Source organism: Streptomyces sp. NPDC030222, from assembly GCF_055573115.1.
Genome location: NZ_JBVICA010000008.1, coordinates 84,516 through 254,277, shown reverse-complemented (window position 1 = coordinate 254,277; position 169,762 = coordinate 84,516). Strand labels below are relative to the sequence as shown.

General features: G+C 71.5%; 142 protein-coding genes, 1 other RNA gene, 6 pseudogenes and 1 riboswitch. Of the genes and pseudogenes, 69 read left to right on the top strand and 80 right to left on the bottom strand.

Annotated features, from left to right (window positions below; all coding sequences use genetic code 11):
- Positions 1-440 (bottom strand): helix-turn-helix domain-containing protein (locus tag ACZ4Z5_RS15205; RefSeq protein ID WP_468262083.1); only part of this gene is annotated, 440 nt, incomplete at its 3' end.
- A 983-nt stretch (positions 441-1,423) separates the two neighbouring features.
- On the opposite strand from ACZ4Z5_RS15205, the gene ACZ4Z5_RS15200 reads away from it, so the two are divergent.
- Positions 1,424-2,152 carry a hypothetical protein gene (locus tag ACZ4Z5_RS15200; RefSeq protein ID WP_468262026.1) on the top strand — a complete coding sequence of 243 codons (729 nt, stop codon included), beginning with the start codon at positions 1,424-1,426 and terminating at the stop codon, positions 2,150-2,152.
- A gap of 296 nt (positions 2,153-2,448) precedes the next feature.
- Here the strand turns inward: ACZ4Z5_RS15200 and ACZ4Z5_RS15195 are convergent, their stop codons facing one another.
- Positions 2,449-2,922 carry a hypothetical protein gene (locus tag ACZ4Z5_RS15195; RefSeq protein WP_468262023.1) on the bottom strand — a complete coding sequence of 158 codons (474 nt, stop codon included), beginning with the start codon at positions 2,920-2,922 and terminating at the stop codon, positions 2,449-2,451.
- A gap of 307 nt (positions 2,923-3,229) precedes the next feature.
- Between ACZ4Z5_RS15195 and ACZ4Z5_RS15190 the strand changes: the two genes are divergently transcribed.
- Positions 3,230-4,291 carry an HNH endonuclease gene (locus ACZ4Z5_RS15190; RefSeq protein WP_468262020.1) on the top strand — a complete coding sequence of 354 codons (1,062 nt, stop codon included), beginning with the start codon at positions 3,230-3,232 and terminating at the stop codon, positions 4,289-4,291.
- A 110-nt stretch (positions 4,292-4,401) separates the two neighbouring features.
- Here ACZ4Z5_RS15190 and ACZ4Z5_RS15185 read toward each other — a convergent pair whose 3' ends face one another.
- Together ACZ4Z5_RS15185 and ACZ4Z5_RS15180 are read right to left on the bottom strand one after the other, a co-directional pair.
- Entirely contained in the window at positions 4,402-4,581 is a 180-nt protein-coding gene (locus tag ACZ4Z5_RS15185; RefSeq protein WP_468262018.1) for an AIPR family protein, read from the bottom strand.
- Positions 4,582-5,460: 879 nt separating this feature from the next.
- A complete protein-coding gene (locus tag ACZ4Z5_RS15180; protein WP_468262080.1) occupies positions 5,461-6,612 on the bottom strand; it encodes a beta-propeller fold lactonase family protein in 1,152 nt (383 codons plus the stop codon).
- A 353-nt stretch (positions 6,613-6,965) separates the two neighbouring features.
- Between ACZ4Z5_RS15180 and ACZ4Z5_RS15175 the strand changes: the two are divergent.
- From ACZ4Z5_RS15175 to ACZ4Z5_RS15165, 3 genes and pseudogenes are all read left to right on the top strand, one after another.
- Positions 6,966-7,217 (top strand): annotated as a pseudogene (locus tag ACZ4Z5_RS15175) (NF041680 family putative transposase); the annotation flags it as partial.
- A gap of 365 nt (positions 7,218-7,582) precedes the next feature.
- A complete protein-coding gene (locus ACZ4Z5_RS15170) occupies positions 7,583-9,220 on the top strand; it encodes an IS1182 family transposase (protein ID WP_468262015.1) in 1,638 nt (545 codons plus the stop codon).
- Between the two features lie 238 nt (positions 9,221-9,458).
- On the top strand, positions 9,459-10,115 hold the full coding sequence (locus ACZ4Z5_RS15165) for a class I SAM-dependent methyltransferase (RefSeq protein ID WP_468262012.1): 657 nt from the start codon (positions 9,459-9,461) through the stop codon (positions 10,113-10,115).
- A gap of 247 nt (positions 10,116-10,362) precedes the next feature.
- Here the strand turns inward: ACZ4Z5_RS15165 and ACZ4Z5_RS15160 are convergent, their stop codons facing one another.
- From ACZ4Z5_RS15160 to ACZ4Z5_RS15145, 4 genes are all read right to left on the bottom strand, one after another.
- Complete coding sequence (locus ACZ4Z5_RS15160) at positions 10,363-10,773, bottom strand: hypothetical protein (protein ID WP_468262010.1); 411 nt, start codon at positions 10,771-10,773, stop codon at positions 10,363-10,365.
- A gap of 243 nt (positions 10,774-11,016) precedes the next feature.
- Positions 11,017-11,751 (bottom strand): dienelactone hydrolase family protein, encoded by a 735-nt coding sequence (locus ACZ4Z5_RS15155; RefSeq protein ID WP_468262008.1) that lies wholly within the window; start codon positions 11,749-11,751, stop codon positions 11,017-11,019.
- A 582-nt stretch (positions 11,752-12,333) separates the two neighbouring features.
- The gene (locus ACZ4Z5_RS15150) at positions 12,334-12,630 is read right to left on the bottom strand and encodes a hypothetical protein (protein ID WP_468262006.1); all 297 of its coding nucleotides are present in this window, start codon (positions 12,628-12,630) and stop codon (positions 12,334-12,336) included.
- 152 nt (positions 12,631-12,782) lie between these two features.
- Positions 12,783-13,124 (bottom strand): hypothetical protein, encoded by a 342-nt coding sequence (locus tag ACZ4Z5_RS15145; protein ID WP_468262003.1) that lies wholly within the window; start codon positions 13,122-13,124, stop codon positions 12,783-12,785.
- A 199-nt stretch (positions 13,125-13,323) separates the two neighbouring features.
- Here ACZ4Z5_RS15145 and ACZ4Z5_RS15140 point away from each other — a divergent pair, with 199 nt between their 5' ends.
- The 3 genes from ACZ4Z5_RS15140 to ACZ4Z5_RS15130 all read left to right on the top strand — a co-directional run bounded on the left by ACZ4Z5_RS15140 (position 13,324) and on the right by ACZ4Z5_RS15130 (position 16,074).
- A complete protein-coding gene (locus ACZ4Z5_RS15140) occupies positions 13,324-13,977 on the top strand; it encodes a serine hydrolase (RefSeq protein ID WP_468262001.1) in 654 nt (217 codons plus the stop codon).
- A 514-nt stretch (positions 13,978-14,491) separates the two neighbouring features.
- Positions 14,492-15,574 (top strand): magnesium and cobalt transport protein CorA, encoded by a 1,083-nt coding sequence (locus ACZ4Z5_RS15135; RefSeq protein ID WP_468262077.1) that lies wholly within the window; start codon positions 14,492-14,494, stop codon positions 15,572-15,574.
- A 251-nt stretch (positions 15,575-15,825) separates the two neighbouring features.
- Positions 15,826-16,074, top strand: coding sequence for a DUF2277 domain-containing protein (locus ACZ4Z5_RS15130; RefSeq protein ID WP_468261998.1), 249 nt, complete (start codon positions 15,826-15,828; stop codon positions 16,072-16,074).
- A gap of 108 nt (positions 16,075-16,182) precedes the next feature.
- Here ACZ4Z5_RS15130 and ACZ4Z5_RS15125 read toward each other — a convergent pair whose 3' ends face one another.
- The 4 genes from ACZ4Z5_RS15125 to ACZ4Z5_RS15110 all read right to left on the bottom strand — a co-directional run bounded on the left by ACZ4Z5_RS15125 (position 16,183) and on the right by ACZ4Z5_RS15110 (position 20,395).
- Positions 16,183-16,830, bottom strand: a complete 648-nt coding sequence (locus ACZ4Z5_RS15125; RefSeq protein WP_468261996.1) for a DedA family protein — start codon at positions 16,828-16,830, stop codon at positions 16,183-16,185.
- A 369-nt stretch (positions 16,831-17,199) separates the two neighbouring features.
- Positions 17,200-17,655, bottom strand: coding sequence for a DoxX family protein (locus ACZ4Z5_RS15120; RefSeq protein ID WP_468261993.1), 456 nt, complete (start codon positions 17,653-17,655; stop codon positions 17,200-17,202).
- Between the two features lie 108 nt (positions 17,656-17,763).
- Entirely contained in the window at positions 17,764-19,443 is a 1,680-nt protein-coding gene (locus ACZ4Z5_RS15115) for an alkaline phosphatase D family protein (protein ID WP_468261990.1), read from the bottom strand.
- Between the two features lie 307 nt (positions 19,444-19,750).
- Positions 19,751-20,395 carry an HNH endonuclease family protein gene (locus ACZ4Z5_RS15110; protein WP_468261987.1) on the bottom strand — a complete coding sequence of 215 codons (645 nt, stop codon included), beginning with the start codon at positions 20,393-20,395 and terminating at the stop codon, positions 19,751-19,753.
- 164 nt (positions 20,396-20,559) lie between these two features.
- Here ACZ4Z5_RS15110 and ACZ4Z5_RS15105 point away from each other — a divergent pair, with 164 nt between their 5' ends.
- The 3 genes from ACZ4Z5_RS15105 to ACZ4Z5_RS15095 all read left to right on the top strand — a co-directional run bounded on the left by ACZ4Z5_RS15105 (position 20,560) and on the right by ACZ4Z5_RS15095 (position 23,178).
- Positions 20,560-21,408, top strand: a complete 849-nt coding sequence (locus ACZ4Z5_RS15105) for an ABC transporter permease (protein WP_468261984.1) — start codon at positions 20,560-20,562, stop codon at positions 21,406-21,408.
- A gap of 199 nt (positions 21,409-21,607) precedes the next feature.
- Entirely contained in the window at positions 21,608-22,189 is a 582-nt protein-coding gene (locus ACZ4Z5_RS15100) for a TMEM165/GDT1 family protein (protein WP_468261982.1), read from the top strand.
- A gap of 338 nt (positions 22,190-22,527) precedes the next feature.
- Complete coding sequence (locus ACZ4Z5_RS15095; protein WP_468261979.1) at positions 22,528-23,178, top strand: HAD-IA family hydrolase; 651 nt, start codon at positions 22,528-22,530, stop codon at positions 23,176-23,178.
- 52 nt (positions 23,179-23,230) lie between these two features.
- On the opposite strand, the gene ACZ4Z5_RS15090 is transcribed toward ACZ4Z5_RS15095, so the two are convergent.
- The 3 genes from ACZ4Z5_RS15090 to ACZ4Z5_RS15080 all read right to left on the bottom strand — a co-directional run bounded on the left by ACZ4Z5_RS15090 (position 23,231) and on the right by ACZ4Z5_RS15080 (position 25,522).
- A complete protein-coding gene (locus tag ACZ4Z5_RS15090; protein WP_468261976.1) occupies positions 23,231-24,334 on the bottom strand; it encodes a peptidoglycan-binding domain-containing protein in 1,104 nt (367 codons plus the stop codon).
- A gap of 261 nt (positions 24,335-24,595) precedes the next feature.
- Positions 24,596-25,084, bottom strand: coding sequence for a GNAT family N-acetyltransferase (locus ACZ4Z5_RS15085; RefSeq protein ID WP_468261973.1), 489 nt, complete (start codon positions 25,082-25,084; stop codon positions 24,596-24,598).
- Positions 25,085-25,342: 258 nt separating this feature from the next.
- Positions 25,343-25,522: a DUF6461 domain-containing protein gene (locus ACZ4Z5_RS15080; RefSeq protein WP_468261972.1), complete on the bottom strand. Its 180-nt coding sequence runs from the start codon at positions 25,520-25,522 to the stop codon at positions 25,343-25,345.
- 474 nt (positions 25,523-25,996) lie between these two features.
- On the opposite strand from ACZ4Z5_RS15080, the gene ACZ4Z5_RS15075 reads away from it, so the two are divergent.
- On the top strand, positions 25,997-26,728 hold the full coding sequence (locus ACZ4Z5_RS15075; protein WP_468261969.1) for a DUF4232 domain-containing protein: 732 nt from the start codon (positions 25,997-25,999) through the stop codon (positions 26,726-26,728).
- A 214-nt stretch (positions 26,729-26,942) separates the two neighbouring features.
- On the opposite strand, the gene ACZ4Z5_RS15070 is transcribed toward ACZ4Z5_RS15075, so the two are convergent.
- Both ACZ4Z5_RS15070 and ACZ4Z5_RS15065 read right to left on the bottom strand, forming a co-directional pair.
- Positions 26,943-27,131, bottom strand: coding sequence for a hypothetical protein (locus ACZ4Z5_RS15070; protein ID WP_468261967.1), 189 nt, complete (start codon positions 27,129-27,131; stop codon positions 26,943-26,945).
- 242 nt (positions 27,132-27,373) lie between these two features.
- The gene (locus ACZ4Z5_RS15065; protein ID WP_468261965.1) at positions 27,374-27,703 is read right to left on the bottom strand and encodes an antibiotic biosynthesis monooxygenase family protein; all 330 of its coding nucleotides are present in this window, start codon (positions 27,701-27,703) and stop codon (positions 27,374-27,376) included.
- A gap of 337 nt (positions 27,704-28,040) precedes the next feature.
- On the opposite strand from ACZ4Z5_RS15065, the gene ACZ4Z5_RS15060 reads away from it, so the two are divergent.
- Positions 28,041-28,568 carry an SMI1/KNR4 family protein gene (locus ACZ4Z5_RS15060; protein WP_468261962.1) on the top strand — a complete coding sequence of 176 codons (528 nt, stop codon included), beginning with the start codon at positions 28,041-28,043 and terminating at the stop codon, positions 28,566-28,568.
- A gap of 156 nt (positions 28,569-28,724) precedes the next feature.
- On the opposite strand, the pseudogene ACZ4Z5_RS15055 reads toward ACZ4Z5_RS15060, so the two are convergent.
- Positions 28,725-29,075, bottom strand: a pseudogene (locus ACZ4Z5_RS15055) (helix-turn-helix domain-containing protein); the annotation flags it as partial.
- Positions 29,076-29,134: 59 nt separating this feature from the next.
- Positions 29,135-29,647 (bottom strand): PadR family transcriptional regulator, encoded by a 513-nt coding sequence (locus tag ACZ4Z5_RS15050; protein WP_468261960.1) that lies wholly within the window; start codon positions 29,645-29,647, stop codon positions 29,135-29,137.
- A 54-nt stretch (positions 29,648-29,701) separates the two neighbouring features.
- Here ACZ4Z5_RS15050 and ACZ4Z5_RS15045 point away from each other — a divergent pair, with 54 nt between their 5' ends.
- The gene (locus tag ACZ4Z5_RS15045; protein WP_468261957.1) at positions 29,702-30,361 is read left to right on the top strand and encodes a cysteine hydrolase family protein; all 660 of its coding nucleotides are present in this window, start codon (positions 29,702-29,704) and stop codon (positions 30,359-30,361) included.
- A gap of 37 nt (positions 30,362-30,398) precedes the next feature.
- On the opposite strand, the gene ACZ4Z5_RS15040 is transcribed toward ACZ4Z5_RS15045, so the two are convergent.
- The 3 genes from ACZ4Z5_RS15040 to ACZ4Z5_RS15030 form a co-directional block, all read right to left on the bottom strand.
- Complete coding sequence (locus ACZ4Z5_RS15040; protein ID WP_468261954.1) at positions 30,399-30,809, bottom strand: hypothetical protein; 411 nt, start codon at positions 30,807-30,809, stop codon at positions 30,399-30,401.
- A gap of 462 nt (positions 30,810-31,271) precedes the next feature.
- Positions 31,272-32,354, bottom strand: a complete 1,083-nt coding sequence (locus ACZ4Z5_RS15035) for a DUF2330 domain-containing protein (RefSeq protein WP_468261951.1) — start codon at positions 32,352-32,354, stop codon at positions 31,272-31,274.
- Between the two features lie 520 nt (positions 32,355-32,874).
- Complete coding sequence (locus ACZ4Z5_RS15030; protein WP_468262074.1) at positions 32,875-34,128, bottom strand: cytochrome P450; 1,254 nt, start codon at positions 34,126-34,128, stop codon at positions 32,875-32,877.
- A 337-nt stretch (positions 34,129-34,465) separates the two neighbouring features.
- On the opposite strand from ACZ4Z5_RS15030, the gene ACZ4Z5_RS15025 reads away from it, so the two are divergent.
- Positions 34,466-35,635 (top strand): steroid 3-ketoacyl-CoA thiolase, encoded by a 1,170-nt coding sequence (locus tag ACZ4Z5_RS15025; RefSeq protein ID WP_468261948.1) that lies wholly within the window; start codon positions 34,466-34,468, stop codon positions 35,633-35,635.
- Positions 35,636-36,097: 462 nt separating this feature from the next.
- Here ACZ4Z5_RS15025 and ACZ4Z5_RS15020 read toward each other — a convergent pair whose 3' ends face one another.
- The 7 genes from ACZ4Z5_RS15020 to ACZ4Z5_RS14990 form a co-directional block, all read right to left on the bottom strand.
- Complete coding sequence (locus tag ACZ4Z5_RS15020) at positions 36,098-36,502, bottom strand: aggregation-promoting factor C-terminal-like domain-containing protein (RefSeq protein ID WP_468261946.1); 405 nt, start codon at positions 36,500-36,502, stop codon at positions 36,098-36,100.
- A 341-nt stretch (positions 36,503-36,843) separates the two neighbouring features.
- On the bottom strand, positions 36,844-37,707 hold the full coding sequence (locus ACZ4Z5_RS15015; protein WP_468262071.1) for an ECF transporter S component: 864 nt from the start codon (positions 37,705-37,707) through the stop codon (positions 36,844-36,846).
- Between the two features lie 11 nt (positions 37,708-37,718).
- Positions 37,719-39,521 carry an ABC transporter ATP-binding protein gene (locus tag ACZ4Z5_RS15010; protein WP_468261943.1) on the bottom strand — a complete coding sequence of 601 codons (1,803 nt, stop codon included), beginning with the start codon at positions 39,519-39,521 and terminating at the stop codon, positions 37,719-37,721.
- Positions 39,518-40,732 (bottom strand): energy-coupling factor transporter transmembrane component T family protein, encoded by a 1,215-nt coding sequence (locus tag ACZ4Z5_RS15005; protein ID WP_468261940.1) that lies wholly within the window; start codon positions 40,730-40,732, stop codon positions 39,518-39,520. The genes ACZ4Z5_RS15010 and ACZ4Z5_RS15005 overlap by 4 nt, the downstream gene beginning before the upstream one ends.
- Positions 40,729-41,496 (bottom strand): SCO2322 family protein, encoded by a 768-nt coding sequence (locus ACZ4Z5_RS15000; protein ID WP_468262068.1) that lies wholly within the window; start codon positions 41,494-41,496, stop codon positions 40,729-40,731. The genes ACZ4Z5_RS15005 and ACZ4Z5_RS15000 overlap by 4 nt, the downstream gene beginning before the upstream one ends.
- Positions 41,497-41,660: 164 nt before the next feature.
- Entirely contained in the window at positions 41,661-42,971 is a 1,311-nt protein-coding gene (locus ACZ4Z5_RS14995) for a prenyltransferase/squalene oxidase repeat-containing protein (RefSeq protein ID WP_468261938.1), read from the bottom strand.
- A gap of 103 nt (positions 42,972-43,074) precedes the next feature.
- A riboswitch (cobalamin riboswitch) is annotated at positions 43,075-43,162 on the bottom strand.
- A 60-nt stretch (positions 43,163-43,222) separates the two neighbouring features.
- Entirely contained in the window at positions 43,223-44,260 is a 1,038-nt protein-coding gene (locus ACZ4Z5_RS14990) for an MBL fold metallo-hydrolase (protein WP_468261936.1), read from the bottom strand.
- A 283-nt stretch (positions 44,261-44,543) separates the two neighbouring features.
- Here ACZ4Z5_RS14990 and ACZ4Z5_RS14985 point away from each other — a divergent pair, with 283 nt between their 5' ends.
- On the top strand, positions 44,544-46,019 hold the full coding sequence (locus ACZ4Z5_RS14985) for an aldehyde dehydrogenase (RefSeq protein WP_468261933.1): 1,476 nt from the start codon (positions 44,544-44,546) through the stop codon (positions 46,017-46,019).
- Entirely contained in the window at positions 46,019-46,255 is a 237-nt protein-coding gene (locus ACZ4Z5_RS14980) for a ferredoxin (RefSeq protein ID WP_468261931.1), read from the top strand. Before ACZ4Z5_RS14985 ends, ACZ4Z5_RS14980 begins: the two co-directional genes overlap by 1 nt.
- 458 nt (positions 46,256-46,713) lie before the next feature.
- Here ACZ4Z5_RS14980 and ACZ4Z5_RS14975 read toward each other — a convergent pair whose 3' ends face one another.
- Positions 46,714-47,355, bottom strand: coding sequence for a TetR family transcriptional regulator (locus tag ACZ4Z5_RS14975; RefSeq protein WP_468261928.1), 642 nt, complete (start codon positions 47,353-47,355; stop codon positions 46,714-46,716).
- 288 nt (positions 47,356-47,643) lie between these two features.
- Between ACZ4Z5_RS14975 and ACZ4Z5_RS14970 the strand changes: the two genes are divergently transcribed.
- The 3 genes from ACZ4Z5_RS14970 to ACZ4Z5_RS14960 all read left to right on the top strand — a co-directional run bounded on the left by ACZ4Z5_RS14970 (position 47,644) and on the right by ACZ4Z5_RS14960 (position 50,961).
- Positions 47,644-48,969 carry a glycosyltransferase family 4 protein gene (locus tag ACZ4Z5_RS14970; protein ID WP_468261925.1) on the top strand — a complete coding sequence of 442 codons (1,326 nt, stop codon included), beginning with the start codon at positions 47,644-47,646 and terminating at the stop codon, positions 48,967-48,969.
- Between the two features lie 175 nt (positions 48,970-49,144).
- Positions 49,145-49,879 (top strand): class I SAM-dependent methyltransferase, encoded by a 735-nt coding sequence (locus ACZ4Z5_RS14965; protein WP_468261922.1) that lies wholly within the window; start codon positions 49,145-49,147, stop codon positions 49,877-49,879.
- A complete protein-coding gene (locus tag ACZ4Z5_RS14960) occupies positions 49,876-50,961 on the top strand; it encodes a prenyltransferase (RefSeq protein WP_468261919.1) in 1,086 nt (361 codons plus the stop codon). Before ACZ4Z5_RS14965 ends, ACZ4Z5_RS14960 begins: the two co-directional genes overlap by 4 nt.
- A 43-nt stretch (positions 50,962-51,004) precedes the next feature.
- On the opposite strand, the gene ACZ4Z5_RS14955 is transcribed toward ACZ4Z5_RS14960, so the two are convergent.
- From ACZ4Z5_RS14955 to ACZ4Z5_RS14940, 4 genes are all read right to left on the bottom strand, one after another.
- On the bottom strand, positions 51,005-52,015 hold the full coding sequence (locus ACZ4Z5_RS14955) for an LLM class F420-dependent oxidoreductase (RefSeq protein WP_468261916.1): 1,011 nt from the start codon (positions 52,013-52,015) through the stop codon (positions 51,005-51,007).
- Positions 52,016-52,133: 118 nt separating this feature from the next.
- Complete coding sequence (locus tag ACZ4Z5_RS14950) at positions 52,134-52,937, bottom strand: hypothetical protein (protein ID WP_468261913.1); 804 nt, start codon at positions 52,935-52,937, stop codon at positions 52,134-52,136.
- A gap of 136 nt (positions 52,938-53,073) precedes the next feature.
- Positions 53,074-54,075 (bottom strand): N-acetylmuramoyl-L-alanine amidase, encoded by a 1,002-nt coding sequence (locus ACZ4Z5_RS14945; RefSeq protein WP_468261910.1) that lies wholly within the window; start codon positions 54,073-54,075, stop codon positions 53,074-53,076.
- A 22-nt stretch (positions 54,076-54,097) separates the two neighbouring features.
- Positions 54,098-54,751 (bottom strand): class I SAM-dependent methyltransferase, encoded by a 654-nt coding sequence (locus ACZ4Z5_RS14940; protein WP_468261908.1) that lies wholly within the window; start codon positions 54,749-54,751, stop codon positions 54,098-54,100.
- A 226-nt stretch (positions 54,752-54,977) separates the two neighbouring features.
- Between ACZ4Z5_RS14940 and ACZ4Z5_RS14935 the strand changes: the two are divergent.
- The 3 pseudogenes from ACZ4Z5_RS14935 to ACZ4Z5_RS14925 all read left to right on the top strand — a co-directional run.
- Positions 54,978-55,166 (top strand): annotated as a pseudogene (locus ACZ4Z5_RS14935) (helix-turn-helix domain-containing protein); the annotation flags it as partial.
- Positions 55,140-55,214 (top strand): annotated as a pseudogene (locus ACZ4Z5_RS14930) (hypothetical protein); the annotation flags it as partial. The pseudogenes ACZ4Z5_RS14935 and ACZ4Z5_RS14930, both read left to right, overlap by 27 nt.
- Before the next feature lie 17 nt (positions 55,215-55,231).
- A pseudogene (locus ACZ4Z5_RS14925) lies at positions 55,232-55,396 on the top strand (DUF397 domain-containing protein); the annotation flags it as partial.
- Positions 55,397-55,584: 188 nt separating this feature from the next.
- Here the strand turns inward: ACZ4Z5_RS14925 and ACZ4Z5_RS14920 are convergent.
- The gene (locus ACZ4Z5_RS14920) at positions 55,585-55,992 is read right to left on the bottom strand and encodes a DUF4259 domain-containing protein (RefSeq protein ID WP_468261905.1); all 408 of its coding nucleotides are present in this window, start codon (positions 55,990-55,992) and stop codon (positions 55,585-55,587) included.
- Between the two features lie 135 nt (positions 55,993-56,127).
- Between ACZ4Z5_RS14920 and ACZ4Z5_RS14915 the strand changes: the two genes are divergently transcribed.
- From ACZ4Z5_RS14915 to ACZ4Z5_RS14900, 4 genes are all read left to right on the top strand, one after another.
- Positions 56,128-57,315, top strand: coding sequence for a lipid-transfer protein (locus tag ACZ4Z5_RS14915; protein ID WP_468261902.1), 1,188 nt, complete (start codon positions 56,128-56,130; stop codon positions 57,313-57,315).
- Between the two features lie 507 nt (positions 57,316-57,822).
- Positions 57,823-58,677, top strand: coding sequence for a MaoC/PaaZ C-terminal domain-containing protein (locus ACZ4Z5_RS14910; protein ID WP_468261899.1), 855 nt, complete (start codon positions 57,823-57,825; stop codon positions 58,675-58,677).
- 19 nt (positions 58,678-58,696) lie between these two features.
- The gene (locus ACZ4Z5_RS14905; RefSeq protein WP_468261897.1) at positions 58,697-59,773 is read left to right on the top strand and encodes a Zn-dependent alcohol dehydrogenase; all 1,077 of its coding nucleotides are present in this window, start codon (positions 58,697-58,699) and stop codon (positions 59,771-59,773) included.
- A 13-nt stretch (positions 59,774-59,786) separates the two neighbouring features.
- Positions 59,787-60,743, top strand: a complete 957-nt coding sequence (locus ACZ4Z5_RS14900) for a 3-oxoacyl-ACP reductase (RefSeq protein WP_468261895.1) — start codon at positions 59,787-59,789, stop codon at positions 60,741-60,743.
- 64 nt (positions 60,744-60,807) lie between these two features.
- Here ACZ4Z5_RS14900 and ACZ4Z5_RS14895 read toward each other — a convergent pair whose 3' ends face one another.
- A complete protein-coding gene (locus ACZ4Z5_RS14895; protein ID WP_468261892.1) occupies positions 60,808-60,996 on the bottom strand; it encodes a hypothetical protein in 189 nt (62 codons plus the stop codon).
- A 51-nt stretch (positions 60,997-61,047) separates the two neighbouring features.
- A complete protein-coding gene (locus tag ACZ4Z5_RS14890; RefSeq protein WP_468261890.1) occupies positions 61,048-62,979 on the bottom strand; it encodes a hypothetical protein in 1,932 nt (643 codons plus the stop codon).
- Between the two features lie 458 nt (positions 62,980-63,437).
- Between ACZ4Z5_RS14890 and ACZ4Z5_RS14885 the strand changes: the two genes are divergently transcribed.
- Genes ACZ4Z5_RS14885 through ACZ4Z5_RS14875 form a run of 3 tightly spaced genes read left to right on the top strand, consistent with a single transcriptional unit; the run spans position 63,438 to position 66,340 of the window.
- Positions 63,438-64,292, top strand: a complete 855-nt coding sequence (locus ACZ4Z5_RS14885; protein ID WP_468261887.1) for a Nif3-like dinuclear metal center hexameric protein — start codon at positions 63,438-63,440, stop codon at positions 64,290-64,292.
- Entirely contained in the window at positions 64,289-65,032 is a 744-nt protein-coding gene (locus ACZ4Z5_RS14880; RefSeq protein WP_468262066.1) for a zinc ribbon domain-containing protein, read from the top strand. Before ACZ4Z5_RS14885 ends, ACZ4Z5_RS14880 begins: the two co-directional genes overlap by 4 nt.
- Before the next feature lie 12 nt (positions 65,033-65,044).
- Positions 65,045-66,340 (top strand): bifunctional RNase H/acid phosphatase, encoded by a 1,296-nt coding sequence (locus ACZ4Z5_RS14875; protein ID WP_468261885.1) that lies wholly within the window; start codon positions 65,045-65,047, stop codon positions 66,338-66,340.
- 116 nt (positions 66,341-66,456) lie between these two features.
- On the opposite strand, the gene yaaA is transcribed toward ACZ4Z5_RS14875, so the two are convergent.
- Complete coding sequence (gene yaaA / locus ACZ4Z5_RS14870) at positions 66,457-67,257, bottom strand: peroxide stress protein YaaA (protein ID WP_468261882.1); 801 nt, start codon at positions 67,255-67,257, stop codon at positions 66,457-66,459.
- A 129-nt stretch (positions 67,258-67,386) separates the two neighbouring features.
- Here yaaA and ACZ4Z5_RS14865 point away from each other — a divergent pair, with 129 nt between their 5' ends.
- Entirely contained in the window at positions 67,387-68,829 is a 1,443-nt protein-coding gene (locus ACZ4Z5_RS14865) for an RNB domain-containing ribonuclease (protein ID WP_468261880.1), read from the top strand.
- Here the strand turns inward: ACZ4Z5_RS14865 and ACZ4Z5_RS14860 are convergent.
- Together ACZ4Z5_RS14860 and ACZ4Z5_RS14855 are read right to left on the bottom strand one after the other, a co-directional pair.
- On the bottom strand, positions 68,780-69,622 hold the full coding sequence (locus ACZ4Z5_RS14860; protein ID WP_468261877.1) for a hypothetical protein: 843 nt from the start codon (positions 69,620-69,622) through the stop codon (positions 68,780-68,782). The genes ACZ4Z5_RS14865 and ACZ4Z5_RS14860 overlap by 50 nt on opposite strands.
- Positions 69,619-70,362, bottom strand: a complete 744-nt coding sequence (locus ACZ4Z5_RS14855; protein ID WP_468261875.1) for a MerR family transcriptional regulator — start codon at positions 70,360-70,362, stop codon at positions 69,619-69,621. The genes ACZ4Z5_RS14860 and ACZ4Z5_RS14855 overlap by 4 nt, the downstream gene beginning before the upstream one ends.
- A 171-nt stretch (positions 70,363-70,533) precedes the next feature.
- On the opposite strand from ACZ4Z5_RS14855, the gene ACZ4Z5_RS14850 reads away from it, so the two are divergent.
- The 3 genes from ACZ4Z5_RS14850 (at position 70,534) to ACZ4Z5_RS14840 (ending at position 72,558) form a co-directional block, all read left to right on the top strand.
- Positions 70,534-71,112, top strand: a complete 579-nt coding sequence (locus ACZ4Z5_RS14850; RefSeq protein ID WP_468261872.1) for a Uma2 family endonuclease — start codon at positions 70,534-70,536, stop codon at positions 71,110-71,112.
- Between the two features lie 58 nt (positions 71,113-71,170).
- An RNA gene (gene rnpB, locus ACZ4Z5_RS14845) (RNase P RNA component class A) lies at positions 71,171-71,577 on the top strand.
- Positions 71,578-71,709: 132 nt separating this feature from the next.
- The gene (locus tag ACZ4Z5_RS14840; protein ID WP_468261869.1) at positions 71,710-72,558 is read left to right on the top strand and encodes a hypothetical protein; all 849 of its coding nucleotides are present in this window, start codon (positions 71,710-71,712) and stop codon (positions 72,556-72,558) included.
- On the opposite strand, the gene ACZ4Z5_RS14835 is transcribed toward ACZ4Z5_RS14840, so the two are convergent.
- The gene (locus ACZ4Z5_RS14835) at positions 72,546-73,127 is read right to left on the bottom strand and encodes an aldo-keto reductase family protein (RefSeq protein WP_468262063.1); all 582 of its coding nucleotides are present in this window, start codon (positions 73,125-73,127) and stop codon (positions 72,546-72,548) included. The genes ACZ4Z5_RS14840 and ACZ4Z5_RS14835 overlap by 13 nt on opposite strands.
- A gap of 110 nt (positions 73,128-73,237) precedes the next feature.
- Here ACZ4Z5_RS14835 and ACZ4Z5_RS14830 point away from each other — a divergent pair, with 110 nt between their 5' ends.
- Positions 73,238-74,323 (top strand): XRE family transcriptional regulator, encoded by a 1,086-nt coding sequence (locus ACZ4Z5_RS14830; protein ID WP_468261867.1) that lies wholly within the window; start codon positions 73,238-73,240, stop codon positions 74,321-74,323.
- Complete coding sequence (locus ACZ4Z5_RS14825; RefSeq protein ID WP_468261864.1) at positions 74,320-74,829, top strand: NUDIX domain-containing protein; 510 nt, start codon at positions 74,320-74,322, stop codon at positions 74,827-74,829. Before ACZ4Z5_RS14830 ends, ACZ4Z5_RS14825 begins: the two co-directional genes overlap by 4 nt.
- 320 nt (positions 74,830-75,149) lie before the next feature.
- On the opposite strand, the gene ACZ4Z5_RS14820 is transcribed toward ACZ4Z5_RS14825, so the two are convergent.
- The 6 genes from ACZ4Z5_RS14820 to ACZ4Z5_RS14795 form a co-directional block, all read right to left on the bottom strand.
- On the bottom strand, positions 75,150-76,688 hold the full coding sequence (locus tag ACZ4Z5_RS14820; RefSeq protein WP_468261862.1) for an FAD-binding oxidoreductase: 1,539 nt from the start codon (positions 76,686-76,688) through the stop codon (positions 75,150-75,152).
- A gap of 208 nt (positions 76,689-76,896) precedes the next feature.
- On the bottom strand, positions 76,897-77,232 hold the full coding sequence (locus tag ACZ4Z5_RS14815) for a hypothetical protein (protein ID WP_468261860.1): 336 nt from the start codon (positions 77,230-77,232) through the stop codon (positions 76,897-76,899).
- Between the two features lie 60 nt (positions 77,233-77,292).
- On the bottom strand, positions 77,293-79,413 hold the full coding sequence (locus tag ACZ4Z5_RS14810) for an ABC transporter ATP-binding protein (RefSeq protein ID WP_468261857.1): 2,121 nt from the start codon (positions 79,411-79,413) through the stop codon (positions 77,293-77,295).
- A gap of 401 nt (positions 79,414-79,814) precedes the next feature.
- Complete coding sequence (locus ACZ4Z5_RS14805) at positions 79,815-80,192, bottom strand: MazG-like family protein (RefSeq protein WP_468261855.1); 378 nt, start codon at positions 80,190-80,192, stop codon at positions 79,815-79,817.
- A 63-nt stretch (positions 80,193-80,255) separates the two neighbouring features.
- Positions 80,256-81,119, bottom strand: a complete 864-nt coding sequence (locus ACZ4Z5_RS14800; protein WP_468261852.1) for a PhzF family phenazine biosynthesis protein — start codon at positions 81,117-81,119, stop codon at positions 80,256-80,258.
- A gap of 335 nt (positions 81,120-81,454) precedes the next feature.
- Positions 81,455-82,225, bottom strand: coding sequence for an SDR family oxidoreductase (locus ACZ4Z5_RS14795; protein WP_468261849.1), 771 nt, complete (start codon positions 82,223-82,225; stop codon positions 81,455-81,457).
- Positions 82,226-82,359: 134 nt separating this feature from the next.
- Between ACZ4Z5_RS14795 and ACZ4Z5_RS14790 the strand changes: the two genes are divergently transcribed.
- The 3 genes from ACZ4Z5_RS14790 (at position 82,360) to ACZ4Z5_RS14780 (ending at position 86,575) form a co-directional block, all read left to right on the top strand.
- Complete coding sequence (locus ACZ4Z5_RS14790) at positions 82,360-83,973, top strand: alkaline phosphatase D family protein (protein WP_468261846.1); 1,614 nt, start codon at positions 82,360-82,362, stop codon at positions 83,971-83,973.
- Positions 83,974-84,262: 289 nt separating this feature from the next.
- Entirely contained in the window at positions 84,263-85,570 is a 1,308-nt protein-coding gene (locus ACZ4Z5_RS14785) for a Bcr/CflA family multidrug efflux MFS transporter (protein ID WP_468261843.1), read from the top strand.
- A gap of 9 nt (positions 85,571-85,579) precedes the next feature.
- The gene (locus ACZ4Z5_RS14780) at positions 85,580-86,575 is read left to right on the top strand and encodes a small ribosomal subunit Rsm22 family protein (RefSeq protein WP_468261840.1); all 996 of its coding nucleotides are present in this window, start codon (positions 85,580-85,582) and stop codon (positions 86,573-86,575) included.
- A 3-nt stretch (positions 86,576-86,578) separates the two neighbouring features.
- Here the strand turns inward: ACZ4Z5_RS14780 and ddaH are convergent, their stop codons facing one another.
- Positions 86,579-87,424 (bottom strand): dimethylargininase, encoded by an 846-nt coding sequence (gene ddaH, locus ACZ4Z5_RS14775; RefSeq protein ID WP_468261838.1) that lies wholly within the window; start codon positions 87,422-87,424, stop codon positions 86,579-86,581.
- A gap of 97 nt (positions 87,425-87,521) precedes the next feature.
- Positions 87,522-87,716: a DUF6243 family protein gene (locus ACZ4Z5_RS14770; RefSeq protein WP_468261836.1), complete on the bottom strand. Its 195-nt coding sequence runs from the start codon at positions 87,714-87,716 to the stop codon at positions 87,522-87,524.
- A gap of 135 nt (positions 87,717-87,851) precedes the next feature.
- Here ACZ4Z5_RS14770 and ACZ4Z5_RS14765 point away from each other — a divergent pair, with 135 nt between their 5' ends.
- The gene (locus ACZ4Z5_RS14765) at positions 87,852-88,466 is read left to right on the top strand and encodes a TetR/AcrR family transcriptional regulator (protein WP_468261834.1); all 615 of its coding nucleotides are present in this window, start codon (positions 87,852-87,854) and stop codon (positions 88,464-88,466) included.
- Between the two features lie 202 nt (positions 88,467-88,668).
- Positions 88,669-89,427: a bifunctional DNA primase/polymerase gene (locus tag ACZ4Z5_RS14760; RefSeq protein WP_468261831.1), complete on the top strand. Its 759-nt coding sequence runs from the start codon at positions 88,669-88,671 to the stop codon at positions 89,425-89,427.
- A 142-nt stretch (positions 89,428-89,569) separates the two neighbouring features.
- On the opposite strand, the gene ACZ4Z5_RS14755 is transcribed toward ACZ4Z5_RS14760, so the two are convergent.
- Both ACZ4Z5_RS14755 and ACZ4Z5_RS14750 read right to left on the bottom strand, forming a co-directional pair.
- Entirely contained in the window at positions 89,570-90,508 is a 939-nt protein-coding gene (locus ACZ4Z5_RS14755) for an SCO2278 family lipoprotein (RefSeq protein ID WP_468262061.1), read from the bottom strand.
- A pseudogene (locus tag ACZ4Z5_RS14750) lies at positions 90,438-91,046 on the bottom strand (FTR1 family iron permease); the annotation flags it as partial. The gene ACZ4Z5_RS14755 and the pseudogene ACZ4Z5_RS14750, both read right to left, overlap by 71 nt.
- A gap of 65 nt (positions 91,047-91,111) precedes the next feature.
- On the opposite strand from ACZ4Z5_RS14750, the gene ACZ4Z5_RS14745 reads away from it, so the two are divergent.
- On the top strand, positions 91,112-91,786 hold the full coding sequence (locus ACZ4Z5_RS14745; protein ID WP_468261828.1) for a PhzF family phenazine biosynthesis protein: 675 nt from the start codon (positions 91,112-91,114) through the stop codon (positions 91,784-91,786).
- Here the strand turns inward: ACZ4Z5_RS14745 and ACZ4Z5_RS14740 are convergent.
- Together ACZ4Z5_RS14740 and map are read right to left on the bottom strand one after the other, a co-directional pair.
- The gene (locus ACZ4Z5_RS14740) at positions 91,776-92,429 is read right to left on the bottom strand and encodes a biliverdin-producing heme oxygenase (RefSeq protein ID WP_468261825.1); all 654 of its coding nucleotides are present in this window, start codon (positions 92,427-92,429) and stop codon (positions 91,776-91,778) included. The two genes, ACZ4Z5_RS14745 and ACZ4Z5_RS14740, sit on opposite strands and share 11 nt — an antisense overlap.
- Before the next feature lie 62 nt (positions 92,430-92,491).
- Complete coding sequence (map, locus tag ACZ4Z5_RS14735) at positions 92,492-93,349, bottom strand: type I methionyl aminopeptidase (RefSeq protein ID WP_468261823.1); 858 nt, start codon at positions 93,347-93,349, stop codon at positions 92,492-92,494.
- Positions 93,350-93,406: 57 nt separating this feature from the next.
- Between map and ACZ4Z5_RS14730 the strand changes: the two genes are divergently transcribed.
- The gene (locus ACZ4Z5_RS14730) at positions 93,407-93,646 is read left to right on the top strand and encodes a hypothetical protein (protein WP_468261820.1); all 240 of its coding nucleotides are present in this window, start codon (positions 93,407-93,409) and stop codon (positions 93,644-93,646) included.
- 142 nt (positions 93,647-93,788) lie between these two features.
- Here ACZ4Z5_RS14730 and ACZ4Z5_RS14725 read toward each other — a convergent pair whose 3' ends face one another.
- Both ACZ4Z5_RS14725 and ACZ4Z5_RS14720 read right to left on the bottom strand, forming a co-directional pair.
- Positions 93,789-95,060, bottom strand: coding sequence for an MFS transporter (locus ACZ4Z5_RS14725; protein ID WP_468261818.1), 1,272 nt, complete (start codon positions 95,058-95,060; stop codon positions 93,789-93,791).
- A 69-nt stretch (positions 95,061-95,129) separates the two neighbouring features.
- On the bottom strand, positions 95,130-95,729 hold the full coding sequence (locus ACZ4Z5_RS14720; RefSeq protein WP_468261816.1) for a hypothetical protein: 600 nt from the start codon (positions 95,727-95,729) through the stop codon (positions 95,130-95,132).
- A 103-nt stretch (positions 95,730-95,832) separates the two neighbouring features.
- Between ACZ4Z5_RS14720 and npdG the strand changes: the two genes are divergently transcribed.
- Together npdG and ACZ4Z5_RS14710 are read left to right on the top strand one after the other, a co-directional pair.
- Positions 95,833-96,549 (top strand): NADPH-dependent F420 reductase, encoded by a 717-nt coding sequence (npdG, locus tag ACZ4Z5_RS14715; RefSeq protein ID WP_468261813.1) that lies wholly within the window; start codon positions 95,833-95,835, stop codon positions 96,547-96,549.
- A 285-nt stretch (positions 96,550-96,834) separates the two neighbouring features.
- Positions 96,835-97,104, top strand: a complete 270-nt coding sequence (locus ACZ4Z5_RS14710; protein WP_468262058.1) for a hypothetical protein — start codon at positions 96,835-96,837, stop codon at positions 97,102-97,104.
- Here the strand turns inward: ACZ4Z5_RS14710 and ACZ4Z5_RS14705 are convergent.
- Positions 97,094-97,900: a site-2 protease family protein gene (locus tag ACZ4Z5_RS14705; protein WP_468261810.1), complete on the bottom strand. Its 807-nt coding sequence runs from the start codon at positions 97,898-97,900 to the stop codon at positions 97,094-97,096. The genes ACZ4Z5_RS14710 and ACZ4Z5_RS14705 overlap by 11 nt on opposite strands.
- A 176-nt stretch (positions 97,901-98,076) precedes the next feature.
- On the opposite strand from ACZ4Z5_RS14705, the gene ACZ4Z5_RS14700 reads away from it, so the two are divergent.
- Together ACZ4Z5_RS14700 and ACZ4Z5_RS14695 are read left to right on the top strand one after the other, a co-directional pair.
- Positions 98,077-98,241, top strand: coding sequence for a hypothetical protein (locus ACZ4Z5_RS14700; protein ID WP_468261807.1), 165 nt, complete (start codon positions 98,077-98,079; stop codon positions 98,239-98,241).
- A 136-nt stretch (positions 98,242-98,377) separates the two neighbouring features.
- Positions 98,378-98,842, top strand: a complete 465-nt coding sequence (locus ACZ4Z5_RS14695; protein WP_468261805.1) for an Lrp/AsnC family transcriptional regulator — start codon at positions 98,378-98,380, stop codon at positions 98,840-98,842.
- 46 nt (positions 98,843-98,888) lie between these two features.
- Here the strand turns inward: ACZ4Z5_RS14695 and ACZ4Z5_RS14690 are convergent, their stop codons facing one another.
- The 4 genes from ACZ4Z5_RS14690 to panB form a co-directional block, all read right to left on the bottom strand.
- Complete coding sequence (locus ACZ4Z5_RS14690) at positions 98,889-100,316, bottom strand: aldehyde dehydrogenase family protein (RefSeq protein WP_468261802.1); 1,428 nt, start codon at positions 100,314-100,316, stop codon at positions 98,889-98,891.
- Positions 100,309-101,400: a homoserine dehydrogenase gene (locus tag ACZ4Z5_RS14685; protein ID WP_468261800.1), complete on the bottom strand. Its 1,092-nt coding sequence runs from the start codon at positions 101,398-101,400 to the stop codon at positions 100,309-100,311. Before ACZ4Z5_RS14685 ends, ACZ4Z5_RS14690 begins: the two co-directional genes overlap by 8 nt.
- A 564-nt stretch (positions 101,401-101,964) precedes the next feature.
- Positions 101,965-102,324, bottom strand: a complete 360-nt coding sequence (locus tag ACZ4Z5_RS14680; protein WP_468261797.1) for a cupin domain-containing protein — start codon at positions 102,322-102,324, stop codon at positions 101,965-101,967.
- Between the two features lie 155 nt (positions 102,325-102,479).
- A complete protein-coding gene (gene panB / locus ACZ4Z5_RS14675) occupies positions 102,480-103,358 on the bottom strand; it encodes a 3-methyl-2-oxobutanoate hydroxymethyltransferase (protein ID WP_468261795.1) in 879 nt (292 codons plus the stop codon).
- A gap of 389 nt (positions 103,359-103,747) precedes the next feature.
- On the opposite strand from panB, the gene ACZ4Z5_RS14670 reads away from it, so the two are divergent.
- The 3 genes from ACZ4Z5_RS14670 to ACZ4Z5_RS14660 all read left to right on the top strand — a co-directional run bounded on the left by ACZ4Z5_RS14670 (position 103,748) and on the right by ACZ4Z5_RS14660 (position 107,291).
- On the top strand, positions 103,748-105,322 hold the full coding sequence (locus ACZ4Z5_RS14670) for a DHA2 family efflux MFS transporter permease subunit (RefSeq protein WP_468261792.1): 1,575 nt from the start codon (positions 103,748-103,750) through the stop codon (positions 105,320-105,322).
- A 70-nt stretch (positions 105,323-105,392) separates the two neighbouring features.
- A complete protein-coding gene (locus ACZ4Z5_RS14665; RefSeq protein ID WP_468261789.1) occupies positions 105,393-106,103 on the top strand; it encodes a TetR/AcrR family transcriptional regulator in 711 nt (236 codons plus the stop codon).
- Between the two features lie 168 nt (positions 106,104-106,271).
- On the top strand, positions 106,272-107,291 hold the full coding sequence (locus tag ACZ4Z5_RS14660) for an endonuclease/exonuclease/phosphatase family protein (RefSeq protein WP_468261786.1): 1,020 nt from the start codon (positions 106,272-106,274) through the stop codon (positions 107,289-107,291).
- A 236-nt stretch (positions 107,292-107,527) separates the two neighbouring features.
- Here the strand turns inward: ACZ4Z5_RS14660 and ACZ4Z5_RS14655 are convergent, their stop codons facing one another.
- Both ACZ4Z5_RS14655 and ACZ4Z5_RS14650 read right to left on the bottom strand, forming a co-directional pair.
- Complete coding sequence (locus tag ACZ4Z5_RS14655; protein ID WP_468261784.1) at positions 107,528-109,282, bottom strand: NAD+ synthase; 1,755 nt, start codon at positions 109,280-109,282, stop codon at positions 107,528-107,530.
- Positions 109,283-109,417: 135 nt separating this feature from the next.
- On the bottom strand, positions 109,418-111,136 hold the full coding sequence (locus ACZ4Z5_RS14650; RefSeq protein ID WP_468261781.1) for a multicopper oxidase family protein: 1,719 nt from the start codon (positions 111,134-111,136) through the stop codon (positions 109,418-109,420).
- Positions 111,137-111,695: 559 nt separating this feature from the next.
- Here ACZ4Z5_RS14650 and ACZ4Z5_RS14645 point away from each other — a divergent pair.
- Positions 111,696-112,538 carry an alpha/beta fold hydrolase gene (locus ACZ4Z5_RS14645; protein ID WP_468261779.1) on the top strand — a complete coding sequence of 281 codons (843 nt, stop codon included), beginning with the start codon at positions 111,696-111,698 and terminating at the stop codon, positions 112,536-112,538.
- 333 nt (positions 112,539-112,871) lie between these two features.
- Here ACZ4Z5_RS14645 and ACZ4Z5_RS14640 read toward each other — a convergent pair whose 3' ends face one another.
- The 3 genes from ACZ4Z5_RS14640 to ACZ4Z5_RS14630 all read right to left on the bottom strand — a co-directional run bounded on the left by ACZ4Z5_RS14640 (position 112,872) and on the right by ACZ4Z5_RS14630 (position 114,636).
- Positions 112,872-113,522: a DUF305 domain-containing protein gene (locus ACZ4Z5_RS14640; protein WP_468261776.1), complete on the bottom strand. Its 651-nt coding sequence runs from the start codon at positions 113,520-113,522 to the stop codon at positions 112,872-112,874.
- The gene (locus ACZ4Z5_RS14635) at positions 113,519-114,169 is read right to left on the bottom strand and encodes a DUF3105 domain-containing protein (protein WP_468262056.1); all 651 of its coding nucleotides are present in this window, start codon (positions 114,167-114,169) and stop codon (positions 113,519-113,521) included. The genes ACZ4Z5_RS14640 and ACZ4Z5_RS14635 overlap by 4 nt, the downstream gene beginning before the upstream one ends.
- An 83-nt stretch (positions 114,170-114,252) precedes the next feature.
- Positions 114,253-114,636, bottom strand: coding sequence for a hypothetical protein (locus ACZ4Z5_RS14630; RefSeq protein WP_468261773.1), 384 nt, complete (start codon positions 114,634-114,636; stop codon positions 114,253-114,255).
- A gap of 299 nt (positions 114,637-114,935) precedes the next feature.
- On the opposite strand from ACZ4Z5_RS14630, the gene ACZ4Z5_RS14625 reads away from it, so the two are divergent.
- Positions 114,936-116,297 (top strand): glutamine synthetase family protein, encoded by a 1,362-nt coding sequence (locus ACZ4Z5_RS14625; protein WP_468261770.1) that lies wholly within the window; start codon positions 114,936-114,938, stop codon positions 116,295-116,297.
- A 138-nt stretch (positions 116,298-116,435) separates the two neighbouring features.
- Here ACZ4Z5_RS14625 and ACZ4Z5_RS14620 read toward each other — a convergent pair whose 3' ends face one another.
- A complete protein-coding gene (locus ACZ4Z5_RS14620) occupies positions 116,436-116,825 on the bottom strand; it encodes an HGxxPAAW family protein (protein WP_468261767.1) in 390 nt (129 codons plus the stop codon).
- Positions 116,826-117,095: 270 nt separating this feature from the next.
- Between ACZ4Z5_RS14620 and ACZ4Z5_RS14615 the strand changes: the two genes are divergently transcribed.
- A complete protein-coding gene (locus ACZ4Z5_RS14615) occupies positions 117,096-117,593 on the top strand; it encodes a MarR family winged helix-turn-helix transcriptional regulator (protein ID WP_468261764.1) in 498 nt (165 codons plus the stop codon).
- A 66-nt stretch (positions 117,594-117,659) separates the two neighbouring features.
- A complete protein-coding gene (locus ACZ4Z5_RS14610) occupies positions 117,660-118,217 on the top strand; it encodes a GNAT family N-acetyltransferase (protein WP_468261762.1) in 558 nt (185 codons plus the stop codon).
- Between the two features lie 285 nt (positions 118,218-118,502).
- Here ACZ4Z5_RS14610 and ACZ4Z5_RS14605 read toward each other — a convergent pair whose 3' ends face one another.
- Positions 118,503-119,234: a DUF899 domain-containing protein gene (locus tag ACZ4Z5_RS14605; RefSeq protein ID WP_468261760.1), complete on the bottom strand. Its 732-nt coding sequence runs from the start codon at positions 119,232-119,234 to the stop codon at positions 118,503-118,505.
- A 92-nt stretch (positions 119,235-119,326) separates the two neighbouring features.
- Positions 119,327-119,836: a pyridoxamine 5'-phosphate oxidase family protein gene (locus ACZ4Z5_RS14600; protein ID WP_468261757.1), complete on the bottom strand. Its 510-nt coding sequence runs from the start codon at positions 119,834-119,836 to the stop codon at positions 119,327-119,329.
- Between the two features lie 190 nt (positions 119,837-120,026).
- Here ACZ4Z5_RS14600 and ACZ4Z5_RS14595 point away from each other — a divergent pair, with 190 nt between their 5' ends.
- Positions 120,027-123,038, top strand: coding sequence for a bifunctional [glutamine synthetase] adenylyltransferase/[glutamine synthetase]-adenylyl-L-tyrosine phosphorylase (locus ACZ4Z5_RS14595; RefSeq protein WP_468261755.1), 3,012 nt, complete (start codon positions 120,027-120,029; stop codon positions 123,036-123,038).
- A gap of 706 nt (positions 123,039-123,744) precedes the next feature.
- Entirely contained in the window at positions 123,745-124,539 is a 795-nt protein-coding gene (locus ACZ4Z5_RS14590; RefSeq protein WP_468261752.1) for an AfsR/SARP family transcriptional regulator, read from the top strand.
- Between the two features lie 86 nt (positions 124,540-124,625).
- Here the strand turns inward: ACZ4Z5_RS14590 and ACZ4Z5_RS14585 are convergent, their stop codons facing one another.
- The 4 genes from ACZ4Z5_RS14585 to ACZ4Z5_RS14570 all read right to left on the bottom strand — a co-directional run bounded on the left by ACZ4Z5_RS14585 (position 124,626) and on the right by ACZ4Z5_RS14570 (position 129,078).
- Positions 124,626-125,162, bottom strand: a complete 537-nt coding sequence (locus tag ACZ4Z5_RS14585) for a hypothetical protein (RefSeq protein WP_468261749.1) — start codon at positions 125,160-125,162, stop codon at positions 124,626-124,628.
- 125 nt (positions 125,163-125,287) lie between these two features.
- A complete protein-coding gene (locus tag ACZ4Z5_RS14580; protein WP_468261746.1) occupies positions 125,288-126,181 on the bottom strand; it encodes a phosphatase PAP2 family protein in 894 nt (297 codons plus the stop codon).
- A 223-nt stretch (positions 126,182-126,404) separates the two neighbouring features.
- The gene (locus ACZ4Z5_RS14575) at positions 126,405-127,424 is read right to left on the bottom strand and encodes a LacI family DNA-binding transcriptional regulator (RefSeq protein ID WP_468261743.1); all 1,020 of its coding nucleotides are present in this window, start codon (positions 127,422-127,424) and stop codon (positions 126,405-126,407) included.
- Between the two features lie 25 nt (positions 127,425-127,449).
- Positions 127,450-129,078, bottom strand: a complete 1,629-nt coding sequence (locus ACZ4Z5_RS14570) for a glycoside hydrolase family 13 protein (protein ID WP_468261740.1) — start codon at positions 129,076-129,078, stop codon at positions 127,450-127,452.
- Positions 129,079-129,391: 313 nt separating this feature from the next.
- Between ACZ4Z5_RS14570 and ACZ4Z5_RS14565 the strand changes: the two genes are divergently transcribed.
- From ACZ4Z5_RS14565 to ACZ4Z5_RS14530, 8 genes are all read left to right on the top strand, one after another.
- On the top strand, positions 129,392-130,666 hold the full coding sequence (locus tag ACZ4Z5_RS14565; RefSeq protein WP_468261737.1) for an extracellular solute-binding protein: 1,275 nt from the start codon (positions 129,392-129,394) through the stop codon (positions 130,664-130,666).
- A 22-nt stretch (positions 130,667-130,688) separates the two neighbouring features.
- Positions 130,689-131,702 carry a carbohydrate ABC transporter permease gene (locus ACZ4Z5_RS14560; RefSeq protein WP_468261735.1) on the top strand — a complete coding sequence of 338 codons (1,014 nt, stop codon included), beginning with the start codon at positions 130,689-130,691 and terminating at the stop codon, positions 131,700-131,702.
- The gene (locus ACZ4Z5_RS14555) at positions 131,696-132,553 is read left to right on the top strand and encodes a sugar ABC transporter permease (protein WP_468262053.1); all 858 of its coding nucleotides are present in this window, start codon (positions 131,696-131,698) and stop codon (positions 132,551-132,553) included. The genes ACZ4Z5_RS14560 and ACZ4Z5_RS14555 overlap by 7 nt, the downstream gene beginning before the upstream one ends.
- Before the next feature lie 126 nt (positions 132,554-132,679).
- On the top strand, positions 132,680-134,347 hold the full coding sequence (locus tag ACZ4Z5_RS14550; protein WP_468261733.1) for a glycoside hydrolase family 13 protein: 1,668 nt from the start codon (positions 132,680-132,682) through the stop codon (positions 134,345-134,347).
- Positions 134,332-135,390 (top strand): LacI family DNA-binding transcriptional regulator, encoded by a 1,059-nt coding sequence (locus tag ACZ4Z5_RS14545; RefSeq protein ID WP_468261731.1) that lies wholly within the window; start codon positions 134,332-134,334, stop codon positions 135,388-135,390. The genes ACZ4Z5_RS14550 and ACZ4Z5_RS14545 overlap by 16 nt, the downstream gene beginning before the upstream one ends.
- Before the next feature lie 178 nt (positions 135,391-135,568).
- Positions 135,569-137,257 carry a carbohydrate-binding module family 20 domain-containing protein gene (locus ACZ4Z5_RS14540; RefSeq protein ID WP_468261729.1) on the top strand — a complete coding sequence of 563 codons (1,689 nt, stop codon included), beginning with the start codon at positions 135,569-135,571 and terminating at the stop codon, positions 137,255-137,257.
- A 185-nt stretch (positions 137,258-137,442) separates the two neighbouring features.
- A complete protein-coding gene (pulA, locus tag ACZ4Z5_RS14535; protein ID WP_468261727.1) occupies positions 137,443-142,851 on the top strand; it encodes a pullulanase-type alpha-1,6-glucosidase in 5,409 nt (1,802 codons plus the stop codon).
- 110 nt (positions 142,852-142,961) lie between these two features.
- Positions 142,962-145,529, top strand: coding sequence for an ATP-binding protein (locus ACZ4Z5_RS14530; RefSeq protein ID WP_468261724.1), 2,568 nt, complete (start codon positions 142,962-142,964; stop codon positions 145,527-145,529).
- 97 nt (positions 145,530-145,626) lie between these two features.
- Here ACZ4Z5_RS14530 and ACZ4Z5_RS14525 read toward each other — a convergent pair whose 3' ends face one another.
- On the bottom strand, positions 145,627-146,346 hold the full coding sequence (locus ACZ4Z5_RS14525; RefSeq protein ID WP_468261722.1) for a TetR/AcrR family transcriptional regulator: 720 nt from the start codon (positions 146,344-146,346) through the stop codon (positions 145,627-145,629).
- Positions 146,347-146,589: 243 nt separating this feature from the next.
- Here ACZ4Z5_RS14525 and ACZ4Z5_RS14520 point away from each other — a divergent pair, with 243 nt between their 5' ends.
- Together ACZ4Z5_RS14520 and ACZ4Z5_RS14515 are read left to right on the top strand one after the other, a co-directional pair.
- The gene (locus ACZ4Z5_RS14520) at positions 146,590-150,321 is read left to right on the top strand and encodes a laminin G domain-containing protein (protein ID WP_468261719.1); all 3,732 of its coding nucleotides are present in this window, start codon (positions 146,590-146,592) and stop codon (positions 150,319-150,321) included.
- Positions 150,322-150,476: 155 nt separating this feature from the next.
- Positions 150,477-157,544: a polymorphic toxin-type HINT domain-containing protein gene (locus ACZ4Z5_RS14515; protein ID WP_468261717.1), complete on the top strand. Its 7,068-nt coding sequence runs from the start codon at positions 150,477-150,479 to the stop codon at positions 157,542-157,544.
- 803 nt (positions 157,545-158,347) lie between these two features.
- Here the strand turns inward: ACZ4Z5_RS14515 and ACZ4Z5_RS14510 are convergent.
- From ACZ4Z5_RS14510 to ACZ4Z5_RS14485, 6 genes are all read right to left on the bottom strand, one after another.
- Positions 158,348-159,406 carry a PDR/VanB family oxidoreductase gene (locus ACZ4Z5_RS14510; protein ID WP_468261715.1) on the bottom strand — a complete coding sequence of 353 codons (1,059 nt, stop codon included), beginning with the start codon at positions 159,404-159,406 and terminating at the stop codon, positions 158,348-158,350.
- Positions 159,403-160,290 (bottom strand): metal-dependent hydrolase, encoded by an 888-nt coding sequence (locus ACZ4Z5_RS14505; RefSeq protein WP_468261712.1) that lies wholly within the window; start codon positions 160,288-160,290, stop codon positions 159,403-159,405. The genes ACZ4Z5_RS14510 and ACZ4Z5_RS14505 overlap by 4 nt, the downstream gene beginning before the upstream one ends.
- 69 nt (positions 160,291-160,359) lie before the next feature.
- Positions 160,360-162,228 (bottom strand): hypothetical protein, encoded by a 1,869-nt coding sequence (locus ACZ4Z5_RS14500; protein ID WP_468262048.1) that lies wholly within the window; start codon positions 162,226-162,228, stop codon positions 160,360-160,362.
- Positions 162,229-162,519: 291 nt separating this feature from the next.
- Positions 162,520-163,035 carry a hypothetical protein gene (locus ACZ4Z5_RS14495; protein ID WP_468261710.1) on the bottom strand — a complete coding sequence of 172 codons (516 nt, stop codon included), beginning with the start codon at positions 163,033-163,035 and terminating at the stop codon, positions 162,520-162,522.
- Positions 163,032-163,841, bottom strand: a complete 810-nt coding sequence (locus ACZ4Z5_RS14490; protein WP_468261707.1) for a tyrosine-protein phosphatase — start codon at positions 163,839-163,841, stop codon at positions 163,032-163,034. The genes ACZ4Z5_RS14495 and ACZ4Z5_RS14490 overlap by 4 nt, the downstream gene beginning before the upstream one ends.
- Before the next feature lie 179 nt (positions 163,842-164,020).
- Positions 164,021-164,686 carry a rhomboid-like protein gene (locus ACZ4Z5_RS14485; RefSeq protein WP_468261705.1) on the bottom strand — a complete coding sequence of 222 codons (666 nt, stop codon included), beginning with the start codon at positions 164,684-164,686 and terminating at the stop codon, positions 164,021-164,023.
- Between the two features lie 107 nt (positions 164,687-164,793).
- Here ACZ4Z5_RS14485 and ACZ4Z5_RS14480 point away from each other — a divergent pair, with 107 nt between their 5' ends.
- Positions 164,794-165,249, top strand: coding sequence for a hypothetical protein (locus tag ACZ4Z5_RS14480; protein WP_468261702.1), 456 nt, complete (start codon positions 164,794-164,796; stop codon positions 165,247-165,249).
- Positions 165,250-165,283: 34 nt separating this feature from the next.
- On the opposite strand, the gene ACZ4Z5_RS14475 is transcribed toward ACZ4Z5_RS14480, so the two are convergent.
- Positions 165,284-166,831 carry a DUF1996 domain-containing protein gene (locus ACZ4Z5_RS14475; RefSeq protein WP_468261700.1) on the bottom strand — a complete coding sequence of 516 codons (1,548 nt, stop codon included), beginning with the start codon at positions 166,829-166,831 and terminating at the stop codon, positions 165,284-165,286.
- Positions 166,832-167,355: 524 nt separating this feature from the next.
- Here ACZ4Z5_RS14475 and ACZ4Z5_RS14470 point away from each other — a divergent pair.
- Positions 167,356-168,036 carry a hypothetical protein gene (locus tag ACZ4Z5_RS14470; protein WP_468261697.1) on the top strand — a complete coding sequence of 227 codons (681 nt, stop codon included), beginning with the start codon at positions 167,356-167,358 and terminating at the stop codon, positions 168,034-168,036.
- Positions 168,037-168,084: 48 nt separating this feature from the next.
- Positions 168,085-169,632: a PepSY-associated TM helix domain-containing protein gene (locus ACZ4Z5_RS14465; protein WP_468261695.1), complete on the top strand. Its 1,548-nt coding sequence runs from the start codon at positions 168,085-168,087 to the stop codon at positions 169,630-169,632.
- The last annotated feature ends 130 nt before the right edge of the window (positions 169,633-169,762 follow it).

Sequence of the window (169,762 nt, the reverse complement as noted above, 5' to 3'; positions counted from 1 at the left end):
ACGCCGCCGACGATGTCCATCTGCCACAGCTGCATCGGCCGGTCCCGCTGCCAGCGCTTGTAATCCGACCGCTTCCGGCGCCGCACCCCCGCCTCTACCAGGCCATGCCGGACCAGGATCCGATACACCGTCATCCGCGACGGCACCGGCGCCACCGCCCCGGACCGTTCCAGCACATGCGCGATCCGCCGCGGACCCCACCTCGGGTGCTCGCGCCGAAGCTCGCACACGGCCGCCTCCACCTCGGCAGACGCCTGATGCGGACACGAAGCCGGCCTGCGCGAACGATCCGCCAACCCGGCCAGACCAGAAGCCTCATAACGGGACTTCCAGCCGCTGACCGTCTGCCGCGACACCCCCAACGACGCGGCGACCTCAGTCACGGTCAATCCCGCCAGCACGGCCAGGACAGCCCGGTATCTCTGCTCGACAACCGACAACTCCACCAGCGCCAATCCCGGCCTCCCCACACACGCCGCAACGACGCGCACAGAAAAGCCGATCACGGCCCCCGTCAACCATCAGCTGGGATCGAACTGTCAAGCATCACCCGGGATCGGACACAAGCACCTGATCCCAGCGCGGTAGGACTTTCCCTACTTCATCAAGGGCGCTTCCGCCGCGACAACGCGGCGTCGCGCGGCCCGGCGTCCGGCCCGCCGCTCCTGTCTTCGCCCCGCTACGGACCGGCCGCCGGCCCGCGCGCCAAGGCGGGGGGCTGGATGGGGTGAACCCGGATCGGTCGGCTTCCTGTCAGAGCAGATGCCTCCGGCGGGGGCGCTCAGGCTCCGGGATGGAGGGGCCCGTCCTGCGGTTGCCGGTCCGATGTGGTGCGGGAGGGGCTGTCATCCCGCCTGCCATCGACCCAGGCGGAGCCGAGCAGACACGGGCCCTGGCGTCCAGGTCGTTCGTACAGTGGCGCGCTCCACCTGGACGCCAGGACCCGCGCCCGCTCCACGGTGTGTGGGTCGACGGCAGACGGGATGACAGTGGGGCGGGGTGTGGCTAGGGACGTGCCCCCTGGGTGCCCGAACGGTCGATCCGTCCTCGGGGCTCCGCCGACCTCTGTGCATCCGATCAGCGCACGCTGACTCATCTTTCGGGGCACACTAAGGCTGTGATCGATTCATGCGTGCGAGGCGCATTGCGCAAGTCTTTGTCAACGGCTGCGGCAGAGTCAGGAGGGGGCGCCGGGATTTCGCCCCTAAATCTTGAGGATGATGGCTCTATTTGGTCGGGTACTGGACTCGGTTTCCATCCTTGGTTTATTGCGGACCCCGCAGGCGGATTCAGCTGCCGCCAGTCGCCCATTTTTGGCCTTTGCATGATTCGTGCGGCCCTACGCTCCGCGTTTCTTACGACTCGGGCGGTCTCTGCCGGTGATCTTTTGCAAGGGCAGAAATTTCACGCGGCAGCTACGGCCATGTACTACACCGCAGCATTCCATGGATTGGACGGTCTCCTAGCTGCCCGTGGTCGAGTCTTGGTGCAGCCGGCGCTCGGTCAAGTCCGGCCCTATCGTCACGAACTGCCAAACGGTGCCATTTCCGCAGGGTTGAAGTTTGAGCCGCTTCCGAAAAATCCAGAAGTCATGTGTGGGACCTGGACGAGGCAAGGCGTTTGGTCGTTCGAGCCCAGGCGGCGCGACCACGTAGCTCGTTGGCGTGAGCTAAAGCAGCTCGTGTCGGCGAAGCGTGCTGAGCTCCCAGGTTACGTCGTTGAAGCACTCTCATACGCATCAGGTGAATCCATCGCTCAGAAGAGTTTGAGTGAGCTTCTGGAAGACGGGATCCCTGCACTGGCTCGCCTGCGTCATCAAGCCCTATATGAGGGCTTTGGGTATGACGATGAAGCATTCGACGCTGCGGCTAATCAAGTCAATCCGTACGGAATCGGATTGGATGCGCGTGCTAGCTCGCTGCGAAATCTAGCGGTAGGTCTTCTATCCGAGGCGCTCGCGATCGCTGACCTCCTATTCGAGTGGGAAGCTGAGGGTTACGAGAATGCGAATATGGTCAGGACTCGACTTGTCTTGAGCACATTGATGCCTGCGTTTGAATTCGAAATCGGCAACTACTCGGACAAGTTGGATCCGGAAACAGTTGCAGCGGTGCAGCGCATCGTCGACTGGCTCTCCCCGCGAAACGCGTAGACGCTCGCTTAATGACGGTGCTGCTGACGTACCGGGCCGCCTGGGGTCAGGTGATCGGTTGGGACGCGTGATGCAATCGTTGTGCGTCTCGCCGGGCGAGCGGGGTCGTACGACGTGTAGCTCCGAGCCCGGCAATCTGGGCCGCCTCTGGGTCGTGCGAGGGGGCTCAGGGATGACCTGGGGCGACCAAGAGTGACAGGTCGGCTACGAGGGTGATCCGGGAACGCACAGGTCAGGGGGTTCGTCACCTACTGGTTCGCACCCGGGGGTGGCGGTCAGGCAAGATGGGGTGTTTCTTACCGCGGCGGCAGGTGAAGTTGCTCGTGATGGTGCCAGATGAGGTATCGGTCCTCTCGGCGCAATTCGGCAGAGCCCCACTCGATGCGGATCACGCCCTGAGTCATGGAGCAGGCGTAGGCGACGAGGGCGAGCTTGATGTCCGCTGACAGCAAGGCGAGGTCGGGGTGAGGGTCTGGCTCGTCCAACTCGTCGAGGTCCAGGTCGAAGGCCTGCTGCATGGGCTCGGGGCCATGCCGGCGTATCAGGTCGGCACGCAGGCCCGTGGCGCGTCGTAGTCGTGCCGCCGTGACAGGGACGTCCTTCTTCGCGTAGCGGAACGGGTAGATCATGTGGTCGCTGAGGATTACGAACGTGCGTCCCTGTAAGCGCACCGGGTTCGCCCCCGGAAGCGAGGAGAGGCTGACTTCCAGTTCCTCGTATTGGGCGGCGTACAGGCCGTGCCCGTACGCCTCTAGAGTCTGAGTCTGCACCCCTTCGTGTCCGGTGCGGGCCCTGTCATGCGCTCGGACCAGGCTGGCGGGGATCAGGTCAGCCAGCTGGTTGGCGGCGTCACCAAAGGCTCTCTCGGCCCACGCTGTCACGGTTCCCACGGCCCTACCGCCCTTCCCCCTTGTGGCACCTGAGTGCCGAGCAGCATTCAACGGAACCGTGCAGGGTGAGGGTGAGCCGCGCAAGAGGGCATCCGACGCACGACGGGGCGCACGGTGCCCTGGAGCCCAGCCATCGGGCTGCGTTGAGCGGCAGAGGGTTGTCATTGGTGGGCCGTACGCTGCCGCCATGCGCAGAGGAGCGATCACACAGGGGTGCGTACTCAAGGCCATCGCGGAGTATGACCAGTTGGGACGGGACGAGTTCCTGGCGAGGTACGGCTACGGCGAGGCCCGCTCGTACGTTTTGGTGCACGAAGGGCGGGAGTACGACTCCAAAGCCATAGCCGGCGTGGCGCATCAGTGGGATCAAGGGCGAGCCCTCAAGCCTGATGAGTTCAGCGGAGGCAAGGAGCACGCCGCGGCGTGGCTGAAGCGGGCTGGTTTCCACGTCAAGGCCGTCAAGAATCCTGACTGGGCCCGGGACGAGATCATCCTCGCCTGTCAGCTCGTGATGGAGAACGGCTGGAAGGGGCTGGACGCTCAGGACGGCAGGGTGATCGAGCTGTCAGGCCTGCTCCAGTTGCTTCCCATCCACGCCGAGGCGGAGCGCAACGAGAAGTTCCGCAACCCCAACGGAGTGGCGCGCAAGACGTTCGACATCGCCACGCGTCATCCGGAGTACCAGGGCAGGCCCACCAACGGCGGCGCGCTCGACGTTGCGGTGCTGATGGAGTTTCTCGACCGGCCTGACGAGATGACCGGGGTCGCTCGGCTCATTCGCCAGGGCATCGCGGCCGGCGAGCTGCAGAGCCTTGCGCCGACCGAAGACGAGGAGTTCGGCGACTACAGCGCTCCTGAGGGACGGCTCCTCATGCGCCGGCACCAGGCCCGCGAGCGGAACAAGAGCCTGCGGAAGAAGAAGATCGCTTCTGTGACTCAGCGCGGTGGGCGGCTGGCGTGCGAGGCGTGCGGGTTCGACTTCGAGGAGGTCTACGGCGACCGCGGTGCTGGGTACATCGAGTGCCATCACGTCCTGCCGTTGCACGAAGCGGGCGAGGGGCGGACCAAGCTCAGCGATCTCGCCCTCATATGTGCCAACTGTCACCGCATGATCCACCGGCATGCGCCATGGCCGACCCCTGGAGAGCTGCGGGCCTCCATCGAGCGAAAGCTCGCAGCTGACAGGCGTGCCGCGGAAGCCATCGCCCGACCACGCAGGGCAGCTGACGAGCAGATGCCGAAGCCGTGATCTGACATCCACTGCTGACATCAACGTCGGCGCACAGAGGCAGTCCCGTACGGCTGTGGGCGGCAGCCGTCGCTGGGGCCGCCACGGTGCTCAGCCGCCATCGGGCGAACTTACAAAGCAGATGTCGGCGGGATCGCTACCTTGTCTCGAGTGGTCGTCAACTCGCGGGCAACAATCGTGACGCCATTATTAAGGACAAAGAACCGCCCTTTCGCGGCAGCATCCTCGAGCGTTCGCTTGATGTCAGTGTTTGGCGGGGTTGTGCTCCTGAAAATCGCGCACGTTGTCATTGACTGACACGCCAGATCGGACCGAGAACTGGCGACAGCCGAATACGCGCGCCCACCAATACCGGGGCCGGTCTTTATTCACCATTGCGGGAAGTCCGGCGTCCTGGTGGTCAGGGCGCCGGACTCCCTCACGACGCTGCGCAACGTGCAGGCGTCTCTCATCCCCCGGCACGCCCCATTCGGCAGGGCGTGGCGATCGGGGGAAAGCTCACGTCAACGGATTGCCCGGGACCGTCACGGTGGGTCCCTGGACGATGAAGGTGTCGACGGGGCCAGCAGGGCCGGTGGCTCCGGTGGAGCCTGTTGCCCCCGTGGGGCCGGTGGGGCCTGTTGCACCGGTGGGGCCGGTGGGGCCGGTGGGGCCGGTGGGGCCGGTGGCTCCGGTTTCTCCGGCGGTTCCGGTGGCACCTGGCTCCCCCCTGGGTCCAGTGGGCCCAGTGGGTCCCGTGGGTCCGGTGTCGCCGGGCTCCCCGGCGGGTCCGGTGGCTCCCGATTCGCCAGCGGGGCCAGTCGCCCCGGTAGGACCGGTAGGACCGGTTGCGCCGGTGGGGCCGTTGGGTCTGGTGTGCCCTGGTTTGCACTTGTCGTCTCCCGTCGGTCCTTTCGGGCCGACTGTCCTGGGCTTCGGGCACTTGTCCCCGTCGGCAGGCTGCGTCGCTGCGCCGAAGTGGGAAGTTTTGTCCGTGCGCTGCACGCCGGCGGTTACTGGACTCGTGATTCCCATGAGCGCGAGGGTGAGCAACCCGATCGCGCCGCCGGTCAGCCAAGCACTCCGTCGAGGAAGCGGACCGAGTAGGGACCGTGACGTGCCGTCAGAGCTCATGCATTTTCTCCCGATTCTTCCGAAAGCGAACCAGTCGCCGTCACGTGCGGCCCTCCCTACGGCGTTTGATCGGCGCACACTGCGTAGGGGGTGACGTGGACGTCTTCCTCGGTCTGATTGTCGACGAGCACGTGCCACGAGTCGTCGACCGGCTTGCTGGTGAGGTTGTGCTGCGGTGGGCCGGTGAGCTGGAACCCACCGCCGGTGAGGACACTGCCCGCGGGGCACGTGGTCACCGCCGTCCCCGGCACCCTTCCGATCGCCACACCGTCGGGAAAGGAACCGACGACGACGGTGTCGACGACCGTGTTGGAGGCGGTGTCGATCACCCGAACATCGTTCGTGCCTTCGTTGGTGATGTACGCGAAGCTGCCGCCGGGCGTGACCGCCACCTCCCTGGGGGTGGTGCCGACGGGGACGGTGGCGATGACCGTGTTGGAGGCGGTGTCGATCACCGATACATCATTCGAGAGGGCGTTGACGACGTAGACGCGGGCGCCGTCAGGCCTTACCGCCAGGCCCTCGGGGGCGTCACCTACGGTGACGGTGTCGACGATGGTGTTGGTGGCGGTGTCGACCACGGACACGTCGTCCGAGTCGCCGTTGGCGACGTAGCCGAATGCGCCGTCGGGCGTGAACGCCACATCCTGGGGGCCGAGACCGACGGGGAAGGTGTCGACGACGGTGTTGGTGGCGGTGTCGATCACGAACACGTTGTTCGAGAAGACGTTGGTGACGTAGGCGAATGCGCCGTTGGGCGTGACCTCCACACCTGTGGGGCCGTCACCGACAGGGACGGTGGCGATGACGGTGTTGGTGGCGGTGTCGATCACGGACACGTTGTCCGAGGCGACGTTGGCGACATAGACGCGGGTGCCGTCGGGGGTGACCGCCACACTCCGGGGAATGTCGCCCACGGAGATGGTGTCGATGACGGTATTCGTGGTGGTGTCGATCACCGCCACCTCGTCAGTGTTGGCGGTGGACACGTACACGCGGGTGCCGTCGGGTGTGACCGCCAGTTCCAGAGGCCCTGATCCGGCGGTGAGGGCAATGGTGGCAGTGATGGTGTTGGTGGCGGTGTCGACCACCGACACGCTGTCCGATACTGAGTTGGCGACATAGGCGAACGTACCGCTGTCGGCCATCGCGGGGGAGGACATGGCGATGGGAACGGCCATGCCAGTCAGGACCGCCAGCGTCGCCATCCAGACCCGCACCAGGACGCCCCATGAACCCTGTCCCCCGCCACTGGGCACCGTTCTGCCCCGCTTCGGCGCCCCCCGAACTCCGATACCCGACATGAAACCTCCTGCAGCGCACACCGAGGTGTGCTCGAGTCGTTCAAGCTTCTGAATGGATCCGGGATCTGTCGCCCCGCCATCCCCATCCGGTCATGGATGTCCGGGATCGCCGACGCGGCGACGATCGTCGCCGCGTCGGACGCTACGTGCCGCGATCAACCCGTGTCCGTCGGACATTCCGAACGCGGGCCGTTCGGATGACAAGTTCACGGGGGATCATTGGGCATCCGGAGGACAGGAACGGTCCGGCCGTCATCCTCCGCCGCTTCGGCTTGGAGCACACCTTCCGCTTCGCCAAGCAGACGCTCGGCTGGACCCGCCCCAAACTCCGCACTCCCCAGGCCGCCGACCGGTGGACCTGGATCGTGATCGCCGCTCACACCCAGCTCCGCCTCACCCGTGAGGCCGCCGCAGACCTGCGCCGCACCTGGGAGAAGCCGACCGAGCCCGCCCGGCTCACCCCGGCCCGCGTCCGCCGCGGGTTCAGGAACATCCGCCCGCACCTGCACAATCGGCCCGCGTACTGGCTTTGTTCACGAGAACCGACAGCACATGTACGCGAGTTTGGGCAGCACTCGAAGCTCTGCAGAAATCGAACAGTTCATGACTTCAGGCAGAACGGGCCCCTGCCGAGAATTCAGCAGGGGCCCACGGTGTAGGGGTGCCGGTAAGAACCGTGTCACCGATCCTGCTGGCTTATTCCGTGCCCGGCGGGGCTGGTAGCTCGTTGGTCGGGACAGCAGCGGCCGTCTTGGCGATCGCGGTCGCGGGTGGGGTGTGGAATGTCGATGCGGCCGAGGCCGTGGCCGAAGGTGCCTGAGCTGACCGCGCAAGTAGCGCGGGCTGTGGCGGCACGGGCCCGTACCCGTTGGCGATGCGGGTCCGTGACGAGCTGGGCGAGTTGTTCGCGGACGCCGAGTTTGCCGAGGCGTTCGGATCCAGAGGGAGGCCGGGCTGGTCACCGGGCCAGCTGGCGCTGGTGACGGTGTTGCAGTTCGCCGAGAACCTCACCGACCGGGCGGCAGCGCATCGGGTGCGGTACGGCATGGACCTGAAGTACGCGCTCGGCCTGGAGCTGGATGATCCCGGGTTCGACGCCTCGGTGCTGTCCGAGTTCCGCACGCGACTGGTCGAGCACGGGATGGAGGAGAAGGTGCTCGACCTGCTGCTGACCGCCCTCAAGGACCGGGGCCTGGTGAAGGCGGGAGGCAGGCAGCGCACTGACTCCACCCGCGTGCTGGCGGCGGTACGCGACCTGAACAGGCTGGAACTGGCTGGGGAAACACTGCGGGCCACGCTGGAGGCGCTGGCCTGCGCGGCCCCGGATTGGCTGACCGGGGCGGTGCCCGTTCACGATTGGGTCGAGCGCTACCGCCCGCGGACTCACTCCTGGCATCCGCCGGCTTCCACGAGCAAACGCGAGGAGATGGCCCTGGTCTACGGCCGGGACGGGTTCGCGCTGCTGGAGGCGGTGCACACCCATGACGCGCCGGCCTGGCTGCGCGAACTCCCAGCGGTGCAGGTCCTGCGCACGATGTGGGTGCAGAACTACCACCGCACCGTGACCGAGGCCGGAGCGGAGGTGAAACGGCGGGAGAGCAAAGACCTCCCGCCCGGCAGACTGCGGCTGGCCTCCCCGTACGACACGGATGCGCGCTACGGCCTCAAACAGGGCTCCTGGTGGACCGGCTACAAGATCCACATCAGTGAGTCCTGCGACGATGCCGATGACCAGGACTCGGCTTCCGGCGGCCAGGCCCTGATCCCTGGAGCCGACGGACCGCCGCCGCGCTTGATCACCAGCATCGCGACCACCGACGCCACAGTGACCGATGCGGAAATGACCGAACCGGTCCATCACATGCTCGCCGCCCGCGATCTCCTGCCCGCCGAGCACTTCCTCGATTCCGGTTACGCCTCCGCCGAGTTGATCGTGGGCATGAAGAAGAACTTCGGAGTCACCCTGGTCACCCCGGTCCTGATGAACAGCTCACCCCAGGCGCGTGCCGGCGCCGGGTTCGACCGCACCGCGTTCACCATCGACTGGGACAAGCGACAGGCCACCTGCCCACGCGGGGACACCAGCACCTGGTGGAGCCCCGCCACTCTGCGCGGCACCAAGGCCATCGTCATCAAGTTCGACAAGGAGACATGCCGCCCCTGCCCGGTGCGCGACCAGTGCACCCGCTCGAAGACCGGCGGCCGGACCCTCTCCCTGCAACCCCGCGAACTGCAAGAAGTCCTCGACCATGCCCGCCTCCAGCAGGGCGACGAGCAGTGGCGAGCCAAGTACGGAACCCGCGCGGGCATCGAGGGAACCATCCACCAGGCCGTCGCGGTCACCGGGATAAGACGTGCCCGCTACCTCGGTCTCCAGAAGACCCACCTGGAGCACGTCTTCTCCGCCGTTGCACTCAACCTCATCCGCCTCGATGCCTGGTGGAACGGCCACCCGCTCGACTGCACCCGCGTCAGTCACCTTGCCCGACTCGACCTCTCCCTTGCCGCGTGACCGAATAGGGGTCTTACTGGTGTGATCGCCTAATCAACTGTCGCCGGTTCCCCGAGGAACCCAGCCAGTTGGTGACCGACTGTGGTTGCCAACGGCGTATCGGCTCCGGGTCCCACCGGCCTCGTTGCGGAGCCGGGTGGTGGTCTTGTCGTGGTAGCGAGAGCGTCTGCGTCGACGGGCGCGGGATTCAGCACGAGGTGGGAGAACAGCTGCGAACGCGGGTGTTAACTTCCTTCCCGTGGTGGAGTACCAGGACGAGACCAGGGCGGCCTACGACGGGGTCGTCGAGCTGTATGCGTCGATGTTCGCTAATCGGCTGGAGACGCACCCGTTCTCACGGAACATGATCGGCACCTTTGCCGAGCTGGTGCGCGGGACCGGGAACCCGCGGGCAGCCGACGTCGGCTGCGGGCCCGGACATCTGACGGCCATGCTGCATGACCTGGGGCTGGACGCCTTCGGGCTCGACCTCTCCCCAGCCATGGTCGACCACGCCCGGCGGGCCCATCCGGCGCTGCAGTTCGACGAGGCGCGCATGGAGACCCTGCCAGTCGAGGACGGCGCGCTCGGCGGCGTGCTGGCCCACTACTCGATGATTCACACCCCTCCTGGGGAACTACCCGCGCTGCTCGCCGAGCAGGCGCGTGGCCTGGCACCAGGGGGCCTGCTCCTGGTCTCGTTCTTCGCGACCGACGGGCCCGAGCCGGTCCGCTTCGACCACAAGGTGACGCCCGCCTATAGCTGGCCGGCGGACCGGTTCGCCGAGCTGCTGGCCCGGGCCGGGCTCGTCACGTTCGCCCGGCTGCTCCACGACCCGGCCTCTGATCGGGGCTTCCTCGACGCCCACTTGCTGGCCCGCAAGTCGGAGGACACCGTCGAGGCCACCGCACAATAAGCCAGCAGGATCGTCACCAGCCGCAAACGGCAGTGATCTTGCGGGGGCATCCCTCGTGCGGGCCCAAGGCCGTGCACCTGCAGTGTGTGAGCCCGCGCGAGGACGATCTACGAGGCGCGTCGGCGCGGCGCGCCCGGCCACGCGACCGAGGCGGCCGTCCCGCGCTGCGCGACGTCGCCACCGGTGGACGCCGGTGCGCAGCGGCCGTGCAGCGCGGCCAGCTCGTCGGCGCGGCACGGCCCGCTGCCTACTGTGTCGCGTCGGCGGCGCGGCTGAAGCGCTGGTACTCCGAGTCGCCGGGCGGGATGATGCCGGCGCGGACCATGGCGGTGCCCAGTTCCAGTTCGCGGTCCGGGTCTTCGCATTCCAGGCCGGACTGGATGATCTGCGCGACCATCTCGGTGGTTCCGGCCAGGAAGATCGATCCGCTGTCGACTTGGTAGAACCACGCCTCGTAGAGGGGCGATCCGTCGGAGACCACGTCCCAGAGTTCGACGCAGTACAGCACCTCGTCGTCGGGGGTGCCCGGGGTCAGGCGGCGCTCGGCCGGGCGGTCCTCGCCGTCGTAGGCCTGTCCGCACAGCCGGAGCTGTTCGACTTGGACGGGAGCGAGCTGCGCGACCGACGTGATGTGGCGCTTGTTGGTGAAATCAGCCATGGGTGCGGACGCTAGCAGGGGGATGGCGGGCGTGCTTCCGAGGGACCGTATCGGAAGCACGCCCGCCGCTTGTTCACCGCCGTCACGGGTGATGCCATCGCAAGATCACCGCTGTTCGTGGCTGGTGACACGGTTCTTACCGGTACCCCGTGTAGAGAGCTGCGGAGGGCCGGTACCTGTCCTCGATGAGCGGCATGCCATCCGACATCAGCTACCGCATGCTGCCGGTCTGACGACCCGGCCTCACTTCAGATGCCGGGTGAAGAACTGGGCCGCGGCGTCCCCCGCGAACTGCGGGACGCCGGTGTGCCCGCCCATGTTGGCGTGCAGCGACTTCTCCTTGGAGCCGAAGGCGTCGAACAGGTCCAGGGCCGCCTGCCGGTCGTTCCCTTCGTCGTCCCACTGCAGCAGGACGTGCAGCGGAATGGTGACCTGCCGGGCCTCCTCAAACATGGCGCGAGGCACGAAACTCCCGGCGAACAGAGCAGCGGCCGAGATGCGCGTTTCGACCACCGCCAGCCGGATGCCGATGGAGATCACTCCCCCCGAGTACCCGACCGGACCACCGATCTCGGGCAGCGACAGGAGGGCATCAAGGACGGCCTGCCATTCCGGGACCGCCTTGTCGACCAGCGGGAGGATGAGGGCGTCGACGATCTCGTCGCTGACCGGCTCGCCGGCCTCCATCGCCCGACGCAGGTCAGCGCGGGCCTGCTCGGCGGCGGGCCAACGGGGCCGGTCGCCGCTTCCGGGGAGCTCGATGGTGGCCGTGGCGAAGCCCTCCGCCGCGGAATGCCGGGCCCGGGCCACCAGTCGGGGGTACATCTTGCGCAGCCCGAGGGGAGGGTGGCCGAGCAGGATCAGCGGCGCCGGTACGGATGAGGATCCGGGCGTCCACAGGATGCCGGGGATCTCACCGAGGGTGAATTCTCGTTCGAGGACGCCGTCGTCGAGGCGCTGCTCGGAAGTGAAATGCATGGTCGTGCCTTTCGGGAGTGCACTGAAACGGCGCTCCCGGATGACCTGTCTATCGCCCGACCGTGACCCCGGAGGGGAGCACCCATGTCGATACTGCGTTCACGGGTACCACCTCCTCGATCTCTCGCACGGCCTCCGGAACGTAGCAGTGGTCGCCCTCGTCCGCCAACGGGTTTTGCGGAGTCTCCGTGGCGCTGCCGCAGAGCCGCGACTCGGGAAGCGGGGTGCGCTGGCGCTGTCGTTTCTCATGAACATCGAACACGACGCACCGCCGACGCCTCCCAAACTCGTGTACATGTGCTGTCGGTTCTCGTGAACAAAGCCAGCCCGCGTACCGAAACCATGAACATACGGACCAGGCAGGCCAGTTGGATCGAAGAATCGACGTCCCGCCACCCGCTACGACGTCGGCAAGGCAACCAAACGCCCCCAGAGCATCACCGAACGCAATGAGCCCCGTAGTAACGGCGAGTGGTCCCCTGCCACGCGCAGTTCCGGCAGGGGCGAAGCACAGAGCGGGTCGTCCCAGGACGTGGCGCAGGTGCCGCACGGCGAACAGCGGCTCACCCGCCGAGCCCGCGGTCACCCGCGTGGCGTGAGGTGGACCTGGACGCCCCCGAGTGCTGACGCCCACTCATCGCCGCGCTCCAGAGCCACGCTTCCCTCACTGAGCATGCGGGCCATCATGAGGTTCGCGGACTCTCTCAGCGCTTCCCAGGGCTGGGCGGAATCGAAGATCCGCCGCGAGTGTTCGACGGAGACGTCGAGCGCTGCGACGGCCGCCGCCAGGTCGTCCACTTCCTCGCCGGCGCTTCCCACCTCGTCGATCGACCAGTAGATCCACAGGCCCACTCGCTCACGGTTGCACTTCGTCCCCATGGTCACCAGTTGCCGGGAGGCGGTCGGGAGCCGTGTGGCGAGACAGGGGGATGGTCCTGCTCGCGTGCAGCGGAGCCAGGGCGGTGAAGGGGCCATTCGGAGGAATTTTCGTTCATCTTCTCGGCCGTCCCGGGAATGACCTGCCGATAGGCCTATCGGCTCACCCGACGGGCTGGTCCGATCGCCCGCTTGTAATGTCGGGCGCGCGGTGCGATGCCCGCATCGACGGGCCGATGAATAAGGAAAGGAAAAGAATTGGCGCTCAGCAGGAAGGCCTCGAGGGTGACTCTGGGGTTGGTTGCTGTCGCGGTCGCCGTCGCCGTGGTGGTGCCCCTTTCCGTCATGGTCTCCACGGGGTCGCCGAGCAGCCGCTCCAGCTCGGCGACCCCGACCGTCGCGCCTGTGTCCAGGGAGACCGTCTCCGAATCGACCGCTCCCGAGTCGGCCGCCCCCAAGCCGACCGTCTCCCGTGGGACCGGGAACATGAAATCCACATCCCGTTGGTTCAAGGGCGGGCTCATTGAATGCAGGTCCGAAAGGCGTGGGCTGGCGCATTCTCTCACCCGAGATATAGCCAAGTCGCTGGAGAACCGTGCCAGCCGGGCGTCGCTGGCGCTCTACGACCGCATCACTCACACGTCCTGCACCTATCGCGCGGACAAGCATTACGATTCCGCGAGCATAGTCAAGCCGGTGGTTCTGGGAGCTCTGCTCCTCGAAAGGGGCGTCAAGGGCCTGTCCGAGGACGAGGAGGACCTGGCCCGGGAAATGATCGTGAGCTCGGACAACGACGCGACGTACGCCCTGTGGGACGACGTGGGAGCCGACGACATCCAGAAGTTCCTGGACAAGGCCGGGATGAAGGACACCGTCCTGAACGAATCCGGCCTCATGGGTCTGACCCAGGTCACCGCGAGGGACCAGGCCAGACTGCTCAGGCTGCTCACCGGTGAGGACGACTCGGTCCTGGACGCCGAAGAGCGCTCCTACATCCTGGAGCTCATGCACGATGTGCAGGAGGACCAGCGCTGGGGCACACCCGCCGGGGCTCCCTCGGACGCGGCCGTGCAGGTCAAGAACGGATGGCTCCAGCGTTCCGAGAGCGGGGTCCAGAATCCCTGGGACGGCGGGGACTGGAAGGTGAACAGCATGAGCGCGTTCACCGGCCGTTCCTACGACTACGGCCTGGTGGTCCTCACCGAGAACAACAGGGTCCCTGAAGGTGATTCACCGGATGTGGGCTGGGACTACGGCATGGATACGGTCGAAGTCGTGGCCAAGGCCATCCACCGCGACCTGTACCCCGACCGGAAGCGCCTGGCCGGCAGCGATCACGGTCGCGTCTGAACCATCCCTACGGAGGCCCCCCGCAACGAAGAGCTCACGTTGTGGGGGCCCCGGGTCGAACCGCTCCACCTGCTCCGGCGGCGCGCCAGGAGCCGTAGAGCGCCTCATCCCACCTCGTTCCTCTCCGTCAACTGCTCCGGGCCAACGCCCTCGACGAGGGTGTCGCAGCGTACCGGGGCGGGGAGCAGCCCCAGATGTTGGTGTTCTCGTCCTCGCTTAAGACGAGGCCGACGGGGAACTCGGCGCGTTCGAGGAGGCGACCCCGGGAGTCCCATGTCTTGTCGCTGTCGAGGCGCTGCGATCGGGGGAGTTCGGGGTGGGCCGGACCGGTGGCCGTCCAGCTCGGTTCGGACAGGGCGTCAGGTGCGTACTCTGCGGTGATTCCCATGCGACGGATCGTAGGCGCGGGCACTGACACCGGCGGTCGGGCACTGACACGGCCCGGGGGCGACGTGCGAGTATGCCTGCCGGCGGTTCGCTTACCGCCGACGGCTCAAGGAGTTCACCCGTGTCGATGATCCGCAGTCTGCGTCGAGTGGTCCGCCGTGCGTACCGCAGGACGGTGGACCTCAGCCATCCGGCCCGCTCGCCGCTCGGAAGCGCCGTGGTCAACTGCGTCGTGTACCAGGACGGGGCGCGGCAGGTCGGGCGGTGTCCGGCGGACGAGGCCGTGCGACGGGTGCGGAAGGATGGGGACGGGTTCGTGTGGCTGGGGCTGCACGAGCCGACGGAGGAGGAGTTCGCCGAGGTCGCCGTATTGTTCGGGCTCCACCCGCTGGCCGTCGAGGACGGGGTCCGGGTGCACCAGCGGCCGAAGCTCGTGCCGTACGACGACACGCTGTTCGCGGTGTTCAAGACCGTGAGGTACGTGGAGCACGAGGAGTTGACGGCCAGCAGCGAGATCGTGGACACCGGCGAGGTGGGGGTGTTCGTCGGGCGGGACTTCGTGATCACCGTCCGGCGCGGTGGTCACGGCTCCCTCGGCCCGCTGCGCGAGGCGCTGGAGGCCGATCCCGCGCAACTGGCCAAGGGCCCTTCCTCGGTGCTGCACGCCATAGCCGACCATGTCGTCGACGAGTACCTCGCTGCGACCGACGCCGTGCAGCAGGACATCGACGCCGTGGAGACGGCGGTGTTCGCCGAGCCCAGCGGGCGCGGGGACGCCGGGCGCATCTACCAGCTGAAGCGGGAGCTGCTGGAACTGAAGCGGGCCGTGGCACCGCTGGACCGCCCGCTGGAGACGCTCGCCAAGACGCCGAGCCCGCTGGTCGATCCGGACATCCAGCCGTACTTCCGGGACGTCGCCGACCATCTGGCGCGGACCACGGAGCAGATCACCTCGTTCGACGGCCTGCTGGACTCGATCCTCCAGGCCTATCTGGCGCAGGTGACCGTCGCGCAGAACGAGGACATGCGGAAGATCACGGCGTGGGCGGCGGTGATCGCCGTGCCGACGATGGTGTGCGGTGTCTACGGCATGAACTTCGAGCACATGCCGGAGCTGCGGTGGAAGTACGGCTACCCCATCGTCCTGGGCGTCATCGTCGTCGCCTGTTTCGTGATCCACCGGAGTTTCCGCCGCAACGGCTGGCTGTGACGGGTCCCCTGTGCGGGGACGCCGGGTACTCCCCACCGGTCCTGTCGGCTGGTACTTCCCGCTGGTCGCTCCCACTGTTCCTGCACGCCGGTCCTCCCTGCCGGTCACCCCATCGTTCCTGCACGCCGGTCCTCTCCGCACCGGGTGGCTGTCGGCGAAGGGGTTCCGTTCCGTGGTTGTCCACAGGGTGGGTGCACGGTGGTTTTCCACAGGCCCGGGTGCGGTGTCGTCAGCGGCGGCACACTGGAGACATGTGCCGCAGCATCAAGACGCTTCGTCCGCCCGCGCTTCCCGAGGAGGCGACCGAGGAGGACATCAGGGCCGCCGCCCTGCAGTTCGTACGGAAGGTGTCCGGGTTCCGGGCGCCCGCCGCGCACAACCGCGAGGTCTTCGACCGGGCCGTCGACGAGATAGCCGACGCGACCCGGGCGTTGCTGGAAGGTCTCGAAGTGCGGGGCGCGAGGCCGCACCGGGCGCAGGAGGCCGTGGCCGTCGACTGACTTCCGAGCCGCGGGAGGTGTCGACTGACCCCTGACCTTCGGGCCGGGAGGTACTGACCACCGGGCCGGGAGGCCGGGACTGCACGGACCGGTGCGGGCGCCCCGGCCTCAGCCGGTCGCGGGTGCCGGCTGGGGGCGCCGTATCACGTACGCCGCGAGCGACCCCGCCGCGAACAGTGCGCACACGGACAGTCCTGTGGCCAGCCATGTCGCGCCGAGCCACTGACCGCCGAAGTAGCCCAGGCCCACGCTGTAGCTCGCCCAGGCCGTGCCCGCCAGCGCGGACCAGGGCAGGAACTCACTGACCCTGCGGTGCGTGGCGCCCGCGCCGAGGGAGACCACCGAACGGCCGGCCGGAGCGAAACGCGCGATCACCACGAGGGCTCCGCCGCCACGGCTCAGGGCGGTGCCGAGACGTTCCTGCGCACCGCGCAGCCGACGGGAACGGGCGAGGGCCCGGTCCAGTCGGGCGCCGCCACGGCGGGCGACGCGGTACGCGACGAGATCACCGAGGACGGAGGAGGTCACCGCGCAGAGCATCAGGGCGAGGACGTCCGGCACGTCGTGGGGCACCTGCCCGGCCGCGTCCGCCGTACCCGCGAAGGCCTCGGCGGACCCCGCGGCCGCGGCGGTTGCCGCCGTGATCACCAGGACTCCGCTGGGCAGCACCGGCAGGAAGACATCGAGGAGGACCGAGAGCACTACCACGACGTAGATCCATGGGCTGGTGAACAGCCACCCCACAGTGTCGATCACGACGACTCCCCGATACGTGGCTCCCGGCCGCGACGTCGCGCGGGAGCGGCAGGGGCGGCATGACAGCCATACAGCGTACGCCCGCGCAGGGCGAGCGCTCGTCCAGGGTGGCCGGATGTCGCTCTTGATAGTGCGGCGCATGTCTGCCGTGAGGGGCGGGTGTGCGAGCCCGGGCGTCGCGGTGTGAGGGGGACGGAGGATGCCGACGTCGCTGCCGCACCGCGCCCGCCCGCCGTGCCATGACGGCGCTCCGCGCCCGCAGGCGTGCCACGACGCACCGCACCCGCCCATCCCCTCGCGCGGAGACGCCCGGGCCTGCGTGGCCCGGGCGCCCCGGTGGTCCGTCTCCGGATCTGATCGGCGGCCGGATCAGGCGGTGACGCGCTCCCCGCTCCGTGACGGCGCCGAGGCCGGGCGGCGGGAGAAGAGCTGGTCGAGGGCGAAGGCGCCGGGACCGGTGAAGACGAGCAGCAGGAACGCCCAGCAGTACATGGCGGAGCCCTCACCGCTGTTCTCCAGCGGCCACAGTCCCTTCGGCTGGTGGACGACGAAGTAGGCGTACGCCATGGAGCCGGACGCGATGAATGCGGCAGGGCGGGTGAACAGGCCGAGCAGGACGAGCACGCCGGCGACGAGCTCGATGGCGGCGGCGTACCAGAAGGGCCAGGTGCCGGTGGGGACGGTGCCGCCGTTGCCCCCCGCACCGCCGAGGACACCGAAGAGCGAGGCGGCGCCGTGGCAGGAGAAGAGCAGACCCGTGACGATCCGGAAGAGGCCGAGCACGTACGGCCTGGCGCTGTCGAGGCGGTCGGTGAGGGAGGCCATGAGTGGCGTGTCTCCTTCGATGTGGGGACGGAGCGACGGTGCCACAGGTTAGGCAGCCCTAACCATTACTTGCAAGTTCAACATTCGCCATTCTCGGGTTCGGCGCCGTCACTTCACCGGGAATTCACGATCGAAGACCGATACGAGGCGCGCCCGCCGCCCGTTCAGTCCGTCGCCCTTCCGGCCCCGTCCGCGTGCCTGGTCGAGCCGTAGCCGGGCCTCGCGGCCGCGCAGAGTCAGCGTCATCAGCTGGTTGCCGAACCACGGCCCGCCGGCCCTGCGGTGACCGACCGGGGGGCGGCCGGTCCGGCCGTGCCGGGTCAGCATGCGGCCGATCCACCGCCCCGCCCGGCTCCACGAGAACCGGAAGCCGAACCGGAGCGCTGCCGGAACGGTGTTGTGCACGGGGGAGCAGGTCAGCTGGACCACCTGGGCGTCCGGCGCGGGAATGTCTCCGGACCACACCGGCTCCACCACGTACGCATGGTGCACATCACCGGACAGCACACAGATCGTGGCCGGCGCGCCGGGGCCCGAGCCCGCCCGGGCGAACAGCCGCGCCAGCCGTTCGAACGAGGCGGGGAACGCCGCCCAGTGCTCCAGGTCCGCCGCTCTGCGCAGCCGTTCGCCGAACCGGGCCCAGCGGGGTCCGCGCTCGCCACGGCACAGCGCGGCGTTCCAGGTCTCCGTGTCGTGTATCGACGGCGGCAACAGCCAGGGCAGGGAACTGCCGACCAGGAGATGGTCGTACGTCCCCCGCCCGGCCAGGACCTCTTCCTCGAGCCAGCGGGCCTGGCCCTCGTCGAGTATGGTGCGGGCCTGCTCGTCCAGCACCCGGGCCGCGCGGGTGTCGACCATCATCAGCCGGACCCGCCCGAAGTCGCGCCGGTAGCCCCAGCGTGTCCCCGCCGGGCGGGCCTCCGCGTCCGCGGCGAAGCGACGGAGCGGCTCGGTGCCGTCGGGCGACGCGCGCACGGCGGAGTACAGCGGGTCGGCGGCCAGTTCGGCGGGGGAGAGGTTGCCGAGGTGCTGGTACACCCAGTACGACATCAGGCCGCTGAGGATCCGTTCCTGCCACCAGGGCGTGGCCCGCATGCCGGCGAGCCAGGCGGCGCTGGTGTTCCAGTCGTCGATGACGTCGTGGTCGTCGAAGATCATGCAGCTGGGCACGGTGGACAGCAGCCAGCGGGCGTCCGGGTCGAGCCAGGACTCGTCGTAGAGGCGGGTGTATTCCTCGTAGTCCGCGACCTCCGGGCCCGGCGGTTCGTCCAGATCGCGGCGCGCCGCCAGCCAGCGCCTGGTGGCCTGCGAGGTCTCGTCGGCGTACACCTGGTCGCCGAGCAGCAGCAGGACGTCGGGCCGTTCGGCCGCCGGGTCGCCCGCGAGGCGCGCGGCGAGGGTGTCCAGTGCGTCGGGGCCCAGCCTGTTGTGCTCGTCGGCGGGCGACGCGGCCCAGCGGCAGGAGCCGAACGCGACCCGCACCAGGTCCGCCGGCACGGCGGGCGTGCGGATGGTGCTCGGCGGGAAGGGCGACTCGGGCAGCGGCCAGACGCGCCGGCCGTCGAGCAGGACTTCGTACTCCGTCTCGCTGCCCGGCGTCAGGCCGTTCACCTCCACCAGTGCGTAGTGGTGCCCGGCGATCTGGAAGGTGTGCGCAGAGCCGGCCGCGCCGTCCGCGCAGCGGACCTCGGCGGTGCAGGGGCGGTCGGCCTCCACCCATACAGTCGCGGACGCGCCGGACTCCCAGTCGACATACCGCAGCAGTGGTCCCAGCCGCAGTCCGGCCATGTGTTCGCCCTCCTCCGTCGCCCCGTACGGTACGGAACGACAGGGGAAAGCGGTGCGGTTCCGGCCGACGAATCCGCGGAATCTTTCCCGGGATCCGTCCGGGTCACCCCGGGTCATCGCGGGTCGGCGTGTCCGGAGGCGGGAGAGGCTACCGGGCACACGTACCCACAGGGGCGCACCCGGCCCGGAGGAGCGGCCACCGGACTCGGACGCGTGCCCGGCCCGGAGAACGAGCGGCCCCCGGCCCGGACGCGTGCCCGGCCCGGACGAGGGGCCCACCGCGTCCGAGCCGGGGCGGGCGGCCGTGTCAGCAGCCGTTCAGCACGGACTGGAGCGCGGACTTCTCGGCGGAGTCGACGGACAGGCCCCAGTAGTACTTCACGTGCACCCACATCCGGGCGTAGGTGCAGCGGTACGCGGTGCGCGACGGCATCCACTCGGCGGGGTCGAGGTCGCCCTTGGCCTGGTTGACGTTGTCGGTGACGGCGATGAGCTGCGGGCGGGTCAGGTCGTTCGCGAACTGCTGGCGCTTGGCGGTGGTCCAGCTGTTCGCACCGGAGCGCCAGGCCTCGGAGAGCGCGACGACGTGGTCGATGTCCACGTCCGAGGCGGCGTACCAGGTGGCGCCGTCGTACTCGGAGTACCACCGTCCGCTGACGGCGGCGCAGCTGGAGTCCTGGACCACGTTCACGCCGTCGCGCTTCAGGACGACTTCGCGCGTGTTGCAGGAACCGGACTGGGTTATCCAGTGCGGGAAGAGGTCACGGCTGTAGCCGGAGGAGGAACCTTCCGCCTTCACGGTGAGGGCGGCCAGGTAGGTGCGAGCGGTGGCGGCGCTGACGGGGGTGGGCGGGGAGGCCTGGGCGGCGGGTGCGGTGAACAGACCGGCCGTGACGGCCAGGGCGGCGGATGCGGCGAGCGTGGCGGCGCGACGCGCGTAGACGCGGGACATGCAAACTCCCTGGGAGTGGGGGGTGTTGACCGGAAGGACGCGGTCATCGTGGCGGCGCCGGGTTTCGAACGGGTGGGCGCCAGGTAACAGGGTGGCGACATGAGCACGTCACTTCAAGGGGTTCGTGCCCGGTCAAATGACATTCCGCGTCGTACGGTTGGCGAGTGCACGCCGTCGCCGACACCGCCGCCGCCGCCGTCGGCACTGTTGTCGCCACCGACACCCTGCTCCCGGTCGACCCCACCCTCGGCGTCGTCCTCACCGTGCTGCTCGTCGCCGCCGCCGGGGTCGTCGCGTTCGCCCGGCTCGCTCCCGACGGCGGCCGCGGCCGAGCCCGGGACGTGCTCGTCGCGGGAGTGCGTGCCGCCGCTCAACTCGCCGCCGTCTCCGCCCTGATCGGGTGGGTCGTCCGCGCAGGGGCGCCCGCACTGCTCGGCTTCCTGCTCCTCATGTACGCCGTCGCCGTACGCACCTCGGGGCGCCGGCTGACGTCCAACCGCACCTGGTGGTGGGCCGCCGTGCCCATCGGGGCCGGGGTCCTCCCGGTCGTGGTCGCCCTCGTCCTCACCGGACTCGTCCCCGTCAAGGGCATCACCCTGATCCCCGTCACCGGCATCCTGATCGGCGGGGCGCTCACCGCCACCGTGCTCGGCGGGCGCCGCGCCCTCGACGAGCTCGCCGCCCGGCACGGTGAGGTCGAAGCCGGACTCGCCCTCGGGCTGCCCGCACGCGAGGCCCGCATGGAGGTGGCCCGGCCCGCCGCGTCCGACGCCCTCCTCCCGGGACTGGACCAGACCAGGACCGTGGGCCTGGTCACGCTGCCCGGCGCCTTCGTCGGCATGCTGCTGGGCGGCGCGTCACCGCTGCTCGCGGGCGCCGTCCAGCTGTTCGTCCTGGTCGCGCTGATGGCGGTGCAGGCCGTCGCGGTCGCGGTGGTGCTGGAGCTGGTCGCCCGCGGGCGGATCCATCGCCGTGAGCCATCGCGTACGCTGGACCACGCAGAAGGGGAGTAGCTCTTCGCCGGAACGTCGACATACTGCTGGGCTCGTCCCGGCCGGCGCCCGGAGGCGGATCGCGGTACGCGGCCCGCCGGCGAGACCTTCGGCCGCAGTGTCCTGTGCTGTACCCGCCAGACGCTGCCGTGCCGAAGCGACCCCTTTTCCCGGCAGGTCTCTCGGTACGGACAGCCCGACCGATCGAGGAACCCACACCGTGCTCAGCCTCACCGTCCTGGCGATCGCCTTCGGCGTCGTCTTCCTCGCCGAGCTCCCCGACAAGACCGCACTCGCCGGGCTCATGCTCGGCACCCGCTACCGGGCCTCGTACGTCTTCGCCGGCGTCGCGGCGGCCTTCGCGGTGCACGTGGCGCTCGCGATCGCCGCCGGAAGCGTCCTCACGCTGCTGCCGCACCGGGTCGTCCAGGGTGTCGTCGGTGTCCTGTTCCTCGCGGGTGCGCTGATGCTGCTGCTGAAGAAGGACGACGGCGAGGAGGAGATGAAGCCCCCCTCCGGCCAGTCGTTCTGGAAGGTCTCCGGCGCGGGGTTCATGCTCATCCTCGTCGCGGAGTTCGGCGACCTCACGCAGATCATGACCGCCAATCTCGCCGCGCGGTACGACGATCCGCTCTCCGTCGGCCTCGGTGCGGTGCTGGCGCTCTGGGCGGTAGCGGGCCTCGGGATCCTGGGCGGGCGCACGCTGATGAAGTACGTCCCGCTGAAGCTGATCACGAAGATCGCGGCGGGCGTGATGCTGGCCCTCGCGGCGTTCAGCCTCTACGAGGCGGTGACGGGCTGAGGCGCGGCGCCGCCAGTGCCGCCGCCAGTGCGGCCCTGCCCACGACGCGCCGAGGTGCCCGCTCCTCGCACGTCACTTCCCATGGCCGCCCCGATGGACAGCCGGGCGCGCACCCCGTGCGGCACCCTCCGGCACCCGGCCCCGATTCCTCCGCACGGGACCACGCGGGACCACGAGAGACCACGCGGGACCGCCCGGCACCCCGTATGGACGTCCTCCCCGCGACACCCCGTGTGGCGTAACCCGCCACGATTTTGTATGGTGGAGGAACAAAGTGGTTCCGCCCGTACTCCCTGACCGGCGGGCGGAACCGCTTCGCACCCGTCTGGAGTGAGCCGATGCTGCTGACCGCCCGTGCCCTGCTGCTCGACATGGACGGGACCATCGTCAATTCCGACGCCGTCGTGGAGCGCTGCTGGCGGGGCTGGGCCGAGGAACACGGGCTAGATCCCGACGAGGCCCTCAAGGTCGTGCACGGGCGTCAGGGCTACGCCACGATGGCCGTGCTCCTCCCCGACCGGCCCATGGAGCAGAACCACGCGGACAACCGCGCGATGCTGGCGCGGGAGACCGCGGACGTCGAGGGAGTCGTGCCCGTCGCCGGCGCTCGCGAGTTCATGGCCTCGCTCGCCGGACTTCCGCACGCCCTCGTCACCTCGGCCGACGCCGCGCTCGCCGCCGCCCGGATGGGTGCGGCGGGTCTGCCGATGCCGGACGTGAGGATCACCGCGGAGTGCGTCGGGGCGAGCAAGCCCGACCCCGAGGGCTTCCTCAAGGGCGCCGCGGAGCTCGGCTTCGAACCGGCGGACTGCATCGTCTTCGAGGACTCGGAAGCCGGGATCGCCGCGGGCAGGGCCGCCGGGATGCGCGTCGTGGGCGTCGGCCCGCGCGCGGCCCAGCACGGACCCGACGTGCACGTCCCGGACCTCACCCACATCCGTGTCACGCCCGGCCCGGACGGCACAGTGCGGATCTCCGTCCCGCTCTGAGCCGTCCGGGCCGCATCCTTCCGGCAGTCGCAGAGAGCGGGACCGGACCGGTCTACCCGCGCGGCTCGGTCGTGGACTTCTCCAGCCAGCGGCGGGTCTCCGTCCCGTACACGCCGGGCGGGTCCGCGGTGATGCTCATGTATCGCTGGTACTTGCGTACGCCCCGCTCCACGGCGGAGGTGTAGCGGCCGTCGCCCGGTCCGCCGTACAGACCCAACTGTCCAAGACGCAGCTGGAGTTCGCGGACGTCGGGGCCCCTGTCGCCGACGCCCAGCGGCTGCTGGGGCGTGCCCTGGGAGGGCTTCTCGTCCGTGGGCGGGACGCCCGGCTCGGGGGTGCCCGACGGCAGTGTGCCGGGGCCCACGACGGCGATGGGCGGTGTCTCGACCGGGCCGGGGACGTCGGGGGGCCGGGGCGCCGCCGGGGAGGTCACCGGGCCGGACCCGGCGATCGTGCCGCCGCCCGGTGGCGGCACGGAAGGGGGACCGGGGCGGGCCGGTTGTTCCGTCACGGTGTCCCGTCCGGTGGCGGGCGGGTCCGCCTGCCGCCCGGCGCCCGATACGCCGACCTGCACGGCGCCGCGCCCGGCACCCGACCAGGGTCCGCGATCCACGCCGTTCCCCGGCTGCCGCTCACCGCCGCCGTCCGATGTCACGGGCTCTTCGGCGCCCGGCCCGCCGATCGACCCGCCGGCGGATCCGTCCGGCGACAGGGCCAGATCCGGCTCGGACGAACGTGTGCCGTCTCCCGGCAGCGCGATGTCCCGGGCCGTGTCGAAGGACAGCATGCCGCCCGCGAGCGCGGTCGTGCCGAGCGCGGCGGCCGCGGCCATGCCCGCCGCGAGTCCCGCGGTCCTGCTGCGGCGCCGCGCGGCCGCCGCGCTGCGCCGCCCCGCCGCGTGTGCGCCCCGGCCCTGGCGTCCGGGGTCCCCGGCGGCCGCGACGGTCAACTTGCGTGCGGAGGCTCCGTCCGGGTTCTCGGGCGCTTCCGCGACGGGAGCCACTCCGTAGAGTCCGCGCGCGTGGGGCGGGGTCCCGGGCGCCGGCAGAGGGTCGGGAAGCCGTACGTAGGGCCGGATCCGCAGCGGGTCGAAGTCCTCGGCCGCTGCCATCTCCGCCGTGCGTTCGGCGCGCATCGCGTCCGTACGGGCGGCCACCTCCGCACGTTCGCTGCAAAGGCAGCCCGGATCGCCTTCCGCACCCCATTCCGTACCAGCCCGTGTCCGCGATGCCGCACCGCAGACGGGGCAGATCCGTCCGGTCATGACGGGTCCCCCTCCCCCATGGGATGCCTGTGATTATGCAGGGCCCGGCGCCACTGCCCAATGGGCTGTGTCCGGCCCAACAGGCCATAACCGGACACAGTGTTCGGTATGCAGACGGATCACGGGAACGATCGCAGAAGGGCGGACATGCCATCAAGGGGCGGCTCGGAGATCTTTTCCGTACCAGATCTCGCTGTAAGGGCCTTCCTTGTACGCCGGGATCTCCGTGAAACCGTGCCCGAGGTACAGCTTCCGCGCTTCGATCAGGTCGAGCCGGGTGTCCAGCACCAGGCGTTCGGCGCCGAGCCGGCGTGCCGCCGGGTCCAGTGCGGCCAGGAGCGCCGCGCCACCGCCGGTCCCACGGCGGCCGGGTCGTACGAACACCCGCGTGAGCTCGGCCGTGGCGTTGTCGAGCATCAACACGCCCGCACAGGAGGCGGGTTCGCCGTCGTACCGGCCGACCAGGAACTCGCCCGTGGGCGGCACCAGCTTCTCCACCCCGTCGCCCGCGAGGCCTTCGGAGATCTCGGCGTCGGTGGCGGGCCGCTGCCAGTAGCGGCTCGCCACCTCGGCGTAGTAGTCCCGGCGCAGGGCGCTCGCGTCGGGGGTGTCGAAAGGCTCGGGGCGCACGGACCAGTTCATGGGAACTTCTGTACCGCAGCGCCGTCCGCCCGGCGAACCGTTTTCCGCGCGTACGGGTGTGTTCCAGCCGGTCTCAGTCCTGCAGGCCCGCGGGGTCATGGCGGCCTGCACCAGGTCACTGACGGTGCTCTGGCTGGGCAGCGCTGGGGCTTGCCGTTGTCGGCCTTCTTGTAGCCGGAGTCGGTGGTGAACTCGATCTCCTTGCCTTCCAGGGGTTGGCCATCGGCGGTCAGTTTGGCCTTCAGCGTGAGACCGTCCTTACCGCCCAGGGTGTCCAGGGCGTCCCACCGGCTCCTCCGGGACCTCGCCCGTCCGGTATTGGGCCTGCGCCAGCAATTCCTCGGTCACGCGTACGCCGGTGAGACGCTCGGCCGCCGAGGCTCTGGCCGCCTGGATGTCCCGCCCCGACCGTGGCAACCGCTGGGTACCGCAGGCCACCGCCGCAAAGAGCGAACTTCGGTAGCGCGCGTCGTCGGTGCCGACGAGCTGTCAGGAGCACGAGTTCACGTCGATGCTTTCCTTCACCGAGCAGAGCTTGACCTCCAGGGCGGCCACTCGGCGCCCTTGGCCCCGGCCGAGATCTCGGCTGGGGCCAAGGGCGCTCGCAGGCCAGGTCACCTGCGGCTGACTGCCGACGTCAGAAGGTCTGCGGCTGCCCCGGAGCCGTCGACGGCCTGCCGCGCCAGCCGGGTGCGCCCTGGGCCGCGCACACGTGGGCGGAGTCCTGTGAATGATTCTGCAATGCTCCGTTACGAAACGGTGAAGATCGACCGCCACCATGGTTGAAAGGGGGCGGCCCTGCCGACCAGGGTGCCCCCTTGGCCAACGGCTCTGACCTTTCCCAGAGCACTTCCCAGACCACTTCGACCGGAGCGCGCCACGCGCGCGCTCCCGATCCCGGGGGACCACCACATGTCATCCAGCAACGCCCGTAGAGTCGTCCGCGCCGCCGCAGCCTTCGCTCTCACAGCCATGGCCACGGCGGCCCTGACGGCGTGCCAGGGCGGCGGTTCCTCGAACCGCGCCGAGGGCGATGCGATATCGGCCACCAGCCCGTCGGCCCCCGCGGGCACCGGCTCCTCGGACTCGTCGGACACCGGCACGAGCACGGGCGGCGGCTCGTCGTCAGGCGGGAAGACCACGGGCAGCAGCTCTTCAGGCGGGAAGACCACCGGCGGCGGCTCGTCGTCGGACGGCAAGAAGACGGGCGGCTCGGCGTCGCCGGCCGAGGCAGCGGCTCCGAAGCCGTGCAGCAACGAGGACGTGGACTTCACCGCCTCCCCGGACGACCGCGGTGAGAACACGTACATGCTGAAGGTCATCAACCGGACCGGCGAGGCCTGCACCGCCTTCCAGTTCCCGCTGGTGACCTTCGGCAGCCTGGACCAGCAGGCCACGGCCCTCGAGCGGACCCGTCCGGCCGACCCTGTCGTCCTCAGGCCGGGTCAGTCGGCCTACGCCGCCGTATCCGGCGGTTCCACGGGCGCCACCAGCAAGAAGGCACGCTCCATCTTCCTCACCATGGACACGGACACGGCCCGAGACCAGGTACCGCTCGAGGTGAGGGCCGCCATGGACGTCTCCCCGACGGCCATCGCCGTGACCGCTTGGCAGGACAACCCCGAGGACGCCACCGGCCTGTGACGAGCGCCTTGAGTGCGTCCTGCCAGGCACAGCGGGGCCATCTGCGCCGAAGGCGACAAGCCCCGCGGCTGACAGCAGCCGCGGGGCCCGAGCGTCGTGTCGGCTGCGCGTTGCTCAGGTGAGCCGCGTTCCGCACGCGGAGTGTGTCCAGGTTGATGGAGCCGACGGGCCTGCTCGAGCACCTACTGCCAGAACTCCGATCCGCTGAGCTGAATCAAGGGCCTCGATCAGCTCCTTGAATTCCTTGGTTGGCGGCCGTGCCGATCACCGACACGTTGTCCGTGTCGGTGTCGACGACGTGGGCGAAGGTCCCGGTCTGCGCGGCAGTGGGCGTGGCCATGGCGAGCGGGACGGTCAGGCCGGCCAGGACTGCCAGTCCCGCCGCCCAGGACCGCACCAGCACCCACCGCGAACCCCCGCCCCCGCGACTTCGCCCCGTACTTCCCCGCTCTGGCGCCCCCGCGGCGCTGGTGATCGCCGCAGCCGACGCTAAGCGCCGTGATCAGCCGACGCCTGTTCGAACCTCACAAAGAGGGCCGTACGAACGAGTCGAGTACGCCATGCGGTCGCCGCCCGCCCCGCCGACGGACCAACGGAAACGCGCCCCCGGCGATGTCCGCCGGAGGCGCGTGACGACCGCGGACGTCAGCCCTGCTTCGGTGCGGCCTGCTGCACCACCTCGAAGGACCACAACGTCGAACCGGAGGCCGCGGGCTTCGGGCGCTCGCCGCCTTCGCCGCCGCCCTGGTGCGCCGCCTTCATCGGGCCTTCCATCCAGGCCTGGAAGGACTCCTCGTCACGCCAGCGCGTGTACACCAGGTACTGGTCGGTGCCCTCGACGGGGCGCAGCAGCTCGAACCACTCGAATCCGTCGGAGCTCTCCACGGCGCCGGCGCGCGACGCGAACCGCTTCTCCAGCACCTCGCGCTGCTCGGCCGGTACGGACAGGACGTTGATCTTTACCACACTAGGCACATGACACCTCTCGGGAAGCACAGGCCGGGCACCACGCACCTAGCCTTGATCACGTGCATGCAGTCTCCTATATCCGCCAGTCAAAGCGGCGTGAGGACGATTCCCAGGCATTGTCCGTGGCGCAGCGGAACATGATGAGTCGCGTGCCACGTGTTCGGAGTGCGGTTCCCCACGTCCTCGTGCGGGTCGCGCTGCCTGCGGAGCGAGCCTCTGCGTCGAGTCGGTGCGATGGCAGGTTGCCGTCCGTCGTGCCCGTGAGGCCGCGCGTGCTGCTGCTGGTGCTCCCCGGTGCCATCACTTTGTCATCGGTGTCTGACCACACCGTTAGCCTGGGCCGATGACGCTCTCTGGTGACCGACAGTTCCCCGCCGCGCTTGCTGCTGCGATGGCCACTCCGTTCGACTACGCAGGTGGTGATGGGGTCGACTTCGAGCCCTTCACGGCCTTCCTGTCCGCTGAGGAGACCACTGACTGGTTCCGGGCATGGACCGGAAACGGCGAACTGAGCGGGGACGACTTCCGCGTGTTTGGTCAAGACGGCTCGGGCGGGTATGCGGCCTTCTGGCTGGTCCGGCCGGGGCTACTCCTCGCCGATCAGCCCGTCGTCTTTCTAGGGTCTGAAGGGGAGACCGGAGTCGTGGCACGTGACCTGGGAGGCTTCCTCTGGCTACTGGCAGACGGCTTCGGTCCCTGGGAGGCAGCTACCTCGTACGAGCCGGACTGGACTCCGCGCCCCAATAACGAGCTGGTGGCCATTGCGGAGCGGTTCGCGTCCGACCAGCGGCAGCCGGCAGCCGCTGTGATCGAACAGGCTGCAGCGGAGTTCCCTGACTTCGACGACATCATCATGAGGCTCTGCCGCTGAATTGACAGGTTGGCACGAGATGTTGCGCCAAGTGCGTTGTGGCAAACAGGGACTCCTTTTGTCACAACGCACTGAGTCTGGCAAGGGTTGCCTCCCCCAGGGGCGTGCACACAGATGCGGACGGCACCAACTGCTGGGGGAAGGAGCCCGAGGACTTGCCAGGCTCCAGGTCGAGAACGGCAGGCCGTGCTCGGTCGGCCTGGACTTGGCGATCTTCTTGATCTCCCGCCGCTCAGGCAGGGTGAACGTCCTCGGCCGGCCGCCCTTGTGCTTCGGGTAGAGCGACTCGAAGCCGTCGGCATTGAAGTTGTGGATCACGTCCCGGACCCGGTCCGCGCTGGTGAAAGTCACCTCGGCGATCTTCGCCACGGGCATGCCCTGCGCGGACAGCAAGACCATCTGGGCCCGCCGCCAGGTCACCACTGAGCCGGTGCCCCGGCGGATGATCCGCAGCAGGCGCTGTCCCTCATCGCTGTCGATCTCGCGGATCCGTACTGGCTCTGCCACCGGCACAGTCTTTCGGGAAGAGGAGGCGTCCGGGTGCAGAACGGGCGAGGTGCCTGCGGTCAGGCCAACGCCGCCCGAAGCCAGGCCCTTTCGGCGCGGCTGGTGGCGCGGGCGATGGTGAGCATGCCGCGCCGGTAGGGGTCGTCGGTGTCGTCGGCGCCCAGTGGGCGGTCACCGTCGTGGAAGAAGCTCGCGGGCTGTTCCAGGAAATCCAGTCGCCGACGCAGTACCGCGTGCTGGTCAGCGGTGTCGGGCAGGTGGGACAGGAAGGCCAAGACCGTGAAGTATCGGGTGCTGTCGCTGATGTCCAGGCCGCCTGCATCCCGCAGTCGGCGCAGCAGCTCGCAGTGGCCGGCATTGGTCAGGCTCAGGGTGTGCCGCTGAGCGGCCGAGGAGCCCGGTTCGGTCCGCCGGTCGAGCATCCCGGCGCTGACCAGCCGGTTGATCGCCGGGTAGAGGCTGCCGTCGCTGACTGGCCGGGCATGGCCAGTCAAGTGCTCTATCCGGTGGCGCAGTTGATAGCCGTGCAGCGGTCCCTCGGCCAGGAATCCCAGGATCGCGAGTTCGAGCATGCTGCTACTCTCGCACATCGAAACGAGGTACCTCGAATCGAGGCAGGAGCCGGGATGGCATACACCGAGGAATGGGTGATCACACGGGCGCGCAACGCTTACGAGCGTGGCCGGGCATCGTTCGACGTACGGCCCGAACGGGCGGCACTGCTGGTGATCGACATGCAAGACGAATTCGTCCGGCCCGGCTGGAGTCCCTACTGGGTGCCCGCAGCCACCCGGATGGCGCCCCGGTTGCACCAACTGGTCGAAGAATGCCGGGCGGCCTCTGTCCCGGTGCTGTGGACCATCTTCGACGACACCCATCTCGGACTGGACCGGCCGCACGCCTTGCGGTTCCTCCCGCATGCCGACACCGACTGGCGCCGACCGGGCCCTGCCGAGGTGTGGGCCCCGATGGGCCGCCACCCCGACGAGGCCGTCATCCGCAAGCCCTCCTACGGGGCGTTCTACGACACCCCGCTCGACACGATGCTGCGTAACCTCGGCCGCGACACGGTCATCGTCACGGGAACGCTCACCAACTACTGTTGCGGCACCACGGCCCGGCAGGCATACGAACGTGGCTACAAGGTCGTCTTCGGCTCCGACGTCACGGCCACCGACGACGAGTCCCGACAAGAACCTGAACTCGCAGTCCTACGCAAGGGTTTCGCCCTCGTGCTGAGCGCCGAAGAGATCACCAACCGACTGACCACAGCCACCCCGATATGAGAGGACGAGTAGCGGGCGAACGTTGCCTGATGCGGCACTAGCTGTCTTTCTGCTTGTCCCAGAGCACGGGCACCACTGCCGGTGAGGCCAGGCAGTACACCGTCACAGCTGCCAGGAGCAGCCAACTGACGGGGTCAGTGGCAAACCTGGACAGGGATCCAGCGACGCCAGCGGCGGTGGTGCGGCCGGCCAGCGCGGCCAGGCCCCACACGAGGACCCAGTAGAAGGCCGCGGCCTTGGCCCGGTCCACCGCCCTGGGCGGTCTGATCCTGTCCGGCCGTGCGACGATCTCCGGCACAACGACCGGTGACAGACCGCAGCAGACCAAGGTCAGCACGGTCCACGCCCAGGCCGCCGGGTGGGAGTAGGTGGCGATGAGCGCCTGGAAAAAGGCATCGCCTGTTTCGGCTGCTCCCCGTCCCGCGCCGAAGACGAGTATGCCGCTCAACAAGACGGCGACTGTTACTCGGTTGGCGGGACGATCCCCTCGCCGGTTAGCGAGGGACTGCCGCTTGCCACTCACCTGGCGCACCTGGCACGGGGAGGGAAGAATCCATATAACCAGCATAGCCACCGTGGATTCCTCCGGTCGTTGCCCACGCGTCCGCACGGTCGGATCCGCGGAAGCCGTAGGGATAAAAGCCCCAACTACCCGCCATCATGGACGCGAACGAGCCGACACCCATTCCGTAGATGCCGCATCGAAAAGCGCCACGCATGCGGGGCCTGGTTCAGCGGTAGAGAGACCAGACGGCTGACCTGGGGCTTCTATGCTGGGCGCGCCGGGAGGGATCGCCCAGGTGAGCCCTACGTGAGTGCCTTGACACCGTTGTTGATCTCACGATGCTCATGCCCTCATCCTGCCGTGCCGGCCGGACTCCCGGGTGCCCGGGCGTGCGCTGCCGTGTCGTCAGGAGGTGGTCCCCCGCGGTGCCGTGGGGCCCGGCGGTGCCGACTGCCGCCGTCGGCGGGCACGGAGGGCCGGGACGATCGCCGCGGCGGCGCCCGCGAGGACGGCGAGGACGGTGAGCGACCAGACCGGGACGCCGCCGACGGTCAGCAGTTCGCTGTGGTAGACGACGCGCCGGTACGGGGTGTCGGAGGCGGTGCGGCGCAGTTCGTGGTCGCCGGTGATCCGGCTGGGAGTGGGGAACGACTGGTCGAGGGCGGTCAGATAGGTGGGTGTGCCGTCGGCGAGGGATACCTTGCCGGCGAACAGGACCTCGGGGCGGTTGCCGCCGATGGACGAGCGCGGTTCCATCCGGTGGTCCGAGAGGACGAACAGAGCGAGCGACTGCGGGTTCTTCGCCAGGCGCGACAGCCGCATCGGGTAGACCGCCCGGTCGCTGGCGAAGGTCAGCCGCAGCGGGTCGAGGGAGCCGCGCAGCGGGGTGCCCTTGGTCTCGGGGGCCAGCCGGACCGCGACGTACTCCCACTTCTGCTCGACGTAGGGCTTCAGTTCTGCGGAGAGCCGGTCGGACAGCTGGAAGCCGTTGGTGCGCAGCCAGCGGTCCAGGGCGCCCGGGTCGGTGGCGGTGAGCCGCGCGACGTCGAACGGGCCCAGGCGTTCCCGGCCCACCACGCCGACGCCGCCGTCGGCCGTGGGCGGAGCGGCGGCGGCGGCGTCGCCGGCCATGTCCTCGTAGGGCCAGTCGCCGCTCCGAGGCCAGAAGTGGTGCCGTGTCCGGCGCTCCGGGACGATCAGGGCGTCCAGCTCGTCGAAGAACTCCGGATCGCCCAGCTCGACCGTGGCCCGGCCCGGTACGGGCATGATCCAGGCGGCTTCGGGTGCGTCCCCGTCGACGGTGAGACGCATGTCGATCCGCTCGGTGCGGCCGTCCCAGTGGACGGCGGAGGTCTCCCGGTCCACGGCGACCCGCATCGCCGGGTCGGTGACCATCGCGCCGCACCCGCACGCGTACGCAGGGCTGATCAGTGACCCCAGCAGGGCCGTGGCCAGCATCGCCAGCACCAGCAGGACGCGCTGCCGCATTCCTCGTTCTCCCCTCCCCGAAACGGACAGCAGCTACGACGACGCGACGGGTGGCACGGTTCCGCTTTCGGGGAGTCCGCTTTCGGGGAGAGGAATGCTCCGGTCCGGGGGAGGGGGAGCGGGTCCGCGGCAGGTTCGAGCCGGTCCGGTACGGGTGGGCCGGGGCCGGTCAGGGGCGGGACGCGTGGGAAGGGCGCCGCCGGGGGCGCGGACGCGGGCCGTGGGGCCGTCCCCGGGGACGGGAGCGGGAGACAACCGCTCCCGAGCCCCGGGTGGATCGTCGCGTTCCTGTCAGCATCCGCCCGGACGGAGCAGTCCGCCACTCGGAGCAGTCCGCCACTCGGGCGGCTCGGGCCGGACGGGTGTCGGCGCGACCCGTGCCGAGTGAGCGGGTGCCGAGGGAGTCGCGTACGGAGGGAGTCGGGTCCGGAGGGAGTCGGGTGCGGAGGTCCCAAGGGAGGCGGGGGCCGGGGCGCAGGGACAGGGACCGCCCCCGCCTCCCTGGACGCAGGTCTGCCGGTCAGCCGGGGAGGCCGTGGCTCACCTGCAGTTCCTTGATGCCGTTCAGCCATGCCGAGCGGAGCCGGCGAGGCTCCCCGGCCGGCCGCAGATCGGGCAGTGCGTCGGCGACGGCGTTGAAGATCAGGTCGATCTCCATGACGGCGAGGGACTTGCCGAGGCAGAAGTGCGGGCCTCCGCCGCCGAAGCCGAGGTGGGGGTTGGGGTCGCGGGTGATGTCGAAGACGTCGGGGTAGTGGAACACCTCGGGGTCGTGGTTGGCGGAGGAGTAGAACAGTCCGATCCGGTCGCCCTCGCGGATCTTCTGCCCGCCGATCTCGGTGTCCTGGGTGGCGGTGCGCTGGAAGGAGACCACCGGGGTGGCCCAGCGGACGATCTCCTCGGCCGCGGTGCTCGGACGTTCGCGTTTGTAGAGCTCCCACTGCTCGGGGTGGGTGAGGAAGGCGTGCATGCCGTGGCTGATGGCGTTGCGGGTGGTCTCGTTGCCGGCGACGGCGAGCAGGATGACGAAGAAGCCGAACTCGTCGGAGCTGAGGTTGCCCTCGCCCTCCGCGGCGACCAGCTGCGTCACGATGTCCCTGGCCGGGCACTCCTTGCGGGCGGCCGCGAGGTTCATGGCGTACGACACGATCTCCATGGCCGCCTCGACGCCGACCTCCTCGGTGATGGCGTACTCGGGGTCGTCGTAGGCCGCCATCTTGTTGGACCAGTCGAATATCCTCGCCCGGTCCTCCTGGGGGACGCCGATGAGTTCGGCGATGGCCTGGAGGGGAAGTTCGACGGCGATCTCGTTGACGAAGTCGAAGCTCGCCCTCCCCTCAGCCCGCGCGACCGCGGTGTCGACGATGGCCCGGGCCCGGTTCCGCAGTGCCTGCTCCAGCGACCGGACGGCGCGCGGGGTGAAGCCGCGCTGGACGATCTGCCGTACGCGGGTGTGCTCGGGCGGATCCATGTTGAGCATGATCAGCTTCTGGACCTCGATCTGGTCGCGGCCGATCGTCTCGTTGAAGCGGATGATCGCGGTGTTGGTGTGGGAGGAGAACAGCTCCGGGTGCGTGGAGACGTACTTGACGTCGGCGTGCCGGGTCACGACCCAGTAACCCGCGTCGTCGTAACCGGAGATGCCGGGTCGCTGGGCGCACCACCAGACGGGCGCCGTCCGCCGCATCAGGGCGAACTCCGGGTACGGTACGCGTGCTTGGAGCAGGTCCGGGTCGGTGAAGTCGAACCCTTCGGGCAGATGGGGGCAGTGCATCGGCAGCTCCAGGGTCGTGCCGGGCGGGGCCGCCTGCCCTGTGCCGCGGAGCGACGGGGGGTGCGGCGCAGCGTCCTGCACGCTGCGGCCATGGCGTCCCGGGCGCGCGGCACATTGTCTGACGACCCATCAGAAGTTGCCGGAAAGGTAGTAACGAGTTCCACAAGTCGCAAGGTTCGTGGCGCCAACTGTTGCGTGAGGGTGGCGTGTACAGGCCGCAGAACCCTTGCGTACCGGGGGTAGCAGTCATAAGACTGCGGAAAGAACTAGAACGCGTACTAGTTCCAGCCCCCGGGCGCCGGGACGCCACGCGGGGCCAGGAGGAGAGGACGAGCTCATGGCCGCTGAACCCGTCATCGTCGAAGCCGTACGCACCCCCATCGGCAAGCGTGGAGGCGCGCTCGCCAATCTGCACCCCGCCTATCTGCTCGGCGAGACCTACCGTGAACTCCTCGGCCGCACCGGCATCCACGCCGACTGCGTCGAGCAGATCGTCGGCGGTACCGTCACCCATGCCGGCGAGCAGTCCATGAACCCCGCGCGCAACGCCTGGCTCGCCATGGGCCTCCCCTACGAGACGGCCGCCACCACAGTGGACTGCCAGTGCGGTTCGTCCCAGCAGGCCAACCACATGGTCGCCAACATGATCGCCGCCGGGGTCATCGACATCGGCATCGGCTGCGGGGTCGAGGCCATGTCCCGCGTCCCCCTCGGCAGCGGCTCCAAGCACGGCCCCGGCAAGCCCTGGCCCGACGAGTGGAACGTCGACCTCCCCAACCAGTTCGAGGCCGCCGAGCGCATCGCCCGCCGTCGCGGTCTGACCCGTGAGGACGTTGACTCGCTCGGCCTGCTGTCCCAGCAGCGGGCGGCCGCCGCGTGGGCCGAGGAGCGCTTCAAGCGGGAGACCTTCGCGGTACAGGTGCCCACCACCGAGGAGGAGCAGCTCGCCGGCCAGGGCATGTGGCGGCTCGTCGACCGTGACGAGGGGCTGCGCGACACCAGCATGGAGGCGCTCGCCGGCCTCAAGCCCGTCATGCCGACCGCCATCCACACCGCGGGGAACTCCTCCCAGATCTCCGACGGTGCCGCGGCCCTGCTGTGGGCGTCCAAACGGATGGCCCGCGCGCTGAAGCTCAGGCCCCGCGCGCGGATCGTCGCCCAGGCCCTCGTCGGGGCGGATCCGCACTTCCATCTCGACGGGCCCGTCGACGCGACCCGGGCGGTCCTCGGCAAAGCGGGGATGTCGCTCCGCGACATCGATCTGGTGGAGATCAACGAGGCGTTCGCCTCCGTGGTGCTGAGCTGGGCCCGGGTCTTCGAGCAGGACCTGGAGAAGGTCAACGTCAACGGCGGTGGGATAGCCCTCGGCCATCCCGTGGGCGCCACGGGAGCCCGGCTGAACACCACCGCGCTGCACGAGCTGGAACGCCGTGACGGAGAGTTCGCGCTGATCACGATGTGCGCGGGCGGGGCGCTCGCCACGGGGACCATCATCCAGCGGCTCTGAGCCGTCGGCGCGGCGGGGGCGAGGGCGGGGGCGGGGCGAGGGCGCGGATACGCGAGGCGAAAGCAGGGCGCGACGAAAGCGGGCCGACTCTGACGCGCAGGTCTGCGCGGGCCGGCTCGGACGCGCAGGTCTGCGCGGAGATGCGGATGTCCGCGGGGTGCGCTCAGCGAGGCGGGTGTCCGTGGAGTGCGTTGTGCGAGGCGGGTGTGCGCGGAATGCGTGCCGCGGGGAAGACGCGGGGAATGCGCGCCGCGGGGCACATGAGCGGAAAGTGCGCGGCGGGGCGGACGTGCGCGCGAGTGCGCGCCGCGAGGCGGATGTGCGCGGACACGACGAAGGCCCCGGTGGGGCCGACCTCTCGGGGTCGGCCGCTTCGGGGCCCTTGCGTCGTGTGGTGTGCGCGCTCTCGCGCGCGGGTTACTGCTGCCGGTGTCGGTCGCCGGACGGCGACGGGACGTCGGCTCAGTACCAGTGGTTGGCCTGCCAGAAGTTCCAGGCGCCGCACGGGCTGCCGTAGCGCGACTTCATGTAGTCCAGGCCCCACTTGATCTGGGTGGACGGGTTGGTCTTCCAGTCGGCGCCGGCGGAGGCCATCTTGCCGCCCGGCAGGGCCTGGACCAGGCCGTAGGCGCCGGAGGAGGCGTTCGTCGCCTTGTGGTTCCAGCCGCTCTCACGCTCGACGATCTTGCTGAAGCACTGGAACTGGCCCTTGTCCTTGATCATCTGCTGCGCGATCTGCTGCGGGGACGCCGCAGAGGCGGAGGTGGTGGAACCGAGAACCGCGCCCACGGAGCCCAGCAGGACGGCGGCGCCGACGGCGGCGGTCTTGCGGCGGGCGGTGATGCGGGTGGCGATCGAGCGAATCACGAGCAGTCCTTACGACGGGGTCAGGGCTGTCGCACGGGCGATCCGGTGCCGTACGGATGCGGGCTTCGGATCTCCCCGAGCTGCCTGGCGAGGCCATGCGGTGCTCGGCGACGGGAACCAGTTTTAGCCAGCCCGGAACCCCCGCGCCGTGACCGGGCTCACCCCCTATGTACGACCGGAACCCGCACGAACAGGCCGAAAGTCCCAAAACGGGCATAGGTGGTGTTATTGCAGGTGAAAGGGGTGCCGAAGGAGGCGGATCCGGGCCGTGAGGTCTACGAGGCGGCATAGTGCAGGACCTACGGCCTGTGGGCCGGCTCACCGGGAAAGGACCCGTTTTCCTACCGTTCGTGGGCCTTGAATGTGACCTGGGCCTCGAAGGCGGCCCGCCGGGTGGCCCGCCGCAGTGCTTTCAGAAGGGCTCCGCCGACCGTCAGCGTCAGCACCACGGTCATCACCGCACGGCCCAGGTCCCAGCCGAACGAGGTCGCCGCGCAGTACGCGAGGAAGCGCAGGAGGTTCTCGTGCAGCGGCTCCCCGGGGTGGAAGGACAGCCCGGACGCCAGACCCGGCACGATCGTCCACCCGTACAGGTTCATGATCGTTCCGTAGGCGAACGCCGCCACGAAGCCGTACCCGGCCAGCATCAGCACCTCGCCGCGGCCGCCGAGCCGGTCCGGGGCGGGCAGCAGCCCGGCGCCCATCGTGAACCAGGCCATGGAGAGCATCTGGAACGGCATCCACGGCCCCACCCCGCCGGTCAGCAGCGCCGACGCGAACATCGTGACCGCCCCCAGGACGAAGCCGAAGCCCGGGCCGAGCACCCGCCCGCTCAGCACCATCAGGAAGAACATCGGCTCAAGCCCTGCGGTGCCCGCGCCCAGCGGGCGCAGCGCCGCGCCCACCGCGGCCAGCACACCGAGCATCGCCACGGCCTTCGCGTCCAGCCCGTCGTCCGCGATCACCGCCACCACGACCGCCACGAGCAGCGGGAGCAGGGCGGCGAACAGCCACGGGGCGTCCTGGGCGTGAGCGGTAGCGCCCGACCCGGCGTCCGCCAGCAGCGGCCAGCCGAACGCCGCCACGCCGACCAGGCTCACCAGGAGCAGTGCGGCGACCGCGCGCGGGCCCAGCCGCACCGGCCGTGCCGGGCGCACCGCTCGGACCGGCCGCGCCCGCCGGGCCGGCCGCGTCACCGGTTGCACCTCGCGCCCGCTCACAGCGCCTCCTCCACCTGCGCCACCGTGAGCCACTTCTGCGGGGCGAGGATCTTCGCGACCTGCGGGGCGTACGACGGTGAGGACACCACGACCTCCGCGGTCGGCCCGTCGGCGACGACCTCACCACCGGCGAGGATCACCACCCGGTGTGCCAGCTCCGCCGCCAGCTCCACGTCGTGCGTGGCCAGCACGATCGCGTGCCCCTGCGCGGCGAGACCGCGCAGCACGGCGACCAGCCGGGCTTTCGCCGCGTAGTCCAGTCCGCGCGTCGGCTCGTCGAGCAGCAGCAGCCCCGGCCGTCCCGTGAGGACGATCGCCAGCGCCAGCGCCAGCCGCTGCCCCTCCGACAGGTCCCTCGGGTGCGTCGCGTCCGCCACGCCCGGCAGCAGCTCCGACACCAGCGCCCGGCAGCTGCCCGGCGCGGCCCCGGCGTCCGCGTCGGCCGCCGCGCACTCCGCGGCGACGGTGTCCGCGTACAGCAGGTCCCGCGGTTCCTGCGGGACCAGGCCGGCCCGGCGGATCAGCTCCTGCGGCGCGGCGCGGTGCGGGACCAGCCCGCCGACCTCGACCGTCCCCGCGGACGGCTCCACGGTCCCGACGAGCGAGCCCAGCAGCGTCGACTTGCCGGCACCGTTGCGTCCCATCAGCGCGACGGTCTCTCCGGCCGCGACCGTGAGCCCCACTCCGCGCAGCGCCTCCACGCGTCCGCGCCGGACGACCAGACCGTCGACCCGGGCGGCCGGCCCGCCGGGGGCCGTCGGCCCGTCGGCGGAGGCGGACGCGGCAGCGGCGCCGCGTCGGCGCAGCACTCGTGCGAGGACCCCCCGTACGCCATGGGGCCGGGCCGGCGAACCGTCGGCCCGAGGCCGGGTGGCGGCCGGGGGCGCTGGGACCGCGTCCGCCGAACGAGCGGGGCCCGGGACGGTGACGGGGGCTTGAAGCATCGCCGCCGGCCAGAGCGGCACCGTGTCCGCCGGTGTCCTGTCGGCGAGCGCGGACCGGAGGTCTGCCGCGCGGCGGCGGGCGTCGCGGACCGACAGGGGGAGGGGCGTCCAGCCCGCGAGGCGGCCGAGGGCGACCACCGGGGGGCGGACCGGGGAGTCCGCCATGATGTCGGCGGGGGCGCCCATGACCGGGGGATCGGCGGGACCCGGGAGAAGGATCACCTGGTCCGCGTACTGGACGACGCGTTCCAGCCGGTGCTCGGCCATCAGCACGGTGGTGCCGAGGTCGTGGACCAGGCGTTGCAGTACGGCCAGGACCTCCTCGGCGGCCGCGGGGTCGAGCGCGGACGTCGGTTCGTCCAGCACCAGCACCTTCGGGTGCGTCGTCAGCACCGAACCGATCGCGACGCGCTGCTGCTGGCCGCCCGACAGCGTGGCGATCGGCCGGTCGCGGAGGTCCGCCAGGCCCAGCAGATCGAGGGTCTCCTCGACCCGCCGTCGCATCACGGCCGGCGCGAGCCCCAGGGACTCCATGCCGTAGGCGAGCTCGTCCTCCACGGTGTCGGTGACGAAGTGCGCGAGCGGGTCCTGGCCCACCGTGCCCACGACGTCGGCGAGTTCGCGGGGCCGGTGCGTCCGGGTGTCCCGGCCGTCCACGGTCACCCGGCCGCGCAGGGTTCCGCCCGTGAAGTGCGGCACCAGCCCGGAGACCGCGCCGAGCAGGGTCGACTTGCCGACCCCGGACGGGCCGACGAGCAGCACCAGTTCGCCCTCCGGCACGGTCAGGTCGACGCCGTCCAGGACCGGCCGGTCGGCACCGTCGTAGGTGACCGAGACGTTCTCGAACCGGATCACGGGGTCTCCTCGGAAGGTCCGGAAGGCACGGGAGAAGGCGTAGAGGAAGGAGCGGAGGAAGATGCAGAGGAAGGAGTGGAGGCAGGGGTGGAAGAGCGCGTGGAAGAGCGCGTGGAAGAGCGCGTGGAAGAAGGCACCGGGGCCACGAACGCGGGCAGCAGCCCGATCAGCACGGAGGCGGCCGGCCACAGGGGCAGGGTCGGCGCGGTCAGCGGTACGACTCCCGGGTGCAGGCCCTGCGGGTCGTACGTACCCGCGTGGACGAGCAGCGCGGCGACGGCCGCGCCGGAGCCGGCGACGAGCCAGGCGCGCGGGCCCCAGCGGTCGGGCCGGTAGCGGGTGCGGATGCTGCGCCGGCCGCCGAGCCGCAGCCCGGCGAGCGCGGCCGCCAGCCCCAGGACCAGCACCGGGAGGCCGTACTCGGCGCCCTCCGCGGCGAGCAGTCCGTACGTGCCGGCGCACACGCCGAGGAGACCGCCCAGCGTGAGGACGTTCGTGGTGTGCCGCACGGCCCGCGGGACCCGGGCGGTCCGGCCGTAGCCGCGGGCGTCCATCGACGCGGCGACGGCCACCGACCGTTCGAGCGCGCCCTCCAGCACCGGGAGGCCGATCTGGAGGACCGCCTTCACTCCGCCGGTGGGCCGGCCGCGCAGCCGCCGCGCCCCGCGCAGCCGCAGGACGTCGGCGACCAGGTTCGGTGCGAAGGTCATGGCGACGACGACGGCGACCCCGGCCTCGTACAGGGCGCCGGGCAGCGACTTCAGCAGCCGTGCGGGGTTGGCCAGGGCGTTCGCGGCACCCAGGCAGATCAGCAGGGCGGCCAGTTTCGCCCCCTCGTAGAGGGCGAAGGCCATGCCCTCGGCGGTGACCGGGCCCCCGATGCGCACGCCCTGCGCCCAGTCCGGCAGCGGCAGTTCGGGCAGGGCGAACAGCACATGGCTGCCGGGGATCGGCGATCCGAGGACGACGTGGAAGAGCAGCCGGACGGCCACGACGAACAGCCCGAGCTTGACGAACGCCCCGTAGGAGCGGGCCCACGGGGCGTCGGTGCGGCGGGCGGCGACGACGTAGCCGGCGACGCCGACGACCAGGCCGAGGAGCAGCGGATTGGTGGTGCGGGACGCCGCGGTGGCGAGCCCGAGCGCCCACAGCCACCAGGCCCCGGGGTGCAGGGCGTTGCCGCGGTGCGCCCGGGGCGCGCGGAGCGTCATCCGCGGCGGCGGCGCGCCTGCAGGAAGGCGGCGACGCCGAGGACGGCCACGACGGCGGCACCGGCGAGCAGGCCGAGGGACGGCCCGCCCTCGTCGCCGCCCTTCCCGGCCGCGGGGGCGGTGCCGGACGTGGCGGGCTCGGAGGCGGTCGGCTTCTTCCCGGCCGGGTCACCGGAGACCTGCTCGCCGCAGCCCGTCCTCGGGTACCCGGCGATCGCGCACAGCAGAGCCGAACTGCCGTAGCGCAGCGGCTTCGCGACGGCGGCCAGCGCGTCGGCGGAGGTCGCGTCCGGGCCGACCTGGGCGCAGGCCGTACGGATCGCCGGGGGCGGGGTCTCCCCTTCGGGGGCGTCCTCGGGGGTTCCGAAGTCGATGACGAGCGCGATCCGCTTGCTGCCCTCCTTGGCCGGGGTCTTCGCGCACACGGCGTCGAACCCGGTCGTGGAGCGCGGTTTGTCGGCGTCCTGGGAGTCCGCGCTCACCGCGAAACGGAAGCCCTGGACGTCGCCGTCCGCGGGCCGCGCGGTGGTCGGGCCCTGGGTGGCGTACGCCCAGCCGTCGGCCGTGCGGTCCCAGAAGGACCAGTAGCGGTACCCGGCCGCGTGTGCGGGCGCGGCGACGCCGAGCGTGGCTCCGAACACGGCCCCGGTCATGGCGAGCAGCGCCCCGAGACCCACCAGCAGGCGGACGCGGGCCGAACCGCGTGGGACGCTCACGCGAGCCGGACCACGGGGCACCCCGACGCGGGCCGGGCCACACCCCATCCCGATACGGGCGCCGTGCAGCGCCCGGACGACGGCCGGGCAGCGCTGCTCGCCGACGCGGGCCGGAACGGGCCGCGCCCGGCCCGTCGGTTCCCCCGTGAGGAACGGGCGGGCCGGGCGGGCGGGGCCGGGCGAGGCCTCGCCGTGGCCGCGTGCGTCGAACGTCACGACTGCGGGCGGTTCGTGTCGCGGGAGCGGCGGGTGCTGATGAGGAAGCCGATGCCGACACCGGCGACCAGGCCGACGCCGATGATCCACCAGATGCCCGGGCCGCTGCCGTCCTGCTCGTCCTCCGCCGCCTTCGAGGAGTCCGGGGACGCCGGGGACGCCGGGGACTTCCCGGCCCCCGCCACGGCCTCCGGCTTCGGGCCGGTCGCGTTCAGCTGCTCGACGAGGTCCGCGCCGCCGAAGTCGCGCGGGTCGGTGCCGGTGGCCCGGGCCGCGAGCACCAGCTGGGCGTAGGCGGCGGGTCCGTTCTCCTCGGCCCAGGCGGCGGAGTTCTTCTTGAGCCAGTCCAGGGAGGTCACGGGGATGTTCCCGTACGCGGAGACCGCGATCACGGCGTCGGCGGTGTTGCCGTGGTCGGGCTGGTTCTCGGCGCCCGGCATGGCGGACATGAGGGGGCCGGATTCGAGCGCTTGGCCGAGGTACAGGGCGCCGTCGAGCGCGGCCTGCTCCGGCTTGAGGCCGGCGGCGCAGCCGGGCTTGGCGCCCTGCGGCATGCCCCTGCCGGGCTTGTCCACGACGAGTCCCTTGCCGAACGCCGCGAGCACCGCGGCGGCCGTGGCGTCCGCGTTGGCGAACAGCTTGCCCGACTTGTCCGGCTGGTACGCGAAGGCGCCCGCGGTCTTCTTGTCGCCGCATCCCAAGGCGAACGCGAGCAGGCCGTCGTACGCCGACTTGCCCTGCTTCGACTTCACCTCGGCGGGCTTGTCGCCGGCCGACACGAGCGCGCCGATCACGACGGAGGTGGAGTTGGCGTCGCTGGGCGTGCCCGGGTTGTAGCTCCAGCCGCCGTCGGCGTTCTGCGCGGACTTCAGCCAGTCGGTGGCCTTCTTCACCTCGGCGTCGTGACCGCCCAGCGCGGCGAGGGCCTGCACGGCCACCGCGGTGGCGTTGGTGTCGAGCACCGTCCTGGCGTCGCAGGGCTTGGCCGGGTCGGGCCGGAACGACGCGAAGCCGCCGGTGGCGCACTGCTGGCCGGTCAGCCAGTCGACGGCCTTCGCGGCGGGCTTCACGCCCACGGTGTCCTGGGCGAGGAACGCCAGCGACTGCCGCCACACGCCGTCGTACGTCGGGTCCTTGGCGCCGTAAAGCCCGGACGGGACGGGGACGGACGGGGCCGGGGAGGGGGCCGCGACGGCGGTGCCCGCTCCCGCACCGGCGCACAGCACGGCCGCTGCGGCGGCGAGGGCAGCGGTGCCGCGGCGCACGGCGGCGCTACGACGTACGGCAGTGCTACGTGTGGCGGTCATCCTGACGGTGCCTCTCCTGCGGGGATCCGGACACGGCACGCGCGGGCGGCACACTCCGGCTCCGTATTCCTCGACGGTGCCGGTCACCAGGGAATCCCGGCCGGGGCATTCCGACTCGCCACCCGCACGGCACTACGGCACGACGGTGGCTCACGGCTGCGGGTCAGTGCCGGATTTGCACCGGCTTCCCCCCGTACGGGTGATGACGACCCGCCCACCCTACCGGCCTGTGAAGCGTGCGCGGCAGGCGGTCATACCGCGAGATACGTCACGGGGTCGCTGCCCGCGACGGGCTCCGCCCGGCCGAGCTTCACGAGCCGGCGCAGATGGGCCTCGGCCTCGGACACGGCGATGTTGCGGGAGCCGTGCGGGATCTGCTCCCAGGGCCGGTTCCAGTCCATACGCTCGGCGATCTGCCACGGGGTGAGGGGGACGGTGAGCCGGGTGAGGAGCCCGGCGAGCCGCTGCTCGTGGTGGACGAGCAGGGCGCGGACGCGTGCGGGTGCGTCGCGGAAGGCGTACTGGTGCGCGGGCAGCACCTCCGCGGGCGCGAGGCGGCCGATGCGCTCCAGGGAGTCGAGGTAGTCGCCGAGCGGGTCGGTGACGGTGCTGTCGTCGGGGTCCTCGTACAGCCCGATGTGCGGGGTGATCGCGGGCAGCAGGTGGTCGCCGGAGAACAGCCGCCCGTGGCCGGGCAGGTCCGCCGGGTGCCGTTCCTCCAGGTGCAGGCACACATGGCCGGGGGTGTGGCCCGGGGTCCAGACCGCGCGGAGCCGGCGACCCGGGAGGTCGAGGAGTTCGCCGGGGGTGATGTCCCGGTCGGGGAGCGCGGGGCGCAGTCCCGGGAGGCCGTCGGCGCGCCCGGCGGCCCGCGCGGCCCGCAGCGGCGCGAGGTGCTCGTCGGGGGCACCGGCTGCGGCGAGCTTGGCGGCCAGGTAGTCGAGCCACATGCCGGGTTCGGCGCTTCTGGTGCGCCGCACGACCTGGGCGTCGGCGGAGTGCATGGCGATCCACGCGCCGGAGGCCTCGCGTATCCGGCCGGACAGGCCGTGGTGGTCGGGGTGGTGGTGGGTGATGACGACGCCGTGGATCTCGGCGGCGGAGGCACCGGCCGCGGCGAGCCCTTCGACGAGCGTGTCCCAGGAGGCGGGGTCGTCCCAGCCGGTGTCGACGAGCACCGGGCCGCGGTCGGTCTCGAGGACGTGGACGAGCGTGTGCCCGAGGGGGTTGTCGGGGATCGGCACCGCGATGCTCCGGACGCCTCCGCCGTGGTCGGTCACCTGAGTCATGGGTCCCCATCCCTCCCGGGCGGATCTCTCCTGAGCGGCGGGCCGCGGGTCCACTATAAGCGGGATCTGATGTCCCGTCAGATAGCTGTTGTCGCGGGCCGGTTCCCGCCGAGGCGAGGCGCCGGCCAGTCGCCGTCCGGGGTGAGCCGATCGCGTCGCGGCACCCGCGTCGCGGTACCGGTGGCGTGCTGTCCGCGTCATGGTCTGGCCCAGTCAGGCCGGAACTGGTATCAGTTCTGATGCTGCGTCAGATACCGTCGCCGGGCCGCGGGAGGCAACTGCCATGACGACCGAGCTTGTGGAACACGGACAGCTGTTCATCGGCGGGACGCTGGTCGATCCGCTCGGCGACGGCGGCGCCATCGAGGTGGTCTCACCGCACACCGAGCAGGTCATCGGCCGGGTGCCGCACGCCTCGGAGGCGGACGTCGACCGGGCCGTGGCCGCCGCGCGCAAGGCGTTCGACGAGGGACCCTGGCCGCGGCTGCCGCTGGAGGAGCGGATCGCGGTCGTCTCCCGCATCAAGGACGCCTTCGCCGTCCGGCACGAGGAGATCGCCCGGTCCATCAGCTCCCAGAACGGCTCCCCTTACTCCTGGAGCGTCCTCGCCCAGGCCCTCGGCGCGATGATGGTGTGGGACTCGGCCATCGCCGTCGCCCGCGACTTCCCGTACGAGGAGCGCCGCGCGGGTGTGCTCGGCCCGATCCTCGTGCGGCGGGAGCCCGTCGGCGTGGTCGCGGCCGTCATCCCGTGGAACGTCCCGCAGTTCACCGCCGCCGCGAAGCTGGGGCCCGCCCTGCTCGCCGGCTGCACGGTGGTGCTGAAGCCGTCGCCCGAGACGCCGCTCGACGCGTACATCCTGGCGGACATCGCCCGGGAGGCGGGACTGCCCGACGGCGTGCTCTCGATACTGCCCGCCGGCCGTGAGGTCAGCGAGTACCTGGTCGGCCACCCCGGCGTCGACAAGGTGTCGTTCACCGGATCGGTCGCCGCCGGGAAGCGCGTCATGGAGGTCGCCGCCCGCAACCTCACCCGTGTCACCCTCGAACTCGGCGGCAAGTCCGCGGCCGTGATCCTCCCCGACGCCGATCTGGCGGAGACCGTCGCCGGGATCGTCCCGGCGGCCTGGATGAACAACGGCCAGGCGTGCGTCGCCCAGACCAGGATCCTCGCGCCGAGCAGCCGTTACGACGAGATCGCCGAGGCCTTCGCCGCCGCGGCCGCTGCCCTGGTGGTCGGCGACCCGCTCGACCCGGCGACCCAGGTCGGCCCGCTCGTCGCCCGGCGGCAGCAGCAGCGCTCCCTCGACTACATCCGCCTCGGCCAGGAGGAGGGCGCCAAGATCCTGGCGGGCGGCGGCCGTCCGGCCGGGCAGGACCGGGGCTGGTACGTCGAGCCCACCCTCTTCGGCGGGGTCGACAACTCGATGCGCATCGCCCGCGAGGAGATCTTCGGTCCGGTCGTCTGCCTGCTCCCGTACGCCGACGAGGCGGAGGCCCTGCGGATCGCCGACGACTCCGAGTACGGGCTTTCCGGCAGCGTCTGGACGGCCGACGTCGAGCGCGGCATCGAGTTCGCGCGCGGGGTGCGGACCGGCACGTACAACGTGAACACCTTCAGTCTGGACATGCTCGGCCCGTTCGGCGGCTACAAGAGCTCCGGGATGGGGCGGGAGTTCGGCCCCGAGGGCTACGGCGAGTACCTCGAGCACAAGATGATCCACCTGCCCGCGGGCCACGGCGAGGACGGGGCGCGCTGATGGGCGACCGCTGGCACGTCGAGGTCGACCGGAACGTCTGCATCGGCTCGGGGATGTGCCTGAGCAACGCCCCCGGCGCGTTCCGGCTGGACTCCGCCCGCCAGGCCCACCCGGCCGCGGGCCCGGAGTCCGACGCGGACGAACGGATCCTCTCGGCGGCCGAGGGCTGCCCCGTCGAGGCGATCACCATCACGCTGCCGGACACCGGTGAGGCGGTGTTCCCGCCGGAGGAATAGCGGAACGCGGCCCACGTGCGGCACAGGCCCGGCCGGCGGAACGCCGTACGCCTGGCGGAACCCTGCGCGCCCGAGCGCGTCCGGGACTCCTTCCCGTCTCCCGGGGCACCCCGCCCGGGACGGGAGAGGCGCACGACGACGCGGAGGGGCGGGGCCGGGGGGCTTGTCGGAACAGGCGGGGCGGGGCGGGGCCGGCTACGTCCCCAGGCGCGGACGGCGGGGCCGAGTACGTGCCCAGGCAGGCAGGGTGAGGCGATACCGGGTACGTCCCCCAGTGGATACGGACGGGCGGGGCCGGGTACGTGCCCAGGCAGGCGTGGACGGACGAGGCCGGGTACCTGTCGGCGCAGGCGCGGGAGGCGCGGGAGGCGCGGGAGGCGCGGGAGGCGCGGGAGGCGCGGGAGGCGCGGGAGGCGCGGCAGGCGCGGGAGGCCGACCCGCCGCTCCCGCCGGAGGCCTCAGCGCCGAGGACGCCCCGGCCCCGCGGCCTCGGCCACCGTCAGGTCGATCAGCCGGCACACCGTCTCGATGTCGATCTTCACCTGGGCGATCGAGGCGCGCCCCGAGAGCCAGGTGATCAGTGCCGAGTGCCAGGTGTGCTCGATCACCCGTACGGCGGAGAGCTGTTCCGGGGTGGGCGGGGTCTCCAGGCCCATCGCGTCCAGGATCACCGCGGTCGTCAGCCGGGACACCGCGTCCACCTCGGGGCTCACGCTGCGGTCGGCGAACGTCAGTGCGCGGACCATGGCGTCGGCGAGGTGCGGCTCCCGCTGGAGCGCGCGGAAGGCCCGCATCAGGGTCTCGGCCACCCGCTGGGAGGCGGAGTCCCCGGCCGGGGGACGTCTGTGCAGCGTGGTCTGCATCTGCTGGAGCTGGTCCTGCATCGTGGCGACCAGCAGGTGGATCTTGGACGGGAAGTAACGGTAGAGGGTGCCGAGCGCCACCTCCGCGGTCTCGGCGACCTCGCGCATCTGCACGGCGTCGAAGCCGCCGCGGCAGGCCAGCCGGGCGCTGGCGTGCAGGATGCGGCGACGGCGTGCCTCCTGGCGTTCCGTCAGGGGCGGGGACGCCGGGGTCGCTGCCTTGGCTGCCGCTCTCATGTGTCCCACTCCGTGACCGTCGTCCGCGTGCGTCGTCCGTGTGTCGCGTGCATGCTTGATCGTGCGCCGTGCGGGCGGGCCGTGCGGGCGGCCCGGACGCCGGGGCTCCCGGGGTGCACGGTGCGGCACGGCGGCCCTTCCCGTGGCGTGAATCACCTGATCCGCGCGCCACAGGTGCGCTACCTGCCGGTAGATTCAGTGCTCCTCGGGCGATCAAGTCTGAAACTTGTTCTAGATTAGCGCGAGCGGTTACGCTCCGCCGAAAGCGCAGCAAGAAGGGGGTCGGGAGTGACCGCTGAGGCCGTGGAGGCGGGTCCCCACGCGGGCACGCCCCTGGACGGTGACCGCCCGCTGCGGATCGCGCTCCTCACCTACAAGGGCAACCCCTTCTGCGGAGGCCAGGGCGTCTACGTCCGCCACCTCTCCCGCGAACTCGCCCGCCTCGGCCACAGCGTCGAGGTGATCGGCGCCCAGCCCTACCCCGTCCTGGACGAGGGCGTCACCCTCACCGAGCTGCCCAGCCTCGACCTCTACCGGCAGCCCGACCCCTTCCGCACGCCGAAGCGCGACGAGTACCGGGACTGGGTGGACGCGCTGGAGGTCGCCACCATGTGGACCGGCGGCTTCCCGGAGCCGCTCACCTTCAGCCTCCGCGCCCGCCGCCACCTCGCGGCCCGCCGCGGCGACTTCGACGTCGTCCACGACAACCAGACCCTCGGCTACGGACTGCTCGCCGACATCGGCGCCCCGCTGGTCACCACGATCCACCACCCCATAACCGTCGACCGGCAGCTCGAACTGGACGCGGCCGACGACTGGAAGCGCCGCCTCTCGGTGCGCCGCTGGTACGGCTTCACCCGCATGCAGAAGCGGGTCGCGCGCCGTCTGCCGTCCGTCCTCACCGTCTCCGGCTCCTCGCAGCAGGAGATCGTCGACCACCTCGGCGTGGACCCGGCCCGCGTCCACGTCGTCCACATCGGCGCCGACACCGAACTGTTCTCGCCCGACCCGGCCGTCGCCGAGGTCCCCGGCCGGATCGTCACCACCTCCAGCGCCGACGTCCCGCTCAAGGGGCTGGTGTACCTCGTCGAGGCGCTCGCCAAGGTGCGCACCGAGCATCCGGCGGCCCACCTGGTCGTCGTCGGCAAGCGCGCCGAGGACGGGCCCGTCGCCCAGGCCATCGAGCGGTACGGACTCCAGGACGCCGTCAGGTTCGTCAAGGGCATCACCGACGCCGAACTCGTCGACCTGATACGCGGCGCCCGGATCGCGTGCGTGCCCTCCCTCTACGAAGGCTTCTCCCTTCCCGCCGCCGAGGCCATGGCCACCGGCACACCGCTGGTCGCCACCACCGGCGGCGCGATCCCCGAGGTGGCCGGACCGGACGGCGAGACCTGCCTCGCCGTACCGCCGGGCGACGCCGGTGCGCTCGCCGCCGCCCTCGGCCGGCTCCTCGGCGACCCGGCGCTGGGCAGACGCCTCGGCGCCGCGGGCCGTGAGCGGGTGCTCCAGCGCTTCACCTGGCGGCAGGCCGCCATCGGCACCGCCGAGCACTACCGTGCCGCGATCGCCGCCCGGTACGAGCGCGGTGCCCGTGCCGTGAGCGGCCGATGACGCCGTCACCGCCGGCCCCCCGCCGCACCGCGGCAGCCGGGTCCTCCGGAAGCGTGCGGTGCGAACCGCCGCGTGGTGCAGAGCTTCCTCCCGGGCGACGGCCCGCGACCGGCACACGACCGGGCGCGGACCGCCGCCCCGCCCACCCCAACCCCCGGACGAAAGCAGAGCCCCCGTGCTGACCGTCGACTTCTCCCGGTTCCCCCTCGCACCGGGCGACCGCGTGCTCGACCTGGGCTGCGGCGCAGGCCGGCACGCCTTCGAGTGCTACCGGCGCGGCGCCCAGGTCGTGGCCCTCGACCGGAACGCCGAGGAGATCCGCGAGGTCGCCAAGTGGTTCGCGGCGATGAAGGAGGCCGGGGAGGCTCCCGCCGGCGCCACCGCCACCGCGATGGAGGGCGACGCGCTCGCCCTGCCCTTCCCCGACGAGTCCTTCGACGTCGTCATCATCTCCGAGGTGATGGAGCACATCCCGGACGACAAGGGTGTCCTCGCCGAGATGGTCCGGGTGCTCAGGCCCGGCGGCCGGATCGCCGTCACCGTGCCCCGGTACGGCCCCGAGAAGATCTGCTGGGCCCTCTCCGACGCGTACCACGAGGTCGAGGGCGGGCACATCCGCATCTACAAGGCCGACGAACTCCTCGCCAAGATGCGCGAGGCGGGCCTCAAGCCGTACGGCACGCACCACGCGCACGCCCTCCACTCGCCGTACTGGTGGCTCAAGTGTGCCTTCGGCGTCGACAACGACAAGGCGCTGCCGGTCCGCGCGTACCACAAGCTGCTGGTCTGGGACATCATGAAGAAGCCGCTCGCCACCCGGCTCGCGGAGCAGCTCCTCAACCCGGTCGTCGGCAAGAGCTTCGTCGCCTACGCCACCAAGCCCCACCTGCCCGCGGCGGACGCCAAGTGACGTCACCCGGCCGTACCGAACACCTCGTCCTGCCCGGGGTGCTCACCGCAGAACAGGCCGCGCAGACCGTCGCTGGCATCCGTGCCGCGCAGCGCGAGGACGGCGCCATCCCGTGGTTCCGCGGCCACCACCTCGACCCGTGGGACCACACCGAGGCCGCCATGGCGCTCGACGCGGCCGGCGAACACGAGGCCGCGGCCCGCGCCTACGAGTGGCTGGCCCGCCATCAGAACGCCGACGGCTCCTGGTACGCCGCCTACCACGACGGCGAAGCCGACCGGCCCACCGACCGCGGACGCGAGAGCAACTTCTGCGCGTACGTCGCCGTCGGCGTCTGGCACCACTACCTGGCCACCGGCGACGACACCTTCCTCGACCGCATGTGGCCCGTCGTCTCCGCGGCCGTCGAGTTCGTCCTCGCCCTGCAGCAGCCCGGCGGACAGATCGGCTGGAAGCGCGAGGACGACGGCACGCCCGTCACCGACGCGCTGCTCACCGGCAGTTCCTCCGTCCACCACGCGCTGCGCTGCGCCCTCGCGATCGCCGAGCAGCGCGAGGAGCCCCAGCCGGACTGGGAACTGGCGACCGGTGCCCTCGCGCACGCGATCCGCCGCCACCCCGAGCGGTTCCTGGACAAGTCCCGCTATTCGATGGACTGGTACTACCCGGTGCTCGGCGGCGCGCTCACCGGCGCGGAGGCGAAGACCCGGATCGAGGCGTCCTGGGACGCCTTCGTCGTGCCCGGCCTCGGTGTGCGCTGCGTGCTGCCCAATCCGTGGGTCACCGGCGGCGAGAGCTGCGAACTGGCCCTCGCCCTCTGGGCGATGGGCGAGTCCGACCGCGCCCTGGAGATCCTCCAGTCCATCCAGCACCTGCGCGCCGAGAACGGCATGTACTGGACGGGCTACGTCTACGAGGACCGTGCCGTGTGGCCGGAGGAACTCACCACCTGGACGGCCGGTTCCCTGCTCCTCGCCGTGGCCGCGCTCGGCGGCGACGAGGCGACCGTCGCGGTCTTCGGCGGCGAACGCCTCCCGCCGGGGCTCGAACCGGACTGCTGCGGCCAGGAGGTCACGGGCTAGCGTGCGGCGCGTCCGCGGCGAGCGGCGGCCGGCACGTCCGGACTCACCCCGCCAGGTCCGCCAGCACCCGCAGGGTCTGCGGGTCGCGAGCCGTGACCAGGAGGTCCGTCACCGGGCCCGCCCGCCAGAGTTCCAGCCGCTCGGCGATGCGTTCCCGCGGGCCGACGAGGGAGATCTCGTCGGCGAAGGCGTCCGGGACCGCCAGCACCGCCTCGTCCCGGCGGCCCGCCAGGAACAGTTCCTGGATTCGGCGGGCCTCCTCCTCGAAGCCCATACGGGCCATCAGGTCGGCGTGGAAGTTGCGGGAGGCGTGGCCCATGCCGCCGATGTAGAAGCCGAGCATCGCCTTGACCGGAAGCAGGCCCTCCGAGACGTCGTCGCAGACCTGGGCACGGGCCATCGGCGCGATCATGAAGCCTTTCGGCAGGTCGGTGAGCGACGCCTCGTACACATCGGTGCGCAGCGGCGACCAGTACAGCGGCAGCCAGCCGTCCGCGATCCGGGTGGTCTGGGCGATGTTCTTCGGCCCTTCCGCGCCGAGCAGCAGCGGGAGGTCCGGCCGACGGGGATGGGTGATCGCCCTGAGCGGCCGGCCGAGCCCGGTGGCGTCCGGCCCGCGGTACGGGTGGGAGTGGAACCGGCCGGCCAGCTCCACCGGCGCCTCGCGGCGCAGCACCTGCCGCACGACCTCGACGTACTCGCGGGTCGCGGTGAGCGGGCTGCGCGGGAACGGGCGCCCGTACCAGCCCTCGACGACCTGCGGTCCCGAGAGGCCGAGGCCTAGCATCATCCGTCCGCCGGAGAGATGGTCCAGGGTGAGCGCGTGCATGGCGGTGGCGGTGGGGGTGCGGGCCGCCATCTGTGCCACGGCCGTGCCCAGCCGGATGCGTGAGGTGTGCGCGGCGATCCAGGTGAGCGGTGTGAACGCGTCGGAGCCCCAGGCCTCCGCGGTCCACACGGAGTCGTAGCCGAGCAGTTCGGCCTCGCGGACCAGGTCCAGCTGGCGGGTGTCGGGGCCGCGGCCCCAGTAGCCGAGCGCGAGTCCGAGCCGCATGTCGGCACCCCCTGCTCCTCGGTCCGCCACTTTCTGACGGACTGTCAGTTCGTGCGGGGACTGTACGGCAACGGCCCCCCGCCCGGAAGGGCGAGGGGCCGAGCGTGACGGGTGCCGGTCAGCCGCGCTGGATCCCGGTGGTGTCCTGGAGGACACCGCGCCGGCCGTCCTGCGTCTGCGCCACCAGGGCGGCGCCGCGCTGCTCCACGGCGAGGTACCACGTGCCCGGGGCCAGTTCGGCGATCGGGGACCCCGAGCCGTCCTCCGCGTAGAGCGGCCGGGCCACCGGCACCGCGAACCAGAACGGGGCGAAGTCGCCCGCCGGGGCGCCGCCGTGGGAGTCGTGCGGCGGTCCGGCCTGCTGAACCGGCTGGCCGGGCTGTGTCCCGTACGGCTGCTGCTGGCCCGGCTGGCCGCCCTGCGACGCGCCGGGGTAGCCGTAGCCGCCGGGCTGCTGACCGCCGGGGTAGCCGTAGCCGCCGGGCTGCGCGCCGTACGGCTGCGGAGCCGCGGGGCGCGGAGCGGGCATCAGCGGGGCCTTCAGGGCCGGAACCAGCGGCGTGGCGACCGCGCCGCCCGCGAGGGCGAGGCTGGCGATGAAGCCGAGGATCATGCCGGCCTTGGCGCCGCTGCCGCCGAGCAGGTTCCAGAGGGCCGTCCACGCGGCGAACACGGTGAACGCGACACCGAACTGGCCCAGGTCCAGACCCAGGACCTTGACCGGCTGGGGCTGCGCCTTGGAGAAGATGATCATCGCCGCGCCGATGACGCCACCGAGGAACACGCTCATCAGGATGCCGAGCGAATCCCAGGCGTTGTAGCTGATGCCCAGGGCGTAGAGATCGAGGAACGAGGCGATGAACAGCACCACCGCTGCTCCGATCACCACGCCGTCGCCTCGAGTGAGGGAGCGGATGTTCACGTGAAAAAGTCCTTCGTCGGTCGTCTCGTCATCGGTGCGGTCGTCGCTGAGTGCGCGTACCGAATCTATCGCCTGGCCGGGGCACCCGTCTGCGGGGCCTCGCATCGGCGGTCCCCGCAGCGTGGACCGCCATGCGTCATTCCGTCAGGAAGCTGCTGACGCCGTCGGCGAGACCCTGCGCGGCCTTCTGCCGCCAGCCAGGGTCGGTGAGCAGCGCGGAATCCGTGGAATCCCGCATGTTCCCGCACTCGACGAACACCTTGGGAACGGTGGAGAGGTTGAGACCGCCGAGGTCGCCGCGGACGTCCAACCCCGTACGGTCGCCGACGTAGTTCGACGGCGCCATGCCCGTCGCCCTGACGAATTTCCCCGCGATCCTCACACCGAGTTCACGCGAGGGACCGACGATCGCGGAGGTGTCGGCCGACCCGCCCTTCACCTCGGCGGGCAGGATCACATGGAAGCCGCGGTTCCCCTGCCCCGATCCGTCGGCGTGGACGGAGACCACCGCGTCGGCCTTCGCCTCGTTCCCGATCCGGGCCCGCTCGTCGATGCACGGCCCGAACGGGCGGTCGTCCTCGTGGGTGAACACCACCTCGGCGCCCTGCGCCCGCAGGAGTCCGGCCAGGCGCCGCGAGACGTCCAGGGTGAACTGCGCCTCGCTGTAGCCCTTGTTCGTCGACGTGCCGGTGGTGTCGCACTCCTTGCGGCCGGTGCCGATGTCGACCTGCCGGTTGATCTCCGCGGTGTGCTGCGCGTTCCTGGAGTTGTGCCCCGGGTCGATCACCACGACCTTGCCGTGCAGCGGCCCGTCGCCCGTCACCTCGGAGCCGCCGGAGGCGGAAGCCGACGCCGACGCCGACGCGGACGCCGACGGGCTCGCCGTGCCGGCGGGAGAGGACGCCGCGGGGGCCGACGGGGCCGAAGAGGTGCGGCCGCCGCCCTTGCCCGGCTGCGACACGGCCACGGCCGGCCCGCCGTCGTCCGGGCCGCTCACCGCACGTACGAGGAACCACCCCGCCGCGAAGGCCGGAACGAGCGCGGCGACCGCGAGAACGGTGCCACGGCGGCCGAGGCGGCGCGGGAACCTGGACTCGGGCGTGAACTCGGGGCGGGGCGGTTCGTAGTCGTACGACACGGTGCGATGGTAGTCGGACCGCTCAGATCCCCGGGGCGCAGCGCCGCAGCACCCGCAGCGAGTCCGTGACCGAGATCTCGGTGAAGGCCCCGGACGCGAGCGCCCGCTGGTGGACGCGGTACGGCGCCTGGCCGCCGTCCGCGGGGTCCGGGAACACGTCGTGGATCACCAGCAGACCGCCCTCGGCGACCTTCGGCGCCCAGCCCTCGTAGTCGTTCGTGGCGTGCTCGTCGGTGTGGCCGCCGTCGATGAAGACCAGGCCCAGCTCCCCGCCCCACACCGCCGCGACCTGCGGCGACCGGCCGACGACCGCGATCACGTGGTCCTCGAGACCGGCGCGGTGCAGGGTGCGCCGGAAGGTGGGCAGGGTGTCCATCCGGCCGACCTCGGGGTCCACGGTCTCCGGGTCGTGGTACTCCCAGCCCGGCTGCTGCTCCTCGCTGCCCCGGTGGTGGTCCACGGTGATCGCGACCGTTCCCGCCTCACGGGCGGCGTCGGCCAGCAGGATCGTGGACCGGCCGCAGTACGTGCCGACCTCCAGCAGCGGCAGCCCCAGCGCGGCGGCCTCGACCGCCGCGTCGTAGAGGGCGAGGCCCTCGGCCACGGGCATGAACCCCTTCGCGGCCTCGAAGGCGGCCAGGGTCTCCGGCTTCGGTCGACGCGTGGGCGCGGCCATCGGTCCTCCTGCTCGTACGGGTGTCCGGGTGTGTCCCCAGGCGAGTCCCCGGGGCGCCCATCGTGCCGTATGCCGAGGTGGCCGGGGGCGGCGGGGCGTCGGCGGCTGTACCCCGCGCGGGTCGATTGCGTGATTCGTGTCACCGCGCTGCGCTCGCGTGATTACGCTCGGCCACCAACCGGAACGAACGCCGCACGTACGGCGTCAGCTTGGGGGTGGCCCACGCATGGTCAACATCCGCGACCTCGATCCCAGCGCCTCACCGCTGGACTACTACGGCGCCGAACTCCGCCGGCTGAGAGAGGCCGCCAAGCTGAGCCAGGGCCAACTGGGGAGCTGCGTCTTCTGCACGGGATCCCTGATCGGCCAGATCGAGACGGCGCGCAAGGTGCCGACACGCGACTTCTCCGAACAGCACCTGACGGGCGCGAAGTGGCGTAAGCCGTCGTACAGCGCCGACACCGGCGGCGACTGCGTGGAGTGTGCTCCGCTCGGCGCCATCGCCTGGCGCAAGTCCTCGTACAGCGGCGACACCGGGGCAACTGTGTGGAGTGCGCCCCACTCGGCGCCGCCGCCTGGTCCAAGTCGTCCTACAGTGCCGACACCGGCGGCGAGTGCGTCGAGGTCGCCGCCCAGCCCTGCCGAGTCGCCGTCCGTGACTCCAAGAACCCCGACGGCCCCGCCTTCACCGTCGCCCCCGAGGCCTCTTCGCGGCCTTCGTCGCGTCGCTCAAGGCGTAACGCCCCGCGCCGACAAGGCGCGAACAGTCCGTCCCGGCAGCCGTCATGGTCGCCGGGACGGCTGCGTTCGGTGCACGGCCAGGGGTCCACGGGTCAGGCGTGCGCGGCCAGCACCTCGCGCAGCCGGACGATCGTGGCCCGCCAGGGGCCGGGCGCATCGGTCTCCTCCCATAGCTCCATGAGCTCGGACGGCTCGGTGACGACCCGGTCCAGGGCGCGCACCGCGAGCGCACGCAGGTCCGCGGACAGGACCGGGACGGGCTCGTCCGGCCCGTAGGCCGTGGTGACGGGGTCGCCCCCGGGGCACTGGGCGGCGACCAGCGCCGCCGCGGCGACCGCCTGCACCGCGTCGTCCTGGTCGAGGTAGTCGCGGGTGCCCGCCGTGCGGGCGAGCGCGTCGCGGATGAGGCCTTCCCGCTCGTGTTCGGCGGCGTCGTCGAGATCGCCGGAGAAGTCCGCCGCGGTGTCGTTGTCGAAGGGGCCGACGTCCCAGGTGCCCATGGTCTCTCCTGACGGTGCGATGTCCGGCCATGGTGTCAGTGGGGACCGACAGCCCGTGGTCCGGCACCTTCCGTCCTTGTGGAACGTGTTCTACCCTGCCTCCCCGCCGCCCGGGCACCGACCGAAGGGGACGACATGAAGGCGTACATCGTCGGCGTCGGCATGACGACGTTCGAGAAGCCGGAGACCCGCGACTGGCAGTACTGGGACATGGCGAAGGAGGCGGGCGGCCGTGCGCTCGCCGACGCGGGGATCACCTACCACCGGGTGGAGCAGGCCGCGGTCGGGTACTGCTTCCAGGCGTCCACCGCCGCCCAGCGGGCCGTGTACGAGCTGGGCCTGACCGGCATCCCCGTCTACAACGTCAACAACAACTGCGCCACCGGCTCCACCGCGCTGATGCTGGCCCGCCAGTTCGTCGAGGGCGGCCTCAGCGACTGCGTCCTCGCACTCGGCTTCGAGAAGATGACACGCGGCGCGCTCGGCGCGGGGGCGGGCGGCGGGGACTTCGCGGCCTCGCCGGTTGCCCGCCACTACGGGGTGATGGCCGCCCGGCACGGCTTCGCACAGTCCCCGCCCACCGCGCAGATCTTCGGCAACGCCGCCCGCGAGCACATGGAGCGGTACGGCACCACGGCCGCGCAGCTCGCCGCGGTCGCCGCCAAGAACCACCGCCACTCGGCGGACAATCCGTACGCGCAGTTCCGGGACGTGTACACGCCCGACGAGATCCTGGCGTCGAAGCCCGTCCACGACCCGCTGACCCGGCTCCAGTGTTCGCCCACCTCGGACGGCGCGGCCGCGGCCGTCGTGGTCTCGGAACGGTTCCTGGTCCGGCACGGACTGCACGACAAGGCCGTCGGGATCGCCGCCCAGGCGATGACCACCGACACCGGCGACAGCTTCGCCTCCGGTTCCTGCATCGACGTCGTCGGCCGGCCGATGTCCCGGGCCGCCGCCCGGCAGGCCTACGAGGCGTCCGGCATCGGCATCGAGGACGTCGACGTGATCGAACTGCACGACTGCTTCTCCGTCAACGAACTGCTCACCTATGAGGCCCTGGGGATGTGCGCGGACGGAGAGTCCGGCAAACTCGTCGAGTCCGGCGCCACCACCTACGGCGGGCGCTGGGTGGTGAACCCCTCCGGCGGGCTGATCTCCAAGGGCCATCCGCTGGGCGCGACCGGGCTCGCCCAGACCGCCGAACTGGTCTGGCAGCTGCGCGGCGAGGCCGGTCCCCGGCAGGTCCCGGACGCCCGGGTGGGGCTGGCCCACAACATCGGCCTGGGCGGCGCCGCGGTGGTGACCGTGCTGCGCCGCTGAGAATCCGTCGAGAAGAGGGGCAACGGCTCCGCCGCCAAGGTGAGGTCCGGGCTGTGGCGGCCGGCGGTGAGGTCCGGGCTGTGGTGCTCGGAGGTGAAGGCGGTGTCGTACGCGGCCGACGGCAGCACGCGGGAGGCGGACCACCGGCACATGTACCTGCGCGAGCTGCGGCCCCGGCCGTACTCCTGGCCGGTCGCGGCCCCGGGACCCCACGGGGGGTGGGTCCCCGGGGCCGCGGTCATGCGTCGCCCCCTCGCCGCGGATCAGCCGTCGGCTCCACGTACGCCGGCACGGGTCAATCATCTGACATGGCGTCAGGAACCTTCCCATGTGCCAGGCGCTGCGTTATACAAGAGGCCGCATCGGCTAGAACGCGTTCTAGATGGCGCGAGCGGCCGGTCCTCTGACGACCTCGGCGTGGCCGACGGTGCGGACGGTCGCGCCGGGGTCTCCCGTCCGCGAAGCTCTCCGCAAGCCGTCCGCAGACCACCAAGGAGCCGCAACTCCATGCCCATCGACCCCGCCAGGGCCCTCGCCGCCGAACCCCGGACCTCCGAGATCCGCTGGGGCCACAAGGACATCCAGCTCTACCACCTGGGCCTGGGCGCAGGAACGCCCGCCACCGACCCCGACGAGCTGCGCTACACCCTGGAATCCCGGCTCCACGTCCTGCCGAGCTTCGCCACCGTCGCCGGGGCGGGCATGGGCGCCATGGGCGGCCTCGCCGCGCCCGGCATCGACGTCGACCTCGCCAAGGTCCTGCACGGCGGCCAGAGCCTGGAACTCCACCGGCCCATCCCCGTCGACGGGCACGCCACCCTCGGCTCACGGGTCGCCGCCGTGTACGACAAGGGCAAGGCCGCCGTCATCGTGCTGCGATCCGAGGCCTCCGACGCCGACGGTCCGCTGTGGACGAGCGACGCGCAGATCTTCGTACGGGGCGAGGGCGGCTTCGGCGGCGAACGCGGACCCTCCGCGCGTGACGAGACCCCCGACCGGGCCCCGGACCGCACGGTCGAGCGGACGATCCGTGACGAGCAGGCACTGCTCTACCGGCTCTCAGGGGACTGGAACCCGCTGCACGCCGACCCCGAGTTCGCCAAGCTCGCCGGGTTCGAGCGGCCCATCCTGCACGGGCTGTGCTCGTACGGCATGACGCTGAAGGCGATCGTGGACACCCTGCTCGACGGGGACGTCGCGCGCGTGCGGACGTACGGCACCCGGTTCGCCGGCGTGGTGTACCCGGGCGAGACCCTGCGCATCCGGATGTGGCGGTCGCCCGGACGGGTGCAGGCCGCCGTCACCGCCGTCGAACGGGACGACGCTCCCGTACTCGCCGACACGGTCGTGGACCATTCCTGACTGAAGGGAGCCGCACCCCATGCGCGCAGCCGTACTGCACGAGACCGGCCAGGACAAGCTCGAAGTGCACGACGACGTCGAAGCGGTGGGGTTCGGCCCCGGCAAGGTGCGGATCCGGGTACGGGCCACCGGGCTGTGCCACTCCGACATCTCCGCGATGACCGGCGTCCTGCCGCAGCCCGCCCCGTTCGTCCCCGGCCACGAGGGCGCCGGCGAGATCCTCGACGTCGGTGACGGGGTCACCGGACTCGCCCCCGGGGACCGGGTGCTGGTCTGCTGGCTCCCCGCCTGCGGCACCTGCCCCTCCTGCAGGCGCGGACAGAGCCAGCTGTGCCTCGCCGGCTTCCTCAACGCCGGCAACCCCAACTTCCGGCGGCCCGGCGGCGACGTCTTCGGCTTCGCCGGCACCGGCACCTTCGCCGAGGAGATCGTCGTCGACGCCGGATGCGCCATACCGATCCCCGACGACGTGCCCTTCGACATCGCCGCCCTCGTCGGCTGCGGAGTGACGACCGGGATCGGCGCCGCCGTCAACACCGCGCGGGTCGAGGCCGGATCCTCCGTCGCGGTGATCGGCTGCGGCGGCGTCGGGATCTCCGCCGTCCAGGGCGCACGGATCCAGGGCGCCGCACAGATCGTCGCCGTCGACCCGGTGGCCTCGCGCCGCGAGGCGGCCCTGCGGTTCGGCGCCACCGAGGCCGTCGCCCCCGACGGACTCGCCGACGCCCGGCAGCGCATCACCGGCGGCGAGGGCTTCGACTACGTCTTCGAGGTCGTCGGCAAGTCCGCCACCGCCAGGACCGCCTACGAGACCACCCGGCGCGGCGGCACCCTCTGCATCGTCGGCGCCGGCGCCATGGACGACCACCTCCAGCTCAACATGTTCGAGCTGTTCTTCGACGAGAAGCGCATCCTGCCCTCGATGTACGGCGGCGGGGACGTGCTCCGCTCCTACGAACGGACCATCGCGCTGTGGCGGGCGGGCCGTATCGACCTGGAGAACCTGATCACCCACCGGGTGCGGCTCGAAGAGGTCAACGACGCCCTGCACCAGATGCGCACCGGTGAGGCGCTGCGCACCTGCGTCGAGCTATGAGGAGGGCGGCGCCATGACCCCGTCGACCCCTCTGCCCCTCGACGGCCTGGCCGCGGTCGTCACGGGCGGCGGCCGCGGCCTCGGCCGCGCCGAAGCACTCGAACTCGCCCGCCTCGGCGCGGCGGTCGTCGTCAACGACTACGGACAGCCCGGCCGTGACGGCACCGGCGCGGCCTCGGGCGGCCCCGCCCACGAGGTCGTCGCGGAGATCCGGGCGGCCGGCGGGCGGGCCGTCGCCCACACCGGCGACGTCGCCGACTTCGAACAGGCCCGCGCACTGGTCGGCCTCGCCGTCGACACCTGGGGCCGGCTGGACATCCTGGTCAACAACGCGGGCATCCTGCGCGACCGGATGGTCTTCTCGATGACGGAGGACGAGTGGGACTCCGTCATCCGCGTCCACCTCAAAGGGCACTTCAACACCACGCACTTCGCGTCCGCCCACTGGCGGGAACGCTCCAAGGCGGCCGGTCGGCCCGTCTACGGGCGGATCGTGAACACCTCCTCGGAGGCGTTCCTCGCGGGGTCGGCCGGCCAGCCGAACTACGCGGCCGCCAAGGGCGGGATCGTCGGGCTCACCACGTCGACGGCCCTGGCCCTCGGCAAGTACGGGGTGACGGCCAACGCCATCTGCCCGCGCGCCCGCACCCGGATGACCGAGGACGTCTTCGCCGGGTTCGCCGAACCGGCGGACGGCGGCCTCGACCCGCTGGCCCCCGAGCACGTGGCCCCACTGGTCGGCTATCTCGCCTCCCCGGCCGCCGCCCGGGTCAACGGGCAACTGCTCGTCGTCCACGGCGGCATGGTCGCCGTCGTCGAACGGCCCAGGGTCGCCGCCAGGTTCGACGCGGCCAAGGACACGTTCTCGTACCAGGAACTCGACGAAGCACTCAGCCCCTACTACGCGGACCGCCCGCCGCACGAGACCTTCGCCGCGGCGGAAGTGCTCGCCCTCAGACGCGGCGGCTGAGCCGGGACGCACGAGGGGCCGTCACGGGATCACCGTGACGGCCCCTCGCCCTGCTGGGCACGCCTCAGGCGGAGCGGACGTCCTTGGCGGGACGCCGGTGCCGGCCGGGTGCCGGGGCCGCGGTGTCCTCCGCGGCCGCCGCACCCCCTCGGTGCCTGCCGGTGCCGGCGGACGCCGCCGCGGCGTTCTGCTGGTGCGTCTCTGTCGTGTCGCGTCGGGCGCCGTGCACGGGCCCGGACGTGGCCTCGGACATCTGGGAAAATCCCCCGTCGAATCGTTCGATGTGTCGTGCGAAGCCGAGATCCTAGCCAGTCGACGATCTTCCGGTCAGGGGCGCCTGCTGGAGCGGCACGGGCCTGCACAAAGCCGACACTTCCGGAATCGGCTCCGCCAGCGGAGGGCACGCCACCGACGGTTCCCCGAGGACGGACGTCCCGCCGGGAGCGGCCGCTGTCATGGTGCCGGGCATCCCAGCGGGGGCGGCGGCCGTCCCGCCGGGGGGTGTCAGGGCGCCGGGGCGGGTCGCCCCGCTGGGAGCAGCCGCGGTCATGGTGCCCGGGAAGGTTGCCCCGCCGGGGACGGTGATGGCTGCGGGCATTCCTCCGGGGGGAGCCATGCTGTCGGCGGGCGTCCCTCCGGGAGCAGCCATGGTGCCGGCGGGCATCTCTCCGGGAGCAGTCATGGTGCAGGGGGCGGGCATGCCGCCAGGCGCGGGCGCCGCGCCGGGAACGGTCATGATGCCGGCGGCGGTCGGCCTGTCCAGAGCGGTCGCCGCGCCGAGGGCGGCAGCGGTGCGCGGTACGAGCAGGGCTCTGGGGACGATCGAGGTGCCGGGGGCGGTCGTTCCGCCGGTGGCGGCCATGGTGCCGGGACGGGGCGCCCCGCCGGAGACGGTGATCGCGCCGGGCGCGGTCGGGGCGGCGGGGGCGGTTGTCCCGCCGGAGGCGGGCATCCCGTCACGTACGGGCATCCCGTCACGCACGGGCGCCCCGCCAGGCGCGGGCATCCCGTTCGGAATGGTCGCGGGGCAGGGGACGGCCGGCCTGTCGGGGGTGGTGATGGCGCCGGGCGGGGTCGGGGTGCCGGGGGTGGGCATTCCACCAGGCATCGGCGCCCCGCCGGGGGTCGTCAGGGCGCCTGGGACGGCCGGCTCGCCGGGGGCGGTCGCGGGGCCGGGCAAGGGCGTCCCGCCGGGCGGGGCCGTCTGCCCCGGGGTGGTCGGCCCGGGCTCGCCGGGCACCCTCAGGGCCGCGATCGCGCACGGGCGGGACGGCGTGACGCACGGCAGGCGCAGTACCCCGTCCCTGGTCCACAGGCCCGCCCCGGCCAGCCACCCCTCGGGGGCGGCGAGTTGACGCAGCGCGCGTCCAGCCGGCCGCCACAGCCCGATCCGGCTGCCCGACGCCCCGTCGATGCGCAACGCCACCAGACAGCGCTCCGGCATGAGCGCCTGCCCCGGCTGCACCGCGAACGGCGTCACCGCGCAGTCCGGGAGCAACAGCGCTTCCGGGAACCGCGCGGGACGGGAGCTGCCCAGGACGCCCCAGCCGAGGCGGTCGTGCCCGGGCGCGTCCGAGCGCACCAGCACCAGCCCGCTGTCGGGGTCCGCCAGCAGCAGCCGGTCGTTGCTCGCCTCCGTGATCTGGAGCAGGGGAGTGATCTCACCGCCGCGCCCCAGATCGACGGCCACTGCCTTGGTCCGGCCCTCCGACTCCCGGTCCAGGGCCAGCATCCGGCCCGAGCGGTCGAGCCAGGTGCCGCCCGTGCAGTGCCCGGGCACCTCGGCGACCCGTTCGGGACCGAAGGCGCCGCCCGCCACCAGCCAGACGGCGGTGGAACGTTCCCCCGGCGCGAGCGCGTAGGCGCAACGGCCGTCGGGGGAGGGCGGCAGCAGGCTGAGCGCCGCGGACTCGACGGCGCCGAGCGGCAGTTCACCGGTGCCCGGCCCGGCCGGGTAGAGCAGCGCGAACGCGTGCCGGCCGGCGACCCGGCGGTGGACCAGCACCCGGCCGTCGGCCAGCGGCAGCACCTCGGTGTCCGGCTCCTCGGGCTGGTTCCCCGGCAGCGGGACGGCGTACGGCTCCGGCCCGGTCAGCGTCCAGCGCTCCGGGAACCGCGCGTCGCCCTCGCCCGCGAGCCGCGCGGCGTACGAACCGTCCGCGGCGATCGTCATGAACCCGCTCCGCCGGACCGCGCCACCGCCGTCCGTGAGCGGTTCGATGGCACAGGCAGTCATCGATCCGTCACCTCCGGCGAACGAACCTAGATTTCGTACGTCGTGCCGAACAGCGTGCGCGGACACGCTTCACACATACGTGTGGCGGTCGTCCGGAATGCGTGAGTGTGCCGGGATCCGTGTGCTGGGCGACAGCCGTCGGGACTCCGGGCGGCGCGTCTCCGGGCGGTTCGAGTGGGCTCGCGCGCCGGTTCTCCGGGCCGCGCGAGTGGGCTCGCGCGCCGGTCTCCGGGGCGCCTGGCGCCTGCGTTCCGGGGGTTCCCGGGGTGACCCCGTACGGGTTTCTCCGCGGGGTGCGCGGGGCGACCCGTACCGGGTTCTCTGTGGGGTGCCCGGAACGACCCGTGCGGCTTTCCGCGGCGTGCCCGGGATGCCCCGTGCGGCCGTGGCAGGTCCCCGCCACCGCCCCGGGCAACGGGGCAGACCGAAGGGGCGCGCAGGGCAGGTAGCCTTGCCTCGTGCCCCGTCTGTCTGAAGTCATCGCCGCGCTCGAAGCTCTCTGGCCCGCCGAGCGGGCCGAGGAATGGGACGCCGTAGGCACGGTCTGCGGAGATCCCGACGCCGAGGTGACCCGGGTCCTCTTCGCCGTCGACCCCGTCCAGGAGATCGCCGACGAGGCGATCGCCCTCGGCGCCCAGCTGCTGGTCACCCACCACCCGCTCTACCTGCGCGGTACGACCACCGTCGCGGCCTCCCACTTCAAGGGGCGGGTCGTGCACTCCCTCATCAAGAACGACATCGCGCTGCACGTCGCCCACACCAACGCGGACACCGCCGACCCCGGCGTCTCCGACGCCCTGGCCGGCGCCCTCGACCTGCGCGTCGTCGCACCCCTCGTACCCGACCCCGCCGACCCGCACGGCCGCCGCGGGCTCGGCCGGATCTGCGAACTCGACCACCCCGAGACGCTGGGGGAGTTCGCCGCCCGTGCCGCCAAGCGGCTGCCCGCCACCGCCCAGGGCATCAGGGTCGCCGGCGACCCCGACACCGTGCTGCACCGCGTGGCCGTCAGCGGCGGCTCCGGGGACAGCCTCTTCGACGTCGTCCGGGGCGCCGGGGTGGACGCGTTCCTCACCGCCGACCTGCGTCACCACCCGGCCTCCGAGGCCACCCAGAACACGGCCCGTTCCTCCCGCCCCCTAGGGCTGGTCGACGCCGCCCACTGGGCCACCGAATGGCCCTGGTGCGAGCAGGCCGCCGCCCAGCTCGACCAAATCTCCGACCGTCACGGATGGGGACTGCGCGTCCACGTCTCGCACACGGTCACCGACCCCTGGTCCGCCCACCACTCTTCTCCTGGAGCCCCCAACTGAACGCCGCGCCCGCCGACCAGATCCGACTCCTCGACGTCCAGGCGCTCGACGTCCGACTGGCGCAGATCGCCCACAAGCGGAAGTCGCTGCCCGAGCACGCCGAGATCGAGTCGCTGAACAAGGACCTCGCCCAGCTTCGCGACCTGCTCGTCGCCGCGCAGACCGAGGAGAGCGACACCGCCCGCGAGCAGACCAAGGCGGAGCAGGACGTCGACCAGGTGCGCCAGCGGGCCGCCCGTGACCAGCAGCGCCTCGACTCCGGTGCCGTGACCTCCCCGAAGGACCTGGAGAGCCTCCAGCACGAGATCGGCTCGCTCGCCAAGCGCCAGGCCGACCTGGAGGACGTCGTCCTGGAGATCATGGAGCGCCGCGAGGCCGCGCAGGAGCGCGCCACGGAGCTCACCGGGCGCGTCGCCGCCGTCCAGGCCAAGGCCGACGACGCCACCGCCCGCCGCGACGCCGCCTTCCAGCAGCTCGACGACGAGGCCGGCACCGTCACCAAGGAGCGCGAGATCGTCGCCGCCTCCGTCCCGGCGGACCTCCTCAAGCTCTACGACAAGCTGCGCGAGCAGCAGGGCGGCATCGGCGCCGCCCGGCTCTACCAGCGCCGCTGCGAGGGCTGCCGCCTGGAGCTCAACATCACCGAACTGAACGAGGTGCGCGCCGCCGCCCCCGACACCGTCGTGCGCTGCGAGAACTGCCGCCGCATCCTCGTCCGTACCTCCGAGTCCGGGCTGTAGGCGGGGCGGACGATGGGACGCAGCCTCGTCGTCGAGGCGGACGGCGGCTCCCGGGGCAACCCGGGACCCGCCGGCTACGGCGCGGTCGTCATCGACCCGGCCAGCGGGGAGACCCTCGCCGAGGCCGCCGAATACATCGGCGTCGCCACGAACAACGTCGCCGAGTACCGCGGTCTGGTCGCCGGTCTCCGCGCGGCGCGGGAACTCGACCCCGACGCCGAGGTGCGGGTCCGCATGGACTCCAAGCTCGTCGTCGAGCAGATGTCCGGCCGCTGGAAGATCAAGCACCCCGACATGAAGCCGCTGGCCGCGGAGGCAGCGCTGGTCTTCCCCCGGGGCCAGGTGTCGTACCAGTGGATCCCCCGCGAGCAGAACAAGCACGCCGACCGGCTCGCCAACGAGGCGATGGACCTCGGCAAGCGCGGCAAGCGGTGGTCGCCTTCCGTGTCGGCGGACGCGCGCGCCGCACGCACCGTCGCGGTGCCGCCGCCGGCCGGGCCGCCGGGGGACGCTACGGCCGGCGCCTCGCGCGCCCGGGAGGCCCTGCGCGCCGCGAGGCCCGCGGAGACGTCACCGGCCGCGGAGGCTCCTGCCACGGGGACGGCTCCTGCCACGGGGACGGCGGTGGCGGAGGCGCCGTCCGCGCAGACTCCTCCCGTCGGCTGGGCCGCGTCCGCCGATCTCGGCGCCCCGGCGACCTTCGTGCTGCTCCGGCACGGCGAAACCGCCCTCACCCCCGAGAAGCGGTTCTCCGGCAGCGGGGGCGGCGACCCCGATCTGTCCGCGGCCGGCCGGGCCCAGGCGGACCGGGTCGCGGCGGCGCTGGCCGCCCGCGGCACCGTCCAGGAGGTCGTCTCCTCCCCGCTCGCGCGCTGCCGCCAGACGGCCCAGACCGTCGCGGCCCGCCTCGGTCTCGACGTCCGCGTCGACGAGGGTCTGCGCGAGGCCGACTTCGGTGCGTGGGAGGGGCTGACCTTCGCGGAAGTGCGCGAGCGCTACCCCGAGGACCTCGACGCGTGGCTCGCCTCCACGAAGGCGGCGCCGACCGGCGGCGGCGAGAGCTTCGCCGCCGTGGCGCGACGGGTCGCCACGGCCCGCGACCGGCTGATCGCCCGCTCGGCGGGCCGTACGGTCCTCCTGGTCACGCACGTGACGCCGATCAAGACCCTGGTGCGGCTGGCCCTGGGCGCCCCGCCGGAGTCGCTGTTCCGGATGGAACTCTCCGCGGCGTCGCTGTCGGCGGTGGCGTACTACTCCGACGGCAACGCGTCGCTGCGCCTGCTGAACGACACGTCGCACCTGCGCTGACCGTTCGAAGGCCCGGGCCGATCGGACGCTGTTGATGAACCAGCAGCATCCGATCCGGCCCGGGCCAACGGCCGCCCGTGCGTCCGCCCGGAGCCTCCGACTGCCGACGCGGAGCGTCAGTGGATGTCGGTGACCACCACGTCCAGCGCCCACGCCTTCCCCGCCCGGCCCGGGGCCTCGCACTCGACGGCATGGCCCAGGTCGCGCAGCGCCTCCACCAGCTCGGCTGGGTCCCGCGGCGCGGTGCCCGACTCCAGGAGGCTCCGGACGATACGGCCCTTCGTCGCCTTGTTGAAATGGCTGACGACCGACCGCTTCTCCACACCGTCGACCATCTGCGCGTGCAGCACCCGCACCGTCGCCGTGCGGCCCGCCACCTCGCCCTTGGGCCGCCATGCCGCGGCGTACGCCGACGAGCGCAGGTCCAGGACCAGGCCGTCACCGGCCGCCTCCGGCAGCACCGCGGCCATGGGCGTACGCCAGCACGCACCGAGCGCGCCGAGGGCCGGGAGCTTCACCCCCATCGAGCAACGGTACGAGGGGATGCGGTCGGTGATCCGTACGGCGCCCCACAGCCCGGAGAACACCAGCAGCGACGCCGCGGCACGCTGCTTCGCCGCCCGGTCCAGGGAGGCCAGGTCCAGCGCGTCGTACAGCACCCCGGTGTAGATCTCCCCGGCCGGCCGGGTGGCCGCGGTGCGCAGTCCCGCGTTCCTGGCGACCTCGCCGCGCAGTCCCTCGCTCAGGCCCAGCACCTCGCGGGCCTTCTCCTCGTCGGCCGCGCACAGCTCCACCAGCTCGTCCAGGACCGCGGCACGCGCCTCCGCCAGGCCCGGCAGCGACAGCGACTCCGGCTTCAGCGGTGCCCCACGGCCCGGGGCGGCCTTGCCTTCGGAGGGCGGCAACAGCACGAGCACAGCGGTTCTCCTTCGGTACGTCCAGAGCGGGGTGCGTCCACGACAGGTGTGTCCACGACGGGTGCGGCCCCGGGCCAGCGTACGGTGCTCCGGCGTGCCGCCCGGCCGCCCCCGGCCTACGCTCGACCCATGCCACGCCGTCATGTGCGGGTGACCGGCGCAGCCGAGGATCCGCTGCGGGTCGCCCTGCGGGCACTGCGCACCGAGCTCCGGGTGCCGCGGTCCTTCCCCGACGAGGTGCTCGCCGAGGCCGAGGAGGCGGCCCGCGACCCGCGGCTGCCGTCCCACGACGCGACGGACCTGCCGATGTTCACCATCGACCCGCCCGGGTCCGCGGACCTCGACCAGGCGATGCACCTCTCCCGGCGGCCCGGTGGCGGCTACCGCGTGCGGTACGCCATCGCCGACGTCGCCGCGTTCGTCGCACCCGACGGCGCCCTCGACCGTGAGGCGCACCGGCGGGTGGTGACCCTGTACTTCCCCGACGGCAGGGTGCCGCTGCATCCGCCGGTCCTCTCGGAGGGCGCGGCGAGCCTGCTCCCCGGACAGACCCGCCCCGCCCTGCTGTGGCGTATCGACCTCGATGCGGACGGCGTCGTGGTCGCCACCGACGTGCGCCGCGCGCTGGTCCGCAGCCGCGCCCGGCTGGACTACGACGGCGTGCAGCGGGCGATCGACGAGCGAACCGCCGAGGAGCCCGTCGCCCTGCTGCGCACGGTCGGTCCGCTCAGGGAGGAACAGGAACGGGCCCGTGGCGGCATCTCGCTCAAGGTCCCGGAGCAGGAGGTCGTCCGGACCGACGGCGGCTACGAGCCGGCGTACCGGGTCCCGCAGCCAGTGGAGAGCTGGAACGCCCAGATCTCGCTGCTCACCGGCATCACCGCCGCGCACCTCATGAAGGGCGGCGGCACCGGCATCCTGCGGACCCTGCCGCACGCCCCCGACGGCGCGGTCGCCCGGCTGCGGAACGTCGCCGTCGCCCTGCGCATCGACTGGCCCCACCACGTCTCGTACGCACGGCTGGTGCGGTCCCTCGATCCGCGCGAACCCTCGCACGCGGCCTTCCTCCAGGAGTGCACCACCCTGCTGCGCGGCGCCGGCTACACGGTCTTCGAACACGGGGCGCTGCCCGAACTCGCGGTGCACGCCGCCGTCGCCGACCTGTACACGCACTGCACCGCCCCGCTGCGCAGGCTCGTCGACCGCTACGCCGGCGAGATCTGCCTCGCGACCGTCGCCGGGAAGGAGCCCGCGGGCTGGGTGACGGAAGGCCTCGGGAAGCTTCCCGACGAGATGGCCGACGGGGCGAGACGGGCGGGCACCGCCGAACGGGAGTGCATCGACATCGTCGAGGCCGCCCTGCTGCAGGACAGGGTGGGCGACCTCTTCGACGGCTGTGTCATCGACATCAGGGAGCAGGACCCGACGGTCGGCACGGTCCAGCTGGAGAGCCCGGCGGTCGTCGCCCGCATCGAGGGCGACGGCGCCCGGCTCCCCCTGGGCGAGCGACTGCGGGTCCGCCTCACCGCTGCGTATCCGGGCAGGACGAAGGCGCTGTTCGCGCCCGCCTGAGCGCGGCGACCAGCGCGGCCGGGTCGTCCGCGTGCAGCCGCAGGGACCCGACGCGCAGCTCGGAGCCCAGCGGGCGGACGAAGGTCACTGGCGCCGTCAGCTCGACGGCGACGGTGGTCTGGCCGGCCACGGGGAGCTCCAGCACGCCGTCCTCGGCGAGCCGGCCCAGCCGCCCGCCGTCGTAACGCCGCTCGATCCGTACGTGCGCGATGTCCTCGGTGCGCAGCCGCAGGTCCACCAGCGCCCCGTACCGGACGCGCAACGAGCCGTCCGGGCCCGCCACATGGGGCCGGGTCACACAGGCCGCGTACAGGGCGAAGACGATCAGCACCCCGTAGACGTCGAGCACCAGCAGGATCCGGTGGACCGTCGGCCAGGGGATGACCAAGGCCAGCACCACGGTCTCCACGACGGACGCGAAGAGCAGCCCGAACATGATCGCGGTCTGCGGCCCGGTGTAGGGGGCGGCGTGATCGTCGTCCCGTACGCCGTGCCGGCGGCGGCCCATCCACAGCACCAGGCTGTGCAGCGCCCGCAGCTCGTGGGCGATCATCCGGCGCAGCTGTACGGGCACGGACTCCGCGAGCACGGCGCGGCCGGCCTCGCGCGGGCCGGCCCCCGACTGCCGCTGCCGGCGGTAGCGCCGCGTGGCGGACACGCCGTGGACGAGGAGCAGACAGAGCACGGCGATCTCGGCGGCGGCCAGGAGCGGGGCCGGGATGCGCACCCCGGCGACCAGACACACCACGACCAGGATCTCGGCGGGGGCCACCAGCCAGACGAGGGCCTTCACCGGCGCACCCTTTCCATGAGCTCCGCCGTGACGCGACGGACCACGGCCGCCTGCGCGGGAGGGAGGTCGCCGAGCAGCGCCTCCGCGATCCCGGGGTACGTCGGCCCGTCGACGGGGATGGCGGCGACGACCTCGTCGGGGAGCACCGCCACCAGATCGTGGGCGAGCGGCCCGATCCGCGGATCGTCCCCGGCCGCGTCCGCGAGGGCGTCGAGCCGCTCGTAGAGCGCCGTGACGGAAGGGTCGCGGGTCAGGGGCATCATGGCCGCGAAGATGTTCTCGCCCGCCTCGCTGCCGTCGAGCAGGGTCAGATGCGTGCGGTCCCTGGCGGCGAACGCGGACTTCGTGGCGGGCAGCGCGCCCAGCAGCTCGGCCAGCGCGTCCGACACCGGGCCCTCGGCGGGCAGCGCACCGTCGACGGCCCGTTCCAGCAGCGCCGCCAGCCGTCGCCGCCGCTCCCGGATCCCGGCCTCCTGCCGGGCCAGGTCGGCGTCGAGCTCCGCGAGGACCTCGGCGAGGTCCCGGCCGGCGTCCTCGGCGAGCACGTCCCGCACCTCGTCGAGTCCCAGCCCGAGCTCGGTCAGCCGCCGGATCCGGGCGAGCAGCACCGCGTGCCGCACCTCGTAGACCCGGTAGCCGTTGGCGCGCCGCGCCGGCTCGGGCAGCAGCCCCAGATGGTGGTAGTGCCGTACCGCCCGCGGGGTGACCCCGGCGAGCGCGGCGAGTTCTCCGATCCGCATGCGGCCAGTAGAAACCCTGACGTTGCGGCAAGGTCAAGCGGCGGTCCGGCGCGCTGTGAATGCCTCCGGGCCCGGTGCTCGTGTGCCACGATCGGGGGAAACAGTCCCCTCTCACGGACGGCGGGTGCGGCGATGTCCCAGTCTGGCGAGCGACCGAGGAAGGAGCGCGACATGACCGCCATGCCGCATGAACCGCTCACGCAGGCGGACGTCCTGCTGGAGGGCTTCCTGGCGCTGGACACGCCGGAGGGCTTCCGGGCGGAGCTGATCGAGGGGGAGATCGTTGTGACACCGCCGCCGGACGGGGACCACGAGGACTGCATCAACCTGATCGTGAAGCAAGTGATCAGGCATTCACATGTCGACATGGATTTCTCCGGGTACAAGGGCCTCAAGCTGATGAGTGCGCCTCATTGCTCCAGGGACCATGTCATCCCCGACGGCACGTTCGCGCCCACCGAACTGCGTCTGTTCCGCGGTGCTGATTCCTGGATGCCGGCTGACGGCGTGGCCATGGTGATGGAAGTGACCTCAACCCGCCCGATCAGGGACCGTGAGGCCAAGCGCCGCTGCTACGCCCGGGCGGCCATCCCTCTCTACCTCCTCGTCGACCGCGACACATCGACCCTCACCCTCTTCAGTGAGCCGGAGGCAGGCGACTACCTCCAGCAGCGCACCGTCCACTTCGGCAAGGTCCTGCCGCTCCCGGAGCCCTTCGCCTTCGAACTGGACACCGCGGCCTTCCTCTGAGGCACGGCCGGGGGCACCCGCGGCCCGCACCGCCGGGTACCATGGTCGACACGGCAGACGAGCCGGGCGGACGGCCGCGTGGAGTCCCTTCGGGGGCTTCCCGAGGAACGTCCGGACTCCACAGGGCAGGGTGGTGGCTAACGGCCACCCGGGGTGACCCGCGGGACAGTGCCACAGAAAGCAGACCGCCGGGGACCTCGGTCCTCGGTAAGGGTGAAACGGTGGTGTAAGAGACCACCAGTGCCCAGGGCGACCTGGGCAGCTGGGTAAACCCCACCCGGAGCAAGGTCAAGAGGAGCCGCTGTGAAAGGCGCGCTCTGCGCGGACGTTCGAGGGCTGCCCGCCCGAGTCCGCGGGTAGACCGCACGAGGCCGGCGGCAACGCCGGTCCTAGATGGATGGCCGTCTCCCCGGCCGCCGCGAGGCGACCGGGTGACAAAATCCGGCGTACAGCCCGACTCGTCTGCCCACCCTCCATCTCGGAGGTGAAGGGCCTTCTCACCCGCTCCGTGCACCCGGGACGGGGGCTGCCGCGCGGTCGTGTGATCGTGGCTGAATCGTCCGCGATGCCGGGCGGAGGGCTTGCTACGGTCCCCGTATGACGCTGCCTGCTGCTCGTCCTGTTGACCTCCGCCGCGAACCGGTGGATGCCGTCTTCGAGCGGGTGGAGCAGTCGCTTCAGGTGCGCATCGACCGGGACACGGTGGTGTGTAAGCGCCGGTCGGTCGGGGGCCGGACAGATCGCGGTACGTGGGTGCGGATCGAGCGGCGCGGGCTGGACCGAATCGGAGTCCAGGGCGGCGACGGCGCCCCAAGCGCGGAGGCCCTGCACGGGATCGCGAAACCCGCCTGGCACGCCGGCGTGGCATGGCTGGACGAGAACGAGCCGGTGATATGCCGGGCGGACGAGACCGGCCTTCTCCCGGGGGCTCCGGTCGGTGGTGCCATCGTGGCTGAGTCCCCGAAGCTGTCCGAGGAGTGGTGGGCAGCGCTGAATGCCTCGCTGGACGCTCTGGCCGAACAGCATACGAACCGCATGGCAACCCCGGACACCGAGACCATCACACAGGAACTCGTGACGTCCACGATCCGCAGCGTCTTCCCCGACGTCGACAGCACTCTCACCAAGTGGGTACCAGCCCACGCAGATCTGAACTGGGCGAACATGACCGCGCCGACGTTCTGCATCTTCGACTGGGAGGACTGGGGCATGGCCCCAAGGGGATTGGACGCGGCGACACTGTGGGGCGCCTCGCTCGCCGTCCCGCCCCTGGCCGACCGCGTTCGCAGCGAGCGGCGCAACGATGTCGAGAGCCGGGACGGCAAGCTGATGACGCTGTTCGTGGCCGCGAAGATCCTCGGGCCGTACGCGCACCCCGAGGACCCCCGCTTGGAACCCGCCCGCGCCATGGCGGAGCAGGTCGCGAAGGAGCTTCAGGCGGCCTGACGCAGGAGCTGCCGGTACTCGCGGACCACTTGGTCGTCGACCTCGAACCCCGTCGCATCGACCAGCTCCCGCAGATGCTCCGGGTTGTCGGTGCCGACGGCGACGGCCTCGACGACGGGAAGGGCGAAGGCGACCCGGAGCGCTGCCTGTACCGGGGTGGCCGGCGGGGAATTCCGCAGGAAGATCGCCGGGTTGAACCTCTCCCACACCGGTTCGGCCGTGCTCCCGCCGAAAGGGCTCATGCCCCACACCTGCCGGGGCCTCCATCCAGTCACCAGGGCCTCGGCGGCTTCGAGGACGTCGAGGCCGACCAGCAGCCCGGCCCGGACCATGAGCACGTCCGGCCGGGGGACCGCGAGGTCGACGAGCGGGCGCGGATCCCACGTGGAGATCCCCCATGATCCACACAGCCCCGCCACGGTGGCGTCCGTGAGAGCGCCGCTTGCCTGCCTTAGCGCCTCGGCGTCGGGACGGGAGTGCTCGGGGTTGTGGAGGAGCACTACATCCGGCTCCTGCCCCAGCTCTCTGACCGCCTGTTCGACGGCTGCGCGCAGCCGGGCGGGGCCGATGCTGTGGCCGCCCTCGAAGTACCCGACCTTGGTGGAGACAGCGAATTTGGGCAGCAGTTTGCCGGCCGTGGCCGTGAGCGTGGGAGCGCCGGTGGAGGTAGGTGGACGCGGTGTCCAGAGAGGTGACGCCGAGGTCCAGGGCGGCGGTCAGGATGATCGCCGACGCCTTCCACGTCCCCGGCCATCTCCTTGGACTTGCCCGTCGCCCGTGGGAGCCGACTGTCCAAGAGCAGCCCCAGCAGCCCCAGCAGCCCCAGCCGCCGCCCGACGGGGACGATCTGGCCGCGATGGACGCCTTCCGCGTCGCCGACCGCCAGACCGGCGGCGGGCGCCTGTACGGGGCCGTCGTACGCCATTTGACCGACCGCGTCGGCCCGCGGCTGGTCGACGCCCACACAGGCCCGGAAGTCTTTGCCGCCGCCGGGGCCTTGACGGAGATGGCGGGGTGGACGGCCCACGACTCCGGCCAGGACGACCTTGCCCTGAAGCACTTCGCCCGTGCCCTGCCGCTGGCTCGTACCTCCGGCGACCTCCCCCTGGCCGCACACATCGCCGCCTCCAGCAGCCACCTCGCCCTCCAGACCGGCGATACAGCGGGCGCGGCACGCTGGGCCCACGTCGGTCTCGACCTCGTCGGCCAAGGCCCCAGAATTCCGGCGCTGACCGCTCGGCTCCAGACGATGCAGGCCCGCGCCCTCGCGGCCTCCACCCAGCACACCCCTGCCCGCCATGCCCTCGAACAGGCCCAGCGCGCCCTTACCGCCTCAGCGGATACCGAGCACCCGTGGCTGTCCCCGTTCGACGCCGCCGCGCTCGCCAGTGAGTCCGCGCTGATCCTGCGGGATCCGGGACGCTACGGCGAGGGCCTGGTTCACGCCGAAGACGCCGTACGCCTGCGCGAAGCGGGCCGCGCCCGCTCCCTGGCCCTCAGCCGGATCACCCTCGCCGAGATCCACGTCCACCGACTCGACCTCGACGCGGCGGTGGACGTCGGTCACGACCTGCTCACTACCAGCCCCACCCTCGGCTCCATCCGCGTCATCCATCAACTCGACGACCTCCGGCGCTTGCTGGAGCCCCACAGGGGCTACGGGCCGGTGCGGGAGTACCTGGTGCGCTTCGACGACGCGCGCAGGGCGAGAATGCTGCTCTTGGCCGACATCATCCCGCCGCCCCCGGGAGGCACCACCTCATGAAGCCCTCGCCCGATGACCCCGACGCCTGGAACGCCTACCTCGCCGAGGGTAACGCCACCCAGCCTCGAAAGCGGGTCGCGGCCGACGTGCTCCTCCGGGACGCAGCCGGCCGGGTGCTGCTGGTGAACCCGACCTATAAACCGGGCTGGGACCTGCCGGGCGGGATGGCTGAGGCGAACGAGCCGCCGGAGGAGACGGTCGTGCGGGAGCTGAGCGAGGAACTCGGCCTCGACGTCACCGTGCGCGGGCTCCTGGTTGTGGACTGGGTGGCCCCACACGGGCCATGGGACGACCAGATTGCCTTCATTTTCGACGGCGTCATCCTCGACGTGCCGGGGGAGCTGCGACCGCATGACGAGGAGCTGTCCGAGGCCGCGTATGTGACGCTGGATAAGGCGCGGGAGCTGGTGGGCGAGCGAATGCGGGTCAGGATGGCCGCGGCGGTCCGGGCACTGGACGAGGGACGGCCGGTATATCTGCACGACGGAACGCCTGTCTCATACTGATCACAGCGTCCATCGCAGCACTGATGAGCGCTTGGGCGTGGCCACGAGACGCCCGACCATCTTCAACGAGAGGCGGACGCGGACATCTTCGAGCGCATCGAGCAGACTGTCTGAACCCTGAGAACGACGAAGCCTCCGTCCGGGCCGCTCCGGGGGCGGGGGCGTCTCCTCGGGGGCCTTTGCCGCCAGTTCGGTGCCTGCAGCAGCGGCCGCCCGGGGGAGGCTGCTGTTCCCGGCAGTCCACGCACCGACACCAGCGGCCTGACGATGGCGGGCATTTCTTCGCCTGTCGGCGGGGATGCGGTGTCGGTTTGAGAGCGTCAGGTGTCGATCCCCTGTGGATAGCTGAAGAAGTCGGTCGGATCGTATTTCCGCTTCACCCTGACCAGCCGGTCGTAGTTCGCACCGTAGTAAGCCCGCCGCCAGTCCTTCAGCTTCGGATCCGGGAAATTCTGATACGAATGCCCAGGAGGCGTGTCACCGAAAATGTCGTAGTAGAAGTCACGGAGCCAGTGCAGATTCGCGGTCTCGACGTGGGGCGGATCATAGTCCGTCCAGGAGGTCTCGGCAGCGAAGATGAACACGGCGTTTCGGTGCACGAACGCGGTCGCGTCCGGCGGCACCTGGTTGATCTCGCCGCCGAGGGCGAACATCGCGAACCCGGCCCCGTCCTCGTTGCCGCTGCCCGGCCAGTCCAGCAGTTTTTCGGCGGCGGCGCCGACCTGCTTGTCAGTCAGGAGCGTCCGGGAAGTGAGAACCGCCGACTTGGCGGCGAACCGTTCCACCGGCGTGGTGGCGCTCAGCAGTACGCTCGCCTGGCCGGGAGTGACCTCGCGGACGGACGCGCTGTTGCGGGCACGCTCCTCGGCCGTGCCGATGGCGAGCAGTGGAGCCAGGATGGCGCGCAACTCCTCAAGGGGGCCGTAGTACTGGCCGATGGCGTTGGCGTTGGCGTTGGCGTGGATCTGGTCCCTGGCAAGCCCGCGGGTCCCGATGCCGACGCGAAGGTGGAACCGCTTGTCGTCCAGGGTGTTCACGGCGATCCGCTGCGCGGCGTCGATCACCGGCACCACCGAGTCCAGGCTCCAGCGCAACTGGTAGAAGCCCACGTTGCCCTGGAACTGCTCGTACTGGAACGTGAAGGAGGTGTTGACACCGAAGTTGTTCCCCGCCCCGCCGCGGCAGGCCCAGAACAGGTCGGAGTGCGAGTCCTGACCGGCCTCCACCACGCGGCCGTCGGCGAGTACCACGGTCGTCGAGACCAGCCGATCACAGGTCAGACCGAACATCTTGTCACTGAAGCCGATACCGCCGCCGAGCACCAGTCCGGCCACCCCGACCGTGGGGCAGCGGCCGGTCGGTACGAAGATCCCCCGGTCCTCCAGCAGCGGGTGCAGGTCGCCATTGGTGACCCCGGCTCCCACGGTGACCGTACCCGCGTCATGGGTGACGTTGATCGGCCCGAAGGTCCGGGTCCGGGAGCGGGCGCCCGGTAGCGGAGTGACGGCGATGCTCTTCATCCGGGCCATGTTGAGCAGCAGGCCGGTGGTGCTGGAGTACCCCGCGTAGTTGTGGCCCAGCCCGGAGCGGGGCACGGCGGGCAGCCCCACCGATCGGGCCCAGCGGACCGCCGCGCGGACATCCCTGGTGGTAGCGCACGCGACAATTCCAGCGGGGTGGATCCCGGCGTAGCGGTGGTTGAACGGGAGCGCCAGCGGCGAGTAGTTGGAATCCCTTGGCCGGTAGAGGGTGGAACGCGATGACAGCGCGTCGGCCAGCCGCCCCCAGTCCCGGGGGCCGACCCGATCCGCCACCCCGGTGGGTGACGCAGCGGTGGGTGGTGCCTGCAAACCCACCATCCCCGTCCCCAGAACACCCAGTGTGCCCACCCGCACTGCGCCCCGCCTGTTGATCACAGTGGCTACCCCTCACGAGAAACGCCCCCGAAGACGCGACCGCCTCCCCGTGAAGTCAACCGATCGCCGGCCGGCACAGCCGCAGGACACGATCCGCCCCCAGGCCCACAACCCCAAAGAGCGCCCCGGCGTACCGCCGAATGGCTGCACTTCACGGTGTATCCCCGCCCGGTGCCTCCTTGGTGAAGGAAATGCCCGCGGGCGGGTCCGACTCCGGTACGTCCGCCCCGGCCCCGCTCCTCTCCCGGAGCCTCTCCCGGCGCCGTTGGCGCCGCCAGGCCGCGAAGGCGACCAGGCCCGCCAGGACGAGCGCGCCGACCTTGACGGCGAGTTTGACGGACAGCCACCCGACTATGAAGGGGACGTGCCAGTCCAGCCACCACATGAAGGCGGCGAAGGAGATGGCGACGGCGAGCCCGGAGACGACCGCGATGGCGGTCCTGAGCGGTGTGTCGCCGTCGGTGATTTCTCCCGTTCGTTCTGTCATGGGCGCAACGCTAATCGCGCCTGGTGCGGTCGATGTCCTCCTCAAGGACGAATCTGTGATCTACGAACGTTGTTGCGGGAGACGAGGTCCCGGCGTGCCGCCGCGGTCGTTCTGCAGCTCCCAGAGCTCCCGGAACAGGCCTGGGGCCGCGACGAGTTCCTCGTAGGTGCCCTGCTGGACCACCCTGCCCCGGTCGAGGACCACGATGCGGTCCGCCACGGCGACGTTGGCGAGCCGGTGCGTGACGAAGACGACGGCACGGTCCCTGGCGACCTCCCGGAGGCCCGCGAAGATGCGGTGCTCGGCGCGGGCGTCCAGTGCGCTGGTGGGCTCGTCCATGACGAGGAGCGCGGCCGGGCGGTGGAAGGCGCGGGCGATGGCGATGCGCTGCCACTGCCCGCCGGAGAGCTCCACCCCGCCGAACCACTCGCGGGCGAGCAGGGTGTCCAGTCCGCTGCGCAGCCCGGCGACGACCTCGGACGCGCCCGAGCGTTCCGCGGCCCTCAGTACCGCGTCGTCCCCGCCGCAGGGCTGGCCGAGGGTGATGTTCTCGCGGGCGGACAGCGGCCAGTGCGCGAAGTCCTGCGGGACGACCGCGGTGTGCCGCCACAGCGCGTTCGGGTCCAGGTCGCGGGTGTCCCTGCCGTCCCAGGTGACCCTCCCCTCGGTGGGCAGGTACAGCCCGCTCAGCAGCTTGCTGAGCGTGGTCTTCCCCGAACCGTTCTCACCCACCAGGGCCAGGACTTCGCCCCGGCGCACCTCCAGGCTCACCTTCTCCAGGGCGGGCGCGTCCGAGTCCGGGTACACGAACGTCAGTCCCTCCGCCCTGACGGCCTGCGGGGACGGCGCCACGACCGGGCCGCGGTCCATCCGGTGCCCGCCGGCCTCCTCCGTGAACTCCACCCAGTCGTCGAAGTACAGGCCCGTCCGGAACAGCATGGTGCCGTAGCCGACGATGCCCTGGAGGGACGTGCCGATCGTGCGGAGCGCGAAGACCGCGGTGCCCGCCGAGGCCACCGACATGCGGCCGGTCGCCAGGAGCAGACCGAGGGACAGCCACAGCAGGCCCGACGCCACCCCTCCGGCGAGCGCGCCGACCACGGCGTAGCGGGCGCCGCGGTGGACGGCCCGGTCGGTGGCGGCGTCCACCCGCGCCCCGATCGCGCGGTACCGGGCCAGGAGGAAGGACGCCATCGTCCCGGAGCGGAGCTGGTCGGCGATGTCCTTGTCGACGATGTACCAGCGGAGCAGGCCCAGGGTGCGCCGGTCGGAGGACATGGCGCGGCTGGTCTCGTAGTGGACTCGGGCGCCCTTCATACCGGCGATGCCCTGCGGGAGTACGGCCAGCACGAGCAACGGCAGCAGTAGGGGGTGGAGCACGGTGATGACGCCCGCTGCGGCGACGATCGACGCGACGCAGGCCATGACCTGCTGGGATTCCGTGATGAGGTCCTGGGCGACATCGGCTCCGCGGTCGGCGTTCTCCCATTTGTCGTTGAAGCCGGGGTGGTCGTATGCGGCGAGTTCGGTGTGTACGGCCGCGTCGAGCATCTCCAGCTCGGCCTCGCGCGAGATCCGCGGGGAGAGCCTGCTGGAGATGTTGCTGACGGCGATGCCGAGCAGGGCGCGGAGCCCCGCCGCGCCGGCCAGGGCCGCGATCGCGGGCAGGGCGTCCCGCAGCCGGTCGCCGATGTCCCCCGTGGAGATCAGGGCGGTGATGGTGCTCGTGGTGGCGATCAGCCCGAAGGCCTCCAGCACTGCGGACAGCGCCTGGCAGGCCAGCAGCGCGACCACGGCCCGGCGGTCGACCCGCCAGGCGAGGGACAGCGCCCGCCGCACGAGCTGGGGCAGCCGACGGGCCATCTGCCAGGTCGTCACGGGCACCCGGTCCAGCTCCGGGGTACGGGGCGGGCGGTACCGTAACTCCTCGGCCGGGTTGGCCGCGGGGCCGTCCTCGGGGGTGGCGGGGGCACTGTCCTCGGGCCTGTCCTCGTGGGTGGCCTTGGGGCTGTCCGTGGGACTTTCCGGGGGCCTGTCCTCGGGGCCGCTCGTGGCGTTCCCGGGCGCCCGTGTGCCGGCCGATGATCCGGCCGGAACGCCGGCCTGTTCGCTGACCCGTTCGCTGGCCCGTTCGTCGGCCGGCTTCTCTCCGGGTCCTTCGGTCGCGGTGTCCGTGCTCAAGAGGTCCCCCTCCAGGTGTGCTCCGGGTCCGGGCGGATCACCTTGCCGCGCGGGGCACGGGGACATGCCGCGAACCGGGGGATTCCACCCGAAGGGGGCCGGATGCGGTAGACGTCGGCGGAGGGACCGGTTCCCGGCGGGTGCCGGTCCTCGGCCGGGATGGCCACAGCCCGGGGGTCGGACCCCGAAGGGGTCGGACCCGGTCCGCTGGTCGGGTCTCGGCCGGGTCGGTCACAGTCCGGGGGCGGACCCGCCGCCGGACCCCCGCCTGCCACTGCTCGTACCTGGTTCGCGGGTCGGGTCTCGGCCGGGTCGGTCACAGTCCAGGGGCGGACTCCGCGGCCGGACCCCGCCCGCCGCTGCCCGTACCCGGTCCGCGGGTCGGGTCTCGGCCGGGTCGGTCACAGTCCAGGGTCGGACCCCGCCGCCGGACCCCGCCCGCGGGTCAGGACTCGGCCCGGCCCGGCCGTCGACCGGGCGGCGATCCGCCGCAGATGACCGTCCAGCACCTCCGCCGCGTCCGGGGTGAGCGTGCGCAGGGCGACCATCGCCGTCACGATCACGTCGCACAGTTCCGCCTCGACGTCCGGCCAGGAGTGCGTGACGCCCTTGCGCGGATTCTGGCCGGTCGCCCCGATCACCGCCTGCGCGACCTCGCCGACCTCCTCGGACAGTTTCAGTACGCGCAGGAGCAGCTCCTCGCGTTCCGGGCGGCCCGAGGAGCGGTCCAGCCAGGAGTGGAGCCGTCCGACGGTCGCCCAGATCCGTTTGTCGTCCATGGGCGGCAGCCTGGCACAAGGCCGGCCATGGCCGGCCGCTTCTCCCGGACGGGTGACCGGCGGTCAGCCGCCGTCCGGGATCCGGGCGCCCGCGCCGCCCACCCGGACCCGCGGGTCGTCGGCGCGCAGGGTCACGGTGAGGACGCCCGGCCGGCCCATGTCCTCGCCCTGGTGGAGGGTGAGCACCGACTCGGCGGGTACGAGGCCGAGTTCACGGGCGTACGCGCCGAACGCGGCCGCCGCGGCGCCGGTCGCGGGGTCCTCGACCACGCCGCCCACCGGGAACGGGTCGCGGACGTGGAACACCGTGTCGGAGGCGCGGTGGACCAGTTGGACGGTGGTCAGGTCGAGCCGGTGCATGAGCGCGGCCAGCCGGTCGAAGTCGTACGACAGGTCCGCGAGGCGCTCGCGGGTCGCCGCCCCGAGGACCAGGTGCCGGGCTCCGGCGAAGGCGATCCGGGGCGGCAGGGCCGGATCGAGGTCGGCAGCGGGCCAGGCCAGCGCGGCGAGCGCCTCGGCGACGTCCGCCTCCTCGGCCTGCTCGACGTACGGCTCCACGCTGGTGAGGGTGGCCCGGAGGCCGCCGGGCCCGTCGGTCACGGTGACCGGGACGGTGCCCGCGGGGGTGGCGAAGACCAGCTCCCCGGGGCCGACACGCTCGCCCAGCGCCACGGCGGTGGCGACCGTGGCGTGCCCGCAGAAGGGGACCTCGGCCCTGGGGCTGAAGTAGCGGATGGTGTAGGCGCGGTCGCCGGTCCTCTCGGTGAGGAACGCGGTCTCGCTGTAGCCCAGTTCCGCGGCGACCGCGAGCATCGCCGCGTCCCCGAGACCGGAGGCGTCCAGGACCACCCCGGCGGGGTTGCCGCCCGCAGGGTCGTGCGAGAAGGCCGTGTAGCGCAGAACATCGGAAGTCGTGTGTGCCGTCATGCCTGGTGGCAACCGCGAGTCTCCCGCGATCATTCCCCCCACGGGCCGCCACCCGCCACCCGCCACCCGTGCCCGCCGTGCGCTCCTGTGCCGTCGGCCGATGAAGGACATGGCTGGAGGGACACGTCCGGCGGAAGGCGGCACGGAGGAAGCGAGAGACGGAGAGGAGGAAGACCTCGAGGAGGGCCCCGACCCACCGCTGCCGCCCGTGCGGGGACGGCGCGTGTGGCACGGCGGTCCGTCGGTGCCGTGCGATGCCCGCCGGCCGCCGCGGCGCCTGCCTGCGCTCTGTTCGGGCCGGTCGACCGGAACAGGCGCGGGGCCCGCACGGTGGTTCAGCCGCGCCCGATGTACGGCATCGCCGTCGCCACGACGGTCGCGAACTGCACGTTCGCCTCCAGCGGCAGCTCCGCCATGTGGACCACCGTGCGCGCCACGTCCGCCGTGTCCATCACCGGTTCCACGGCGAGGCGGCCGTCCGCCTGGAGGGTGCCGGTACGCATCCGTTCGGTCATATCGGTCGCCGCGTTGCCGATGTCGATCTGGCCGCAGGCGATACGGTACGGGCGCCCGTCCAGGGAGAACGACTTCGTGAGGCCGGTCATCGCGTGCTTGGTCGCCGTGTACGCCACGGACATCGGCCGTGGCGCGTGTGCCGAAATGGAACCGTTGTTGATGATGCGACCCCCCTGCGGATCCTGCTCCTTCATCTGGCGGAACGCCGCCTGCGCGCACAGGAACGCGCCGTTCAGGTTGACGTCCACCACCGCGCGCCACGCGTCGTACGGGAGCTCCTCCAGCGGTACGCCGGCCGGGCCGAAGCTGCCGGCGTTGTTGAACAGCAGGTCCAGGCGCCCGTACCGCTCGCGGACCGCCGCGAACAGCGCGGCCACGTCGTCCGGATCGGTCACGTCGGCCGGAACGGCCAGGGCCGGCGTGCCGGGCGCGGACCGTGCGGCGAGACCGGCGGTCTCCGCCAGGGCCCCGGCGCGGCGTCCGGCGAGGGCGACCGACCAGCCCGCCCCGGCCAGGGCCAGCGCGACGGCGCGGCCGATCCCGGATCCGGCGCCCGTCACCACGGCGACCTTCGGCTGAGCCTCGTCCATGAGGACGCAGCGTACGCCGACCGGCACACCGGGAACTCATGTGTCCGACATCTGGGTGTTGTGCACATGCAGAACGCTGGTGTCCTTGTGACGGCACTGTGATGCGTCCGCAACCACGGTCAGGGGAGGGGCACATGACACCGGAACTCCGGCTCGCCGCCCGAAGCGTCGCCCGCCGAAGGATCCTCACCGTCACCGCGGCGACCGCCGCGCTCGCGTTCGTCGTCGACGTCCCGCGCGCCGGGGCGGCACAGACCCCGGAGGCCGACGGCAGACGGATCGCCGAGAACCCGTTCACCCTAGGCGTCGCCTCCGGGGACCCGATGCCCGGCTCGGCCCTGCTGTGGACCCGGCTCGCCCCGCGCCCGTACGAGCCCGGCAGCGGTCTGCCCCGGGCCCGGATCCCGGTCGGGTGGGAGGTCGCCCTCGACGACCGCTTCACCCGGATCGTCCGGCGCGGATCCACCACCGCGCACCCCGAGTTCGACCACAGCGTGCACCTCGAGGTCGGCGGCCTGGCCCCGGACCACGTGTACCACTACCGCTTCCGCACCGGCGCCTGGACCAGTCCGCCCGGCCGCACCCGCACCGCCCCCGCCCCCGGTGCCCGGCCCCGCTCGCTCCGTCTTGCCGCGGTCTCCTGCCAGGCGTACCACGACGGCTACTTCACCGCCTACCGGCACCTCGCCGGCGAGGACCTCGCCGTCGTCCTGCACCTCGGCGACTACCTCTACGAGTACGCCGTGAACGCCACCGGCGGCGCCCGCGCCTACACCGACCGGCGGCTGCCGGACCATTTCAACCGCGAGACCGTGAGCCTGGAGGACTACCGGCTGCGGTACGGGCTCTACAAGAGCGACCCCGACCTCATCGCCGCGCACGCCGCCCACCCCTTCGTGGTCACCTGGGACGACCACGAGACCGAGAACAACTACGCGGGCGGCATCCCGGAGAACGGCGTACCGGCCGAGGAGTTCCTGCTGCGCAGGGCGGCCGCCTACCGCGCCTACTGGGAGAACCAGCCGCTCCGCCTGCCGCAGCGGCCCCGGGGCTCCGGCATGAGGCTCTACCGCCGGCTGCACTTCGGGCGGCTCGCCCAGTTCGACGTGCTGGACACCCGCCAGTACCGCTCCGACCAGGCGTACGGGGACGGCTGGCAGGTCCCGGGACCCGAGTCCGAGGACCCGACGCGCACCATGACCGGCGCCGCGCAGGAACGCTGGCTCCTCGACGGCTGGAGGAGGTCCCGCGCCCGCTGGAACATCGTTCCCCAGCAGGTCGTCTTCGCCCAGCGGCGCAGTGTGCCCACCCCCGACTGGCGGTTCAGCATGGACGCCTGGGACGGCTACCCGGCCTCGCGCGCCCGGGTGCTCGCCGGAGCGGCCGTGGCCGGACTGCGGAACCTGATGGTGCTCACCGGGGACGTCCATGTGGCGCAGGGCTTCGACCTCAAGGAGGACTTCGACGACCCCGGCTCCCGCACCATCGGCACGGAGATCGTCACCACCTCCGTCAGCAGCGGCAAGGACGGCCGCGAACGGCCCGCCAACTACGACGACCTGATGGCCGCCAACCCGCATCTGAAGTTCTACAACGGCAAGCGCGGCTACGTACGGATCACCCTCGGCACCGGGGAGGCCCGCGCAGACTTCCGCGCCGTGCCCGTCGTCACCACCCCGGGGGCGCCGGTCGCCACCGTCGCCTCCTTCGTGACCGAGGACGGCGCCCCGGGGCTCCAGCCGGCGTGACCGTGGCGCGTACGGCGTGCCCCGGACGGAGCTCCGGCCGCCGTCGCTCCGTCCGGCACCGCTACGCCCGTACCGCTCCGGCGGCGCGGGTGGCTCCCACCGCCGGGTCTGCGAACATGGGTGCGGAATCCAGGCGGGAGAGCGCATGACAGAGAACGCGACCTCACAGCAGCACGTACCGTCGGCGCGGGACGATCGGGAACCCGCGCCGGACGCGTCCCCCTCGCACATGTCCGCTGCGCACATGTCCCCTCCGAAGATGTCCCTTTCGGACGTACACGGTTCGGACATGTCCCGTCCGGACGTACCGCCCGAGGGCACCACCCTCCCGGATGCGCCAGGCCCCGGCAGCCGTGCCGGTGCCGCGCGGCGGGCCGGGCTGCTCGTCGTCCTGGTGCTCGGCGGGCTCACCGCCCTGGCGCCGCTGTCCATGGACATGTACCTCCCCGCGCTGCCCGAGGTCACGCGTTCGCTCGGCGCGCCCGCCGCGACCGTCCAGCTCACCCTCACCGCGTGCCTCGCGGGCATGGCGCTCGGCCAGCTCGTCGTCGGTCCCATGAGCGACAAGTGGGGACGCCGGCGCCCGCTGCTCGTCGGCATGCTGGTCTACGTCGCGGCCACCGCGGTCTGTGCGGTGGCACCCGGGGCGGAACTCCTCATCGCCTTCCGGCTCCTGCAGGGCCTCGCCGGGGCGGCGGGCATAGTGATCGCCCGGGCCGTCGTCCGCGACCTGTACGACGGCGAGGACATGGCCCGGTTCTTCTCGACCCTGATGCTGGTGTCCGGCGCGGCCCCGATCATCGCGCCGCTGATCGGGGGGCAGGTGCTGCGCGTCACCTCGTGGCGCGGCGTGTTCCTCGTGCTCACCGGCGTAGGCGTGCTGCTGACCGTCGTCGTGTGGAAGGGCCTGGCCGAGACCCTCCCCGCGGAGCGGCGTCACCCCGGGGGGACCGTGGCGGCCCTGCGCACCATGCGGGGGCTGCTGGCCGACCGGGTCTTCACCGGCTACATGCTCGCGGGCGGGCTGTCGTTCGCCGCGCTGTTCGCCTACATCTCGGCCTCGCCTTTCGTCGTGCAGGAGATCCACGGCGCGTCGCCGCAGACCTTCAGCCTGCTCTTCGGCCTGAACTCGGTCGGGCTCGTGCTGGCCGGCCAGATCAACGGCAAGCTGCTGATCGGCCGCGTCTCGCTGGACCGGGTGCTCGGCGTGGGCCTCGGCGTGGTCGTGCTCGCCGCGGGCGCGCTGCTGCTGATGACGGCAGGGGTGTTCGGCGACACCGGGCTGGCCCCCGTCGCCGCCGGGCTCTTCGTCCTGATGTCGGCGATGGGTCTCACCCTGCCGAACACCAACGCCCAGGCCCTGATGCGCACCCCGCACGCCGCCGGATCGGCGTCTGCCCTGCTCGGCACCGCGTCCTTCCTCGTCGGAGCGGTCGCCTCCCCGCTCGTCGGCATCGCGGGCGAGCGGACCGCGGTCCCGATGGCCGTGGTGCAGCTGGTGTGCGGCCTGGGCGCCGTGGCCTGCTTCCTCGGCCTGTGCCGGCCGTGGCGTAAGCCGCCCGCGGCCCCCGCCGGGGCGCAGCCCGGGACGACCTAGACTTTCCAGGTGAACGCCACTCTTCCCACCGCCGAGGTTCTGCGGGGAGCCCTGGCCGGGCTGCTCGACGGGCTGCCGCCCAGGCAGGCGGCCCAGGCCGTCGAGCGGCTCATCGCCAACTACCGGGGGACCACGCCGACCGACGCCCCGGTGCTGCGCGACCGCTCCGACGTGGCCGCCTACGCGGCGTACCGGATGCCCGCGACCTTCGAGGCGGTGCGGTCCGCGCTCGCCGGACTGCGGGACGCGGCGCCCGGCTGGACGCCCGCCACGCACACGGACGTCGGCGGCGGCACCGGCGCGGCGAGCTGGGCCGTGGCCGACGCCTGGCAGGAGGGCACGCACCGGACCACCGTCCTGGACTGGGCCGATCCGGCACTGGTCCTCGGCCGGGAACTGGCCGCGGCCTCGGGCCTGCCCGCCCTGGCGGCCGCGGTGTGGCAGCGGGCGCGGATCGGCACCGCGCTCGCGCTCGAACCGGCCGACCTGGTCACCGTCTCGTACGTGCTGGGCGAGCTGACCGAGCAGGACCGCCGTTCGGTGGTCGACGCGGCGGCGGGGGCCGCGCAGGCCGTGGTCGTCGTGGAGCCGGGCACCCCGGACGGCTACCGCCGCGTCATCGAGGCCCGCGACCGGCTGATCGCGGCCGGGATGCGGGTCGCCGCGCCCTGTCCGCACAGTGCGGACTGCCCGATCGTGCCGGGCAGCGACTGGTGCCACTTCTCGGCGAGGGTCAGCCGGTCCTCGCTGCACCGCCAGGTCAAGGGCGGCTCACTGGCGTACGAGGACGAGAAGTTCAGCTATGTGGCGGCGGTGCGCTTCGACGCGGAGCCGACGGCCGCCCGGGTCGTCCGGAAGCCGCAGATCCGCAAGGGTCAGGTGCTGCTGGAACTGTGCACGGAGGAAGAGGGGCTGCGCGGCGCGACGGTGACGAAGCGGCACGGTCCCCTCTACCGCGCCGCCCGCGACACGGCGTGGGGCGACCCCTGGCCGCCCCACGAGTGATCCCTACTGCCCGGCAGGCGCGGGCCGGAGCTCCAGGGTGCAGCACTTGACGCTGCCGCCGCCCTTGAGCAGTTCCCCGAGATCCATGCCGATGGGCTCGAAGCCGCGTTCCCGCAGCTGCTCGAACAGGCCCAGCGCGGCTTGGGGGAGCAGCACGTGGTGGCCGTCGCTCACCGCGTTGAGGCCGAAGGCCGCCGCGTCCTTCTCGGTGGCGATCAGCGCGTCCGGGAACATCCGGGCGAGCACGGCCCGGCTGCCGGGGGAGAAGGCGTCCGGGTAGTACATGATCTCGTCGGCGGCGTCGTCGAGGACGCACAGCGCGGTGTCCAGGTGGTAGTAGCGCGGGTCGACGAGGTCCAGGCCGATGACGGGCCGGCCGAGGAACTCCTGGGCCTCGCTGTGCGAGAGCGGGCTGGAGCGGAAGCCGCGCCCGGCCAGCACGTAGGACGCGGTGGTGGCGAAGTCCCCCTCGCCCTCGTTGATGTGCACGGGTTCGTGGATGTCCTCGAAGCCGTGCGAGCGGAACCACTCCAGGTGCGCGTCCGCCTCGGCGGCGCGCTCGGGGTGGGCGAAGCGGGCGCCGAGCACCCGGCCGTCGACGACGGTGGCGCCGTTGGCCGCGTAGACCATGTCGGGCAGGCCGGGCCGGGCGTCGAGGATCTCGACGGTGTGGCCGAGTGCCAGATAGCGGTCGCGAAGGTCTTCCCACTGGGCGATGGCCAGGGGCAGGTCGACGGGCTTGGCGGGGTCCATCCACGGGTTGATCGCGTACGTGACCTCGAAGTGTGCCGGTGGGCACATCAGGTAGCGCCGGGGTCTGGCGGTACGGGGCTCACGCTCAGGGGTCAAAGAGAGCTCCTCTAAAGCGACGTGGGCTGCACGCGCAGCCGCGTGCAGCCCATGGTCCGTCGTGCTGAGCGTTTGCGCAGCAGGTCGGACGGGTGTTTCACCGCGCGGCTCGTGATTCTTCGCGCGCCGTACGGCTTTGCTTCAGTTTTTCCAGCAGTTCACGCCGCTGTGCGGCCGGGGCGAGGGGTGCGCCGCCGCCCTCGCCGCGGCGTCCGCCGCGCAGCGCGCTCCGGGAGAGCTTGGTGCGGGTGCCGCCGACGCCGAGCATGTTCCCTGCTCCGCCACGGGTCATGAGTGGTCTCCTCTCGTCTCTGCATCCTTGTTTCCGTGCTTCCGCCGTCGTCCGCCCGGTGACCCCAATCTGGACGAGACGTATCGTCTTGTCAAGACGATACGTCTCGCCTCGCATGCTGGCTAGAATCACACCATGGCTGACACCAAAGCGCCCGACGCCACCCGCCGCAGCGACCGCTCCCGCCGCGCCATCCACGAGGCCGCCCTCGCCCTCGTGGGCGAAGTGGGGTACGCCAGGACCACGATCGAGGGCATCGCCTCCCGCGCCGGCGTCGGCAAGCAGACGATCTACCGCTGGTGGCCCTCCAAGGCGGCGGTCCTCCTGGAAGCCTTCGTCGACCTCGGCCGGCAGGCCGCCGAGGCCGCGGGGGAGGAGGTGTACGAGATCCCCGACACCGGTGATCTCGAAGCCGACCTCAAGCTGGTCCTGCGGGCCACCGTCGACGAGCTCAACGACCCCCGCTACGACCTCCCCTCCCGGGCCCTCGCCGCCGAGGGCGTCGTCAACCCCGAGCTCGGCGCCGCCTTCGTCGAGCAGCTCCTCGAACCGCAGCTCCAGCTCTACGTCACACGGCTGAGGGCGGCTCAGGACGCCGGGCAGGTCGCACCGGACGTCGACCCGCGCATCGCTCTCGAACTGCTCGTCGGCCCGCTCGCCCACCGCTGGCTGCTGCGCACCCTCCCGCTCACCCACGCCTACGCGGACGCCGTCGTCGAGTACGCCGTGCGCGGGATCGCCCCTCGTTGACGCGTACCCGCCGACGGCGGGCATGAGGCGTTGCCCACTGTCCCGGGCCGCCGTACGCGGCCGAGCCGTACCCAAATACGGACATCGTGTGCGATGGCGGCCACCTCACGTCATGGGTGCACCCACCCCGGATGCGGAGTACGGCCACCGGGGGCCCAGGATGGTGGCAGCATGGACGGACAACGGTGAGGTGAGGGGATACATGGGCGTAGAGTTCGGCCGCTCCCACGGCGCGGAGGGCAGACTGTCCCGCTGGCTGCGCAGGCGTCCCAAGAGCGACGCCGCCGAGGCCGGTTCGGGCCGACTGGCTCTCCTCCTGGCCACGGCCGGCGCCGGGCTGCCGCTCGCCCCCGCCGCCCATCCCGCCGGCTACCGATGTTCCTGCGAGCGGATCGGCTGTCCCACGCCCGCCCGCCATCCCCTGTCGTTCGCCTGGCAGACCCAGGCGACGACCGACCCCGGACAGATCGAGCGCTGGGCCCGCGCCCAGCACGAGGCCAACTTCATCACCGCGACCGGCATGGTGCACGACGTCCTGGACGTTCCGCTGCCTGCCGGTCGCGCCGCATTGCAGCGGCTCCTCGCGAACGGCGTGGACGTGGGCCCCGTCGCCGAGTACGCCGCGGAGCCCACGGACCCCACCGACCCGCAGGGCCGGATGCTGTTCTTCACCGCCACCCGGGGAACGCCCGAGGACGAGGACGAGTGGTGGCCCTGCGAACTGGACTGCCATCCCGAGACCATGGACGAGCACCCGGGTCTTCGCTGGCACTGCCGCGGCAGCTACGTGCTGGTACCGCCCGCCCGGCTGCCCGGCGAGGAGCGGACCATGAGCTGGGTGCGCGGCCCGGAACACCCGCTGCCCGACCCGCTCACCCTGCTGGAGGCCCTGACGGACGCGTGCGCCCGGCACGCGGGCGCGGACGACGCCCACGAGGTGGCCCGGCAGTCGGGCCACTGACGCAGGAGGTCACGCTCCCGCGGGAGGCAGGCCCTCCGGGGCGTCCCGGCCCGTGACCGCTCGGCCTCCGCTGTGCCTTCTCGGCCCCCTGCCGTGACGGCTCGGCCTTCGCTGTGCCTACTCGGCACCCTGCCGTGACTGACTACTCGGCCTTCGCCGACGTCAGGCCCTGGAGCCGGCTGAGGACGGCCACCTGGCCGTTGCCCGCTCCGCGGCCCGGCACCTGCACCACCTGGTTGGAGATCAGCTCCCGGGTGAGCGTGGTCGTCAGGCGGCCCGTCAACAGCGCCTTGGTGTCCGCGTCGAGCTGCATCTGGACGCCCTTGGCCACGGTCTGCCGTTCGAAGTGCCGGCTGGCGAAGAAGACCAGGGCTCCGCCGTCCTGGGTCAGCAGTCCCAGCGGCGCGTAGCTCCCGGTGTCCAGCGGCTGGTCGATGAACTGTGTCGAACGCCCCGGCAGCGACGTGTTCTTGCGGCGCATGTCCCGCCACCCGGTGGTGTGGAGGCCCGGTGCGAACTCCTCGGGCTGGCCGCTCTGCAGATACGAGGCGTAGCTCTTGCTCAGCCGCGCCGGTGCGACCGCCAGCTGCGCCGAGTCCGGGTCGGCGGGAGTCGCCAGGCCGTTCTGGTCGAGCACGAACTGCGGGACCGCCGACGTCGACAGGATCGACAGGTAGGCGACCTCCCACAGCTGGTCGGCGCTGCCCCGGACGAAGACCAGCAGCCAGCGGGTGTCGTCCTGGCCGCCGTCCCGGTCGCGGTTGGAGTCGGTGTCCGCGAGGAACCAGCGCGGCCAGCCGGCCTTCTTGGGGACGACGAACCGCGCGTCCGTCAGCTCCAGCGGCTGGTGCCCGGGGTTCCCGTTGGGGCTGGCGACCTGCCGGGCCCGGAGACCGGCCTGGTTGATCGCGCCGAGCGGGCCGGTGACCCGGCCCGCGTCGAGGGCGGGGTCATAGGCCCGGTCAGCGGCGTTGTACGCCTGGGTGAAGTCCTGGAGGGCCTGCGCGGCCTCAGCCGGCGTCGCCTGCGGGACGACCTCCAGCTCCCCCCGCACCGTCACGCAGCCGCTCGCCGTCACCATCAGCACGGTCGCCGACACGAGCGCCGCTGCCAGTCGCCACAGCCTGCTCATCGCTTGCCTTCTGTTCCTTGACCCCCACGGACCGTCCGAACCCTACCGGGGAGAGGAACAGCGCGAGTGTCGGGACCAGATACAGGGCCCAGACGACGACCTGGTGCACGGTCGGATCGGGCTGGAAGTTGAACACGCCCTTCAGCAGGGTGCCGTACCAGCTGTCCGGCGGGATCGTCGCGCTGATGTCGAAGGCCTTGTCCTGCAGACCGCCCAGGAACTCGGCCTCCTGGAGGTCGTGCACGCCGTACGCGAGGACGCCGGCCGCGACGACCACCAGCATGCCGCCCGTCCAGGTGAAGAACCTCGCCAGGTTGATCCTCAGCGCGCCGCGGTAGAACAGCCAGCCCAGCAGTACCGCGGTGGCGAGGCCCAGCAGGACGCCGATCAGCGGGCCCTGGGTGCCGTCGCCCGACGCGCGTACCGACGCCCACACGAACAGCGCGGTCTCCAGACCCTCCCGGCCCACGGCGAGGAACGCGGTGGCATCACTGTACGGACGGGTAAAAGCGTGGCCGGATCCGCACCATGTGCGGATGCTTGAATGCCTTCGTGACCGAACTCGACGTACTCCGGGTCTTCTGCGGCCCGGACGGCCGCCACGGCAACGCCCTCGGCGTGGTGCGCGACGGCCGCACCGTTCCCGACGAGGAGTCCCGCCGGGCCCTCGCCGTGAAGCTGGGCTTCAGTGAGACCGTCTTCGTCGACGACCCCGAGCGCGGCGTGGTCGACATCCACGCACCGGGCGCCCGGCTGCCGTTCGCCGGACACCCCCTCGTCGGCGTGGCCTGGCTGCTGGACGTGGAGGAGCTGCACCCGCCCGCGGGCGAGGTCTGGGCCCGGGGCGACGGCGAGTTCACCTGGATCGAGGCCCGCGCCGACTGGGTCCCGCCGCGCACCCTGCGCCGGTACGCCACCGTCGAGGAGGTCGACGCCCTGGAGGTGCCGCCGCCGGGCGAGTGGCTCTACGCCTGGGCCTGGGAGGACGAGACCGCGGGCCGGGTCAGGGCGCGCGCCTTCCCGGGGCGCGGCGACGGCGTCGACGAGGACGAGGCCACCGGTGCCGCGGCGATGCTGCTCACCCACCGGCTGGGCCGCGCGCTCAACATCCGGCAGGGCCGCGGCTCCCAGATCCTCACCGCGCCCGGCCCCGACGGCATCATCGAGGTCGGCGGGCGGGTCCGTCTGGAGACCCCCCACGAGAGCCGGGGCCTGCTCAGGCGCTGAGCGGGAACTCCGTGCCCAGCTCGTGGAACACGGCCGTGTTCAGGGCGAACGCCCGGCGGCACTCGTCGACGATTCGCTGCTTCTCCAGGTCGTCGGCGTCGACCCGGTCCAGCAGTTCGCGGTACCCGCGCTTGAACGCGGCCGGGTTCGTGATCTCCTCGAAGACGTAGAACCGCACGCCGTCGCCCTTCCGGGCGAAGCCCCAGGTCCTCTCCGCCCGGTCGCGGATGATCTGTCCGCCGGAGAGGTCGCCGAGGTAGCGCGTGTAGTGGTGGGCCACATAGCCGGCCGGCCAGGTGCGGGCGCACTCCTCGACCCGCGCCGCGTACGCCTCGGTCGAGGGCAGCGCCCGCAGGCCCGCGCGCCACTCCGGGCCGCGCAGATGGGCCAGGTCGCTTTCCAGCGCGGCCGTGCGCATCAGCTCGGGGTGTATGAACGGGCCCGCGACCGGGTGGGAGCGCAGCGCCTCCGCCGGCCCTTCGAGCGCCCGGTACACGAACCACAGCTGCTCGGTGTAGCGCGCGTACGCCTCCACACCGAGCCGGCCGCCGAGGAGATCGCTCATGAACGTCGAGTTCTCCGCCTCGGTGTGCTGCTCGTGCGAAGCGGTACGGATCAGCGTGGAGAACGGCGTGACGTCCAAAGGGTGCCTCCGGGGTCTGGTTTCCCGACGGGTTGTCGGTAAGACCGTACCCAGGATCGTGATCAGGGCAACGTAAGGATTTCGGCCCCGTTATCGGTCACCGCCAGGGTGTGCTCGAACTGCGCGGTCCGCTTCCGGTCCTTGGTGACGACCGTCCAGCCGTCGTCCCACATGTCGTACTCGTGGGTGCCGAGCGTCAGCATCGGTTCGATCGTGAACGTCATGCCGGGCTGCATGACGGTCGTCGCGTGCGGACTGTCGTAATGAGGAATGATCAGTCCGGAGTGGAACGAGGAGTTGATCCCGTGTCCGGTGAAGTCCCTGACGACCCCGTAGCCGAACCGCTTGGCGTAGGACTCGATGACCCGGCCGATGACGTTGATCTGCCGGCCCGGCTTCACGGCCTTGATCGCCCGGTTCAGCGACTCCCGCGTCCGCTCCACCAGCAGCCGGGACTCCTCGTCCACGTCGCCGCACAGGTAGGTGGCGTTGTTGTCGCCGTGCACCCCGCCGATGTACGCCGTGACGTCCAGGTTCACGATGTCGCCGTCCCGGAGGACGGTGGAGTCCGGGATGCCGTGACAGATGACCTCGTTGACCGAGGCGCACAGCGACTTGGGGAACCCGCGGTAGCCGAGCGTCGAGGGGTACGCCCCGTGGTCGCAGAGGAACTCGTGCGCCACACGGTCCAGCTCGTCGGTGGTCACGCCGGGCGCGATGAGCTTGGCGGCCTCCTCCATCGCCTGGGCGGCGAGGCGGCCCGCGACGCGCATCCGCTCGATCGTTTCCGCGTCCTGGACCTCCGGCCCGGTGTACGGCGTCGGCGCGGGCCTCCCCACGTACTCGGGACGCCGGATGTTTCCGGGAACGGATCGGATGGGAGACAGCTCCCCTGGTACGAGCAGCGACTGGCCAGACATACCGGCGAGTCTATCCAGCCCCCACGGGACAGGATGAGCACGAGAAAGGAGCCGTAGATGGCCCTGTTCAAGAAGCGCACCGTCGGCAAGCCGGGCGAGTGGTACTACTGCCTCGAACACAAGAAGGTCGAGGAGGGCCCGGAGTGCCCGGCCAAGGACCGCTTCGGCCCGTACGCCACCCGCAAAGAGGCCGACCACGCGATGGAGACGGCCCGCGAGCGGAACCTCCAGTGGGAGAACGACCCGCGCTGGCACGACGCGGTGGGGCCCACGGAGGAGGGCGAGGCGAAGCCGTAGCGGGGCGGGTGCCGACGGGACTCCTGGCCGGCCGGCAGGGCGGAGGGGGGGCGGACGGGGCGGGGTGCCCCGCGGGAGACAGCCGACCGGGACGTCGAGGTGGTCCCCGGCGGGCTGCCCCCCCCGGACGGCACGCGCGCGGTCAGGACGCCGGGTCCGCCGCCCTGCGGCGCTGCGCGTCCTCGTCACGGTCGGCGTGGTAGGTCACGAGTCCCGGCAGCGCGGCGGACAGCAGGCCCACCGACAGCACGCACACCAGTCCGCCCGTCCAGACCGCGGGGCGGGTGCCCGTCCAGCCCGCCACCGCGCCCGCCCGCACCTGTCCCAGCTGCGGGCCGACGCTGTACGACAGCACCTCGATCCCCGCGAGGCGCCCGCGCAGCTCCTCGGGGATCGTCTGGTTCCAGATCGTCGCGCGGCCGAGGCCGCTCAGCATGTCCCCGGCGCCCGCCAGGGCGAGGCACAGCAGCACCGGCCAGACGTCCGTGAACCAGCCCGCGCCCGCGATCGCGAGGCCCCAGCCCGCCGCGCCGAACACCACCAGCAGCCCGTGCCGCCGCACCCGGGACAGCCGGCCGCTGGTCAGCCCGACCAGGACCGAGCCCACCGACCCCGCCGCGTACATCAGACCGAGCGCCCAGACGGCGTCCAGTTCGTCCGCGAGGAACGGGAACAGCGTGTTCGGGAACGCGAAGACCATCGCCACCAGGTCGACCGCGTACGTCCCGAGCAGCACCGGCCGGCTCCACGCGTACCGCGCGCCCTCCGCGATGCCCCGCAGGGACGGCTTCTCGGCGTCGTGCGCGGGCGGTGCCGGCGCGAGGCGGGTGCACATCAGCACCGAGGCGACGAAGCCGCAGATCGTGATCCCGTACGCGGTGCCGAGGCCCGCGTACGCGACCACGACGCCGGCCAGGGCCGGTCCGGCGATCGCCGCGACGTTCCAGCGCAGCCCGTTGATCGCGGCCGCCGCCGTCTGCTGGTCGTGCGGCACGATCCGGGCGATCAGCGAGTCCAGGGCCGGCCGCTGGAGACCGGCCAGCGCGGACACCCCTGCCGCCACCAGGTACAGCGGCCACAGCAGTGGTTCCGGCAGCACCGCGTTGACCATCAGCACGGCGGCCAGCACCGCGAGGCCGGCTTCCGTGAGCACGATGATCCTGCGCCGGTCGGCGGCGTCGGCCAGGGCGCCCCCGTACAGGCCGAAGACGACCAGCGGCACCAGCTCGACCGCGCCCATCGCGCCGACCGCGAGCGGCGAATCGGTCATGTCCTTGATCTGCAACGGCAGGGCGACCATCGCGACGGCACTGGCGAAGTAGGTGACCAGCCCCTGGACCCACAGCCGCCGGAAATCGGGGATGGTTCGCAGGGGCGTCAGGTCGGGCAGTACGGCGGAGAGTCGGCGGGCCACGACCGTCCATCCTCAGCGCGGGACGCGACCGTCGGCAACGCAATTTCCGCCGGGGTGTCCCCGCGTCGGCTACCAGCGGGGCGGGGGCGGTGAGGTCAGCCGGTCCGCGAGGGCGGACAGCCGGTCACGGAAGCGGTGGCGACGCGGGGACGGCGGGCAGTTCTCCCCGGCCGCTGCGCTGACCAGGTGCTGGACCGTGTCGATGTCCACCTCGTCGGACTCCGGGACGGCGAGGGCCTCATGGGCGAGGATCCCGGTGTCGCGGTCGCCGCCGCTCACCGCCAGGACCGTCGCCCCGGCCCGGCGGGCGTCGTGGACGCGCTCCAGCAGCCCGTCGTGCGGCCGCTGCGGGGCGACCAGCAGCAGCGTGTCACCGCGGCCCGCCGCGGTGATCCTGCCCAGTCCGACCGACAGATGCGCGGGGTCACCGGGCCGCACCAGGTGCCGTACCAGCGTCGGCGCCAGCTCGGGCAGCCCGGCCCAGGCCGCCTCGTCGACCAGGTGGGCCGCCAGGTGCCAGGGCTCGTAGTCCTCGGTACCGACGAGCAGCAGCCCGCCGCCGTTCGGCACCACCGACGAGCGGAGCACCCCGGCGAACCGCCGGGTGGCGCGCGGCCACTCCGTCCCGGCGAGCACTTCCCGCAGCGCGGCGACCCGTACGGCGTCCATGGCCAGGCATCCTGCCCCAGCCGCGACGGCCGCACCTGCCATTGGTTGAAGGCTCACCCGATCGGGGACGGCCGTACGGATTTCTGCCAGTAGTGTCGGGGCCATGACTGCACAGGACAGCGCGAAGAAGACCCCCGCCAAGGCGGCGGCCAAGGACCCCTGGGACCTGCCCGACGTGTCCGGTCTGGTCGTCGGCGTGCTCGGCGGCACCGGAGACCAGGGCCGCGGTCTCGCCTACCGGCTGGCCAAGGCCGGACAGAAGGTGATCATCGGATCCCGCGCCGCGGAACGGGCCCTGACGGCGGCCGCCGACCTCGGCTTCGGCATCGAGGGCGCCGACAACGCCGAATGCGCCCGGCGCAGCGACATCGTGATCGTCGCCGTGCCGTGGGACGGCCACGCCAAGACCCTGGAGGCGCTCCGCGAGGAGCTCGCCGGCAAGCTCGTCGTCGACTGCGTCAACCCGCTGGGCTTCGACAAGCAGGGCGCCTACGCCCTCAAGCCGGAGGAGGGCAGTGCCGCCGAACAGGCCGCCGCGCTGCTTCCCGACGCGCGGGTCACCGCCGCGTTCCACCACCTGTCGGCGGTGCTGCTGCAGGACGAGACGATCGACGAGATCGACACCGATGTGATGGTGCTCGGCGACTCCCGAGGCGACGCCGAGATCGTGCAGGCCCTCGCCGGCCTGATCCCCGGCATGCGCGGCGTCTTCGCGGGCCGGCTGCGCAACGCCCACCAGGTCGAGGCGCTCGTCGCCAACCTGATCTCCGTGAACCGCCGCTACAAGGCGCACGCGGGTCTGCGCGTCACGGACGTCTGACGCGTCCGGCGGCCCGGTGCGGATCCGGCGGCCCGGGTGGGCGTCCGGCCCCGTGGGTGTCGGGCCCGGGTGGGTGTCCGGCCCCGTGGGTGTCGGGCCCCGGTGGGTGTCGGGGCCGCCCCCGGTGGCTGTCGGGCGGGCCGGAGGGGCTTCGTGCATCGGGCTCGCGGTGTCCGCCCGTGTTCCGGGGGCGCACCCGCACCGGGGACACGGGTACACCGCGACACGGGGGCACCGGGGCACGGTGCACACCGGGCCATGGGGGACACTGAAGGCCGTACGGCCATGGGGGACACTGGGGGCCGTAAGACACCGGGATCCCGCCGCGGATCCGCACCGATCCCGAAGACCGGACAGGAGCCGACCCCCATGCCCCGCCTCGCTCTGTACGCCATCGCCGTGTGCGCCCTCGCCGTCGCCGCGGCCGTGTTCTCCTTCGCCCGGGGCAGCTGGCTGGGCGTGGTCTGGGTGCTGATGGCCGGGGTCTCCTCCAACCTCGCCTGGTACTACCTGCGCAAGGGCCGGGCCGAGAAGGCTGCCGCCGCTAGCGGCTGAGCACGTCCTCGCAGACCGGGTGCACGCCCTTCCAGAACTGGTACAGGTTCTGGCCGCAGTACGTGTCCGCCTCGTCGACCCCGAGACCCTGCATCACGGTGTCGATCACGGTGAAGAACACCTGGTTGATCTCCGGGACCCACAGCAGCGCGAACACCGCGAGCAGACCGAAGGGCGCGAACGGCTCCACCTGCCGCCGGATCCGGTACGACAGCCACGGCTCGACCACGCCGTACCCGTCGAGGCCCGGCACCGGCAGGAAGTTCAGGATCGACGCCGTCACCTGGAGCATCGCGAGGAACGCCAGCGCGAACCGGAACCCGAACGGCACCCCGTCCAGCGCGTCCAGCCAGAACGGCGCCGTGCACACGATCGCGAACGCGACGTTCGTGAGCGGGCCCGCCGCCGAGATCAGGCTGTGCTTCCAACGGCCCCTGATCCGCCCCCGCTCGATGAACACCGCACCGCCCGGCAGACCGATGCCGCCCATGATCAGGAAGACCACGGGCAGCACGATGCTCAGCAGCGCATGGGTGTACTTCAGTGGATTCAGCGTCAGATAGCCCTTCGCGCCCACGGTGAGGTCCCCGCCGTGCATCGCCGTCCGGGCGTGCGCGTACTCGTGCAGGCACAGCGACACGACCCACGCCGAGGTGACGAACAGGAAGACCGCGACCCCGGGGTTCGCCGCGAAACCGGTCCACACCGCCCAGCCGGTCACCGCCATGACGGCGACGATTCCGAGGAAGACCGGGCTCACACGGCGCTCATGACGGCTTCGGGCTGCGGTAGTCATGCGTAGACCGTACCCGTCGGCGCAGCGGGCGGATATCGGCGTCACCAGCCTCGCCGAAGTGCGGGGCTGAGCCGGCGGCCGTCCCTTGTCGGGGACGATGTGTGCCTTCCGGGACACCGCCGAGGCCCGTGTCGCGCAAGGCCCGGGCCCCGGAGAGGGGTTGGGCCGGACCGACGGTGCCGCCCCACGGCGTCGCACGCGCGATCGACCCCACTGTGCGGCCGCCGGACCTGGCCGGCACCGAGGAGCTCCAGCAGGCCGCGGGCCGTCGCCTCGGCCTCCTCGCCGGGCATGGTGCCCAGGACGGAGGCAAGCTCGGCGCGGGCCTGCCGGCGCGCTGAACAGCAGGGTGTACGATGGGCCGCCCGCAATGCCGGAGCATCTTCGGCGGCGGGATCCCCGATGGCGGTGGCGACCTCGAAGACCGAGGACGGGTGGCCCGGCTGCCAGGGGCGTCGCTGAAGGAGTACGTCCGCCGTGGACTCCGTCGATCAGAAGATCATCGCCGAACTGACGCGTAACGCGCGTATCTCCCACGCGGAGTTGGCCAGCCGGGTCCTGCTGTCACGCAATGCGGTGCGCCAGCGCATCGAGCGTCTGGAACGTCAAGGGCACATCGTCGGCTACACCATCGTCCGTCCCGTCGACCGCGCGCCCGATGACGTCGTTTCCGCCCTCGTACTGGTGTACCGCCAGGACCGCATGCGTGGCGCGGACGTCCTGGCTGCTCTCAAACGCATCCCGGAGGTCGTCATCTGCGAGGTGCTCAGCGGTGACTTCGACATCATGGTGCGGCTCGAGGCCGGATCGCTGGGACGTGTCCAGGACATCTGGGAGGACATTGCACGGATGCCCGGGGTACGGGACACCGTCACGTCGCTGACCTTGTCCCGGATCGTCAGCCGTCCGCGGGCCGGGGGGATCCAAGCGGGGCCGGAGTGAGCAACGCGGCCGCACACCCCGTGTCCGGCAGGCCGGCCGCTCCGTGTCACCGGGGTCCGTCCGGCCGGTTCAGGCAGACCACCTTCGGCTGGGTCATCTCCTCGAAGGCGAAACGCACGCCCTCGCGGCCCATGCTGCCGTATTTGTATCCACCGAACGGCATCGCGTCGAACCGGTAGTCGGACGAGTCGTTGATCATCACTCCGCCCGCTTCCAGCAGCCGGGCCGCCGACAGCGCACGGTCCAGACGCGCGGTGAATATGCCCGCGTGGAGGCTGAAGTCGATGGCGTTGGCCTGCTCGACGGCCTCCTCGAAGGAGGAGAACGACTGCAGGACGACGACCGGTGCGAAGGCCTCCTCCTGCCGGATCACGCAGTCGGCCGGGACGTCTTCCAGCACTGTGGGCGCGTACAGGGATCCGGTGAGTTCGTTGCCGCACAGCAGGACTGCCCCGTCGGCCACGGCGGAGTCGACCTTCGCTTTCGTGCTCTGCGCGGCCTCCCTGGTGATCATGGGGCCGAGGTCGGTGTCCTCCCGCTGCGGGTCGCCGACCCGCAGCGTCTTCGTGCGGGCCACGAAGGCGTCACGGAAGCGCTCGTACACCTCGCGGGCGATGAGGATCCGCTGGGTGCCGATGCAGTTCTGGCCGGCGGCCCAGAAGGCGCCGGAGACGCACGCCTCCACCGCGGCCTCCAGGTCTGCGTCGTCCATTACGATCACCGGAGCGTTGCCGCCGAGGTCCATGGCGAGTTTCTTCAGCCCTGCCGTGCGGGAGATGGCCTCACCGGTGGCGAAGCCACCGGTGAAGGACACCATCCTCACCTCGGCCGAGGCGACGATCGCGGCGCCGATGTCCGCGCCGCCGTTGACGACGGTGACGATCTCCTCGGGCATACCGGCCTCGATGAGCGTGTCGACCAGACGGAGGGCGGACAGGGGGGTGAGAGCGGACGGTTTGAGTATCACCGCGTTACCGCCGGCGACGGCCGGGCCGAGCTTGTGGGCGACGAGGTTCAGGGGGTCGTTGAACGGCGTGATGGCGGCGATGATTCCCAGCGGTTCACGGGTGAACCAGCCCTGCCGGGCCTCCGAGCCTTCGTAGGAGTCGAAGGGGATCACTTCACCTGCGTTGCGCCGGGCCTCGGCCGCGGACAGCGACAGCGTGTTGATCGCCCGGGCAACCTCTTTGCGGGCCTGCGCGATGGTCTTGCCCGCCTCGCTGACGATGAGTCGGGCGAACGACTCGGCACGCTGCTCGATCAGCCGGGCGGCACGGTCCAGGACGGCGGCCCGTGCGGCGCGCGACAGCGAAGCAGCAGTGGAACGGCCGTCCCGGGCGCGCTGCAGGACGGTGCCGATGGCTGCGGCGTCCACGGTGCGGACCGAGGCCACCGTCCGGCCCGTGTAGGGGTTGTGCACGGGCGCGGTGCCGGCGCCGAGTTCGATGACGGGGCTCACGGCGATGTCAGCCACGGTGTGTCTCCTGGAGGACGCGGTGCCGGGGGGCGGTGCCTTCGTCCGCGGGGTGGCGCTCGTGCAGGGCGATGATGTCCGACAGCAGTGCGTAGGCGGTCTCCGTCGGGCCGGCGCCCGGACCGGACACGGTGACGGTGCCCAGCAGATCGGTGTGGAAGGCGACAGCGTTGAGCGTGCCCGGTACCCCGGCGAGCGGGTGGTCGGCCGGCAGGGCCAATGGGGCCACCCAGGCGTCGATGCTGCCGTCCGCCAGGCGCATCGCGGAGCCCACGAGCTTCCAGCGTCGGCCCCTGGAGGCCGCGCTCTGCACGTCCTGCCGCGTGATCCCGGACATGCCTTCGCAGGGGATGTCCTCGCGGCGGAGGTCGGCGCCGAGGACCTCGTTGGCCATGATCATCACCTTGAGCTGGACGTCATGGCCCTCGATGTCGGCTGTGGGGTCGGCTTCGGCGTACCCCAGTTCCTGGGCCTCGCGGATGGCTGCCGTCAGGTCCGTCCCCTCCTCGAGGCGGCCGAGGACGTAGTTCGACGTGCCGTTCATGATGCCCTGGAAACCTGTGATCTCCAGACCGCGGAACATGCGCCGGGCGGTGCGCAGCACCGGCGTGCCGCTGAGGACCGAACCCTCGAACTCGAAGCCGACCCCCCGCTCGGCGGCCAGCTGCCGCAGTGTCCGGCCGGCGAGGGCCACGGGGCCCTTGTTGGTGGTGCACACGTGCTTTCCGGACTCCAGAGCCCAGCGCACATGGGAGAGGGCGGGCTCGCCGTCCGTGGGATCGGTGAACGTCGCCTCCACGACGATGTCACTGGGCACCTCGCAGATCACCCACTCGTTGCGGGGATCGGCATCTCCGCCGGGCATCCCGGCGAAGGCGAGCTCGCCCGGTTCGGCCGCAAGCAGCGGTGCGAGATCGATTCCCTCGGTGTCCACCAGAGAGCCGGCCCGCAAGTCGGTGATCGCCACGACACGCAGGGCGAAACCCAGCTCCCGGGAAAGGCGTTCGCCCCGCTCGGCTATGAGTTCGGCGAGCGCGCGGTTGACACCACCGAATCCGATCAGGGCGAGGTCGTATCGGCCCATGGGAAGGCTCCTTCACAATCCGCCGCAGCCTTGTGGCGCGGCTGGTCGGAGCCTCGCCGACCAACCCGTCACCTGCTCCCTGTCGGATCGACCACGCAGCATGCCCATCTGCACAGTCCTGATGGAGAACCGCCCGTGCCCTCCTGCCGGTGAGCACACGCCAAGCCGTCGACGTGCGGCGCGCACCCCGCCACCGCTTCGACGGGACCTCTGTACTGTGACCCCGCCGTGCCACGCACGGATACCGGCGCACGGGCCCGGACGGCCGGCGGTGTCTCCGTACTACACGCGCGAGGCGATCGCACGACGCGGCGGACGAGTTGAAGTGGACGGGCCAGGGCCCGTACGACAACGACGACAGGGCCTCCGGGAACGCTCGGAACGGGGTCGCGTACCCGAGCCACCAGGAGGCCCAGCCTTCATGCGCGCACTACGGGAAGATCACCCGGGAACTGCGTCCGGCCCGCACGTTCCAGGATCGGCCGAGGGACGGCTTCCCGGCGGTCGGACGGACGGGCTGAAAGGCCATCCCGCCAGGCCGGACAGCGAAACGTCGTTGGAGTGTCAGGTGCGCTTCGCGTAGTCGCCGAAGCCCACCCAGTCCAGTGCGACGCAGGGCTCGTCGCCGACGACCCAGGCGTCGTGTCCGGGGGCGACGGCCATGAAGTCGCCGGGGCCGAACTCGACGGCCTCACCGTCGTCCATCACGACCTTGATCCGGCCGCTGACGACGTATCCGACGTGCCCGGCCTGGCAGCTGTCCGTGCCGGCGATGGGCTTCACGTGCTCCGACCACTTCCAGCCCGGCTCGAAGACGGCGCGGCCCACCGCGCCGCGGTCCGTGTCGATGACGTCGAGCCGCCCCTTTTCGAACGGGCGGGTCTCGTCCGCCTTGTCGAAACTCCTGCAGACGATTCCGGCCATGGCGGCCACCTCCCGGGTAGCGAGGGAACCCCCGAGTCCGCTTTCCACGCTACGCCGTGGGGACGGGGTGTGTCCGGACGGCCGACAGCCCGCCGACGGGGGATATCGGCGGGCTGTGGCTGGTGCCGCAGTGGCTCGAACGGAGCCCTCGGGGCTCAGTGGAAGGTGTGCTCCTCCTGCGGGAAGGCGCCGCCGACCACGTCCTCGGCGAAGGCCCTGGCCGCGTTGCCGAGCGAGGTCCGCAGGTCCGCGTACTGCTTCACGAACCGCGGCAGCTTCCCGGGCGTGAGGCCGGCCATGTCGGTCCAGACGAGGACCTGGGCGTCGGTCGCGGAGCCCGCGCCGATGCCGATGGTCGGGATGTGCAGCGAGCGGGTCACCTCGGCGGCCAGCTCGGCGGGGACGAGTTCCAGCACGACGGCGAAGGCGCCCGCGTCCTGGGCCGCCTTGGCGTCGCGCAGCAGCCGGTGGGCGGCCTCGTCGCCGCGGCCCTGCACCCGGTAGCCCATGGCGTTCACGGATTGCGGGGTCAGGCCGAGGTGGGACATGACCGGGATGCCGGCCTGGACGAGCAGCTCGGTCTGCGGCAGCGACCGCTCGCCGCCCTCCAGCTTCACCGCGCCGACCCCCGCGTCCTTGACCAGCCGGGTGGCGCTGCGCAGTGCCTGCACCGCGCCTTCCTGGTACGAGCCGAACGGCAGGTCGCCGACGACGAGGGCGCGCTTGGTGCCCCGGACGACGGCGGCGGAGAGCAGGGTCATCTCGTCCATCGTGACGGGCACGGTGGTGTCGTAGCCGAGGTGGCAGTTGCCCATGGAGTCGCCGACGAGGATGACCGGGATGCCGGCCTCGTCGAACACGGAGGCGGTCATCGCGTCGTAAGCGGTCAGCATCGGCCACTTCTCGCCGCGCTCCTTGGCGGCGGCGATGTCGTGGATGGTGACCCTGCGGGTGCTCTTGCCGCCGTACAGCGTCGGGGTGCCGCTGTCGGGGCGTACACCCGGCGGGTTCTGCGCAGGCGAAAGCTGCGTCATCGCAACGCTCCTGTTCGTCATCTCGAGGCGCCCTGACGGCGTCCCCGGACCACGTCCATGGTGGCACTTCGTGCCGCTCCCGCAAAGAGCGACCTCGGCCACACCCGTGACGCCCCCGAGTGCCTCCGCCGGGCGCCTGCCCGCGCCCCTCCGGCAGCCTCCCGCCCGGCCCGCGTCCCGTACGTCCCACCCGCGTCGTGTGCGCCCGGCCCGCGTCCCGTACGTCCGACCGGCGCCCGGTGAGTCCCCCCGAGTCCGGTACGCCCGGGAACCCTCCGGCGCCCCGTACGCCGGGGCACCGTCCGGCGTCCCCTCTCTCCCGAATGCCCCGGCACCCTCATCGTTTAAATACGAGACGGTCTCGTATCGAATACGTCTATGCTGGTTCCATGCCAACCGAAGCCGTGCATCGACGCCGGTGGGCGATCCTCGGCGTGCTCATGCTCAGCCTGCTGATCGTCGTCCTCGACAACTCGATCCTGAACGTCGCGGTCAAGACCATCGCCGCCCCCGAACCCACCGGGCTCGGCGCCACCCAGAGCGCCCTGGAGTGGGCGATCAACTCCTACACGCTCGTCTTCGCCGGACTGCTGTTCACCTCGGGTGTCCTCGGTGACCGCATCGGCCGGAAACGGGTGCTCCTCGCCGGCGTCGTCGTCTTCGGCATCGGCTCGGTGCTCGCCGCCTTCTCCGGCTCGCCCGGTGAACTCATCGCGTACCGCGCCGTCATGGGCTTCGGCGGAGCCTTCGTGATGCCGGCCACGCTGGCCATCCTGATGAACGTCTTCGAGCGCGACGAGCAGCCCAAGGCCATCGGCATCTGGGCCGCGAGCGTCGGCCTCGCCATTGCCATCGGCCCGATCACCGGAGGGCTGCTGCTGGAGCACTTCTGGTGGGGCTCGGTCTTCCTCGTGAACGTGCCCGTCGTGATCGTCGCCCTGACCGCCATCGCCCTGATCGTCCCCGAGTCCAAGGACCCCCGGCCCGGCCGGCTCGACCCGCTCGGCGTCGTGCTCTCCGTCATAGGCCTCGTCCTGCTCGTCTACGGCATCATCCGCGGCGGCGAACGGGCCGACTTCACCGAGCCGGTCGTCCTCGCGACCTTCCTCGGCGGACTCGTCGTCCTCGCCCTCTTCGTCCTCCACGAGAAGCGCAGCTCCCACCCGGCCCTCGACGTCTCGTACTTCCGCAGGCCCGCCTTCTCCGCGGCCGTCGCCGCGATCGCCCTGGTCTTCTTCGCCCTCATGGGCGTGACGTTCTTCTCCGCCTTCTACCTGCAGAGCGTGCGCGGCTTCAGCGCGCTCGAGTCGGGCCTGCTGATCCTGCCGCTGGCGGTCGCCCAGATGCTGTTCGCGCCCCGGGCCCGGCTCGTCGTGGAACGGTTCGGCTCCCGTGCCGTGTGCACCGCCGGAATGCTGCTGGTCGCCGGAGGGCTAGGGGCCTTCGCCCTCTTCGACGCCGGCACCCCTGTCTGGGCGCTGGAGCTGGTCTTCTTCGTGCAGGGCGCCGGGATGGCGCACATCATGCCGCCGGTCACGGTCTCGATCATGCAGACGCTGCCGCGGGAGAAGGCGGGCTCCGGCTCGGCGGTCAACAACACCTTCCGTCAGGTGGGCGGCGCACTCGGTGTCGCGGTGCTCGGCTCGCTGCTGTCCACCGCCTACCGCGGCGAGATCGAGGGCCACCTCGACGCCGTGCCGCCGGCCGCCCGGCAGCTCGCCGGCGAGTCCATCGAGGGCACCCTCGGCGTCGCCGCGAAACTCGGCCCGGCCGGCCGGGAACTGGCCGGCGCGGCGAACGACGCCTTCCTGCACGCCATGCACCTCACCGCGCTCGGCTCGACGGCCGTCGCCGTGCTCGGTGCCGTGGTCGTGGCCGTCTTCCTGCCCGGCCGCACCCCCGCCGCCGCGGCCGGCCACCCGGGCGGCCCCAGGAGCGACGCACCGGTCGCCGCAGGACGCTGACCACCGCCCCACGGGCCCCCGCGTCGGGGACAATCGGGGCAGCGGACGGCAAGTGAGAGGTGGGACGGACGTGTCCACGAAGGAACGGGAACAGCAGGCGACACCGGACACCCCGCGGCAGCGGGAGGTCCCGGACGAGCCGTGCGCCCCCGGCGAGCCGTGCGAGCCGCGCCGCGGCCGGCCGCGCAGCGAGGCCGCCGAGCGCGCCATCGTCGAAGCCGTCGTCCGTCTCATCGAGGAGGGCGTCCCGCTCTCCGAGCTGTCCATCGAGCGGGTCGCCCGCACCGCGGGCGTCGGCAAGGCCACCATCTACCGCCGCTGGGAAGGGAAGGAGGCGCTCTTCGTGGACGTGGTGAAGTCCGTCGAGGAGCCCGATCCGGAACTGCCCGGCACCTCCGTGCGCGACGACCTCGTCGCCATGATCGAAGCCCTGCGCCGCCGGGGACTCGCCAAGCAGTCCTCGGCGCTGCTCCACAACGTCTTCGCGCAGATGCAGAGTTACCCCAAGCTCTGGCGGATGTACCACGAGACCGTGATAGACCCGCGGCGCCAGTGGATGGAGGACGTGCTGCGACGCGGTGTCGCCACCGGCGAGATCCGTGACGACATCGACTTCGAGCTGCTGGGCGACCTGTTCATCGGACCGATGCTGGTGCGGACCGTACTGCGGCCCGACGGGCTCCCGCGCGAGGGCAGCGCCGAACGCATCGTGGACGCCGTACTGCAAGGCGTGGCCCGTACGCCCCGGGACGCTGCGCAACCCGCCGCAAAACCCCACTGACGTCGGAATATGCGCGTTCTGTCACAGCTGCCGCCACTACCGGATCCTCCCGGAACCCCCCGCGCCCGGATGTCGTCGTAGGGGCAGTACGAGGAACGGAACCCGCCGGTCATCGCCTAGGGTCATGGCGGACGGCGGGCAGGCAAGAGCAGCGGAGGACGGCGACAGATGGCGCAGGCGTACATGGCGGACGACAGCCCGGGGACCGTGCCCGTGCGCCCCGCGTCGCGGCTGCGGCGTCTGTTCGACAAGTGGCGCGGCGGACGCGACGTCTGGCGGCGGGGGATCGTCCTCACCGTGTTCGTGGTGCTGCTGTCGCTGGTGATGATCTTCCACGCGCAGCTCCCCAACCGCATCGGCAACCTGGGCAGTCTGACCGAGACGTTCCTGCCCTGGCTGGGCCTCGGCATCGTGGTGCTGCTGGTGCTCGCGCTGTTGCGGCGCTCCGCGACCGCGCTGGTCGCGCTTGTCCTCCCGCTGGGGGTCTGGCTGAACCTCTTCGGCGGTCTGGTCACCGACAAGGCCACCGCGGGCGGCGAACTGACGGTCGCCACCCACAACGTCAACGCGGACAACCCCGACCCGACGGGTACCGCCAAGCAGCTCGCCGCCACCGGCGTCGACGTCCTGGCCCTGGAAGAGCTGCCGTCCGGGCAGGTCGGCACGTACGAGCGGGCCCTGGAGTCCATCTACCCGTACCACGCGGTCCACGGCACCGTCGGGCTGTGGAGCCGCTTCCCGCTCCGTGACGCGCAGCCCGTGGACATACGGCTCGGCTGGACCCGGGCCATGCGTGCCTCCGTCGCCACACCGAAGGGCAAGGTCGCGGTGTACGTCGCGCACCTGCCGTCGGTACGGGTCAAGTGGCACTCCGGGTTCACCGCCAACCAGCGTGACAAGAGCGCGGACGCGCTCGGTGAGGCCATAGCCGCCGAGAAGCTCTCCCGGGTCGTGCTGCTGGGCGACCTCAACGGCACGTTGAACGACCGGTCCCTGAACGCGGTCAGCTCCCAGATGCGTTCCACGCAGGGCGCGGCGGGCGACGGATTCGGCTTCAGCTGGCCGTCGTCGTTCCCCATGGCGCGCATCGACCAGATCCTGGTGAAGGGAATCGAGCCGGTGTCCTCCTGGACCCTGCCGGCCACGATCAGCGACCACCTGCCGGTCGCCGCCAGGGTCAGGCTCTGAACGGACCGGGGAGCGAGGGGTCCGGAGCGGGTCGGCGGGTCCCGAGGCGACCGGGGAGCCTGAGCGGGCCCGGGGCCGAGGGGCCCTGAACGGACAGGGCTCCGAGGGGTTCTGATCGGACAGGGCGCCGGGGTCGTGAACGGGCCGAGGGGCCCTGAACGGACCGGGGGCCGAGGGGTGCGGACGTCGCCCCTCGGCCCTCATCGTCCGGGCGGCCGTTCACCCGGCGGCCGGCCTCACACGTGCTCGCGCCAGCGGTTGGTGATCGGCAGCCGCCGGTCCTTGCCGAAGCCCTTCGCCGAGATCTTCGTGCCCGGCGGGTACTGGCGTCGCTTGTACTCCGCCGCGTCCACGAGCCGCAGCGTCCTCGCGACCGTCTCCGGGTCGAAACCCGCCGCCACGATGGCGTCCCTGCCCTGGTCGCGGTCGACGTACAGCTCCAGGATGCGGTCCAGCACGTCGTAGTCCGGCAGTGAGTCGCTGTCCACCTGGCCGGGCCGGAGTTCGGCGCTCGGCGGCTTGACGATCGAGTTCTCCGGTATGGGCGGCACCTGGCCGCGCTCCTCGGCCGCCCGGTTGCGCCACTTCGCGAGCCGGAAGACCGAGGTCTTGTACACGTCCTTGATCGGGCCGTAGGCGCCGACCGAGTCGCCGTAGAGGGTGGAGTAGCCCACCGCCAGCTCGGACTTGTTGCCCGGCGCCAGCACGATGTGCCCTTCCTGGTTGGAGACGGCCATCAGCATCGTGCCGCGCAGCCTCGACTGGAGGTTCTCCTCGGCCAGGCCTGTGAGACCCAGCGAGGCCATGTACGCGTCGAACATCGGCTCGATCGGCACGGTCCGGAAGTCGAGTCCGGTGCGGCGGGCGAGTTCCGCCGCGTCCCCCTTGGAGTGGTCCGAGCTGTACTTCGACGGCATGGAGATGCCGTACACGTTCTCGGCTCCCAGCGCGTCGCAGGCGATCGCGGCGACGAGCGCCGAGTCGATGCCGCCGGACAGGCCGATCAGCACCGAACGGAAGCCGTTCTTCGCGACGTACGCGCGCAGGCCCACGACCAGTGCGGAGTAGACCTCCTCGTCGTCGTCGAGCCGCTCGGCGTACCCGCCGCCGAGCTCCGGCTCGTAGTCCTCGGCCGGCTCTTCCGAGATCACGACCCGTTCGATGCGCAGACCGTCGTCCACGACGCCCGTGGGCGCCCCGGGGCCCGCCGTCGGCAGGTCCAGGTCCAGGAGCATGCTGCCCTCGGCGAACTGCGGTGCCCGCGCCACGACCTCGCCGCCCGCGTCCACGACGATCGAGTCGCCGTCGAAGACCAGCTCGTCCTGGCCGCCGGTCATCGCCAGGTAGGCGAGGGTGCAGCCGGCCTCCTGGGCGCGCTTGCGCACCAGCTCCAGGCGGGTGTCGTCCTTCTCCCGCTCGTACGGCGAGGCGTTGATCGAGACCAGCAGCCCGGCCTGCGCGGTGCGCGTGGCCGGTACCCGGCCGCCCTCCTGCCACAGGTCCTCGCAGATGGCGAGGGCCACGTCGACGCCGCGGACCCGTACGACCGGGAGCGTGTCGCCGGGCACGAAGTAGCGGAACTCGTCGAAGACGCCGTAGTTGGGCAGGTGGTGCTTGGCGAACGACAGCACCACCGCGCCGCGGTGCAGCACGGCGGCGGCGTTCTCGGGGGAGCCTGCGGGACGGCCGAGGCGCGGTTCGGTGCGCTCGGACCGGTCGAGGTAGCCGACGACCACCGGCACCTCCCCGAGGCCCTCGTCGGCGAGGCGCACGGCGAGCTCCCGGAGCGCGGCGCGGGATGCCTCGACGAAGGACGACCGCAGGGCCAGGTCCTCGACGGGGTAGCCGGTCAGCACCATCTCGGGGAACGCCACCAGATGGGCACCCTGCTCGACGGAGTGCCGGGTCCAGTGCACGACCGCCTCGGCGTTCCCGGCGAGGTCGCCGACCGTCGAGTCGATCTGATTCAGAGCGAGGCGTAGGTGAGGCACGGGGACAGTGTAATCGTCTGTCTGACGCAATGTCCCCGGTTCGGGGTGTGGGGCGCCCCACTGCGGGGCGCCCCGGGGGTGCTCGGCGAGGTCCGGCGGGCGCCCGGAGGTGCCTGCCGGGTACCGCCGGGGGCGTCACTTCCGGTAGGCGACGGTGGTCATCATCCCGGACTCCGAGTGGTAGATGTTGTGGCAGTGCAGCATCCAGGCGCCCGGATTGTCCGCGTCGAAGTCCAGTACCAGCTTGTGGTGCGGCAGCACCGCCGCCGTGTCCTTGCGCGCACCGCGCGAGTCGATGCCGGCCAGGGCATAGGTGTGGCCGTGCAGATGCACCGGATGCCACATGTCGGTGACGTTGATGACCACCAGCCGCACCCGCTCGCCGTGTTCGATGTGGTGGACCGCCTCGGGGTCGTAGGGCTTTCCGTCGATGCCCCAGTCGTACTCCTTCATCCCGCCGGTCAGCTTGATCTTGATCAGGCGGTCGGGCTTGCGCCGGTCCAGGGCCACGGACTCGTCCGGGCGGAGGCGGGAGCCGGACACCAGTACGTTGCGGCGCAGCTCCGCGGGACGGGTGGACGGGCCGGGCGGTGTCCCCTTCCCGGTGCGCAGCACGGCCATTGCCGAGCCGTTCTTGCCCTCGGCGACCGCGGTGAGCGGAAAGACGCCGTCCTTGGCGGTGAAGAGCACGTCGTACCGCTCGCCCATCCCCATGAGCAGGGCGTCGGTCCGGTGGTGGCGGACGGGGAAGCCGTCGCTGTGGGTCACGGTGAGCGTGTGGCCGCCGAGCGCGACCCGGAAGGCCGTCTCGCCGCCGGCGTTGATGATGCGCAGCCGGATGCGGTCGCCCGGCTTGGCCGTGAAGTGCGTGGGATCATCCGGTGTGCGCCCGTTGATCAGGAAATACGGGTGGGCCACGTCGCCCGCGTGGCCGAGCAGATCGCTGGTGGCGTGCTTCAGCAGCCGGTTCGGGCCCCGGCCGCGGCCGCGGGACGGAGAGGGTGCGACCCCCATTTCCTCCGGTGCGTGCGCCCATGCCGGGCCGGCACCGGCGTCGACCGGTCCCGAGGGCTTGGTCCGGCCGGCCGGCCCGGACCGGTCCTCCGAGCCGGATCCGGACCCGGACGAGTGGGAGGAGCCGGACCGTCCCGACGGCTTGGCGGGCCCGTGGCTGCTGTGCGGGTCGCCTTTGCCCATGCCGTGGCCCATCGGGGGCTTGCCCTTGCGGAGCTGGGCGAGCACCTCGTCCGGCGTGGAGCCGTCCACCCCGTCGACCCAGTCGTCCAGCATGACGACCCACTCCCGGTCGTAGGAGAGCGGCTCCTGCGGGTCCTCCACGATCAGCGGTGCGTACAGCCCGCGGTCGGCCTGCACCCCCACGTGCGGGTGGAACCAGTACGTGCCGGCGTGCGGCACCTCGTAGCGGTAATGGAACGACGTACCCGGCTTGATCGGCGGCTGCGTCACACCGGGTACGCCGTCCATGTCGTTCGGCAGGGCGATGCCGTGCCAGTGCACCGTCGTGGGGTCCGGTGTGTGGTTGGCGAGGCTGAGGGAGAGGGTGTCGCCCGCGGTGATCCGGACCTCCCGGCCCGGCAGCTCGTCGTTGTAGGTCCACGTCCTGACCGTGCGCCCGCCGCCCAGCTCCACCGTTCCCGGGGTGGCCGTGAAAGCGAGGCTCCGGCTGTGCCCCGTGCGGGGGCGCTTCAGGGCGTCGACCTTCTTGCCGTCGAGCGAGCCCGAACCCCCGGGGCCGGAGCCGGTGCAGGCGGCGAGCAGCCCGGATCCTGCGATGGCCACCCCGGCGCCGAGCACGGCGCGACGGGTGGGGGTGTTGTGACGGGTGTGCTCCATGTGCATGTGTGTGTGCACCTCGCTCTGAGGGTGGAACGCGAACGGCGTGCGTCTGCCCACCGCCGCCCTGGCGGGACGGGCACGCGTTCCTGCCGGCGCAGCACCGGCACGGACGTGGGCCGGCGGCGGTGGCCGCCGGGCCGGCCCACGGTGTGCGTGGTGACGATGCCGGACAGGACGCCCGGGAGCGGCGGCTGCCGGTACGCGCTTCTCCGGTCCCTCGACGTTCGAGAAGCCTTCCCCTACCCGGTAGGGGAATCCGGTGGGCGACTCCCCGGTGTCTAGCATGACCGCAGTGTGTCCGAAGAGCCGTGAACATCCAGAAGTGTCGCCCTGCTGTTTGGGGCGGGGACGGTCCAGTACGGTCGTGCGCGGTCGCGTGCACCGCACGGGTGCGCGAACGGGGTCGTCTTCCGTGGCACCGTCCGGCCCCTGATGCCGTCTCAGCTGTGGGGGCCACGTGCGGGCGGTCGGACGTGGGTGGGGACGAGGATGGACACGGGCGGCCGGGCGGGTGCGCGATGCGAAGGGTTCCGCCGGCACGGGAGGGACGGCATACATGAGCTTCGTACGGGTCGGGGGCGTCCCGCACCACGTGGTGACCGAGGGCGCCGGGCCCGTCTGCGTGCTCAGCGCCGGGCTCGGCATGAGCTGGTTCGACTGGGACCCCGTCGTCCGCCTGCTCGCCCCCCACCGCACCGTCGTACGGTTCGACCGGCCCGGACACGGGCTCTCCGGTCCCGCCGCCGTGCCCCCCAGCGCCGCCGGTGAGGCCCACCGCATCGCGGGACTCCTCGACGCCCTGGGACTCGGCGACCGGCCCGTCACCGTCGTCGGCCACTCCATCGCGGGGTTCCACGCCGAGGCCTTCGCCCGGCTCCACCCGGGGCGGACCGCCTCCGTCGTCCTCCTCGACACCAGCATCGAGGAGGAGGCCCGCACGCCCGCCGCGCCCGCGCTGCGCACCGCCGCATCCCACGCCGTCGCCGGAGCGCTCACCGCGGTCGGCGCCCCGGCGGCACTCGGCCCCGCCGTCCGCCGGGGTGTCGTCCGGCTCTCCCGCGTCGGCGGGGGAGACCCGGCACCCCGTGACGAGCTGCGCCGCTGCTACCGCACCGGACGCGTCCTGCGGGGCGTGCTGCTGGAGAACACCCACTACCTCGCGGTCGCCGCCGAACTCCGCGGCCTGCGGGAGAGGTTCCCGCTCCCCGACGGCGTGCCCGTCACGGTCCTCGCCGCCTCCGGCGGCGGGGGCAACCGCTTCGCGCTGCGGTGGCTGGACCGCCAGCGCGCGCTCGCCGCCGAGCTGGGGGCGCGCTTCGAGGTCGCCGAACCCTCCGGCCATCTGATCATGCTGGACCGGCCGGAGTGCGTGGCGGCCGCGGTCCTGGCGACGGGGTGAGCGGTCCGTAGTCGCGGACGAAGCGAGCGGCCCGGCGCCGGTCGGTGCGGCCCGGCGCGCAGGGCGATCGCGTGGAGGCGATCGCGTGGAGGCGATCGCGTGGAGGCGATGGGGCGGGGCGCTCGGAGGGCGGCGGTGCGGTCGGACGGAGCCTGCCACGACGGGGTCACCCTCGCCCAGGTCACCCAGGTCAGGTCACCCAGGTCACCCGTCGGCACCCTCGGGACACCGGGTCCCGCCCAGCCGCCCTACGGCAGCCCGGCGGGACCCACGCGGCCCTACAGCCCTACAGGACCTACGGGGGACCTACAGGATCCGCCCGCAATCCCCGGATCAGTCCGTGCGTGGCTTGGCGCCGCGCTCCTCGAGCATCCGGGCCATCAGGTCCAGCTCGGAGTTCTGCGCGTCGACCATCCCCTGCGCGAGGTCGCGCTCGACGGGCACGGTGCACTGGGCGACGCAGCCCTGAGCCATGTGCACGCCGCCCTTGTGGTGGTCGGTCATCAGCTGGAGGTAGAGGACCTCGGCCTGCTTGCCGGACGCCTTGCGCAGCTGCTCCAGCTCGGCCTTGGTCGCCATCCCCGGCATCAGCGCGCCGTCGTCGGCCGGCTGCGCCGGCATCCGGTGGTGCTGCGCGTCCATCCACGCCATCGGCTCACGGTCCGCCGCGGTCTTCGGCAGCCCCCACAGGTCCAGCCAGCCCAGCATCATGCCGCGCTGGTTGGCCTGGGTGTTGGCGATGTCGTAGGCGAGCCGGCGCACGTCCTCGTCGGCGGTGCGGTCGCGCACGATGAACGACATCTCCACCGCCTGCTGGTGGTGGACGGCCATGTCCCGGGCGAACCCGGCGTCCGCGGAGCCGTCCGCCGGGGTGCTCGCGGCCGTCGGCTCCGTCTCGTCGTCGGCGGTCGCGACCGTCGCCCACCCGGCGAAGAGCAGGGCCAGTGCGACGGCAGCGGCTGCCGCCCCCGTCGTGCGGTTCACTGGGCGCCCAGTCCGCCCGTGCAGGCCGCGCCGGGCTCCGGCGTCTGCGGGCCCTGTACGTACTTGGTGAAGAACTGGTTCACCCGCCGGTCGTCGGCCCCGTCCACCGTGACCTGCTTGCCCCAGGCGCTGAGCATGATCGGTCCGGCCTGGTCGTCGACCGGGCTGATCAGCGCGTACGGGGTCTTGGCGACCTTCTCCTCGAGCTTCTTCACATCGGCGGCGGGAGCCTTCTTGCTGTACGTCACCCAGACGGCCCCGTGCTCCAGCGAGTGCACGGCGTTCATCTCGGGGACCGGCTTCTTGTAGACGTCGCCGTCGCAGTTCATCCAGACCTGGTGGTGGTCACCGCCGACCGGGGGCTTCATCGGGTACGACACGGTCTTGGTGACGTGGTTGCGGCCGAGCTTCTTCGCGTCCCAGGACTGCTCGTCCTTCACCGGGGCCTTCGCCTCCGCGACGGCCTGCTCCTTCTTCTCGGACTCTTTGTTCAGCAGGTATCCGCCGAAGCCGACGAGACCGGCGACGATCGCAGCGCTGACGGTGATCGTGATGATGCGGTTGCGACGCTCGCGCGCCCGCTCGGCGCGGCGCATCGCCTCTATGCGCGCCTTGCGGTCGGCGGAGGAGCTCCTGTCGTTGACCATGGTTGTCGTCCTCACGGGGAAAGGGTGATGTGGGCGGATGCAGGACTGCACGCGGCGGCAAACTGCCGTCCGCGAGCGCCGTCCTACGTCCGCATCACCTGGAGGACATGGCGGTCGGGCGCCCGGGGCCGCACCCCGGGGTCCGTCACCCGCCCGGTGTACGGCGCCGTGTCCGGCTGTGCGGGCAGCGCGGCCGCGGTGGGCGGGTCGAGGGGCGGGACGGTGAGCACGGCCGGGTCGAGGTGCGGGAACAGTCCGCAGCCACCCCGGTCGTACGGGCAGCCGAAGGCCGGGTCGGCCGGCGAACCGTACGGGACGGCCGTGGCCCCGGCGGCCTCGGTGTGGTGCCTGTCGGAGCCCGTGTCGATGTGGGCGCCGAGGCAGAGGAACAGCGCGGCGAGCAGCGTCACCACGGCGCCTGCGAGGGCCGTGGGACGCCTGGTGCGTATGCGCTGCCGTCCCCCCATGAGCGCGATGGTAGGCGAGGCGCGCCCGCCGGGACAGCCTGCGCCCCCGCCCGGGCTCCAGGGGGCCCGTTCGCCGACTCGACCAAGATCGGACGGTGCTCCACAATGAGGCCGTTCCCCAGGCGGCGACAGGCCGTGCACTATGGGCTTGGACGCTCGTAGCCAGCTGATCGTGCGGCGATGTGCGGTATCCGGACGGTCGCAGGCAATACGCCGGAAACCGTGTGGTGGGATGCTCAAGTGCCCCGAGTGCCCCGCGATGCGGGAGCAGGCGGCGTGACCAGCAAGGATGGGTGGATATGGATAAGCAGCAGGAGTTCGTGCTCCGTACGCTGGAGGAGCGCGACATCCGTTTCGTGCGCCTCTGGTTCACCGACGTGCTCGGCTTCCTCAAGTCGGTCGCGGTGGCCCCCGCCGAGCTTGAACAGGCATTCGATGAGGGCATCGGCTTCGACGGCTCGGCCATCGAGGGCTTCGCCCGGGTCTACGAGTCCGACATGATCGCCAAGCCGGATCCCGGGACGTTCCAGATCCTGCCCTGGCGGGCGGAGGCCCCCGGTACCGCGAGGATGTTCTGCGACATCCTCATGCCGGACGGCTCGCCGTCCTTCGCCGACCCCCGCTTCGTCCTCAAGCGGATCCTGGCCAAGACCTCGGACCTCGGCTTCACCTTCTACACCCACCCCGAGATCGAGTTCTTCCTCCTGAAGGACCGGCCGCTCGACGGTTCCCGGCCCACCCCCGCCGACAACTCGGGCTACTTCGACCACACCCCGCAGAACGTGGGCATGGACTTCCGCCGCCAGGCCATCACCATGCTCGAATCGATGGGCATCTCGGTCGAGTTCAGCCACCACGAGGGCGCGCCCGGCCAGCAGGAGATCGACCTGCGGTACGCCGACGCACTGTCCACCGCCGACAACATCATGACGTTCCGGCTCGTCATGAAGCAGGTCGCGCTGGAGCAGGGCGTGCAGGCCACGTTCATGCCGAAGCCGTTCTCGGAGTACCCCGGCTCCGGCATGCACACCCACCTCTCCCTTTTCGAGGGCGACCGAAACGCCTTCTACGAGTCCGGCGCCGAGTACCAGCTCTCCAAGGTCGGCCGCTCCTTCATCGCCGGCCTGCTCAAGCACGCCGCGGAGATCTCCGCGGTCACCAACCAGTGGGTGAACTCCTACAAGCGCATCTGGGGCGGCTCCGGCCGCACCGCAGGCTCCGGCGGCGAGGCCCCCGCGTACATCTGCTGGGGCCACAACAACCGCTCCGCGCTCATCCGCGTCCCCATGTACAAGCCGGGCAAGATGGGCTCTTCCCGGATCGAGGTCCGCTCCCTCGACTCCGGAGCCAACCCCTATCTCGCCTACGCCGTCCTCCTGAGCGCCGGCCTGAAGGGCATCGAGGAGGGCTACGAACTCCCCGCCGGCGCCGACGACGACGTCTGGGCCCTCTCCGACTCCGAACGCCGCGCCATGGGCATCGCCCCGCTCCCGCAGAACCTCGGCGAGGCGATCGACCTGATGGAACGCAGCGAACTCGTCGCCGAGACGCTCGGCGAGCACGTCTTCGACTTCTTCCTGCGGAACAAGAAGCAGGAGTGGGAGGAGTACCGCTCCGAGGTCACGGCCTTCGAGCTGCGGAAGAACCTGCCGGTGCTGTGAGTGGCAGGGGATTCCTCCCCTGGACGGCACTCCGGGCCGGCGGTCGTCGACCGCCGGCCCGGAGTCGTGCCGGCCCCCGTGGGCCTGCCGCGACCGCCCGCGCGTCCTGCCCGTGCATGGCGCGGCGCGAGTTCGCCTCTATTCGGCCCCTGCCTTCGGGCCGACCGTCACGAGTCCTCGGCTCGGCGGAACGTCCGGCGCGATGACCGGTGCCGGGGCGGCCGGGGCGGGGCTCCGGCCCGCGAGGCGGCAGCCCAGGCAGGCGGTGTGGCCGGTCATGGGGTCCTTGACACGCCAGTCCCACTGGTCGCGCGGGCGCGGGCCGCTCGGCTTGCCCCAGCCCGTGAGGTGCAGGGCCCAGGTGGTGAGGGCGCCCAGGGCGATCAGCCCCACCCCCGCTGCGACTCCGGGGAGCGAGGCGAAGCACAGGGCCGCGCCCGCTGCGGTGAAGCCGGTCAGGCAGATGACGGTTCCGGTCCATCCCGCCACCGTGTGCCCCATGTCGCAGTCTCCGTGTACGCCGCTCATGGCTCCTCTTCCTCCGGGAAGCTCCGTGCGTGACGCGCGCCCGGTATCGCCGTCCGGGGGCGGCCCCGCATCGATTCGACTTGTGGCGGCGCCGGGTGATAGCGCTGCCGGTGAGCTTTCCGCCGGTGACCCCGACGCCGACCCCTCCCATGCCTCGTCGGGTGACCGAGGGGGATCCGGGAAGGTTCGGGCCGCAGCCGGCGACGGAGAGCCGGCCGGGAGACGGTTTATCTCACGTTCTAAGTATCTTAGATGCTAAGGGGATATCGAGTGCATGGCAAGGCGCGTCCGGAGGCCACGGCCCAGCAGGCGCTGTACGCGATGGACCGGCTGATCGCGCTGGCGCAGTTCGGTCAGCGCGACATCGCCGGACGATTCGGGCTGAACGTCACCGATGCCACCTGTCTGGGCTTCCTCATGGAGGCCGCCCTGGCCGGTGAGTCCCTCACGGCCGGGGACCTGGCGCAGCGGGCCGAACTGACCACGGGGGCGGTGACCGGGGTGCTGAACCGGCTGGAGAAGGCCGGGTACGTCCACCGCAGGCCCGACCCAGGCGACCGCCGCCGGGTGCGGATCGTCATGGACGGGTCCGCGCAGGCGCGCATCCTCGAGGTCTACGGTCCGTTCTACGAGCGGCTGAACGGCCTGTTCGCCGACTACACGCCCGACGAGATCGCCGTCCTTGCCGACTGGTTCACCCGCGCCAAGCTCGTCATGCAGGAGTCCCTCGACGAGATCCGCGCCGACACGGCCCGGGGCGGGGACTGAGCCCCGGGGACACCGCGCGGGGAAACCCCGTCGACGGCCGCCCCGCGCTCGTGTTGGCTTGGGCGCATGACCGAACTGCGCACCGATCGTCTCGTCCTCCGCGAGTGGCGGGAGGCCGACCTCGACCCCTGGGCCGCGATGAACGCCGACCCCGAGGTGCGGGAACACCTGGGGGAGCCGCTGACACGTGAGCAGAGCGCGGCGTCGATCGCCCGCTACCGAGCCGCACTCACCGAACGCGGCTACGGATGGTGGGCCGTGGAGGTGCGGGACACCGGCGAGTTCATCGGGTTCACCGGCCTGGACCCGGTGGACGAGCACGTGCCGGTCACGGGTGTGGAGATCGGCTGGCGGCTCGCCCGGTCCGCCTGGGGCCACGGCTACGCCACCGAAGCCGCCCGTGCGGCGCTGGCGTTCGGCTTCGGGACGCTCGGCCTGGCCGAGATCCTCGCGCTCACGACCGTCGGCAACGTCCGCTCGCAGGCGGTGATGCGCCGGCTGGGCATGGCCCACGACCCGGCCGAGGACTTCGACGACCCGCACGAGCCCGAGGGCCCGCTCCGCCGGAACGTGGTGTACCGGATCCGCCGCGGCGGCCGGCCGCCGTACGACGCCGGGGGCTGATCACCGTGCGAGGGGAGCGCCGGCGCGCGACCGGACGAGCGGCCCGTACTGCGGACACCGGCCGGCCGGCGCGTCCGGCTCGTGTGGGAGGCCTTCCCGGCCCTCACGGGAACGACGCCGGCCATGGGCCGGGCGCACCGACCGCCGGCTTGATACGGGCGAGACCGACTACGAAGCATGAACCTGAGGAATGAACCAGGCCTGAACCCGAGGTGTGACCCCGAGGTGTGACCCCGAGGTCACCCGCCCGGTCCCGGCCCGGGCCGGGCGCCGGCGGTGAAGGGCTCAGTTCCCCTGGTCCCGCTGACCCCGCCGGGTCTGAGCAGCCCACTCCCGGGACGGGGCCTCGGAGCCGTCGTACTCGTCGTGCCAGTTCCACCATTCGTAGGGCGGAGTCCGGGGATAGCCCTCGGGCGAGTCCTCCCAGGTCTCCTGCCGCCCGAGGGCCGTCATGTCGAGGTAGCTCCAGGTGCTCCCCAGCGCCTCGTCGCCGCGGGCGTTGATGAAATAGGTGCGGAACACCCTGTCGCCGTCGCGGTAGAACGCGTTCGTGCCGTGCCACTCGTCCACACCGAAGTCGGCGTCGAAGTCGTCGGTGATCGTGTACCAGGGGATGTGCGTCCACCCCATCCGCGCCTTCACGCGGTCGATGTCCGGCTGCGGGGCACGCGAGGCGAAAACGAGAGTGGTGTCACGGGCGTTCAGATGGGCGGGGTGGCCCACGTGGTCGGCCACCATGGAGCAGCCGCGGCAGGCGTGGTCGGGCCAGCCGTAGACGCCGGGTTCGAAGAACGCGCGGTAGACGATCAGCTGACGACGGCCCTCGAACAGGTCCAGCAGGCTCGCCCTGCCCGCGGGGCCTTCGAACGCGTACTCCTTCTCCACCGCCTGCCAGGGCATCCGCCGGCGCTTGGCGGCCAGTGCGTCACGTGCACGGGTCAGCTCCTTCTCGTCCTTGAGCAGCTGCTGACGCGCGCTCTCCCACTCCTGCGGAGAAACGATCGGGGGTGTCTTCATGGTGACGTTCACCTTCCCGTCGGGGAGTCGTTCCGGGTTCGTAGAAGACCAATGGCGAGGGCGGGCCGGCTCAGGAAAAGCTCGGGAGCGGCTCAGGAGAAGCGCCAGCGGGTCTGGCTGTAGGGCTCGCCCTTGCCGAAGCCGAAGGCCGTCCGGGGCGCGACCTCGAACACCAGGGCCCGGCCGGCGACGGAGTCGATGAACGCCCCGTCGCGTACCTCGAAGCGCCACTCGGCGCCGTACTTCCTCTCCCACGCCGAGGCGAGACGCGTCAGCCGCTGCTCCTCGTCGACCCGGACCGCGTCGCCCTCCACCACCAGGTCGTAGCCCTCGCGCAGCGTGTTGCATCCGGTGGTGAGCACGACGTGCGTGTTGACGCGCAGGTTCTTCGCCTTGCGTTCGTCCGGGCCGGTGCAGAAGTACAGCGCCTCGTCGGCCCAGACGCCCATCAGGGGCGTGACGTGCGGGCGTCCGTCGGGCCGTACGGTCGTCAGCCAGTAGACCTCCGCCGCGGCCAGCCGGGCGGCGGCCTTCCTCCAGTCCACGGTGGTCGCCTCGGGGCTGCTGTACCGCGGGTCCAGCTCGGCGAGGGGTTCCGTCATGTCCGACCTCCTGAACGTCGATCGTGCCGCCAGAGGGTGGACTCCGCACGTCGGTGGAACTCATCGCCTTCCGACTGCCCGGCACGTGCGGCGCGGCGGCCACGGCCGCCGGACGTGCGGCGCGGCGCCCGGCACCCGCTCCGGCTAGGCTCAAGGACGCGGACCTTGATCGGTGACAGGAGGCGGCACGATGGGCGGGCCGGGGCGCAGGAGCAGTACGTTCACCCGACTGCTGCGGCACGGTTTCACCGACATCGCCGCGGCCGAACGGCTGCTGTCCGTACCGGAGATCGCCGCCGTCCGTTCCGACCCGGTACTGCTCGACGCGCTCGGCGCGACCGCCGACCCCGACCTGGCACTGCGCGGGCTGGTACGGCTCGTCGAGGCCCAGGAGGCGGACCAGCGGAGGGCCCTCCTCGACACCCTCGTCAGCGCCAAACCCCTGCGGGACCGGCTGCTCGGCGTGCTCGGCGCCTCCGAGGCGCTGGGCGACCACCTCGCCCGGCACCCCGGTGACTGGCACGCGCTCGTCACGTACGAGTCGGCCGATCTGCACCCCGGCGTCACGGACTTCGAACGGAGCCTTGCGAGCGCCTCCGATCCGGTGTCGCTGCGCGTCGCCTACCGGCGCTGCCTGCTCGCCGTAGCGGCCAGGGACGTCTGCGGGACGACCGACGTCGCCCAGACCGCCGCCGAACTCGCCGACCTGGCCACCGCGACCCTGCGGGCCGCGCTCGCCCTCGCCGCCGACGCGTCGCCCGACGACGCCGCGATCTGCCGGCTCGCCGTGATCGCGATGGGCAAATGCGGCGGCAACGAACTGAACTACGTCTCCGACGTGGACGTCATCTTCGTCGGCGAGCCCGCCGAGGGCGCCGACGAGGGCAAGGCGGTGCGTGCCGCGACCCGGCTCGCCGCCCACATGATGCGCATCTGCTCGGAGACCACCGTCGAGGGCACCATCTGGCCGGTCGACGCCAACCTCCGCCCCGAGGGCCGCAACGGACCACTCGTACGCACCCTCTCCAGCCACGTCGCCTACTACCAGCGCTGGGCCAAGACCTGGGAGTTCCAGGCGCTGCTCAAGGCCCGCGCAGTCGCCGGGGACGCCGAACTGGGCGAGCAGTACATCGCGGCCGTCTCCCCGATGGTGTGGCAGGCCGCCGAACGCGAGAACTTCGTCGCCGACGTGCAGAAGATGCGCCGCCGAGTCGTCGAGACCATCCCGGTGGCCCACGTCGACAGAGAGCTGAAGCTCGGCCCCGGCGGACTCCGGGACGTCGAGTTCGCCGTCCAGCTGCTCCAGTTGGTGCACGGGCGCGGCGACGCCACCCTGCACAGCGGCACCACCCTCGTCGCCCTGAACGCGCTGGCCGCCGGCGGCTATGTGGGGCGCGCCGACGCCGCCCAGCTCGACGAGGCCTACCGCTTCCTGCGCGCCATGGAGCACCGCATCCAGCTGCACCGGCTGCGCCGCACCCACCTCGTGCCGGAGGACGAGGCGGACCTGCGCCGGCTCGGCCGCTCCCTCGGCCTGCGCACCGACCCGGTCACCGAACTCAACAAGGACTGGCGCAGGCACGCCTCCGTGGTGCGGCGGCTCCACGAGAAGCTGTTCTACCGGCCGCTGCTCGACGCCGTCGCCCAGCTCGCCCCCGGCGAGACCCGGCTCAGCCCCCGCGCGGCCGGACAGCGCCTCACGGCCCTCGGCTACGCCGACCCGGCCGGGGCGCTGCGGCACCTGGAGGCGCTGGCCTCCGGGGTGACCCGCAAGGCGGCCATCCAGCGGACCCTGCTCCCCGTCCTCCTCGGCTGGTTCGCCGACTCCGCCGACCCCGACGCGGGACTGCTCAACTTCCGCAAGGTGTCCGACGCGCTCGGCAGGACCCCCTGGTACCTGCGGCTGCTCCGCGACGAGGGCGCCGCCGCCGAGAACCTCGCCCGGGTGCTGTCCGCCGGGCGCCTCGCCCCCGACCTGCTGCTCCGCGCCCCCGAGGCGGTGGCACTGCTCGGCGACCCCGGCGGGCTGCAGCCGCGCGGCCGTGAGCACCTGGAGCAGGAGGTGATGGCGGCGGTCGGCCGCGCCGACACGGCCGAGGCCGCGGTCACCGCCGCGCGCGGCGTGCGGCGCCGCGAACTGTTCCGGACCGCCGCCGCCGACCTGATCGCCTCGTACGGCACGGAGGACAGCCCCGCCGTGGCCGACCCCGGGGCCCTCGTCGACCGGGTCGGCGACGCGGTCACCGATCTCACCGCGGCCACCCTCGCCGGCGCCCTGCGCGCCGTGGTCCGCGAGCAGTGGGGCGACACCCTGCCGACGAGGTTCGCCGTCATCGGCATGGGCCGCTTCGGCGGCCACGAGCTGGGCTACGGCTCCGACGCGGACGTCCTGTTCGTGCACGAGCCGCGGGAAGGGGTCGACGACCAGGAGGCGGCACGCGCCGCGAACGCCGTGGTCGGCGAGATACGGCGGCTGCTCCAGCTGCCGTCCGCCGACCCGCCGCTGCTCATCGACGCCGACCTGCGCCCGGAGGGCAAGAGCGGCCCCCTCGTGCGCACCCTCGCCTCGTACGAGGCGTACTACCGGCGCTGGTCGCTGGTCTGGGAGAGCCAGGCGCTGCTGCGCGCCGAGCCGATGGCCGGCGACGAGGACCTGGGACGGCGGTTCATCGAGCTCATCGACCCCCTGAGGTACCCGCCCGAGGGCCTGGGCGAGGACGCGGTGCGGGAGATCCGTCGTCTGAAGGCCCGTATGGAGACCGAACGCCTCCCGCGCGGCGCGGACCCGACGCTGCACGCCAAACTGGGCCGTGGCGGGCTCAGCGACGTCGAGTGGACCGTGCAGCTCCTCCAGATGCAGCACGGCTGGGCCGAGCCGGGGCTGCGCACCACCCGCACCCGCCAGGCGCTCGACGCGGCGCAGGCCGCCGGCCTGCTGTCCGTCGAGGACGCGCAGACCCTCGACGACGCGTGGGTTCTCGCCACCCGGGTGCGCAACGGCGTGATGCTGGTCCGCGGCCGGGCGGGCGACACCTTCCCCTCGGACGGCCGGGAACTGGCCGCGGTCGGCCGCTACCTCGGCTACGGCACCGGCCCCGACGGGAACGGCGGGTCCGGTCACTCCGGCGACATGCTGGAGGCCTACCGCCGGACGACGCGCCGCGCACGTGCAGTGGTGGAGCAGCTGTTCTACGGGGCGTAGGCCGCGCCGGCCCGCCTGGCGGGCCTTGGGGGCGGGGGCCTCGTGCGAGGCGTCCGGTTCCGGCGGCCCGGGCCGTGCGACAACGCACGGTTCCCGCCATGGCTCCCGCGCGGAGCGTCTGCCTGTCGGCAGAGTGCTCCGGCCGGCCCCTGGTCGGGGGACAGGGCCGACCGGAGCCCCGGCCTCGTGCGGGAGGAGCCCCGGGCCTGTGCCGTGTGGGCGTCCTGGTCTCGTGGGGGCCCTGTGCCGCGTGCGGGTCCTGGTCTCGTGGGGGCCCGTGCCGAGTGCGGGTCCTGGCCATGGGCGAGAGCCCCCGTACCGCGTGCGGGTTCTCTGGCCCGGGCCGGTACGCGACCCGACGCCGTCCTCGGTCCCGGTGCCGTGGCCTCGGCCGGCTGGACGACACACCGGCGGCACGGCGCCCCGACACCTCGACCGTCGCCGAAAGGTCCCTGCCGGAACCGGTCGACCTCGACGTCGCGTGGAACGTCTGCCGCTCGGCTCCGGGGGCGATCCGGGTGGCCGCGAGGCGGCCCGCAGCCCCGATGAACCGGCCTTCAGGCCGCCCGCGAGCCCCTGGCGGGCGGCTCCCGGCAGGCCGGATCGGACCCGGCGGCTTACGCTGAGATTCGTGATCTTCCGGCAGCCCGGGCTGCCATCACGGCCCTGCCCCCGGGTTGCCCCGACCACCGTGCCGAAGGGCGTCATGGACCGAAGCCGTTCTCACCTGGGGCATCCGGGCCCTGAGCGTTCCTGGGCGGGCGGGGTCCCGCCGGAGCGGGTGCACCTGGCGCTCCTCGGCGGGTTCTCCCTGGCGATCGGGGAGGAGCCGGTGACGGTGCCGCCCGCGTCGGAGCGGCTGCTCGCCTTCGTGGCGATCTCGTGCCGGGGCGCCGTTCCCCGCGCGCTGGTCGCGGGCAGCCTCTGGCCCGAGGTGTCCGAACGCTGCGCCTATGCGAACCTCCGGTCGGCGCTGGCCCGCCTCCAGCGCCCCGGCCGGGCCGCCCTGGGGGTCAGCGCCACGACCGTCCGGCTGGCTCACGGGGTGAGCGTGGACTTCCACCGGGCCCGCGCACTGGCCCACCACGTGCTCGACCCCGGCACACCCGCCGAGGACCCGCGACGAGGTGCCGAGACAGTGCTGGACCTCTCCGCCGATCTGCTGCCGGGCTGGTACGAGGACTGGGCGCTCCAGGAGGCGGAGGCCTGGCGGCAGCTGCGCACCTACGCCCTGGAGAAGCTGGCCGGGGACTTCCTGTCCTCGGGGCGCCTCGCCGAGGCGGTCACCGCCGCCTACACGGCCGTACGCGCCGATCCGCTGCGGGAGAGCAGCCAGGAGACGCTGATCCGCGCCCACCTGGCGGAGGGCAACGCCACCCAGGCGCTCCAGGATTTCGAGCGCTATGCGCGCCGGCTGCGCACCGAGACCGGGCTGCGGCCCTCCGCGCGGCTGCGAAGGCTGGTGCACGGGATGCCGTCCGCCAAGACCGGCCCACGGTGACGAACGGGAGTGCAGACGGGGGTCCGGGGCGTCTCTCCGCCCTTCGCCCCGGGGCCGTCTCCACCGTCCGCACGGCCCCGCCCCGGTCAGCGGGCGTTCAGATAGATCTGCGGGGACCAGTTCGAGCAGAGGAGGCGTTGGCCGCCTCCCTCGGCCGGCACGTTCGCGCACGCCCGGACCTTGAAGTTCCAGTCTCCGGCGGCGGCGTCGTGGAGCGTCCAGACCCGGCGTTCCCCGATGGTCAGCCGGCGTGTCTGCCAGCCGTGTTGCCCGGGGGCGACGAAGCGCACCTCGTAGTGCGTGTAGTGCAGGAAGCCGGTCCCGGAGTAGCCGCCGTAGTAGAGCCGCACCTTGCGGGGGCAGGTGTCGAAGCGGGCGCCGATGTACGGGCTCTTGGCCCACTGGTACTTCGGCGGTTCGCCGCCGGTGTTCGTGCCGCCGCCGGGCGGGAAGCCGAAGCGCGGAGGACGGGTGACGCAGAGGGTCGCCGGATTGCGCTCCGGCGTCACCGTGGTTCCCTCCGTACCGGCTGCTGCCGCGCCGGGCGCGAGCAGCATGCCTGCCGGCAACAGGGTCGCTGCGCAGGCCGCGGTGATCGAGCGGCGCCATCGGGGGAGTCGCATGGTCGCTCCGTTCTCCCGGGTGGGGGGGTCGCCGGACACGGCCGAGTCTCCCGGAACGGCCGTGGCACCGGCGTGACGGCGGTGCGACGACGGTGCGACGGCAGCGCGACCGCGGGTGGCGCCCGTCAGGCCGCGCTGGGTTCCCCGGCCCGTTCCGCGGGCACGGAGGAACGGGCGGTACCCGGCAAGAGGACCGTCTTCGGGAGCCGGTGCGCGTGTGATCCGTACCAGGCGAACGACACGGCGTAGCCGAACCCGAGGCAGAGCATGCCGCCCACCGCGTCGAGCCAGAAGTGATTGGCGGTGGCGACGATCACGACGAGCGTGAGGGCCGGGTACAGCAGTCCGAGGATCTTCGCCCAGGGCGCCGACGCGAGGGCGAAGACGGTGAGGCCGCACCACAGCGACCAGCCGATGTGCATCGACGGCATGGCCGCGTACTGGTTCGACATGTTCTTGAGGTTGCCCGAGGCCATCGAACCCCAGGTGTGGTGGACCAGGACCGTGTCGATGAACTTCTCGCTGGTCATCAGCCGGGGCGGCGCGAGCGGGTACAGGTAGTAGCCGAGCAGGGCGACGCCGGTCGTGGAGAAGAGGACCAGCCGGGTCGCGGCGTAGCGGCCGGGGTGGCTGCGGAAGAGCCATACGAGGACGCCGATGGTGACCACGAAGTGCAGGGTGGCGTAGTAGTAGTTCATCGTCACGATGAGCCACGTCACGGAATCCGCCGCGTGGTTGACGGTCTTCTCGAACGCTATGCCGAGCCGCTGCTCGGTCTCCCAGATCCAGTCCGCGTTCGCCAGCGCCTTCGCCTTCTGCTCGGGCACGGCGTTGCGGATCAGGGAGTAGATCCAGTAGCTCACCGCGATGAGCAGGATCTCGAACCACACGCGGGGGCGGCGGGGGGCGCGCATCCGGCGGAGTATCGGATTGTGGTGTTCTGTCTCTTCTTCCTCGCCCATCATGGGTGATGTGGCGGCCGTCCGGCCCTCGAGAGTCTTCACGGTCGCTTCACCCATAGGCGCAGAGTCTGCCAGATGCGCACCATCCTCCTGATCATCCCCCGGGAGGGTCTTGGGAGGCCGCGGTCCGTCCTGGGGACTACACGGTTACCGGCGGTCCGGCGGTCCGGCGGGACGCCGGCCGCCGTCGCGAAGCAGCCGCACAAAGCAGCGCACAAGGCCACCGCCACAAGGCCACGTCACGGAGCCGCCGTCACGGAGCCGCCGTCACGGAGCCGCCTCACAGCCCCCGGCCCGCCGCGGTGGAGCCGCGCACCACCAGCTCCGGCATGAAGACGAACTCGCTGGGCGGCGCGGGGGTCCCACCGATGTCCTCCAGCAGGGCACGGACCGCGGCCTGCCCCATCGCGGTGACCGGCTGCCGGATCGTGGTGAGCGGCGGGTCGGTGAACGCTATGAGGGGCGAGTCGTCGAAGCCGACCACGGAGACGTCCCGCGGGACTTCCCGGCCGGACTGGCGGGCCGCGCGGATCGCGCCGAGCGCCATCATGTCGCTGGCGCACACCACGGCCGTACAGCCGCGGTCGATCAGCGCGGCGGCCGCGGCCTGACCGCCCTCGAGGCTGTAGAGGGAGTGCTGGATCAGCTTCTCGCACTCCTCGGGGGCGAGCCCGAACCGGTCCCGGATGGCGGCCGTGAAACCCTCGATCTTGCGCAGGACGGGAACGAACCGCTTGGGTCCGACGGCCAGCCCGATCCGGGTGTGGCCGAGGGACGCGAGATGGGTGACGGCCAGCCGCATCGCCGCCCGGTCGTCGGGTGAGATGAACGGCGCGTGGACGTCCGGCGCGTAGCCGCCGACGAGGACGAACGGGACGCCCTGGCCCCGCAGCTGCTCGTACCGGCTCATGTCGGCCGTGGTGTCGGCGTGCAGCCCGGAAACATAGATGATGCCCGATACGCCCCGGTCCACCAGCATTTCGGTGAGTTCGTCCTCGGTGGAGCCGCCGGGAGTCTGGGTGGCGAGCACCGGGGTGTAGCCCTGGCGGGTCAGCGCCTGCCCGATCACCTGGGCCAGCGCGGGAAAGATGGGGTTCTCCAGCTCGGGGGTTATGAGCCCGACAAGGCCCGCGCTGCGCCGGCGGAGCTTTACCGGACGTTCGTAGCCGAGCACGTCGAGTGCGGCCAGCACGGATTCACGGGTGGCCGTGGCAACACCCGGCTTGCCGTTGAGTACGCGGCTGACCGTGGCTTCGCTGACCCCCGCCTGGGCTGCGATGTCGGCAAGCCGAGCGGTCATGGGATTGGACTGTACCGGTCGCATGTCAGATTGCCCACCACGTGCAGGATTCGGCCGGAAGGTGAACCGGTCCGGGAGTGAACCCCGGAGCCTCCGAGGCGAGCAGCAGACGGCCGGGCACCGGCAGCGCCACCGGGGAGTCCGAGGTGTTGAGGACGCAGAGAAGTCCTTCACGGCGGAAGGACAGCACGCCCTCGGGGGCGTCCACCCAGGTCACCGCATCGCCCGCACCGAGACCCGGGTGCTCGCGCCGCAGCCGGAGGGCCGCGCGGTACAGCTCCAGGGTGGAGCCCTCGGCGCCGGTCTGCGCCTCCACGCTCAGGCCGGCCCAGCCGTCGGGCTGGGGCAGCCAGCTGCCACCGCTGCCGAAGCCGTACGAGGAGCCCTCGCGGGTCCACGGGATCGGCACCCGGCAGCCGTCGCGGAAGCCGTCCTGTCCTTCGGCACGGAAGAACGACGGGTCCTGCCGCATCTCGTCCGGCAGGTCGGTGACCTCGGGAAGTCCCAGTTCCTCGCCCTGGTAGAGGTATGCGGAGCCGGGCAGCGCCAGCATCAGCAGGGCCGCGGCCCTGGCCCTGCGCAGCCCGGAGGGGCCGTCGCCGTAGCGGGTGGTGTGGCGGACCACGTCGTGGTTGGACAGCACCCAGGTGGTGGGGGCGCCCACGGACGCGGTGGCGGCCAGCGAGTCGTCGATGACCCGGCGCATCGAGGCCGCGTCCCAGGGGCAACGCAGGAACTGGAAGTTGAACGCCTGGTGCAGCTCGTCGGGCCGTACGTACAGGGCGAGCCGCTCGGGGGAGGGGGCCCATGCCTCGGCGACGCCGATCCGCTCGCCCCCGTACGCGTCGAGGAGGCGGCGCCACGAGCGGTGGATCTCGTGGACCCCGTCCTGGTCGAAGAACGGCAGCACCTGGGAGCCGATGAGCTTGGCCTGCTCGCGGGCGCCGATGTCGGGGAGCCCGGCGGCCTTGACCATGCCGTGCGCGACGTCGATACGGAACCCGTCGACGCCCAGGTCCAGCCAGAAGCGCAGCACGGACGCGAACTCCTCGTGCACTTCGGGGTGGTCCCAGTTGAGGTCGGGCTGCTCGGGCGCGAAGAGGTGGAGGTACCACTGCCCGTCCGCGGTCCGGGTCCACGCCGGGCCGCCGAAGACGGACTCCCAGTCGTTGGGCGGCAGTTCACCGTGCGCGCCGCGGCCGGGGCGGAAGTGGTAGCGCCCGCGTGCGCCCCCGCCGTCCCGGTCGGCGAGGGCCTCCAGGAACCACGGGTGCCGGTCGGAGGTGTGGTTGGGGACGATGTCGACGATCACCCGCAGGCCCAGGGAGTGGGCGGTGCGCACCAGATCGTCGGCGTCGGAGAGGTCCCCGAAGAGCGGGTCGACCGCGCGGTAGTCGGACACGTCGTATCCGCCGTCGGCCTGCGGGGAGGCGTAGAAGGGGGTGAGCCAGACGGCGTCCACGCCCAGTGCGGCGAGGTGCGGCAGCCGCTCGCGGACCCCGCGCAGATCGCCGACGCCGTCGCCGTCGCTGTCCGCGAAGGAGCGCACGTACACCTCGTAGATGACGGCGTCGCGCCACCAGGGCTCGCGGCGGGCGGGAGGCGGGACGGCCTCGTTCCGCGGTGCGGCGACGGTGCTGAGCTCCTGCGTCATGGAGGTCCCTCTCGTATGCGGATCAAACCGTATGCGGACAGAACTGGTCACGGCGGGATCAACGCCTCTGCGTTCCGACGGTAACAGTGCTGAAAGTCCTTGCGGAAGGGCTTGCAGCGGTGTCGACGTGCTTCCGGTAGCGGTCGTCGCACCCTTGACAAGGTGCCGAACGGCAACCGTGAGGACACGTGGATGTAACGATCCCGCGAGTTTGCAGAAAGTTCTCGCAAGGTCTTTCGGTCTTCTTTCAGCCTTGTTACGTTCACCGACGAATCGGAGCCGTGACGGAGCGGCACCCGTTGAAGGAGTTCACATGCGACGTGGCATAGCGGCCACCGCTCTGGTCGCGACCCTCGCCCTCGCAGCGACGGCTTGCGGCGGCGGCGACAGCGACAGCGGTGACAAGAAGAGCACCGGCGAGCTCTCCGGCACCGTCACCTGGTGGGACACCTCGACCGTCGGCAGCGAGGACAAGGTCTTCAAGAAGCTCGCCGAGGGCTTCACCAAGCTGCACCCGAAGGTCAAGGTCGAGTACGTCAACGTGCCGTTCGGCGAGGCGCAGAACAAGTTCAAGAACGCCGCCCAGTCCGGCTCCGGCGCCCCCGACGTCATCCGCTCGGAGGTCGCCTGGACCCCCGACTTCGCCAACCTCGGCTACCTCGCCCCGCTGGACGGCACGGCCGCCCTCAAGGACGACGCCGACTTCATGAAGCAGGCCGCGGCCAGCACCAAGTACAACGGCAAGACCTACGGCGTTCCGCAGGTCATCGACTCCATGGGCATCTTCTACAACAAGAAGATCTTCAAGGAGGCCGGCGTCGAGGTGCCCAAGAGCATCGACGAGCTGAAGACCGTCTCCAAGACGATCAAGGACAAGACCGGCAAGACCGGCCTCTACCTGCGCGGCGACGACGCTTACTGGTTCCTCTCCTTCCTCTACGGTGAGGGCGGCGACCTGGTCGACGCCAAGAACAAGCAGGTCACCGTCGACGGCCCGGCCGGTGTCAAGGCCTTCAACGTGGTCAAGGACCTGGTCTCCTCCGGTGCCGCCAAGACCGACGCCACCGACGGCTGGAACAACATGCAGTCGGCCTTCAAGGACGGCAAGGTCGCGATGATGATCAACGGCCCGTGGGCCGTGGCCGACACCTACGCCGGCAAGGAGTTCGCCGACAAGGCCAACCTCGGCATCGCTCCCGTCCCCGCCGGCTCCGCCGGCCAGGGCGCCCCGCAGGGCGGTCACAACCTCGCGGTCTACGCCGGCTCCAAGAACCTGGACGCCTCGTACGCCTTCGTCGAGTACATGACCTCCGTCGAGTCCCAGACCCAGGTCACCAAGGAGCTCAGCCTGCTCCCGACCCGCACCTCCGTCTACACCAAGCCGGACGTCACCGGCAACGAGATCGTCGGCTTCTTCAAGCCGGTCGTCGACAAGGCCGTCGAGCGTCCCTGGATCCCCGAGACGGGCAGCCTGTTCGAGCCGCTGAAGACGGAGTACACCAAGGTCCTGACCGGCCAGGCCGCTCCGGACGCCGGTGCAAAGGCGGCCGGCGAGGCCTACCGCAAGCTCCTCAAGGGCTGGAAGTAAGAGGAAGGCAGGCCGACTGAAGATGGCTGTGGACACCAGCAGCCGGTCGGTGGCGAAGGCCGCGGGCGACGACGTCGCCCGCGGCCGGAGCCGCAGCACCGGTAATCCCCCCGGGAAGCTCCGCCGTTCCCTCAGCACCCACTGGTACGCCTGGACGATGGTCGCCCCCGTGGTGGTCGTGATCGGCGTGATCATCGGCTATCCGCTGGTCCGCGGCATCTTCCTGTCGCTCACGGACGCCAACGAGCGGAACGTCGAACGCTCCATCGGCGTCAACCAGATCCCCGCGAGCTACAAGTTCGTCGGGGCCGACAACTATGTCGACGCGATCACCGGCAGCCAGTTCCTCGCCACCCTGGGGTGGACCCTCGTGTGGACCGTCTCGTGCGTGTCCGTCACCTTCGGCCTCGGCCTCGCCCTGGCCAACATCCTCAACCGGAAGATGGCCGGCCGCTCCGTCTACCGGATGCTGCTGATCCTGCCCTGGGCCGTCCCCGGCTTCGTGTCCGTCTTCGCCTGGCGGTTCCTCTACAACCAGGACAACGGCCTGCTCAACAAGATCCTCGCGGGCGGCGGCATCGACGCCGTGCCGTGGCTGAACGACCCCTCCTGGGCCAAGTTCTCGGTGATCGCCGTCAACGTCTGGCTCGGCGTGCCGTTCATGATGGTCGCCCTGCTGGGCGGCCTCCAGTCCATTCCCGGCGAGCTGTACGAGGCCGCCGAGATGGACGGTGCGAACGCCTGGCAGCGCTTCCGCCACATCACCATGCCCGGACTGCGGTCCGTCAGCACCACGGTGATCCTGCTCAGCACCATCTGGACCTTCAACATGTTCCCGGTGATCTTCCTGCTCACCCGGGGCGGTCCCGGCGAGGCCACCCAGATCCTCGTCACCCAGGCGTACAAGTTCTCCTTCGAGATCAGCCCGCGCGACTACGCGCAGAGCTCCACCTGGGGCGTGCTGATCCTCGTCCTCCTGATGCTCTTCGCCGCTGTCTACCAGCGAGTCCTCCGCAAGCAGGGAGAAACCTGGTGACCACCGCGACCCCTGACGCCCCGCTGCGCGGCCGCCGCTCGCCGCTCGCCTCCGTCGGACTGCACGCCACCCTCCTGGTGGCCTCCGTGATCGCCGTCTTCCCGGTGCTCTGGGTCTTCCTGACCTCCATCAAGCCCGCGAAGTACGCGACCACGACCGACTTCTTCAAAGAGACGACCTTCGAGAACTACACCGGGCTGCTGAACGACACCCCGTTCCTCACCTGGTTCGCCAACTCGCTGCTGGTCGCCGGGCTCACCACCGTCCTCGGCGTGTTCGTCTCCGCCACCACCGGCTACGCGGTCAGCCGCTTCCGCTTCCCCGGCAAGCGCGGACTGATGTGGACCCTGCTGGTCACCCAGATGTTCCCGGTCGCCGTCCTCATCGTGCCGATCTACAACATCATGGCCGGAATGGGCCTGCTCAACGAGCCGGCCGGCCTGGTCATCACCTACCTGACCATCGCCGTGCCGTTCTGCGCGTGGATGATGAAGGGCTTCTTCGACACCATCCCGCGCGAGATCGACGAGTCCGGCCAGGTCGACGGCCTGACCCCGTTCGGCACCTTCTGGCGGCTGATCCTGCCGCTGGCCCGGCCCGGCATCGCGGTCACCGCCTTCTACTCCTTCATCACCGCCTGGGGCGAGGTCGCCTACGCCTCCGCCTTCATGGTCGGCGACGAGAACCTCACCCTCGCGGGCGGCCTGCAGAAGTTCGTCAACCAGTACGGCGCCCAGTGGGGACCGATGACCGCGGCCTCGGTGCTCATCGCCGTCCCCGCCGCGATCGTCTTCCTGCTCGCCCAGCGCCACCTGGTGACCGGCGTCTCGGCGGGCGCGGTCAAGGGCTGACCGAGGCCGCCCCCCCCCGGGGGCAGGCCCCGCCCGACCACCCGCACAGCCGCACCCCGTACGAGAGCGGCGCCGGTTCCTGACCCCGGCGCCGCTCCTCCACCCCCCTAGACATCCAGGGATGACATGACCCAGCACCTCGCTGCTCCCACCGACCCCACCAGTGGCACCCACACCGGCTGGTGGCGGGACGCGGTGATCTACCAGGTCTATCCGCGCAGCTTCGCCGACGGCAACGGTGACGGCATGGGCGATCTCCCGGGGGTGCGCAGCAGACTGCCCTACCTCAAGGACCTGGGCGTGGACGCCGTCTGGCTCAGCCCCTTCTACGCCTCCCCGCAGGCCGACGCCGGCTACGACGTCGCCGACTACCGGGCCATCGACCCCATGTTCGGCGACCTGCACGACGCCGACGGCCTGATCCGCGACGCCCACGAACTGGGCCTGCGGATCATCGTCGACCTGGTGCCCAACCACTCCTCCGACCAGCACGAGTGGTTCAAGCGCGCCCTCGCCGAGGGGCCCGGCTCCGCGCTTCGCGACCGCTACCACTTCCGCCCCGGCAAGGGCGAGAACGGTGAACTCCCGCCCAACGACTGGGAGTCCATCTTCGGCGGCCCCGCCTGGACCCGCACCACCGACCCGGACGGCACGCCCGGCGACTGGTACCTGCACCTGTTCGCGCCCGAGCAGCCCGACTTCAACTGGGAGCACCCGGCCGTCGCCGACGAGTTCCGCTCCATCCTGCGCTTCTGGCTCGACATGGGCGTCGACGGCTTCCGCGTCGACGTCGCCCACGGCCTGGTCAAGGCCGCCGGCCTGCCCGACCTCGGCGGCAGCGACCAGCTCAAGCTGCTCGGCAACGACGTCATGCCGTTCTTCGACCAGGACGGCGTCCACGAGATCTACCGCTCCTGGCGCCGCATCCTCGACGAGTACCCCGGCGAGCGCATCGCCGTCGCCGAGGCCTGGACCCCCACCGTCGAGCGCACCGCCAACTACGTCCGCCCCGACGAGCTGCACCAGGCCTTCAACTTCCAGTACCTGGGCACCCACTGGGACGCCGCCGAGCTGCGCTCCGTCATCGACGGCTCGCTCGCCGCGATGCTGCCCGTGGGCGCCCCCACCACCTGGGTGCTGTCCAACCACGACGTCACCCGGCACGCCACCCGGTTCGCCAACCCGCCGGGCCTCGGCACCCAGCTGCGCGACCAGGGCGACCGTGAACTCGGCCTGCGCCGGGCCCGCGCCGCCACGCTGCTGATGCTGGCGCTGCCCGGCTCGGCGTACGTCTACCAGGGCGAGGAACTGGGACTCCCGGACGTCACCGACCTGCCGGACGAGGTGCGGCAGGACCCGTCGTTCTTCCGCGCAGCCGGTCAGGACGGCTTCCGGGACGGCTGCCGGGTGCCGATCCCGTGGACCCGCGAGGGCTCCTCGTACGGCTTCGGCAGCGGCGGCAGCTGGCTCCCGCAGCCCGACAGCTGGGCCGGCCTGAGCGTGGAGGCGCAGACCGGCGCCGAGGGCTCCACCCTGGAGCTGTACCGGGCCGCGCTGACCGTCCGTCACGAGCACCCCGGCCTCGGTGCGGGCGACGCGGTGACCTGGCTGGACGCCCCCGAGGGCGTGCTGTCCTTCGCCCGCGGCCACGGCTTCCGGTGCGTCGCCAACACCACCGGCGAGCCGGTGCGGATACCCCTGTCCGGGCGCGTACTGGTGGCCAGCTCCCCCGTCGAGGTCACCGACGGCGTCGCCGTCGTGCCGGCCGACACCGCTGTGTGGTGGACGGTGTGACCGTTCCCCGGCCGAGGGGGCCCCTTCCGGCGGCCCCCCGGCTCACGGACATCGCCGCACAGGCCTCCGTCAGCGAGGCCACGGTCAGCCGTGTCCTCAACGGCAGGCCCGGTGTCTCCACGCCGACCCGGCAGCGGGTGCTCGCCGCCCTCGACATCCTCGGCTACGAGCGGCCCGTGCGACTGCGGCGGCGCAGCGCCGGACTCGTCGGGCTGGTGGTGCCCGAACTGACCAACCCGATCTTCCCGGCGTTCGCGCAGGTCATCGAGCAGGTGCTGGCGGGGCACGGCTACACGCCGCTGCTGTGCTGCCAGCAGCCCGGCGGGGCCACCGAGGACGAGCTGGTCGAGCAGCTGGAGGAGAGCGGCGTCGACGGGATCATCTTCCTGTCCGGACTGCACGCCGACACCTCGACCGACCCCGCGCGCTACGCCGCCCTGGCCGCGCGCCGGGTCCCCTTCGTGCTCGTCAACGGCTGCAACGAGCGGATCGACGCGCCCTTCGTGTCGCCCGACGACCACATGGCGATGCGGATGGCCGTGCACCATCTCGCGGAACTGGGGCACGAGCGGATCGGGCTGGCCGTCGGACCGCTGCGGTACGTGCCGTCACGCCGCAAGACCGAGGGCTTCCTCGACGCCCTGTCCCTCTGCCTGGGTCTCCCGCACCCCGAGGGCGAACGGTACGTGCGGCACACCCTGTTCAGCGTCGAGGGCGGCCACGCGGCCGCTCTCGGGCTGCTCGACCAGGGCTGTACGGGCATCGTCTGCGGCAGCGACATGATGGCGCTCGGAGTGATCCGGGCGGCCCGTGAGCGCGGTCTGGCCGTCCCGGCCGACCTGTCCGTGGTCGGCTTCGACGACTCCCCGCTGATCCCGTTCACCGATCCGCCGCTGACCACCGTGCGCCAGCCGGTGCAGGCGATGGCGTCGGCGGCGGTCGGCACCCTGCTGGAGGAGATCGGCGGCAGCCCGGTGCAGCGCACCGAGTTCGTCTTCCAGCCGGAACTGGTGGTCCGCGGCTCGACCGCCAGGCCCCGCTGACCCGGCTGCCGTGCCCCCGCGGCTCTGCAAATTCTTGCAGAAAGGTGTCGTGGAGACTTCCGCAGCGTGTCCAAACGGTTGACCGCGCAACGGTCTGCCCCTACGGTCACCAGCGCAACGATGCTTGCAGTTTTGCAGCAAGAACATTCAACGCCTCCCTGAGCCGCAGGAGGACTCAATGGCCAGAAGATCCCTGGCTGCCGCACTCGCCCTGGCGGCGGGTGCGGCGGTCGCGGTGATCGCGCCGACGGGGGGAGCCGCCCAGGCGGCCCCGCCCGGGACCAAGGACGTCACCGCCGTTCTCTTCGAATGGCGCTTCGACTCGGTCGCCAAGGCGTGCACCGAAACCCTGGGCCCTGCCGGATACGGATACGTGCAGGTCTCCCCGCCCCAGGAGCACATACAGGGCCCCCAGTGGTGGACCTCGTACCAGCCCGTCAGCTACCGCATCGCGGGCCGGCTCGGCGACCGCGCCGCCTTCACCGCCATGGTGAACACGTGCCACTCGGCAGGTGTGAAGGTCGTCGTCGACACCGTCATCAACCACATGGCCGCCGACTCCGGTACGGGCACCGGTGGTTCCTCGTACACCAAGTACAACTACCCCGGCCTGTACTCGTCCTGGGACATGGACGACTGCACCGCCGAGATCACCAACTACCAGGACCGGACCAACGTCCAGCACTGCGAGCTCGTCAAGCTCGCCGACCTCGACACCGGCGAGGAATACGTCCGCACCAGGATCGCCGGCTACATGAACGACCTGCTCTCGCTCGGTGTCGACGGCTTCCGCGTGGACGCAGCCAAGCACATGCCGGCCGCCGACCTCGCCGCCATCAAGGCGAAGCTCACCGACCCCGGCGCGTACTGGAAGCAGGAGGCCATCCACGGCGCAGGGGAGGCGGTCCAGCCCGACGAGTACCTCGGCAACGGCGACGTCCAGGAGTTCCGCTACGCACGCGACCTCAAGCGGGTCTTCCAGAACGAGAACCTCGCCTACCTGAAGAACTTCGGCGAGGGCTGGGGCCACATGCCCTCCGGCAAGTCCGCCGTGTTCGTCGACAACCACGACACCGAGCGCGTCGGCGACACCCTCAACTACAAGAACGGAGCCGACTACACCCTCGCCAGCGTGTTCATGCTGGCCTGGCCGTACGGGTCCCCGGACGTCCACTCCGGGTACGAGTGGACCGACAAGGACGCCGGCCCGCCGAACGGCGGTGCGGTGGGCGCCTGTTACACCGACGGCTGGAAGTGCCAGCACGCCTGGCGCGAGATCTCCTCGATGGTCGCCTTCCGGAACGTGGCCCACGGTCAGGGTGTCACGAACTGGTGGGACAACGGCGCGGACGCCATCGCGTTCGGCCGCGGCGACAAGGCGTACGTCGCCATCAACCACGAGACGTCCGCGCTCACCCGCACCTTCCAGACCTCGCTGCCCGCCGGCACCTACTGCGACGTCCAGAACGGCACCACCGTCACGGTGAACGGCTCCGGGCAGTTCACCGCGACGCTCGGCCCGAACACCGCGGTCGCCCTGCACGCCGGGGCCCGCAGCTGCGGCACCACCAGTGCCACCGGCGTGTCGTTCGGCGTCGAGGCCACCACCGTGCCCGGCCAGAACATCCACGTCACCGGCGACCACAGCGCCCTCGGCAACTGGAACACCGGCACCGCACCCAAGCTCGACCCGGCGTCCTACCCGGTGTGGAAGCTCGACGTCGGCCTCCCCGCCGGCACGTCGTTCGCCTACAAGTACGTCCGCAAGGACGCCAACGGCAACGTCACCTGGGAGAGCGGCGCCAACCGCACCGCCACCGTCCCGGCAAGCGGCAAGGTCGTCCTGGCCGACACCTGGCGGCCCTGACGGCCCGCCGCGGGAACCCCGAGCGGCACCCGCCGGAAACCCCCGCCGCACACCCCCGCCCGTAGATCCGGCCACGGGTCACGGGCGGGGCCCATGACGGCCGCTCCGCGCGCGAACCGACCCCGCCGCGCGCGGAGCGGCGACCATCCCCGTACTCGCACGGCACCCTCTCAAGGAGAGCCCCTGTGATACCTCCCCCGCGCGGCCGCCGCAGAGCGACCGCGGCCACGCTGGCCGCCGCCCTGTGCGCGGCGCTCGCGCCCGCCGTACCGGCCACGGCCACGACCCGGCCGCCCGCGCCCCCGTCCGACGCGAAGCTCGCCGCACAGCCCGCCCGGCACGATCTGACGCGGGAGCAGTTCTACTTCGTGCTGCCCGACCGGTTCGCGAACGGCGAGCGCGCCAACGACCGCGGCGGACTGACCGGTTCACGGCTGAGGACCGGCTACGACCCCACCGACAAGGGCTTCTACCAGGGAGGCGACCTCAAGGGACTCACCGAGCGCCTCGACTACATCAAGGGCCTCGGCACCACCGCCATCTGGCTGGCGCCCATCTTCAAGAACCAGCCCGTGCAGGGCGAGGGCGACAAGGCCTCGGCCGGCTACCACGGCTACTGGATCACCGACTTCACCCAGGTCGACCCGCACTTCGGCACCAACGCCGACCTGGAGAAGCTGATCGACCGCGCCCACGCCAAGGGCATGAAGGTCTTCTTCGACGTCATCACCAACCACACCGCCGACGTCGTCGACTACAAGGAGAAGTCGTACGGCTACCTCTCCAAGGGCGCCTTCCCCTACCTGACCAAGGACGGCGTCCCCTTCGACGACGCCGACTACGCCGACGGCAGCAAGCCGTTCCCCAGGACGGACCCGGACTCCTTCCCGCGCACGCCCGTCGTGCCCGAGGAGAAGAAGAACCTCAAGGTCCCGTCCTGGCTCAACGACCCCACGATGTACCACAACCGGGGCGACTCGACCTTCGCCGGCGAGTCCGCCGGCCACGGCGACTTCGTCGGGCTCGACGACCTGTGGACCGAGCGTCCCGAGGTCGTCGAAGGCATGGAGAAGATCTACCAGCGCTGGGTGCGCGACTTCGACATCGACGGCTTCCGCATCGACACCGTCAAGCACGTCAACACCGAGTTCTGGACCCGGTGGGCCACCGCGCTCGACGCGTACGCCGCGAAGCAGGGCCGCGACGACTTCTTCATGTTCGGCGAGGTCTACTCCGCCGACCCGGCCGTCACCGCGCCGTACGTGACCCGGGGCAGGCTCGACGCCACCCTGGACTTCCCGCTCCAGGACGCCGCCCGCGGCTACGCCTCGCAGGGCGGCTCCGCGGCCAGGCTCGCCCAGCTGTTCGCCCAGGACTACCGCTACACCACCGACAAGGCCAACGCCTACGAGTCGGTGTCCTTCCTCGGCAACCACGACATGGGCCGCTTCGGCACCTTCCTGAAGCAGGACAACGCCAAGGCCGACGACGCCGAGCTGATCAAGCGCTACGGGCTCGCCAACGAGCTGATGTTCCTCTCCCGGGGCAACCCGGTCGTCTACTACGGCGACGAGCAGGGCTTCACCGGAGCGGGCGGCGACAAGGACGCCCGCCAGACCCTCTTCGCGTCCCGGACCGCCGACTACCTCGACGACGACCAGCTCGGCACCGACCGCACGCACGCCTCCGACGCCTACGACACGCGGCACCCGCTGTACCGGCAGATCGCCGCGCTGTCCGCGCTCACCAAGGCGCACCCCGCCCTGCGCGACGGCATCCAGACCGAGCGCCACGCCGCCGACGGACCGGGTGTGTACGCGTTCTCCCGTACCGACGCCAAGTCCCGGACGGAATACGTCGTCGCGCTGAACAACGCGACCGGGCCGAAGACCGTCGACATCCCGACCGGCTCCGCCGCCATGGCGTTCCACACCCTCCACGGCGGTTCGGGGACCGTCACCAGCGGCTCCGACCAGAAGATCCGCGTCACCGTTCCCGCGCTGTCCTCCCTGGTGCTCAAGGCGGCCGGCCCGCTCGCACCCCCCGCGGCCGAGCCGTCCGTCGCGCTCAAGGCACCCGCGGCCGGCGCGACCGGCACCGCCGAGATCACCGCGGACGTCGACGGCGGCGGCCTGAACCGGGTCGTCTTCGCCGCCTCGACCGGCAACGGAAAATGGCGGGTGCTCGGCTCGGCCGACCACGCCCCCTACAAGGTCACCCACCACATCGGCGCCGACGTGCCCGCCGGAACCCCCTTGCGCTACAAGGCCGTCGTCGTCGACGCCGCGGGCCGCACCGCAAGCGCCACGGCCGCCACGACCAGCGGCGCCCCCGCGGTCGAGCAGCCCCCGACCGCCGTCCAGCGCGACTACGCCGTCGTCCACTACAAGCGCCCCGCCGGGGACTACGCCGACTGGGGCCTCTACACCTGGGGCGACATCGCCGACGGCGAAGGGACCACCTGGCCGGCCGGCAAGCCGTTCACCGGCCGCGACGCCTACGGCGCCTTCGCCTACGTCAAGCTGAAGCCCGGCGCCTCCTCCGTCGGCTTCATCGCCGTCGACAAGAACGGTGTGAAGGACGTCGACGCGGACCGTTCGGTCGACCTCACCAAGACCGGCGAGGTGTGGATCGAGCAGGGCAAGCCGGAGGTGCGGAACACCGCTCCGGAAGGCGCCTACCCTCCCCAGGACACCGGGAAGGCGATCCTGCACTACAAGCGCCCCGACGGGAACCACACCGGCTGGGGTCTGCACACCTGGACCGGCGCGGCGAACCCCACCGACTGGTCCAAGCCGCTGGAGCCCGTACGCACCGACTCCTACGGCGCCGTCTTCGAGGTGCCGCTCGCGCCCGGGGCCACCTCGCTCAGCTACATCCTGCACAAGGGCGACGAGAAGGACCTGCCCGCCGACCAGTCCCTCGACCTCAAGGCCGTCGGCCACGAGGTGTGGCTGCTCGCCGGCCAGGAGAAGCACCTGCTCCCGCAGCCCAAGGGCGGCGGCGCGGCCCTGGACCTCACCAAGTCCCACGCGGTCTGGATCGACGCGGACACCCTCGCCTGGAAGGGCAGCGACGCCGCCGCCTCCACCCAGCTGCTCTACTCCCGCAACGGCTCGATCGCCGTCAAGGACGGGGCCCTCACCGGCGACGCCCGGTGGCTGCGCCTCACCAGGTCCGAGCTGACCGACGCGCAGAAGGCGCGGTTCCCGCACCTGAAGGACCACCCCGCCTACACCGTCGACCCGCGTGACCGGGACCGCGTCCGCGAGGCGCTGACCAGCCAGACGGTCGCCGCCCAGCGGGCCGCGAACGGCGCCGTCGTCACCGCCACCGGCGTGCAGATCGCCGGGGTCCTCGACGACGTCTACGGCGCGAAGGCGACCGGCGCCGCCCTCGGCCCGGTGTTCCGCAAGGGCCGCCCGACCCTGTCCGTCTGGGCGCCCACCGCACAGCACGTCGCCCTCGAACTCGACGGCAGGATCCTCCCGATGCGCCGCGACGACGCCACCGGCGTCTGGGCGCTCACCGGCCCGCCGAGCTGGCGCGGCAAGCCCTACCGGTACGCCGTGACCGTCTGGGCGCCGAGCGTCCGCAAGGTCGTCACCAACCGGGTCACCGACCCGTACTCCACCGCCCTCACCACCGACTCCGCGCGCAGCCTGGTCGTGGACCTGGCCGACCCGAAGCTCGCGCCCAAAGGCTGGGCCACGCTGAAGAAGCCGACCGCCGTCCCCCTGAAGGACGCACAGATCCAGGAACTGCACGTCCGCGACTTCTCGGTCGCCGACCGCACCTCGAAGCACCCCGGTGGCTACCTCGCCTTCACCGACCGCCGCTCCGCCGGCATGAAGCACCTCACCGCGCTGGCCGGGAACGGCACCTCCTACGTGCACCTGTTGCCCGCCTTCGACATCGGGACCATCCCCGAGAAGAAGGCGGACCAGGCCGCACCGGCCTGTGACCTCTCCCGCTTCGCCCCGGACTCCGAGGAACAGCAGGCGTGCGTCACCAAGTCCGCGGCCAAGGACGCGTACAACTGGGGCTACGACCCGCTGCACTACACCGTCCCCGAGGGTTCCTACGCCTCCGACCCCGAGGGCACCCGCCGCACGGTCGAGTTCCGGCAGATGGTGCAGGGGCTCAACGGCGCCGGACTGCGCACCGTCATGGACGTGGTCTACAACCACACCGTCGCCTCCGGCCAGGACGACAAGTCCGTCCTGGACCGCATCGTGCCCGGCTACTACCAGCGGCTGCTCGCCGACGGCAGCGTGGCCACCTCCACCTGCTGCGCCAACACCGCGCCCGAGAACACCATGATGGGCAAGCTCGTCGTGGACTCGGTCGTCACCTGGGCCAGGCAGTACAAGGTCGACGGGTTCCGCTTCGACCTCATGGGCCACCACCCGAAGGCGAACATGCTGGCCGTCCGCAAGGCCCTCGACGCCCTGACCGTGCGGAAGGACGGCGTCGACGGCAAGAGCATCGTGCTGTACGGCGAGGGCTGGAACTTCGGCGAGATCGCCGACGACGCCCGCTTCGTCCAGGCCACCCAGAAGAACATGGCCGGCACGGGGATCGCCACCTGCTCCGACCGGGCCCGGGACGCGGTCCGCGGCGGCGGCCCCTTCGACGAGGACCCAGGCGTGCAGGGCTTCGCCTCAGGCCTGTTCACCGAACCGAACGCGTCGAAGGCGAACGGCACCCCGGAGGAGCAGAAGGCCAGGCTGCTGCACTACCAGGACCTGATCAAGGTCGGTCTGTCCGGCAACCTCGCGTCGTACGCCTTCACCGACACCCGCGGCCGCAAGGTCAAGGGCTCCGAGGTGGACTACAACGGCGCCCCCGCCGGATACGCGGCCGCGCCCGGCGACGCCCTCGCCTACGCGGACGCCCACGACAACGAGACGCTGTACGACGCGCTCGCGTTCAAGCTGCCGTCCTCGGTGTCCGCGGCCGACCGCGCGCGGATGCAGGTCCTGGCCATGGCGACGGCCGCGCTGTCGCAGGGCCCGGCGCTCTCCCAGGCGGGCACCGACCTGCTGCGGTCCAAGTCGCTGGACCGCAACTCCTACGACAGCGGCGACTGGTTCAACGCGATCCACTGGGACTGCCGGGCGGACGCGGCGGCCAGCAACGGCTTCGGGCGCGGTCTGCCGCCCGCCGCCGACAACAGGGCCAAGTGGCCCTACGCCAAGCCGCTGCTCACCGCCGCCACGCTCACCCCGGGCTGCGCGGAGATCCGGGGCGCGTCCGCCGCGTACCGCGATCTGCTGAGGATCCGCACCACGGAACCCTCCTTCGGGCTCGGTTCCGCGGCGGAGGTGCAGTCCGAGCTGTCCTTCCCGCTGTCGGGCGAGGACGAGACCCCCGGCGTGATCACCATGCGCCTCGGCGACCTGGTCGTGGTCTTCAACGCCACGCCGCAGGAGCAGCGCCAGCGGGTCGCCGGCCTGGCGGGCGAGCCGTACGCCCTGCACCCGGTGCAGGCGGCCGGCGCCGACGCCACGGTCAAGCGGGCGTCCTACGAGCGGGAGTCCGGCACCTTCACCGTGCCCGCCCGTACCGTGGCCGTCTTCGAAGGGCACTGATCCGAACGGTCTCATATGAAATCTGACCGTTCCTGACTGTTCCCCGTCACGGGTGCAGAAGCATGGCTCGATGTGGGCCAGACTTGCACCTTGTGGCGGGGAACCTTCCGTTGGGCAACCTTCCGACGGAGACGACGAGCTTTGTGGGGCGCCGGGCCGAACTGGCCCGCATCGCCACCCTTCTCGATGAATTCCGGCTGGTCACGCTCACGGGCGTGGGCGGAGTCGGCAAGTCGCGGCTGGCCCTGCGGGCGGCCCGCCGCACGCAGGACGTACACACCGACGGCGTCTGGTGGGTCGAACTGTCCCCGCTGCGCGACCCCGCGCTCCTCGCGGCGACCGTCTCGGCGACCCTCGGAGTCGTCGACTGCACGCCCCGGCCCGCCACCGAGAACCTGTGCGCCTGGCTCGCCGACAAGCACCTGCTGCTCGTCCTCGACACCTGCGAGCACCTCGTCGACGCGTGCGCCCACCTGTCCACCGAACTGCTCCAGGCGGCGCCCCGGCTGACCGTCCTCGCGACCAGCCGCCAGTCCCTCGGGCCGGCCTGCGAACGCACGGTGGAACTGGAACCGCTGTCCCTCGGGACGGGACGCCGGGAGCGCGACGGACGCGGCGCATGGGTGCCCGGCCACCCGGGCGGCCCCGTCCGACGGCTCGCGCCGAGCGGCCTCGGCGGGGAGGGCGGTCCGGGTCGCGGGGAGGGGGGTCCAGGTCGCGGCGAGGGCGGTCCGGGGCGCAGCGAGGGCGGTCCGGGGCGGGTGGACGGGGCGGGTGATGCGGTGGCAGGGGGTGGGGGCGCAGGCGATGCGGTGGTGCGCGGCGGGGGACGGGGCTCACGCGATGCGGTGATCCGTGGCGGTGGCGGTGGCGCACGTGATGCCGGCGTACGTGACGAGGCGTATGGGGGAGGCGACGACCCTTCACGCTGGGATGACCCTTCTCGGCCGGACGACGCTTCACGCTGGGACGATCCTTCTCGGCCGGACGGTCCGAACGGCCACGAGGGTCCGGACGACGAGGGCTACGGAGGCGAAGCCCTCGCGCTGTTCCGGGACCGGGCGAGAGCCGCCGTACCCCGTATCTCCTTCGACGACCCGCGCCGTCGCGCCGCCGCCGCGGACGTGTGCCGCCGCCTCGACGGCATCCCCCTCGCCCTCGAACTCGCCGGTGCGCGGCTCCGCCTGTGGACCGTGGAGCAGCTCGCCGAACGCCTCGGTTCGCGCTTCGACGTGCTCTCCGACACCCGGACCGCCCGCCTCCCGCGGCACCGGACCATGCGCACCGCCATCGGCTGGAGCCACGAACTGTGCACCCCCCTGGAACGCCTCCTGTGGGCGAGGCTCTCCGTCTTCTCCGGACGCTTCGACCTCGCGGCCACGCGCGCCGTGTGCGCGGGAGGCCCGCTCTCCTCCTCCGCCGTCGGCCCGGCGCTCGACGGACTCGTCGACAAGTCGGTCGTACGCCACTGCACCCGTGACGGCCGTCCGCAGTACCGCATGCTCGACACCATCAGGGAGTACGGCCGCCAGTGGCTCGCCGAACTCGGCGAGGAACGCGCGGTCGCCGACCGGCACGCCCGGCACTGGCTGCACACCGCGCGCGTCGCCGAAGCGGAGTGGCTGGGCCCCGCCCAGCTCGAACGGTACGAGCAGTTCTCCGCGGAACGCGACGGGCTGCGCACCGCCATCGACCACCTGCTGGCCACGGACCCGCCGGCGGCCCTCGAACTCGCCGCGTCCCTCTGGTTCCTGTGGATCGCCTGCGGCCACCTGGGGGAGGGCCGTGGCCACCTCGAACGCGCCCTCGCCGCCTGTTCCGAACCGGGCCCGACACGCACCAAGGCCCTGTGGGCGCTCGGCGTCATCGCCCTCACCCAGGGCGACTCCTCCGAGGGCCGCGGGGCCGCCGCACTGTGCCGGGCCTCCACCGCCGCCCACGACGACGCCGAGGCACATCTGCGCGCGGCCCATCTGTCCGCGCTCGACAAGGCGATGCCCGGCGACGAGATCGCAGCGCTGGCCATCAGCGGCAGGGCGCTCGGCCCCTCGCCGTGGCCGGACCCGCCAGGACAGGAGCCCCTCGACGGCTCCGCCGCCCCCGGCTCCGCGGGCCGGCTGCTGTGCCGCCTCGTCCACGTCTACGCACAATTCGGGGTCGGCGCCTACGAGGAGGCCGCCCGTGAGGCGACCGCGCTGCACACCACGTGCACGGCGCTCGGCGACCGCTGGCTGCGCTCCTACGCCGACTACCTGCTCGCCCTCGCCCATCTGGCACTCGGCCACCCCGCCACGGCCGCCGGCCACGCCGGGGCCATGCTCAACGGCAAACGCCTGCTCGACGACAGCCTCGGCATCGCCATGGGCCTGGACGTCCTCGCCGCCGGCCTCGCCGCTCTGGGACGCGGAGAACAGGCAGCCCGCACACTCGGGGTCGCCCACGCGTACTGGCGCACCATCGGGCTCCCGCAGATGGGCGTCCCGCGGATGGGCGTGGTCCGCGAGGCCGCGGAACACCAGGCCCGCACAGCCGTCGGCGACGCGGCCTTCGACGCCGCGTACACGTCCGGACGGGCAGCGGAGCCCGGGGCGGGTCTCGACGAGGCGCTCGCGATGCTCGCAGGCCCCTGGGGGCTCGACGGGCCCCACGCGGCCCCGGGGTTACCGGACACCTTCTAGGCGACCGGACGCCGACCCAGGACTCCTCCTCCGCTCCGCCGGTGGCCCGAGGGGTCCTAGGGAAGCTCCGCGAGGCACAGAGTGAAAGCGCTTCGGGTTACGACACCCCCTGCGGGACCGGCGTTGTGGTCGCCGCGAGTGTGGCGAGCCGGCCCATGAGGTCCGCGAACAGCCCGTCCTCGGGCTCGTCCACGATGATCCGCCGCATGACGTCGGCCATCTCGGGGTCGTACGCCGCGCTCACCGCGGTGAGCGCGGCGAAGTCGTGCACCAGCTGGACCTCCAGCTCCGCACGCGGCACGCGCCGTCCGTCGAGCCAGATCAGTGCGGTCGTCTCCGCGAGCGCCACCCAGGACCGCACGACCAACTCCAGCCGCGGCGAGGCCTTCTCGACGCCCAGGTGCGAGAGGATCTGCTCGTAGGCGGCCCGCCGCACCTCGTCGATCATCGCGCTGGCGCGCGTCGACCCGACGGACGGTCCGCCGCGCATCAACGCGGAGAATCCGGGGCCGTGCTCCTCGACGAAGTCGAAGAACCGTCCCATCACCCGCAACAACCGCGTCCCGAGCGGGCCTTCGTGCGGCTCGTCGAACCGTCCGGCCAGCTCGTCGGCGGCGCGGCGCAAGGCCGCCTCGTAGAGGTTCTGTTTTCCGGGGAAGTAGTGGTACACGAGCGGTCGCGAGATGCCCGCGGCCGCCGCGATCTCGTCGATCGACACGTCTTCCGGTGATCGCCGGCTGAACAACTCCAGCGCCACACCGATCAGCTGCTGCCTGCGTTCCTCGACGCCCATCCTGCGGCGCACTCCGGTCGTCATGCGAACACCCTACCGATCTCCGCGCACCGATCGAGAGTGCCTACCTGTGAGTAACTTTGCCCGTGTAACGCCCCGTCTAAGGAGAATGCGGTGGCCTCAGCTTCTTGCATCCGTAACTAATTGCATGCTGAATCCCGTCGCGTGCATCGACCAATTGTTCGTAATGTGCCCCCTTGCGGTTACGCACACGACCATCACAACTGTGAAGGGCCTGGGGAGGTCCTTAGGGGGACGGGGACAGTCATGCCTGCGCACAAGCGAAGAGCGGCGCGCGCGATTGCCGTGCTGCTCGGCGGAGCACTCGTGTCGGGGGTGATCCCCTCGCTCACATATACCGCGGACGCAGCGGACTCCGCTGCGGTTCCCGTGGGGACGGCCGCCGGAACACCGGAACAGAACGCCTCCGCGAAGGCCGCCGCGTCGGGCGAGCCGGTCGAGGTGACCGAGGCGCGCACCGAGTACGCGACCACGATGGCCAACCCCGACGGCACGTTCACCCTGACCCAGGCCACCACCCCCCGCCGCGCGAAGGCCGAGGACGGCACCTGGCGCGCCATCGACACCACTCTGGAGCGCCGCGCCGACGGCAGCGTCGGACCGAAGAACGCCGCAGTGGACCTGTCCTTCTCCGGCGGCGGCGAGGGCTCGAACCTCATCCGGCTCGGACACGACAAGGGCACCATGGCCCTCGCCTGGCCCGGCAGGCTGCCGAAGCCCCGGCTGTCCGGTGACACCGCCACCTACCCCGACGTCCTCAAGGGCGTCGACCTCCGGCTCACCGCCACCGGCGAGGGCTACCGCGAAGTGCTCGTCGTGCACTCCGCCGAGGCAGCCGCCAACCCGCAGCTGAACCAGGTGTCGCTCACCGCGACCGGTGACGGACTGCGGATCGTCCCGGGCGCCGGAGGCGGGATGCGCGCCGTCGACGACAACGGCAACGCCGTGTTCTCCGGCCCGGCGGGACAGATGTGGGACTCGGCCGGTGACGGCTCCGGTGACCAGGCGGGCCCCCGGCCGCAACTGCTACGCGGCGCCCCGGACTCCGCGGCCCCCGCCGGCACCGCCACCACGCCCCCCGACGCCGCCGCCGAGGCCGACTCGGCCCGCCCGGGCCACGGCGACGCCAAGGCCGACCTGCCGGTCGAGGTCGAGGACGACAAGGTGACCGTCCGGCCCGACGTCGGCCTGCTGCGCGGCAAGAAGACCGTCTACCCGGTCTTCATCGACCCGCCGATGGGCCTGGACCTCCAGGAACGCACCGTGCTCTCCTCGGACGGCGACCGCTTCTGGGACTTCGACGGCGACTACGGCGTCGGCAACTGCAGCGTGTGGGGCCCGTACTACTGCGACAAGAACCACACCAACCGGATGTACTTCGAGTTCGCGCCGACCAGTCTGGCCGGCAAGTACGTCCTGGACGCCACCTTCCGCGCATACGAGACGTGGTCGTTCACCTGCGACGCCCGGTGGGTCGACCTGTGGCGCACCGACAACATCTCCGAGGGCACCCGCTGGCCCGGCCCGAAGCTCCTCGACCTGATGGTCGACGTGAACGTCTCCGCCGGCCGGGGCTCCAACTGCTCCCCCGAGCAGCCCGACAAGTGGATCGAGTTCCACGACAACCGCTCCGAGAGCGACGAGAACCTGGTCGCCACCACCCGCGCCCTCGCCGACGGCAGGATCAGCCGGCTGACGCTGATGCTGAAGGCCAAGGACGAGAGCGACGCGTCCGCGTGGAAGCGCTTCGACGACAACGCGGAACTGCAGATCGTCTACATCGCCAAACCCGGCGTGCCGGGGCTGAGCGTGCAGGATGGAGACGGCGGGCACTGGGACTGCGCGAAGTCCGCGGGCGACCCGCAGATCGTGACCCGTGAGAAGCCGGTGTTCCAGGCGAGCGTCCAGACCCTCGTGGCACCCAGGAAGGTCGACGAGCGCGGATCGCTCCAGGCCTACTTCACCGTCCAGCGACAGGCCGCCGACGGCAAGTGGGTCAACACCTACAGCGCCAACCGGCCCGAGAGCGGCGGCGACCCCGACGGCACCGTCCAGAACCTCGCGATGACGAGCGCCGTCGACGGAACGCTGTACCGCGTCTCGGCGCTCACCCAGTCCCACTGGTGGTACGGCGGCAAGACCGGAAGCCTTTCGTCGCCCTACCACTACTGGTGCTACTTCAAGATCGACACCACAGCGCCGAAGGTACCGAAAATCACGGCGGGAAGCCCCTACACCGAGTGCACGGCGACCACCTGCGCAGGCGCCGGCGGACCGGGACAGGCAGGAAGATTCACGTTCGCACCCAACGCCGCGGACACCGACGTGGTCGCCTACCGCTGGTATCTCGTCGGACAGGGCCGCGCCCATGAGGTGCCGGCGGATCCCAAGACCCGTACAGCGACGGACAAGGGTGTGACACCCGCGCTGGCAGGACCAGTGACCCTGGTAGTCCAGGCCAAGGACCTCCGCGAACGCTGGGGGGCGGCAGCCTCGTTCGTCTTCAAGGTTCAGCCGAAGGCCGGCGCGGTCGGCCGCTGGCGCTTCGCCGACAAGCCGGCGGACCCGGCCACCGTCGTGACGAAGGACACCGCTGTGGAAGGCGTCCGCCACGATGCCACCCTGGCGGGCGGAGCAGGCTGGTCGACGGCGGGCCGCCGGGGGAGCGGCGACTACTCGCTCGGACTGGACAGCGCCAACCCGGCCAGGCAACAGGCCTACGCCCAGACGCCCTCTGCGCCGTTGAACACGGCCGAATCCTTCACCGTGTCCGCCTGGGTCTACCTGACGGACGCCACGTCGAACCGCGTGGTGCTCTCCGCGCCCGGCGCCAACGACTCGGCCTTGACGCTGTACTACTCCTCCGGGCACAAGCGGTGGGTCTTCAACCGCAGAGCCCAAGACGTCAAGGGAGGAGCAGAGGTCCTCTCCCTCGGGGACACCGCGAACCCGCCGACCCGCGTGTGGACGCACCTGGCCGGTGTCTTCGACACCAAGGGAGACACCAGCAAAGCCAACGACACCATCCAGCTGTTCGTCAACGGACGGCCGCAGGGCTCGCCCGTCGTCGCCTCGACGGCGGCACCCGCCTATGAACCGTGGATGTCGACGAACGGCCTCCAGATCGGCCGGGGCAAGCACGACGGCGCCTTCGGCGACTACTTCCGCGGCGCGATCGACGAGGTCGCCGTCTGGCAGGGGGTCCTGAACGAGGGGGAAGTCCGCACAGAGGCCGACAAGGCGGGGGAGGACACCCCCTCGGTCGCCCTGGTCGCGAACTGGGACGCCGGTGCCTTCACCGGCACGGAGATCAAGGACTCCAGCGGCTACGGCCGCCCGGCCCTCGCGTTGTCCGCCAGTGGCGCGCAGGCAGGCGACGATGCCCTGCTGCTCGACGGCACGAACGGCTACGCCTCGGCGGCCGGCCCGGTGATCGACGAGAAGGGCTCGTTCACCGTCACCGCACGGGTGCGGCTCGACAAGGCTGCACTGTCCGCCAAGCCGGTCGGCTACCGGGCGATGGTCTTCGGCCAGCCGACGGCAGCGGGCGGGGAATCGTCGTGGGCGCTGTGGGCGGAGAAGGTCGCTGCGGACGCCTATGTGTGGCGTTTCGGGCGTACGGCGGTCGACGGGGCCGGAAAGGTCGTCGACACGGCATCCGTCCCCTCCGAGGAGATGGCTGAGCCTGACACCTGGGTGCAGGTAACGGGTGTCTTCCAGGCCGGTGAGAAAGCCGAGGGTGGCGGTTTCGGCAAGACCCGCCTGTATGTGGGCCGCGCCGACCAGGCCCCCAGGGACAAGGCCGAGTTCCTGAATCCTGGCCAAGGTGCCGGTGCCCTGTCCGCGGGCCGCGGCTCCGCCGTCGGCAGCACTGGGCACCACCTGCCTGGTGCGCTTCAGGACCTCCGGATCTGGTCCGGCGCCATGTCCGACTACCAGGTCTGGTCCCACGTCCTCTCGCTCCCTCTGGCGCCCTAGCGGTGCGTGACGAGCCGGCCGGGTTCGACACCCGGCCGGCCGACTACCACCCCGCACCCGTACCCGCCTTGCATCCCCATGTTCCCGCGCGCCGCGCTTACCGACCCGACGGCGCAAAAGCATCGCGGCCTCGTCCGCATCTTTCAGGAGCCCACATGAATCGCTATGCCCCGGCGCCTCCGCCGGGTATCGGAAGAACCCTCACCGGCAGGACCAGACGCCGCATGCTTCAGCGCATCGCGTCGGTCACGGGTTTTGCCCTCCTGCCGGGACTGCTGACGCCCGTTGCTTTCGCGTCCGGCCCCGACCCCCTCGGCGCCCCCGACCTCCAACGTCACCGCGCCACCGCGGCGCACCCCTTCAAGCCCAAGCCCGACGCGAAGAGCGCCGCGGCCGCCGAGAAGGCCGCCAAGGCCAAGGCCGAGGCGGCCCGGCGCGCCGCCCGCCAGCAGGCCGTCTCCGTGACCTGGCCGACCGCAGGGACCGCCACCCTGACGCCGAGCAGCCGCCGCGCCGCCGAGGCCGCGCCCGGATTGCTGCCCGTCACCGTCGCGCCGAAGGCAAAGGCCGCCCGGACGACGAAGGCCGCCGGCTCCGTCACCGTCAGGGTCCTCGACCAGAAGCAGACCGCCGCGCTCGGTGTGAAGGGCGTCGTCCTCACCACGACCGGCCCCGCCGACGGCGGCACCGCACGCCTCGGCGTCGGATACCGTGACTTCGCCTCCGCCTACGGCGGCGACTGGGCCGGCCGGCTCCGACTCGAACGGCTGCCGGGCTGCGCCCTCACCCACCCCGAGCGGTCCGAGTGCCGCACCCGCGCCCCGCTCCCGTCCGCGAACGACCGCGGCGCGCAGCGCGTCGAGACCGACCTGTCCTTCGCGCCCAAGGCCCGTGGCGGCGGCGAGACCGCCGAGCCGATGGTCCTGGCGGTCGCCGCGGGTACCAAGTCCGGCGGCGGCGACTACAAGGCCACCCCGCTGTCCGCATCTTCCACCTGGGAGGCCGGCGGTTCGTCCGGCACGTTCACCTGGTCGTACCCGCTGCGCACCCCGTCGCCCGCGGCCGGCCCCCAGCCGGGTCTGTCGATCGCGTACGACTCGGGCAGCGTCGACGGCCGCACCGCCAACACCAACAACCAGGGCTCGGTCCTGGGCGAGGGCTTCGACATCACGTCGTCGTACGTGGAGCGGAAGTACGGCTCGTGTGACGACGACGGCCAGAAGGACAAGTTCGACCTGTGCTGGAAGTACGAGAACGCCTCTCTCGTCCTGAACGGCAAGGCCAGCGAACTCGTCAAGGACGACACCACCGGCAAGTGGCGCCTGAAGAACGACGACGCGTCCACCGTCACCCACTCCACCGGCGCCGAGAACGGCGACGACAACGGTGAGCACTGGACCGTCGTCACCGGCGACGGCACCAAGTACGTCTTCGGCCTGAACAAGCTCGACGGCGCCGGCGCCGCGGACCGCACCGAGTCCGTCTGGACCGTCCCCGTCTTCGGCGACGACTCCGGCGAGCCGGGCCACTCCGACGGCAGCAGCTTCTCCGGCCGCTCCAAGCAGCAGGCCTGGCGCTGGAACCTCGACTACGTCGTCGACACCCACGGCAACGCCATGACCTACTGGTACGAGGCCGAGGGCAACTACTACGACAAGCTCGGCGACGACGACACCGGCACCGCTTACCACCGCGGCGGACACCTCAGGGAGATCCGCTACGGCCAGCGCGCCGGCGCGCTCCTCACCGGCAGCCCCGCCGCCTCCCACAAGGTCACCTTCGGCTACACCGAGCGCTGCACCGCCTCCCACTGCTCCACCCTCACCGAGGACAACCGCGACAACTGGCCCGACGTGCCGTTCGACGCGGTGTGCGAGGCAGGGAAGAAGTGCACCGGCAACGCCGGCCCCAGCTTCTTCACCCGCAAGCGGATGACCTCCGTCACCACGCACGTCTGGGACGCGGCGACCGCCAAGACCTACGTACCGGTCGACGAGTGGCAGTTCAAGCAGGTGTACGTCGACCCGGGCGACACCGGTGACCACGCCGACCAGTCGCTGTGGCTCGACGAGATCCGCCACACCGGCAAGCGCGGCACCGCCATCACCCTCGACCCGGTCAAGCTGACCTCGGAGTTCCGGCCCAACCGCGTCGACGGCGCGTCCGACAACATCCTGCCGCTGAACAAGCCCCGCCTGAAGACCATCACGTCCGAGGCGGGCGCCCTCACCGTCGTCGACTACCAGCCCGCCGAGTGCGTGGCCGGGCAGACGATGCCCAAGGCCGACAGCAACACCCGCACCTGCTACCCCGTGTACTGGTCGCCCAACGGCGAGAAGGACCCGGTCCTGGACTGGTTCCAGAAGTACCCGGTCACAGGGGTCCGCACCAACGACACCCGCGGTGGCTCCGAGGCCGTCCAGCACACCTACCTCTACGAGGGCGGCGGCGCCTGGCACTACAACGACGACCCGATGACCAAGGAGAAGGAACGCACCTGGTCCATCTGGCGCGGCTTCGGCAAGGTCACGCACCTCACCGGTGTCTCCGGCGGCACGCAGTCCAAGGAGGTCACCGTCTACCTGCGCGGTATGCACGGCGACCGGGTCCTCGGGCCCGACGGCAAGCTCCCGGACCCGGACAAACGCAGGACGGTCCACGTCACGGGCCTGAAGGCGCCGCAGATGACCGACAGCGAGCAGTTCGCGGGCTTCACCCGTGAGTCGGTCACCTACAACGGCTCCCAGGAGGTCTCCGGCACGGTCAACTTCCCCTGGTCCAAGCGGACGGCGACCCAGCACAAGTCGTACGCCGACACCGAGGCGTACTTCGTGCGGACCGCCACGACCCAGGCGCGCACCAACATCACCACCGGCGGCACCGCTACCGACCGCACCCGGACCACCGTCACCACCTACGACGACTACGGCATGGCCGAGACCGTCGAGGACAAGGGTGACGACGCCGTCGCGGGCGACGAGAAGTGCACCCGGAACTGGTACGCCCGCAACGACGCGGCCGGCATCAACAACCTGGTCTCCCGTACGCGTACGGTCGCGAAGCCGTGCGCCACGGCCGACTCCGCGCTCGACCTGCCGGCCGACTCCACCCGGCCCGGCGACGTCGTGGCCGACACCGCCGCCGCGTACGACACCACCACGTGGTCCGCGGGCCAGAAGCCCACCAAGGGCGAGGCGTGGTGGACGGGCCGGGCCCAGGGATACGGCACGGACGACCAGCCGGTCTGGCAGAAGGTCGCCACGATGACGTACGACGCCCTCGGGCGTCCCCTCACGGTCAAGGACACGAAGGACACCACGACCGCCACCACGACGTACACGCCGGCCGGCACCGGTCCGCTGACGTCCACCTCGGTCGCGAACGCCGCCGGCCACACCACGTCCACGGCCCTCGACTTCGCAACCGGCGCGGCGCTGAAGACCACGGACCCCAACGGCAAGGTCACCGAGTCCGAATACGACGCCCTCGGTCGTGTCACCAAGGTGTGGCTGCCGAACAACCTCAAGATCCTCGGCAACACCGCGAGCCAGGTCTACGAGTACAGCGTCAAGAGCACCGCTCTCCCGTGGGTCGCCACGTCCGTCCTCAAGGGCGACGGCTCCGGATACCTCACCTCGTACGAGATCTACGACTCGCTGCTGCGGCCCCGCCAGACGCAGGCACCGTCGATCGCCGGTGGCCGGATCATCGCGCTGACCCAGTACGACGCGCGCGGCCTCGCCGTCTCGTCACAGGGTGACATCTGGGACGACAGGAACGCCCCGTCCGGGGTCCTCGCGGCGACCGACGGCGGCCAGGCGCCGGTCCAGACCGACACCACGTACGACGGTGCCGGCCGGGCGGTCAAGGCCGTCACCAAGCACCACAACGTCGTCCGCTGGACCACGGAGACGAAGTACACCGGTGACACGGTGACCGCGTCCGCCCCGGCGGGCGGCCAGGCCACGGCAGTCGTCACGGACGCGCTGGGCCGTACGACGGAGCGGCGCGAGTACGGCGGACCGCAGCCCGAGGGCAGCGACGTCACCAAGACGCGCTACACGTACACGCCGACGGACAAGCAGGCCACCGTCACCGGCCCGGACAACGCCAAGTGGTCTTACGCATACGACCTATTCGGCCGCCAGACCAGCGCCACCGACCCGGACAAGGGCACGTCCACCACGGCGTACAACGAGCTGGACCAGGCCGTCAGCGCCACTGATGCCCGCGGCCGGACGCTCATGTCGCTGTACGACCCCCTCGGCCGCAGGACCGGCGTGTGGGACGGCGCGCTGAGCAATGTCCGCAAGCTGGCCGGCTGGTCTTTCGACACCCTCGCCAAGGGACAGCAGGACACCGCCGAACGCTACGAGAACGGCATCAAGCAGGCCACCAGCAAGGCATACGTCCAGAAGGTCACCGCCTACGACCCGCTCTACCGAGTCAGGGAAAGCTTCCTTCAGTTGCCTGCCGGCGACCCGCTGGTGGCGGCCGGCGTCCCCCAAACGCTCAGCTTCTCCACCGGCTACAACCTCGACGGCACCGTGAAGCAGGCGAGCAGCCCTGGAGTGGCCGGCCTCCCCAGCGAGATGGTGGGCTACAAGTACGACTTCAAGGGCGTCGGAATCGTCCGCGGCCTGGAAGGCGCGACGGGCTATCTCCAGAACGGGTTGTACTCGCCGCTGGGTGAGCTCAACCGCCTCGACCTGGCGAACTCGCCGACCGCCAAGAAGCTCTACCTCTCTTACGAGTACGAGGAAGGCACGCGGCGACTGACCAAGTCCATGGTCACGTCCGACACGCACGCGTACGCGCTGCAGGACCTGGCCTTCAAGCAGGACGACGCCGGCAACGTCATGTCGGTCTTCGACGCGGCGACGCTGGGCGGCACCGGCAAGGCCGACAACCAGTGCTTCGCGTACGACGGGCACCGGCGCATGACGGAGGCCTGGACCCCGAAGACGGCGGACTGCGCGGCGAACGGCCGCACGGTGGCGAACCTCGCGGGGGCGGCGCCGTACTGGACGAGCTACAAGTACACGGCGTCCGGCCAGCGCGCGGAGGAGACGGAGCACACGGCCTCGGGCGACAAGCTCACCAAGTACACCTACGGTCCGGCCGCCAACCAGCCCCACACCCTCCTCAACACGACGGGTGCGAAGGCTGCGACGTACGCCTACGACAAGTCCGGCAACACGACGAGCCGTCCGGGCGCCACACAGGGTTCCCAGCAGACCCTGACGTGGAACACCGAGGGCAAGCTCGCCACCACGACGGACGCCTCGTCCGGCTCGTCCTACCTGTACGACGCGTCGGGTGAACTCCTCATCCGCCGCCCGACGACGGCGGACGGCGACACCGTCCTCTACCTGGGCGGCACGGAGGTCCGCCTCACTACGAAGGGCACCAGCAAGACCCTCACGGGCACCCGCTACTACACCGCCGCAGGCCAGACCATCGCCGTCCGCGCCGCCGGCAAGGTGTCCTTCCTCGCCGGTGACCACCACGGCACGTCCAGCCTCGCGGTCGACGCGTCGACCCTGGCGGTCACGAAGCGCTACACGACTCCGTTCGGCGCCCCCCGGGGCACGGCTCCGACGTCCTGGCCGGACGACAAGTCCTTCCTGGGCAAGCCGGCCGACAAGACGACGGGCCTGACCCATGTCGGTGCCCGCGAATACGACCCGGGCATCGGCCAGTTCATCAGCGTCGATCCGATCCTGAGCCTGGACCAGCACCAGTCCCTGAACGGCTACGCCTACGCCAACAATTCCCCGGTCACCTTCAGCGACCCGACCGGCCTGAAGCTCTTCGAAGGCAACGACACGGGAGGCTTCGACAGCGGCGGCCTGGGCGGCACGAACACCGTTCACCGACGGCCCGGCCAGAACGGCTCCGGCCACGGTTCCGGCGGCGGCGGCGGGGGCGGGGGCGGCGGCTCCCACGGTGGCGGCGGCGGAAGTGTCGGCGGCACTGGCGGCACAGCTGCCACCAACAGCAATGGCAGTACGGGCGGCTTCTGGGGCTGGGTGAGCGACTTCGGCTCCACCCTCAAGGACCAGACGGTCAACATGGGCAACGCCTTCGTAGACCACACCGTCAACAACGTCAGCAACCTCTGGAACTGCGTCACGGCCAACGGCACGTGCATGGAGACGCTCCAGACCGCCGTTGCCGCGAACCCGAGCCTCATGGCCATCTCAGCCGTACAGGGCCTCGGGGACAGAACCTACGAAGTCTACAAAGACTTCGACGAGGGGAGATCCGCACAGGGAACAGCCAAGATCACGTTCGACCTCGTCATCGCCGCCGCGACGCGAAGGATCGGTCCGAAGCCTGCGGGTGCCAGGCCTACCAAATGCAAGACCAGCAACAGCTTCGTGCCAGGAACCGCCGTTCTCATGGCCGACGGAACCTACAAGGCCATAGAAGACGTCCGCGTGGGCGACGAGGTGCTGGCCACCGACCCGGAAACCGGTGAGACGGCGGCCAAGACCGTCACCGCCGAGATCCTGGGCGAAGGCCTGAAGAACCTGGTCAAGATCACGGTGAGCACCGAAGAGGACGAGGGTGAACCTGCTCGGTCCAGCACCCTTACCGCCACGGACGGGCATCCCTTCTGGATCGCCTCCCTACGGAAGTGGGTCAAGGCCACCGACCTCAAGCCCGGCCAATGGCTCCGGACGAGCGCCGGAACGCACGTCCAGGTCAAAGCAGTCAAGCAATGGACCCAGACGGCCCGCGTCCACAACCTCACCGTCGCGGACATCCACACGTACTATGTGCTGGCGGGGGCCACCACCCCGATCCTCGTTCACAACTGCGGGGATGCCGGAAGTGATCTCCGCGCATTCGCGGATCTCAGCCGTCTGGGCCCTGGGAAAAACGAGGGCGCGGCAAGTGTTCTACTGACCCCTTCGGGACGTGCGTACTTTGACGTAAGTACGCGCAGGGTTGGAGAGGCAAGGCGGAGCCTCCCCCTTCCCCTTCGTAGGGTTCTAGATCAGACAGGCCATCACGGTGGTTGTGCCGAGATCGGATGTATCGCACAGGCGATGGAAGCCAGGGACCTAGTACGAGGGAGTAGTAGCTTGGCGGTTCTCCGCAAGCCATTCGATCACCCGCGATACAGGGACTTCGTTCCGGCTTGTGGATCGTGTCAACTCGTCATGGCAAGACTCCGAATCGCCGACCTATACCCAGGAAATGGGGCGCCGTAGTGGGTAGAGTTCTCAAGCGGTTGGCCGCAGTGCGCTGGGCCGACCTGTCGGACGCAACTGGCTCGGCAGGTGGTATTCCCGCTTTGCTTTCACGGGCAGCGTGGGCCGATGGGCCAGCTGCATGTGCGGCTGTAGATGAATTGTCCGACAGGGTCTGTGCGCTAGGTTTCGTAGTCTCTGAGGTCACGCCGGTCACGGTTCCGTTCCTTGTGGAACTGGCAGGTCACCCTGAGACGCAGTGTCGAGTGGAGGTGATTGACTTGATCACCTCGATTTACAGGACAACGCAGTGGGCAGATGCCTCGGCTGCGGCCGATCCGAGATATCGTTCAGCGTTTGAAGAGAAGGTTGCCTGGGAAGCGAGGGCCAAGGATGCGGTGCTAGCGCACAGGCAAGTCATCGAGGTTCTTGTGCGGGACGCAGACCGCGGAGTGGCAGCTGCCGCCAGTCGGCTTCTTTCGCTTCTATCGAGCTGCTGACGCGGGTGTCAAGGAGCCATAAATCAAATGGCGCCCGGTGCGGATATCTATCGCCTGCGACTGGTTGGCGTGTAGGTAGGAACTCGGCGGCCCCAGCGGATTCGTTTCCGGTGGGGCCCCGCTGGCAATGTTTGACGACAGTGGTTGGCGCGCATGACAAGTCGGCCTGCGCACGCCGACTACGTGCTCGCCGACTCCACCCCTGTCCTCCTCCACAATTACGGCGAAGTCCTCTCTGGGGAGGGTGCGGCATAACGGGTCTTCCGAGCGCCTTCTAGCGCGAGATGTAGCAGCCCAAAGAAGCCCCGCCGGATTCGGCTGGGGTTAGAGGTCCAGGACCAGCCGCTCGCCCCTGCATCGCGACACGCAGATGAGCATCGACTTCCCCCGCTCCCTCTCCGTCAACAGCCCGTCCCGGTGGTCGACTTCGCCCGCCAGGACGGGCTGTTGGCATGTTCCGCAGAAGCCCTGCTCGCAGGAGTAGGGGACGTTCGGGAGCTTTGCGCGGATCGCGGTGAGGACCGACTCGTCCGGGGCGACCGTGACCGTGATGCCCGAGCGGCGGAGTTCGACCTCGAAGGGGGTGTTGTCGCCGGAGGAGGTTGTGGGGGTGAAGCGTTCCAGGTGGAGGGTTGTGTGGGACGGGAGGAGGTCGGCGACCGCGTTCATCAAGCCGTTGGGGTCGCAGCAGTAGACCGCCGTGTCCTCGGGGGTGGAGGAGAGGAAGGGGGCGAGGTCGGGGAGGCCCGACTCGTCCTCGGGGGCGATGACGACACGGTTGCCGCCGAGTGCGTTCAGCTCCTTCAGGAACGGCATCGTCGCGCGGGAGCGGCCGCAGTACAGCAGGCGCCAGTTGTCGACCGCCCGCAGCATGGGGAGGATCGGCGTGATCCCGATGCCGCCCGCGACGAAGAGGTACGACGGAGCGTCGACGAGCGGGAAGCGGTTCCGAGGGGCGTGGACCTCGACCTCCATCGTCTCGTGGAGGTGGTCGTGGACCTCGCGGGAGCCGCCGCGGCCGTCCTTGATGAGGCGCGTCGCGATCGTGTAGGACGAGGCGTCGACGGGGTCGCCGCAGAGCGAGTACTGACGGATGAGGCCGGAGGGGAGGACCACGTCCACGTGCGCGCCGGGTGTCCAGGGCGGGAGCGGCTCGCCGTCCGGGGAGGAGAGACGGAGTTGGACCACGCCCTGCGCCGGGGTCGTCCGGGACGTGACCGTGAGGCGCAAAGGGCGCAAGGAGACCCGTCGGCCCTGGCCCGAGACCGGGGTTTCGAGGGCCGGCATCGGCCACAGCGGGGACCTCTCGATACGCCGCCGGATCGCCCGCTTCGCGAGCAGACCCGCACCCACGGCGGCAGCCGGAATCGTCACGCGGATCATCGGCGCCCCCCGTTCGCGGCCCGCGACGACGCGAGGTACGCGACCGCCTGGGCCGTGCTGCCCTCCTGGGAGGGGTGGTACGCCCGGCTCAGGTACCGCGGGATCGAGCGGATCACCGCCCTTGTGGAAGGGAGGACGCCGCTGTGGCCCGCGCGGTAGAACTGGCCCACCGACGCCCTGCCGTCCGTCAGCGAAGGGTCGTTCTCCATGAAGAAGCGCGCGCCCCGCTGCCAGAGGAAGACGAGCGTGGAGAACGCCGTCGCCCAGGTCCGCACCCGGCGCCGGTAGCCGCCGTCGACGTGCATGAACAGGTCGAAGGCCACCGCCCCGTGCTCGACCTCCTCCGCGCCGTGCCAGCGCAGCATGTCCAGCATCATGGGGTCGGCGCCGCGCCGGTCCAGTTCCTCGGCGTTCAGGATCCAGTCGCCGAGGAATGCCGTGTAGTGCTCGATCGCCGCGATCAGGGCGACCCGTTCCATGAGCCACCAGTGCCGGGCCCGGCCCGGTGGCAGGGTGCGGTCGCCGAGGAGCTTCTCGAAGAGCCAGTCGACCTGGGCGGTGTAGGGGGTCGGGTCTAGGCCGAGCCGCTTCAGATGGGGCAGTACCTCGTCGTGGGCCTGGGAGTGAACTGCTTCCTGGCCGATGAAGCCGATGACGTCCTCGCGCAGCCGGTCGTCGCGTATGAGTGGCAGGACCTGCTTGTAGACGTGCACGAACCAGCGTTCACCAGCAGGTAGCAGCAGGTGCAGCACATTCATCGTGTGGGTGGCGAACGGCTCGCCGGGCACCCAGTGGAGCGGGGTGTCGTCCCAGTCGAAGGCGACCTTGCGGGCCTTGAGCGGTATCCGCTCGGACAGCACGGGCGCAGGCTGCTTATTAGACATGGTGTCAATGTACTGACGAGTACCCGTCATGCAACAGGCCCGCGCGGCACAAACTCATCGCACGTGGCCTCACTTCAGGGCGTCGACCCGTGTGCCGTCCCGCAAACGGCCGTGCAGGTCCGCCCGCGCTCCGGCCGTGGCGGGCACTGCGAGGGTCCGGCCGCGGGCCGAGGCCCGGACGCCGCCCGTGACCGTCAGGGACGCGAAACGGTCGCTGCCCGCCGCGACGGCGTACCACGTTCCCGACGGAGCCTTCCACAGCACGCCCGCCAGCACCCGGGGATCGCGCACCCCGCACGCGGCCGAGTTCACGGACCGCGCCGCTACCGCCGCCGCCTTGTCCGAGGCTGCCCGGAAGTGCGCCAGCGCCCGGCTGCCGGGGCCCCTCCACGTCTCGGCCCGGGTGCAGGTCCACTCCGCGCGGCCGTGCGACTCGGGGAGTTTCTGCTCCGCGTACGCCCATGTGTTGACGCTGCGCACACCGCGGGCCCGTAACTCCGCAAGGGTCGAGCAGGCGACCCGGGACCAAGCCGTCCGTGCCGCCGGGGCCGAAGGGGCGGACGGTGCCGAGGGCGGGCCGGACGTCAGACGGGCCGGGGGGAGTTCACCGAGGTCCGCCAGCGGCGAGCCGTCGGCGACCAGCACGTCCCAGGACCGGCAGTCCCCGGCCGCCGCCGACGAGGCGGGTCCGCGCAGCGGTCCCGTGACCCCGTCGCGGGCGCGGGGCAGCGGGCGGGCCTCGCCGTCCGCGGCGAGCAGGTCCCGTGCGGAGACGGACCGTACCCATGGGGCCGTCAGATAGCGGACGTTGCCGTCGACCCGGCTCACGGCCACCGCCGCCGACGCGGCCTGGTCCGCGCCGTCGACCCGGGCGAAGTCCAGGGCGGCGCCCGCCGCTCCCTCGGCCGGTTCGGCGTACCGGACGATCCTCAGGCCGTCGAAGAGCAGCACCACCCGCGCCCCGTCGACCACGCCCGCGTACAGCAGTTGCGACGGGCCCATGGGCGGGCCGGACGGGGTGCCGGGCGTCGCCGACACCCGCACGGACTCACCGGGCCGGGCCCATACGGCGAGGGCGCGGCGCAGCAGCCCGGTGTCGCCGGTCAGGCCGCCGCGGGCCGGCCAGGCCGAGAAGTCGGTGCGGGCCGAGCTCCGCCACGCCGTGGGGTCCACCCGCTGGAGCCGGCCCGGGTCGAGGGCCGCCTCGACGGTGGGATTGCGGACGTACCCCGGCGCCGCCGCTCCCTCCGGCGCCCATCCGCGGCCCCCGGGGAGGCCGAGCAGCGCCCCGCACACCAGCAGCGCGGCGACCCCCGCGAGCGCCGCCCTGCCGTGCTGGCGCCGGCGCAGCAGGTCCGGCGGCCGGGCCTGGAGGGAACACGGGTCGAACTCGCCGGACTCCAGCAGTTCGTACGAGCCCTTCACCCCGTCCGCCTCCGTGAGCGCCGCCGCCGGATCGTCGACACCCGCGGCGGCGAGCACCCGCCGCGCTCCGGCGTCGGACAGACCCTCCAGGCCGCGGAGGGCGTAGGCGGCCCGGCCGGGGCCGGAGAGCGCCGACAGCCGCTGGTCGAGGGCGAGCTCGTCGGCCCCTCCGGAACGGGGGAAGAGCCGCAGCCCCCACACCCGGGGCAGCAGCGGCGGCAGATGTGCCCGGCGCGGCAGGCCGCCGCGGCCCGGCAGCGGCACACCCGTGCCCAGTGCGGAACGCAGCACCCGTTCGCGTATGAACTCGTACGCCGGGGACGTCGTCGGGGTCCGTCCGCGCGGCAGCGACCGCTGCACCAGCGAATGGGCGGTGAGCACACGGCGATTGCGCCCGAGGGACGGCGGAAGCACGAGATGGGCGAGCCGTACGAGTCGTGGATAGTGCTCCACGAGCGCGGCCTCGGCCTGCTCCACGTCGACGGATGCGGGGCAGACGTCCTGGGTGCGGATGCTCACGTTCAGCAGAACGAGCGAATCGTCTGATGGTCACTTCGGGATGGGGCGGTGGTTCGGCCGACGGCGCGCGGCTCCCAGCGCACAGAGGTGCCGCCACGTCCACGCGGCGACGCTTCACCGCGGCAGTACCGGTGTCTTCGCCGTCGCGTCTCGGCCCCGTGCTCGGTGCGGCTGGGGCGGCACCCTCAACCGACGGGACCGGAGACGAGAGCGTTCGACGGGCCCGGAGGCGAGGGCCCGGCGGCATCCTCCGCGCGGCACCGCCGGCCCCGTGCGCCACCCCGCTCAGTGCCCCGCGAACAGCTTCACGAAGACGACGAGCAAGCCGATGGCGGTGTCCAGCAGACCCGCGACGAAGGCGGCCAGCAGGCCGCTCCCCATCCGCCGTCCGGACACGAAGCCCCACAGGAACAGCGTGGCGATCTCCACGCCTGCCGCGGTGAGCAGGGCGGTAGCCAGTTCCATGAGACCGAGCGCCGAGAGGACGATGAGCAGCAGGGGGCCGATCGCGGTGAGGAGCAGAGGACTGGTGACGTGCAGCAGTTGTCGCCATTCGGCGAGCGTGGCCGCGCGCTCGCGGACGGCCCGGTGGGCCTGCTCGTCGGCGACCAGTACGGCGAGCCACAGGCCGATCGCCGTCACGGCCACGGCAGCGCCGGCGTCCACGTGGTCGGTGGTGCCGTCCTCGGCGAGGGCGACCACGACGGCGGTCAGGCTGAACGTGGCGTAGATGCGTTCCTTGAGCCGTTCCGCCACCGTCTCCAGCTCTGCGGGCAGGCCTGCCCGGCTGACCGGGCTCACCGGTCAGCCTCCGCTCCGGTGAGGCGCCGGCGGAGGCGCGCCACCACGTCGTCCGGGACCCGGAGGCCGTCGTGGACGTACCGTTCCATGGAGCCGTAGTGCTCGTCGACCGCTTCCAGGCCGGCGGCCAGGTACTCGGGGACGACGCCGATCACGGCGAGCGCCGTGTCGGGATCGCCGCCCTGCGCGATGAAGCCCTCGATGAGCGGGGCGAAGGCCTGCCGGACTCCGGGGTTGACGGACAGGTACTCGTGCTCGATCGTCCTGGCGTCCGCGCCGAGCAGCGTCAGGAGGACGGCCACGGCCCAGCCGGTGCGGTCCTTGCCGGCCGTGCAGTGGAGCAGCAGCGGCCCCGCTCCCGGGGCGCCCAGTTCCAGGAGCAGCGTCCGGTAGGCCGATTGCGCGGACGTGGTGGTGACGAACGCGCGGTACGTCTCCATGAACAGTTCCTGTGCCCTGCCGCCGCCCAGCAGCTGCTCCGTCACCGCGGGGTCGGCGAGCACCTGTTTGATACGGGCGGCGGCGGACAGGGCGCCGGACGCGACCGTGTCGGCGAGGACGTCGGCGACGACGTGCCGGATGCCGTCGGGCAGCCTGTCGGGCCGTTCGGTCCGTTCCCGTTCGGTGCGCAGGTCCACGACCGTCCGCAGGCCGAGGTCTGCGACGGCCGGGTCGGTCTCGGGGGCGAACCGGTCGAGCAGACCCGCGCGGAACACCAGCCCCGGGCGTACGGCGGCACCCGCCCCCAGCGGAATGCCGCCGAGGTCCCGCAGATTGGCGACGGACGTGGCGGGGATCGCGGTCATGACAGGCGACTCCTGGGCGTTCTGTACCGGTTCGGTATGGAACGGTAGTCCACCGGGAGGCGAAGTCGGGCCGCGCGGGACGTGGTGTCAGGGGCGTGCCGGATGCCGGGAGGTGTGGGGCCATGGGACGTGCCGGATGCCGGGGGGTGTGGCGACGGGCGTGCCGCGCGTCGGGGACGTCACGTCCGGGCCGCCTGCCAGAGGCGTACCGCGCGAAGGCGGGGGAGCGCCGCGGAAAGAACGCGGCGTGCCGCACGAGGACCAGGACGTGCCGCAAGTGCGGCACCCGCCGCCCCGCCCAGTACCAGCGCCGCCAGATGGCCCGCGTCGGTGAACGTGCGCCCGCGGGACAGCAGGGGCCGCGCCCCCGCCGCGAGCAGTCCGACGCGAACCAGGAGCCGTAGTCGGCCGGCGGGCAGTGCGGCGGTGAGCGCGCCCAGCACCGCGTAACCGCCGTAGCTGATGCCCACGTCGACGGCGCCACAGGTCTCCGGGGACGGTTTCCCGGCCCGCAGCCCGCCGTAGACGAGGAGCGTCGCCCCCGCGTGCCCCAGCAGGAACACCCCGGCCGCCCACCACGCGCCGTACGCGTACTCGGCGTATCCCAGGACCGCGAGGAGCAGTAGGGCGTAGGGCAGGCTCATCGGCTCCTCGACCACCAGGGCGCTGGTGACCAGCGTGTCCCACCGCCCGGCCGTCAGTTGCCGGACGTTGGTGGAGCAGGTGTGCAGCACGCGGTCCCGCAGGTCGGGTGAACGCTCCAGGGCGTACGCGCCGAGCTGTACGGCTCCCAGGTAGGCGGGCGCGATCCAGGGGATGCCGTTCATCTGCGGGTGCGGGTCCATCGGGTGCCGTGCCTCCGGTTTTCGTAACACTGCGTCGTCGTCACAACGGCTCGAGTGATGTCCGGGTTCCCCCGGCGGGAGCCGGAACGAGACGCAAGGATGGGGGCATGCGAACGCGAACCGGAGCTGTTGCCTCCGCACTGGTACTTGCCCTCTCCCTCGCCGCCTGCGATGCCGCGGACGGCTCGAAGGCCTCGCCCGGCGCGCCGCCCGCAGAGGCGACTGGCAGCCTTGAGGAGATCGCGGCCAAGGCCGATTGCAAACCCGATCTGCAGACCGATGCCAAGGAGATACGTCAGGCCAACTGCAAGACGGGGGACGGCCGTTTCGTGCTGGCCACCTTCGCCACGGACCGTGGTCAGCGGGAGTGGCTGAACGCGGCGAAGGACTACGGCGGCACCTACCTGGTGGGCCGTATGTGGGTCGCGGTCGGCGACGAGAAGGTGGTCACAGCACTGCGCGGCCGGCTCGGGGGGGCGGTGGAGACCGGTTCCTCGCACCACCAGGGAACTGGTGGGAGTGGGGGGCACGAGGAGGGACACACCGGTCACCACGGGAGCTGACCGCGCAGAGTACTGGAGGGTGGGAGCAACTGCCTCAGCGGCAGTTGCGACCCGTGTTGATGCAGTTGACCATCTTGTTCATCAGGTTCTGGTCGAACACGTTGATGAAGTCGCCGTGGTCGGTGGAGGGCTTGTGCAGCTGCTCGGGGAACGAGTCGACCGCGAAGCCGGGGCCGGGCGGGACGTCGTAGACGATCCGCTGCACCAGCTGCGGAATGGCCTTGAAGCCCTGCTTGCAGTTGCCGTTGGCGTCGGCGAAGTCGACGTGCGTGCGGTGGTTGGCGCTGTCGATGTTCTGGCCGTCCCAGCAGCTCTGGAACTTGAACGTACGGACCACCTGGCTGCCCTGCGGGCAGATCGGGTACTTGTCCTTCAGCTGCCGGTTCTCGAAGCCGGTGCAGCTCCACGACGCGTTCTGGTTCTTGGGGCCGTTCACGAAGGCCTTCGCGTCACCGGTGATGATGCGCAGGAGTCTCGGCATCGCGGTGACCTTGGACTTCGGGCTGCCCACGAACTTCATCGTGACCTGGCTCGGCGTCTGGATCTCGCCGACGTTGCCTTCCTTGCCGCCGCCGTCCGCGTTGGCGTCGGCCTCGTTCTTGCCGTTCTGCAGTCGCAGCACCGGCCAGAAGTAGGAGGACTTGTCACCCTGGTTCTGGCAGGTGGTCCGCCCGTTGGCGAGGTCCTGGTCGCTCGCGAAGGCGTTGTTGGCCTGGTTGCCCACATAGTCGTGCATGTGGTGGGCGCCGTTGCTGACGCCGGGGGCCACGATCACGTTGTCCGAGTTGAACAGGCCGTTCTGGTTCGTTCCGCAGGACGTGCTGAACGTGCCGACGGAGGCGTTGCGGCCCTTCCGGGGGTTCCTGACGTTGGGCTGGACCGTGGTGATGTCGACGAAGTCGGACGCCACGGGGCCGTTGCCCGCCTGACCGCCGTTGTTGCCCTGGTTCTGGCCGTTGTTCTGGCCGCCGTTGTTCTGGCCGCCCTGGTTCTGGCCGTCGCCCGCCTGACCGCCGTTGTTCTGACCGGCCTGGTTCTGGCCGTCGCCGGCCTGGCCGCCGTTGTTCTGGCCGGCCTGGTTGTTGCCGCCCTGCTGGCCGTTGTCACCGGCGGCCAGGGTGCAGGGTGCCGCCTGCGTCATGCTGCGCGGCTCGTTGCCGCCCGCCTGCCTGATCACGATGCGGATGCGCTTGATGCTCGCCTCGCGCTTGCTCTTCAGCGGATTCAGGATCACGTTCACCACGTACGTACGGTCCCGTGCGATCTGCTGCTTGGACTCGGCGAGCTTCTTGTAGGCATCGGTGATCTGCGTGTCCATGGCGGCCAGTTCCCGGTCGACGGACGCCTTTGCGCCGGTCGGGACCTTGGACAGTTCGTCGGCCGCTTCGGGGCAGTCGATGGTCGACATCGTCTGGGCCGCGTTCTGGTTCCAGCCCCAGCCCTTGTTCTGCTGTTGCTGCCCTTCGTCAGCGGAGGCATAGACGTTGACAGCGATCAGTCCGCCCCCACCCAGAACCAGTGCGGCCGAGGCGGCGATCGCCTTTCCGGCCAGTGTGGAGCGTTTTCTAGATGTGCGTCGCAATGGAACTCCTCAGCTTCGTGGGGGCGGTTGAAGCGCGCCGTTCCATACGGAAGTGATTCACGAGCCGTTCAAACCCTCGCGGGATTCGTAGATATCTCCGGACGCAAACCGGGCCGTACCCCGTCCTTGTGGTGGAGGGAGGGACCGGCCGGACATGCGGGACCCTACCGCCCTCCACGGCCCAGGCGGGCGAGGGCCGCCGGGACGCGCGGGTCGGCTCGAACGAAGGGGTGTCTTCAGCCACCGTGCGGCCGACGACGGCGAGTCGGACGGCGGCAGCGGAGTGGAACGGAGCCGGAACGAAACCACGACGGAACCAGCCGTGGGTTCGGGAACTTCGATGGCGGAACCGGCCGATTCGATGGCGCGGCCGCCCGCAGGCTTGCCCTGCGCACGGCGGGCACGAGCCGTGAGACGCCATGGTCGTACCGCCCGCCGAACCGCCCGGCCGGTACCCGACGGTGGCGCGCGCCTACCCATGGACACTCCCCGGCACTCTGAAGCCGTGGCACGATGTGCCGACCATGACGCATACCCGATCGCCGATACGCGCTCTCCGCGCCGCGCTGTTCGCGGCGGTTTGCGTCATGTCCGCTGCTCTGGGGCATGCGTTGGTATCCGGCCACTCCATGTCCCGCCCCCTGCTGCTGCTCGCCGCTTTCGCCGGCGTGGCGGCGCCGGCGTGGGCCGCGGGCGGCCGCCGGCGCGGCACCTTCGCCGTCGTGGGCGGTCTCCTCGCGGTCCAGGGCGTACTGCACCTCCTCTTCGCGGCATCGGACACCGCAGAGAGCGCGGGTACGGGCATCGCGGACGTCGTCGGTGCGACAGGGATACACGGCCTGACGATCACGGCCGGGACGGACCACACCGGTATGACGGCGGCGGTGACGACGACATCCCCGGCGGGGCACGACGCAGCCGCCATGACCGCCGCGCACCTCGCCGCCGCCGTGGTCTGCGCGCTGTGGGTCGCCAGGGGCGAGGCCGCCTTCTTCCGGCTGGGCGACGCCGTCGCCGCCCTCGCCTTCACGCCACTGCGCCTGCTCCTCGCCGTCACCGCCGTGCCGGAGCTTCCGCGCCCGGTGCGCAGGGCGCGGCCCCGGGCCGCCCGCCCGCACTGCGTCGTCCTCGCCCACGCCGTGTCCCGACGCGGTCCGCCCTGGTCCGTCGCACCCCGCACCACGGCCTCCGGAGCGAACGTCTGACCCGGGGGCCGCAGTCCCCATGTCTTTCGCCGACTCCAGAGGACACGCATGTCCATTTCCGCCCCCGACCAGGGCACATCGAAGACCCCGGACGCGCCCGACACCCCCGACACCCCGGGCACCCCGGGCACACCGTCCGCACCGGACGTATCCGACTCCCCGCAGACCGCCGACTCCCCGAAGACTGCCGGCACCCCGGACACCCCCGACGCCAAGGGCATCGCGAAGGCCGGCGGATGGAGCGCCCTGCGCCCCCTGGTGCTCCGGCTCCACTTCTACGCGGGCGTCCTCATCGCCCCGCTGATGCTGATAGCCGCCGTCAGCGGGCTGTTCTACGCCTTCTCCTTCCAGGCGGAGAAGATCCTCTACAGCCATGAGCTGACGACCGAGGTGGGCGACAGCACCGTCCCGCTCGGCTTGCAGGTCGACGCCGCCCGCAAGGCCCACCCCGACGGCACGGTGACCGCCGTGTGGCCCTCGCCGGAGGAGGGCGCGACCACCAGGGTCCTGATGGAGAGTCCGCAGGTGGCCGAGGGCAAGAACCTCACCGTGTTCGTCGACCCGTACACCGGCCGGGTGCGCGGGGAACTGGAGACCTCCGGTGACGCGCTGCCGCTGCGCTCCTGGCTGTCGGGGCTGCACGGGAACATGAACCTCGGCGAGACCGGCCGGATCTACAGCGAGCTGGCCGCCAGCTGGATGTGGGTCGTGGCCCTCGGCGGCGTGCTCCTGTGGATCGGGCGCCGCCGGGCGAGCCGCAAGGCACTGTTCCTGCCGGACCGAGCCGCCACCGGCCGCCGGAAGACGCTCTCCTGGCACGGCACCGTCGGTCTGTGGGCCACCATCGGTCTGCTCGTCCTCTCCGCCACCGGTCTGACCTGGTCGACGTACGCCGGCGCGAAGATCGACGAAGTGCAGAGCCGGCTCGGCGGAGCCACCCCGTCCGTGTCCGCCACCCTGGGCGGCGGCGACTCGGGCGGCGGCCACGAGGGACACGGCGCCGGGCACGGCGGCCGGGCCAAGCCCGCCACCGGCCCGGACGTCGGCATCGACAAGGTCGTCGAGGCGGCCCGCAGCGAGGGCGTCGTCGAGCAGCTCCAGATCACCCTGCCCGCCGAGGGCAAGGGTTACGTGGTCAAGGAGCGCGACCGGCAGTTCCCGGTCCACTTCGACTCCGTGGCCGTCGACCCGGCCGACGGCCGGGTCATGGACACCCTGCGGTTCGCGGACTACCCGTTGCTCGCCAAGCTGACCCGGTTCGGCATCGACGTCCACATGGGTTACACCTTCGGCCTCGTCAACCAGCTCGCCCTCGCGGCCCTCGCCATCGCGCTGATCTTCCTCATCGTCTGGGGCTACCGCATGTGGTGGCTGCGCAGGCCGACGAAGGACCGCAGGCTGAGCGCGGGCCGGCCGATGCCGCGCGGTGCCTGGCGCAAGGTGCCGCTGCCCGTCCTGCTGCCGCTGGCCGCGGTGACGGCCGTGGTGGGCTGGTTCGTTCCGCTGCTGGGCATCAGCCTGCTGGTGTTCCTGGCCGTCGACATCGTCCTCGGCGTGGTCGCCCGTTCCCGTTCCCGGGCGGGTTCCGCGGCCTAGTCCCCGCCCTCGGGGCCGGGGGGGGGGGGGGGGGGGGGAGGGGGGAGAGGAAAGAGCCGGTTGTTTATGGGGGTTTGTTGGTCCCCCCAATAAGAGCTGTTGCGATTGGTTGGGTGGTTTAGGTCGTCAC

Bases quoted from the DNA above. Each gene is read 5' to 3' on its own strand.
- ACZ4Z5_RS15200 (WP_468262026.1), top strand. From the start codon at position 1,424: ATGTACTACACCGCAGCATTCCATGGATTGGACGGTCTCCTAGCTGCC.
- ACZ4Z5_RS15190 (WP_468262020.1), top strand. From the start codon at position 3,230: ATGCGCAGAGGAGCGATCACACAGGGGTGCGTACTCAAGGCCATCGCG.
- ACZ4Z5_RS15185 (WP_468262018.1), bottom strand. From the start codon at position 4,581: ATGACAACGTGCGCGATTTTCAGGAGCACAACCCCGCCAAACACTGAC.
- ACZ4Z5_RS15180 (WP_468262080.1), bottom strand. From the start codon at position 6,612: ATGGCGACGCTGGCGGTCCTGACTGGCATGGCCGTTCCCATCGCCATG.
- ACZ4Z5_RS15170 (WP_468262015.1), top strand. From the start codon at position 7,583: ATGCGGGTCCGTGACGAGCTGGGCGAGTTGTTCGCGGACGCCGAGTTT.
- ACZ4Z5_RS15160 (WP_468262010.1), bottom strand. From the start codon at position 10,773: ATGGCTGATTTCACCAACAAGCGCCACATCACGTCGGTCGCGCAGCTC.
- ACZ4Z5_RS15155 (WP_468262008.1), bottom strand. From the start codon at position 11,751: ATGCATTTCACTTCCGAGCAGCGCCTCGACGACGGCGTCCTCGAACGA.
- ACZ4Z5_RS15150 (WP_468262006.1), bottom strand. From the start codon at position 12,630: ATGGGGACGAAGTGCAACCGTGAGCGAGTGGGCCTGTGGATCTACTGG.
- ACZ4Z5_RS15135 (WP_468262077.1), top strand. From the start codon at position 14,492: ATGATCCGCAGTCTGCGTCGAGTGGTCCGCCGTGCGTACCGCAGGACG.
- ACZ4Z5_RS15130 (WP_468261998.1), top strand. From the start codon at position 15,826: ATGTGCCGCAGCATCAAGACGCTTCGTCCGCCCGCGCTTCCCGAGGAG.
- ACZ4Z5_RS15120 (WP_468261993.1), bottom strand. From the start codon at position 17,655: ATGGCCTCCCTCACCGACCGCCTCGACAGCGCCAGGCCGTACGTGCTC.
- ACZ4Z5_RS15115 (WP_468261990.1), bottom strand. From the start codon at position 19,443: ATGGCCGGACTGCGGCTGGGACCACTGCTGCGGTATGTCGACTGGGAG.
- ACZ4Z5_RS15110 (WP_468261987.1), bottom strand. From the start codon at position 20,395: ATGTCCCGCGTCTACGCGCGTCGCGCCGCCACGCTCGCCGCATCCGCC.
- ACZ4Z5_RS15095 (WP_468261979.1), top strand. From the start codon at position 22,528: ATGCTGCTGACCGCCCGTGCCCTGCTGCTCGACATGGACGGGACCATC.
- ACZ4Z5_RS15085 (WP_468261973.1), bottom strand. From the start codon at position 25,084: ATGAACTGGTCCGTGCGCCCCGAGCCTTTCGACACCCCCGACGCGAGC.
- ACZ4Z5_RS15075 (WP_468261969.1), top strand. From the start codon at position 25,997: ATGTCATCCAGCAACGCCCGTAGAGTCGTCCGCGCCGCCGCAGCCTTC.
- ACZ4Z5_RS15060 (WP_468261962.1), top strand. From the start codon at position 28,041: ATGACGCTCTCTGGTGACCGACAGTTCCCCGCCGCGCTTGCTGCTGCG.
- ACZ4Z5_RS15050 (WP_468261960.1), bottom strand. From the start codon at position 29,647: ATGCTCGAACTCGCGATCCTGGGATTCCTGGCCGAGGGACCGCTGCAC.
- ACZ4Z5_RS15045 (WP_468261957.1), top strand. From the start codon at position 29,702: ATGGCATACACCGAGGAATGGGTGATCACACGGGCGCGCAACGCTTAC.
- ACZ4Z5_RS15035 (WP_468261951.1), bottom strand. From the start codon at position 32,354: ATGCGGCAGCGCGTCCTGCTGGTGCTGGCGATGCTGGCCACGGCCCTG.
- ACZ4Z5_RS15030 (WP_468262074.1), bottom strand. From the start codon at position 34,128: ATGCACTGCCCCCATCTGCCCGAAGGGTTCGACTTCACCGACCCGGAC.
- ACZ4Z5_RS15025 (WP_468261948.1), top strand. From the start codon at position 34,466: ATGGCCGCTGAACCCGTCATCGTCGAAGCCGTACGCACCCCCATCGGC.
- ACZ4Z5_RS15005 (WP_468261940.1), bottom strand. From the start codon at position 40,732: ATGACGCTCCGCGCGCCCCGGGCGCACCGCGGCAACGCCCTGCACCCC.
- ACZ4Z5_RS15000 (WP_468262068.1), bottom strand. From the start codon at position 41,496: ATGGGGTGTGGCCCGGCCCGCGTCGGGGTGCCCCGTGGTCCGGCTCGC.
- ACZ4Z5_RS14995 (WP_468261938.1), bottom strand. From the start codon at position 42,971: ATGACCGCCACACGTAGCACTGCCGTACGTCGTAGCGCCGCCGTGCGC.
- ACZ4Z5_RS14990 (WP_468261936.1), bottom strand. From the start codon at position 44,260: ATGACTCAGGTGACCGACCACGGCGGAGGCGTCCGGAGCATCGCGGTG.
- ACZ4Z5_RS14985 (WP_468261933.1), top strand. From the start codon at position 44,544: ATGACGACCGAGCTTGTGGAACACGGACAGCTGTTCATCGGCGGGACG.
- ACZ4Z5_RS14980 (WP_468261931.1), top strand. From the start codon at position 46,019: ATGGGCGACCGCTGGCACGTCGAGGTCGACCGGAACGTCTGCATCGGC.
- ACZ4Z5_RS14975 (WP_468261928.1), bottom strand. From the start codon at position 47,355: ATGAGAGCGGCAGCCAAGGCAGCGACCCCGGCGTCCCCGCCCCTGACG.
- ACZ4Z5_RS14955 (WP_468261916.1), bottom strand. From the start codon at position 52,015: ATGCGGCTCGGACTCGCGCTCGGCTACTGGGGCCGCGGCCCCGACACC.
- ACZ4Z5_RS14940 (WP_468261908.1), bottom strand. From the start codon at position 54,751: ATGGCCGCGCCCACGCGTCGACCGAAGCCGGAGACCCTGGCCGCCTTC.
- ACZ4Z5_RS14920 (WP_468261905.1), bottom strand. From the start codon at position 55,992: ATGGGCACCTGGGACGTCGGCCCCTTCGACAACGACACCGCGGCGGAC.
- ACZ4Z5_RS14915 (WP_468261902.1), top strand. From the start codon at position 56,128: ATGAAGGCGTACATCGTCGGCGTCGGCATGACGACGTTCGAGAAGCCG.
- ACZ4Z5_RS14910 (WP_468261899.1), top strand. From the start codon at position 57,823: ATGCCCATCGACCCCGCCAGGGCCCTCGCCGCCGAACCCCGGACCTCC.
- ACZ4Z5_RS14905 (WP_468261897.1), top strand. From the start codon at position 58,697: ATGCGCGCAGCCGTACTGCACGAGACCGGCCAGGACAAGCTCGAAGTG.
- ACZ4Z5_RS14900 (WP_468261895.1), top strand. From the start codon at position 59,787: ATGACCCCGTCGACCCCTCTGCCCCTCGACGGCCTGGCCGCGGTCGTC.
- ACZ4Z5_RS14895 (WP_468261892.1), bottom strand. From the start codon at position 60,996: ATGTCCGAGGCCACGTCCGGGCCCGTGCACGGCGCCCGACGCGACACG.
- ACZ4Z5_RS14890 (WP_468261890.1), bottom strand. From the start codon at position 62,979: ATGACTGCCTGTGCCATCGAACCGCTCACGGACGGCGGTGGCGCGGTC.
- ACZ4Z5_RS14875 (WP_468261885.1), top strand. From the start codon at position 65,045: ATGGGACGCAGCCTCGTCGTCGAGGCGGACGGCGGCTCCCGGGGCAAC.
- ACZ4Z5_RS14865 (WP_468261880.1), top strand. From the start codon at position 67,387: ATGCCACGCCGTCATGTGCGGGTGACCGGCGCAGCCGAGGATCCGCTG.
- ACZ4Z5_RS14855 (WP_468261875.1), bottom strand. From the start codon at position 70,362: ATGCGGATCGGAGAACTCGCCGCGCTCGCCGGGGTCACCCCGCGGGCG.
- ACZ4Z5_RS14850 (WP_468261872.1), top strand. From the start codon at position 70,534: ATGACCGCCATGCCGCATGAACCGCTCACGCAGGCGGACGTCCTGCTG.
- ACZ4Z5_RS14840 (WP_468261869.1), top strand. From the start codon at position 71,710: ATGACGCTGCCTGCTGCTCGTCCTGTTGACCTCCGCCGCGAACCGGTG.
- ACZ4Z5_RS14825 (WP_468261864.1), top strand. From the start codon at position 74,320: ATGAAGCCCTCGCCCGATGACCCCGACGCCTGGAACGCCTACCTCGCC.
- ACZ4Z5_RS14820 (WP_468261862.1), bottom strand. From the start codon at position 76,688: ATGGTGGGTTTGCAGGCACCACCCACCGCTGCGTCACCCACCGGGGTG.
- ACZ4Z5_RS14815 (WP_468261860.1), bottom strand. From the start codon at position 77,232: ATGACAGAACGAACGGGAGAAATCACCGACGGCGACACACCGCTCAGG.
- ACZ4Z5_RS14805 (WP_468261855.1), bottom strand. From the start codon at position 80,192: ATGGACGACAAACGGATCTGGGCGACCGTCGGACGGCTCCACTCCTGG.
- ACZ4Z5_RS14800 (WP_468261852.1), bottom strand. From the start codon at position 81,119: ATGACGGCACACACGACTTCCGATGTTCTGCGCTACACGGCCTTCTCG.
- ACZ4Z5_RS14795 (WP_468261849.1), bottom strand. From the start codon at position 82,225: ATGGACGAGGCTCAGCCGAAGGTCGCCGTGGTGACGGGCGCCGGATCC.
- ACZ4Z5_RS14790 (WP_468261846.1), top strand. From the start codon at position 82,360: ATGACACCGGAACTCCGGCTCGCCGCCCGAAGCGTCGCCCGCCGAAGG.
- ACZ4Z5_RS14785 (WP_468261843.1), top strand. From the start codon at position 84,263: ATGTCCCGTCCGGACGTACCGCCCGAGGGCACCACCCTCCCGGATGCG.
- ACZ4Z5_RS14770 (WP_468261836.1), bottom strand. From the start codon at position 87,716: ATGACCCGTGGCGGAGCAGGGAACATGCTCGGCGTCGGCGGCACCCGC.
- ACZ4Z5_RS14765 (WP_468261834.1), top strand. From the start codon at position 87,852: ATGGCTGACACCAAAGCGCCCGACGCCACCCGCCGCAGCGACCGCTCC.
- ACZ4Z5_RS14760 (WP_468261831.1), top strand. From the start codon at position 88,669: ATGGGCGTAGAGTTCGGCCGCTCCCACGGCGCGGAGGGCAGACTGTCC.
- ACZ4Z5_RS14755 (WP_468262061.1), bottom strand. From the start codon at position 90,508: ATGGTGACGGCGAGCGGCTGCGTGACGGTGCGGGGGGAGCTGGAGGTC.
- map (WP_468261823.1), bottom strand. From the start codon at position 93,349: ATGTCTGGCCAGTCGCTGCTCGTACCAGGGGAGCTGTCTCCCATCCGA.
- ACZ4Z5_RS14730 (WP_468261820.1), top strand. From the start codon at position 93,407: ATGGCCCTGTTCAAGAAGCGCACCGTCGGCAAGCCGGGCGAGTGGTAC.
- ACZ4Z5_RS14720 (WP_468261816.1), bottom strand. From the start codon at position 95,729: ATGGACGCCGTACGGGTCGCCGCGCTGCGGGAAGTGCTCGCCGGGACG.
- npdG (WP_468261813.1), top strand. From the start codon at position 95,833: ATGACTGCACAGGACAGCGCGAAGAAGACCCCCGCCAAGGCGGCGGCC.
- ACZ4Z5_RS14710 (WP_468262058.1), top strand. From the start codon at position 96,835: ATGGGGGACACTGGGGGCCGTAAGACACCGGGATCCCGCCGCGGATCC.
- ACZ4Z5_RS14705 (WP_468261810.1), bottom strand. From the start codon at position 97,900: ATGACTACCGCAGCCCGAAGCCGTCATGAGCGCCGTGTGAGCCCGGTC.
- ACZ4Z5_RS14685 (WP_468261800.1), bottom strand. From the start codon at position 101,400: ATGGGCCGATACGACCTCGCCCTGATCGGATTCGGTGGTGTCAACCGC.
- ACZ4Z5_RS14680 (WP_468261797.1), bottom strand. From the start codon at position 102,324: ATGGCCGGAATCGTCTGCAGGAGTTTCGACAAGGCGGACGAGACCCGC.
- panB (WP_468261795.1), bottom strand. From the start codon at position 103,358: ATGACGCAGCTTTCGCCTGCGCAGAACCCGCCGGGTGTACGCCCCGAC.
- ACZ4Z5_RS14670 (WP_468261792.1), top strand. From the start codon at position 103,748: ATGCCAACCGAAGCCGTGCATCGACGCCGGTGGGCGATCCTCGGCGTG.
- ACZ4Z5_RS14660 (WP_468261786.1), top strand. From the start codon at position 106,272: ATGGCGCAGGCGTACATGGCGGACGACAGCCCGGGGACCGTGCCCGTG.
- ACZ4Z5_RS14650 (WP_468261781.1), bottom strand. From the start codon at position 111,136: ATGGAGCACACCCGTCACAACACCCCCACCCGTCGCGCCGTGCTCGGC.
- ACZ4Z5_RS14645 (WP_468261779.1), top strand. From the start codon at position 111,696: ATGAGCTTCGTACGGGTCGGGGGCGTCCCGCACCACGTGGTGACCGAG.
- ACZ4Z5_RS14635 (WP_468262056.1), bottom strand. From the start codon at position 114,169: ATGGTCAACGACAGGAGCTCCTCCGCCGACCGCAAGGCGCGCATAGAG.
- ACZ4Z5_RS14630 (WP_468261773.1), bottom strand. From the start codon at position 114,636: ATGGGGGGACGGCAGCGCATACGCACCAGGCGTCCCACGGCCCTCGCA.
- ACZ4Z5_RS14625 (WP_468261770.1), top strand. From the start codon at position 114,936: ATGGATAAGCAGCAGGAGTTCGTGCTCCGTACGCTGGAGGAGCGCGAC.
- ACZ4Z5_RS14620 (WP_468261767.1), bottom strand. From the start codon at position 116,825: ATGAGCGGCGTACACGGAGACTGCGACATGGGGCACACGGTGGCGGGA.
- ACZ4Z5_RS14610 (WP_468261762.1), top strand. From the start codon at position 117,660: ATGACCGAACTGCGCACCGATCGTCTCGTCCTCCGCGAGTGGCGGGAG.
- ACZ4Z5_RS14605 (WP_468261760.1), bottom strand. From the start codon at position 119,234: ATGAAGACACCCCCGATCGTTTCTCCGCAGGAGTGGGAGAGCGCGCGT.
- ACZ4Z5_RS14600 (WP_468261757.1), bottom strand. From the start codon at position 119,836: ATGACGGAACCCCTCGCCGAGCTGGACCCGCGGTACAGCAGCCCCGAG.
- ACZ4Z5_RS14595 (WP_468261755.1), top strand. From the start codon at position 120,027: ATGGGCGGGCCGGGGCGCAGGAGCAGTACGTTCACCCGACTGCTGCGG.
- ACZ4Z5_RS14590 (WP_468261752.1), top strand. From the start codon at position 123,745: ATGGACCGAAGCCGTTCTCACCTGGGGCATCCGGGCCCTGAGCGTTCC.
- ACZ4Z5_RS14585 (WP_468261749.1), bottom strand. From the start codon at position 125,162: ATGCGACTCCCCCGATGGCGCCGCTCGATCACCGCGGCCTGCGCAGCG.
- ACZ4Z5_RS14580 (WP_468261746.1), bottom strand. From the start codon at position 126,181: ATGGGTGAAGCGACCGTGAAGACTCTCGAGGGCCGGACGGCCGCCACA.
- ACZ4Z5_RS14575 (WP_468261743.1), bottom strand. From the start codon at position 127,424: ATGACCGCTCGGCTTGCCGACATCGCAGCCCAGGCGGGGGTCAGCGAA.
- ACZ4Z5_RS14570 (WP_468261740.1), bottom strand. From the start codon at position 129,078: ATGACGCAGGAGCTCAGCACCGTCGCCGCACCGCGGAACGAGGCCGTC.
- ACZ4Z5_RS14565 (WP_468261737.1), top strand. From the start codon at position 129,392: ATGCGACGTGGCATAGCGGCCACCGCTCTGGTCGCGACCCTCGCCCTC.
- ACZ4Z5_RS14560 (WP_468261735.1), top strand. From the start codon at position 130,689: ATGGCTGTGGACACCAGCAGCCGGTCGGTGGCGAAGGCCGCGGGCGAC.
- ACZ4Z5_RS14550 (WP_468261733.1), top strand. From the start codon at position 132,680: ATGACCCAGCACCTCGCTGCTCCCACCGACCCCACCAGTGGCACCCAC.
- ACZ4Z5_RS14540 (WP_468261729.1), top strand. From the start codon at position 135,569: ATGGCCAGAAGATCCCTGGCTGCCGCACTCGCCCTGGCGGCGGGTGCG.
- ACZ4Z5_RS14525 (WP_468261722.1), bottom strand. From the start codon at position 146,346: ATGACGACCGGAGTGCGCCGCAGGATGGGCGTCGAGGAACGCAGGCAG.
- ACZ4Z5_RS14520 (WP_468261719.1), top strand. From the start codon at position 146,590: ATGCCTGCGCACAAGCGAAGAGCGGCGCGCGCGATTGCCGTGCTGCTC.
- ACZ4Z5_RS14515 (WP_468261717.1), top strand. From the start codon at position 150,477: ATGAATCGCTATGCCCCGGCGCCTCCGCCGGGTATCGGAAGAACCCTC.
- ACZ4Z5_RS14510 (WP_468261715.1), bottom strand. From the start codon at position 159,406: ATGATCCGCGTGACGATTCCGGCTGCCGCCGTGGGTGCGGGTCTGCTC.
- ACZ4Z5_RS14505 (WP_468261712.1), bottom strand. From the start codon at position 160,290: ATGTCTAATAAGCAGCCTGCGCCCGTGCTGTCCGAGCGGATACCGCTC.
- ACZ4Z5_RS14490 (WP_468261707.1), bottom strand. From the start codon at position 163,841: ATGACCGCGATCCCCGCCACGTCCGTCGCCAATCTGCGGGACCTCGGC.
- ACZ4Z5_RS14485 (WP_468261705.1), bottom strand. From the start codon at position 164,686: ATGGACCCGCACCCGCAGATGAACGGCATCCCCTGGATCGCGCCCGCC.
- ACZ4Z5_RS14480 (WP_468261702.1), top strand. From the start codon at position 164,794: ATGCGAACGCGAACCGGAGCTGTTGCCTCCGCACTGGTACTTGCCCTC.
- ACZ4Z5_RS14470 (WP_468261697.1), top strand. From the start codon at position 167,356: ATGACGCATACCCGATCGCCGATACGCGCTCTCCGCGCCGCGCTGTTC.
- ACZ4Z5_RS14465 (WP_468261695.1), top strand. From the start codon at position 168,085: ATGTCCATTTCCGCCCCCGACCAGGGCACATCGAAGACCCCGGACGCG.